The organism is Spiribacter vilamensis, assembly GCF_004217415.1.
Classification (GTDB): Bacteria; Pseudomonadota; Gammaproteobacteria; order Nitrococcales; family Nitrococcaceae; genus Spiribacter; species Spiribacter vilamensis.
This window is the reverse complement of the sequence record NZ_SHLI01000001.1, coordinates 963,582-1,191,006: the sequence shown is the minus strand read 5'-3', so window position 1 is coordinate 1,191,006 and position 227,425 is coordinate 963,582. Positions and strand designations below refer to the sequence as shown.

220 protein-coding genes, 6 tRNA genes and 1 pseudogene (2 of these 227 only partly in view) are annotated in these 227,425 nt (G+C 63.1%); 169 read left to right on the top strand and 58 right to left on the bottom strand.

Features of this window, described 5'->3' with window-relative positions; translation table 11 throughout:
• From EV698_RS05930 to EV698_RS05920, 3 genes are all read left to right on the top strand, one after another.
• Positions 1-152 carry the 3' portion of a hypothetical protein gene (locus tag EV698_RS05930; protein WP_130503192.1) on the top strand. The gene continues 73 nt to the left of window position 1, outside the view, so 152 of the gene's 225 nt are visible here — the last part of the coding sequence; the start codon falls outside the window, past its left edge; the stop codon is at positions 150-152.
• A 145-nt stretch (positions 153-297) separates the two neighbouring features.
• A complete protein-coding gene (locus EV698_RS05925; RefSeq protein WP_130503191.1) occupies positions 298-744 on the top strand; it encodes a hypothetical protein in 447 nt (148 codons plus the stop codon).
• Between the two features lie 111 nt (positions 745-855).
• Positions 856-1,281: a GNAT family N-acetyltransferase gene (locus EV698_RS05920; protein ID WP_165385735.1), complete on the top strand. Its 426-nt coding sequence runs from the start codon at positions 856-858 to the stop codon at positions 1,279-1,281.
• Positions 1,282-1,590: 309 nt separating this feature from the next.
• Here EV698_RS05920 and EV698_RS05910 read toward each other — a convergent pair.
• A tRNA-Arg gene (locus EV698_RS05910) sits at positions 1,591-1,667 on the bottom strand.
• 135 nt (positions 1,668-1,802) lie between these two features.
• Between EV698_RS05910 and EV698_RS05905 the strand changes: the two genes are divergently transcribed.
• The 9 genes from EV698_RS05905 to EV698_RS05865 all read left to right on the top strand — a co-directional run bounded on the left by EV698_RS05905 (position 1,803) and on the right by EV698_RS05865 (position 14,302).
• Positions 1,803-3,191, top strand: coding sequence for a TolC family outer membrane protein (locus EV698_RS05905; RefSeq protein WP_130503189.1), 1,389 nt, complete (start codon positions 1,803-1,805; stop codon positions 3,189-3,191).
• A 4-nt stretch (positions 3,192-3,195) separates the two neighbouring features.
• Complete coding sequence (locus EV698_RS05900; protein ID WP_130503188.1) at positions 3,196-5,373, top strand: type I secretion system permease/ATPase; 2,178 nt, start codon at positions 3,196-3,198, stop codon at positions 5,371-5,373.
• Positions 5,370-6,785: an HlyD family type I secretion periplasmic adaptor subunit gene (locus EV698_RS05895; RefSeq protein WP_130503187.1), complete on the top strand. Its 1,416-nt coding sequence runs from the start codon at positions 5,370-5,372 to the stop codon at positions 6,783-6,785. The genes EV698_RS05900 and EV698_RS05895 overlap by 4 nt, the downstream gene beginning before the upstream one ends.
• Positions 6,782-7,420, top strand: a complete 639-nt coding sequence (locus EV698_RS05890) for a response regulator transcription factor (protein ID WP_130503186.1) — start codon at positions 6,782-6,784, stop codon at positions 7,418-7,420. The genes EV698_RS05895 and EV698_RS05890 overlap by 4 nt, the downstream gene beginning before the upstream one ends.
• The gene (locus EV698_RS05885) at positions 7,413-7,775 is read left to right on the top strand and encodes a tryptophan synthase subunit beta like protein (protein ID WP_207220504.1); all 363 of its coding nucleotides are present in this window, start codon (positions 7,413-7,415) and stop codon (positions 7,773-7,775) included. The genes EV698_RS05890 and EV698_RS05885 overlap by 8 nt, the downstream gene beginning before the upstream one ends.
• 137 nt (positions 7,776-7,912) lie before the next feature.
• Complete coding sequence (locus tag EV698_RS05880; protein ID WP_165385734.1) at positions 7,913-10,162, top strand: retention module-containing protein; 2,250 nt, start codon at positions 7,913-7,915, stop codon at positions 10,160-10,162.
• Between the two features lie 60 nt (positions 10,163-10,222).
• Positions 10,223-10,942, top strand: coding sequence for a transglutaminase-like cysteine peptidase (locus EV698_RS05875; protein WP_239016215.1), 720 nt, complete (start codon positions 10,223-10,225; stop codon positions 10,940-10,942).
• Positions 10,943-10,947: 5 nt separating this feature from the next.
• On the top strand, positions 10,948-12,873 hold the full coding sequence (locus EV698_RS05870) for a bifunctional diguanylate cyclase/phosphodiesterase (protein ID WP_130503184.1): 1,926 nt from the start codon (positions 10,948-10,950) through the stop codon (positions 12,871-12,873).
• Positions 12,874-12,892: 19 nt separating this feature from the next.
• Positions 12,893-14,302: a diguanylate cyclase domain-containing protein gene (locus EV698_RS05865; protein ID WP_130503183.1), complete on the top strand. Its 1,410-nt coding sequence runs from the start codon at positions 12,893-12,895 to the stop codon at positions 14,300-14,302.
• 14 nt (positions 14,303-14,316) lie between these two features.
• Here the strand turns inward: EV698_RS05865 and EV698_RS05860 are convergent.
• A tRNA-Ala gene (locus EV698_RS05860) sits at positions 14,317-14,392 on the bottom strand.
• A gap of 103 nt (positions 14,393-14,495) precedes the next feature.
• On the opposite strand from EV698_RS05860, the gene EV698_RS05855 reads away from it, so the two are divergent.
• Positions 14,496-14,648 carry an entericidin A/B family lipoprotein gene (locus EV698_RS05855; protein WP_130503182.1) on the top strand — a complete coding sequence of 51 codons (153 nt, stop codon included), beginning with the start codon at positions 14,496-14,498 and terminating at the stop codon, positions 14,646-14,648.
• 18 nt (positions 14,649-14,666) lie between these two features.
• Here EV698_RS05855 and EV698_RS05850 read toward each other — a convergent pair.
• Positions 14,667-14,753, bottom strand: a tRNA-Leu gene (locus EV698_RS05850).
• Between the two features lie 26 nt (positions 14,754-14,779).
• Here EV698_RS05850 and queA point away from each other — a divergent pair.
• Genes queA through EV698_RS05820 form a run of 6 tightly spaced genes read left to right on the top strand, consistent with a single transcriptional unit; the run spans position 14,780 to position 21,035 of the window.
• Positions 14,780-15,823 carry a tRNA preQ1(34) S-adenosylmethionine ribosyltransferase-isomerase QueA gene (gene queA, locus EV698_RS05845; RefSeq protein ID WP_130503181.1) on the top strand — a complete coding sequence of 348 codons (1,044 nt, stop codon included), beginning with the start codon at positions 14,780-14,782 and terminating at the stop codon, positions 15,821-15,823.
• A 2-nt stretch (positions 15,824-15,825) separates the two neighbouring features.
• Positions 15,826-16,929, top strand: a complete 1,104-nt coding sequence (gene tgt, locus EV698_RS05840; protein WP_130504031.1) for a tRNA guanosine(34) transglycosylase Tgt — start codon at positions 15,826-15,828, stop codon at positions 16,927-16,929.
• 30 nt (positions 16,930-16,959) lie between these two features.
• Positions 16,960-17,343: a preprotein translocase subunit YajC gene (gene yajC, locus EV698_RS05835; protein ID WP_130503180.1), complete on the top strand. Its 384-nt coding sequence runs from the start codon at positions 16,960-16,962 to the stop codon at positions 17,341-17,343.
• Positions 17,344-19,203, top strand: a complete 1,860-nt coding sequence (secD, locus tag EV698_RS05830; protein WP_207220503.1) for a protein translocase subunit SecD — start codon at positions 17,344-17,346, stop codon at positions 19,201-19,203. It abuts the gene before it with no gap.
• A gap of 10 nt (positions 19,204-19,213) precedes the next feature.
• Entirely contained in the window at positions 19,214-20,149 is a 936-nt protein-coding gene (secF, locus tag EV698_RS05825; RefSeq protein ID WP_130503179.1) for a protein translocase subunit SecF, read from the top strand.
• Positions 20,127-21,035, top strand: a complete 909-nt coding sequence (locus EV698_RS05820) for a UDP-2,3-diacylglucosamine diphosphatase (RefSeq protein ID WP_338062126.1) — start codon at positions 20,127-20,129, stop codon at positions 21,033-21,035. Before secF ends, EV698_RS05820 begins: the two co-directional genes overlap by 23 nt.
• A gap of 7 nt (positions 21,036-21,042) precedes the next feature.
• Here the strand turns inward: EV698_RS05820 and EV698_RS05815 are convergent, their stop codons facing one another.
• Positions 21,043-21,840, bottom strand: coding sequence for an inositol monophosphatase family protein (locus EV698_RS05815; protein WP_130503178.1), 798 nt, complete (start codon positions 21,838-21,840; stop codon positions 21,043-21,045).
• Between the two features lie 58 nt (positions 21,841-21,898).
• On the opposite strand from EV698_RS05815, the gene EV698_RS05810 reads away from it, so the two are divergent.
• From EV698_RS05810 to pdxH, 15 genes are all read left to right on the top strand, one after another.
• Positions 21,899-22,621, top strand: a complete 723-nt coding sequence (locus EV698_RS05810; protein ID WP_165385733.1) for an RNA methyltransferase — start codon at positions 21,899-21,901, stop codon at positions 22,619-22,621.
• Between the two features lie 45 nt (positions 22,622-22,666).
• The gene (gene cysE, locus EV698_RS05805) at positions 22,667-23,467 is read left to right on the top strand and encodes a serine O-acetyltransferase (RefSeq protein ID WP_130503176.1); all 801 of its coding nucleotides are present in this window, start codon (positions 22,667-22,669) and stop codon (positions 23,465-23,467) included.
• A 6-nt stretch (positions 23,468-23,473) separates the two neighbouring features.
• Positions 23,474-24,691: a cysteine desulfurase family protein gene (locus EV698_RS05800; protein WP_130503175.1), complete on the top strand. Its 1,218-nt coding sequence runs from the start codon at positions 23,474-23,476 to the stop codon at positions 24,689-24,691.
• A gap of 22 nt (positions 24,692-24,713) precedes the next feature.
• Positions 24,714-25,076: an iron-sulfur cluster assembly scaffold protein gene (locus tag EV698_RS05795; RefSeq protein WP_165385732.1), complete on the top strand. Its 363-nt coding sequence runs from the start codon at positions 24,714-24,716 to the stop codon at positions 25,074-25,076.
• Positions 25,066-25,389, top strand: a complete 324-nt coding sequence (locus EV698_RS05790; protein WP_130503173.1) for a HesB/IscA family protein — start codon at positions 25,066-25,068, stop codon at positions 25,387-25,389. The genes EV698_RS05795 and EV698_RS05790 overlap by 11 nt, the downstream gene beginning before the upstream one ends.
• A gap of 70 nt (positions 25,390-25,459) precedes the next feature.
• Positions 25,460-25,888, top strand: a complete 429-nt coding sequence (ndk, locus tag EV698_RS05785; protein WP_130503172.1) for a nucleoside-diphosphate kinase — start codon at positions 25,460-25,462, stop codon at positions 25,886-25,888.
• Positions 25,866-26,993, top strand: a complete 1,128-nt coding sequence (gene rlmN, locus EV698_RS05780; RefSeq protein ID WP_130503171.1) for a dual-specificity RNA methyltransferase RlmN — start codon at positions 25,866-25,868, stop codon at positions 26,991-26,993. Before ndk ends, rlmN begins: the two co-directional genes overlap by 23 nt.
• Entirely contained in the window at positions 26,993-27,742 is a 750-nt protein-coding gene (pilW, locus tag EV698_RS05775) for a type IV pilus biogenesis/stability protein PilW (RefSeq protein WP_130503170.1), read from the top strand. The genes rlmN and pilW overlap by 1 nt, the downstream gene beginning before the upstream one ends.
• Positions 27,743-27,749: 7 nt before the next feature.
• Positions 27,750-28,796 (top strand): RodZ domain-containing protein, encoded by a 1,047-nt coding sequence (locus EV698_RS05770; RefSeq protein WP_130503169.1) that lies wholly within the window; start codon positions 27,750-27,752, stop codon positions 28,794-28,796.
• Positions 28,789-30,063 carry a histidine--tRNA ligase gene (gene hisS, locus EV698_RS05765; RefSeq protein ID WP_130503168.1) on the top strand — a complete coding sequence of 425 codons (1,275 nt, stop codon included), beginning with the start codon at positions 28,789-28,791 and terminating at the stop codon, positions 30,061-30,063. Before EV698_RS05770 ends, hisS begins: the two co-directional genes overlap by 8 nt.
• 18 nt (positions 30,064-30,081) lie before the next feature.
• A complete protein-coding gene (locus EV698_RS05760) occupies positions 30,082-30,711 on the top strand; it encodes a YfgM family protein (RefSeq protein ID WP_130503167.1) in 630 nt (209 codons plus the stop codon).
• A complete protein-coding gene (bamB, locus tag EV698_RS05755; RefSeq protein ID WP_130503166.1) occupies positions 30,708-31,865 on the top strand; it encodes an outer membrane protein assembly factor BamB in 1,158 nt (385 codons plus the stop codon). Before EV698_RS05760 ends, bamB begins: the two co-directional genes overlap by 4 nt.
• A 12-nt stretch (positions 31,866-31,877) precedes the next feature.
• A complete protein-coding gene (gene adk, locus EV698_RS05750) occupies positions 31,878-32,534 on the top strand; it encodes an adenylate kinase (protein WP_130503165.1) in 657 nt (218 codons plus the stop codon).
• A gap of 42 nt (positions 32,535-32,576) precedes the next feature.
• Positions 32,577-33,845 carry an NfeD family protein gene (locus EV698_RS05745; protein ID WP_130504028.1) on the top strand — a complete coding sequence of 423 codons (1,269 nt, stop codon included), beginning with the start codon at positions 32,577-32,579 and terminating at the stop codon, positions 33,843-33,845.
• Positions 33,845-34,435 carry a pyridoxamine 5'-phosphate oxidase gene (gene pdxH, locus EV698_RS05740; RefSeq protein ID WP_130503164.1) on the top strand — a complete coding sequence of 197 codons (591 nt, stop codon included), beginning with the start codon at positions 33,845-33,847 and terminating at the stop codon, positions 34,433-34,435. Before EV698_RS05745 ends, pdxH begins: the two co-directional genes overlap by 1 nt.
• Positions 34,436-34,456: 21 nt before the next feature.
• Here the strand turns inward: pdxH and EV698_RS05735 are convergent, their stop codons facing one another.
• Positions 34,457-35,692 carry a hypothetical protein gene (locus tag EV698_RS05735; protein ID WP_130503163.1) on the bottom strand — a complete coding sequence of 412 codons (1,236 nt, stop codon included), beginning with the start codon at positions 35,690-35,692 and terminating at the stop codon, positions 34,457-34,459.
• Positions 35,693-35,829: 137 nt separating this feature from the next.
• Here EV698_RS05735 and EV698_RS05730 point away from each other — a divergent pair, with 137 nt between their 5' ends.
• Positions 35,830-36,144 carry an H-NS histone family protein gene (locus EV698_RS05730; RefSeq protein ID WP_130503162.1) on the top strand — a complete coding sequence of 105 codons (315 nt, stop codon included), beginning with the start codon at positions 35,830-35,832 and terminating at the stop codon, positions 36,142-36,144.
• On the opposite strand, the gene EV698_RS05725 is transcribed toward EV698_RS05730, so the two are convergent.
• From EV698_RS05725 to EV698_RS05715, 3 genes are read right to left on the bottom strand one after another with little or no spacing between them, the layout of a single operon-like run.
• Complete coding sequence (locus EV698_RS05725) at positions 36,141-37,475, bottom strand: nicotinate phosphoribosyltransferase (protein WP_130503161.1); 1,335 nt, start codon at positions 37,473-37,475, stop codon at positions 36,141-36,143. The two genes, EV698_RS05730 and EV698_RS05725, sit on opposite strands and share 4 nt — an antisense overlap.
• An 18-nt stretch (positions 37,476-37,493) precedes the next feature.
• On the bottom strand, positions 37,494-38,285 hold the full coding sequence (locus EV698_RS05720) for an ABC transporter permease (protein ID WP_130503160.1): 792 nt from the start codon (positions 38,283-38,285) through the stop codon (positions 37,494-37,496).
• Between the two features lie 2 nt (positions 38,286-38,287).
• Positions 38,288-39,226, bottom strand: coding sequence for an ABC transporter ATP-binding protein (locus tag EV698_RS05715; protein WP_130503159.1), 939 nt, complete (start codon positions 39,224-39,226; stop codon positions 38,288-38,290).
• Between the two features lie 204 nt (positions 39,227-39,430).
• Between EV698_RS05715 and carA the strand changes: the two genes are divergently transcribed.
• From carA to pnp, 34 genes are all read left to right on the top strand, one after another.
• A complete protein-coding gene (carA, locus tag EV698_RS05710) occupies positions 39,431-40,591 on the top strand; it encodes a glutamine-hydrolyzing carbamoyl-phosphate synthase small subunit (protein WP_130503158.1) in 1,161 nt (386 codons plus the stop codon).
• A gap of 10 nt (positions 40,592-40,601) precedes the next feature.
• Positions 40,602-43,820 carry a carbamoyl-phosphate synthase large subunit gene (gene carB / locus EV698_RS05705; RefSeq protein ID WP_130503157.1) on the top strand — a complete coding sequence of 1,073 codons (3,219 nt, stop codon included), beginning with the start codon at positions 40,602-40,604 and terminating at the stop codon, positions 43,818-43,820.
• Complete coding sequence (gene greA, locus EV698_RS05700; protein ID WP_130503156.1) at positions 43,817-44,293, top strand: transcription elongation factor GreA; 477 nt, start codon at positions 43,817-43,819, stop codon at positions 44,291-44,293. The genes carB and greA overlap by 4 nt, the downstream gene beginning before the upstream one ends.
• Positions 44,265-44,495 carry a hypothetical protein gene (locus EV698_RS05695; RefSeq protein ID WP_130503155.1) on the top strand — a complete coding sequence of 77 codons (231 nt, stop codon included), beginning with the start codon at positions 44,265-44,267 and terminating at the stop codon, positions 44,493-44,495. Before greA ends, EV698_RS05695 begins: the two co-directional genes overlap by 29 nt.
• Positions 44,485-45,108, top strand: coding sequence for a 23S rRNA (uridine(2552)-2'-O)-methyltransferase RlmE (gene rlmE / locus EV698_RS05690; protein WP_130503154.1), 624 nt, complete (start codon positions 44,485-44,487; stop codon positions 45,106-45,108). Before EV698_RS05695 ends, rlmE begins: the two co-directional genes overlap by 11 nt.
• A 45-nt stretch (positions 45,109-45,153) precedes the next feature.
• Positions 45,154-47,073, top strand: a complete 1,920-nt coding sequence (gene ftsH / locus EV698_RS05685) for an ATP-dependent zinc metalloprotease FtsH (RefSeq protein WP_207220502.1) — start codon at positions 45,154-45,156, stop codon at positions 47,071-47,073.
• Between the two features lie 6 nt (positions 47,074-47,079).
• Entirely contained in the window at positions 47,080-47,925 is an 846-nt protein-coding gene (gene folP / locus EV698_RS05680) for a dihydropteroate synthase (protein WP_239016213.1), read from the top strand.
• A complete protein-coding gene (gene glmM, locus EV698_RS05675; protein WP_130503152.1) occupies positions 47,925-49,295 on the top strand; it encodes a phosphoglucosamine mutase in 1,371 nt (456 codons plus the stop codon). Before folP ends, glmM begins: the two co-directional genes overlap by 1 nt.
• 50 nt (positions 49,296-49,345) lie before the next feature.
• On the top strand, positions 49,346-50,104 hold the full coding sequence (tpiA, locus tag EV698_RS05670) for a triose-phosphate isomerase (protein ID WP_130503151.1): 759 nt from the start codon (positions 49,346-49,348) through the stop codon (positions 50,102-50,104).
• 30 nt (positions 50,105-50,134) lie between these two features.
• Complete coding sequence (secG, locus tag EV698_RS05665; RefSeq protein ID WP_130503150.1) at positions 50,135-50,497, top strand: preprotein translocase subunit SecG; 363 nt, start codon at positions 50,135-50,137, stop codon at positions 50,495-50,497.
• A gap of 56 nt (positions 50,498-50,553) precedes the next feature.
• A tRNA-Leu gene (locus tag EV698_RS05660) sits at positions 50,554-50,638 on the top strand.
• A gap of 46 nt (positions 50,639-50,684) precedes the next feature.
• Positions 50,685-51,041, top strand: coding sequence for an NADH-quinone oxidoreductase subunit A (locus EV698_RS05655; protein ID WP_130503149.1), 357 nt, complete (start codon positions 50,685-50,687; stop codon positions 51,039-51,041).
• The gene (locus EV698_RS05650; RefSeq protein ID WP_023365985.1) at positions 51,032-51,508 is read left to right on the top strand and encodes a NuoB/complex I 20 kDa subunit family protein; all 477 of its coding nucleotides are present in this window, start codon (positions 51,032-51,034) and stop codon (positions 51,506-51,508) included. The genes EV698_RS05655 and EV698_RS05650 overlap by 10 nt, the downstream gene beginning before the upstream one ends.
• Positions 51,509-51,519: 11 nt before the next feature.
• Positions 51,520-52,251 (top strand): NADH-quinone oxidoreductase subunit C, encoded by a 732-nt coding sequence (locus EV698_RS05645; RefSeq protein ID WP_130503148.1) that lies wholly within the window; start codon positions 51,520-51,522, stop codon positions 52,249-52,251.
• Positions 52,244-53,497: an NADH-quinone oxidoreductase subunit D gene (locus EV698_RS05640; RefSeq protein ID WP_130503147.1), complete on the top strand. Its 1,254-nt coding sequence runs from the start codon at positions 52,244-52,246 to the stop codon at positions 53,495-53,497. Before EV698_RS05645 ends, EV698_RS05640 begins: the two co-directional genes overlap by 8 nt.
• A gap of 17 nt (positions 53,498-53,514) precedes the next feature.
• On the top strand, positions 53,515-54,003 hold the full coding sequence (nuoE, locus tag EV698_RS05635; RefSeq protein WP_130503146.1) for an NADH-quinone oxidoreductase subunit NuoE: 489 nt from the start codon (positions 53,515-53,517) through the stop codon (positions 54,001-54,003).
• A 2-nt stretch (positions 54,004-54,005) separates the two neighbouring features.
• A complete protein-coding gene (nuoF, locus tag EV698_RS05630; RefSeq protein ID WP_130503145.1) occupies positions 54,006-55,283 on the top strand; it encodes an NADH-quinone oxidoreductase subunit NuoF in 1,278 nt (425 codons plus the stop codon).
• Positions 55,280-57,694: an NADH-quinone oxidoreductase subunit NuoG gene (nuoG, locus tag EV698_RS05625; RefSeq protein ID WP_130503144.1), complete on the top strand. Its 2,415-nt coding sequence runs from the start codon at positions 55,280-55,282 to the stop codon at positions 57,692-57,694. Before nuoF ends, nuoG begins: the two co-directional genes overlap by 4 nt.
• A complete protein-coding gene (nuoH, locus tag EV698_RS05620) occupies positions 57,691-58,713 on the top strand; it encodes an NADH-quinone oxidoreductase subunit NuoH (protein ID WP_130503143.1) in 1,023 nt (340 codons plus the stop codon). The genes nuoG and nuoH overlap by 4 nt, the downstream gene beginning before the upstream one ends.
• A gap of 14 nt (positions 58,714-58,727) precedes the next feature.
• The gene (gene nuoI, locus EV698_RS05615) at positions 58,728-59,216 is read left to right on the top strand and encodes an NADH-quinone oxidoreductase subunit NuoI (RefSeq protein ID WP_130503142.1); all 489 of its coding nucleotides are present in this window, start codon (positions 58,728-58,730) and stop codon (positions 59,214-59,216) included.
• 29 nt (positions 59,217-59,245) lie between these two features.
• Positions 59,246-59,854, top strand: a complete 609-nt coding sequence (locus EV698_RS05610; protein ID WP_130504026.1) for an NADH-quinone oxidoreductase subunit J — start codon at positions 59,246-59,248, stop codon at positions 59,852-59,854.
• Positions 59,855-59,871: 17 nt separating this feature from the next.
• Positions 59,872-60,177 (top strand): NADH-quinone oxidoreductase subunit NuoK, encoded by a 306-nt coding sequence (gene nuoK, locus EV698_RS05605; RefSeq protein ID WP_130503141.1) that lies wholly within the window; start codon positions 59,872-59,874, stop codon positions 60,175-60,177.
• Positions 60,178-60,180: 3 nt separating this feature from the next.
• Positions 60,181-62,157 (top strand): NADH-quinone oxidoreductase subunit L, encoded by a 1,977-nt coding sequence (nuoL, locus tag EV698_RS05600; RefSeq protein WP_130503140.1) that lies wholly within the window; start codon positions 60,181-60,183, stop codon positions 62,155-62,157.
• Positions 62,158-62,159: 2 nt separating this feature from the next.
• Positions 62,160-63,671, top strand: coding sequence for an NADH-quinone oxidoreductase subunit M (locus EV698_RS05595; RefSeq protein ID WP_130503139.1), 1,512 nt, complete (start codon positions 62,160-62,162; stop codon positions 63,669-63,671).
• A gap of 21 nt (positions 63,672-63,692) precedes the next feature.
• Positions 63,693-65,132, top strand: a complete 1,440-nt coding sequence (gene nuoN, locus EV698_RS05590) for an NADH-quinone oxidoreductase subunit NuoN (RefSeq protein ID WP_130503138.1) — start codon at positions 63,693-63,695, stop codon at positions 65,130-65,132.
• Between the two features lie 7 nt (positions 65,133-65,139).
• Positions 65,140-65,475, top strand: a complete 336-nt coding sequence (locus EV698_RS05585) for a DUF2818 family protein (RefSeq protein WP_239016212.1) — start codon at positions 65,140-65,142, stop codon at positions 65,473-65,475.
• A 38-nt stretch (positions 65,476-65,513) separates the two neighbouring features.
• Positions 65,514-65,590 (top strand) — tRNA-Met (locus EV698_RS05580).
• A 125-nt stretch (positions 65,591-65,715) separates the two neighbouring features.
• Positions 65,716-66,168, top strand: a complete 453-nt coding sequence (rimP, locus tag EV698_RS05575; RefSeq protein WP_130503137.1) for a ribosome maturation factor RimP — start codon at positions 65,716-65,718, stop codon at positions 66,166-66,168.
• A gap of 34 nt (positions 66,169-66,202) precedes the next feature.
• A complete protein-coding gene (gene nusA / locus EV698_RS05570; protein ID WP_130503136.1) occupies positions 66,203-67,771 on the top strand; it encodes a transcription termination factor NusA in 1,569 nt (522 codons plus the stop codon).
• Positions 67,772-67,802: 31 nt separating this feature from the next.
• Positions 67,803-70,424, top strand: coding sequence for a translation initiation factor IF-2 (gene infB / locus EV698_RS05565; RefSeq protein WP_130503135.1), 2,622 nt, complete (start codon positions 67,803-67,805; stop codon positions 70,422-70,424).
• Between the two features lie 2 nt (positions 70,425-70,426).
• Complete coding sequence (gene rbfA / locus EV698_RS05560; RefSeq protein WP_130503134.1) at positions 70,427-70,807, top strand: 30S ribosome-binding factor RbfA; 381 nt, start codon at positions 70,427-70,429, stop codon at positions 70,805-70,807.
• A 9-nt stretch (positions 70,808-70,816) separates the two neighbouring features.
• A complete protein-coding gene (truB, locus tag EV698_RS05555; protein WP_130503133.1) occupies positions 70,817-71,746 on the top strand; it encodes a tRNA pseudouridine(55) synthase TruB in 930 nt (309 codons plus the stop codon).
• Positions 71,747-71,790: 44 nt separating this feature from the next.
• Entirely contained in the window at positions 71,791-72,060 is a 270-nt protein-coding gene (gene rpsO / locus EV698_RS05550) for a 30S ribosomal protein S15 (protein ID WP_110883082.1), read from the top strand.
• Positions 72,061-72,093: 33 nt separating this feature from the next.
• Positions 72,094-74,205 (top strand): polyribonucleotide nucleotidyltransferase, encoded by a 2,112-nt coding sequence (gene pnp, locus EV698_RS05545; RefSeq protein ID WP_130503132.1) that lies wholly within the window; start codon positions 72,094-72,096, stop codon positions 74,203-74,205.
• A gap of 73 nt (positions 74,206-74,278) precedes the next feature.
• Here the strand turns inward: pnp and EV698_RS05540 are convergent, their stop codons facing one another.
• Together EV698_RS05540 and EV698_RS05535 are read right to left on the bottom strand one after the other, a co-directional pair.
• Positions 74,279-76,348 (bottom strand): 3'-5' exonuclease, encoded by a 2,070-nt coding sequence (locus EV698_RS05540; protein ID WP_130503131.1) that lies wholly within the window; start codon positions 76,346-76,348, stop codon positions 74,279-74,281.
• Between the two features lie 2 nt (positions 76,349-76,350).
• Positions 76,351-76,725: a response regulator transcription factor gene (locus tag EV698_RS05535; RefSeq protein WP_130503130.1), complete on the bottom strand. Its 375-nt coding sequence runs from the start codon at positions 76,723-76,725 to the stop codon at positions 76,351-76,353.
• 121 nt (positions 76,726-76,846) lie between these two features.
• Between EV698_RS05535 and EV698_RS05530 the strand changes: the two genes are divergently transcribed.
• The gene (locus EV698_RS05530) at positions 76,847-78,733 is read left to right on the top strand and encodes a DUF294 nucleotidyltransferase-like domain-containing protein (RefSeq protein WP_130503129.1); all 1,887 of its coding nucleotides are present in this window, start codon (positions 76,847-76,849) and stop codon (positions 78,731-78,733) included.
• A gap of 84 nt (positions 78,734-78,817) precedes the next feature.
• On the opposite strand, the gene EV698_RS05525 is transcribed toward EV698_RS05530, so the two are convergent.
• From EV698_RS05525 to gluQRS, 4 genes are all read right to left on the bottom strand, one after another.
• Entirely contained in the window at positions 78,818-80,572 is a 1,755-nt protein-coding gene (locus tag EV698_RS05525; protein ID WP_130503128.1) for a sodium:solute symporter family protein, read from the bottom strand.
• 14 nt (positions 80,573-80,586) lie between these two features.
• A complete protein-coding gene (locus EV698_RS05520) occupies positions 80,587-80,853 on the bottom strand; it encodes a DUF4212 domain-containing protein (RefSeq protein ID WP_130503127.1) in 267 nt (88 codons plus the stop codon).
• A gap of 179 nt (positions 80,854-81,032) precedes the next feature.
• Positions 81,033-82,970: an acetate--CoA ligase gene (acs, locus tag EV698_RS05515; protein WP_130503126.1), complete on the bottom strand. Its 1,938-nt coding sequence runs from the start codon at positions 82,968-82,970 to the stop codon at positions 81,033-81,035.
• A gap of 126 nt (positions 82,971-83,096) precedes the next feature.
• Positions 83,097-83,978 (bottom strand): tRNA glutamyl-Q(34) synthetase GluQRS, encoded by an 882-nt coding sequence (gluQRS, locus tag EV698_RS05510; RefSeq protein ID WP_130503125.1) that lies wholly within the window; start codon positions 83,976-83,978, stop codon positions 83,097-83,099.
• Between the two features lie 84 nt (positions 83,979-84,062).
• On the opposite strand from gluQRS, the gene EV698_RS05505 reads away from it, so the two are divergent.
• Genes EV698_RS05505 through ligA form a run of 4 tightly spaced genes read left to right on the top strand, consistent with a single transcriptional unit; the run spans position 84,063 to position 91,611 of the window.
• Positions 84,063-85,235, top strand: a complete 1,173-nt coding sequence (locus EV698_RS05505; RefSeq protein ID WP_130503124.1) for a pyridoxal phosphate-dependent aminotransferase — start codon at positions 84,063-84,065, stop codon at positions 85,233-85,235.
• 5 nt (positions 85,236-85,240) lie between these two features.
• Complete coding sequence (gene smc / locus EV698_RS05500; RefSeq protein ID WP_130503123.1) at positions 85,241-88,756, top strand: chromosome segregation protein SMC; 3,516 nt, start codon at positions 85,241-85,243, stop codon at positions 88,754-88,756.
• A 54-nt stretch (positions 88,757-88,810) separates the two neighbouring features.
• Positions 88,811-89,596, top strand: a complete 786-nt coding sequence (locus tag EV698_RS05495; protein WP_165385731.1) for a cell division protein ZipA — start codon at positions 88,811-88,813, stop codon at positions 89,594-89,596.
• Positions 89,593-91,611, top strand: coding sequence for an NAD-dependent DNA ligase LigA (gene ligA, locus EV698_RS05490; protein ID WP_130503121.1), 2,019 nt, complete (start codon positions 89,593-89,595; stop codon positions 91,609-91,611). Before EV698_RS05495 ends, ligA begins: the two co-directional genes overlap by 4 nt.
• A 1-nt stretch (position 91,612) precedes the next feature.
• Here ligA and EV698_RS05485 read toward each other — a convergent pair whose 3' ends face one another.
• Genes EV698_RS05485 through EV698_RS05475 form a run of 3 tightly spaced genes read right to left on the bottom strand, consistent with a single transcriptional unit; the run spans position 91,613 to position 93,070 of the window.
• Positions 91,613-92,455 carry a peptidylprolyl isomerase gene (locus EV698_RS05485; protein ID WP_130503120.1) on the bottom strand — a complete coding sequence of 281 codons (843 nt, stop codon included), beginning with the start codon at positions 92,453-92,455 and terminating at the stop codon, positions 91,613-91,615.
• Between the two features lie 4 nt (positions 92,456-92,459).
• Positions 92,460-92,774 (bottom strand): BolA family protein, encoded by a 315-nt coding sequence (locus EV698_RS05480; protein WP_130503119.1) that lies wholly within the window; start codon positions 92,772-92,774, stop codon positions 92,460-92,462.
• On the bottom strand, positions 92,771-93,070 hold the full coding sequence (locus EV698_RS05475) for a YciI family protein (protein ID WP_130503118.1): 300 nt from the start codon (positions 93,068-93,070) through the stop codon (positions 92,771-92,773). The genes EV698_RS05480 and EV698_RS05475 overlap by 4 nt, the downstream gene beginning before the upstream one ends.
• Before the next feature lie 69 nt (positions 93,071-93,139).
• Between EV698_RS05475 and EV698_RS05470 the strand changes: the two genes are divergently transcribed.
• Genes EV698_RS05470 through EV698_RS05445 form a run of 6 tightly spaced genes read left to right on the top strand, consistent with a single transcriptional unit; the run spans position 93,140 to position 97,832 of the window.
• Positions 93,140-93,763 carry an L-threonylcarbamoyladenylate synthase gene (locus EV698_RS05470; RefSeq protein WP_130503117.1) on the top strand — a complete coding sequence of 208 codons (624 nt, stop codon included), beginning with the start codon at positions 93,140-93,142 and terminating at the stop codon, positions 93,761-93,763.
• A 44-nt stretch (positions 93,764-93,807) separates the two neighbouring features.
• Entirely contained in the window at positions 93,808-95,031 is a 1,224-nt protein-coding gene (locus EV698_RS05465; protein WP_275395079.1) for a tryptophan--tRNA ligase, read from the top strand.
• Positions 95,028-95,807 carry a segregation and condensation protein A gene (locus EV698_RS05460; RefSeq protein ID WP_130503116.1) on the top strand — a complete coding sequence of 260 codons (780 nt, stop codon included), beginning with the start codon at positions 95,028-95,030 and terminating at the stop codon, positions 95,805-95,807. The genes EV698_RS05465 and EV698_RS05460 overlap by 4 nt, the downstream gene beginning before the upstream one ends.
• Positions 95,800-96,333 (top strand): SMC-Scp complex subunit ScpB, encoded by a 534-nt coding sequence (gene scpB, locus EV698_RS05455; protein WP_130503115.1) that lies wholly within the window; start codon positions 95,800-95,802, stop codon positions 96,331-96,333. Before EV698_RS05460 ends, scpB begins: the two co-directional genes overlap by 8 nt.
• Complete coding sequence (rluB, locus tag EV698_RS05450; protein WP_130503114.1) at positions 96,330-97,151, top strand: 23S rRNA pseudouridine(2605) synthase RluB; 822 nt, start codon at positions 96,330-96,332, stop codon at positions 97,149-97,151. Before scpB ends, rluB begins: the two co-directional genes overlap by 4 nt.
• Positions 97,152-97,157: 6 nt before the next feature.
• Positions 97,158-97,832, top strand: coding sequence for an endonuclease III domain-containing protein (locus tag EV698_RS05445; protein ID WP_130503113.1), 675 nt, complete (start codon positions 97,158-97,160; stop codon positions 97,830-97,832).
• On the opposite strand, the gene EV698_RS05440 is transcribed toward EV698_RS05445, so the two are convergent.
• The 5 genes from EV698_RS05440 to ubiG (EV698_RS05420) all read right to left on the bottom strand — a co-directional run bounded on the left by EV698_RS05440 (position 97,820) and on the right by ubiG (EV698_RS05420) (position 101,422).
• On the bottom strand, positions 97,820-98,293 hold the full coding sequence (locus tag EV698_RS05440) for a YbhB/YbcL family Raf kinase inhibitor-like protein (RefSeq protein WP_130503112.1): 474 nt from the start codon (positions 98,291-98,293) through the stop codon (positions 97,820-97,822). The genes EV698_RS05445 and EV698_RS05440 overlap by 13 nt on opposite strands.
• 77 nt (positions 98,294-98,370) lie before the next feature.
• Positions 98,371-99,132 carry an SDR family NAD(P)-dependent oxidoreductase gene (locus EV698_RS05435; RefSeq protein WP_130503111.1) on the bottom strand — a complete coding sequence of 254 codons (762 nt, stop codon included), beginning with the start codon at positions 99,130-99,132 and terminating at the stop codon, positions 98,371-98,373.
• Positions 99,129-99,998, bottom strand: a complete 870-nt coding sequence (locus tag EV698_RS05430; RefSeq protein WP_130503110.1) for a squalene/phytoene synthase family protein — start codon at positions 99,996-99,998, stop codon at positions 99,129-99,131. Before EV698_RS05430 ends, EV698_RS05435 begins: the two co-directional genes overlap by 4 nt.
• 3 nt (positions 99,999-100,001) lie before the next feature.
• Positions 100,002-100,709 carry an HAD family hydrolase gene (locus EV698_RS05425; RefSeq protein ID WP_239016211.1) on the bottom strand — a complete coding sequence of 236 codons (708 nt, stop codon included), beginning with the start codon at positions 100,707-100,709 and terminating at the stop codon, positions 100,002-100,004.
• A complete protein-coding gene (gene ubiG / locus EV698_RS05420; RefSeq protein WP_130503109.1) occupies positions 100,706-101,422 on the bottom strand; it encodes a bifunctional 2-polyprenyl-6-hydroxyphenol methylase/3-demethylubiquinol 3-O-methyltransferase UbiG in 717 nt (238 codons plus the stop codon). The genes EV698_RS05425 and ubiG (EV698_RS05420) overlap by 4 nt, the downstream gene beginning before the upstream one ends.
• 117 nt (positions 101,423-101,539) lie before the next feature.
• On the opposite strand from ubiG (EV698_RS05420), the gene EV698_RS05415 reads away from it, so the two are divergent.
• From EV698_RS05415 to galU, 15 genes are all read left to right on the top strand, one after another.
• Positions 101,540-102,103 (top strand): peptidylprolyl isomerase, encoded by a 564-nt coding sequence (locus EV698_RS05415; RefSeq protein WP_130503108.1) that lies wholly within the window; start codon positions 101,540-101,542, stop codon positions 102,101-102,103.
• Positions 102,104-102,196: 93 nt separating this feature from the next.
• A complete protein-coding gene (gene gyrA / locus EV698_RS05410; RefSeq protein WP_130503107.1) occupies positions 102,197-104,758 on the top strand; it encodes a DNA gyrase subunit A in 2,562 nt (853 codons plus the stop codon).
• Between the two features lie 43 nt (positions 104,759-104,801).
• The gene (gene serC / locus EV698_RS05405) at positions 104,802-105,884 is read left to right on the top strand and encodes a 3-phosphoserine/phosphohydroxythreonine transaminase (protein WP_130503106.1); all 1,083 of its coding nucleotides are present in this window, start codon (positions 104,802-104,804) and stop codon (positions 105,882-105,884) included.
• Positions 105,885-105,894: 10 nt separating this feature from the next.
• The gene (locus EV698_RS05400) at positions 105,895-107,061 is read left to right on the top strand and encodes a phosphoglycerate dehydrogenase (protein ID WP_130503105.1); all 1,167 of its coding nucleotides are present in this window, start codon (positions 105,895-105,897) and stop codon (positions 107,059-107,061) included.
• A gap of 21 nt (positions 107,062-107,082) precedes the next feature.
• Entirely contained in the window at positions 107,083-108,165 is a 1,083-nt protein-coding gene (gene pheA / locus EV698_RS05395) for a prephenate dehydratase (RefSeq protein ID WP_130503104.1), read from the top strand.
• A 3-nt stretch (positions 108,166-108,168) separates the two neighbouring features.
• A complete protein-coding gene (locus EV698_RS05390; protein ID WP_130503103.1) occupies positions 108,169-109,053 on the top strand; it encodes a prephenate dehydrogenase in 885 nt (294 codons plus the stop codon).
• Positions 109,053-110,372, top strand: a complete 1,320-nt coding sequence (gene aroA / locus EV698_RS05385; protein ID WP_130503102.1) for a 3-phosphoshikimate 1-carboxyvinyltransferase — start codon at positions 109,053-109,055, stop codon at positions 110,370-110,372. The genes EV698_RS05390 and aroA overlap by 1 nt, the downstream gene beginning before the upstream one ends.
• On the top strand, positions 110,369-111,049 hold the full coding sequence (gene cmk, locus EV698_RS05380; protein WP_130503101.1) for a (d)CMP kinase: 681 nt from the start codon (positions 110,369-110,371) through the stop codon (positions 111,047-111,049). Before aroA ends, cmk begins: the two co-directional genes overlap by 4 nt.
• Before the next feature lie 76 nt (positions 111,050-111,125).
• The gene (gene rpsA / locus EV698_RS05375; protein ID WP_130503100.1) at positions 111,126-112,808 is read left to right on the top strand and encodes a 30S ribosomal protein S1; all 1,683 of its coding nucleotides are present in this window, start codon (positions 111,126-111,128) and stop codon (positions 112,806-112,808) included.
• Between the two features lie 74 nt (positions 112,809-112,882).
• A complete protein-coding gene (locus EV698_RS05370) occupies positions 112,883-113,191 on the top strand; it encodes an integration host factor subunit beta (protein ID WP_130503099.1) in 309 nt (102 codons plus the stop codon).
• Positions 113,188-113,481, top strand: a complete 294-nt coding sequence (locus EV698_RS05365) for a lipopolysaccharide assembly protein LapA domain-containing protein (RefSeq protein WP_130503098.1) — start codon at positions 113,188-113,190, stop codon at positions 113,479-113,481. Before EV698_RS05370 ends, EV698_RS05365 begins: the two co-directional genes overlap by 4 nt.
• Before the next feature lie 2 nt (positions 113,482-113,483).
• Entirely contained in the window at positions 113,484-114,653 is a 1,170-nt protein-coding gene (gene lapB / locus EV698_RS05360; protein WP_130503097.1) for a lipopolysaccharide assembly protein LapB, read from the top strand.
• The gene (pyrF, locus tag EV698_RS05355) at positions 114,650-115,375 is read left to right on the top strand and encodes an orotidine-5'-phosphate decarboxylase (RefSeq protein WP_130503096.1); all 726 of its coding nucleotides are present in this window, start codon (positions 114,650-114,652) and stop codon (positions 115,373-115,375) included. The genes lapB and pyrF overlap by 4 nt, the downstream gene beginning before the upstream one ends.
• Before the next feature lie 37 nt (positions 115,376-115,412).
• Positions 115,413-115,679: a ComEA family DNA-binding protein gene (locus EV698_RS05350; RefSeq protein WP_130503095.1), complete on the top strand. Its 267-nt coding sequence runs from the start codon at positions 115,413-115,415 to the stop codon at positions 115,677-115,679.
• A gap of 118 nt (positions 115,680-115,797) precedes the next feature.
• Positions 115,798-116,676 carry a UTP--glucose-1-phosphate uridylyltransferase GalU gene (gene galU / locus EV698_RS05345; protein ID WP_130503094.1) on the top strand — a complete coding sequence of 293 codons (879 nt, stop codon included), beginning with the start codon at positions 115,798-115,800 and terminating at the stop codon, positions 116,674-116,676.
• 14 nt (positions 116,677-116,690) lie between these two features.
• Here galU and EV698_RS05340 read toward each other — a convergent pair whose 3' ends face one another.
• The 4 genes from EV698_RS05340 to EV698_RS05325 are packed head-to-tail and all read right to left on the bottom strand — an operon-like array spanning position 116,691 to position 121,575.
• Positions 116,691-116,906, bottom strand: coding sequence for a YgaP family membrane protein (locus EV698_RS05340; protein ID WP_130503093.1), 216 nt, complete (start codon positions 116,904-116,906; stop codon positions 116,691-116,693).
• A 12-nt stretch (positions 116,907-116,918) separates the two neighbouring features.
• Positions 116,919-118,214 carry a hypothetical protein gene (locus EV698_RS05335; protein WP_130503092.1) on the bottom strand — a complete coding sequence of 432 codons (1,296 nt, stop codon included), beginning with the start codon at positions 118,212-118,214 and terminating at the stop codon, positions 116,919-116,921.
• Between the two features lie 5 nt (positions 118,215-118,219).
• Entirely contained in the window at positions 118,220-119,017 is a 798-nt protein-coding gene (locus EV698_RS05330) for an outer membrane lipoprotein-sorting protein (protein ID WP_130503091.1), read from the bottom strand.
• Positions 119,014-121,575 carry an efflux RND transporter permease subunit gene (locus EV698_RS05325; protein WP_130503090.1) on the bottom strand — a complete coding sequence of 854 codons (2,562 nt, stop codon included), beginning with the start codon at positions 121,573-121,575 and terminating at the stop codon, positions 119,014-119,016. The genes EV698_RS05330 and EV698_RS05325 overlap by 4 nt, the downstream gene beginning before the upstream one ends.
• Positions 121,576-121,697: 122 nt before the next feature.
• On the opposite strand from EV698_RS05325, the gene EV698_RS05320 reads away from it, so the two are divergent.
• The 5 genes from EV698_RS05320 (at position 121,698) to EV698_RS05300 (ending at position 125,944) form a co-directional block, all read left to right on the top strand.
• A complete protein-coding gene (locus EV698_RS05320) occupies positions 121,698-122,033 on the top strand; it encodes an ArsR/SmtB family transcription factor (protein ID WP_130503089.1) in 336 nt (111 codons plus the stop codon).
• A 71-nt stretch (positions 122,034-122,104) separates the two neighbouring features.
• A complete protein-coding gene (locus EV698_RS05315) occupies positions 122,105-123,175 on the top strand; it encodes an ABC transporter ATP-binding protein (protein ID WP_130503088.1) in 1,071 nt (356 codons plus the stop codon).
• Between the two features lie 11 nt (positions 123,176-123,186).
• Positions 123,187-124,077, top strand: a complete 891-nt coding sequence (locus tag EV698_RS05310; RefSeq protein ID WP_130503087.1) for an ABC transporter permease — start codon at positions 123,187-123,189, stop codon at positions 124,075-124,077.
• The gene (locus tag EV698_RS05305) at positions 124,074-124,874 is read left to right on the top strand and encodes an ABC transporter permease (RefSeq protein ID WP_130503086.1); all 801 of its coding nucleotides are present in this window, start codon (positions 124,074-124,076) and stop codon (positions 124,872-124,874) included. The genes EV698_RS05310 and EV698_RS05305 overlap by 4 nt, the downstream gene beginning before the upstream one ends.
• Complete coding sequence (locus EV698_RS05300) at positions 124,871-125,944, top strand: ABC transporter substrate-binding protein (RefSeq protein ID WP_130503085.1); 1,074 nt, start codon at positions 124,871-124,873, stop codon at positions 125,942-125,944. Before EV698_RS05305 ends, EV698_RS05300 begins: the two co-directional genes overlap by 4 nt.
• 6 nt (positions 125,945-125,950) lie before the next feature.
• On the opposite strand, the gene ubiG (EV698_RS05295) is transcribed toward EV698_RS05300, so the two are convergent.
• Positions 125,951-126,652, bottom strand: a complete 702-nt coding sequence (gene ubiG / locus EV698_RS05295) for a bifunctional 2-polyprenyl-6-hydroxyphenol methylase/3-demethylubiquinol 3-O-methyltransferase UbiG (protein WP_130503084.1) — start codon at positions 126,650-126,652, stop codon at positions 125,951-125,953.
• Positions 126,642-127,463, bottom strand: coding sequence for a methyltransferase family protein (locus tag EV698_RS05290; protein WP_130503083.1), 822 nt, complete (start codon positions 127,461-127,463; stop codon positions 126,642-126,644). Before EV698_RS05290 ends, ubiG (EV698_RS05295) begins: the two co-directional genes overlap by 11 nt.
• A 65-nt stretch (positions 127,464-127,528) precedes the next feature.
• Here EV698_RS05290 and EV698_RS05285 point away from each other — a divergent pair, with 65 nt between their 5' ends.
• The 8 genes from EV698_RS05285 to EV698_RS10295 all read left to right on the top strand — a co-directional run bounded on the left by EV698_RS05285 (position 127,529) and on the right by EV698_RS10295 (position 134,946).
• Positions 127,529-127,741 carry a DUF2805 domain-containing protein gene (locus EV698_RS05285; RefSeq protein WP_130503082.1) on the top strand — a complete coding sequence of 71 codons (213 nt, stop codon included), beginning with the start codon at positions 127,529-127,531 and terminating at the stop codon, positions 127,739-127,741.
• Positions 127,738-128,307, top strand: a complete 570-nt coding sequence (locus EV698_RS05280; protein WP_130503081.1) for a pyridoxamine 5'-phosphate oxidase family protein — start codon at positions 127,738-127,740, stop codon at positions 128,305-128,307. The genes EV698_RS05285 and EV698_RS05280 overlap by 4 nt, the downstream gene beginning before the upstream one ends.
• Before the next feature lie 65 nt (positions 128,308-128,372).
• Positions 128,373-129,932 (top strand): glycerol-3-phosphate dehydrogenase/oxidase, encoded by a 1,560-nt coding sequence (locus EV698_RS05275; RefSeq protein ID WP_130503080.1) that lies wholly within the window; start codon positions 128,373-128,375, stop codon positions 129,930-129,932.
• 221 nt (positions 129,933-130,153) lie between these two features.
• A complete protein-coding gene (locus tag EV698_RS05270; protein ID WP_130503079.1) occupies positions 130,154-131,326 on the top strand; it encodes a TRAP transporter substrate-binding protein in 1,173 nt (390 codons plus the stop codon).
• A gap of 81 nt (positions 131,327-131,407) precedes the next feature.
• Positions 131,408-132,025 (top strand): TRAP transporter small permease subunit, encoded by a 618-nt coding sequence (locus EV698_RS05265; RefSeq protein WP_130503078.1) that lies wholly within the window; start codon positions 131,408-131,410, stop codon positions 132,023-132,025.
• Positions 132,022-133,440: a TRAP transporter large permease gene (locus tag EV698_RS05260; protein ID WP_130503077.1), complete on the top strand. Its 1,419-nt coding sequence runs from the start codon at positions 132,022-132,024 to the stop codon at positions 133,438-133,440. The genes EV698_RS05265 and EV698_RS05260 overlap by 4 nt, the downstream gene beginning before the upstream one ends.
• Positions 133,433-134,785: an amidase gene (locus tag EV698_RS05255; RefSeq protein ID WP_130503076.1), complete on the top strand. Its 1,353-nt coding sequence runs from the start codon at positions 133,433-133,435 to the stop codon at positions 134,783-134,785. The genes EV698_RS05260 and EV698_RS05255 overlap by 8 nt, the downstream gene beginning before the upstream one ends.
• Entirely contained in the window at positions 134,782-134,946 is a 165-nt protein-coding gene (locus EV698_RS10295) for a hypothetical protein (RefSeq protein WP_165385730.1), read from the top strand. The genes EV698_RS05255 and EV698_RS10295 overlap by 4 nt, the downstream gene beginning before the upstream one ends.
• A 15-nt stretch (positions 134,947-134,961) precedes the next feature.
• Here the strand turns inward: EV698_RS10295 and tpx are convergent, their stop codons facing one another.
• Positions 134,962-135,471: a thiol peroxidase gene (tpx, locus tag EV698_RS05250; RefSeq protein ID WP_130503075.1), complete on the bottom strand. Its 510-nt coding sequence runs from the start codon at positions 135,469-135,471 to the stop codon at positions 134,962-134,964.
• 219 nt (positions 135,472-135,690) lie between these two features.
• Here tpx and EV698_RS05245 point away from each other — a divergent pair, with 219 nt between their 5' ends.
• The 14 genes from EV698_RS05245 (at position 135,691) to EV698_RS05180 (ending at position 151,162) form a co-directional block, all read left to right on the top strand.
• Positions 135,691-137,217, top strand: a complete 1,527-nt coding sequence (locus EV698_RS05245; protein ID WP_130503074.1) for a CoA-acylating methylmalonate-semialdehyde dehydrogenase — start codon at positions 135,691-135,693, stop codon at positions 137,215-137,217.
• A gap of 98 nt (positions 137,218-137,315) precedes the next feature.
• Positions 137,316-138,815, top strand: a complete 1,500-nt coding sequence (locus EV698_RS05240) for an FAD-linked oxidase C-terminal domain-containing protein (protein WP_130503073.1) — start codon at positions 137,316-137,318, stop codon at positions 138,813-138,815.
• A complete protein-coding gene (gene glcE, locus EV698_RS05235) occupies positions 138,815-139,897 on the top strand; it encodes a glycolate oxidase subunit GlcE (protein ID WP_130503072.1) in 1,083 nt (360 codons plus the stop codon). The genes EV698_RS05240 and glcE overlap by 1 nt, the downstream gene beginning before the upstream one ends.
• A gap of 2 nt (positions 139,898-139,899) precedes the next feature.
• Entirely contained in the window at positions 139,900-141,114 is a 1,215-nt protein-coding gene (glcF, locus tag EV698_RS05230; RefSeq protein ID WP_130503071.1) for a glycolate oxidase subunit GlcF, read from the top strand.
• 274 nt (positions 141,115-141,388) lie between these two features.
• A complete protein-coding gene (locus EV698_RS05225; RefSeq protein WP_130503070.1) occupies positions 141,389-142,471 on the top strand; it encodes a vWA domain-containing protein in 1,083 nt (360 codons plus the stop codon).
• 265 nt (positions 142,472-142,736) lie between these two features.
• Positions 142,737-144,026 (top strand): tyrosine-type recombinase/integrase, encoded by a 1,290-nt coding sequence (locus EV698_RS05220; protein WP_130503069.1) that lies wholly within the window; start codon positions 142,737-142,739, stop codon positions 144,024-144,026.
• Positions 144,023-144,589, top strand: a complete 567-nt coding sequence (locus tag EV698_RS05215; RefSeq protein WP_130503068.1) for a hypothetical protein — start codon at positions 144,023-144,025, stop codon at positions 144,587-144,589. Before EV698_RS05220 ends, EV698_RS05215 begins: the two co-directional genes overlap by 4 nt.
• Positions 144,590-144,687: 98 nt before the next feature.
• A complete protein-coding gene (locus tag EV698_RS05210) occupies positions 144,688-144,894 on the top strand; it encodes a helix-turn-helix transcriptional regulator (RefSeq protein ID WP_130503067.1) in 207 nt (68 codons plus the stop codon).
• A gap of 2 nt (positions 144,895-144,896) precedes the next feature.
• The gene (locus EV698_RS05205; RefSeq protein ID WP_130503066.1) at positions 144,897-147,662 is read left to right on the top strand and encodes a hypothetical protein; all 2,766 of its coding nucleotides are present in this window, start codon (positions 144,897-144,899) and stop codon (positions 147,660-147,662) included.
• Between the two features lie 410 nt (positions 147,663-148,072).
• Positions 148,073-148,435 carry a hypothetical protein gene (locus tag EV698_RS05200; protein ID WP_130503065.1) on the top strand — a complete coding sequence of 121 codons (363 nt, stop codon included), beginning with the start codon at positions 148,073-148,075 and terminating at the stop codon, positions 148,433-148,435.
• Positions 148,432-149,814: a hypothetical protein gene (locus tag EV698_RS05195; RefSeq protein ID WP_130503064.1), complete on the top strand. Its 1,383-nt coding sequence runs from the start codon at positions 148,432-148,434 to the stop codon at positions 149,812-149,814. The genes EV698_RS05200 and EV698_RS05195 overlap by 4 nt, the downstream gene beginning before the upstream one ends.
• Positions 149,815-149,844: 30 nt before the next feature.
• Entirely contained in the window at positions 149,845-150,474 is a 630-nt protein-coding gene (locus EV698_RS05190) for a hypothetical protein (protein ID WP_130503063.1), read from the top strand.
• Complete coding sequence (locus EV698_RS05185; RefSeq protein WP_130503062.1) at positions 150,471-150,716, top strand: hypothetical protein; 246 nt, start codon at positions 150,471-150,473, stop codon at positions 150,714-150,716. The genes EV698_RS05190 and EV698_RS05185 overlap by 4 nt, the downstream gene beginning before the upstream one ends.
• A complete protein-coding gene (locus tag EV698_RS05180) occupies positions 150,713-151,162 on the top strand; it encodes a DUF2213 domain-containing protein (protein ID WP_130503061.1) in 450 nt (149 codons plus the stop codon). The genes EV698_RS05185 and EV698_RS05180 overlap by 4 nt, the downstream gene beginning before the upstream one ends.
• Before the next feature lie 186 nt (positions 151,163-151,348).
• Here EV698_RS05180 and EV698_RS05175 read toward each other — a convergent pair whose 3' ends face one another.
• The 4 genes from EV698_RS05175 to EV698_RS05160 form a co-directional block, all read right to left on the bottom strand.
• Complete coding sequence (locus EV698_RS05175) at positions 151,349-151,906, bottom strand: hypothetical protein (RefSeq protein WP_130503060.1); 558 nt, start codon at positions 151,904-151,906, stop codon at positions 151,349-151,351.
• A 36-nt stretch (positions 151,907-151,942) separates the two neighbouring features.
• Positions 151,943-152,155: a hypothetical protein gene (locus EV698_RS05170; RefSeq protein WP_130503059.1), complete on the bottom strand. Its 213-nt coding sequence runs from the start codon at positions 152,153-152,155 to the stop codon at positions 151,943-151,945.
• A gap of 110 nt (positions 152,156-152,265) precedes the next feature.
• Positions 152,266-152,340 (bottom strand) — tRNA-Asn (locus EV698_RS05165).
• 75 nt (positions 152,341-152,415) lie between these two features.
• Positions 152,416-153,606, bottom strand: a complete 1,191-nt coding sequence (locus EV698_RS05160; RefSeq protein ID WP_130503058.1) for a pyridoxal phosphate-dependent aminotransferase — start codon at positions 153,604-153,606, stop codon at positions 152,416-152,418.
• A 65-nt stretch (positions 153,607-153,671) separates the two neighbouring features.
• Here EV698_RS05160 and uvrB point away from each other — a divergent pair, with 65 nt between their 5' ends.
• From uvrB to nadC, 5 genes are all read left to right on the top strand, one after another.
• Positions 153,672-155,705 carry an excinuclease ABC subunit UvrB gene (uvrB, locus tag EV698_RS05155; RefSeq protein ID WP_130503057.1) on the top strand — a complete coding sequence of 678 codons (2,034 nt, stop codon included), beginning with the start codon at positions 153,672-153,674 and terminating at the stop codon, positions 155,703-155,705.
• Positions 155,705-156,691, top strand: a complete 987-nt coding sequence (locus tag EV698_RS05150; protein ID WP_130503056.1) for an NUDIX hydrolase — start codon at positions 155,705-155,707, stop codon at positions 156,689-156,691. Before uvrB ends, EV698_RS05150 begins: the two co-directional genes overlap by 1 nt.
• Positions 156,692-156,783: 92 nt before the next feature.
• Entirely contained in the window at positions 156,784-157,761 is a 978-nt protein-coding gene (gene nadA, locus EV698_RS05145) for a quinolinate synthase NadA (RefSeq protein WP_207220501.1), read from the top strand.
• Between the two features lie 11 nt (positions 157,762-157,772).
• Positions 157,773-159,308, top strand: coding sequence for an L-aspartate oxidase (locus EV698_RS05140; RefSeq protein WP_207220500.1), 1,536 nt, complete (start codon positions 157,773-157,775; stop codon positions 159,306-159,308).
• A complete protein-coding gene (gene nadC / locus EV698_RS05135; protein ID WP_130504021.1) occupies positions 159,308-160,168 on the top strand; it encodes a carboxylating nicotinate-nucleotide diphosphorylase in 861 nt (286 codons plus the stop codon). Before EV698_RS05140 ends, nadC begins: the two co-directional genes overlap by 1 nt.
• On the opposite strand, the gene dld is transcribed toward nadC, so the two are convergent.
• From dld to EV698_RS05105, 6 genes are all read right to left on the bottom strand, one after another.
• A complete protein-coding gene (dld, locus tag EV698_RS05130; RefSeq protein WP_130503054.1) occupies positions 160,169-161,863 on the bottom strand; it encodes a D-lactate dehydrogenase in 1,695 nt (564 codons plus the stop codon). It abuts the gene before it with no gap.
• A 17-nt stretch (positions 161,864-161,880) separates the two neighbouring features.
• The gene (locus EV698_RS05125) at positions 161,881-163,047 is read right to left on the bottom strand and encodes an alpha-hydroxy acid oxidase (protein WP_130503053.1); all 1,167 of its coding nucleotides are present in this window, start codon (positions 163,045-163,047) and stop codon (positions 161,881-161,883) included.
• Positions 163,048-163,049: 2 nt separating this feature from the next.
• Positions 163,050-164,879: an L-lactate permease gene (locus tag EV698_RS05120; RefSeq protein WP_130503052.1), complete on the bottom strand. Its 1,830-nt coding sequence runs from the start codon at positions 164,877-164,879 to the stop codon at positions 163,050-163,052.
• Between the two features lie 81 nt (positions 164,880-164,960).
• Positions 164,961-165,707 (bottom strand): ZIP family metal transporter, encoded by a 747-nt coding sequence (locus EV698_RS05115; protein ID WP_130503051.1) that lies wholly within the window; start codon positions 165,705-165,707, stop codon positions 164,961-164,963.
• An 83-nt stretch (positions 165,708-165,790) separates the two neighbouring features.
• Positions 165,791-167,170, bottom strand: a complete 1,380-nt coding sequence (locus EV698_RS05110) for a sigma-54-dependent transcriptional regulator (RefSeq protein WP_130503050.1) — start codon at positions 167,168-167,170, stop codon at positions 165,791-165,793.
• A complete protein-coding gene (locus EV698_RS05105; protein ID WP_130503049.1) occupies positions 167,167-168,660 on the bottom strand; it encodes a sensor histidine kinase in 1,494 nt (497 codons plus the stop codon). The genes EV698_RS05110 and EV698_RS05105 overlap by 4 nt, the downstream gene beginning before the upstream one ends.
• A 152-nt stretch (positions 168,661-168,812) precedes the next feature.
• Between EV698_RS05105 and EV698_RS05100 the strand changes: the two genes are divergently transcribed.
• Complete coding sequence (locus EV698_RS05100) at positions 168,813-169,148, top strand: DUF4168 domain-containing protein (RefSeq protein ID WP_130503048.1); 336 nt, start codon at positions 168,813-168,815, stop codon at positions 169,146-169,148.
• Positions 169,149-169,217: 69 nt separating this feature from the next.
• The gene (locus EV698_RS05095; protein ID WP_130503047.1) at positions 169,218-169,556 is read left to right on the top strand and encodes a hypothetical protein; all 339 of its coding nucleotides are present in this window, start codon (positions 169,218-169,220) and stop codon (positions 169,554-169,556) included.
• 20 nt (positions 169,557-169,576) lie between these two features.
• Here EV698_RS05095 and EV698_RS05090 read toward each other — a convergent pair whose 3' ends face one another.
• On the bottom strand, positions 169,577-170,230 hold the full coding sequence (locus EV698_RS05090; protein ID WP_130503046.1) for a hypothetical protein: 654 nt from the start codon (positions 170,228-170,230) through the stop codon (positions 169,577-169,579).
• 146 nt (positions 170,231-170,376) lie between these two features.
• On the opposite strand from EV698_RS05090, the gene EV698_RS05085 reads away from it, so the two are divergent.
• Entirely contained in the window at positions 170,377-170,904 is a 528-nt protein-coding gene (locus EV698_RS05085; protein ID WP_130503045.1) for an HD domain-containing protein, read from the top strand.
• 180 nt (positions 170,905-171,084) lie between these two features.
• Positions 171,085-172,389, top strand: a complete 1,305-nt coding sequence (locus EV698_RS05080) for an aspartate aminotransferase family protein (RefSeq protein ID WP_130503044.1) — start codon at positions 171,085-171,087, stop codon at positions 172,387-172,389.
• Positions 172,390-172,448: 59 nt separating this feature from the next.
• On the opposite strand, the gene EV698_RS05075 is transcribed toward EV698_RS05080, so the two are convergent.
• A complete protein-coding gene (locus EV698_RS05075) occupies positions 172,449-172,826 on the bottom strand; it encodes a DUF6746 family protein (RefSeq protein ID WP_130503043.1) in 378 nt (125 codons plus the stop codon).
• Between the two features lie 185 nt (positions 172,827-173,011).
• On the opposite strand from EV698_RS05075, the gene EV698_RS05065 reads away from it, so the two are divergent.
• The 8 genes from EV698_RS05065 to EV698_RS05035 are packed head-to-tail and all read left to right on the top strand — an operon-like array spanning position 173,012 to position 178,942.
• On the top strand, positions 173,012-173,896 hold the full coding sequence (locus tag EV698_RS05065; protein ID WP_165385729.1) for a hypothetical protein: 885 nt from the start codon (positions 173,012-173,014) through the stop codon (positions 173,894-173,896).
• A 3-nt stretch (positions 173,897-173,899) separates the two neighbouring features.
• On the top strand, positions 173,900-174,559 hold the full coding sequence (locus EV698_RS05060; RefSeq protein ID WP_130503040.1) for a Fe2+-dependent dioxygenase: 660 nt from the start codon (positions 173,900-173,902) through the stop codon (positions 174,557-174,559).
• 41 nt (positions 174,560-174,600) lie between these two features.
• On the top strand, positions 174,601-176,418 hold the full coding sequence (locus tag EV698_RS05055; RefSeq protein ID WP_207220499.1) for a putative bifunctional diguanylate cyclase/phosphodiesterase: 1,818 nt from the start codon (positions 174,601-174,603) through the stop codon (positions 176,416-176,418).
• Complete coding sequence (locus EV698_RS05050; protein ID WP_130503039.1) at positions 176,405-177,211, top strand: alpha/beta fold hydrolase; 807 nt, start codon at positions 176,405-176,407, stop codon at positions 177,209-177,211. Before EV698_RS05055 ends, EV698_RS05050 begins: the two co-directional genes overlap by 14 nt.
• A gap of 58 nt (positions 177,212-177,269) precedes the next feature.
• Positions 177,270-177,443, top strand: a complete 174-nt coding sequence (locus EV698_RS10290; RefSeq protein ID WP_165385728.1) for a hypothetical protein — start codon at positions 177,270-177,272, stop codon at positions 177,441-177,443.
• Between the two features lie 15 nt (positions 177,444-177,458).
• Complete coding sequence (locus tag EV698_RS05045; RefSeq protein ID WP_130503038.1) at positions 177,459-178,310, top strand: methyltransferase domain-containing protein; 852 nt, start codon at positions 177,459-177,461, stop codon at positions 178,308-178,310.
• 10 nt (positions 178,311-178,320) lie between these two features.
• On the top strand, positions 178,321-178,551 hold the full coding sequence (locus tag EV698_RS05040) for a hypothetical protein (RefSeq protein WP_130503037.1): 231 nt from the start codon (positions 178,321-178,323) through the stop codon (positions 178,549-178,551).
• Positions 178,552-178,558: 7 nt separating this feature from the next.
• On the top strand, positions 178,559-178,942 hold the full coding sequence (locus tag EV698_RS05035) for a gamma-glutamylcyclotransferase family protein (RefSeq protein ID WP_130503036.1): 384 nt from the start codon (positions 178,559-178,561) through the stop codon (positions 178,940-178,942).
• A 61-nt stretch (positions 178,943-179,003) separates the two neighbouring features.
• On the opposite strand, the gene EV698_RS05030 is transcribed toward EV698_RS05035, so the two are convergent.
• Complete coding sequence (locus EV698_RS05030; protein ID WP_130503035.1) at positions 179,004-181,787, bottom strand: diguanylate cyclase; 2,784 nt, start codon at positions 181,785-181,787, stop codon at positions 179,004-179,006.
• A 102-nt stretch (positions 181,788-181,889) separates the two neighbouring features.
• Here EV698_RS05030 and EV698_RS05025 point away from each other — a divergent pair, with 102 nt between their 5' ends.
• The 8 genes from EV698_RS05025 (at position 181,890) to EV698_RS04990 (ending at position 187,876) form a co-directional block, all read left to right on the top strand.
• The gene (locus EV698_RS05025; RefSeq protein ID WP_130503034.1) at positions 181,890-182,522 is read left to right on the top strand and encodes a LysE family translocator; all 633 of its coding nucleotides are present in this window, start codon (positions 181,890-181,892) and stop codon (positions 182,520-182,522) included.
• Between the two features lie 36 nt (positions 182,523-182,558).
• Entirely contained in the window at positions 182,559-183,740 is a 1,182-nt protein-coding gene (locus EV698_RS05020) for a hypothetical protein (RefSeq protein ID WP_130503033.1), read from the top strand.
• Positions 183,741-183,781: 41 nt separating this feature from the next.
• Complete coding sequence (locus EV698_RS05015; RefSeq protein ID WP_130503032.1) at positions 183,782-184,435, top strand: hypothetical protein; 654 nt, start codon at positions 183,782-183,784, stop codon at positions 184,433-184,435.
• Positions 184,436-184,466: 31 nt separating this feature from the next.
• Positions 184,467-185,264, top strand: a complete 798-nt coding sequence (locus tag EV698_RS05010; protein WP_130503031.1) for a hypothetical protein — start codon at positions 184,467-184,469, stop codon at positions 185,262-185,264.
• A gap of 98 nt (positions 185,265-185,362) precedes the next feature.
• Entirely contained in the window at positions 185,363-185,605 is a 243-nt protein-coding gene (locus EV698_RS05005; RefSeq protein WP_130503030.1) for a type II toxin-antitoxin system Phd/YefM family antitoxin, read from the top strand.
• A gap of 57 nt (positions 185,606-185,662) precedes the next feature.
• Positions 185,663-185,821: a nucleotidyltransferase family protein gene (locus tag EV698_RS10445; RefSeq protein WP_130503029.1), complete on the top strand. Its 159-nt coding sequence runs from the start codon at positions 185,663-185,665 to the stop codon at positions 185,819-185,821.
• 82 nt (positions 185,822-185,903) lie between these two features.
• Positions 185,904-186,776: an alpha/beta fold hydrolase gene (locus EV698_RS04995; RefSeq protein ID WP_165385727.1), complete on the top strand. Its 873-nt coding sequence runs from the start codon at positions 185,904-185,906 to the stop codon at positions 186,774-186,776.
• 59 nt (positions 186,777-186,835) lie between these two features.
• Positions 186,836-187,876 carry an alpha/beta fold hydrolase gene (locus EV698_RS04990; RefSeq protein ID WP_130503027.1) on the top strand — a complete coding sequence of 347 codons (1,041 nt, stop codon included), beginning with the start codon at positions 186,836-186,838 and terminating at the stop codon, positions 187,874-187,876.
• Between the two features lie 88 nt (positions 187,877-187,964).
• On the opposite strand, the gene EV698_RS04985 is transcribed toward EV698_RS04990, so the two are convergent.
• From EV698_RS04985 to EV698_RS10395, 3 genes are all read right to left on the bottom strand, one after another.
• On the bottom strand, positions 187,965-188,414 hold the full coding sequence (locus tag EV698_RS04985) for a DUF1289 domain-containing protein (RefSeq protein WP_130503026.1): 450 nt from the start codon (positions 188,412-188,414) through the stop codon (positions 187,965-187,967).
• 148 nt (positions 188,415-188,562) lie between these two features.
• Positions 188,563-188,958 (bottom strand): phasin family protein, encoded by a 396-nt coding sequence (locus tag EV698_RS04980; protein WP_130503025.1) that lies wholly within the window; start codon positions 188,956-188,958, stop codon positions 188,563-188,565.
• A 122-nt stretch (positions 188,959-189,080) separates the two neighbouring features.
• Complete coding sequence (locus tag EV698_RS10395) at positions 189,081-189,236, bottom strand: hypothetical protein (RefSeq protein WP_239016210.1); 156 nt, start codon at positions 189,234-189,236, stop codon at positions 189,081-189,083.
• 270 nt (positions 189,237-189,506) lie between these two features.
• On the opposite strand from EV698_RS10395, the gene EV698_RS04970 reads away from it, so the two are divergent.
• From EV698_RS04970 to EV698_RS04955, 5 genes are all read left to right on the top strand, one after another.
• Complete coding sequence (locus EV698_RS04970) at positions 189,507-190,379, top strand: hypothetical protein (RefSeq protein WP_130503023.1); 873 nt, start codon at positions 189,507-189,509, stop codon at positions 190,377-190,379.
• A 4-nt stretch (positions 190,380-190,383) separates the two neighbouring features.
• On the top strand, positions 190,384-191,385 hold the full coding sequence (locus EV698_RS04965) for a virulence RhuM family protein/type II toxin-antitoxin system death-on-curing family toxin (protein ID WP_130503022.1): 1,002 nt from the start codon (positions 190,384-190,386) through the stop codon (positions 191,383-191,385).
• Between the two features lie 18 nt (positions 191,386-191,403).
• Complete coding sequence (locus EV698_RS10285) at positions 191,404-191,577, top strand: hypothetical protein (protein ID WP_165385725.1); 174 nt, start codon at positions 191,404-191,406, stop codon at positions 191,575-191,577.
• 165 nt (positions 191,578-191,742) lie between these two features.
• The gene (locus EV698_RS04960; protein WP_130503021.1) at positions 191,743-193,089 is read left to right on the top strand and encodes a putative bifunctional diguanylate cyclase/phosphodiesterase; all 1,347 of its coding nucleotides are present in this window, start codon (positions 191,743-191,745) and stop codon (positions 193,087-193,089) included.
• A gap of 91 nt (positions 193,090-193,180) precedes the next feature.
• Positions 193,181-193,624 carry a BLUF domain-containing protein gene (locus EV698_RS04955; RefSeq protein WP_130503020.1) on the top strand — a complete coding sequence of 148 codons (444 nt, stop codon included), beginning with the start codon at positions 193,181-193,183 and terminating at the stop codon, positions 193,622-193,624.
• Between the two features lie 78 nt (positions 193,625-193,702).
• Here EV698_RS04955 and EV698_RS04950 read toward each other — a convergent pair whose 3' ends face one another.
• Positions 193,703-194,254, bottom strand: coding sequence for a histidine phosphatase family protein (locus tag EV698_RS04950; RefSeq protein WP_130503019.1), 552 nt, complete (start codon positions 194,252-194,254; stop codon positions 193,703-193,705).
• 126 nt (positions 194,255-194,380) lie between these two features.
• Here EV698_RS04950 and EV698_RS04945 point away from each other — a divergent pair, with 126 nt between their 5' ends.
• Entirely contained in the window at positions 194,381-195,379 is a 999-nt protein-coding gene (locus tag EV698_RS04945) for a helix-turn-helix transcriptional regulator (RefSeq protein ID WP_130503018.1), read from the top strand.
• Between the two features lie 16 nt (positions 195,380-195,395).
• On the opposite strand, the gene EV698_RS04940 is transcribed toward EV698_RS04945, so the two are convergent.
• Positions 195,396-195,968: a hypothetical protein gene (locus EV698_RS04940; RefSeq protein WP_130503017.1), complete on the bottom strand. Its 573-nt coding sequence runs from the start codon at positions 195,966-195,968 to the stop codon at positions 195,396-195,398.
• Positions 195,965-196,402 carry a hypothetical protein gene (locus tag EV698_RS04935; RefSeq protein WP_130503016.1) on the bottom strand — a complete coding sequence of 146 codons (438 nt, stop codon included), beginning with the start codon at positions 196,400-196,402 and terminating at the stop codon, positions 195,965-195,967. Before EV698_RS04935 ends, EV698_RS04940 begins: the two co-directional genes overlap by 4 nt.
• 216 nt (positions 196,403-196,618) lie before the next feature.
• On the opposite strand from EV698_RS04935, the gene EV698_RS04930 reads away from it, so the two are divergent.
• The 8 genes from EV698_RS04930 to EV698_RS04895 all read left to right on the top strand — a co-directional run bounded on the left by EV698_RS04930 (position 196,619) and on the right by EV698_RS04895 (position 210,206).
• A complete protein-coding gene (locus EV698_RS04930) occupies positions 196,619-197,044 on the top strand; it encodes a hypothetical protein (RefSeq protein WP_130503015.1) in 426 nt (141 codons plus the stop codon).
• Between the two features lie 81 nt (positions 197,045-197,125).
• Positions 197,126-198,049 (top strand): metallophosphoesterase, encoded by a 924-nt coding sequence (locus EV698_RS04925; RefSeq protein ID WP_130503014.1) that lies wholly within the window; start codon positions 197,126-197,128, stop codon positions 198,047-198,049.
• Between the two features lie 158 nt (positions 198,050-198,207).
• Entirely contained in the window at positions 198,208-199,998 is a 1,791-nt protein-coding gene (locus EV698_RS04920; protein ID WP_130503013.1) for a GmrSD restriction endonuclease domain-containing protein, read from the top strand.
• Between the two features lie 349 nt (positions 199,999-200,347).
• Positions 200,348-203,461: a helicase-related protein gene (locus EV698_RS04915; protein WP_239016209.1), complete on the top strand. Its 3,114-nt coding sequence runs from the start codon at positions 200,348-200,350 to the stop codon at positions 203,459-203,461.
• The gene (locus EV698_RS04910) at positions 203,461-204,213 is read left to right on the top strand and encodes a DUF4391 domain-containing protein (protein WP_130503011.1); all 753 of its coding nucleotides are present in this window, start codon (positions 203,461-203,463) and stop codon (positions 204,211-204,213) included. The genes EV698_RS04915 and EV698_RS04910 overlap by 1 nt, the downstream gene beginning before the upstream one ends.
• Positions 204,214-204,231: 18 nt before the next feature.
• Positions 204,232-206,115, top strand: a complete 1,884-nt coding sequence (locus EV698_RS04905; RefSeq protein ID WP_130503010.1) for a site-specific DNA-methyltransferase — start codon at positions 204,232-204,234, stop codon at positions 206,113-206,115.
• A 15-nt stretch (positions 206,116-206,130) separates the two neighbouring features.
• Positions 206,131-207,207, top strand: a complete 1,077-nt coding sequence (locus EV698_RS04900) for a virulence RhuM family protein (RefSeq protein ID WP_130503009.1) — start codon at positions 206,131-206,133, stop codon at positions 207,205-207,207.
• The gene (locus EV698_RS04895) at positions 207,204-210,206 is read left to right on the top strand and encodes a type III restriction-modification system endonuclease (protein WP_130503008.1); all 3,003 of its coding nucleotides are present in this window, start codon (positions 207,204-207,206) and stop codon (positions 210,204-210,206) included. Before EV698_RS04900 ends, EV698_RS04895 begins: the two co-directional genes overlap by 4 nt.
• Before the next feature lie 309 nt (positions 210,207-210,515).
• Here the strand turns inward: EV698_RS04895 and EV698_RS04890 are convergent, their stop codons facing one another.
• Together EV698_RS04890 and EV698_RS04885 are read right to left on the bottom strand one after the other, a co-directional pair.
• Positions 210,516-213,797: a DUF3427 domain-containing protein gene (locus EV698_RS04890; RefSeq protein ID WP_130503007.1), complete on the bottom strand. Its 3,282-nt coding sequence runs from the start codon at positions 213,795-213,797 to the stop codon at positions 210,516-210,518.
• Positions 213,798-213,812: 15 nt separating this feature from the next.
• On the bottom strand, positions 213,813-214,442 hold the full coding sequence (locus tag EV698_RS04885) for a class I SAM-dependent methyltransferase (protein ID WP_130503006.1): 630 nt from the start codon (positions 214,440-214,442) through the stop codon (positions 213,813-213,815).
• Positions 214,443-214,526: 84 nt separating this feature from the next.
• Between EV698_RS04885 and EV698_RS04880 the strand changes: the two genes are divergently transcribed.
• The 4 genes and pseudogenes from EV698_RS04880 to EV698_RS04865 all read left to right on the top strand — a co-directional run.
• A complete protein-coding gene (locus EV698_RS04880) occupies positions 214,527-216,968 on the top strand; it encodes a DNA/RNA helicase domain-containing protein (protein ID WP_130503005.1) in 2,442 nt (813 codons plus the stop codon).
• A 127-nt stretch (positions 216,969-217,095) separates the two neighbouring features.
• Positions 217,096-218,193 carry a Fic family protein gene (locus EV698_RS04875; protein ID WP_239016208.1) on the top strand — a complete coding sequence of 366 codons (1,098 nt, stop codon included), beginning with the start codon at positions 217,096-217,098 and terminating at the stop codon, positions 218,191-218,193.
• 217 nt (positions 218,194-218,410) lie between these two features.
• Positions 218,411-218,929 (top strand): DUF2062 domain-containing protein, encoded by a 519-nt coding sequence (locus tag EV698_RS04870; RefSeq protein WP_130503003.1) that lies wholly within the window; start codon positions 218,411-218,413, stop codon positions 218,927-218,929.
• A 104-nt stretch (positions 218,930-219,033) separates the two neighbouring features.
• Positions 219,034-220,146: pseudogene (locus EV698_RS04865) on the top strand (Fic family protein); the annotation flags it as partial.
• A 495-nt stretch (positions 220,147-220,641) separates the two neighbouring features.
• Here the strand turns inward: EV698_RS04865 and EV698_RS04860 are convergent.
• From EV698_RS04860 to EV698_RS04825, 8 genes are all read right to left on the bottom strand, one after another.
• The gene (locus EV698_RS04860) at positions 220,642-221,067 is read right to left on the bottom strand and encodes a putative toxin-antitoxin system toxin component, PIN family (protein WP_130503002.1); all 426 of its coding nucleotides are present in this window, start codon (positions 221,065-221,067) and stop codon (positions 220,642-220,644) included.
• A complete protein-coding gene (locus EV698_RS04855; RefSeq protein WP_130503001.1) occupies positions 221,064-221,327 on the bottom strand; it encodes a ribbon-helix-helix protein, CopG family in 264 nt (87 codons plus the stop codon). Before EV698_RS04855 ends, EV698_RS04860 begins: the two co-directional genes overlap by 4 nt.
• A 347-nt stretch (positions 221,328-221,674) precedes the next feature.
• A complete protein-coding gene (locus EV698_RS04850; RefSeq protein WP_130503000.1) occupies positions 221,675-222,076 on the bottom strand; it encodes a type II toxin-antitoxin system VapC family toxin in 402 nt (133 codons plus the stop codon).
• A gap of 2 nt (positions 222,077-222,078) precedes the next feature.
• Complete coding sequence (locus EV698_RS04845; RefSeq protein WP_130502999.1) at positions 222,079-222,327, bottom strand: AbrB/MazE/SpoVT family DNA-binding domain-containing protein; 249 nt, start codon at positions 222,325-222,327, stop codon at positions 222,079-222,081.
• Between the two features lie 133 nt (positions 222,328-222,460).
• Positions 222,461-222,640 carry a hypothetical protein gene (locus tag EV698_RS04840; protein ID WP_130502998.1) on the bottom strand — a complete coding sequence of 60 codons (180 nt, stop codon included), beginning with the start codon at positions 222,638-222,640 and terminating at the stop codon, positions 222,461-222,463.
• A 135-nt stretch (positions 222,641-222,775) separates the two neighbouring features.
• Positions 222,776-223,609 (bottom strand): DUF6279 family lipoprotein, encoded by an 834-nt coding sequence (locus EV698_RS04835; RefSeq protein WP_130502997.1) that lies wholly within the window; start codon positions 223,607-223,609, stop codon positions 222,776-222,778.
• Positions 223,599-224,330, bottom strand: a complete 732-nt coding sequence (locus EV698_RS04830) for a YceI family protein (protein ID WP_130502996.1) — start codon at positions 224,328-224,330, stop codon at positions 223,599-223,601. The genes EV698_RS04835 and EV698_RS04830 overlap by 11 nt, the downstream gene beginning before the upstream one ends.
• Positions 224,323-225,369: an SO_0444 family Cu/Zn efflux transporter gene (locus EV698_RS04825; protein ID WP_130502995.1), complete on the bottom strand. Its 1,047-nt coding sequence runs from the start codon at positions 225,367-225,369 to the stop codon at positions 224,323-224,325. Before EV698_RS04825 ends, EV698_RS04830 begins: the two co-directional genes overlap by 8 nt.
• Positions 225,370-225,558: 189 nt before the next feature.
• On the opposite strand from EV698_RS04825, the gene EV698_RS04820 reads away from it, so the two are divergent.
• The 4 genes in view from EV698_RS04820 to EV698_RS04805 are tightly spaced (at most 11 nt apart) and all read left to right on the top strand, a layout consistent with a single transcriptional unit that may run on beyond the window.
• A complete protein-coding gene (locus tag EV698_RS04820) occupies positions 225,559-225,966 on the top strand; it encodes a hypothetical protein (RefSeq protein ID WP_130502994.1) in 408 nt (135 codons plus the stop codon).
• Positions 225,967-225,977: 11 nt separating this feature from the next.
• Positions 225,978-226,649, top strand: coding sequence for a MotA/TolQ/ExbB proton channel family protein (locus tag EV698_RS04815; protein WP_130502993.1), 672 nt, complete (start codon positions 225,978-225,980; stop codon positions 226,647-226,649).
• The gene (locus EV698_RS04810; RefSeq protein ID WP_130502992.1) at positions 226,609-227,031 is read left to right on the top strand and encodes an ExbD/TolR family protein; all 423 of its coding nucleotides are present in this window, start codon (positions 226,609-226,611) and stop codon (positions 227,029-227,031) included. Before EV698_RS04815 ends, EV698_RS04810 begins: the two co-directional genes overlap by 41 nt.
• Positions 227,031-227,425, top strand: partial view of an ExbD/TolR family protein gene (locus tag EV698_RS04805; RefSeq protein WP_130502991.1) — the 5' portion only. Its footprint extends 25 nt past the window's final position; only the first 395 of its 420 coding nucleotides appear in the window; its start codon is at positions 227,031-227,033; the stop codon falls past the right edge of the window. Before EV698_RS04810 ends, EV698_RS04805 begins: the two co-directional genes overlap by 1 nt.

Below are 227,425 nucleotides of genomic sequence, written 5' to 3'. Positions count from 1 at the left end.
TAAAAGGGCATGGCATCAATTGGCCCAGCGAAGAATTCAATTGGCAGTTTATCAACATGTCATTTCTGGACTTGATATTGGTTGGCGCATCTGCACTTGCCCTAGTGGGTGTGTTCTTCATTGCTCTTAGAATTCAGGGATCAGAACAGTGACACACTGTAGGCGCACATTTATTGTGCCTCCCAAACCTGCTGAACATCTAACCAACTAATGCAGCGGACGTCTCCACTGCGTGGAGCCGCCGCTGATTAGTACGTTATGCGCACCAATCAATCATGAACATGGCAAGGACACCCGATGGACGATAAGATCCTCATAGCTCTTGTTGCCGCTGTTTCAGCATTGACAGGTTCAGTAATACCTACGCTGTTCAATTATTGGAACAACAACAAACAACGCGAGTTCGAAGTTAGGAAGGTCATCCTAGAAAAACAGAAGGACGTATACCGTGATCTACTTCTAACCATGCAAGACGTCATAAATAATCAAACCGATGAAGCGTATTTCTTTCAGCTTCAGAGAGATGGGTTACAAGTCGCAATATATGGTGACGAAGCGGCGTCGCAAGCATTTCATGAATACTACTGCGAGTTGGTAAGTTCATCTCAAGGTGGTCGTGCGAGCCTAACGAAAGAGGAGCACCGCGCGCACCAGGCAGCTATCTTAAATGCAATGAGAAAAGGTCTAGGTCTAGGTGAAGTATCGAGATTCGAAATCGTCGGATTTCATCCGGATCGTGCATAACAAGGGCGCTGCAGTCCGACGCTTGACAGCTCGCTCCCTCCGCTTCCGCTCTGGTCGGTTGACGTCAAGCGCGGCTGAGCGCCAACGTTATAAATCTTTTCCGGAGAGCTTGTGAATATCAGGCCAGCAGTGTCGACAGACAACCACGATATCGAGCGTTTAGCATACGTGCTGACGCCTGCGGCCGAATCAAAGCGCCAGTCTGCCGATGGGCTGAGTCTGCTTTTAAATTCAAACGACCATCGCATATGGGTGGCGGATTCAGGCGAGGCCGTTGTTGGTTGGCTACACGCATATTTGGCGGTTCGGGTCGGAGTGGCGCCTTTTATTGAAATTGCTGGCCTTATAGTTGATGAGCGTTATAGGAGCGAGGGCATTGGCTCTAAATTGGTTGCGGAAGCTATCTTCTGGGCCAAATCAATTGACGTTGCCGTCAGGGTACGCAGTAATTCAAAGCGCGATGTCACCCACAAGTTCTACCAAGCGCAAGGTTTCAAGTTGCTGAAACAGCAGCATGTTTTTGAGTTAAATTTATAACAAGGCCATCAAATTCGTTCCGGCCTTCGGCCTCCACCGGACGCCCCTGTCGGGCCGCCGTTTATGGCTGGCGTTAGGTTTCTCACCTCGAACACCTTGCTTGCTTTCAGGCAGTCGTGTACCTCTCGGCGTACGTTAAGAGGTATATAAGGTGGTAGAACAGATAGCGGCCGGGGATGGTATTGCGCACAAAGACGCGAAGGCTCGGGTCCTGAGTGGGCTGGCTCGATGAGGATGGTTTGGTCCCCGCTTGCGCTGGAGCGGGTCGAGAATGTCGCTCGGTTATTGCAGAGTGCGTGGAAGGGGAGCTGGTGCCCCGAGCAGGATTCGAACCTGCGGCCTATCGCTTAGGAGGCGATCGCTCTATCCGGCTGAGCTATCGGGGCTTGTTGAATCCGTCACATGCCAGTATACCTCTACCCCAGGACATGGTGAACGGCCCACCCGTCGGTGACGACGGCTGGCGTTTGCGCACTGCCTGAAGGGATCTAACTGACAAAGGGATTGGTGGGGAAATAACGATGAAAAAACCCCTGTTTGCTGCATTAGTGGCCGTGCTCACGGTTCTTCCATCCACCGGGATGACCCAGACTTCGCCGCCGAGCGAGATCGACCAGGTCGTCAAGCATGCGATCGAGTCGAACCCCGAGGTCCAGTCGGCCTGGCACGTGTTTCGTTCCGCCGGCCGGGACGTCGACGAGGCTCGAGGTGGTTATTACCCGACGGTGGACCTCGTGGGGCGTGCCGCGCGCGAGTCGCGGAACTACGGGGTAGAGGAAAACTTCTCGGACGCAAGCGGCGAGCTGACGCTGACGCAGTCGATCTTCGATGGCTTCTTCACCCGATCGGAGGTGGAGCGTCTGAGCAATGCCGAGCTCGTGCGCTATTACGAGCTGCTGGATGCGGCCGAGCGAACCGCGCTCGAGGCCCTGGTCGCCTATCAGGACGTGCGCCGCCAGCGCGATCTGGTGGATCTCGCCAGGGATAATTACCAGCAGCATCTGGATGTCCAGGCTCAGGTCCAGGAGAGTACCGAAGCGGGCGTCGCACGCGGTGCCGACTTCCAGCAGATCGAGGCGCGGGTGGCGCAGGCCGAGTCGAACCTCATCAACGAGACCTCCAATCTGCACGACGTGTCGGCTCGGTATCGGCGCATCGTGGGGCTTCCGCCGGCAGACCAGCTTGATTCGGACGTGCTCGAAGACGCCGTAATGGCGGGCGATCTCGAGGCAGCGCTCATGCGTGCCTACGAGAATAACCCCTCGTTCCGGGCGGCACTGCGGGATATCGAATCCTCCCGCGCCACCATCGACCGCGAGCGCTCCGCCTATCTCCCGAGCCTGGACCTCAATGCAAGCTATGGTGTCGATAACCGCACCGACCTTGGTGCGCGGGACACCCGGCGCGAGGCGCGTATCGGCGTTGAGCTGCGTGTCAATCTATTCAACGGCGGGAGCGATCGCGCCGCGACCGAGTCGGCGGTGGAGCAGTTGAGCGCGGCCCAGAGCCAGCGTGATATCGCCTGCCGCAATATCCGCCAGACGATGGAAATCGCCTACAACGATGTCGGCAAGCTCGCCGAGCAAATGGAAGTGCTCAATAAATACCGCTTGTCCGGGGATCGAGTGCGCGTCGCCTACCGCGATCAGTTCCAGATCGGTCAGCGAACGCTGCTCGATGTGCTCGATTCGGAGAACGAGTTCTTCCAGGCGGCCCGCTCCTACGTCAATGCGCAGGTCGATCACCAAATCGCGATCGCCGAGGCACTGACGGCGGGGGGCCAACTGCTTGATGCCGTCGACGTCCGCAGGGATGGTCTGCCGGGTCTCTCCGATCTCGGGGCAGCGCCGTTGCCAGTGGATGGTCAGTCCGCCTGTCCCGGCGGGAATCAGATGATGGTGGATCGCTGACCGAATGGTGGCCGAAGCCGAGAGCGTTAAGCGACCGGCTCCTTCGGGTTCCCAGGATCAGTCCGGACCGGATGCGTTAGTCAGCTGTCTGCTTTTTCTCTGCCGGTATCACGGCACGCAGGCGTCCCGCGAATCGCTTGTCGCCGGCCTGCCGCTGGTGGATGGGCAGCTCGCTCCGCCGGAGTTCGAGCGTGCGGCCGGTCGTGCGGGTCTCTCGAGCCAGCTGGTGTCGGGAAAGCTCAAGGCGGTCAATCGGGCGCTGCTGCCGGCGGTGCTATTGCGAAAGGACAACAGTGCCTGCGTGCTTACCGGACTGGACCGGCGGGCGGGTACGGCGATGGTGGTCTACCCGGAACTCAATGAAGCGGAAGTCGAGGTCGATTTAAAAGACCTCGAGGACGAATTCAGCGGCTGGTTTATCTACGCGCAGCCGCGTTTTTCATTCGACGAGCGGGCGGGGCGTGCGGCACCACGCAACGAACAGCACTGGTTCTGGAGCGTCATCCGGGAGAACCGGGGCCTGTATCGGGATGTGCTGACCTCGGCGGTCATGATCAACCTGTTCGCGGTGGCGATGCCGCTGTTCATCATGAACGTCTACGACCGCGTCGTTCCCAATGCCGCCGTCGAGACGCTCTGGGTGCTGGCCGCCGGCGCCGCACTCGTGATCTCGGCCGACCTGGTGCTTCGCATCATGCGCAGCCGGTTCGTGGATCTGGCGGCGAGTCGAGCCGACGTCAGGCTGTCGTCGTCGATCATGGAGCGGGTGCTGGGAATACGCATGGCGAATCGACCGGCGTCCACCGGCTCGTTCGCCAATTCGGTGCATGCCTTCGAGTCGGTCCGGACGTTTATCGGCTCGATGAGCGTCGTGGCCCTCGTTGATCTGCCCTTCGTCCTGCTCTTCGCCGGCACTGTCGCGCTGATCGGCTGGCCGCTGGTGATCCCCATTATCGTCGGCGGGCTGCTCGTACTCGGCTACGCCCTGATCGCGCAACGGAAGCTGCAGCGCCTTTCGGAACAGGCGATGCGTGCCGGCGCCATGCGCAATGCCACGCTGGTGGAAAGCCTGACCGATATCGAAACGGTAAAGGCCTTCGGTGTCGAGAGCCGGATCCAGGGCGACTGGGAAAAGGCGTCGGTATTCCTCGCGCAGAACGCCGCCCGGATGCGCGTCATCTCGGCCTCCGTGACCAGCGGGGCGCAGTGGGCGCAGCACGCCGTCGGTATCAGCGTCATTATCGTTGGCGTTTATCTAACGATAGACAACGCGCTGAGCATGGGCGGGATGATCGCCGCCTACCTGCTGTCCTCCCGGGCAATGGCGCCAATCGCCCAGGCGGCGGCGCTGCTTATGCAATACCACCAGTCCGCCGCCGCGCTCGATTCGCTCAACGAGATTATGGAGGAGCCGGTAGAACGGCCTGCCGGCAAGTCCTGGGTCAGTCGTCCACGGCTCTCCGGTGCCATCGAATTCCGCGATGTCAGCTTTTCCTACCCGCAGACCGGCGGCGTTGTCCTCGATCATGTGAGCTTTCGGGCGAAGGCCGGCGAGCATATCGGCGTCCTCGGGCGGAACGGGTCGGGGAAGAGCACGATCGAGAAGCTCATCCTCGGTCTCTACGAACCCGACGAGGGGGCGGTGCTGATCGATGGCGTCGACGCCCGTCAGATCGATCCGGCGGAGCTGCGCCGTGCCGTGGGCTATGTCCCGCAGGATATCTCGCTTTTCCATGGCTCGCTCCGCGATAACCTGACGCTTGGTCATCCGGACGTCGATGATGAGCAACTACTCGAGGCCGCGCGGTTGAGCGGCCTGTCGCCACTGATCGATCGCCATCCGGAGGGCTTTGACCGCCCGATGGGGGAGCGGGGCCAGTTCGTTTCCGGTGGACAGCGCCAGTCCATCGCCATCGCCCGGGCCTTACTCAACGACCCGCCGATGCTCGTGCTCGATGAACCTACCGGAGCGCTCGATCACTCCAGCGAGGCGGCGATCCGGCGCAATCTCCAGCAGGTGGCCGAGCACAAGACGCTGCTGGTCAATACCCACCGCAGCTCCATGCTGGAGCTCGTGGATCGGATTCTCGTTATCGATAACGGCAAGCTGGTCGCGGACGGACCGAAAAACGAGGTCATTGAGGCCCTCCGACAGGGCAGGATCTCCGGGGGCGAGCGTTGAGCGGCAAGCAGCGCCGGACCCTCGAGCAACGCGGCTTCGAAGGCGTCGGCAAGCTCGCCGGTCAACGGCGGGGCGAGGACTCCGGCGGCCGTGCCGACGCGCCCCGCGGTGATGGCCGCCCCGGTACCTGGGCGGCGCAGGCGGGCTGGGCGCAGCTGCAACAGACGCCACTACGGGCGAGACTGCTGCTCTACGGCATGCTGCTGACCCTCATCGCACTGATCGTCTGGGCCGGATGGGCCGAGCTCGACCAGGTTGTCCGCGGGCAGGGCCAGGTGATCCCGTCGCGAAAGACCCAGCTGGTCCAGTCCCTGGATGGCGGGACGGTCAGCCGGATCCTTGTCGAGGAAGGCGATCGCGTCGAGCAGGGTGAGCTACTCGTCGAGATCGATTCGACGCGGTCCGTCTCGAGCCTGCGTGAAAACCAGGCGAAGCGATACGCGCTGCGTGCCGAAGTGGCCCGGCTGGAGGCGCTGACACAGCAGACATCGCTGGATTTCGCTGCCGACCTTGAACGAAATGCGCCCGATATCGTTGTCGAAGAGCGCCAGTTGTTCGAGTCGAGCCGCCAGGAGCTGAACGAGCAGTTATCGGTCCAACGCGAAAAGCTCGAGCAGCGGCGCCAGGATTTGAGCGAGGCACGGGCGGCTTACGAGCAGCATCGCCGGGCGCTCGAACTGACGCGCCGGGAGTTGCGTGTGACCCGTCCACTGCTCAACTCGGGGGCCGTCTCACCGATCGATGTCATCCGCCTCGAGCGTGAGGAAGCGAACACGCTGGGGGAGCGTACGCGTGCCGAGAGCGCCATTGCCCGCGCCGAATCGGCCATCGAGGAGGCGAACCGCCGCCTCGACGAGATCCGCCTCAATGCCTTCAACCGCTGGCGCAATGAGCGCGCCGATGCGAGCGCCCGACTGGATGCCCTGCAAGAGGCCGCCGTCGGGCTGGTGGATCGGGTCGAACAAACGGCGGTCCGGGCCCCCAGGGACGGTGTGGTGCAGCGTTTATTCGTCAACACGGTGGGTGGCGTCATCAGCCCGGGCAGGGAAATCCTCGAGATCACGCCGTCCAACGACGAGCTGTTGGTGGAGGCGCGCATCGATCCGAAGGACATCGCGCTCCTACGGCGTGGATTGCCGGCAACGCTCAAGTTCGGCGCCTACGACTTCACGCGATACGGCGGGCTCGACGGCGAACTCACGCATATCAGTTCGGATACCATCACCGATGACGATGACAACACCTTCTACCAGGTCCGGCTGAAGACCCCGCAGACCGGATTTAGCGAGGATCAACCGATTCTCCCGGGCATGACGGCGGAGGTGGACATCATCACCGGCGAGAGAACCGTCCTCGAATATCTGCTCAAGCCCGTCCTTCGGGGGCTCTCACGGTCGATGTCGCAGCCATGACCGATGCGCATCACGTGTTTGTCACAGAGGCCGGGTTTTATTCCTCGCGCTGGGAAACGGCCTTTGGCAATGCCCGCATTCACTATGCCTCCGAATCCGTGACCGCCGAAATCGCCAGCCGCATTGCGGAGAAGACGACCCTCGTCTGGATCCTGACCGGTTCGCCCGGCTGGGAGCCGATGATTCGGGACAGCGTTGCGGCTGGTGCGCTGGTGATTGCGATGAGCCGCCAGCCATCGGTGGATGATTTGCGTGCCGCGCTGACCGAGGGGGCAAGGGGGTATGTCCACGCGGTGGCAACGCCGGAACGCCTTCGGCAAGCGGCGGAAACCGTGCTCGCGGGCGGGTTATGGTTACCCGCCGATGTCATCAACTCGGTGCTGCGGGTATTGGCGAGCACCGAAATCCGCCCCGGTCAGGCCAGCTCGGGAGACGAAGACGACTTGGCGAGCCTCACGGATCGCGAGCGACGCGTCGCGGAGGCCGTCCAGCTGGGCCTCAGTAACAAAGAGGTCGCCCGTCAGCTGGATATCACCGAGCGAACGGTCAAGGCACACCTGAGTGCGGCATTCCGCAAACTCGATGTCCGTGACCGGATGCAGCTGGCCGCCCGGATGCGCCGTGCCAATGGCTAGGGTTTATGTCGCACGCGATGCCGACGGAGCGGTGACAGCGGTTGCACGGGAACCGTCGGCGGCCGTTTCCGAGCCGGCGGCGAGCGATGACCCTGCCGTGCAGGCGTTCCTCGGGCAAGTGGGGGGAATGCCGCCCGAGGATATGATTGCCGCCCTGCAAAGCTCGGATACGGACATGGTTCGGGTTATCGAAGACCTTACCAGTCTATTGATCGAAAGGGGCGTTATTCAATTCACCGATCTGCCAGTCCCCGCCCGCCAGAAACTGCTGGCGCGACAGGAATGGCGTGGCCAGCGCGATCTACTCGACCTGGTGTCGAGAAACGATGCCGATGACGATCCATTCATGCCCTGACGCCTCCATCGACCCGTCCGCTCACCCTGTACCTTTGGCCAATAGACGCCGCCCGCCCATCGTTCAATACTGCTATCACTACGAAACAAACTAGCGGCTCCATGCCCGGTGAGGATGGAGCAAGCGGAGGCAACGACATGGACGAAGCGATCGCAACCGTACTGCAGGTCGAGGGTGAGGTCTGGGCGCGCGCCGCTGGTGGCGAGATGCGACTGCTCAGCGCAGGCGACAGTATTTTCCTGGGGGAAACCGTTGTCACCGCACAGGGTGCAAGCGCCGGGCTGGGCTTCGGTAGCGGTGAGATTGTCCAGGTCGCCAATGGTCAGTCGTTGCTTATGTCTACCGACCTGGTAGCAAGCGATGAGCCGAGCGCCGACGAGCAGGCTGTCACTGAACAGGGTGGCGAGGACGTCCTCGCGCTACTCGATGGTGACGGCGACATCCTCGAAGGCCTGGAGGCACCGGCTGCGGGTGACGCCGGCGCAGGCGGTGCAGCAGGCGGTGGCCGAACGCTGGTCGAGGTGACGCGGGTAGTTGAGCAGATCGACCCGCTGGCGTTCGAGTTTGACGGTCCGTCGGCGGTTGATAATCAGACGTTTGCAGATGCCGGGCCAGGTGAGGCTGGGGCCGTTGATGTCACAGCCGGTATCACCGTCAACCTCGATGACGTCAATGCCGCGAACGCCGCCAATGCCCCGATCAACGGCGGCACCACCGACGTGGAAGAAGGCCAGCAGGTCGGCCTGACGATCACCGACGGCACGACCACGGTAAATGCTACGGCCACCATACAATCTGATGGCAGCTACAGCACTACCGCCAATCTGGCCGGGCTCACTGATGGCAATCTTACCGTCACGGCCACGGTTCAGGACCAGGCCGGCAACACGGCCACCGATACCGATAGTGCCGCGCTTGATACCGAAGCCCAGGCCGGCACGGTCATTGTTGATGACATCACCGCCGACGACATCATTAATGCCACCGAGTCGGTTCAGCCCATCACGGTTATCGGCTCCGCCATTGGCGGCGATATCAGCGCCGATGATCCCGTCACTATGACTATCAACGGCACCACGTACACCACCACCGTCGCAAGCGATGGGACGTGGAGTGTCGAGGTCGACGGCAGTGACCTGGCCGCTGATACAAAGTTCGACGTCACTGTTGACTCCACCGATGACGCCGGCAACACCGTCACCAGTACCGGCAAGTCCACTCATGGCGTCGACACGGATGCAGGCCGTCATGAGGGAGATAGCTCCGATGATGTGCTGGTTGGCAGCTCGGGTGACCCAGTGACCATTACCTTTGGGGCAAATATCGAAGTCGACAACGATAGTTTCGAGATAGCCGATCTCTCGTCACCAGACTCCGAAATAGAGATTCCGGTCGACACTGGGGCCAATGTGAAGGTTTACAGCGAGGGCTACAGGGACACTGATCAGTCTGGATTGACCTTTCGAGGAACAGGCCAGAAAGGCGGTATGGGCGTTGATGATGGGTCATCAATTCAGGCTCAACAGCCATCGCAACTTGGCTATCGAGAATATAGTGAATGGACCACGGTGGAAATCGACGGCGAACTCTCCCGGCCGATAGCAAGACTTGTTGAAAAAGAAGGTTCGCAAACGATCGTGATGAACTTTGATGAGCCATCAACCGGGTTAAAGGCATCGGTTAATCGGCTCTTCGAAAACGAAGGCGAAGTCGGGCAGGTCGAGGCGCTTTACGGTGGAGAAAGCCAGGGTGTCTGGACGTTCAGCGGCGTCGATAGTGGGACGATAAGCAACGGAGACACCATCGACTTCGATATCAACGGTAACAACGGCAGTTTCGAATTGCCCGCCGGGGTCGTATTCGATCAGCTACGTTTTACGGCAACCGACTATGCTGATGACTATTCAAAGAATAATGATAGCAGCGACTATTATCTCAAATCGATTACCTATGAACAGGCCTACGCCAGTGATGATTTGCTAATCGGCGGCAACGGTAACGATGAACTCACAGGTCTTTTAGGTAACGACGTCTTTCAGTGGAATTCGGGCGACCAAGGCGATACGAGCACCCCGGCAAATGATGTCATTACAGATTTTGGTACTGTGGATGGCAATAAAGACGTACTCGATCTGCGAGATCTCCTGGTCGGTGAAGAACAGAGCGAGCCAATTAGCGATTTCCTTTCGGTCGAAGAGGACACGGACAACGGCGATCTGGTCTTTACGGTAAGCCACGACGGCGGTTTAGGTGACGCGCCGCCGGTCAATGCCACCCAGACCATCCGCCTGGAAGGCAAGCAGTTTGCCGACTTCGACGATGCTAGTACCTCGGACGAGCTGATCCAGAACATGCTCGACAATGGCCAATTGTCGATCGATACCTGATCTAACGGCCCACTCCGCGACTGTGTCCCGACCAGCCGCGCAGTGGCGTAGGATCGCTTCATGGATCGACCTTATGAAACGGCATGGATGTGGCCACTACGGACAACCCGCCTCATCTCGGTCCTGGTCGTGCTACTCGCCACCCTGATCGCGATCGGTTTCGGGCAGGCCAAAGTGCGTATCGACTTTGACACACTCCGCGCCGAGGTCCGGGATCGTTTCGACGAAGATCGTGCGTCAGTCGTAGATGACCTGGAGCAGCTACTCGATGATGTGCGCGCCCGTGGTCCCGAGGAATGGACGGAACGCATTAACGCCTTTTTCAATCGCCACATGCGCTATGTCGAGGACCATGAGCTCTACGGCCAGTCCGATTACTGGGCCTCGCCGGTCGAGGCGATCGGACACGGTGCCGGCGATTGCGAGGATTTCGCCATCGCCAAGTATCTTTCCCTGCGCAAGCTTGGAATCGAAAACAGCAAGCTTCGACTGATCTACGTCCGTGCCCGCATCGCGGGTGCCACCCGGGCACACATGGTCCTTGGCTACTATCCCGAACCTGAGGCCGAACCCTTGATCCTCGGTAGTCTTGTCGACCTGATTGTCCCGGCGCGGAATCGAACGGATCTGACACCGGTCTTCAGCTTCAATAGCGAGGGCATCTGGGTGGGCGGCCAGCAGCGGAACGGCGACCAGGCAACCGACCGTCTCTCACGCTGGCGTGACGTGCTCCAGCGCGCCCGGGCCGAAGGAATAACGCTAAACGAGCAGAGCGAGTAGCGCTTATGGCATTGAATCGACAGCTCTGGATAGCCATTGCATCAGTGATGATTGTTGCTTTCATCAGCAGCATTTTTATCAGCTTCCAGAGTGCACAGGGCTATTTCAAGGAACAGCTCCGGTACAAGAATACCGACAATGCCAGCATCCTCGCGCTTTCTCTGTCCCGGATCGAGAAAGATCCGGTGCTGATCGACCTCATGCTCGCGGCGCAATTCGACACCGGCCACTACCAACGCCTGGAACTGGTCGGGCCTGACAACGAATCCATCGCCGTCCGGGAGCGAGACGAGCGGCGGACACGGGAGGTGCCGGAGTGGTTCGCCGATCTGGCCGGGCTGGAGGTGAAGCCGGGCGTTGCCCAGGTATCGGATGGCTGGCAGCAGTACGGCACGCTCTATGTCGAGAGTCTCGGGGGATTCGCGCTCGAGGCGCTGTGGGAGACCACCGTCGAGCTCTTCTTCGGTTTCCTGGCGATGGCCATCCTGCTGGGACTGGCGGGGTCGCTGGTGCTCAAGCGCCTGACCCGGCCGCTGGTTGATGTCGTGCGGCAGGCCGAGGCGCTGGGCAATCAGCGCTTCGTGACAACGAACGAGCCCAATACGCTTGAGTTTCGTCGCGTCGTCCATGCAATGAATCAGCTGACGGGGCATGTTCAGGGGATGCTCAACGATGCGCGCGGCCGGGTCGAGGCGATGCGCGATCGCCTGCAGCAGGATGCGGTAACGGGTGTCGGTAACCGCAACCGCTTCGACGATGTCATCGCCGGGCTTTTGTCCGACTCCGATCGCAATGCCCGGCACGCCATATTCCTGCTCCGTCTGACCAATCTGGAGGAAATCAACCGGGTACTGGGTCGTCAGGAGACCGACCGTCTGATCCGTACCGTGGCGGGAGATCTGGCCGCGATCGCCGGTCGTTACCAGATGCAGTTTAATAGCCGGGAGGTCCTGCGCCTGAATGGCAGTGACTTCGCCCTCGTCCTCGCGGATGCACTGGATGCGCGGTCGATTGCATCAGAGTTGAATGAAGCGATGCGTGATCGCTCCGAGCACTATAAAGACGATGTCGCTGTGAAAACCGTTCTGTCCGCCACTTACTTTGGCGTGGATGCGAGTCGATCGACGATTCTGACCGCGCTAGACGACGGACTGGCGCGGGCAGAGCACCGCGATGGCATCTTTCTGGAATGGGTCGACGACTCCGATCATGCCCAACTGCTGTACACCAGTGACGAATGGCGGCGGATCCTGAGTAACGCGATTGCGGAACGCACATTCTCTTCTGTCTATTTCCCGGTGCAGTCTCTGAACGGCGGCCTGATTCATAAAGAGGTGATGTTGCGGCTGGATGTGAAAGACAAAACGCTGACGGCGGGGCAATTTCTGCCGTGGGTACGTCGGTTCGGCCTGTTGCCGCAACTCGATCTCGCAGTGCTGGAGCACGAGGTGAGCGAAGTGACCGGCGTGTCCGATGCTGGATGCATCGCCGTCAACCTCTCCATTGAGACGCTGCTGGACGAAACTACAAGACGCCAGCTGATTGATTTACTGGCGACGGGACAGGGACAAGGGATTGCCCTGTCGGTCGAGGTCCCCGAGCGGTCTGTGTTGGCTTATCCGGTGCTGTTCCGGGACTTCTGCGAGAGCGTTGTCCCAATGGGACATAATGTCGGAATTGAAAAAGCCGGCCAGCGTCTGTCGGATGTCGACGATTTGCAGGCGCTGGGTTTGTCATACATTAAGCTGGATCGGTCACTGACTGCCGGGCTTGCGGACAGCGCTGATAAACAGAACTACCTGCGTGGCGTGACAGGGATTACTCGCGCGGTGGGTCTGACGGTGATCGCTGAAGGTGTCCAGTCCCACGATGAGTTTGATCGCCTGGTGGATCTGGGTGTCGATGGAGCAATAGGGCCGGGCATCGACTAAACGGGACAGGGAGTCCGCAATGGCTGTTCTGCGGGAGCCAAATATAGATGCCTTGATCGATTACCTGAAAAACTCCGTGTTTTTTATCGTTTCGTTCTGGGTTCTCAATCAGGTGGCCTATTTTTTTGCGGTGCAAAAAGGGCTGAGTGCGTTCTATCCACCCTCCGGATTCGCGATGTTCCTCGTGTATTACCTTGGCCCAAGGTATTTACCGGTTCACTTCCTGGCGATTCTTGCTGGAGGGCTGCCGCAGCGTGATCTGCTGAATTACAACATTGATATGCTCGTGCCTGATCTCAGGCAATTTATTATTTACGCGGCTGCGGGGTTGATTCTCAGAAAAGTTACGAAGGGCGGCGATGTTTTTCAATCGGGATTCCTTTATTCCGCTATTGCAGCGTCCATCGTGACTGCGATGCTTTCGTCTATCTTTTTCAATCTCGATATCGATGAACCGCTCAGCTCATACAGCCTGGCATGGGTTGCTTCCACATCTCCTTTTTTCGTCGGGAATCTAACCGGCGCAGTTTTTATCCTGCCGCTCTTCATGCTCTTCGTTCATGCACGAAAAACAGGAATGGGTCGGCTCAAATCGGATGTTCTATGCGAATTTTTCGCAACGGACAGGATGTTGGCGCTTTTTTTCGTTTTCGCCCTCGCGTTCACGTTTGTCTCACTGGGCGGCGTTAGCCAAGGTTTCTCGAACTATTATTACTTTCTCATCATACCCATGATCTGGGCTTCCGTGAAATGGGGTCTATGTCCGGGGTTGGTGTATGTTTTCCTCGGAAATCTGTTCGCGTTCTTCCTGTATATAACTTATGACCAGTCCGGTTATACATCCCTGGAAGGACAGGTCATATTCTGTGTTTCCGTTATTTCCAGTATATTTATAGGTCTGGCCCACAAGGAAAAAACGACGCTCTACATGCAGTCGATGTATGACGAATTGACTGGTCTTCCCAATATGCGGTTATTCAAGGATATCAGTCATTCCATGATTGCGAGCGCAAGTCGAAAGGGAAATAGTGGTGCGCTTCTCTTCGTGGATATCGATGGCTTCAAGCCGATTAACGACGATTTAGGGCATCAGGCTGGCGACCACCTGTTGAGGCAAATCGCCGATCGTCTCAAAAACTGCCTCCGCGGGTCTGATATTGTTGCCCGGGTCGGTGGTGACGAATTCGTCATACAGCTGGACGATATCAAGTCGAATAACGGTGCGGAGACCGTCGCACTTAACGTCATCGACAATGTTTCGAGGCCTTTCTACTGCAATGGCGCTATGGCGACGGTGGGCGCGAGCGTTGGTATAGCGATATACCCGCAGCACGGTGACGATATGGAGACATTAATCGGCAAAGCCGACGAGGCGATGTATAGCGCTAAAAGAAGCGGCAAGAATGTGTTCCGCCTGGCGCAAACATGATTCGGCTAGAGTAATGGTGGAGCCGAGGGGGATCGAACCCCTGACCTTCGCGTTGCGAACGCGACGCTCTCCCGGCTGAGCTACGGCCCCATTCAAGAAACGAAAGTTTAGCATCCGTCTGGCCAGTGATGCCACAGGGGGCACCCCGCTTGCTATCATTCGGTTGCACGGTCGACCAATGGAGGCGCTCACCATGCCCGTATTCAACTTTCGTCAGACGCTCAATCTTGCCGGCATTACGCTCGTCATCATCCTGATCACTGGATGCAACACCATGGAGGGTGCCGGCAAGGACATCCAGAAGGCGGGCCAGGCACTCGAGAGCAGTGCTGACCGCAACGAGTAACACTCAAGCCGCGAATAATGGTGCCGAGGGCGGGGCTCGAACCCGCACTCTCTTGCGAGAACCGGATTTTGAATCCGGCGCGTCTACCTGTTCCGCCACCTCGGCAATGGCCAAAAGTATAACAGCACTGCATGCAAGTCAGCGATTTCAATTACGAGCTGCCTGAGGATCTGATCGCCTCCGAGCCGCTACCCAACCGCACCGACAGTCGATTACTCGTTCTTGATCCGGACACCGGCGGGGTTGCCGATCGCCAGTTCCCGACGATCCGCGAGTATCTGCGCCCCGGCGATCTGCTGGTGGTGAACGACACCCGCGTCCTGCCGGCACGACTCTACGGCCACAAGGAAACCGGCGGTGCCGTCGAGATCCTCCTCGAGCGCCTCACCGGCGGTAACGAGGCGCTCGCCCAGATGCGCGCCAACAAAATGCCGCCCATCCCCTCGCGCATCACCCTGGAGGGTGATCTGGCCGTCGAGGTAACGGGCCGTGACGGGGATTTCTTCCGCCTGCGATTCCCCGACGACGAGCCCCTGCCGACGTTGCTCGAGCGCCATGGCCACATGCCGCTACCGCCCTACATCAAGCGCGAAGACACCCCGGCGGACCGCGAGCGCTACCAGACGGTGTTCGCTGACCGGCCCGGTGCCGTGGCGGCACCCACCGCGGGCCTGCATTTCGATGAGGCGCTGCTCGCGGCACTTCGCGGTGACGGGGTTGAGACGGCGACACTGACCCTGCACGTCGGTGCCGGCACCTTCCAGCCGATCCGCACGGAGGCGCTCGAGGATCATCGTATGCACGCCGAGTGGCTCTCGGTGCCGGCGCCGGTCTGTGCCGCAGTGGCCCGTACCCGGGCGCGGGGCGGGCGCGTAATCGCGGTGGGGACCACGGTGGTCCGCGCCCTCGAGTCGGCGGCGCAGACCGGCGATCTGCAGCCCTTCGAGGGCGAAACCGAGATCTTTATCTACCCGGGGTTCGAGTTCCGGGTTATCGACGGCCTGGTCACCAATTTCCATCTGCCCGGCTCGACGCTGGTGATGCTGGTGAGTGCACTCGCCGGCCGCGAGGGCATTCTCGCCGCCTATGATCACGCGGTTCGCGAACGCTACCGGTTTTTCAGTTACGGCGATGCGATGTTGATACTGGCCGGTGCCGGGGGCGAACGCCCGTGACCATGCAGTTCGAGACGCTGGCGAGCGATGGCTGGGCGCGTCGCGGCCGTTTGCGCTTCCCGCGCGGTGTCATTGATACGCCCGCCTTCATGCCGGTCGGCACCTACGGCACCGTCAAGGGGATGACGCCGGAGGAGGTGGAGGCGACCGGGGCCCAGGTCCTGCTGGGCAACACCTTCCACCTGATGCTGCGCCCCGGCACGGAGATCATCGCCGACCACGGCGGCCTGCACGATTTCATGCACTGGCCCTACCCGATTCTGACCGATTCCGGTGGCTTCCAGGTCTTCAGCCTCGCCCAGGGGCGCAAACTGACCGAGGCCGGGGTGGCGTTCCGTTCGCCGGTGGACGGCTCCCGGGTGTTCCTGGACGCCGAGCGCTCCATGGAAGTGCAGCGGGCGCTCGGCAGCGACATCGTCATGATCTTCGACGAGTGTACCGCCTGGCCGGTGGACTGGTCCGAGGCGAAGCGCTCGATGGAGCGCTCCCTGCGCTGGGCGGAGCGCAGTCGCGACGCGCATGGCGACAGCCAGGCGGCCCTGTTCGGGATCGTCCAGGGGGGTATGTACAACGACCTGCGCTCGGAATCGCTGGCGGGGCTGGAGGCGATCGGCTTTGATGGCATGGCCATCGGCGGCCTGTCGGTGGGCGAGCCGCCGGAGGAGCGGTTGCGCGTGCTCGATGCCCTGGCACCGCAACTGCCCGCGGCCAAACCGCATTACCTGATGGGCGTGGGGCGGCCGGAGGATTTCGTTGACTGCGTGGCGCGCGGAATCGATATGTTCGACTGCGTCCTGCCGACGCGCAATGCCCGTAACGGCTATCTTTTCACCGAGACCGGCACCCTGCGCCTGCGCAACGCCCGCTTCGCCCGTGATACCCGCCCGATCGAGCCGGGCTGCGACTGCTATACCTGCCAGCATTACAGTCGGGCCTATCTGCGACACCTTGATCGGTGTCACGAGATGCTGGGCGCACGCCTCAACACCGTCCACAATCTGCGTTACTTTCAGCGGCTCATGACGCGGATCCGGGCCGCGATCGAGGCGCAGGCTTTCGATGAATTCGCCCGCTCGTTCCATGCCCGGCGTGCGGATATGACATAATCCGAGCCTTTAATCCCAAGGAGAAACCCCATGGACTTCTTTATCAGCGACGCGCTCGCACAGTCGGGTGGCCAGCCCGGCGCCGGTCTTACCGGACTGATCTTTCCCATTGCCCTGATCGTGATCTTCTACTTCCTGCTGATCCGTCCGCAGCAAAAGCGCGCCAAGGAGCACAAAAAGCTGGTTGCCGAGCTGTCGAAGGGCGACGAAGTGCTCACCAACGGCGGACTCGTCGGCCGTATCAGCGAGGTCGGTGATACCTACGCCAATCTCACCCTCGCCGAGGGCGTGGATGTTCGCATGCAGAAAAGCGCGGTCGCCCAGGTCCTGCCCAAGGGCGCGATGAAGGCCGGTCTCGACAAGGCCGATGCTGCCATCAAGGACGACTCCGGCAAGGGCAAAAAGTCCAAGTAAATGATGAATCGCTATCCGCTCTGGAAGTATGTGCTGGTGGTGGCCGTGATTGCCGCCGGCTGTCTCTATGCGCTGCCTAATCTGTTCGGTCAGGATCCGGCGCTACAGATCAGCAATGCCGAGGGCGGCACGCCGACCTCCGAGGTCCGTGAGCGGATACGCGATCGCCTGTCGGCGGATGGTATCCGGGTGCAGGACAGCGAGATCACCGATGACCATCTCCTGCTCCGGCTCGGCAGCCCCGATGCCCAGGTGCGTGCCGCCGACGAGTTGGCACTGGCGCTTGGCGGCGATTACACGGTGGCGCTCAACCTGGCGCCGGCCACGCCGGAGTGGCTGCGGGGCGTGGGTGGACAGCCGATGTACCTGGGGCTGGACCTGCGCGGCGGTGTCCACTTCCTGATGGACGTGGATGTTGATGCCGTCATCGATCAGACCATGACCGGCTACCGTGATGAATTCCGTCGCCAGTTGCGGGAGGCGGATATTCGCTATCGCGACGCGAGTGTCGAGGGGCGCGCGGTCCATCTGGCGTTCGTCGATGCCGGGACCCGGGATGCGGCGCGGTCCGAGCTGACGTCGGATTATCTGGATCTCGAGTTCAGCGCCGAGACGATCGACGACTCACCGGAGCTGGTGGCGACGCTGAGCAAGGACAAACAGCGCGAAGTTCGTGACGCCGCCGTCGGGCAGAACATGACCACCCTGCGCAACCGGGTCAACGAGCTGGGCGTGGCCGAGCCGGTGATCCAGCGCCAGGGTCTGACCCGCATCGTCGTGCAGCTGCCGGGTGTGCAGGATACAGCCCGCGCGAAGGAGATCATCGGGGCGACGGCCACCCTCGAGTTCCGGATGGTGGATTCCTCCAACTTCCCCTATCGCGGCGACGAGGATGATCCCGTGCCGCCGGGTACCGAGCGATTCCCCGAACGCGATGGTGGTCTCGTGCTGCTCGAGCGGGAGGTGATCATTACCGGTGAGGCGATCACCGACGCCTCCTCGGGACTCGATACCCAGACCGGCCAGCCCCAGGTGAACATTCGCCTGAGTGGCAGCGGTGGCAGTGTCATGAATCGTGTGACCAGTGACCGTGTTGGCGATCACATGGCGGTCCTCTTCAAGGAAAACCAGATCCAGCCGCGTCGCGTGGATGGCGAGGTGATCCGCGAACAGGTCCAGACCGAAGAAGTCATCAACATCGCCCGCATCCAGGAGCAGCTCGGCAGCCGTTTCCGCATCTCGGGTCTGGATAACTCGCGCGAGGCTCGCAACCTCGCACTGCTGTTGCGGGCGGGTTCGCTGGCGGCGCCCATGCAGATTGTCGAGGAACGCACCATCGGCCCGAGTCTTGGGCAGGAGAACATCAACCAGGGCATTGCCGCGGTCGCGGTCGGTTTCCTGCTGGTCGTTGCCTTCATGGCCGCCTATTACAAGGTCTTCGGTCTGATCGCCAATATGGCCCTCGTGGCCAACCTGGTGCTGATCGTGGCGGTGCTCTCGTTGCTGCAGGCGACCCTGACCCTGCCCGGGATCGCCGGGATTGTGCTGACGGTGGGAATGGCCGTTGACGCCAACGTGCTGATCTACGAGCGCATCCGCGAGGAGCTGCGGGGCGGCAGCAGTGCCCAGCAGGCCATCGAGGCGGGTTATGGCAAGGCCCTGTCGACCATCGCCGATGCCAACGTGACCACCCTCATCGCGGCCGTCGTGCTGTTCGCGTTCGGCAGCGGTCCGGTCAAGGGATTCGCGGTCACGCTGTCGATCGGCATCGTGAGCTCGATGTTCACGGCGATCCTGGGCACGCGGGCCGTCGTCAACCTGATTTACGGTGGACGTCGCGGCGTCCGCCTGGCCATCTGAGGAGACGCTTGTGGATTTCTTCAAGCGCGAGACCGATATCACTTTTATGGCCTACCGCCGTCAGCTGGCCGGCTTTACGGTGTTGCTTGTCGCCGCGGCCATCGCCTTCCTGATGATTCGCGGCCTCAACCTCGGCCTCGATTTCACGGGCGGGACACTGGTCGAGGTGGGCTATCCCGAGGCGGTGGAGCTGGCCGATGTGCGGGCGACCCTCGACGAGGGCGGCTATGAAGACGCGGTGGTGCAGACGTTCGGCACCGCACGGGACATCCTGATCCGGCTCGCCCCGGACGTTGGCCAGGGGGATTCGCTGAGCAATGCGGTGCTCGAGACCCTGCGCGCCGAAAATCCCGATGCCGAGCTGCGTCGTGTCGAGTTCGTCGGCCCTCAGGTCGGCGAGGAGCTGGCGGAGAAGGGCGGTCTCGCGCTCATTTACGCACTGGGCGGGATCCTGCTCTACGTCGCGTTCCGGTTCGAGTACCGCTTCGCCATCGGCGCCGTGGCGGCCGTGGTCCACGACGTGGTGGTGACGCTGGGGATCTTCGCCGGTATCGGGATGACCTTCGATCTGACCGTCCTGGCCGCACTACTCGCGGTGATCGGTTACTCGCTGAACGATACGATCGTGGTCTTCGACCGAATACGGGAGAACTTCCTGCGCATCCGCAAGGGGACCTCGGAGAGCATCACCAACCGGTCGATCAACCAGATGCTGCCGCGGACGCTGGTCACCAGTTTCACCACGCTGCTGGTGCTCCTGGCACTGGTGTTCCTGGGCGGCGAGCTCATCCGCGGGTTTGCGGTCGCGCTGATCATCGGCGTGCTGGTGGGGACCTACTCGTCGATCTACGTCGCGAGTTCCGCGGCGCTGGCGCTGGGGGTCAGCAAGGAAGACCTGATCCCGCCGCCGAAGGAAGGCGAAGATGCCGACGAAGAGCAACCCTGAGTCGGGTGACCGTCACGAGGCGGTCACAAAGCCGACGTACGATGCCGCCCAGGTGAGCAACGAGGGCGATGACATGACGGACGTCGAGATGCTCAGGCCGCTCCATTACCGGAGCGTTTTCATCTCCGATACCCACCTGGGGTTCAGCGGTGCGCAGGCCGAATTCCTGCTCGATTTCCTGCAGTCCGTTGAGTGCGAGACGCTCTACCTGGTTGGTGACATTCTCGATATCTGGGAGATGCGGCGCCGCCGCTTCAACTGGCCCGAAAGCCACAATGCGGTGGTGCAGAATATCCTCGAGCGGGCGCGTCGGGGTACGCGGGTGATCTATATCCCGGGGAACCATGACGAGATCATGCGCGATTACGTCGGGATGTCCATCGAGGGGATCAGCATTCAGCGGCGCGCTACCCACGAGTGCGCCGACGGCCGTCAACTGCTGGTGCTGCATGGCGACGACTTCGATACCGTCGTCCAGTACAGCCATCTGGTCGCACTGCTCGGCAGTCGCATGTACGCGTTGCTGATCCGCACCAATCACTGGGTCAACCGGATCCGGCAGGTCTTCAATCGCCCCTACTGGTCGCTGGCCGCCTATCTCAAGCAGCGCACCAAGAACGTCATGCGCTACATCGCCAACTACGAGGAAGCGCTCGTGCACGAGGCGCGGGAGGCCGGCGTCGATGGTCTGGTATGCGGCCACATCCACCATGCCGAGATTGTCGAGCAGCGGGGCGTGCTTTACTGCAACGATGGTGACTGGGTAGAGAGCTGCACGGCGCTGGTGGAGTCGTATAACGGCCACCTGTCCCTGCTGCGCTGGAGTGATGTCCGCGAGACGCTGTCCTCGTCGTCATCGAGAACGGCCAAAGAGAGCGTCGCCTGAGTTGGCGTCAGGCGCGGATCCCCTCCATGCGGTGGGGGGCGATGGTGCGGACCAGATCGGCGAACAGCTTCGGACTGCCGGCGACGATATTGCCGGTGTCGAGATAGCGGTCGCCGCCACCGAAATCGCCCACGATGCCCCCCGCCTCGCGGATCATCAGCGCGCCGGCCGCCATGTCCCACGGTTTCAGGCCGATTTCCCAGAACCCGTCCAGCCGACCGCAGGCCACGTAGGCGAGGTCCAGCGCTGCCGAGCCCGCACGCCGGATATCGCCGGCGCGTGCAAAGATATCCCCGAACATCCCCAGGTAGGCCTCGTGATACTGCCGCAGTCTGAGCGGGAAGCCGGTGCCGAGCAGGGCGTTGTCCAGTGACGGGCGCGCCTGGATGCGCATGCGCCGTCCCTCGAACGTGCAACCTCCGCCACGCTTCGCGGTCCAGAGTTCCTGACGGAGCGGATCATAGATGATGCCGGCCTCGAGGGCGCCGCGGTACTTGAGCGCGATGGACACGGCGCAGTGGGGAATGCCGCGCAGGTAGTTGAGTGTGCCGTCCAGCGGATCAACCACCCAGACATAGTCGGCGTTTTCCTCGCCGCCGCGCTCCTCGCCGACCACCGCATGGTCCGGGTAGGCCTGCTTGAGCGAGGCGCGGATTTCGTCCTCGGCCATTCGGTCGACGTCGCTGACGAAATCGTTTTCGCCCTTCGCCTCGACATTCACGCGGTCGAGCCGGTTGATATGGTGGACAATAATATTGCCGGCGCTGCGAGCGGCACGCGTCGCAACGTTGATCATCGGTTGCATGGCTTGATCCTGAAAACTGAAGCCGCAAATGATAACAGCAAACCAGGGAGTTCGTGTTTTGACCGATCCACAAGGCCCCGACTGCCGCTTCGTTCTCGTGGGTACATCGCACTCCGGCAACCTGGGCGCGACCGCGCGGGCGATGCGCACCATGGCCCTGGATCATCTCGTGCTCGTGGCGCCGCAGTGCCGGGTCGATGATCAGGCGATGGCGATGGCCGCCCATGCCGATACGGTGCTCGCCAATGCCGATCACCATGACGATCTCGCCCACGCGGTGGCCGATACCCGGCTTTGCCTTGGTCTGACTGCACGGCCGCGCCGCGATGGTGTTCCCGCGCTGACGCCCCGTGAGGCGGCGGCAACCATCGCCGCCGAATCCGGGTCGGTGGCGGTGCTCTTCGGCCGCGAACGCACCGGCCTGACCAATGCCGAGCTGGCAAGCTGCCATCGGTTGGTGCACATCCCGGCCAATCCGGACTATCCCGCGCTCAACCTGGCGGCGGCCGTCCAGATCATGGCCTACGAGGTGTTCATGGCGCGCGCCGGGACGGTCGACGTCGGTACCGGCACGGGTGAGGGGGCCACGCCTTTCGCGACCGGCGAGCATCTCGAGGGCCTCCACGGCCAGCTCGAGTATCTGGCGGATGCCAGTGGCTATACCCGTCGCGGACCGCGCGAGATCATGCTGCGGCGGCTGCGCAATTTCATTAACCGGGCCCGGCCAACCGTGGACGAGGTTGATCTGCTGCGGGGCCTCCTCAAAAGACTGCGCCCCTGATCACGTTGCTGGCTGACGCTGACACCACCCGGGTATACTGGCTTTATGTTTAAACGGCTTCGTGAAGACGTCCGCTGCGTCTTCGACCGCGATCCCGCGGCACGCAACTACTTCGAGGTGCTGATCAGCTATCCGGGTGTCCATGCCCTGATACTGCACCGTATGAACCACTGGCTGTGGCACCACCGGCTGGGGATCATCGCCCGGTTCCTGTCGTTGATCGCGCGCCTGCTCACCGGGATCGAGATCCATCCCGGGGCGCGGATCGGGCGGCGCTTTTTCATCGATCATGGCCTGGGCGTGGTGATCGGCGAGACCGCCGAGGTCGGTGACGACTGCACGCTGTATCAGGGCGTGACACTCGGGGGTACGTCATGGCGAGCCGGCAAACGCCACCCGACGCTGGGCAATGACGTGGTGGTGGGGGCCGGCGCCAAGGTGCTGGGTCCGCTCGACATCGGGGAGGGCGCCCGAATCGGCTCCAATGCCGTGGTTGTCAAGGATGTCCCGGCGCACGCCACCATGGTGGGAATCCCGGCGCGGGTCGCACGTATCGCCTCGGAGGCGCCGCCCCTCACGGAGACCGAGCAGCGCCGGGCGGAAACCGCGCGGCGGATCGGCTTCGATGCCTACGGCGCAACGCATGACATGCCCGATCCGGTCGCGAATGCGATCAACGCCATCCTCGATCACGTCCACCAGACCGATGCGCGTCTCCAGGAGATGTGCGATGCGCTCCGGTCGCTGGGCGCCGAGGTGAACGACAGCGATATCCCCGATATCGACGACTGCGGCCTGCAGGACGATCCGGAGACGGAGTCCACCGGGACCGCTGGCGATCGGTGAGTGGCAATGACGCAACCCTATCTCGACTATGCCGCAACCACCCCCGTTGATCCGCGCGTCTCGGCGTTGATGGCCAGCCTCGAGGGGCCCGACGGAGTCTTCGCCAATCCGTCCAGCGCCCATCCCGCCGGCCAGGCGGCAGCGGCACGGGTTGAGGCGGCGGAGGCGCAGGTGTGTGAAACGCTGGGTGATGCGGCATTCCGGACGGTCTGGACCAGCGGCGCCACCGAGGCCGATAACCTCGCCATTCTCGGGATGAGCCGAGCGCTGGCGAAGCGTGGCGAACCGCGGCGGCGGATACTGGTCACCGCCACCGAGCATTCCGCGGTGCTGGCCGCGGCGCAGGCCGCGCGCGAATATGGCATGCAGGTGGAAACCCTGCCCGTCGCGGCGGATGGGCGCCTGGCACCGGAGACGCTCGTCGCCGCGCTGGATACCGACGTGGCACTGGTGTCGCTGGCGCTGGTGAATAACGAGACCGGCGTTGTTCAGGACATCCCGACGCTGGCGGGCCCGATCCACGAGGTCGGGGCACGGCTCCATCTTGATGCGGCGCAGGCACTCGGCCGACTCGCGGATACCAGCGCCTATGGATATGCCGATCTGGTATCGCTGTCGGCGCACAAGTGTTGCGGACCGAAGGGCATTGGTGCGCTCTGTTATCGTCCGGACGTAAGGCTGTCGCCATTGCTCCACGGTGGCGGGCAGCAGGCGGGGCTGCGCTCGGGGACGCTGCCGGTCCCGCTGATCGCGGGAATGGGCGAGGCGTTGCGCCTTGTCGACGATGCCGCGGAACGGTGCCGGCAGTATGCGCTTCAGCGGCGCATGCGGCAGGCCCTGCACGACCTGGGCGGCGTGGTGGTCAATGGTGGCGACGACCGGGCGCCGCATATCCTCAACGTGTCTTTCCCCGGAGTCCATGGCGGGGCGCTACGGGCGGCCCTGAGCGATCTGTCGGTGGGGTTCGGGTCGGCGTGCAGTCGGCGGGATGGCCCCTCGCATGTACTCCGGGCGATGGGGCGACCGGATGCGCTGGCCTACGCATCGGTAAGGCTCAGCCTCGGCCGGTTTACGACCGAGGAGGAAATCGACCGGGCGATGGCGGCGGTGACCCACGCGGTTGGCATGCTCCGCTCCATCTCGCCCCTCTGGCGCGACATCGGTGAAGGTCGTCACACGGTCCATTCCGCTTACGGTTTCACAACCGCGCTCGAAATGGCTTGAATCCATGGGGGATGATCGGAGATTGTGGGAGTCGAAACAGTTGGGCGTCCCCGTCGATCGGGTCGACTGGTGTCATGGATCGGCCGGCCGAATCGATGAGGGTTGCCGGGTGGACTGCTGGGTGCGGGTCGATAAGGAAAGCGTGCGCGAGGCGCGTTTCGAGGTCTTCGGCGGTCCCGAGGCAATGCAGGCCGCTGCCTGGCTCGCGGACTGGCTGGCGGACCGGAGCGTTGCCTCGGCACTCACAGTGACGGGACGCTGGCTGGCCGAGGCCGCGGCGCTGCCCGACGAGGCGCGCACGGTGGCACTCGATATCGAGGACGCGTTGCGGTCCGCACTGGCCGCATCGACTGAAGTGATAGACGGAGCAAACGATGAGCATTGAATTGACTGAGCGGGCGGCGAATCACATCCGTAACGCCCTGGCTCGAAACGGGCAGGGCACCGGCCTGCGGCTGGGCGTGCGGACGTCCGGGTGCTCGGGTTTCATGTACACGGTGGATTACGCCGACGAGCCGGGCGAAAACGACATGGTGGTGGAGCAGCACGGCGTATCGGTGGTCATCGATCGCAAGAGCCTGCCGTTCATCGATGGCATGGAAGTGGATTTCGTGCGCGAGGGAATCAACGAACGGTTCAGCTTCCGGAATCCGAATGTCTCTGCGGAATGCGGCTGTGGCGAGAGCTTCGCCGTGTGATGATTGCCGGTGACCCGCCTGCTGGGTAAACTGGCGGATTATCATTGAGCATCATGCAGGAGCAAAATCCATGGCTGTTGAACGCACCCTTTCCATCGTCAAGCCGGACGCCGTCGCGGCGAATAACATCGGCGAGATCTATCGCCGCTTCGAGACGGCAGGCCTGCAGATCGTTGCGGCGCGCATGGTGCACATGACCCAGGCACAGGCCGAGTCCTTCTACGCGGTGCATCGCGAGCGGCCGTTTTTCAGCGCGCTGGTGAACTTCATGATCTCCGGTCCGGTGATGGTACAGGTGCTCGAGGGTGACGACGCCATCCGCAAGAACCGCGAAGTCATGGGCGCGACCAATCCGGCCGAAGCCGCCGCCGGCACCATTCGCCACGACCTGGCCGAAACGGTGGATGCGAACGCGGCCCACGGTTCCGATTCCCCCGAGACGGCCCGCGACGAGATCGCCTTCTTCTTCGGTGACGATGACCTCCACAGCCGCAACTGAGGCGCATCCGCGCACCGATTCGGGCCGGGTCAACCTGCTTGGCCTGGATGCGGCCGGACTCGATGGGCTGCTGCAGGAGCTGAACGAGAAGCCATTCCGCAGCAAGCAGCTGCGGCAGTGGCTGCACCAGCGTCGGGTATTCGACTTCGACGCGATGACCGATCTCGCCAAGGGGTTCCGGAGCAAGCTCGTCGATCTCGCCGAGCTGCGCGTGCCGACGCCGATCTTCGATCGTGAATCGAATGACGGGACGCGCAAGTGGCTGCTGGCGCTCGAGGGTGGCCAGGCGGTGGAAACCGTTTACATTCCCGAGCGCGGACGCGGGACGCTGTGCGTGTCCTCGCAGGTCGGCTGTGCGCTGGACTGCGGGTTCTGCTCGACGGGCAAGCAGGGGTTCAACCGTAACCTCACGGCCGCCGAGATCATCGGTCAACTGCACTACGCCACCCAGGCGCTCGAAGACGAGGGTCGCGATCGTCGCGTGACGAATGTCGTCATGATGGGCATGGGCGAGCCGCTCGCCAACTTCCGCAACGTCGTCGCGGCGACCAACCTCATGGTCGACCCCTATGCCTGGGGGCTGTCACGCCGACGGGTGACGCTGTCTACCGTGGGGCTCGTGCCGGCGCTCTATCGGCTGAGGGATGTCAGCAATATCAGTCTCGCGGTGTCGCTGCATGCCCCGAATGACGCCCTGCGCGACGAGATCGTGCCGATCAATCGCAAGTACCCGCTGCGCGAGCTCCTCCCGGCCTGTGAGCATTATCTCGGCAATACGCCGCATCACTGCATCTACTGGGAGTACGTGATGCTCGACGGCGTCAACGACAGCGATGCCCAGGCCCGGGAGCTGGCAGCGCTGCTTCGCGATATTCCCTCCAAGATCAATCTGATTCCCTTCAATCCTTTCCCGGGCACTCGTTACGAGGCCTCCCCCCGGGAGCGTATCCAGCGCTTTGCGGACATCCTCCAGAACGCCGGGTTTATCACCACAACCCGCCGTACCCGCGGCCAAGACATCGACGGTGCCTGCGGTCAGCTCGTCGGACAGGTGATCAACCGCCGCAACCAGGGCAAACGCGGAACGCAATCGGCAACCGCGTGATGCGCAGCCTGCTCTGTGTCCTGCTTTTACTGGCGGTCGTCGGATGTACGACCCGGTCGAGCGGGCCGGCGACGCCGGAGCAGGCGGCGCTCGCCGCCGCTGCCAATACCGACATCGCCAGCTACCACCTGCGCAATGGCGCGCTCGAGTCCGCCCTCGCCAAGATCCGGCAGGCACTGCAGCAGAATCCCGAATCCGTGGATGCCCACCTCGTCGCGGCGGAATTGTGGTCACGGCTCGATGATCCGGACCGGGCCGAAGGGCATTATCGCCAGGCACTGTCCGTTGACGAGCGTACCGGGGCGGCACTGAACAACTATGCCGCGTTTCTCTGCCGTCAGGATCGCGTGTCCGCGGCGCTTGAACACTGGGACGAGGCGGCATCCGACCCACTCTATAACCGCCGCGCCATGGCGCTCAGCAATGCGGCCCGGTGCATTACCGATCGCAACCCGCCATCCGCCGATGTCACGGCCGAGCAATACTGGCGCCGTGCCTTGTCGCTGGTCCCGGATTACCCCCTGGCGCTCGGCGGGATGGTGGAGTGGAGCCTCGCCGAGGGCCGGGTCGATGCCGCAGACGAGTGGTATTCGCGATACACTGCGGCGGCAGAGGAAAGTGCCTGGGGGCTCTGGCTGGGAATACGGGTAGCCAGGGCGGGAGATCACGCGGAGCGTCAGGGAAGGCTGATTGAAAGGCTCAGGGAACGGTTCCCCGCCTCCGAACAGGCCGCACGACTGACGGAGTAAATGCTTGATGACGCAGCGGGAAGATTCGGGTGAGACAAACCACGCCGAGCGCGCCCATTCGGGGCCGGGCCGGGCGCTACGGGATGCCCGGCTGCGCTGGGACAAGGCCCCGGCCGATATCGCCGATGCACTGCACCTCAACCCCCGGACGATCGAGGCGCTCGAAGCCGACGATTACGAGAACCTCCCGCCGCTGACATTCGTGCGTGGTTATATCCGCGCCTATTGCCAGTTCCTCGAGATGGATCCGGAACCGCTGGTTCAGCGCCTCGGTGATGCCGGCGCGGGGGGTGGCAGGCAGCCCCTTCGGGCGCATGCCGGTGATACCGCGCCTGCGAGCCGCCCCGGTCGACCGGCCCGACCGGCCCGGCAGGCACGCCAGGGCATGGGGTTCATGGGCGTAGCCCTGAGCCTGGCGGTATTGATTGCCGCGCTGGTCGCTGGCGGCTGGTGGCTGTCGCGGTCGGATATCAGCGTGCCGATTCTCGATTCGGTCAGTGGCAGCCTCATTGATGGCGGCGATGCCGAGCCCGGGACAGACAGCGCTGAACCGGCGATGGAGGAGTCAACGCAGCCCGAACAGGGCTTCGAGCCACAGTCCGAGCCGGAGCCCACCGACGAGCAGATTTCCGCAGCCGACCCCCAACCACGTCCGGAGCCCGAGCCCGGGTCCGAGTCCGAGTCGGGAGAAAGCTCAGCTGGCGAGAACGCGACTGCTCCGCCGACACCTACGCTGGACAATGCCGCCATCGCTGACGCCGTCATGCAGGAATCGCCGGAGCCGACGGAACCGGATAGCGCGCCGTCCGCCGATGTACTGGTATTCCAGTTCGACGCGGAATCCTGGATGGAAGTGACGGATGCAAGCGGTGAGCGGCTGCTCTTCGGGATCGCCGAATCCGGTGAGCAGCGGCTCGAGGGCGAAGCGCCGTTCGAGATCGTGGTCGGGAATACCGACAACGTTGGGCTTGAATTCGACGGTGATCAAATCGATCTGGAGCAGTACGCGCGCGGCAACGTTGCCCGATTCACGTTGGGGGGAAGTGGTGAGTAGTCCGATCCAGAATGTTCGCGGCTTCGGCGATGTGCTGCCGGCGGAGGGGCCTGCCTGGGCGTTTGTCGAACAGACGTTCCGCCGCGAGCTCGAGCGCTACGGGTATACCGAGGTCCGTTTGCCGGTTGTCGAGAAAACGGAGCTTTTCTCCCGGGCCATCGGCGAGGTGACCGACATCGTCGAGAAGGAGATGTATACCTTTACCGACCGCAACGGCGACAGCCTCACCCTGCGTCCCGAAGGTACCGCCGGCGCCGTGCGTGCCGCTCTGCAGCGCGGCCTCCTGCACAACGCCCAGCCGCGGCTCTGGTACAGCGGTCCGATGTTCCGTCACGAGCGTCCGCAGAAGGGGCGCTATCGCCAGTTCCACCAGGTGGGTGCCGAGGCGTTTGGTGTGCCCGGGCCGGACATCGATGCCGAGCTGATCCTGCTCTCCGGCCGTATCCTTCGCGCCCTGGGGGTTCGGGATCTGCGTCTCGAGATCAACAGCCTGGGCACCCAGGCCGCCCGCCAGCATTATCGTGAGGCGCTGATCGCGCACTTCGAGGCCCATTCCGCGGTGCTCGACGAGGATGCGCAACGGCGGCTGCACAGCAATCCGCTCCGGGTGCTCGATAGCAAGAATCCGGCCATGGCGTCGATTATCGACGCGGCGCCGGATCTGTCCGACTACCTCGACGATGCATCACGAGCGCATTTCCAGTCCCTGTGCGACATGCTCGATCGCGCCGGCCAGTCCTACCATGTCAACACCCGGCTCGTGCGTGGCCTGGATTACTACGGCGGGACGGTTTTCGAGTGGATCAGTGCCGATCTGGGGGCGCAGGGGACCGTGCTGGCCGGCGGGCGCTATGACATTCTCGTCGAGATGATCGGCGGCCGTCCGACACCCGCCATCGGCTTTGCCGCCGGTCTCGAGCGCCTGGTCGCGCTTGTCGAGGCGGCGGGGACTGCACCACCCGCCCCGGCGCCGCATGCGGCACTGGTGGTTGGTGATGATAGTCTGCAGGCGGAGACACTGGCACTCGCGGAGCAGCTGCGCGACCAGCTGCCCTGGCTGCATTTGCAGATGCCCCTCGGTGGCGGGTCGATGAAAAGCCAGCTGCGCCGCGCCGACCGAAGCGGTGCGGCCGTCGCGCTGATACGCGGCGCCGAGGAGGCAGCCGCTGGGACCGTCGCCGTCAAGTACCTGCGTGACGGGATCGAGCAGGTGACGGTGGCCACTGAACAGCTCCCGGAGATACTCTCCGCGTTGCACGCACACTGAACAGGATAATACCGACCCGTGGCATACGACGACGAAGAACAACTTGAAGCGATTCGCGCCTGGTGGCACCAGTACGGGCGAATGGTCATCATCGCCCTTATCGCGGCGCTGGCGCTGGTGCTCGGCTGGCAACAGTGGACGGCATGGCAGGATCGCCAGGCGGCGTCCGCGTCGGCCGACTACGCCGCGATCCTGGCGTCACTCAACAACGACGACCGCGAAGCCGCGGGCAATCGTCTCCAGACCCTGCGGGAGTCGCACGCCGACAGTCCCTATGCGGCCATGGCCACCCTCGCGGTGGCCACCGCGTCGCTGGACGCGGGTGAGGCGGAGGCCGCTGCCGGTGCGCTGCGCTGGCTGACGGGCAATCAACCCGACAGCCCGATGAGCGCAGTCGCGCGCCTGCGCCTGGCCGAGGCCCTCAGGGTGGCCGGTGACGATGAGGCCGCGCTTGAGGCGATCGAACCACTCCCCTCGGGACCGCTGCGGCCGCGGTTCCTCGAACTGCAGGGCGATCTCGAGGTCGCCCTGGGTAATCCGGGCGCGGCCATCGATGCCTACCAGCAGGCCCTGGAGTCGGTTTCCGGCCAGCGCCGTTCACTGGTCGAGATCAAGCTCCTCGATCTCGGCGGGGCGCCGGCATCATGAGGGCTGCAACCCTGAGAATGGCGGCCCTGATCGGGCTGACGGTCGGGCTGGCCGGGTGCGGCGGCTCGTCGCTGATCAAGGCCGAGGATCCACCTGCAATCGACGACGCGGTCCCTGCTGCCGAGGCGACGCAGCACTGGGAGGCCCGCCTGGGTGCGGATACGCCGCCGGGCTACCGGCTGGAGCCGGCGCTGTTTGATCGCCGGATATTCGCGGCGGCGGCGGACGGCGCGGTCATGGCCTTTGACGCGGAGACCGGCGAGCAGTTGTGGCGCCAATCACTGGATGCCTCGATCAGCGGTGCCGTGGGTGTCGGCGAGAGCGGTGTTGCCGTCGGTACGGCCGCTGCCGAGGTCATCCTCCTGGACACCAACAATGGCGAGGTGAAGTGGCGACACGGGGTCAGCAGCGAGGTCCTCGCGCCGCCCGCGGTCGGGCAGGGCAGCGTCGTCGCGCGCACCGGTGACGGCGGCGTTTTTGCGCTCGATGCGGAGTCGGGACAGCAGCGCTGGCTCTATCGGCGCAATGTGCCGGCGCTGAGTCTGCGCGGGCACGCGGCACCAGTGCTGGTGAACGGGGGCGTGGTGGCCGGTTTCGACAATGGCCGACTCAGTGCACTCGATCTCGAGACGGGTGATCCGGCCTGGGAGGCGACCGTCGCCGTCCCCGAGGGGCGTAGCGATCTCGAGCGCATGGTTGATCTCGATGCCGATCCGGCTGTGGCCGGCGGCGATCTATTCGCCGGCACCTACCAGGGTCGTCTGGCCGGTATCGCCCTCGCCGATGGTCAGATCGCCTGGACTCGTGATGTCTCTGTGCTCGGCGGCGTAGCGGTGGATGACAGTAACGTCTATGTCACCGATGACGAGGGGCGAGTCTCGGCCTACGACCGTCGTAACGGCGCATCCGTGTGGCGTCTGGATGCGCTTGAAGGTGTCGAGCTGACGTCACCCCGGCGTTATCGCGACGGCCTCATCGTGGCGGGCTCGGACGGGTATCTGAACCGGATAGGGCGACGCGACGGCAAGCTGCAGTCGCGTCACCTCGTCGGCAACGCGCGCCTGTCCGCGCCGCCGCTCGTCGACGGAGACCGCATCATCACACTCGATCGCCGTGGACGGCTTCGGGCAATCAGCATCGAAACAAACAATTAAGAGGAGAGCGTTATGAAGATAATACTGCTCGGCCCCCCGGGGGCCGGCAAGGGCACACAGGCGGCCGGGCTGTGCGACGCGTACGACATTCCACAGATTTCCACCGGGGACATGCTGCGCGCCGCGGTCAAGGCCGGTACCGAGCTGGGAGTCGCTGCGAAGGCCGTGATGGATGCCGGCGAGCTGGTCTCTGACGACATCATCATCGGGCTGGTCAAGGAGCGGATCGCGGAACCCGATTGTGCCAATGGATTTCTTTTTGACGGCTTTCCGCGGACCATCGCGCAGGCCGATGCGCTCGGCGAGGCGGGGGTTTCCATTGATGCCGTCGTCGAAATCCGTGTCGATGACGAATCGATCGTCTCGCGGATGGTGGGCCGGCGCGTTCATCCGGGCTCCGGTCGGGTCTATCACATTGAGCATGCCCCCCCGGCCACGGCAGACCAGGATGATGTCACCGGTGAGCCGCTGGTCCAGCGCGAGGACGATCAGCCGGATACGGTGCGTCAGCGCCTGTCGGTCTATCACGAACAGACCCGCCCCCTGGTTGACTACTATCAGTCGCGTGCGCAGTCGGGTGATGACAATGCCCCGCGTTACGTCTGCGTGGACGGCGAGGGCGAAATCGACGCCGTCCGCCAGCGGATTATCGACGCACTCGCCGCCTGATCCGGGAACCCGGTCACGCGTCATGGGCTCTTATCAGGCATGATGCGTGCACTATTACTGATCCTGTTGGCGTTGTTCGCCGCCACCGCCAGCGCGGAGTCGATCCATCGGCTCACGATTGACGGGACCATCGGGCCGGCGACGGCAAGTTACGTGATCGACGGACTGGAGACCGCCGAGGCCGAATCGGCTTCGGCGGTGGTCCTTTCGATCGACACGCCGGGCGGGCTGGATACCGCGATGCGCGATATTGTCCAGGCCATCCTCGACTCATCGATACCGGTTCTCGGTTATGTCTCGTCCTCCGGGGCGAGGGCGGCCAGCGCCGGGACGTACATCCTCTACGCGACGCACTGGGCGGCCATGGCACCGGGCACCAACCTGGGAGCCGCGACACCGGTCCGGATCGGTGGTTCGTCGGATTCCGGTGACGAGACGGATTCCGAGCCGTCGACGATGGAGCGCAAGCGGGTCAATGATGCCGTGGCCTATATCCGCTCACTGGCGGAGCTGCGCGGCCGTAACGCCGAATGGGCGGAACGCGCCGTCCGGGAGTCGGTCAGCCTCTCCGCAGAGGCCGCGCTGGCGGATAACGTGATCGACCAGGTTGCCTCCGACCTGCGCGCCGTTCTCGACGCCGCACCGGTGGAATCGGACGGTCTCGCCGTCGAGGATCGCCCTCCGGGCTGGTCGGATGAGTTCCTGGCCGCCATCACCAACCCCAATATCACCTACATCCTGTTGCTGGTCGGGCTCTACGGGCTGATTTTCGAGCTCGCCAACCCCGGCGCGATTGTTCCCGGCGTTATCGGTGGAACGTCCCTTCTACTGGCGCTGTTCGCCATCCAGGTGCTGCCGGTGAACTATGCGGGGCTGGCGCTGATCGCCCTCGGGGTGGTCTTCATGGTCGGTGAGGCGTTGATGCCGTCCTTCGGTGCCCTTGGCGTTGGCGGCGTGCTTGTCTTCGGGCTCGGCTCGGTCCTGCTGTTCGATACCCAGGGGCCGGGGTTCGAGCTCTCGCTGCTGCTGGTGGCCGGCGTGTCCGCCGCCAGTTTCGTGATTTTCGCGGGCACCGGCTGGCTGGCGATCCGGGCGTTTCGTCGTCGCGGTGTCGCCGGCACGGCGCACATGCAGGGGGCCGTCGGCGAGGTCATCGCCACCGACCCCCATCTCCGCGTCCGGGTCGAGGGCGAGCGCTGGCGGGCGGTCTGCACGCAGACGTTGCAAACGGGTGACCGTATTCGGGTAACCAACATTAATGGTTTGACGGTGACCGTCGAGCCGACTGGCAGCAAAGGAGAAGAGTCCTGATGACGTATTACGAAACCGCGATCGCGCGGTTCAGGGAATGGTTCGAACTGGCTAAAGAGACCGAGGGCGTGATCGATCCGACAGCGATGGCGCTCGCCACGGCGGGTGCGAACGGTCGCCCGGGACTGCGGACCGTCCTGCTCAAGCAGGTGGATGAAGCGGGTTTCGTGTTCTACACCAACACGCGCAGCCAGAAAGGCGAACATCTCGCCGAGAACCCGTATGCGGCACTCAATTTCTACTGGGCGCCACTGGCCCGGCAGGTCGTCATCGAGGGCCCGGTCCGGACCGTAAGCGATGACGAGGCGGATGCCTACTTCGCCAGCCGGCCACGACTCAGCCAGATCGGGGCTTGGGCCTCGAACCAGTCCGAGCCACTGGCGGACCGTGACGAGTTCGAGGCGCGGCTCGCCGAGGTGGAGGCACGGTTCGGTGACGGTCCGATTACCCGGCCACCGCACTGGACCGGCTATCGGCTGGAGCCGGACCGGATCGAGTTCTGGCAGGGTCGGGACGGTCGGCTCCATGATCGTGAGCGCTACTATCGCGTTGCGGGCGGTGACTGGGAGTGGATGCTGCTCAACCCCTGACGCCGCCGGGCGGGGCAGCCCTCAGGCATTGCCCTCGTAGTTCAGCCACGGCTGGAGGTAAGCGGGGTTGCCGGCTGCGTTGATGCGGCCGGGGCGCTCCATTTGCCAGGTCGCGCCGAGGCTCTCCGCCCGGGCCTGCCAGTGACCGATGATGGCCTGCATGCCCTCGGGGCGAACCGGGTAGTCATGCACCAGCGTGATCAGCTCGCCATCCGCCGCCTGGACGAGTGCCGTGTAGGCGACTGGCCCGAGCTCGGGATCTGCCTGCTCGGTGACGGTGACAATGGCCGCCTGCTCGGCCTGCGGGTTCTCCGTAATGATCTCTCGGTACCATGGCTGCTCCTCGCTGATGGCATGGGCCTGTGCCACCGAGAGTGCGATTTCCGGGTCGCCTGCTTCGCCGCCACGGGTCGGGATGACCGGGTGGACGGTCATGCCGTGGCTCTCGAATCCGGCCATGTACTGGCGCTGGTTGCGCATCCAGGCGCCGTATCCCTCGATTGCGTCCTCGGGAGCGGACTGGTGGTTTGACGCCCAGGCATCAAAGCTCATCCATGGCGTCCAGACCGCGCCGCCGCTGCCGATGAAGCGGTTGCCGGTTTCCAGCTGGCAATCCTCGACACTGTCCGGTCGATAGAGCGCGGCCTCGATTAATTGCCAGAGTGGACCGAATTCGGCATGTTCAAGCTGGACTTTCATCAGCGCGGACAGATCATGGAATGTGGCATAACTGAGATTGACCGGTTCGATGCCCATTAGCTGTCGCAATGCGCGATCGGTTGCCAATCCGGCGCGTCCTTTTTCCAGCAATACACTCTCGAGTTTCTGCCGTAAGGGGTCCAGCTGTTCACCCGGTGCAACCAGTGCGAACGGAATCACCAGAAGCGGTCCTGAACCGGGGCGACGCAGGGGCGCAATCGCGGATTCCGGAAAACGGCCGGCATTGCTGCCGAGCGTTAGTAATTGCGGGATGAATGAACCGCCGCGAAGACTGCCGCGGTAGATATCGAGCAGGGCCTCGACCATGGGAAGGCCGGGGCGCAGGAGCTCGGTAAGATCGTAGAGCGCCGCCGGCATGACAAGCCCCGCCTCGGCGATTTCCTCACCAACGATCCGGCGGAGGTCGTCTGCAATGGGGGCGGCGAGCAGCTCTGCATTGTCCCGACTTAACGCCTCGGGCGGCCGCTGACGCATGATGTGTTCGGGTTTGAGTTCCACGGTGAGAACAGCAGGTGTAGCGGAAAGGGCGGACGCCATGGCGCCTCCATTGATTTAAAACGTAAAGTGTAGCATTGGCATGATAAAAGTGAGATGAACGGGGCTGATTTTTCTTTTACAATCGATTATATTGTGCAGGCTTTAATCATAAGCAGTTGTACTGAAAAGAGGAACGAATGGATCTTTCAAGCTATACCACCGAGCAGCTGAATCAGCTCAAAAAAGACATCGATACGGAAATCCAGAGCCGTCGCAAGGAAGATGCCAAAAGGGCCCAGCAGGAAATGAAACAGGTCGCGGAGCGCTACGGTTTCACCCTGAATGACCTGGTGAACGGACAGCAGCCCGCGAAGACACGTGCCAAGGGCAAGGTACGGTTCCAGCATCCTACCGATGCATCCAAAACGTGGTCGGGCCGTGGCCGCAAGCCGGTGTGGATCAAGGACTGGGAGGCCGAGGGCCGGCCCCTGGACGAGCTCCGTATCGACTAATCGATGCGAGCCGTGCGCAATCGCTCCAGTGCGGGTGATAGCGTAACCGGATAGGTTGCCGGAGCCTGCAGCGCGCGGATGCCATCCGGCAGGGCGGCCAGCTGCTCCAGGCAGTGCTGACGGGCCTCGGCCAGAGGCTCGTCCGCGATTCTGATGCGCTTGCCGGCTTCCATCACCGGCTGAAGCAACGCCTCACCCTGCCCCTCATCTTCCTCGTCCATCAGGCCGAGGATATCGCTACTCATGAGTCCCCGCCCGTCATAAAGCCGGTAGACCTGCTTGCGCCCGGGCAGATCGGTTTTGCCCGTGGCATTCTTGCCCCGCGGACGATCTTCGAAGTAATGCAGCTTGTACGCGGAATCAAGAAACGGCACGTCGGCCGACGTGTTGACGTTCGATCCTACGCCGACGCCATCGATGGGAACATCGGCCCTCAGCAGTGTCTGCAGTCGGTATTCATCCAGTCCGCCACTCACGAGAATGCGGGTGTTTTGCAGGCCGGCCGCGTCGAGGATTTCCCGGGTCATGCGGGCGTTGGCGGCCAGGTCACCGCTGTCGATTCGTACGCCGTGGACGGGGATGTTATCGGCCGCCAGCCGCCGGGAGACCTCGACGACACGCTCCGCGCCACGACGGACGTCGTAGGTATCGATCAGAAGGACAACGTTATTCGGGTGGCTGCGAGCGAAGTTCTCGAAGGCCTCGATCTCGCTGTCGTGAGCGAGGATGAAAGCATGCGCCATCGTCCCGGTTGGCGGGATATCATAGCGGACGCTGCCGAGACAGGTTGCCGTGGCGCTGAATCCGGCCAGGTAGCAGGCGCGGGCGGCCCAGGTGCCGGCTTCTCCGCCGTGGGCGCGGCGCATCCCGAAGTCGATGATCGGCGTATCGCCGGCCGACAGCCGGCAGCGAGCCGCTTTGCTGGCGATCAGGGTCTGGTAATGCAGGATATTCATTAACCGCGATTCGATGAGCTGTGCCTCCGGCAGGGGCGCAATAATCTGCACCAGCGGCTCTTCCGGGAAGAACACGCTGCCTTCCGGTAGTGCATTGACCCGACCGGTGAATCGAAACGTCGCCATGGTATCGACGAAGGCGTTCGAGAACAGCCCGGAGCCTCGCATCCAGTCCAGTTCTTCGGCCCCGAATTCGAGCTGCTCGAGCCACTCCAGCGCCTGCTCGAGACCGGCCGCCACGAAAAAGCCGCGATGCGGCGTGTGGCGCATGAACAGTTCGAAAACCGCATCGCCCGTCATTCCATGCTCGTAATAGGTCTGGAGCATGGTGAGCTCGTAGAGATCGGTGAGGAGGGGCGTGCGCTCCAGATCCATGTCGCTGTTGCTACCCGATTAGCTGCGCAGCCCGGTACCACGCTCGAGTAGCCAGAGGCTGAACGCCGTTCCCGCTGCGATGAAACCGATGACCAGAATATAGGCGATCCCAATGGGAACATCCGAGCTCCCGAGGACGCCGTAACGGAATGCATTCACCATGTAGAAGATCGGGTTGATCAGCATCACACCCTGCCAGAAATCGGGCAGCAGCGAGATGGAGTAGAAGACCCCGCCGAGATAGGTCAAAGGCGTCAGGATGAAGGTCGGAACGATCGAGATGTCATCGAATTTCTTGGCAAATACGCCATTGATGAATCCACCGAGCGAGAACAGGACCGCGGTCAGGAAAACCACGGAAATCGTGATCGGAATGCTGTGTATCGACAGATCGGCAAAGAAGCTTGCGATTATGGTGACAATCAATCCGATGCACAGTCCGCGCCCGACGCCGCCCGCTACATACCCCGCCAGAATGACGTAGTTGGGTGTCGGCGAGACCAGCAGCTCTTCGATGTGGCGCTGGAACTTGGCGCCAAAGAACGACGAAACGACATTCGTGTAGGCATTGGTAATGACCGACATCATGATGATGCCGGGCGCGATGAATTCCATGAAGCTGTAACCCTCCATGGGACCCACACGGGAGCCGATCAGCCCGCCGAAGATGATGAAGTAGAGCGTCATCGTAATCGCCGGTGGCAGGAGCGTCTGAACCCAGATGCGCATGTAGCGCGTGGTCTCCTTGGTGGCCAGCGTCTGCAGCGCGGTCAGCGTCTGCCGGGGATAGGCGGGGTAAAGTCCGGCCATGATCAAGCGGTCTCCGACTGGGGCGCGGCGTTGCGATTGCCGAGCATGCGCACGAACAGTTCCTCGAGCCGATTGGACTTATTCTTCATGCTGGTCACCTCTACGCCGGCCGAATTGAGTGCACTGAAGAGTTCAGTGAGCGTCTGGTCACCTCGGACCTCCACTTCGATCGTCTGTTCACTCACCGGCAACACACCGAAGTCCGGTAGATGCGGGAGCGATTCCACCGGCGTCGTCACGTCGAGCATGAAGCTCTGGCTCTTGAGCCGGGTGAGCAGTGACTGGACGTTCGTGTCCTCGACGATTCGGCCGCCATCGATGATGCCAATGCCACGGCACAGCGATTCGGCCTCTTCGAGATAATGGGTCGTGAGGATGATGGTGGTTCCGCGCTCATTCATCTGTCGGAGGAATTCCCACATCGACCGCCGCAATTCGATGTCGACACCCGCCGTCGGCTCGTCGAGGATCAGCAGCTGCGGCTCGTGGATCAGCGCACGCGCGATCATCAGGCGGCGTTTCATGCCGCCGGACAGCGACCTCGAGGTGGCATTGCGCTTGTCCCAGAGGTCGAGCTCGCGGAGGTACTTCTCCGCCCGATAGCGGGCGGTGGCGCGGTCGATTCCGTAGAACCCCGCCTGGTTGGTCACGATCTGACCGACCGTCTCGAACTGGTTGAAATTGAACTCCTGGGGGACAAGTCCGATATTCGATTTGGCGTCCCAGGGCGATTTGATGATGTCGTGACCAAACACCTCGACGGTGCCCGTCGTGGGCCTGACCAGCGAGGCGACCACCCCGATGATCGTCGTTTTACCGGCCCCGTTAGGTCCCAGGAGCCCGTAGAAATCGCCCGGCGTGACCTCGAGATTGATATCGCGCAGGGCAGTGATGCCGCCAGGATACGTCTTGTTCAACTGACGAAGAGAAAGCGCATTCATTCTGAATTGGACCGGATTGAAGAGTCGCTGGAACGCGACTGAAAGACGATAAGAATAGCCCTTTGCGGTATCCCGATGCAACCGACGCAGGCGCCCTGAACATTGGACAGTTTTATGTGCGACGGCGTAAACTTTTCACTGAAACAGTGGACGGGAGGGCTTCCGTGGAACCCTCCCGTTTTTGCGAGCAGACGGGGTACAGGCGTGACTCAATTGGCGATTCTGGGGCTGGAAGACGGCTCGATTTTCCGGGGGACGGCACTGGGTGCCACCGGGCAGACAGTAGGGGAGGTCTGCTTTAACACGGCAATGACCGGCTACCAGGAGGTCTGCACGGATCCATCCTATTACGGGCAGATGGTGACGCTGACCTACCCGCATATCGGCAATACCGGGACGACACCCCTCGATGAAGAGGCCGACGGACCGCAGCTCGCCGGTCTGATCATTCGCGATGCGCCCCCGCGGATCAGCAACTGGCGGGCAACAACCTCCCTGCCCGACTATCTTGCGCGGTACGGGATTGTCGGGATCAGTGATATCGATACCCGGCGGCTCACCCGGTTGATCCGCGAAAAGGGCGCGCAGAACGGTTGTATTATCGCCGGCGACGGTGCCGACCCGGCAGCGGCGGTCGCCGCGGCGCAGGCCCACCCCTCATTGACGGGGCGCGATCTGGTGCAATCGGTCACGACCGCCAAAGCCTATGAGTGGCGAATCGGCAGCTGGTCGCTGGAGCGCGGCGAACAGGAAGGCGAGCCCCGGCCCGATGCCGATCTACCCTGGCATGTCGTGGCCTACGACTACGGGATCAAGCGCAACATCCTCCGGCGGCTTGTCGACAGTGGCTGCCGGGTCACCGTCGTACCGGCGACGACCTCGCCCGACGAGGTAACCGCGCTCGAACCGGACGGGGTTTTCCTCTCCAACGGGCCGGGCGATCCGGAACCCCTCGATTACGCGATCGAGGCGACACGGCGCTTTCTGGCGACCGGCATGCCGGTGTTCGGGATTTGCCTGGGACATCAGCTGCTGGGGCTTGCCGCCGGCGCCGGAAGCGTGAAAATGAAGTTCGGTCATCACGGCGCCAATCACCCGGTGGTGGATGCCGATGCCAACCGCGTCATGATCTCGAGCCAGAATCACGGCTTCGCGATCGACGCCGATTCACTGCCGGACAACGTCCGGGTGATCAACCGGTCACTGTTCGACGGCACCCTGCAGGGCATTGAGCTGACGGATACCCCGGCCTTCAGTTTCCAGGGCCATCCGGAAGCCAGTCCCGGGCCGCATGACGTCGCCCCGCTGTTTGCCCGCTTCGTCGATCTCATGGCCGCCCGCCGGGCGGCCCGTTCCAGCAGGTAGTAACCCTTTTATGCCCAAGCGTACCGACATTGAAAGCATCCTGATTATCGGTGCCGGGCCGATCGTGATCGGCCAGGCCTGCGAATTCGACTACTCCGGTGCCCAGGCCTGCAAGGCCCTGCGCGAGGAGGGGTATCGCGTCATCCTGGTCAACTCCAATCCGGCCACCATCATGACCGATCCGGAGATGGCGGATGCGGTCTATATCGAGCCCATTCAGCCGCAGGTAGTCGCGAGCATCATCCGGCGCGAGCAGCCCGATGCCGTCCTGCCAACCATGGGCGGCCAGACGGCGCTCAACTGTGCGCTCGAGCTCGACCGGCGGGGCGTGCTGGAGGAGTATGGCGTCGAGATGATCGGTGCCACCAAGTCGGCAATCGACATGGCGGAGGATCGCGAGGCCTTCCGCAAGGCCATGGCCCGCATTGATCTGGAGACGCCGGCGGCGCGCATTGCGCACAACATGGAAGAGGCCGCTCAGGCGCAGCAGGAAGTCGGCTTTCCGACCATTATCCGCCCCTCGTTCACCCTGGGGGGCAGCGGCGGCGGGATTGCCTACAACGCCGACGAGTTCGCGGAAATCTGTGAGCGGGGACTCGATCTCTCGCCGACCAACGAGCTGCTGATCGAAGAGTCGGTCCTCGGCTGGAAGGAATTCGAGATGGAGGTGGTGCGCGATCACAGCGACAACGCCATCATCATCTGCGCGATCGAGAACCTCGATCCGATGGGGGTCCACACCGGCGACTCCATCACCGTGGCACCGGCCCAGACGCTCACGGACAAGGAATACCAGATCATGCGCGATGCCTCGCTGGCGGTGCTGCGCGAGATCGGTGTCGAGACCGGGGGCTCCAATGTCCAGTTCGCCGTCAATCCCGAGGACGGCCGCCTGGTGGTGATCGAGATGAATCCGCGGGTATCGCGCTCCTCCGCGCTCGCCTCGAAGGCGACCGGTTTTCCGATCGCCAAGGTGGCGGCCAAACTCGCGGTCGGCTATTCCCTCGATGAACTGCGCAACGAGATTACCGGCGGTCGCACGCCGGCCTCGTTCGAGCCCAGCATCGATTACGTGGTCACCAAGATCCCGCGGTTCACGTTCGAGAAATTCATGCGGACCAAGCCCGTACTGACCACGCAGATGAAGTCGGTGGGCGAGGTCATGGCGATGGGGCGGAATTTCCAGGAATCGCTCCAGAAGGCGCTGCGGGGCCTCGAGAATGGTCTCGAGGGTCTCGATCCGCGCGTCGTGCCGGGTGCCGAGGCACTTGAGCGAGTGACTCACGAGGTCCGCCAGCCAGGGCCCGAGCGACTGCTCTGGGTGGCGGACGGCTTCCGGGCCGGGCTCGATCTCGAGCAGTTATTCGACCATACGTGGATCGATCCGTGGTTCCTCGCCCAGATCGGTGAACTGGTCGAGCTCGAGGGCCAGCTCGCCGGCGTCGAGCCCGGCACGATTGACGCGGATGCGATGCGGCGGCTCAAGCGCCGTGGCTTTTCCGACGCCCGGCTTGCGCGTCTGCTCGGGGTCGGCGAGGCGGTCGTACGTGAGCATCGCCACGGCCTCGGCGTGCGGCCGGTCTACAAGCGGGTCGACTCGTGTGCGGCGGAGTTCGCGACCGCTACCGCCTACCTGTACTCGAGCTACGACGAGGAAAACGAGGCCGACCCGAGTGATCGCGAGAAGATCATGATCCTGGGCGGCGGGCCCAACCGGATCGGGCAGGGCATCGAGTTCGATTACTGCTGCGTCCATGCCGCCCTCGCGCTGCGCGAAGATGGCTACGAAACCATCATGGTCAACTGCAACCCGGAGACGGTTTCCACCGACTACGACACCTCCGACCGGTTGTATTTCGAGCCGCTGACGCTGGAGGACGTGCTCGAAATCGTCGAGACCGAACAGCCGGCGGGTATCGTTATCCAGTACGGCGGCCAGACGCCGCTCAAGCTGGCCCGTGACCTGGAGGCCTGCGGTGCGCCGATCATCGGCACAACGCCGAACTCCATCGATCTGGCCGAAGACCGCGAGCGCTTCCAGGGCGTGATTAACGACGCCGGCCTCCAGCAGCCGCCGAACCGCACGGCGAGCAGCGCCGACGAGGCCTTCCGGCTTGCCGGCGAGATCGGTTATCCACTGGTGGTGCGGCCTTCCTACGTGCTCGGCGGCCGGGCAATGGAGATCGTCTACCAGGAGTCCGAACTGGCGCAGTACATGAACGAGGCGGTTCGAGTCTCCAACGAGTCGCCCGTCCTGCTCGACCGTTTCCTCGACGACGCGATCGAGGTCGATGTCGATGCGATCTGCGACGGTGAAGACGTCCTGATTGGCGGCGTCATGGAGCATATCGAACAGGCCGGTGTGCATTCCGGCGATTCCGCCTGCTCACTGCCGCCCTACAGCCTCGCACCGCAGATCGTCGACCGCCTGCGCGAGCAAATGCGGGAGATGGCGCTGCGCCTTAACGTCGTGGGGCTCATGAATGCCCAGTTCGCGATCAAGGGCGACGAGATCTACATCCTCGAGGTTAACCCGCGCGCATCACGGACGGTACCGTTCGTCTCCAAGGCGACGGGACTGCCACTGGCGAAGATCGCGGCCCGCTGCATGACGGGCCGAACACTGGTCGACCAGGGCTGTACCCGCGAGCGGGTGCCGCCGATCTATTCGGTCAAAGAGGCCGTCTTCCCGTTCATCAAGTTCCCCGGGGTGGATCCCATCCTCGGCCCGGAGATGAAGTCCACGGGCGAGGTAATGGGCATCGGTCCGGTGTTCGGCGAGGCCTACGCCAAGTCCCAGCTCGCCGCCGGCGTCGACCTGCCCCGCAGCGGTCGGGTGTTCATCAGTGTGCGTGATGCCGACAAGCCGGCCATCGCGCCCATCGCCCGCGACCTGGTGCGCAAGGGATTCCAGCTGGTAGCGACCCGGGGCACGGCCGAGGTGCTCGACGAGGCCGGTATCGAATGCGAACGCATCAACAAGGTCGCTGAAGGCCGCCCGCACATCGTCGATGCAATCAAGAATGGCGGCATCCAGTTGATCATCAACACTACCGAGGGCCGTCAGGCGATCGCCGATTCATTCTCCATTCGTCGCGAGGCCCTTCAGCACAAGGTCTGCTATACCACGACGATCGCCGGTGCGCGGGCGACCGGCCAGGCCCTCGGCTATCTCGAATCCGATGACGTGCGTTCACTCCAGGATCTGCACAAGGAGGCCAGAACATGAGTAAAACCCCGCTCACCGTGCGCGGTGCGGAACAGCTTCGCGACGAGCTCAATCGGCTCAAGACCGAGGACCGCCCCCGGGTGATTAACGCGATCTCCGAGGCGCGCGCCCACGGCGATCTCAAGGAAAACGCGGAATACCATGCCGCCCGCGAGCAGCAGGGCTTTATCGAGGGGCGTATCGCCGAAATCGAGAGCAAACTCTCCAATGCGCAGGTGATCGACGTGACGGCGTTACCCGCGAATGGCAAGGTCGTTTTCGGTGTAACCGTCGTGCTCGCCGACGAGGAGGACGGGTCGGAGAAGACCTATCAGATCTGTGGCGAGGACGAGGCGGATATCAAGAACGGTCGGATCTCGGTCCAGTCGCCGATCGCGCGGGCGCTGATCGGCAAGGAGGAGGGCGATGTGGTCGACGTTCAGACGCCGGGAGGTCACCGGGGCTATGAAATCGTCGAGGTCCGATACGAGTAACAGCCTCGACCGCCTGGACGCGGTCAAGCTCGAACTCGCGGTGGTGGTCGGGCTGATCATTGGCGTGCTGCTGGTGATCTGGCGCGTGGAAATGAGCCACTGGGTGGATCTGGGGCTGCTCGCGCTAACCGGCTTCGGCGCCGGGGGCTGGGTTGCCTGGCGCACCCGGCTCGTCCTGCGGGATCACGACGATGGCGCGTAGCGGCGGCAGCCGGCGCTGGCTGGATGAGCATTTCAACGACCCCTACGTCCGCGAGGCGCAACGGCGGGGGTTACGCTCCCGGGCGGCGTTCAAGCTCGAGGAGATCGACCGGCGCGACCGCTTGCTCGCGCCGGGGCAGTGTGTGGTGGATCTGGGTGCGTCGCCGGGCGGCTGGAGCGAGTACGCCATGCATCGGGTCGGGCAATCGGGCCGGGTGGTCGCCATCGACCTGCTGGAGATGACACCGCCGCCGGGCGTGAGCTTTGTCCAGGGCGACTTCGGCGCCGACGAAGGCCTGGCTGCGCTGGACGAAGCACTCTCGAATTGCCCCGTCGACCTTGTACTTTCCGATATGGCCCCCAACTTCTCCGGTCATAAGGCGATTGATCAGCCCAGGGCCATGCGCCTGGCGGAGCTGGCGCTGGATTTCTGTGAGGATCGTCTGAAACCTGGTGGTGGGCTGCTGGTCAAAGTATTGCAAGGGCAGGGGTTTGACGACTTGCTCGCGGCGATGCGCCAACGCTTCGACCGGGTACAAAGCCGCAAACCCCCCGCCTCGCGCGGCCGGAGCCGGGAAGTCTACCTGCTGGCCCGAGGCTTTCGGGCGGTGTAGGCTGCATTATTAATTGACGAATAGAGGTGTGCCGTCTTGAACGACATGGCTAAGAATTTGCTCCTCTGGGTGGTCATCGCCGTCGTGCTGATGTCCGTCTTCAGTAATTTCCAGAACGAGGGCACGACGGCCCAGGAAGTCCCGTACTCCCAGTTCCTGACCGAAATCGAAAACGATCGGGTCGACTCGGTAACGATGAAGGGGCCGGTGGTCCGTGGAACGCGCACCGACGGGTCCAACTTCACGACCTACAATCCGGAGACCGACAACAGCGCGCTGGTCGGCCAGCTCATGGACAGCGGAGTGAATATCCGCGCCGAAGAGCCCGAGGGTCGCAGCATGCTGTTGCAGATCCTGATTTCGTGGTTCCCCTTCCTTCTGCTGATCGGCGTGTGGATCTATTTCATGCGGCAGATGCAGGGCGGTGGCGGCGGCCGCGGCGCCATGTCGTTCGGCAAGAGCCGCGCGAAGATGATGTCCGAAGAGCAGGTCAAGGTGACGTTCAAGGACGTGGCCGGCGTCGAGGAAGCCAAGCAGGACGTGGTCGAGCTGGTGGAATTCCTCAGCGATCCGTCCAAGTTCCAGCGGCTGGGTGGCAATATTCCGCGCGGCGTGCTGATGGTGGGGTCGCCGGGTACCGGCAAGACTCTGCTCGCCAAGGCGATTGCCGGCGAGGCCAAGGTGCCGTTCTTCAGCATCTCGGGCTCCGACTTCGTCGAGATGTTCGTGGGCGTTGGTGCATCCCGCGTGCGCGACATGTTCGAGCAGGCGAAAAAGCAGGCCCCCTGCATCATCTTCATTGACGAGCTCGATGCGGTCGGTCGCCAGCGTGGCTCCGGCATGGGCGGTGGTAACGACGAGCGCGAGCAGACGCTGAACCAGCTGCTCGTCGAGATGGACGGTTTCGAGGGCAATGAAGGGGTCATCGTCATCGCGGCGACCAACCGGCCTGATGTCCTCGACCAGGCGCTGCTGCGCCCGGGCCGCTTCGACCGGCAGGTGGTCGTGCCGCTGCCGGACGTGCGGGGCCGCGAGCAGATCCTCAACGTGCACATGGCCAAGACGCCACTGGACGCGGACGTCAACGCCCGGACCATTGCCCGGGGCTGTCCCGGTTTCTCGGGTGCCGATCTGGCCAACCTGGTCAACGAGGCGGCGCTGTTCGCCGCGCGCCGTAACAAGCGCGCGGTCGATCACAAGGACTTCGAGGACGCCAAGGACAAGATCATGATGGGCGCCGAGCGCAAGTCCATGGTGATGTCCGAGGACGAGAAGCGTCTGACCGCCTATCACGAGGCGGGTCATGCCATTGTCGGCCTCAAGGTCCCCGACCACGACCCGGTGCACAAGGTGACGATCATCCCGCGCGGACGTGCCCTTGGCGTAACGATGTTCCTCCCCGAGGAAGACCGTTACAGCTACACCAAGCAGCGGTTGAACAGCTCGATCTGTGGCCTCTTCGGCGGCCGGATCGCCGAGGAGTTGATCTTCGGGGCGGATCACGTGACCACCGGCGCCTCGAACGACATCGAGCGAGTGACTGATATTGCTCGCAATATGGTCACCAAGTGGGGTCTGTCCAGCAAGATGGGGCCGCTCGCCTACAGCGAAGACGACAACACGAACGCCCTGGGGCTGCCGATGGGTCAGGGGAAGATCTCCGACGAGACGGCACATTCCATCGACGAAGAGGTTCGTCGCATCGTCGAGGAGAACTATTCCGAGGCGACGCGGGTGCTCAAGGAGAACAGTCACACGCTGCATGCGATGGCAGACGCGCTCATGAAGTACGAAACCATCGATCGCGAGCAGATCGACGACATCATGAACGGCCGTCCGCCGCGTCCGCCGAAGGAGCCGGAGGGTCCGTCGGGCACGGCGCCGAGTGGTGGAGCTGCGGATTCCAGTGGTGACGAAACCGCGGATGACGCCGCCGGGGTGGCCAAGCCCGCCAGCGAGCACTAGTCGTTCATGATCTCCAGCCTTGATTGCGGGGGGCGGTTGCTGTCGCTGCACCGCCCCCGGGTAATGGGCGTACTCAATGTGACCCCCGATTCCTTTTCGGACGGGGGTCGTTTTATTGGGGCCCCGGCCGCCATTGAACACGCCCGGGCGATGCAGGCGGCCGGGGCCGGCATCATCGATATCGGTGGCGAGTCGACCCGTCCCGGTTCTACCGGGGTCTCCGTCCAGGAAGAGCTCGACCGGGTGATACCGGTTATCGAGGCGCTCAAGGATCGTGTCGATCTGCCACTTTCCGTGGATACCTCCAAGCCCGAGGTGATGCGGGCCGCAGCGGCGGCAGGCGCCGGGTTGATCAACGATGTCATGGCCCTGCGCCGCCCCGGGTCACTGGAAGCGGCGCGGGATACGGCGCTACCGGTGTGTCTGATGCACATGCAGGGCACGCCGGCCTCCATGCAGGACGATCCCGTCTACGACGACGTGGTCACCGAGGTGCGCGCGTTTCTCGAACAACGGCTTGATGTCGCTCAGAGGGCGGGTATTCCGGCCTCCAGACTGCTCGTGGACCCCGGCTTTGGCTTTGGCAAGCGGGATCCGCATAATGCGCAGCTACTGGCCCAGTTGCCGGTGATCGGCGAGCTGGGGTTCCCGGTGCTGACCGGGCTGTCGCGTAAATCCCTGGTGGGACGGGTTCTCGGGCGGGCGTTACCCGATCGGCTCGCCGGCAGCATCGCTGCAGCGGCACTGGCCAGCTGGCAGGGGGCGGCGATCGTGCGCGCTCACGATGTCGCGGAAACCGTGGACGCCGTCAATCTGATGGAATATGTCCGGGCGCAAGGGGGGAATGACTAATGTCGCGGAAATACTTCGGGACCGACGGGATTCGCGGACGGGTCGGCGAGCCACCGATCACCGCGGATTTCATGCTCAAGCTCGGCTGGGCGGCCGGCCGGGTGCTCAGTGAGCGCAAGGGGTCCGGCGAGGTGTTGATTGGCAAAGACACACGGCTGTCGAATTACATGTTCGAGTCCGCGCTCGAGTCGGGACTCTCCGCGGCGGGCATCGACATCCGTCTGCTCGGGCCCATGCCGACGCCCGGTATCGCCTATCTGACCCGAACACTGGGCGCCAGTGCCGGCATCGTCATCAGTGCCTCTCACAACAGCCATCACGATAACGGGATCAAGTTCTTCTCCGGTGACGGGTTCAAGCTCGATGACGAGGCCGAACTGGCGATCGAGGCATACGTCGACCGCCCTCTGGAGACCGTTGATTCCGCCGCGCTCGGCAAGGCAACCCGACTCATGGACGCGCCGGGGCGTTATATCGAATTCTGCAAGGCGTCCCTGCCGGCAGGGCTCGATCTCCGCGGCTTCAAACTCGTGGTGGACTGCGCCAATGGTGCCGGTTACCAGGTGGCGCCCGCCGTGTTCGAAGAACTCGGAGCGACGGTCATCAAACGGGGGGTCCACCCCGACGGTCTGAATATCAATGTCGACTGTGGATCGACCCGACCCGGCGGCCTCCAGCAGGCGGTCATCGAGCATCAGGCGGATGCGGGGATCGCGCTGGATGGTGATGGCGACCGCGTCATCATGGTTGATCACCGCGGCGAGGTGCTCGACGGGGACCAGTTGCTGTGGATCATTGCCCGCAGCCGCTCGGCACAGGGTACGCTCGCGGGGCCCGTGGTCGGGACGCAGATGAGTAACCTCGGGCTCGAGCAGGCGCTGCAGACGCTGGGCGTGGCGTTCCACCGCGCCCGGGTCGGTGATCGATATGTCCTGGAGATGCTCCTCGCCGAAAAGGGAACGGTCGGGGGTGAGTCGTCCGGTCATATCGTCTGTCTCGATCGAACGACCACCGGTGACGGGACGGTGTCGGCGCTCCAGGTGCTGGGCGCCGCGATCCACGCCGGCCGGCCGCTTGCCGATCTGGCGGCGGGCATGACCCGGATGCCGCAGCACATGATCAATGTCCCCATCGCTCGCAACAGTCGGCCCATGCGTGACAGCCGGATCACGGCGGCGGTCGAGGCGCTCGAGGCGGAACTTGGCGAGCATGGGCGCGTGCTGCTCCGACCCTCGGGGACAGAGCCGCTGCTGCGCGTCATGGTCGAGGGCGACGATGCCGATCAGGTTCAGTCCCGGGCAAAAGCGCTTGCCGAGGAGGTTGAAGCGATTTGCGGGGTACCTCTCCGCGCGGATGCCGGGGCGAATTGATTCCTCCGGTTTGCATGGGTAACCTCCCGGTTTTTGGATAGGGGAGAGCGATGCGGACACCGCTGATCGCCGGAAACTGGAAAATGAACGGCCTGAGTGCCGATGCCCGCGCACTGGCGCAAGCCGTCGATAATGGCATGGAGCCGGCGCAGGGTGTCGAGACGGTCGTGTGTCCGCCGTTTGTTCACATGGCGGCGGTCCGCTCCGTACTTGGCGATCGGGTCGCGCTGGGCGCGCAGAACTGCGCGGATGCACCGGAAGGGGCGCGGACCGGCGAGGTGTCGGCGTCGATGCTTGCCGACCTGGGTGCGAGCTATGTCATCCTCGGCCACTCGGAGCGGCGCCAGTACTACGGAGAGGATGAGGCACTGATAGCGGCTCGTTACTCGCAGGCGCTGGCGCACGGGCTGCGGCCGATCCTCTGTGTTGGCGAGACGCTGTCGGAGCGGGAAGCCGACCGAACCGAGGCCGTGGTGGCGAATCAGCTCCATGGTTTCATCGAGCGGCTTGATCCCGGGACAGGGCTCGGTAACGGCGTGATCGCCTACGAGCCCGTCTGGGCGATCGGTACCGGTCATACGGCAACCGCTCAGCAGGCGCAGGCAATGCATGCGTTCATCCGCGAGACACTGGCGTCGCACGACGCGGCATTGGCGGCGCGGATGCAACTGCTCTACGGTGGCAGCATGAAGGCGGCCAACGCGGCGGAACTGCTTGCCGAGCCGGATATTGATGGCGGACTGATCGGCGGCGCGTCGCTCAAGCCGGATGATTTCGTGGCCATCTGTGCCACGGCAGCGCGGGGCTGACCCCCGCAGAAAAACGGAATCGATTGACTGATGTACACGATTGTTCTGGCGATCCACCTCGGGCTTGCCCTGGTGTTGGTCGGCGTGGTGCTGCTGCAGCATGGCAAGGGCGCGGATGCAGGCGCGGCCTTTGGTAGTGGCGCCTCCAATACCGTATTCGGCGCGCGCGGCTCCGCTTCCTTTCTGGGTCGGCTCACCGGCGTGCTGGGGGTCGGGTTTTTCGCAACCAGCCTCACGCTCGCCATTATGGCGGGTACGTTCAGCAGCGGCGGGAGCGTGGTAGACGGCTCGGCTCCCGAAATGCCGGCGGTCAGCGAGGATGCGCCGGCCCCGGCCGACGAGGGTTCCGGTAGTAACGACGACGCCTCGGCGCCGGCACCTGCGCCGGACTGACATTGCCGGAAGTTGGCCACACTGATACTATTTCAGTGTTAGAAGATCACCGTGTCGCGGATGTGGTGGAAAAGGTAGACACGCTGTCTTGAGGGGGCAGTGGCGCAAGCCGTGCCGGTTCGAGTCCGGCCATCCGCACCAACCCTGATCCCGCCCATGTTCTCCGACTGGAAGGTGGAATACGCCTATGATCGAGAGCTATCTGCCTGTCCTCGTATTTATCGCGATCGCTATGGGGATCGGCATCGTCCCGCTCGCTGCGGGATTCATCCTCGCACCCCGGCGTCCTGATCACGACAAGCTGTCGCCCTACGAGTGCGGGTTCGAGGCGTTCGAGGATTCGCGCATGCAGTTCGATGTGCGCTATTACCTTGTCGCAATACTTTTCATTATTTTCGACCTGGAAATCGCGTTCCTTTTCCCCTGGGCGATCGTGCTCGACCAGATCGGGCTGTTCGGCTACGGGGCAATGGCGATCTTCATCGGCGTTCTCCTGGTCGGTTTCCTCTACGAATGGAAGAAGGGGGCTCTGGAATGGGAATAGAAGGTGCTCTCGACAAGGGCTTTGTCACGACATCCGCGGATAAGCTGATCAACTGGGCGCGGACCGGGTCGCTATGGCCGATGACGTTCGGGCTGGCCTGCTGCGCGGTGGAAATGATGCACGCCGGCGCGGCGCGTTACGACATGGACCGGCTGGGGCTGATCTTCCGGCCGTCGCCACGCCAGTCGGACGTCATGATCGTCGCCGGTACGCTGGTCAACAAGATGGCGCCGGCGCTTCGGCGGGTCTACGACCAGATGCCCGATCCCAAATGGGTGATCTCGATGGGGTCCTGCGCCAATGGCGGGGGGTATTATCATTACTCCTACTCGGTAACGCGGGGCTGTGACCGGATCGTGCCGGTCGACATTTACGTGCCGGGCTGTCCTCCCACCGCGGAGGCGCTGCTCTATGGTGTGGTCCAGCTGCAGAACAAGATCCATCGCACCAATACGATCGCGCGCTAGGGAGAAACACCATGGCTTCGACGGCGGAAAAGGTTCTCGACAAGGCCCGGGCGTCGCTGGGCGAATGGGTAATAACCAGTCGCTGCGAGTACGGTGAGGCGGAGATCGAGGTCGCGCCGTCCGATTTGTATGCGGCCATGCAGTGCCTGCGCGACGAGCCGTCACTGGACTTCAGCCAGCTGCTCGATATCGCCGGCGTGGACTATGCCGCTTACGGGCAGGACGAGTGGATCACCGAGGCGGCAACCAACACGGGTTTCAGCCGGGGTGTCGACGGGTTTAGTACCGGTCGCCTCGGTCTGACCGGCATCTACGGGATGCAACCGGTTCGCGAGAGCACCGGTCGCCGGTTTGCGGCGGTGTACCACCTGCTCTCCGTCGGGCATAACCATCGTATTCGCGTGCGCTGTTTTGCCGCAGACGATGATCTCCCCATGCTCGACTCGATTGTCCCGCTGTGGGCATCGGCGAACTGGCAGGAGCGGGAGTCGTTCGATCTGTTCGGGATTATCTTCAACGGTCATCCGGACCTCCGCCGCATCCTCACCGATTACGGATTCGTCGGCCATCCATTCCGCAAGGATTTCCCGCTCATCGGCAATGTCGAAGTGCGGTACGACGAAAATCGGGGTCGAGTGGTCTACGAGCCGGTCTCCATCGAGCCGCGGGTGCTGGTGCCGAGAGTGATCCGGGACGATAACCGCTACGCCGACCCCTCCAATCAGGAGGCATCCGATGCCTGAGATCAGTAGTTACACCGTCAACTTCGGCCCGCAGCATCCGGCGGCCCATGGCGTTCTGCGCCTGGTGCTCGAAATGGATGGCGAGGTCGTGCGGCATGCCGATCCGCATATCGGGCTGTTGCATCGCGCCACCGAGAAACTGGCCGAGACCAAGCCGTTCAATCAGAGCATCGGTTACATGGATCGGCTCGATTACGTCTCGATGATGTGTAACGAGCACGCCTACGTTCTCGCCATCGAGAAGCTGCTCGGGATTCAACCGCCGGAGCGGGCACAGTACATCCGCGTCATGTTCGACGAGGTCACCCGCATTCTCAATCACCTGCTGTGGATCGGTGCCCATGGTCTCGACGTCGGGGCGATGACCGTCTTCCTCTACGCGTTCAAGGAGCGTGAAGAGCTGATGGACCTCTACGAGGCGGTAAGCGGCACGCGCATGCATGCCACCTACTACCGTCCCGGCGGCGTCTATCGGGATCTGCCCGACCGCATGCCCAAGTACCGGGATTCGGAATATCGCAGCGAGAAAGACCTCAAGCGCATGAACGCCGATCGGCAGGGCAGCATGCTCGACTTCATCGAGGCCTTCTGCGACCGCTTCGAGGGGACGATCGATGAACTCGAGACCCTTCTGACGGATAACCGTATCTGGAAGCAGCGTCTCGTCGATGTCGCGGTCGTGCCCCCCGAGCGGGCACTGCAGCTGGGCTTCACCGGGCCCATGCTGCGTGGCTCGGGGATCGAATGGGATCTGCGTCGCAAGCAGCCCTACGAGGTCTACGACCGAATGGATTTCGAGATCCCGGTCGGCAGCAACGGCGACTGCTACGACCGTTACCTCGTCCGGATGGAGGAGCTGCGTCAGTCGGTGAAAATCATTCGCCAGTGTGCGGACTGGCTGCATCGCAACGACGGGCCGGTCATCCTTGGTGACCACAAGGTGGTGCCGCCGAGCCGCGAAGAAATGAAGGACGACATGGAATCGCTCATCCATCACTTCAAGCTCTTCACCGAGGGATATTGCACGCCTCCGGGCGAGGTCTATGCCTCCGTCGAGGCACCGAAGGGTGAATTCGGCGCCTACATCGTCTCGGACGGTGCCAACAAACCCTATCGGCTGAAGCTGCGGGCGCCGGGCTTTGCCCACATGTCGGCAATGGACGAGATGGTTCGCGGCCACATGCTCGCGGATGTCGTGACGGTCATGGGGACCATGGATATCGTTTTCGGAGAGGTGGACCGTTGAGCAGTACCGAAAAACCGATGGAAGCCGAACTGACCCGCACCGAGCGCGAGGAAATCGATCGCTGGGCGGCACAGTTCCCGGATACGGCCGCGGGCCGTCGGTCGGCGGTGATTCCCGCTTTGCATATCGTGCAGCACAACAGCGGCTGGCTGCCCCGTGCGCGTATGGACGCCGTGGCGGATTTTCTCGGCATGCCCCCGGCACGGGTGTACGAGGTGGCGACGTTCTACGGGATGTTCGAGGTCGAACCCGGTGGCCGTCACCGGGTCAATATATGTACCAACATTTCCTGCATGCTCCGGGGCTCGGACGAGATCGTCGAGCATGTGGAGAAAAAGCTGGGAATCAGCCTGGGCGAGACGACCAGTGACGGTCGCATCACACTGAAGCGCGAAGAGGAGTGCCTGGCGGCCTGCCGGAGCGCTCCCATGATGCTGGTGGACGAGGTGTATCACACCGATCTGACGCCCGAGAAAATCGACCGAATCCTCGACGACCTGGAGTAGTCATGACCAACGTCTGCTACACGACACTGCAATACGACGAGCCCTGGACACTCGAGAACTACCGGGCCGTGGGTGGCTATCAGGCTCTGGAGAAGGTGCTTCGTGACGGGATGAGTCAGGAAGACATCATCGAGACCGTGAAATCCGCCAACCTTCGCGGGCGCGGCGGTGCCGGCTTCCCGGCCGGCATCAAATGGAGCTTCATGCCCCGCAGCGCACCCGGTGCGAAGTATCTTCTGGTCAATTCGGATGAGTCCGAGCCGGGGACCTGCAAGGACCGCGACATCCTGCGCTTCAATCCCCATGCCCTGATCGAGGGGGCCATCATCGCCGGCTACTCCATGGGCGCGGAGATCGCCTACAACTACATGCGCGGCGAGTTCATCGATGAGCCGAACCGGCGCATGGAGCAGGCCGTTCGCGAAGCGCGCGAGGCGGGCTACCTGGGCAAGGACATTATGGGCTCCGGGGTCGATTTCGAGTTCCATAACTACGTCGGGGCAGGGGCCTACATCTGCGGTGAGGAATCGGCGCTGATGGAGTCCATCGAGGGCAAGAAGGGCATGCCGCGCAACAAGCCGCCGTTCCCGGCCCAGTCCGGAATCTACGGCCGCCCGACCACCATCAATAACACCGAGACGATCGCCTCCGTCCCGGCCATCATTCGCAATGGTGCGGACTGGTTCCTCGAGCTCGGCAAGCCCAACAACGGCGGGGTCAAGATCTTTTCGGTGTCCGGTCACGTCGAGAAGCCCGGCAATTTCGAGGTCCCGCTGGGGACACCCTTCCGTGATCTTCTGGAGATGGCCGGTGGCGTCTGGAAGGGGCGCCGCCTCAAGGCCGTGATTCCCGGTGGTTCGTCCATGCCGATGATCCCGGGCGAGCAGATGATGGACCTCACCATGGATTACGACGCGCTGATGGAGGCGGGTTCCGCCCTCGGGTCAGGCGGTGTGGTCGTAATGGACGAGACCACGGACATGGTTCGGGCGCTGCTGTGCATCAGTCGCTTCTATTACGCCGAGTCCTGCGGCCAGTGCACGCCCTGCCGGGAAGGAACGGGGTGGATGTACCGGGTCATCAAGCGGATTTACGAGGGCAACGGGCGCCCCGAGGATCTCGAGTTGCTGGATTCGGCGGCCGGCCAGATCGCCGGGCATACCATCTGCGCCTTCGGCGAGGCCTCCGCCTGGCCCGTGCAGGGGGTGCTGAAACACTGGCGCCATGAATTCGAATACTATATCGATCACAAGCGATCCATTGTCGAGGCGGCCGCATGAGTGCAGAAGTCAAGACTCAGAATCCCGAGCTGGTCAGTCTCACCATCGACGGGCAGTCCATCGAGGCGCCCAAGGGTGCATCGCTGATCTCGGTAGCGGACGAGCACGGGATCGACATTCCCCGCTTTTGCTACCACAACAAGCTCTCGGCCCCCGCCAACTGCCGGATGTGCCTGGTGGACATCGAGATGAACGGCCGGAAGGCACCGAAGCCGCTGCCGGCCTGCATTACCACCGTTGCGGACGGCATGGTCGTGCAGACCACCTCCGAGCGGGCACTCAAGGCGCAGCGCGGCGTCATGGAGTTCCTGCTCATCAACCATCCGCTTGATTGCCCGATCTGCGATCAGGGCGGGGAGTGCGAGCTGCAGGACCTGGCGCTGGGCTACGGGCGTAGCGTCTCGCGCTTTTCCGAGCGCAAGCGGGTGGTGCAGGACGAGGACCTGGGACCGCTGGTCGCCACCGAAATGACGCGCTGCATTCACTGCACGCGCTGCGTGCGCTTCCTCGACGAGATCGCCGGGACGTCGGAACTCGGTGCGATGTACCGCGGCGAGCATACCGAGATCGGGACGCTGGTCGGTACCGGCGTCCACTCGGAGCTCTCCGGCAATATCATCGATCTCTGCCCGGTGGGCGCGCTAACCTCGCGGCCCTACCGCTACACCGCGCGTGCCTGGGAAATGCTCAGTCACGCCAGTATCGCCCCGCATGACTGCCTCGGCTCCAACATCGATCTCCACCAGGTGCGAGGTACCGTCAAGCGCGTCGTGCCGCGCGATAACGAGTCGGTCAACGAATGCTGGATCAGCGATCGTGACCGGTTCTCCTACGAGGGGATCTACAGCGATCAGCGGCTCACTACGCCGCAGATCCGGGAGAACGGCGAGTGGCAGAGTGTCGATTGGCAGACCGCCATCGAGGCGGCCGCCAATACGCTGCGTGATGTCGTCACGCGTCACGGGGGCGATGCCCTCGGCTCGCTGGTCTCTCCGTCCTCCACGCTCGAGGAGATGTATCTGCTTGCCCGTATCACGCGGGCGCTCGGCAGCGACAATATCGACGCCCGCCTGCGGCGGGGGGACTTCCGCGACGGCGTCGAAGCCGGTGGCTTCCCGGGCCTGGAGACACCGATCGCCGACCTGGAATCACTCGATGGCGCACTCGTGATTGGCGGCTATCCGCGCCATGACCAGCCACTGATCAATCATCGGCTCCGGAAGGCGGCGCGCGCCGGCGGCGACGTAATGGCGCTGAATCCCCGCGCCTTCGACTGGAATTTCGTGCTCGGTGTCGAGCACGTGGTTTCGGCGGCGGAAATGCCCACGGCGCTGGCGGCAGTGGCGCGGGCAGTGGCTCGCCACCTGGCCATCGACGAACCGGTTGACCTCCGTGACTGGCTCGGCGAGCGGGCACCGGATGAGCAGGCCGAGCGCATCGCTTCGGGCCTTGTCGGCGAGGGACGACGGGCACTGCTGCTCGGCGGACTGGCGGACAGCCATCCCGCCGGTGCCGAGCTGCGCTATCTCGCCGGCGTGATCGCCCGTCTGACGGGCGCCGAGTATGGTGAATTGACGGCGGGTGCCAATACCGCGGGGGCCTGGCTCGCCGGTGCCGTTCCCGGTCGCCGCGCCGACGGCGAGGCGACCGAGGGTCGGGATGCCGCCGATATGCTCGCGACACCCCGGGCAGGTTATCTCCTGCTCAACGTGGAGCCGGAGCACGATTTCTTCGACGGCGCCGAAGCGATTCGGGCGCTGGCCGCGAGCGAGGCGCTGGTGGCGATGTCCGCCTATGACTCGCCGGCCCTGCTCGCCCATGCCGATGTGCTGCTACCCATTGCCACCCTGGGTGAGACGGCGGGGACGCTTGTGAATGCCGAGGGACGCTGGCAGACATTCGCCGGTGTCGGGTATCCGCAGGGCGATGCCCGTCCGGCATGGCGGCTCTTGCGGGTGCTGGCCAACGTCCTCGACCTGGACGGGTTCGAGTACCAGGCGCCCGACGAGATCCATCACGAGGTCCAGGCCATGGCGTCCGGGTCGGGCGTGGCGCGGCCGTCTTCGGGCGTTCCGGCCGCCGATCGGCCAGCCGGTGGTCTGACCCGGATCGGCTATCCCGCCATGTTCGGTGTCGACTCGCTCAGCCGCCACGCGCCATCGCTTCAGAAAACCGATCATGCAGCCCCGGCCTCGGCCGTCCTGAACCCGGCGGACGCCGAGCGCCTGGGCGTCGATTCGACACAGGTCGTTGCCGTACAGCAGGGCGGCGAGCGCCGGACGCTTCCGGTTGCCGTGAGCGCCGACATCCCCGTCGGCAGTGTCTGGATACCGGCCGGTGTTGAGGGCAGCGAGGGCCTGGGTGCCCTGGTGGGACCGGTTGAAGTGACGGCGACAGGAACGAGCGCATGAACGCACTCATCGAGCTAAGCTGGATTACGGCCAAGATCGTGGCACTGGTCGTGCCGCTGTTCCTGGCCGTCGCCTACATGACCTATGCCGAGCGCAAGGTCATAAGCTCCATGCAGCTGCGACGCGGCCCCAACCGCGTCGGCTGGCACGGGCTCCTGCAGCCGTTTGCGGATGCGCTCAAGCTGCTTATGAAGGAAGTGGTGCTGCCGCAGAATGCGAACCGCTTTCTGTTCGTGCTGGCGCCGATGCTATCGATCATGCCGGCGCTCGCCGCCTGGGCAGTGCTCCCGCTCTCGGACGGGATGGTCATTGCCGACGTTAACGCGGGGCTGCTCTACGTGCTCGCGATGACCTCGATGGGCGTCTACGGGATCATCCTCGCGGGCTGGGCCTCCAACTCCAAGTACGCCCTCCTCGGTGCATTGCGGGCCGGGGCGCAGGTCGTCTCCTACGAGATCGCAATGGGCTTTGCGCTGGTCGGCGTTCTGATGGCGGCGGGCAGTCTCAACATGGGCGACATCGTCCGCGCCCAGGAAGGTCCGATCTGGAACTGGTTCTGGCTGCCGCTGCTGCCGCTGTTCATCGTCTACTGGATCTCGGGGGTCGCGGAGACCAACCGGCTGCCGTTCGACGTGGCCGAGGGCGAGTCGGAAATCGTCGCTGGCTTCCACGTCGAGTACTCGGGCATGGCGTTCGCCATCTTCTTCCTTGCCGAATATGCGAACATGATCCTTATATCGGGTCTGGCGGCGATCATGTTCCTCGGCGGCTGGTACTCGCCGTTCGAGGGGCTCCCGCTGCTGGGGCCGCTGTTCAGCTGGGTGCCGGGCCTGGTCTGGTTCCTGCTCAAGGTGTGCTTTTTCCTGTTCCTCTATATCTGGTTCAGGGGTACGTTCCCGCGGTATCGTTATGACCAGATCATGCGGTTGGGCTGGAAAGTCCTCATACCGGTAACGGTGGTCTGGCTGATCGTGGTGGCAGGGCTCAGCCTGGGCGAAGTCGGCCCGTGGTTCTCATAGGTAGGTAGGCAACAATGCAGTCAGTGAAGGAATTCTTCGGGACATTCATGCTCACCGAGCTCCTCAAGGGGATGCGGCTGACCGGTCGCCACCTCTTCGAGGCCAAGTACACGCTCGAGTACCCGGAGGAAAAGGCACCGCAGTCACCGCGTTTCCGGGGGCTTCACGCCTTGCGTCGCTATCCCAACGGGGAGGAGCGGTGCATCGCCTGCAAGCTCTGCGAGGCGGTTTGCCCGGCGCTCGCCATTACCATCGACTCCGAGCAGCGCGAGGACGGTACAAGGCGGACGACCCGCTACGATATCGATCTGTTCAAATGCATCTACTGCGGCTTCTGCGAAGAATCGTGCCCGGTCGACTCCATCGTCGAGACGCGGATTCACGAGTATCACTTCGAGGAGCGCGGCGAGCAGATCATGCACAAGGAGGATCTCCTTGCGGTGGGCGACAAGTACGAGGCGCAGCTATTCGAGGATCGGAGCGCAGACGCGGCATATCGATAGGCCTCAGGGGGGTTTGAGGGCACGACGTGATTGAAAAAGCGATATTCTATTTCTTTGCGGCGGTATTGCTGTTCGCCGCCACTCTGGTGGTGACCGCCCGCAACCCGGTTCACTCGGCGCTGTCGCTGGTGCTGGCTTTCTTCAGCAGCGCCGCACTGTGGCTTCTGGTCGAAGCCGAGTTTCTCGGCATCGCACTGGTGCTTGTCTACGTTGGCGCCGTCATGGTGCTGTTCCTGTTCGTGGTCATGATGCTCGACATCAATCTGTCCGTCATGCGTGAGGGATTCGCACGCTATCTCCCCATCGGTGCACTGGTGGGGCTGGTGATGGTCCTCGAGATGCTGCTGGTAATCGGTGCCGGTGTCGTGGAGGTCGGCGGCGGGGTGCCCGAGGCGGCCGCGGCCGGCGTCGAGAGCAACAACATCCGACTGCTCGGTAGCGTGCTCTACACGGTCTACGTGTATCCCTTTGAACTCGCGGCGCTGGTCCTGCTTCTCGCGATCATCGCGGCCATCATGCTGACCCACCGTCGACGCGGCGATACGAAACACCAGGACATCTCCTCGCAGGTACGCACCCGCAAGGCCGACCGGCTGCGGATGGTGCGTATGCGCAGCGAGCGCGACACCGACTCATAACAACAACCGGGGCACTCATGTTAGCGCTTTCCGACTATCTGGTCCTCAGCGCACTGCTGTTTTCCATTGGCATGGCGGGTATTTTCCTCAACCGCAAAAACGCGATCGTGCTGTTGATGTCCATCGAGCTCATCCTGCTCGCCGTGAACTTCAACTTCATCGCCTTCTCGCACTTCCTCGGGGATATTCACGGACAGGTGTTCGTGTTCTTCATCCTGACGGTAGCGGCGGCGGAATCCGCCATTGGCCTGGCGATCCTCGTGGTGCTGTTCCGCAACCGGAACACGATCAATGTCGCGGACCTGGACAGCATGCGGGGTTAAGGGATGAAGTCGTTATATCTGATCATCGTTCTTGCGCCCCTGCTGGGTGCTGCCGTCGCCGGGCTGGCGGGTGGTCGCATCGGCCGGGTCAATGCCCACCGGTTAACGGTGGGTGCCGTGGGGCTGTCCGCGCTGCTGTCTCTGGTCGTGCTCTACCAGCATGTCTGGGGCGGTGCCGGCGTTTTCAACGAAACCATCTACCAGTGGGCCGTGGTCGGAAACCTCGATCTCGAGGTGGGGTTCCTCGTCGACCGCCTGACTGCACTGATGATGGTGATCGTCACGTCAGTATCGTTCGCGGTGCATGTCTACACCATCGGCTACATGCATGACGATCGCGGTTACCAGCGCTTTTTCAGCTATATCAACCTGTTCACCTTCGCCATGCTTACCCTGGTCATGGCAAACAACTTCCTTCTGCTGTTCTTCGGCTGGGAGGCGGTCGGCCTTGTCTCCTATCTGCTCATCGGGTTCTGGTATCACAAGGAAACGGCGATCTTCGCCAATCTCAAGGCCTTTCTGGTGAACCGCGTCGGCGATTTCGGCTTCCTGCTCGGCATCGCCGCGGTTCTGACCTACTACGGCAGCCTTGATTACGCAGCGGTGTTTTCCGCTGCCGCGGCGGCGCCGGAACAGACCATGCAGCTGTTCGGCAACGAGGCCCTGGTGGCCACCGTTGTCGCGATCCTGATGTTTATCGGCGCCATGGGTAAGTCGGCGCAGGTCCCGCTTCACGTCTGGCTGCCGGATTCGATGGAGGGGCCGACTCCGATCTCCGCGCTGATCCATGCGGCCACGATGGTGACCGCCGGCGTTTTCCTTGTCGCCCGGCTCTCGCCATTGTTCGAGCTCTCCGAGGCGGCCCTGTCGGTCGTGCTGATACTCGGCGCCGTCACGGCGCTTTTCATGGGGCTGGTCGGTCTCGTGCAAACGGATATCAAGCGCGTCATCGCCTACTCGACGCTCTCACAGCTCGGCTACATGTTCGTCGCGCTCGGGGCCTCCGCCTATGCGGCTGGCGTCTTTCACGTCATGACCCATGCCTTTTTCAAGGCGCTGCTGTTCCTCGGGGCCGGTGCGGTGATCGTCGCCCTCCACCACGAGCAGGACATGCGCCGGATGGGCAACCTGCGCCGCTATCTGCCGATCACGCACATCACGATGCTGCTGGGCACGCTGGCGCTGGTCGGTACACCGTTTTTCTCCGGTTACTACTCCAAGGACGCGATCATCGAGGCCGTTCATCTCGCCGATCGGACCGGGGCCGAATTTGCCTACTGGGCGGTGCTGCTGGGGGTGTTCATTACCGCGCTCTACAGCTTCCGGCTCTACTTCCTCGTTTTCTGGGGCGAGGAGCGGATCGACCCCCACGCCAAGGAACACATGAAACACCTCCCACGCTATGTCCTGCCGGTGATGGAGTGGCCGCTCGTGGCGCTGGCGATTCCGTCGGTGGCGCTCGGCTACTTCACCATTGAGCCGATGCTGTTCGGCGACTTCTTTGGTGACGCGATCCAGGTCGCGCCCGCCAATGACGTCCTCGCCGAGAAGGCCGAATCCTTCCACGGGCCGTTTGCGTTCGGCCTGCATGCCGCCGTGAACCCGGCGTTCTGGTTGACCGTGGCCGGTGCACTGACCGCCTGGTTTTTCTACATCTTCCGGCCGGGCCTGCTTCCGGCCATCAATACCCGCCTCTCCTGGGGAATCCGTATCCTGCAGCGCAAGTACGGGTTCGATGATCTCTACAACACCGGCTTCGCCGGCGGCGGACGTCTGCTTGGACGCGCGCTCTGGCGAGGCGGTGATCAGGGCGTCATCGATGGCGTCCTGGTCAATGGCACGGCCCGGACAGTGGGTCGTCTGGCGGCGGCGCTGCGTGGCGGGCAGTCGGGTTTTCTGTATCACTACGCGTTCGCGATGATTGTCGGGTTGTTGTTGCTGCTGACGGTCTTCGTGGGTAGCTGGCGGGGATGGTTCTGAGCATGTTGGGAGGTTGGCCGTTGCTGAGCCTGTTGGTCTGGCTGCCGATTCTGGGTGGCGTCGGTGTCCTGTTCGCGGGACGGGACAATGCCGATCGGGCGCGCTGGACGGCACTCGCCGTCGCCGGACTGACGCTGCTACTGGGGGTGGCACTCTGGTTCGGGTTCGAGGTCGGCGTCGCCGGCATGCAGTTCGTCGAGCGGGTGTCCTGGATACAGGCGTTCGGCGTCGAGTATTACCTCGGCGTCGATGGCATATCGATGCCACTGGTGGTGCTGACGGCGTTCTCGACGCTGCTGGTCGTGATCGCCGCCTGGGAAGTCGTGCGCTACAAGCCGGCGCAGTACCTGGCGGCGTTCCTCATCATGGAGGGCGTCATGATCGGGGTTTTCAGCGCCCTCGACGCCATCCTTTTCTACGTCTTTTTCGAGGCGATGCTGATACCGATGTTCCTAATTATCGGTATCTGGGGTGGCCCGAATCGTATCTACGCGACCCTGAAGTTCTTCATCTACACCTTTCTCGGGTCGGTGATGATGCTGGTCGCGCTCATTTATCTGCGCACCGAGGCTGGCAGTTTCGCGATTCAGGATTTCTACGGGCTGGCTCTGCCGTTCACCACACAGGTGCTGGTCTTTCTGGCCTTCCTCGCCGCATTCGCGGTCAAGGTACCGATGTTCCCGGTCCACACCTGGCTTCCCGATGCGCACGTCGAGGCGCCAACCGGCGGCTCGGTCATCCTCGCCGCGATCACCCTGAAGATCGGCGGCTACGGATTCCTCCGCTTCAGTCTGCCGATCGCGCCGGAAGCCAGCATGGCGCTCGACTGGCTGCTGATCTCCCTGTCGCTGATCGCGGTGGTCTATATCGGCCTGGTGGCGATGGTGCAGGAGGATCTGAAAAAGCTCATTGCCTATTCATCCATCGCCCATATGGGCTTTGTAACACTCGCGTTTTTCCTGATTTTCCGGATTTTCGCCGCCAGCGGCAGTCGTGATGCCGCGTTGCTGGCGCTCGAGGGCGGTCTCGTCCAGATGATCTCGCACGGATTCGTGTCCGCGGCGATGTTCCTCTGCGTCGGCGTTCTGTACGACCGGATGCATACCCGGCGCATTGCCGACTATGGCGGTGTGGCCAACCGGATGCCCGTGTTCGCGGGACTGTTCGTGTTCTTTGCCATGGCCAACGCCGGTCTTCCGGGAACGTCGGGCTTCGTCGGCGAGTTCATGGTGATTCTGGCGAGCTTCCAGGCCGGGTTCTGGTATGCCGCCATCGCCGGGTTGACGCTTATCCTCGGGGCGGCCTACAGCCTCTGGATGATCAAGCGGGTGGTCTATGGCGAGGTCCGGAATCCCGAGGTCGACAAGCTCCGCGACGTTGATCTGCGCGAGCGCCTCCTGCTGGGCAGCCTTGCCGGCGTCGTGTTGCTGTTCGGCCTCTACCCGGCACCACTGATCAACGTCATGGCGCCCTCGCTGGATGCGCTGTTCGGCATTGTTGTGCCCACACCCTAGTACGCTGGCCAGAGGACGATAATGAATTTCGAAATGCCCCAATTCGCGATGGCCGCCCCGGAGATCTGGCTGGGGGTCATGGTGTGCGTTGTTCTGATTGCGGATCTGTTCGATCCCGGCCGGGAGAGTCGGCTCGCATTCTTTCTCACGCAGGCGACTCTGCTGGTGGGCATCGGGCTTGCCGTATACACGCACTGGGGCGTTGAGCGCGCGATCACCTTCAACGGCATGTACGTCAGCGACAGCCTGGCCGCGGTGCTCAAGATAACCGTGGCGGGCCTTTCGATGGCAACGCTGGGCTACAGTCGGGACTATCTCCGCCAGCGCGACCTGCTCAAGGGCGAGTTCTATCTGCTCGCCATCCTCGCCAACCTGGGCATGTTCGTCATGGCCTCGGCGAGCAGTCTCCTGGTGCTCTATGTCGGACTGGAGATGCTCTCGCTCAGCCTCTATGCGATGGTCGCCTTCGACCGTGACAGTCGCATCGGTGCCGAGGCCGCGATGAAGTACTTCGTGCTGGGCGCGCTTTCCTCGGGAATGATGCTCTACGGCATGTCGATGATCTACGGCGCCTCCGGCAGCCTGCTCATCGATGAGATTGCCGCCCAGGCAATCGCCGGCAACAACCTGCTGTTGATGGGTTTCGGGATGACGTTCGTGCTCGTGGGCGTCGCCTTCAAGTTCGGCGCGGCGCCGTTTCACATGTGGATTCCGGACGTCTACCAGGGCGCCCCGACCGCGGCGACCGCCTTTCTGGGTACGGCGCCGAAGGTCGCCGCACTGGCACTGTTCCTGCGGCTGCTGGTCGACGGGCTCGGTGACATGCATGACCAGTGGCAGGGGATGGCCATTATCCTGGCCGTGGCGTCGCTGGCGATCGGCAATCTGTTTGCGCTCGTGCAGACCAATCTCAAGCGCATGCTCGCGTACTCGACGATCTCCCATATCGGCTTCCTGTTCCTCGGTCTGATTGCCGGGACCGACGAGGGCTATGCGGCGGCGCTGTTCTACGCCATCAGCTACGGCATCATGGCCAGTGGGGCGTTCGGCATGATTACCCTTTTGTCGCATCGCGGTTTCGAGGCCGAGATGATCGACGATATGCGGGGACTGAATGACCGCCACAGCGGCTTTGCGCTGGTCATGCTTCTCTTGATGTTCTCGATGACCGGCATTCCCGGAACCGTCGGCTTCTACGCCAAGTGGCTGGTACTCCAGGCACTCATCGACACGGGCATGGTCTGGCTGGCGGTGGTTGCCGTGGTGTTCGCCGTTATCGGCGCGTTCTATTACCTGCGTGTGCTCAAAGCGGTCTACTTCGATCGCCTGGAGTCGCCCGCACCGTTGCAGGCGCCCATGGGTCAGCGCGTCATCGTAGCGGTCAACGGCGGCCTGATCCTGGTGCTCGGACTGTTTCCCGATCGCCTGATCGAGATCTGTCAGACCGCGCTGGGGCTGTGAGCGTCCGATGAGCACCGCCGTCGCGATCACCCTGCTAATGGTTGTCGCGTTGATTGCGGCGAACCTGCCGTGGCTGAGTGATCGGATTGCGTTCGTTGTATCGCCGGCGGCGCGCGGCAAACCGGAGTGGATCCGCCTGGTGGAGTGGTTGACCCTGTTCTTCCTGGTGGGTCTGATCGCCGCCGGTCTCGAGTACCGGACGCAGGGCCAGCTGCAGATGCAGGGGTGGGAGTTCTGGGTGATCAACCTGGCGCTGTTCGCGGTATTCGCGCTGCCAGGGTTTATCTACTGCCATGACCTTCGGCGTCGACTCCAGCGTCATTCTCGGCGACGCGAGTCTTGAAAGATAGCCGCAGGACGTATATCGTTCTGGATGTCGGTTGCGGGGTGGAGCAGTCCGGTAGCTCGTCGGGCTCATAACCCGAAGGTCGCAGGTTCAAATCCTGCCCCCGCTACCAATTAGGCATCTTCGAGAAGGCCGCTTGCGGCCTTTTTTTTTGCCGGTGTCGCGAAAGCGGCAGCCGGTGTGGAAATGGGCCTCGGGCCCATTTTTTGTTCCGGGAAGGACCGGATACGACCAAACATGAAAGCGCCTGAACACGTCACAGAGCTTCTGGAGCCCGTTATCGAGGGGCTCGGTTATGAATGCGTCGGAGTGGAATTCCACCCGAGTCGGGGCAACGCGGTCCTGCGCGTATTCATCGACGGGCCGGAGGGCGTTAGTGTCGATGACTGTGCTCGCGTCAGCCACCAGGTCAGTGGCGTCCTCGACGTCGAAGACCCCATCAGCGGTGATTATACCCTCGAGGTTTCCTCGCCCGGACTCGACCGTCCGGTCTTCAAGACCTCGGACTACACGCGTTTCGCCGGCGAATCGGTCCGCATCCGGCTTCGCGAGCGGATCGACGGGCGTCGCAAGGTCACCGGCCGCCTCGCGGGTCTGACAGAGGAAGGGGTCATCGTCGAGGCGAGCGACGGGCGTACCGTCGTGCCACTGTCGTCGATTGATGGCGCACATATAGAGCTGGAGCCGTGAGCGACGGCGTATTCCAATCGGAGAACGGTAGACGATGAGCAAGGAAATTCTGCTGGTAGTCGACGCGATGGCCAACGAGAAAGGCGTCGAGCAGGAAGTGATCTTCGAGGCGATCGAGGCCGCACTCGCCTCGGCGACGCAGAAGCGCCACAGCGAGGAAATCGCGGCGCGGGTAGCGGTCAACCGCCGCACCGGCGAGTACCAGACGTTCCGGTGCTGGGAAGTCGTTGAAGATCCGGTTTCCGGCGACGGCGAAACCGAAACCGATACCGAGTCTGACTCCGACTCCGATGCCGATCCGGATCACGGGGGTGAAATCGAGTATCCGGATCAGCAGATTCCGCTGTCCCGGGCGCGCGAAATCGATCCCGAGGTCGAGGTCGGCGGTGTGATCGAAGAGCCGATGGAGTCGGTGGAATTCGGTCGCATTGCCGCGCAGACGGCCAAGCAGGTCATCGTTCAGCGTGTCCGCGATGCCGAGCGTGCCAAGGTCATCGAGGCCTACCGCGACCGCGTTGGCGAACTGATCTCCGGTGTCGTCAAACGGGTCGAGCGTGGCAATGTCTTCCTCGACCTGGGCAGCAATGCCGAGGCCTTCATCCCGCGCGAGGAGATGATCGCGCGGGAGGCCGTCCGCCCGGGTGATCGGCTGCGGGCCTGGCTCCGGGAAGTGCGCGAAGAGGCCCGCGGCCCCCAGCTGTTTGCCAGTCGGTCGGCACCGGAATTCCTGGTCGAGCTGTTCAAGCTCGAGGTCCCGGAGGTCGGCCAGGAGCTCCTCGATATCCTCGGCGCCGCCCGGGACCCGGGGCTGCGGGCCAAGATATCGGTCAACGCCCTCGACAGCCGTATCGATCCGGTGGGTGCCTGCGTGGGGATGCGCGGCTCGCGCGTCCAGGCGGTGTCCAACGAGCTCTCCGGCGAGCGCATCGACATCATTCTCTGGAATGAAAATCCGGCGCAGTTCGTGATCAACGCGATGGCGCCGGCCGAGGTCGAATCCATCGTGGTCGACGAGGATCGTCACAGCATGGACATCGCGGTGGGCGAGGATCAGCTCTCGCAGGCGATTGGTCGCGGTGGTCAGAACGTCCGGCTGGCCAGTGAGCTGACCGGTTGGGAGCTCAACGTCATGACCGCCTCCGAGGCCGAGGCGAAGAGCGAGTCCGAGGCCGCCGAGCTGGTCGAGAGTTTCGCTACGGATCTCGATGTCGACGAGGAGCTGGCCGGTCTGCTGGTGGAAGAGGGTTTCTCGAGCCTGGAGGAGATCGCCTACGTGCCGGTCGCCGAGTTGCTCGAGGTCGAAGGGTTCGACGAAGACCTGGTCAACGCGCTCCGCCAGCGCGCCCGCGACGTGCTCGCGAAGCGCGAGGCGGAGGCGGCGGCCGCCGATGCGCCGGCCGACGACCTGCTGGGCCTCGAGGGAATGGACACAGCGCTTGCCGAGCAGCTTGCGGCGAACGGGATCCGGACCATGGAGGATTTCGCGGAGCAGTCGGTGGACGACGTAATTGATATTGACGGTCTTGATGCAGAGCGCGCGGCGGCACTGATCATGAAAGCCCGCGAGCCGTGGTTCGCCGAAACCGGCGAGGACCAGGAGTAATCCCGGATCAGCCGGGACGGAGGTAATGAATATGGCGCAGAGCACAGTCAGGGATTTTGCAGACAGGACGGGCGTGCCACTGGATCGGCTGCTGATCCAGCTCCGTGAGGCGGGCATACCCCAGGATGACCCCGACGCCGCGTTGTCCGACGCGGACAAGTCGACACTGCTTGAACATATCCGCAAGACCCATGGCCGTCGTGACGACAGCGAGGACGGAGGTCCTTCGCAGATCACGCTCAAGCGGCGCAGTCACAGTCAGCTGAAAATGCCCGCCGGTGGTGGCGAGCGCCGGGCACCGCGCGGCAGTCGCGGTGCGGGTGCCGGTCGCACCGTCAATGTCGAAGTGCGCAAGAAGCGGACCTACGTCAAACGCAGCGTGGTCGAGGCGGAGGCCGCCGAGCAGGATGCCCAGGTGCTCGAGCGCGCCCTGCAGAAAGACGTGAACGCTGCCGAAGAGGCACGCCAGGCAGAGGCGCGGGTCAGGGCCGAAGCCGAGGCGAAGGCCGAGGCGGAGCGCCAGGAGCGCGAAGCGGCGGAGGCGGCCGCGGCCGCGGCCCGTGAGACCGAGGCGGACACCGGCGCGGCCGAAAAGGCAGCCGCCGAGTCATCGGCCGAGGCGCAGACCCCGGCGGATCTGGAAGCGGATTCGCAGAAGACCGAGTCCGAGGCCGCCCGAAACAAGGAAATCGAGGACGACAAGGAGCGCAAGCGCCTCGAGGCCGAGGCCAAGCGCGAGCGCGAAGCCGAGGAGCGCGCCGCTCGCAAGGCCTCGCGCGGTAAGGGCAAGGCGCGCAAGAAAGCCGAGGCCGGTGGCCGCCGATCCCGGCGGGGCGGCGCCGCCGGTGCGGCGAGCTCGGCCCTCCAGCAGGGCTTTGAGAAGCCGACCGCCCCGGTTGTGCGCGACGTCCAGGTGCCGGAGACGATCACTGTCGGCGATCTCGCCCAGCGGATGAGCGTCAAGGCCGCGGATCTGATCAAGGAGATGATGAAGCAGGGCGTCATGGCCACCATCAATCAGGCCATCGATCAGGAAACGGCCGTGCTCCTGGTCGAGGAGCTTGGCCATCGCCCGCACATCGTGCGGGAAGACGATCTCGAAGAGGCAGTGCTCAGCCAGACCACCGAGCCGGAGGGCGCCGCGGAGCCGCGCTCGGCCGTGGTGACGATCATGGGGCACGTCGACCACGGCAAGACGACGCTGCTCGACTATATCCGTCGCGCCAAGGTCGCGTCCGGTGAGGCCGGTGGTATTACCCAGCATATCGGTGCCTACCGGGTACCGTCCGAGCGGGGCGATCTCACGTTCCTGGATACCCCGGGCCACGAGGCGTTCACCGCCATGCGTGCCCGCGGTGCCCAGGTGACCGACGTCGTCATCCTGGTGGTAGCCGCGGATGACGGAGTGATGCCGCAGACCGAAGAGGCCATCAAGCATGCCCGCGCCGCGGGAGTCCCGCTGGTCGTGGCGGTCAACAAGATGGACCGCGAGGAAGCCAATCCCGACCGGGTCAAGAACGAGCTGGTCGCCCGCGAGGTTGTGCCGGAAGAGTTTGGTGGTGATGTGCAGTTCATCCCCTGCTCGGCGCTGAACGGCCAGGGAGTCGAGGCACTGCTCGAGGCCGTGGCGCTGCAGGCCGAGCTGCTCGAGCTCAAGGCGGTCCGCGATTGTCCCGCCTCGGGTGTCGTCGTCGAGTCGAGTCTTGACCGCGGTCGCGGTCCGGTCGCGACCATCCTCGTCCAGAACGGTGTGCTCAACCAGGGCGACACCATCATCTCCGGAACGGAGTTCGGCCGGGTCCGGGCGCTGCTCGACGAGCGCGGCGACCGGGTGAAGTCGGCCGGGCCTTCGACGCCCGTGGTGGTCCTGGGGCTCTCCGGGCTGCCCGAGGCGGGCGACGAGGTCCTCGCGGTCGAGGACGAGCGCAAGGCGCGCGAGCTGGTCGACCGTCGCCGCGAGAAGAGCCGCGACAAGCGGCTGCAGGCCCAGAAGGCGGCGCGGATGGACGAGCTCTTCAGCCAGTCGCAGGACGATGTCATCAAGACCGTCAATCTGGTGGTCAAGGGCGATGTCCAGGGCTCGGTGGAGGCGCTGACCCAGTCCCTCACCAACCTGGCGACCGACGAGGTGCGTATCGTGCCGGTGGCGACCGGCGTGGGCGCGATCAACGAGTCGGACGTCAACCTGGCGATCGCCTCCGAGGCGCTGCTCATCGGCTTCAACGTCCGGGCCGACGCCAAGGCGCGCCGGCTGGCGCAGGAAAATGACGTCAAGCCGCATTACTACAGCATCATTTACGATGCGATCGATCAGCTCCGTAACGCGATCAGCGGCATGCTCGAGCCCGAGACCCGCGAGCAGATCATCGGCACGGCCGAGGTCCGCGAGGTGTACCGCTCCTCGCAGCTGGGCCAGATCGCGGGCTGCCTGGTGGTCGATGGTGTCGTCCGCCGGCGTAACCCGATCCGCGTCCTGCGCAACAGCGTGGTGGTGTTCGAGGGCGATCTCGAGTCGCTGCGGCGCTTCAAGGATGATGTCAACGAGGTGCAGTCGGGTACCGAATGCGGTATCGGCGTCCGTCATTACAATGACGTCCGCGTCGGCGACCAGATCGAGTGCTACGAGCGCCTCACCATCGAGCGGACGCTGTAACGATGCCCCGGGATTTCTCGCGGGCACGCCGCGTCGGTGATCAGATCCAGCAGGAGCTCGCGGGCCTCATTCGCGACCAGGTCCGCGACCCCCGCGTGGGGTCGGTGACCGTCTCGGAAGTGCGGGTCAGCCGCGATTTCTCCTATGCCGACGTGTTCGTGACGGGACTGGGAATGGAGCCGGACGAATCGCGCGAGATGGTGCGTGTGTTGACCGGCGCGGGTAATTTCCTCCGCCGGGAGCTCGCCCGGCGGCTGACCCTGCGCAAGGTGCCGTTGCTGCGCTTCCAGTACGATCCGACCTTCGATCGCGGCGCGCGTCTCAACCGGCTGATCGACGACGTGCAGCCGGACGGGGATCCGGCGGCACCCGATAAGGACTGATCGACGGCGATGGCGCGCCGCAAGGGCCGATCAGTCGATGGCATTCTGCTGCTCGATAAACCCGCCGGGCTCACTTCGAACAAGGCGCTGCGCCAGGTCAGCCGCTGGCTGGATGCGCGCAAGGCCGGTCATACCGGCAGCCTCGATCCGCTGGCAACGGGGCTGCTGGTCCTGTGCTTCGGTGAGGCCACCAAGATCAGTGGCTGGCTGCTCGATGCAGACAAGCGCTATGTGGCGACCGCTCGGCTCGGGGTTGTCACGGACAGCGCCGACGCCGATGGCGAGGTCCTCTCGGAGCGACCGGTCCCCGCCATCGACAACCACTCGCTGGAACCGGTGCTCGCCGGCTTTCGCGGGGCGATATCGCAGGTGCCACCCATGGTCTCGGCGCTCAAGCACGAGGGCAGGCGCCTGCACGAACTCGCCCGGGAGGGTAAAACGGTCGATCGCCCCCCGCGCCCGGTCACCATCCACTCGCTGACCGGTGAGTGCCTCGCCCCGGATCGGTTGCAGCTTACGGTCGACTGCTCCAAGGGCACCTATATTCGCAGCCTGGTCGCCGATATCGGTGAGGCGCTGGGCTGCGGGGCGCACGTCGAAACCCTTCGGCGAACCGCGCTGGGGCCATTCCCGGGTGACGGCATGTGGAACCTGGAAACGCTGGAGGCCCGCCGCGAGCAGGGGCCTGATGCGCTGGATGACTTGCTGCTGACATCCGACCAGGGACTGATCGACTATCCGGCGGTAACGCTTGATGTCGGACAGGAGGCCGCCTTCTGCCAGGGCCAGGCAGCGACCGGATCCGGCGGAACACAGACGCCGACAGAGCTGTGTCGGGTTTATGCGGATACCGGGGTGTTCCTCGGCATCGGCGTTGGAGATGGTGAACATGGGGTCGCGCCGCGGCGATTGCTTGTTCAGCGCAGCCCCCACGGCTAGAATATTCAGTTGTTGTTAATCAGTTTTTCAATCAGGAGTCATTGATGTCGCTCAGCGCTCAGCAGAAGCAGGAGATCGTCCGCGATTACGGGCGTGCGGAAGGGGATACCGGATCCCCGGAAGTGCAGATCGCCCTTCTGACCGCCCGAATCCAGTACCTCACCGACCATTTCGCCACCCATAAGCAGGACCATCACTCCCGCCGCGGCCTGCTCAAGCTGGTCAACCAGCGCCGCCAGCTGCTGGACTATCTGCATCGCAAGAGCCTCGAGCGCTACCAGACCGTCATTAAACGACTGGGTCTGCGCAAGTAAGGCTTTCCACAAGAGACCAGGGGATAAATCTCAGTGACTCCAACCGCCGTCAAAAAGTCGTTCCAGTTCGGGGAACACAACGTCACGCTCGAAACCGGCAAGATCGCCCGCCAGGCGAGCGGTGCGGTCATGGTCAACATGTCCGACACCGTCGTTCTCGTGACGGTCGTCGGTAAGCGGGAGGTCGTGCCCGGGCGCAGTTTCCTCCCGCTCACCGTCAACTACCAGGAGCGGACCTACGCGGCGGGCAAGATCCCCGGTGGGTTCTTCAAGCGCGAGGGCCGGCCCTCCGAGAAAGAGACCCTGGTCTGCCGGCTCATCGACCGGCCCATCCGGCCGCTGTTCCCGAACGGCTTCACGAACGAGGTGCAGGTCGTCGCCACCGTCATCTCCATGAACTCTGAGGTGGATCCGGACATTCCGGCACTGATTGGGACCTCGGCGGCGCTGGCCGTGAGCGGGATCCCGTTCGAGGGCCCCATTGCCGCCGCCCGGGTGGGTTACAAGGATGGCGAGTTCCTGCTCAACCCGTCCTTTACCCAGCTCGAATCCTCCGAGCTTGACCTGGTGGTCGCCGGCACCGAGCAGGGTGTCCTCATGGTCGAGTCCGAGGCCAACCGGCTGCCCGAGCAGACCATGCTCGACGCGGTGCTCTACGGCCACGAGCAGATGCAGTCGGCGATCGGCGCGATCAACGAGCTCGCCGCCGAGGCAGGCAAGCCGCGCTGGGACTGGGAGCCGGAGCCGACTGACGAGTCGCTTGCCGCGAAGCTGCGCGAGCGGGCGGAAAAGCCGCTGACCGAGGCCTATGCCGTTGCCGACAAGCAGGCCCGGCAGGAAGCCATCGCGGCCGTCCGCGACGACGTTACCACCGCGCTTGTGGGAGATGCCGAGACCGAAGACGGCTACAGCGCCGATGCAGTCGGCGATGCCTTCAAGGATCTCGAGAAGTCCATCGTTCGCGGTCGCATCATTGCCGGCGAGCGGCGTATTGACGGGCGCGACAACTACAGCGTGCGCCCGATCGATATCGAGGTCGGCAGCCTGCCGCGAACGCACGGCTCGGCGATCTTCACGCGCGGCGAGACGCAGGCGATCGTGGTCAGCACGCTGGGCACGGGTCGCGACGCGCAGATCATCGACGGCATCGAGGGCGAGCGGCGCGAGCCGTTCATGCTCCATTACAACTTCCCGCCCTACTGTGTGGGCGAGGCCGGTTTCATGGGCACGCCGAAGCGTCGCGAGATCGGTCACGGCAAGCTCGCCAAGCGGGGCGTTCAGGCGGTCATGCCGGAGCCGGAAGACTGTCCCTACGTGGTCCGGGTGGTCTCCGAGATCACCGAGTCCAACGGCTCCAGTTCGATGGCAACGGTCTGCGGCACCAGTCTCTCGCTGATGGACGCCGGCGTGCCCCTCAAAGCACCGGTCGCCGGTATCGCCATGGGGTTGATCAAGGAGGGCGATGACTTCGCCGTCCTCACCGATATCCTCGGCGACGAGGATCACCTCGGCGACATGGACTTCAAGGTGGCGGGTACCGAGAACGGCGTGACCGCGCTGCAGATGGACATCAAGATCGACGGCATCACCCGCGAGGTGATGGAGCAGGCGCTTGCACAGGCCCGTGACGGCCGGCTGCACATCCTCGGCAAGATGAACGACGTCATTGCCGAGCATCGCGACGAGATGTCGGCCTACGCACCGCGTCTGATTACGCTGCGGATCGATCCCGACAAGATCCGTGACGTGATCGGCAAGGGCGGTGCGACGATCCGTCAGCTGACCGAAGAGACCGGGACGACCATCGACATCACCGACGAGGGTGTTGTCACCATTGGTTCCACCGACAAGGCGGCCGGTGAAGAGGCGCGGCGTCGGATCGAGCTGCTGACCGCCGACGTCGAGGTCGGGCAGGTCTACGAGGGCAAGGTCATCAAGCTGATGGACTTCGGTGCCTTCGTGAACATCCTCCCGGGGCGTGACGGGCTCGTGCACATCTCGCAGATCTCCGATCGTCGTGTCGAGAGTGTCGCCGATGAGCTGGCCGAGGGGCAGAGCCTGCGGGTGAAGGTGCTCGAGGTCGACCGCCAGGGACGCATTCGGCTCAGCATCAAGGCGCTGCAGGAAGAGGGCGCCGAGGGCTAGCTGCTGGCACCAGCCAGGCATGCGCCCGGCGATCGAAAAACCCCGCGGCACGAGCCCGGGGTTTTTTTATGCGCTAGAACGCGCGCTGCTGGCGGCGAAATTCCACCATTTTCTCCTGCGCGCTGACGGCCTCGCTGAGGCGTGTAATCCCGGCATCGGGTAACAGTCCGAACAGCTGGATCAGGATCTCGGCGGTGGTGAGGGAGTCGCCCAGGGCGGTGTGACGACCGCCAACGCCCACACCCAGCCGCCGCGCCACGCCCTCGAGCGTATGCTCGCCGGTGTGGTCGTGGAGCAGGATCGATAACAGCAGGGCGTCGAGCGTGGGATTGTCGAAACGTACACCGCAGCGACGCTGCTTGAGCCGCAGAAAGCGCATGTCGAAGGCGATATTGAATCCCACCAGCACGGCATCGCCGGCGAAGGCGTGGAAACGGCGGATCGCCTCTTCGACCGGGGGGGCATCGGCGACATCCTCGTCGCGAATGCCGTGGATGCTCGTGGCGAGCGCGGGAATCGAGCGCTCCGGGTTCGCCAGCAACTCGAACGTCTCGCCGTGCATGACGCGCCCCTCGTGGATGCGCACGGCACCGATGGAGACGATCTCGTCACCCTGACCCGGCGCCAGGCCGGTGGTTTCGCAGTCGAATACGACGTAATCCAGTTCGGTCAGTCGACGGTCCGCCTGATCGCCCAGGGCAAGGACCGGATCGGTCTCGTCCGCGGCAAAGTCATAGAACTCGGGGCGAGGGGCGATGATGCTCGGGCTCTCGGTTTTCGCCGGTGCCCCCGGGAGCGGCAGCCGCAACACGGCCCGACCCGGGCGGGAGAGATCCGCCTGGCTCCACGCCGTGGTGTCGTGGCGCTGCAGCACCTCGCGCAGGGAGACGGTGCCACCGACGTCATCCAGCCCGGCATCCAGCCATTCATCGAGCTGATCCGGGGCGATCACATCGCCCGACCAGTTGATGTCGAGATAGACGAGGCTGCCCTGCTCCCGTCCGGTGATGGCGACGGCCGAGACGCCCAGCGCGCCGGCCAGACGGATCAGCAGCGCCTCGATCACCTGGCTGAGCAGGTAGGGCTCGGCAGACACCCAGACATCCGCGCCGCACTGGATCCGCGGCATGCCCGTTGACTGGCGGTTTTTCTTGATGCCGGCGATGAGACTGCCGAGGTGCAGATCCTCGAGTCGCCAGTTATCCGTCACCATCGATGTGGTTTCATCCGAGAGGTGCGCGAAGGCCTCGGTCAGGCGGTGGGTCTCCTCCCGGACCATGCGACCAAACCGGTCGGCATCGGCGTCGAGATCGGCCTGCTGGGCGAGCCGCAGGCTTTCACTGACCGTGTAGAGGCTGGTCAGCGGATCGCGGAGTGACTCGACCGCCGCGCGGAGGCTCTGTTCCCGGCGCAGGGCCGCCCGGGTCTGGCGCGAGACATCGGTCAGGGTCATGACGAAGCCGTCGGTGCCGGGGTCGTCGGTGATCAAACGCGCGACCCGGCATCGCAACAGTCGCTCGCCGCTGGTCGTCGCACAGACCAGTTCGGTGTCGGCACTGCCAGTGGCGTTCGCCGCTGGCTCGATCAGGCCGAGCGCGTGCCGCAGTGGCCCGTCATTGAGCACCTCGTTGATGTTGCGGCCGAGCCCCAGCGCCGGTTCGCCGTCGAGCAGGACACGCGCGGTGCGGTTGTAGAGATTGATGCGGCCGTCGGTACCGCAGACCACGACCCCTTCACGGATCTCGCGCAGGATCGTTTCCAGCCGGGCCTTTCGAGCCTCGATGCGGGTGGTCCAGGCCGACGCCGCTTCCTCCATCTCGCGCCGGCTGCGGGCGACGGTCCCCCCGAGCTGCTCGATGGTTTCGGGCAGGCGGCCGAGCCAGTGGCGAGCGTTCAGCTCGAGCTGATGCCCCGGGTTGGATGCGGCGATAATGCCCGCACCGCGTTCGGTCGCGCTCAGCGGTCGGCCGATGCGACGGTCGATCACCAGCCCGACGCCGGCAAACGCGAGACCCACCGCGCCGCCTCCCAGCACTGGGTGGACACTGCTCAGCATCGGGGCCGCCACCGCCGCCGGAGCGGCGATCACGGCAACCGATCCCCAGAGGCGTTTGCGCAGCCGGGGTAGCCGGAACGCCCTCACCCTCAGGCGGCTCCGCTGGCCAGGGCCCTCACCCGTCCGAGGATCGTCGCCGGATCGAAGGGCTTGACGATAAAGTCGGTCGCGCCCATCGAGAACGCCTTCTCGCGCTCGACCTGCAGGCTGTGCGAAGTCAGCATCAGGATGGGTAGACCGGCAGCACCGGCAACGGCGAGCAGACGCTGGCAGAGGTCATAACCACTGCGGTCGGGCAGGGTGGTGTTGACCATGGCCATGTCGGGACAGGCCTCGTTCATGGCGGCTTCCGCCTGGGCGCAGGTACTCGCGAGTACGACGCGAAACCCCGACTGCTCGAGCAGGAACCCGAGCGCACTGGTCAGATTGGATTCATGGTCGACAATTAGAATCGTTTTAACCATAAGCCATTCAGCATCCACTGGATGCTGCCTCCTCCTCTTTTTCTGCCAGTATAGGCTACTCCCTCGGCCGTTTGTCCATGTACGCTGGCATCAAAGTCAACGAATGCCCCGGGAGAATCCCATGACGGATGCCACCGCGAGCGCGGATGCCTCGGCGATCCGCGCTTTCCTCGATTCCCATTCCCCCTTCGACCGGCTGCCGCGCGCGCTGCAGCGGCATTTCCGGGAGCATTGCGAGGTCCGCGACTACACCGCCGGCACGGTCATCCTCGAGCCCACGGCCGAACCGGCGGCGTATTTCTACCTGATCGTGGAGGGGCAGGTCCGGGCCGAGCGCCCGGGAGGCGAGCGCTTCGAGCTGGGTGCCGGCGACAACTTCCCGATGGCGGCCATGATCGGTCAGCGAGCCACGCGGACCGTCTACCGGGCGGGGACGCCGACCCAGTGCCTGCGCATCCCGCGGACGGCGTTCGAGCATTTGATCAGCGAGAGCCCGATGTTCCGCGACTACTGTCTGCGCGGGGTGAGTGGCCTGCTCGATCAGGTCCAGCAGGACATCCAGCACCGCGCCGCCGGCAATCTCGGCGGTGATACCACGATGGATACGCCCCTCGGGGAGTTGATGAACGCCCGGCCACTCACCTGCGAGGCGCAGACCTCGGTGCGTGACGCGGTGGCGGCCATGCACGCCCGCAAGGTCGGCAGCGTACTGGTCACCGACCTCGAGGAGCGCCCGCGGGGGATCTTTACGCTCCATGACCTGCGCTCGGTGGTGGCCGATGGCAGCCACCTCGACGAGTCGCTCGCGGCGGTGATGACCCGCGAGCCGATCACCCTCGATGTGAAGACCTATGCCTTCGAGGCGGTGGTGGAGATGGCCCGGCACCATATCCGGCACATGATCGTCACCGATCAGGGCGGACGCCTTGCCGGCGTTATCTCCGAGCGCGATATTTTCGCCCTGCAGCGGATCAACCTGGTCCATCTCACCCGCTCGATTACCGGTGCCGAGGACGTCGATGCGCTGGTGCTCGCCCGCGGCCAGGTGGGCGCACTAATCGACAGCATGATGGCGCACGGGGCCGGCGTCGAGCAGATCACACGGATCATTACCCTGCTCAATGACCGCACCGTCACCCGTGCCATCGAGCTGGTGCTCGCCGAGCGCGGCGACCCCGGTGTGCCCTTTACGTGGATTGCCTTCGGCAGTGAGGGACGCCGGGAACAGACCCGCGTCACGGACCAGGATAACGGCATCCTCTTCGACCCGGGCGAGGAGACGCCGGAGGCGGTCCGCGAGCGTCTCCTGCCCCTGGCCCGGCGCATCAACGAGGTCCTCGACGCCTGCGGCTTCGCGCTCTGCACGGGCAATGTCATGGCCAGCAATCCCGGCCTGTGCCTGAGCTTCGAGGAGTGGGAGGCGACGTTCCGGCGGCTGGTGGGCAGTGCCACGCCGGAGAATGTCCTTCATTCGACCATCTACTTCGATTTCCGTCCGGTCTGGGGCGATCTCGTTACCGGCGAGGCGCTGCAGCGCCGGGTCGTTGAGCTCGCGTCCGGCAACTCGGTATTCCTGCATACGCTGGCGGGCAACTGTATGGCGATCAAACCCCCGCTCGGGGTCTTTCGCGACTTCGTGACCGATCGGGATGATGACGGTGTCCACCGACTCGACCTCAAGGTCCGCGGTCTGACGCCGTTCGTCGATGCGGCGCGTGTGCTGGCGCTGCAGGCGGGTATCGCCGATGCGCATACGCAGACGCGTTTCCGGGAGCTCGCCAAAGCGGATGTCCTGACCCCGGAAGACGCCGGCGCTTTCGAGCGCTCCTTTGCCTTCGTACAGCTGCTGCGGATGCGGGAGCATCAATACCAGTCGACCAGTGGCGATCGCATGGGCAACCGGCTCGATCCCGAGGGCGTGAACCCGATGGACCGTCGCATCCTCAAGGAGGCCTTCCGCGAGGCGCGGCGACTGCACAAGAAACTCGAAGTCCGCTTCCAGCTATAAGAAAACCCCGGTGCGGGGCCACCGGGGTTGGGGTTGGGTGCATTATCAGGGCGTCGGCGATCGACGCCCTGATTCGTTGGCCGCTCAGGCGGCGCGGGGCACCCGGATGCTTTCCACCAGGTCCTGGATTTCCTTCGGCGGCGGTGCCGTTGCCCGGGATACCAGGGTCGCGACGACGGCGTTGATGATCGCGCCGACTGCACCGATGGACTGCGGGCCGATGCCGAGCAACCAGTTCTCGGGGGTATCCGGCAGCATGTTCGTCCCGGGGATGAAGAACCAGCCCTTGAAGACGAACACGTAGATCAGCGTGAAGCTGAGACCCGAGAGCATACCGGCGATGGCACCGGCGCTATTCATCCGACGGCTGAAGATCCCCAGCATCAATACCGGGAACAGCGAGGACGCTGCCAGTCCGAACGCCAGGGCGACCACCTGCGCCGCGAATCCCGGTGGATTCAGGCCCAGGTAACCGGCCACGAGGATGGCGACCCCCATTGCCACGCGTGCCGACAGCAACTCGCCCTTCTCGCTGATCCGTGGGTTGATGATGCCCTTGATCATGTCGTGCGAGATCGCCGAGGAGATGGCCATGAGCAGCCCTGCCGCCGTCGACAGGGCGGCGGCAAGACCACCGGCCACCGTCAGCGCAATCACCCAGTTGGGCAGCCCCGCGATCTCGGGGTTGGCCATGACCATGATGTCGCGGTCGACCGTCAGCTCGTTGCCATCCCAGCCATAGGATTGCGCCGTGGATTCAAACTCCGCGTTGTCGTCGTTGTAGTACTGGATGCGGCCATCGTCGTTCTTGTCTTCGTAGCCAAGAAGCCCGGTTTCCTCCCAGCGCGAGAACCAGCCGGGGACATTCTCGTAGGCCAGGTTGCCTTCCTCCGCCCCGACCTCGCCCGTCTGGACGGTATTGATCAGGTTGTAGAACGACATGGCACCCACGGCCGGGGCGGTGGTGTAGAGAATGGCGATGAACACCAGTGCCCAGCCCGCCGACAGGCGTGCGTCACGCACCCGTGGAACCGTGAAGAAGCGCACGATGACGTGGGGCAGGCCGGCCGTACCGATCATCAGCGACATGGTCAGGAAGAACATGTTCATCGTCGTGCCCTTCATGATCGTGTACTGCGAGAACCCGAGATCAACAAGGATGTTGTCGAGGGTGTTGAGCAGGGACTGACCATCGGCCACGGTGCCACCGAGGCCCAGCTGCGGCAGCGGATTACCCGTAATCGCCAGGGAGATGAAGATCGCCGGGATGGTATAGGCGAAGATCATGACGCAGTACTGGGCGATCTGGGTATAGGTGATGCCCTTCATGCCGCCGATCACGGCGTAGAAAAAGACGATCGCCATTCCCGTGAAGAGACCCACCTCGTAGCTCGTCTCCATGAAGCGCGAGAAGGCGACGCCGATGCCCTTCATCTGACCGATGACATAGGTCAGCGAGGCCACGATCAGGGCGACGACGGCGATCACCCGCGCCGGTTTGGAGTAGAACCGATCGCCGATGAACTCGGGAACCGTGAACTTGCCGAACTTGCGCAGATAGGGAGCGAGCAGGAGTGCGAGCAGCACGTAGCCGCCGGTCCAGCCCATGAGATAGACCGATGCGTCATAGCCGAGAAAGGCGATGAGGCCGGCCATACTGATAAAAGATGCGGCCGACATCCAGTCCGCCGCCGTTGCCATGCCGTTGGCAATGGGGTTGATCCCCTTGCCGGCCACGTAGAATTCGCCGGTGCTGCCGGCCTTGGCCCAGATCGCGATGCCGATGTAGAGCACGAAGGTGGCGCCGACAATCAGGTAAGTCGTGAGTGCGAGATCCATGTCTTTACCCCTCGTTACTGCTCTTCGACATCGTATTTCCGATCCAGCGTGTTCATCCGGAACACGTAGACGAAAATGATGACGATGAATGCGTAAATGGCACCCTGCTGGGCGAACCAGAACCCGAGGGGATAACCCGCAATAACGATATTGTTAAGTAACGGGGCGAGTAAGATGCCGAGTCCGAAGGATACGGCAAACCAGATGATCAGCAACGTGATCAACAGTCTGACGTTCTCCTTCCAGTAGGCCATCGCGGCCTGTTCCTTGCCTGAAGCCATTGTTCCGCTCCTCCTGCGGTCTTATCGAATGACAGTGTCGCTACCGGACCTGCCGCTTTTTGTTTCTGTGTCGGTAGTGTGGATACTCGTTCGCTGGCGTCCTTCCTCCCTCGGCCTGTGTCCTGGGCTTATGTCGGGCCCGTGCCCCCGGCGGCATCAACTGCCACCGGGGGACGTGCTCACTGGTTGGCGCGGTTACTGATCAGATCATCCACCACGCCCGGATCGGCGAGGGTGCTGGTATCACCCAGGCTGTCGAGCTCGTTGGTCGCCACCTTGCGGAGGATGCGCCGCATGATCTTGCCCGACCGTGTCTTGGGCAGACCCGGCGCCCACTGGATGACGTCGGGCTTGGCGATCGGCCCGATCTCGCTGCGCACCATGCCGGCAAGCTCCTTTTCGAGCTCGTCGTTGGGCTCGACTCCCTGTATCAGCGTGACGTAGCAGTAGATCCCCTGGCCCTTGAGGTCGTGGGGATAACCGACGACCGCCGCCTCGGCAACCGCGTCATGCAGTACCAGGGCGCTCTCGATCTCGGCGGTGCCCATCCGGTGGCCGGAGACATTGAGCACGTCGTCGACGCGGCCGGTGATCCAGTAATAGCCCTCTTCGTCGCGTCGTGCGCCGTCGCCGGTGAAATACTTGCCCGGATAGGTCGTGAGGTAGGTGTTCATGAAGCGCTCATGATCACCGTAGATCGTGCGCATCATGCCCGGCCACGCCCGGGTCAGGCAGAGATTGCCGTCGGTGGCGCCCTCGAGGACATTGCCCTCGTTGTCGACCAGCTGCGGTTCGACACCGAAGAAGGGCAGGGTGGCCGATCCCGGCTTGAGATCGATGGCACCCGGGAGGGCGGAAATCATGATCGCGCCGGTCTCGGTCTGCCACCAGGTGTCGACGATACGGCAGCGCTCGTCACCGACAACGCGGTAGTACCACTCCCAGGCCTCGGGGTTGATGGGCTCACCCACGGTGCCCAGCACGCGCAGCGACTGGCGGGAGTGCTTCTTGACCGGCTCTTCACCCAGGCCCATGAGCGAGCGGATCGCGGTGGGCGCGGTGTAGAAGATATTGACCTGGTGGTCATCGACGATCTGCCACAGGCGCCCGGCATCCGGATAGGTCGGTACGCCCTCGAACATAAGACTGGTGGCGGCGTTGGAGAGGGGTCCGTAGACGATGTAGCTGTGACCGGTAATCCAGCCGACGTCCGCGGTGCACCAGTAGATCTCGCCATCCTTGTAGTCGAAGACGTATTTGAATGTCATCGACGCCTGCAAGAGATAGCCGCCGGTAGTGTGCAGTACACCCTTGGGCTTGCCGGTGGACCCGGAGGTGTAGAGGATGAACAGCGGATCCTCGGCGTCCATTTCCTCGGGTTCACAGTCCGTCGACGCCTCGGCGAGCGACTCGGCGTACTCGATGTCACGATCGTTGTTCCACGGCACCGGGTTACCCGTGTGACGCACGGTGATCACGCTGTGGACGCTGTCCAGGCCGTCAATGGCCTTGTCGACGTTCTCCTTGAGCGGGACCGGCTTGCCGCTGCGCAGGCCCTGGTCGGCGGTAATGACCGTCCGGCAATCGGCGTCCTCGATGCGATCGCGCAGGGCATGCGGGGAGAAACCGCCGAACACGATGGAGTGCACCGCGCCGATGCGCGTGCAGGCGAGCATCGCGACCACGGCCTCGGGGATCATCGGCATGTAGATCGAGACCCGATCGCCTTTGGAAACGCCGCGCTGTTTGAGCACATTGGCGAGGCGGCAGACATCCGCGTGCAGCTCGCGGTAGGTGATGTGCCGGGTCACGCCGGGCGAGTCACCCTCCCAGATGATCGCGTTTCGTTCGCCATGGGTGTCGAGATGGCGGTCGAGGCAGTTGTAGCTGACGTTGAGCTTGCCGCCTTCGAACCAGCGGATCTGGCCCTTGCTCAAATCGTTGTTGCTGACCCGATCCCACTTGCGGAACCAGGTGAGGAACTCCTCCGCCTGCTCGGCCCAGAATGCCTCCGGCTCTTCCAGCGAGCGCCGGTACATCCGGTAATAGGCCTCGCGGCTGAGCAGTGCGTTCTCGGCGGTTTCCGGGGGTACCGGATAGCGTTTCTCTGCGGCCATGCCGTTTTCTCCTCCTGAGTGACAGGTTGCAATCGTGATTCTTCTTATACCCTTATACTGCGGGTGTGAAAGGCCTGATGCCAAGCCATCCGGCGAAATTCCCGCGCCGATGCCGCGATTGCTCCATTACGGTGCGGGGATCGCGGAAGGCCGCCATTGCTGCACCGCCCAATCCAGCAGGCCGGCCACCGGCGCGCCCGACAGGAATGTCGGCGGCGGGTGGCCGAGAAACGTCAGTGCATCGCCGAGTGAGCGGCTGGCCTCGTCGGGCCTTACCGGCGGCGCACCGTTGGTCTTGCTGAGCTTGCTCCCGGCTTCGTCCAGCGCCACCGGCAGGTGCAGATAACGCGGCCTGGGCAGCCCCAGTGCGTCCTGGAGCAGGATCTGCGGAAAGGTGGCCGTTAGCAGGTCACCCCCGCGGACGACATCCGTAACGCCCAGGTCCGCATCATCCAGCACCATGGCGAGGTGATAGGCGTGCAGGCCATCGCCACGCCGAATAACGAAATCGCCGATGGCCTCGGCGGGATCGATTGACTGTTCGCCGGCAAGCCGGTCGGTGAATGCGAGTGTCCCGGTCGGGACACGGAATCGCCAGCTGCGCGCGGTCTTGCCCGCCGGGATGCCGGATCGGCAGGTCCCCGGGTAGATCATGCCGGCCGGTCCGTAATGCGCGGCCGCGGCGATCTCGCGCCGGCTGCAGCCGCAGGGATAGGCCTGCCCCGCCGCCTCCAGGTGCTCGAGTGCCGCCTGGTAGCGCTCCCGGCGATCATCCTGGTACTGCACCGGGCCATCCCATTCCAGCCCGAACGCCTCCAGCGTGGTGAGGATGGCGCTCGCCGCCGCGGCCCGCGATCGACCGCGATCGACATCATCGATCCGCAGCCGCCACTGCCCATCTGCGGAACGTGCATCGAGGTAGCTGGCCACCGCCGCGATGAGCGAGCCCTGGTGCAGCGGCCCAGTCGGGCTGGGCGCGAATCGGCCGATGACAGGCGTGTCTTCCATATCCCCATCATAGCGCGCCCGGTCCATGCCACGGCCACCGCAACGATTGCTACACTCCGGGGTAAAACGCCGCCCGAGGTCGATGTGTCACTTCCCAGCCTGTCCGCCCGCAGCCATCGTATCCAGCCGTTTCACGTCATGGCCCTGCTCGGACGGGCCCGCGAGCTGGAGGCGGGCGGTCGCGACATCATCCACATGGAGATCGGCGAGCCCGATTTCCCCACTGCGGCACCGGTACGCGATGCCGGCGCGCGCGCACTCGCCGATGGCCATACCGGCTATCTGCCGGCGGCGGGCCTGCCGGCACTGCGCGAGGCGATTGCCGGGCACTATGCCGCGCGCTACGGGGTGCAGGTCGATCCCGGGCGCATCCTGGTCACGCCCGGGGCAAGCGGGGCACTGGTGGTGGCAATGGCCATGCTCGCCGATCCGGGGCGTAATGTCCTGCTGCCCGATCCGGGGTATCCGTGCAACCGCAACTTCGCGGAGCTGGTGGACGCCGTTCCACGGGCGGTACGAGTCGATGCCGGGACCGACTACCAGCTCACTCCGGCACTGGCTGAGGCCGCCTGTGACGAGTCCACGGCGGCGATGCTCGTGGGCTCGCCCGGCAATCCGACCGGAACCCTCGCCCGGGCCGCCGATCTGGCTGGCCTCGGCGCCCTGGCCCAGCGGCGGGGAATCGGCCTGGTGGTGGACGAGATCTATCACGGGCTCGACTACGACGGCATGCCGGCCCAGGCGCTGATCCATGCGCCGGATGCCGTCGTGGTGAACAGCTTCTCGAAGTACTTCGGCATGACCGGCTGGCGGCTCGGCTGGATGGTGGTGCCGTCGGACTGGGTACCGGTGGCCGAGAAGATCATGCAGAACCTGTTCATCAGTGCCTCGACACCCGCGCAGCATGCCGCGCTGGCCTGCTTTACGGAGCGCTCGCTGGCGATTTTCGAGTCGCGTCGCGAGGCGTTCCGACAGCGACGCGATTTCCTGCTGCCGGCGCTTCGCGAGCTCGGCTTCCATATCCCCGGCCATCCCGCCGGCGCCTTCTATCTCTACGCCGACGTCTCGGCGCTCTGCGATGACAGCTTCGCGCTCGCACGGGACCTGCTGGAGCAGGCCGGCGTGGCGGTCACACCCGGCCTCGATTTCGAGCGCACGGCTCCGGAGCGCCACCTGCGCTTTGCCTATACCACCGACACCGATCGTCTCGCGGAGGCGGTCGAGCGCATCCGGCGTTACCTGGTGGCCGGCGGCTGAGCGCAATGCGGCTCGACCGAATCCGTCTCAGCGGCTTCAAATCCTTCGTCGATGCCACTCCGGTGGTGCTCGGGTCGGGCATTACCGCCATTGTCGGTCCGAATGGCTGCGGCAAGTCGAACATTATCGATGCCGTCCGCTGGGTCATGGGTGAGCGCTCTGCGAGGCATCTGCGCGGTGGCTCCATGGCCGACGTTATCTTCAGCGGTTCCGGTAGCCGCAGGCCGGTGGGGCAGGCCAGCATCGAGCTGGTGTTCGACAACGCCGACGGGTCGCTCGGCGGGCAGTACGCCGGCTTTGCCGAGATCTCGATCCGTCGCCAGGTCAACCGCGATGGCCAGTCCGCCTATTTCCTCAACGGCAGCCGCTGCCGGCGGCGTGATATTACGGAGGTCTTCCTTGGCACCGGGCTCGGGTCCCGCAGCTACTCCATTATCGAGCAGGGCACCATCTCGCGTCTGATCGAGGCCCGCCCCGAGACACTCCGCGCTTATCTCGAAGAGGCCGCCGGGATCAGCCTGTACAAGGAACGGCGGCAGGAGACCGAGCGCCGGATGCGGGACACGCGCGGGAATCTGGATCGCCTCGAGGACATGCGCGGCGAGGTTGCCCGGCGACTCGAGCGTCTCAACGACCAGGCCCGGACCGCCGAGCGCTATCGGGCGCTCAAGGCCGAAGAGCGTCAGCGCCAGGTCGAACTGACATTGTTGCGTATCCGTCGGCTCGAGGCGGACAGCGCGACGCTGGCCTCGGAGCTGGCCGCCGAGGAGACCGCCCTCGAGGCGCGCCTGGCCGGGCAGCGACGCAGTGAGCGTGATACCGAGTCGCTGCGTGCCGAACAGACGGCATCCAGCGATCACCTCAACGCTGTCCAGGCCCGTTATTACGAATTGGGCTCGGCACTCGCCGCGCTCGAGCAGCAGCTGCGGCATGACCGCGATACCCGGGCGCGCAGTGAGCGCGAACTCGAGCAGATCCGGGAGGCGATCCGGGAGAATGACACCGCCCTTGCCGACGACCGTCGCGAGGCGCAGACACTGGCGCAGACGATTGCCACCGAGACACGGGGCCTTGCCGAGGCCGACGGGGTCCTGAGCGCGGCTGACGCCGATGTAACGGCCGCCACCCGCCGCCTCGAGGCGGCCCGGGAGGCGCGCGATGCCGTGGTCGGGGCGCAGGCCGATGCCGAGCGACAGAACGAGCTCGAGCAGACGCGGATCGAGCAGATCGAGGCACGCCAGCGGGAGCAGAACCAGCGCCTCGAGCGCATCGATGCAGAACGCCAGGCGCTCGAGACCACCGCGATGGACACCACGGACGACGACGGTGAGCGAATCGACGCGCTGGAATCGGAACGGACGGATCGGGTCGAGTGCCTGGCGATGATTGACCAGAGCCTGGCGAAGACACGCGGGGAACGCGATCCGATACAGGCCGAGCTGGATGCGCAGCGCGCGGCACTGACGCGTGACCAGGCGCGGCTGACCTCGCTGCAGACACTCCAGGACGAGGCCCTGGGGAGTGATCAGGCGATCGCCCGCTGGCTCAGCGATCGGGGCATTGACGCCCGCCGGCGACTGGTCGATCAACTCGATGTCACGCCGGGCTGGGAGCGGGCGGTGGAGTGGGTGCTGGAGCGGGCGCTCCAGGCGCTCGAGTCGACGGATGCCGAGGTGGCGGGTGGCCGCCAGGCGCTGCCGACGAGCGGCGAGGTGATGCTTTTTGCCCCGCCGTCGGCAATGTCGTCGCGCGACAGTGCTCCGTCACCGCGGTCGCTGGCCGCGCAGGTGGCCGGTCCCGAGGCCGCGATCGATCTACTCCGCGGGGTGTATGGCGCCGCGGATGCCGAACAGGCCCGGGAATGGCTTGCCGATCTGCCACCCGGCGCGTCGGTCATCACGCCCGAGGGGCACTGGTACGGGCGGGGGTGGCTGCGCCTGCGGGCAACCCCCGACGATCCGCAAGCCGGTGTCGTGGCCAGGGCCCGGGCGATCGAGGTCGTGACCGATCGCATCGAGTCGACGCAGGCGGCAATCGACGACGCGGCGACCCGTCTGGGAGTGGTGGATACCCGGCTCGACGATCTCGATGCCCGTCACCAGGCAATGCTTGACCGGCGGCACGCGCTGGATCGGGAGCTGGCAGCGGCACATGCCCGCCGCGAGTCGGCACAGACGCGGCGTGCCGCGGACCGGGCGCAGCATGAGCGCCTGTCGGCGGAGCGCGCGGAACTGGTCGAGGCGATGACGGCGGGTGCATCGGCGCTCGATGGCGCACGGGGCAGGCAACGCCAGGCCCGGGCCGAGGCGGATACCGCCGCGCAGCGTCGGCGCCCCGTGGACGATGATTGCCAATCGGCCCGGACCGCCCTCGATGCCGCCCGTGAGGCAGCCACCACGGCCCGCGAACGGCGCCAGGCGGTGGCGCTTCGGCTCGAGCGGGCCCGGACCGCGCATCAGTCCCGGGAACAGGCGATTGCCCGACTCGAGCAGCAGGATGAACGCCTTCGGGTGCGGGTCGATGAGTTACAGACAACGATCGATGCGCTGGCCGATCCGGATCAAACCCGCGAGGCGGAACGCCAGTCACTGCTGGCGCAGCGCGCGGAGAGCGAAACCGCACTGGCGAACGCGCGGCGGACACTGGATGATCGGGAGGAGGCGCTGCGCCGCCTCGACCGCGAGCGACTCGAGGCCGAACAAGCGGTGCGTGAGCGCCGCGAGGCCTGCGAATCGCTCCGCCATCGCCGTGTCGAAATCGAGGCCCGTCTCACCACCCGGCGCGAAGAGCTCGAGTCGATGCCGGTGACGATCGATGCCGTGGCGCGGGATCTGTCCAGCGATGCCCGCGAATCCGATCATGTCGCCGAGCTGGAGCGCCTTTCCGGTGCGATCGAGGCACTCGGGCCGATCAACCTGGCGGCTATCGACGAGCAGGCGGAACTCGCCGAGCGCAAGGACTACCTCGATGCCCAGCACACCGACCTGAACGCCGCGCTGGAGACGCTGGAGAACGCCATCCAGCGCATCGACCGCGAGACCCGTGAGCGTTTCCAGGCGACATTTGACGAGGTCAGTGCCGGTCTGCAGCGACTCTTCCCGACGCTTTTCGGCGGCGGCGAGGCCTATCTGGAGCTGACCGGGGCGGATCTTCTCGAGACCGGGGTGACCCTGATGGCGCGTCCGCCGGGTAAGCGCATCACCAATATCCATCTGCTGTCCGGGGGCGAGAAGGCACTGGCGGCCGTGGCTCTGGTGTTCGCGATCTTCGAGCTCAACCCGGCGCCGTTCTGCATGCTCGACGAGGTCGATGCGCCCCTCGACGAGGCCAATGTCGGCCGTTTCTGCGATCTGCTGCGAACCCTGTCCGATCGCGTCCAGTTCATCGTGATCACCCACAACCGGATCACCATGGAGGCGGCGAGTCACCTCGCCGGTGTAACCATGGCGGAGCCCGGCGTATCGCGACTGGTGACAGTCGATGTGGCCGCGGCGGTGGAAATGACCAACGCCGATACTTGAGTTGAGACAGACGGCGTTGCAACCTGAGACCCGTTAGCGGGAATGGGACATGGAATGGACGAATTGCGCTGGATACTACTGGGCCTCGGCATCCTGATCATCGCCGGGGTCTATGGCTACGCCCGGCTCCAGGACTGGCGCCGCGACGGGCCGCCCTGGCGCCGTCGCGGGCACGCGAACCGCGAGCCATTCGCGCATTACAGCGAGCCGGCGCTCGATGACGACGAGACGCTCACCGGTGATCCGCTCACCGGGAGTGATCAGGACGACGATATCCTCGGCCCGGCGCGGGTCGTGGAGACGGGGCCGGCGCCGTCACCGGCCGCGCCGACCGAGCCGACCGAGCCGCCGGGCGACGATCTCGAGGAGGTGCGTGGCCGCGCCGTGGGTGAGGAGAAGATCATCGCCCTGTCGGTGATGGCGCCCGATGCGCGCCCGTGGAACGGCGCGGACGTGGCCGAAGTCCTTGAATCGGCGGACCTGCGGCTCACCGCCCAGGGCGTTTTTCAGCGCACTCTCGATACGGATGACGGTCCGGTGGCGCTGTTCACCGTCGCCAACATTGTCGAGCCGGGGACGTTTGATGCCGGTAATCCCGGCGCAACCACCACCCCTGGCATCGTGCTGATCATGCAGCTGCCGGCACCGTTCGACGGTCTGGCGGCGTTCGAGCTCATGCTGGCCGCCGCACGGCGGGTCGCCCAGACCCTTGGCGGACAGCTCCTGGACGGCCGTCGCTGTGATCTGACCACACAGGCCATCGAGCATCTACGCGAGGAGCTGCTCGAGTATCGACGTCGGGCGCGTCTCGCCGATCGGCGGCGGAGCGGGGGCGCATGAGCGGCAGCGATGTCGCGCCCGCCGAGCGCGCCGCCGCCCTTCGCGAACAGCTCGAGCAGCATAATTACCGGTATTACGTGCTCGACGATCCGGCGATCTCCGATGGCGAATACGACCGGCTTCTGGCCGAGCTCGTCGATATCGAGCACCGCTATCCCGATCTTCGGACCGATGATTCCCCCACCCGCCGGGTCGGCTCGACGCCGCTCGCGGCCTTCCGGGAACGCGCCCATGGCGAACCGATGCTGTCGCTCGCCAATGCATTCAGCGACGCCGATCTCGGCGATTTCGACCGACGCCTTCGCGAGACCCTCGGAGTCGCTGAAATCGAGTACATGGCCGAGCCCAAGCTCGATGGCCTGTCGGTCAACCTGCTCTACGAGGACGGCCAGCTGACCGCGGCGGCGACGCGTGGTGACGGTCGGGTCGGCGAGGAGATCACCGCCAATGCCCGTACCATCCGCAGTGTGCCGCTGCGATTGCCGTGCGCCGATCCGCCGGCGCGGATCGAGGTGCGCGGCGAGGTCGTGATTCGCCGCCAGGATTTCGAGCGACTCAATGAACGTCGCCTGGCACGCGCCGAGCGACCCTTCGCGAATCCCCGCAACGCGGCGGCGGGCAGCCTCCGCCAGCTCGACTCGCGGGTGACCGCGGGCCGGCCACTGACCCTGTTTGTCTTTGGCACCGGTGAGTCCAGCGCTCCGCTTCCGGCGACGCATGAGGGTGTGCTGGAAACGCTCGGGCAGTGGGGGTTTCGCGTCAATGACCAGGTCACCCGCGTCAGCGGCGCCGAGGGTTGTCTTGCCTATCGCGAGCGCCTGATCGAGGCCCGGGATGGCCTCGATTACGAGATCGACGGGGTGGTCTACAAGGTCAACGATCGCCAGGTCTGGGAACGGCTGGGGGCCACCGCCCGTGCGCCGCGCTGGGCACTGGCGCACAAGCTGCCGGCGCGTGAGGCCACGACACGGGTCAATGCGATCGTACCGTCGGTGGGCCGGACCGGGGTGATTACGCCGGTGGCGGCGCTCGAGCCGGTCGAGGTCGGCGGCGTGACCGTCACCCGGGCGACCCTGCACAACCTCGACGAGGTCCGGCGCAAGGACGTCCGCGAGGCGGATGCGGTCATGGTGCGGCGGGCCGGTGACGTGATCCCCGAGGTGGTCAGTGTCATCGAATCGCGGCGGCCTGCGGAAACCCGCCCCTGGCAGATGCCGACGGCCTGTCCGGTCTGTGGTTCCGATGTAGCGCGTATCGACGACGCGGCGGCGCATCGCTGCATGGGCGGGTTGTACTGCCCGGCGCAGCGCATGGGAGCGCTCATGCACTTCGTTTCGCGGCGGGCCATGGATATCGACGGGCTGGGCGAAAAGCTGATCGAGCAGCTGGTGTCGCGGGAACGCGTCCACACCGCAGCCGATCTCTACGCGCTGACCCGCAGTGATCTACTGGGGCTCGAGCGCATGGGCGAGCGCTCGACCACCAATCTTCTCAACGCCATTGATGCCTCGCGCGACACCACGTTGGCGCGGTTCCTCTATGCCCTCGGGATCGACCAGGTGGGCGAGGTGACGGCACGGACGCTCGCGGAGCATTTCGGCAGTCTCGAGGCGCTGATGGCGGCGGATGAGCCGGGCCTCACGGCAGTGCCCGATGTCGGCCCGGTCGTTGCGGAATCGGTGCGACGGTTCTTCGCGCAGGCGCATAATCGCGAGGTGATCGACGCCCTGATCGCCGCGGGCGTGAGCTGGCCAGACCCGCAGTCCGACGCCTCGGCGGCACGATCACTGCCGCTCGATGGCAAGACCTTCGTGTTGACCGGGACTCTGTCGGCCTATACCCGCGACGAGGCAAAGGCCCGAATCGAGGCGCTGGGCGGCAAAGTGACCGCCAGCGTCTCGGGGCGCACGGATTACGTGGTGGCGGGCGCGGATGCCGGGTCCAAGCGCGATCGGGCGGAAAAGCTCGGGGTGACGCTGCTCGATGAATCCGCCTTCGCCGCGCTGGTGGCGTAGGCTAGCCGTTGTCCGGCTTCGCCCAGTTGGCCTCGTAGTCGATCTCCGCATCCTCGCGGAGCGCCTGCAGCTCGGCCTGGATCCGCTCGTTAATGACGCTCATCCGCAGATCGCTGGCTACATCGGAGAAGGCCGGCGCCTCGGTCTCGCGGGTGTCGTCGAGGCGGATGACGTGGAATCCGAACCGCGTCTGCACCGGCTCGTCGGTCACCGCGCCGGGCTCGAGCTCAGTGACCGCCTCCGAGAACGGACCGACCATATCGCCCGGCGCGAACCAGCCGAGGTTGCCGCCGTCGCGCGAGGTGCCGTCCTCCGAGTACTGGCCCGCCAGCTCGGTAAACGACTCACCGTCGGCGAGCCGATCGATGATGGCCGCCGCCTGTTCGCGGTCGGAAACGAGGATATGGCGCGCCTTGTACTCCTTCGGCGCCGCGCCGCCATACTGCGTCTCGTAGCGCTCGCGCAGCACCGATTCTTCCACCGGTTCGTCCTCGGTTAGCTGGCGCACGAAGGCCTGGGCCAGCGTTCGACGCCGGTCGTTGTTCAGCTGCGCGGCCACGTCGGGCGACTCGTCGATATCGGCTTCATCGCCTGCCTGGGCGAGCAGCATCAGGTTGATGATCTCCTCGAGGAACTGACGACGCTGGGTCGGCGGGATCTCGGACTGGCCCTGGGTCTGCTGTGAGACCAGCTGATCGAGTTCGCGCTCGGTGATGGTCTCGCCGTTGATCTCGGCAAGGACCCGGGTCTCGACCTCGTCCTGCGCCTGGGCAACGCCCAGTCCGAGGGTGAGGGCGAGTGCCGGAATGGTCAGTCCGAAGGCTTTGAGCGGGGGGAAATGCATGCAGTTACTCGCTTTGATGATGTGGCTGTGACTGGGCCTCGCCCGGCGTCAGCGCCTCGATGCTGAGGGCATGGATGCAGTCGTTGCGCATCGCATCACCCATCGCATCGTAGACCTGCCGATGGCGTTGCAACCGGCGCTGCCCCGCGAAATCGTCACTGACAATGCGCAGGTTGTAATGGCCGCCACCCGCCTGTGCGCCGGTGTGCCCGGCGTGGCGATGGCTGTCGTCCTCGACCTCGAGCGACTCGATGGACAGGGCCCGGTGGAGGCGCTCGCGGATCATTGCCGGGCGCTCGCTGCGCGGGATATCGGTCATGGCAGGGCCTTGCGAAAGGGTTTGACGGTCACGTCCCGGTACACGCCGGCGGCGACATACGGATCGTCGTCGGCCCAGGCGCGGGCGGTGGCGAGCGATTCGAACTCGGCGATCACGACGCTGCCGCTGAAGCCCGCCTCGCCGGGATCGGGGGCATCGATCGCCGGCGTCGGCCCGGCGACCAGCAAACGCCCCTCGTCGCGCAGCTGTTCGAGTCGCGCGATGTGGTCGTTGCGTGCGCCGGCACGGCGCTCCGCGCTGTCGTCGACGTCTTCACTGATGATCGCGTAGTACATAGCATCCCGTCCGTTACTATCCAAAAACGCTACCATACTTGTGTCGTGTCGACACCAGAGGAGCTCACCATGAGCCAGTACTTCGAGATCCATCCCCACACGCCTCAGCCGCGGCTTGTCCACCGCGCCGTGGAGATAATCCGGCAGGGGGGTGTTGTCATCTATCCGACCGGGACGACCTATGCGCTCGGCTGCGCCATGGGCGAGAAATCCGCGATCGACCGGATCCGCCAGCTCCGTGGCCTCGAGGAGCGCCACCACTTCACGCTCGCGTGTCGCGATCTCTCCGATATCGGCAGTTACACCCGGCTCGACAACAACGCCTTCCGTTTGCTGAAGGCCCATGTGCCGGGGCCCTATACGTTCGTGTTGCGGGCCACGGCGGAAGTCCCGCGCCGGGTCCAGCACACCCGGCGCAAGACCATCGGCATCCGGGTGCCCGATCATCCCGTCGCCCAGGCGCTGCTCGAGGCGCTCGGCGAGCCGCTGACCACGACCACGCTGCTGTTGCCGGGCGAGACCGTTCCCATGACCGATCCGGTGGATATGCGCGAGCGGCTGGGCAAACAGGTCGATGCCGTAATCGATGGCGGTCCCGGCGGGCTCGAGCCGAGCACCGTGGTGGACCTCAGTGGCGAGCATCCGGAGGTCATCCGCCGCGGCGCGGGGGATGCCCACGTTTTCGAGACCTGATCCGCTATCATGCGCACAGGCAAATATTCCAAGCGGAGGTCATCTTGAGCCAATCCCCTGCCAGCCGCGATCGCATCCTCTCCGGCATGCGCCCCACCGGGCGCCTTCATCTGGGCCATTATCACGGCGTGCTGCGCAACTGGGTCGACCTGCAGGCCTCGCACGACTGCTTTTTCTTCGTGGCCGACTGGCATGCACTGACGACCGCCTACGAAAACCGCGAGGTGATCTCGCAGAGCGTCTGGGACATGGTGGTCGACTGGCTCGCAACCGGCGTCAATCCGAACCTCGCGACGCTGTTCATCCAGTCGCGGGTGATGGAGCACGCCGAGTTGCATCTACTGCTGTCGATGATCGCGCCGCTGGGCTGGCTCGAGCGGGTGCCGACCTACAAGGATCAGATCGCCGAACTGCGCGATCGCGACCTGGCGACCTATGGCTTTCTCGGCTACCCGGTTTTGCAGAGCGCCGATATCCTCATCTACGGCGCCAGTGGCGTTCCGGTGGGCGAGGACCAGGTCTCGCACGTCGAGCTGACCCGTGAACTGGCACGTCGCTTCAATCACCTGTTCGGTCGCGAGCCCGGGTTCGAGGACAAGGCCGAGTCGGCGATCAGCAAAATGGGCAAAAAGCAGGCCCGGCTCTATCGCTCGCTGCGCCGCCGCTACCAGGAGGCGGGCGATACGGATGCGCTCGGCGAGGGCAGGGCCCTTCTCGAGAGCCAGCAGAATCTCACCATCGCCGACCGCGCGCGCCTCGTGGGCTATCTCGATGGCGGCGGGCGGAATGTGCTCAGCGAGCCGGAGGCGCTGCTGACCCACTCCCCGCGGATGCCCGGCCTCGACGGGCGCAAGATGTCGAAGTCGTACGGCAACACCCTGTCGCTACGCGAATCGGATGCCGATATCGACCGCAAGATCCGCACCATGCCCACCGATCCGGCCCGGGTTCGACGGATCGACCCGGGCGAGCCGGAGAAATGCCCGGTGTTCGATCTGCACAAGGTCTACGCCGACGATGCCACCCGCGCGTGGGTCGAGAACGGCTGCCGGTCGGCGGGAATCGGCTGTCTCGATTGCAAAAAGCCGCTTATCGAGGCCATGCAGGCCGAAGTGGCACCCATTCGGGAGCGGGCGGCCGCGCTGGAGGCCGATCCGGGCCATGTCCAGCAGATCATCAGCGATGGCTGTGACCGGGCCCGTGGCGTGGCGCGCGAGACCATGACGGAGGTGCGTGCCGCCATCGGGCTGGACTACCGACAGCGATGACAATCGCCACGGTGCGGGGCGAGCCCTACCACGAGCTGCCCCGCGATCTGTTTATCCCGCCGGATGCCCTCGAGGTGTTTCTCGAGACCTTCGAGGGCCCGCTCGATCTGCTCCTGTACCTGATTCGGCGCCAGAACCTCGATATCCTCGATATCCCCATCGCCCGAATCACCGATCAGTACATGCACTACGTCGACCTGATGACCGGGAAACGCCTGGCACTTGCCTCGGATTATCTCGTCATGGCCGCAATGCTCGCCGAGATCAAGTCGCGGATGCTCATGCCCCGCACGCCCGCCCGTGACGAAGAAGACGACCCCGATCCGCGCGCCGAGCTGGTGCGCCGACTGCGCGAGTACGAGCAGTTCCGTGATGCCGGTGAGCGGCTGGACGCGTTGCCGCGGATGGGCCGCGAACTGGCGCCCGCCCGCGTCGCCGAATCGATGGAACGGGTGCCGGGACCGGCGCCCCGGGTCGGAGTGGACGAGCTGCGCGACGCCTTTGCCGCGGTCATGGAGCGGGCGGCGTTGAACCGTCACCATGCGATCCGGCGCGAGGCGCTCTCGGTGCGCGAGCGCATGAGCGAGACGCTGGCGCTCGTCGACGGCGATCGGTTCGTGGTGCTGACGGATCTGCTCGACGCCCGGGAGGGGCGCGCCGGCGTGGTGGTAACTTTTCTTGCCGTTCTCGAGCTGCTCAAGGCCCGGCTGCTGGAGCTGGTCCAGTCCGAGCCGCTGGCGCCACTCTACCTGCGTGCCCGCCAACCGCATGGATGATCCCGGCCTCGAGCGCATTATCGAGGCGGCGCTGCTCGCCGCGGGGACGCCGCTGGATATCCACCAGCTGCAGGCCTTGTTCGGCGATGTGCCGCCGGATCGGGCCACCCTGGAGGCGGCGCTGGCGCGACTCGATCGGCAACTGAGCGATCGTGGCGTCGAGCTGCAGCGGGTGGCGAACGGCTGGCGCCTGCAGGTCCCCGAGCGCTACGCCCCCTGGGTGGCGCGCCTCCGGGAGGAAAAACCGGCGCGCTACTCGCGCGCAGTGCTCGAGACGCTGGCGATTATCGCCTATCGGCAACCGGTGACGCGCGCCGAGATCGAGGCGATTCGCGGGGTACCGCCCAGCACCTCGGTGATGAACACGCTGCAGGACCGGGGCTGGATCCGGGTGGCCGGGCATCGGGACAGTCCCGGGCGGCCGGCGGTGTTCGCCACCACGCGCGACTTCCTCGATCACTTCAATCTCAGTAGCCTGAGCGAATTACCCGCACTGATGGACAGCCCGGAACAGGGGAAAGAATGACCTCGGAGAAACTGCAGAAAGTCCTCGCCCGCGCCGGGATCGGCTCGCGCCGCGAGATGGAACGGCAAATCGATGACGGCCGCGTCGAGGTGAACGGTCACCGCGCGACGCTGGGTGACCGGGTGGATGACCAGGCTCGCATCCGCGTCGATGGCCGGCTTGTGGGCGCGGCCGCCCGGTCACCCGGCGAGCGCGAGGTGATCGCCTACCACAAGCCGACCGGCGAGCTCGTCACCCGTCACGATCCCGAGGGGCGCAAGACCATCTTTCCGCGGCTGCCACGGCCGAAGTCCGGCCGCTGGCTATCGGTGGGCCGCCTCGATATCAACAGCTCCGGCCTGCTGCTGCTCACTACCGACGGCGATCTCGCCAACCGACTGGCGCATCCTTCCTACGAGATGGCGCGGGACTACGCCGTGCGGATCTACGGCCCGGTCGAGGAGGGCGTTTATCAGCGGCTACTCGACGGTGTGATGCTCGATGATGGCAAGGCGGCGTTCGAATCGATCAAGGCCCTCGATCCCGGCGAGCAGGCCAACCGCTGGTACCGGGTCAGAGTGCGCGAGGGCAAGAATCGGCTGGTACGCCGGCTCTGGGAGTCGCAGGGCGTGCAGGTGAGTCGCCTGATCCGGGTCCAGTACGGTCCCTACGAGATGCCGCCACGACTCCGCGAGGGGCAATACCAGTCACTGACACCCGGCGAGATCCGCGATCTCGCCAACCGGGTGGGCCTGGCCGATGCAACGCCGGAAACGTCCGCCGCCGGGACTCGCAAGCCGGGCACTCGCGGTAGCGGGCCCCGCGGCCGGCGCCGCTGACCGGCCATGGCGATCGAACACGGAGAACTGCCCGGGCTGCTGGACCGGCTCTCCGAGGCCTTCGGCCCGCAGGACTGGTGGCCCGCCGAGACCGCATTCGAGGTGCTCGTCGGCGCGGTACTGACCCAGAACGCCGCCTGGCGCAATGTCGAGCAGGCCATCGCCCGGCTCCGCGCTCGCGACTGGCTCTCGGCCACGGCAATCGTCAACGCGCCGGCGGATGCGCTACGCGAATGCATCCGCCCGAGCGGCTACTACAACGTCAAGGCGCAGCGTCTGACGGCCGCCTGCGAGACCTGGCTCGAACTCGGGGGTGAGGCGGGGCTGCAAGCCATGGAAACCGGAGCCGCCCGGGAGGCGCTGCTGGCGGTGAAAGGCCTCGGTCCGGAGAGCGTGGACGATGTGCTGCTCTACGGCTTCAACCGGCCCGTGTTTGTCGTGGATGCCTATACGCGGCGGATATTCTCGCGGGTTGGCGTGGTGCCACCCGATATCGGTTACGAGCCGTTGCAGTCGGCTTTTCACGCCGCGCTACCGCGTGATGCGAGGCGCTTCAACGAGGCCCATGCCCTGATCGTCGCGCTGGGCAAGGACTACTGCCGGCCGCGTTCGCCGCACTGCGAGTGGTGTCCCCTGCAGCCGGCGTGTGCTTACGGCGGGGCGGGTGTTCAGCGCTCGTAGGTTCCGATGACACGGCTCATGCCGATGACATGCGGCTCGACCTGCTCGAGGAACTGGCGCATCGTCAGACCGGGCTCCAGCTGCAGCGACTGGTCGAGCGCCAGCACCCAGAAATAGTAGTTGTGAACGCCGTGTCCCTCCGGCGGCATCGGCCCTCCGTAAGCCTGGCGGCCGAAGTCGGTGACGCCCTGCGTATAGGCCTCGCTACCCTCCTCGAGGGCGGTCACATCCCGCGGTATGTTGTAGTACACCCAGTGTACGAAGCCGTAGCTGCCGGGGCTGATGAGGGGGGCATCGGGGTCGTGGCAGATCACCGCGAAGCCCTCGGTCCCCTCGGGCGCGCCGGTCCAGTGGAGCGGTGGAGCGACGTCGTTACCCTCGCCGGTGTACTGCACCGGAATCGGCTGCTGGGGGCCAAAGGCGTTACTGCGTGCCTGCATTGCCGATAGGGCAAATCCCATGTAATTGTCTCCAGTCGTGTTCAAATGTTGCGCATGCTTGCACTTCGCGCAGGCTTGTCACAAGCCTGCAATCTCTGTCAGAGGACCACGCGGTACATGGTCCCGTTGACGGGGGGCCCCGCGGGGTCGAGCAGCCCCGCGAGCGCTACGGCCGCGGCGTCCGCCGTCGGTACCTCGTCGACCGTTTCGCCGGTAAAAAGTTGTCGCCTCAGTCGCGACTGCAATGCCCCCGGGTCGACACTGCAGCTGATTACCGGATGGGCCTCGGAGTACTCCGCGGCGAGGGTGGCGGCGATCCCCTCGACGGCCCACTTGCTCACGCCATAGGCCCCCGTCGCCGCTCGGCCCGTCCGGCCCGCCTCATCCGTGACGAAAATCACCCGACCCCGGTGGGTTCGCAGCATGGGCAAGAGGGCCTGGGTGAGCAGGAACGCCGCGTTGATATTGACGTGCAGGCATTTCAGCCAGGCCTGCGGATCGTAGAGTCCCAGTGGCGCGGGTTCGCCGGCATCGGCGGCCGCATGCACAACGGCGTCGACACCGCCGAGGGATTCGTCGAGTCGCCCGGCGAGTTCGGCATAGTCATCTGGCCCCGCGCCCATCATATCCAGCGGATACAACGCGGGTTGCCCGTGACCGGCCGCCTCGATCCGGTCATGGAGCGACTCGAGCCCCTCGAGGGACTTGTCGAGCAGGATGGCGTCGGCGCCCTCGGCAACGACCCGTTCGGCGAGGGCGCATCCCAGTTCCCCGGCGGCGCCGGTAATCAGGATGCGCTGGCCGGCGAGCCGGCCGGGGGTGGGGGGCGTCTCGCGGGTGGCGGTAAGCGGCTCGATCATGTCGATGACGACTCCGGGCGGGGGTGGACTTTATGTGGCCGTCGCGCGGTACGCCACGCTAGCCAGAGCTTGCGTAGCGGCGTCAGGTGGACTTGCCGGTCGGTAACGGCATAGCCATCGCGACCAATGCTCTCGAGGAGCTGGCGATGCAGGACAGCGAGGATCAGCCCGTAGGTCTGCTCCGGACGCGCGTTGTCGGGGAGCTGACCGATGGCGCTGTCGAGAAAGCGTCGGGCCCGATCGGCCTGGCGACCCAGCAGGGCACGGACGTCCTCGCTCCGGTCGGCGGCCAGCAGATCGTCGCTGCCAAGCCCGCTCATCGTCAGCTCGTCCTCGGGGATATACAGCCGGCCGGCCCGGACATCGCGGCGCAGGTGCCGCAGCATCCGCGTGAGCTCCAGGCCCATGGCCAGATCATGCGCGAACGGGGCGGCATCCATGCCCGTCGAGCCGCCGATCCGCCAGGCGAGGTCGGCGACGGCGCCCCCCGCTCGGTGGCAATAGAGCGTCAGCTCGCGAAGCGTCGGGTAGCGGCCGTACTCAAGGTCCATACGGCTCGCCTCGACCACCTCGTTCAGACCCTCCAGCGCCAGCTGATGGTGCTGGAGGGTGGGTAGCAGTGCCTGGGTGATCGGGTGCCGGGGCGTCTCGGCGGCCAGGCGCTCGAGCTCCTCCTGCCACCAGTTGAGCTTGACCGCCCCGACCCCCGGGTCGCTGACCTCGCGGGGGATCTCCAGCACCTCGGCACGGTAGGCGGCGAGGGCGGTCAGTCCGTCGCGCGTCGAGGCCGGTGCAAACAGCAGGGCGTAATAAAGGCTCGATCCATCCGGCGCGACCTTGCGCCGGCAGTATTCCATCGGTTCCATGGTTCAGACCGCGATCGGCTGGCGATGGGGCATCGAGGGATCGGCGACCCAGCGCAGGAGTTCGGCGGGCTCGCCGATCAGGCCGTCGGCCCCCCAGTGTTCGACGTGATCGTCGCCCGAGAGGTAGCCGTAGAGCGCGACCAGCGTCAGCGTGCCGGCCTGTCGACCGGCCCGGATATCACGCTCGGTGTCACCCACGACCAGGCAGGCCGACGGTGGCAGTTCGAGCTGCCGTGCCGCCTCGATGATCTGGTAGGGGTGCGGCTTGCGTCGTGCCGGATTGTCCCCGCTCACCACGCAGGCCGGCCGCCCGGCATAGCCGAGATCTGCCAGCAGTGGGGTGGTCAGCCAGCCCGGCTTGTTGGTGACGATGCCCCACGGGATGCCGGCCGCCTCCAGCGCGGCGAGCGTCTCGTCGACGCCCTCGTAGCTGCGGGTTCGGTGGCTGACGCGGCCGGCGTAGACCGCGAGGAAACGCTCGCGGAGCTGATCGAATCCGTGATCGCCGGGATGCAGGTTGAAGCCGCGGGCAATCATCGGAACGCTGCCGTGGCCGACCGCGTGCAGGAACTCGGTATCCGGCAGGGCAGCCATTCCGTGCTCCTCGCGCAGCAGGTTGAGGCTGTCGATAAGATCGGGTGCGGTGTCCAGCAACGTGCCGTCGAGGTCGAGCAGCACGCCGTGGGCGCGGTCGTTGTCCACCGTGGTCACGCGGCCTCCGGTCGTCGGCAGTGGGCAAGGTAGTTGACCCGGGTGTTGCCGCCCAGCGTGTAATGCCGGGTCACCGGGTGGTAATGGAGGCCGGTCAGATCCTGCAGATCCAGTCCGGCCTGCCGTGCCCAGCGACCCAGCTCGGCCGGCTGGATAAACGCCTTTGCGTTGTGCGTGCCCTTTGGCAGCAGGCCGAGGACCTGCTCGGCGGCGACAACGGCGAACAGCCAGGCGCGGGTGTTGCGATTGATGGTCGAGAAAAAGACCGATCCGCCGGGGCGCACCAGGGTGGCGCAGGCCTGTATGACCGAGGCCGGATCGGGGACATGCTCAAGGAGCTCGAGACAGGTCACCGTATCGAACATCCCGGCGTGGGAAGCGGCGAACGACTCCGCCGAAACCGCCTGGTAATCGATGGCCGGGTATCGGTCGCGCGCATGCTGGCGGGCGACTTCGATGGTCTCGGGCGCCAGGTCGATCCCGTCTACCCGGGCGGCGCCGCGTTCCGCCAGGCCCTCGGCCAGCAGGCCGCCGCCGCAGCCCACGTCGACGATTCGCCGGCCGCGGATCGGCCCGCCGCATTGCTCGATGTAGTCGAGGCGCAGTGGATTGATGGCGTGGAGGGGAGCGAACGGTCCCTGCGGATCCCACCAGTCGTTCGCATCCCGATCAAACCTGGCGATTTCATCCGGATCCGCGTTCTGCTCGCGCATGGGTCTCCTGGCCGGCTGTCTGCAATTCCGATTGACCTAGAGGATAGCACGCTGGCATCAACCGACAGGGGATGTGGGACAATCCGCCGACCAACTAAAACAACAGGAGTTATCGCCATGAAATCCCTTTCTCTGAGCCTTGCCCTGGCGGCTGCGGTGGGCGCCGGTGCGGCGAGTGCCGAGAACCCGCGGGTCGTTTTCGAGACAACCGCCGGCGACATCCGTATCGAGCTCTTCAGCGAGGCGGCGCCGGTCACCGTCGAGAACTTTCTCGCCTATGTCGACGATGGCTTCTACGGCGGCACGATCTTCCACCGTGTCATCCCCGGTTTTGTGATCCAGGGCGGTGGGTTCAGCGCCGGTTTCGAGCGTAAGGAGACCCGCGCCCCGATCGTCAACGAGGCCGATAACGGGCGCCGGAACAAGCGCGGCACCCTGTCGATGGCCCGCACCCGCGATCGGGACAGCGCCACGTCACAGTTTTTCGTGAACCTCTCCGACAATAATGTCCTCGACCACGGTGAGCGCGATTTCGGTTACGCGGTATTTGCCCGCGTTGTGGAGGGCATGGACGTGGTTGACCGGATCGCCGGCGGCGAGACCGGCCGTCGCAATGGCATGGCCGACGTGCCGGTGGAACCGGTCGTCGTGGAGGCCGCACGCCGCGTCGACAGCGACTGACCGCCAGCCCGGGGTCGCCGTGCCGCGGCGGCCCGCGCATGTTAGAATTACGGCTTTAAACAAGCCAACTTCACGATGGTCGAGACCCCCTCCATGTCCAGCGTTGCCAAGGAAATCCTCCCGGTCAATCTCGAAGACGAGATGCGCCAGTCTTACCTCGATTACGCCATGAGCGTCATCGTCGGCCGTGCACTACCCGATGTGCGCGACGGGCTCAAACCCGTTCACCGTCGCGTGCTCTACGCGATGCGCGAACTCGGTAACGACTGGAACCGCCCCTACAAGAAGTCGGCCCGCGTGGTTGGCGACGTTATCGGTAAGTACCACCCCCACGGTGATACGGCCGTCTACGACACCATCGTTCGCATGGCGCAGGATTTCTCCATGCGTTATCTGCTGGTCGACGGCCAGGGCAACTTCGGTTCCATCGACGGCGACAATGCCGCCGCCATGCGCTACACCGAGGTACGTATGGCGCGCATGGCGCATGAATTGCTCGCCGATATCGACAAGGAAACCGTGGACTTCGGTGACAACTACGACGGTTCCGAGCAGGAGCCCGAGGTGTTGCCCACCCGGGTGCCCAATTTCCTGGTGAACGGCGGCTCGGGGATCGCCGTGGGAATGGCGACGAATGTCCCGCCACACAATCTGCGCGAGGTGGTGGACGCCTGCATTGCGCTGATCGATGACGACAGCCTCGATGTCGAGGCGCTGATGACGTTCATCCCCGGCCCCGATCTGCCCACGCGCGGCATCATCAATGGCGTCGAGGGGATCCGCGAGGCCTACCGCACCGGACGCGGCCGGATGGTGATGCGGGCACGCTGCCGTTTCGAGCACGACAGTAGCAACGGCAAGGCGTCGATCATCGTCGAGGAGCTGCCCTACCAGGTGAACAAGGCGCGGCTGCTCGAGAAGATCGCGGAGCTGGTCAAGGAAAAGCGCATTGAGGGGATTACCGAGCTGCGCGACGAATCCGACAAGGACGGCATCCGGATGGTGATCGAGCTCCGCCGCGGCGAGGTCCCGGAGGTGGTGCTGAACAACCTCTACCAGCACACCCAGCTCGAAACGGTATTCGGCATCAACATGGTGGCGCTTTTCGAGGGGCAGCCGAAACAACACAACCTTCGCGACGTGCTCGATGCGTTCATCAGCCACCGCCGCGAGGTCGTCACCCGCCGAACCGTCTACGAGCTGCGCAAGGCGCGTGACCGGGCTCATGTGCTCGAAGGCCTCGCCGTGGCGCTGGCCAACATCGACGAGGTCATCGCCCTGATCAAGGCCTCGACCACCTCCGCCGATGCGCGTGCCGCCCTTGTCGCCCGCGACTGGGCGCCGGGCATTGTCAGCGAGATGCTGTCGCGGGCGGGCGCCGCGGCGTCGCGGCCCGAATCACTCGGCGCCGACGTCGGCTGGGTGAATAACGGCTATCGCCTCACCGAGGCGCAGGCCCAGGCGATCCTTGATCTGCGACTGCATCGGCTGACCGGCCTCGAGCAGGACAAGATCGTCGACGAGTACCGCCAGATCCTCGAGGCCATCGCCGATCTGCTCGACATCCTCGCCAGCAGCGAGCGGCTCATGCAGGTAATCCGCGAGGAGCTGGAGACCATTCGCGAGCGTTACGGCGATGACCGCCGAAGCGAGATCCTCGAGACCCGCCTGGATCTGTCCATGGAGGATCTGATCCCGCCGCAGGACGTGGTGGTAACGCTGTCGCACAACGGCTATGCCAAGTCGCAGCCGCTCGACACCTACCAGGCACAACGCCGCGGGGGTAAGGGCAAAGCGGCCACGCAGATGCGCGGCGAGGATTTCGTCGACAAGCTCTGGGTGGCGAACACCCACGACACGCTGCTGTGTTTCTCGAGCCGGGGCAAATGCTACTGGCTCAAAGTCTACGAGCTGCCGCATGGTAGTCGTGGCGCCCGCGGCAAGCCCATCGTCAACCTCCTGCCGCTCGAGCCGGACGAGCGTATCAATGCCGTCCTGCCGATCAGCGAATTCGATGCCGACCGCTTCGTGTTCATGGCGACTCGCCAGGGGACGGTCAAAAAGACGCCGCTGGTGGATTACTCGCGGCCTCGTGCCAACGGCATTATCGCGGTCAACCTGGGCGACGACGACACGCTGGTCAACGTCGGTGTGACCGATGGCAACTGCGAGGTCATGCTGCTGACCAATACCGGTAAGGCGATCCGCTTCAAGGAATCCGAGGTGCGGGCAATGGGCCGCACGGCGACCGGCGTGCGCGGCGTGCGCCTGGGAACCGATCAGGTCGTTATCCAGTCACTGATTCTCGAGGACGGAGACGTACTGACCGTTACCGAGAATGGCTACGGGAAGCTGACGCCGGTCGCGGATTATCCATTGCGGGGCCGTGGTGGCATGGGCGTGATCGGCATCCAGACCTCGGCGCGTAACGGGGCCGTCGTTGGTGCGCTGCAGGTCAGCCAGGATGACGAGATCATGCTGATTACCAATGGCGGCACCCTGGTACGGACCCGCGCGGCGGAGGTGTCAGTACTGAGTCGGAACACCCAGGGGGTCAAGCTGATCGCCCTGTCCGAGGACGAAACACTGGTCGGCCTGGCCAAGGTCGAGGCGCTGGGCGAGTCGGCGGACGACGCCGAGGCTGCTGACGACTGACCCGCCCGGTCTTTCGCAAACAATCAACCATCAGGAGCGCATCATGAAGCGTGTATACAATTTCAGTGCCGGGCCGGCGATCCTCCCGGAGCCCGTCCTGCGCCAGGCCGCCGAGGAGATGCTCGACTGGCACGGCACCGGCATGTCGGTCATGGAGATGAGCCATCGTGGCAAGTCATTCATCTCCATCGCCGAGAAGGCCGAGGCGGACCTCCGCGAACTCCTCGCCGTGCCGGACAACTACCGAGTGCTTTTCCTGCAGGGCGGGGCGACCGCGCAGTTCTCGGCGGTCCCGCTCAACCTCATCGGCGATGCGTCGAGCGTCGACTACGTGAACACCGGCAGCTGGTCGAAAAAGGCCATCGCCGAGGCCCGCAAGTACACCGCGGTCAATGTCGTCGCGGAAGGCGGTGGCGGTGACCCGATGTCGATTCCGGCGCAGTCGGAGTGGCAGTGCGATCCCAACGCCGCCTACCTGCATTACTGCGCCAACGAGACGATTACCGGCGTTGAATTCCCGAACATCCCGGATGTCGGTGACGTTCCGCTGGTCAGCGACATGTCGTCGATGTTCCTGTCGCGACCGCTCGATGTCTCCCGCTTCGGCGTGATCTACGCCGGTGCGCAGAAGAACTTCGGCCCCGCCGGTTTGACCGTGGTCATCGTCCGCGACGATCTGCTCAACCAGGCGAGTGCACAGGTGCCGGCGATCTGGGATTATCGTCGCCAGGCCGAAGCCGACTCCATGCTCAATACACCGGCGACCTACAGCCTCTATATCGCCGGCCTGGTGTTCCAGTGGCTGAAGGACGAGGGCGGCCTCGAGGCCATGGCCGAGATCAATCGCCGCAAGGCGGACAAGCTCTACCGGGCGATTGACGAATCCGCGTTCTACCGCAATCCGGTGGCACCCGACGCGCGATCCATGATGAATGTGCCGTTCGTGCTCGCCGATGATTCGCTCGATGCGACCTTCCTCAGCGAGGCCAGCGCCGCCGGCCTGGATACGCTCAAGGGCCATCGCTCGGTGGGCGGGATGCGCGCGAGCATCTACAATGCCATGCCGGAGGCCGGTGTCGACGCACTGATCGACTTCATGGCCGATTTTGAACGACGCAACGGATAATCGAGATAAAATGTACAAGGTACTGACGTTCGACAATATTTCCTCCCGCGGCCTGGATCGGCTACCGCGTGAGCGCTTCGAGGTCTCCTCGGAAATCCAGCACCCTGATGCGGTGCTGCTGCGCTCCGCCAAGCTCCATGAGTGGGACGTGCCCGATACGCTGAAGGCCGTGGGGCGTGCCGGCGCAGGGGTCAACAACGTGCCCGTGGACGCGATGAGCGCGCGCGGTATCCCGGTGTTCAACGCACCCGGCGCGAATGCCAACGCCGTCAAGGAGCTGGTCCTCGCCGGTATGTTCCTCGCCGCGCGGAACGTCTGCGCCGCCTGGGCGTTTGCGGAGTCGCTCGAGGGTGATGACGCGGCGATGAACAAGGAAGCCGAGGCCGGCAAAAAGCAGTTCACCGGCTTCGAGCTGCCGGGCCGCACGCTGGGGGTTATCGGGCTCGGCGCCGTCGGCGTCAATATCGCCAACGCCGCGGCGGGGCTGGGTATGAAGGTCATTGGCTATGACCCGAAGATCACGGTGCGCAACGCCTGGAACCTGGAGTCGAACGTTACCCGTGCGCAGACGGTTGACGAGGTCATGGCCGCCTCCGACATGGTTACTCTGCATGTGCCCGAGATCGAGGAGACGCGCGGCATGATCAATGGCGCGCGTCTGGCGGCCGCCCGCGAAGGGCAGGTCCTGCTCAACTTCGCCCGTGCCGGCGTGGTCGATGACGACGCGATTATCAAGGCACTCGACGAGGGCCGTCTCAGCAGCTATATCTGCGATTTCCCGGCGGCGGCGCTGAAAGGCAACAGTAAGGTCGTGGCGCTCCCGCATATCGGTGCATCGACCAACGAGGCGCAGGAGAACTGCGCGATCATGGCCGCCGACGAGATCCGTGATTTCCTCGAGACGGGCAATGTCACCAACTCGGTCAACTTCCCCGAGCTCATCCTGCCCCGGAATACCGACGGCGACCGGCTCACCGTGGTCAACGCCAACGTGCCCAACATGCTCGGTCAGATCTCCTCCGCCCTCGCCGAGGCCGGATTGAATATCGACGACATGTACAACAAGTCGCGGGGTGAGCTCGCCTACAGCGTGGCGGACGTGGACGGCACGATTCCGCCGGCGGTGGTCGAGCGGCTCGAGGGCATCGAAGGCGTCCTCAAAGTCCGGGTTATCTAGCGACAGACAAGGGGGGCAGGCGTGAACGACGAGAGCCTGAAAAGCATCCGTGCGCGCATCGACGGGATCGATGACCAGATCCTTGCGCTGATCAACGAACGGGCGTCCGCCGCGGCCGAGGTCGCCCACGCCAAGCAGGCGGCGGGCGAGTCAACCGATTACTACCGCCCGGCCCGCGAGGCCGAGGTGCTGCGACGGATTCGTGACGTCAACGCGGGGCCGCTCAGCGACGCGGATGCGACCCGGCTGTTCCGCGAGATCATGTCGGCCTGCCTGGCATTGCAGCGGCCATTGACGGTGGCGTTCCTCGGTCCCGAGGGGACGTTCACGCAGGAGGCCGCGCTCAAGCATTTCGGTCATGCGATCGAGAGCAGTCCGCTCGACAACATCGATGCGGTGTTCCGCGAGGTGGAATCGGGCGAGGCGGCCTACGGCGTTGTGCCGGTGGAGAATTCCACCGAGGGGATGGTCACGCATACGCTCGACCGACTGCTGTCCTCGCCCTTGCAGATTGTCGGCGAGGTGGAGATGCCGGTCGTCCACAGCCTTGCGACCCGGGCGGCGGAGATTGCGTCGATTCGTCGGATCTACTCACACAGCCAGGGGCTCGCGCAGTGCCGGGCGTGGGTGGACCACCACCTGCCCGGTGTCGAGCGGATCCCGGTGGCCAGCACCGCCGAGGCGGCGCGGCTCGCGAGTCTCGACGAGACCGCCGCGGCGATCGCCTCCGAGGCCGCCGCCGAGCGCTACGATCTACCCGTCATGCAGGCGGGAATGCAGGACGGTTCCCGCAATGCCACCCGTTTCCTTGTGCTCGGTCACGAGAGCCCGGAGCCCACCGGCGAGGACAAGACCTCGCTGGTGATCGCACGGGAAAACCGCCCCGGCGGCCTGGCCGGGCTACTCGCGCCACTGGCGCGCTACGGCCTGAACATGACGCGGCTGGAGTCGCGCCCGTCGCCGGAGGGGATGTGGGAGTACGTCTTCTTCGTCGATCTCCTTGGACACGCCGAGGATCCGGACCTCAAGCGCGCCCTCGGCGAAATGCAGAAACTCGCCAGTCTGCTCAAAGTGCTGGGTTCCTATCCCCGTTCCATCGCCTAGGCCGTGCGCTTGAATACACGGCCACGACGGATCTGCCTGGTAGGAGTCGGCCTGATCGCTGGCTCCCTGGGGCTGGCACTCAAGCGCGCCGAGGCGGTGGAGACGATCACCGGTCTGGGACGCGGTCTCGACCGTTTGGCCCGCGCACAGGCGCTGGGGGCAATCGATCGCTACACCACCGATCCCGGCGAGGCCATCGAGGACGCGGATCTTGTCGTCCTCGGCGTCCCGCTGGGGGCCACGGCCGGTGTGATGCGCGACCTGCGCCCCCACCTGCATGACGATCTCGTCATCACCGACGTGGGCAGCGCCAAGCGCTGTGTCGTCGACGATGTCGAAACCGCCCTCGGCGCGGCACCGCCCGGCTTCGTTCCGGGGCATCCGATCGCCGGGACCGAGCATAGCGGCGTGGAGGCCGCCTTTCCCTCTCTCTTCGACGGCCGCCGGGTGATCCTCACGCCGCTGGCCTCGGGCCGCGTCGAGGCGACGGAAGCGGTGGAGTGGCTCTGGCGGCAGGCCGGCGCCGAGGTTACGACCATGTCCGTGGCCCATCACGACCGGATGCTGGCGATCACCTCCCATCTGCCGCATCTACTCGCCTTCGGGCTGGTCGATATGCTCGCCCGGGACCCCGATCACGAAGAGATCCTCGGTTACGCCGCCGGCGGGTTCCGCGATTTCACCCGAATCGCCTCCAGCGACCCGGTGATGTGGCGGGATATCTGCCTCGGGAATCGCGAGGCCGTACTCGAGGCGCTGAGTCTATACCGCCGCGATCTGGAACAGCTCGCGGAAAAGGTCGAGGCCTCCGATGGCACCGGTCTGGAGGCGGTGTTCCGCAGCGCCAAGCAGACCCGGGACGCCCACAAACACGGATTCGAGCGCTGATGCATAAGCGGCGGTTCATTATCGAGCCCGGGGGGACCCTCAATGGCACGCTCCGGGTCCCGGGCGACAAATCGATCTCGCATCGCGCGGTGATGCTGGGGTCCATTGCCGAGGGGCGGACCGAGGTCAGTGGATTTCTCGAAGGCGATGACGCCATGGCGACCCTTGCCGCCATGCGGGCCCTGGGGGTGTCCATCGAGGGGCCGCAGGCCGGGCGCCTGAGCATTGACGGGGTGGGACGTTACGGGCTCAGGCCCGCGCCATTGGCGCTCGACCTCGGCAATTCCGGAACCTCCATGCGGCTTTTCAGCGGTCTGCTGGCAGGACAATGGTTTGGGAGCCGGTTGGTGGGAGATGCCTCACTGATGCGTCGGCCAATGCGCCGCGTCACCGATCCACTCGGCCGGATGGGCGCGACAATCCACACCGGTCCCGACGGGACGGCGCCGCTGTCGATCGAGCCGTCGACCGCGCTGCGGGGTATCGATTACGTGATGCCGGTGGCGAGCGCCCAGGTCAAATCGGCGCTTTTGATCGCGGGGCTCTATGCCGAGGGCCGGACCCGGGTAACCGAGCCCGCGGTCAGCCGCGATCACACCGAGCGCATGCTCAGGGCGTTCGGCGCCGATGTCGTGGTCGACGGGCCGCATGTGAGCGTGTCGGGTGACGCGCCGATGCGCGGCGGCTCGGTGGTCGTACCCGGTGATATCTCCTCGGCGGCCTTTTTCCTGGTCGGTGCCTCCATTGCCAGCGGCGGTTCGGTCACCCTGACCAATGTCGGGCTCAATCCAACGCGCACCGGGGTGATCGACATCCTCCGGCGCATGGGGGCACGGATCCATGTCGAGGCGGAGGAGACCGACGCCGGCGAACCGGTCGGGACAGTCAGTGTGGAGCCGGCGGCGCTGCGCGGGATCGATATTCCGCCCGAGCTCGTGCCCCTCGCCATTGACGAGTTTCCGGCGGTGTTCATCGCCGCGGCCTGCGCGACGGGCGAGACGAGGTTGCGCGGCGCCGAGGAACTGCGGGTCAAGGAAAGCGATCGTATCGCGGTCATGGCCGACGGCCTGGCGGCGCTCGGCATCCAGGCCGAGCCACAGCCGGACGGGATCCGCATTGTCGGCGGTCCGATTCGCGGCGGCAGGGTGGCGGCCCACGGAGATCATCGCATTGCCATGGCATTCGCCATGGCCGGACTGGCAGCCGATGGCCCGATTACGATCGATGGCTGTGCCGAGGTCGACACCTCCTTCCCGGGGTTTGTCGAGCTCGCGCATGGCGCTGGATTGGCGATTTGCAGCGAGGAGCAGGCGGGATGAGCGAGCAGTCGGCGGTGATGACGATTGATGGGCCGGGCGGTGCCGGCAAGGGGACCATCGCGCGCGAGGTGGCGCGGGTGCTTGGCTGGCATCTGCTCGATAGCGGGGCGATTTACCGGCTGCTGGCGCTGGCTTCGCTGCGGGAAGGGATCGATCCCGGGGATTCGGCGCGGCTTGCCGAGCGCGCCGGGTTGCTGGATATCGACTTCGTGGTCGAGGGCGATAACGCCGGAGCGGCCCTGCTCGAGGGCGAAGTGGTGGCGAAGGCCATCCGCGACGAGGCCTGTGGCGAGCGCGCGTCCGTGCTCGCTGCCGATCCCGCCGTCCGTGAGGCGCTGAAAGCCCGGCAGCAGGCGTTTCGTCAGCCGCCGGGCCTGGTCGCGGACGGACGTGACATGGGGACCGTGATATTCCCGGATGCACCGGTGAAGATTTTCCTCACCGCCAGCGCCGAGGAACGCGCCCGGCGTCGTCATAAGCAGTTGATGGAGCAGGGTGTGACTGCTAACCTCGATTCCCTCCTGCAGGAATTGCGGGCACGGGACGAGCGTGATTCACGCCGCGAGACCGCGCCGCTGAAACCGGCAGGGGATGCGATCACTATCGATACGACGGAGCAGTCGATCGAGGCGGTGATCGGAACAGTCATGGAGCAGGTTAACGCCTGTCTCCGCTAGGGAGTGCCGCAGGCGCGGCGCTGTTTTTTAAAGCAACCAAATGGATCGGCCTGTCGATCCCGGATCAAATCATCCCATGAGCGAAAGCTTTGCAGAACTTTTTGAAGAGAGCCTTGTACAGACCGACATGCGGCCGGGCTCCATTGTCACCGCCCAGGTCGTCGCGATCGATGGCGAAGACGTCGTCGTCAATGCCGGGCTGAAATCCGAGGCGGTCATTCCGCTGCGCCAGTTCACCAACGACAATGGCGACGTCGAGGTTAACGTCGGCGACGAGGTGGAAGTCGCACTCGACGCGGTCGAAGACGGTGGTGGCGAGACCAAACTGTCGCGCGAGAAGGCGAAGCGGGCCCGCGCCTGGCGTGTCCTCGAAACCGCCTACGAGGGCAGCGAGACCGTCAACGGCCAGATCAGCGGCAAGGTCAAGGGCGGCTTTACGGTCGATCTCGGCCATATCCGTGCGTTCCTGCCGGGCTCGCTCGTGGATATCCGGCCGGTCCGGGATACGACCTACCTCGAGGGCAAGGATCTCGAGTTCAAGGTGATCAAGCTCGATGCCCGCCGCAACAACGTGGTGGTGTCGCGCCGTGCCGTGGTCGAGGAGGAGTACAGCGCCGAGCGCGAGGCCCTGCTCGAGAAGCTGCAGGAAGGACAGTCGATCAAGGGCATCGTCAAGAACCTCACCGATTACGGCGCGTTCGTCGATCTGGGTGGTATCGATGGCCTGCTCCATATCACCGATATGGCCTGGCGCCGCGTCAAGCACCCGTCCGAGGTGGTCGACGTCGGCCAGGAGATCGAGGTCAAGGTTCTCAAGTTCGATCGCGAGCGCAACCGCGTGTCGCTCGGCCTCAAGCAGCTGGGTGAAGATCCGTGGGAGGCCATCGCCCGGCGTTACCCGGAAGGCAGCCGCGTGGTCGGCAAGGTCACGAACATCACCGATTACGGCTCTTTCGTCGAAATCGAGGAGGGCGTCGAGGGACTGGTCCACGTCTCCGAGATGGACTGGACCAACAAGAACGTCAATCCCGCGAAGGTGGTGTCGGTCGGCGACGAGGTCGAGGTGATGATTCTCGACATCGACGAGGAACGCCGTCGCATCTCGCTGGGCATGAAGCAGTGCCAGCCCAATCCGTGGGATGAGTTCGCTGCAACCCGCAACAAGGGTGATCGGGTGACCGGGACAATCAAGTCGATCACCGACTTCGGGATCTTCGTCGGTCTCGAGGGCGGCATTGACGGCCTGGTGCACTTGTCGGATCTGTCCTGGAGCGACACCGGCGAAGAGGCGATCCGCGACTTCCAGAAGGGCGAAGAGGTCGAGGCGGTGGTTCTGTCCGTCGACCCGGAACGCGAGCGCATCAGTCTCGGCGTCAAGCAGCTGGCGCAGGATCCGGTCTCCGAGTGGGTGGCCAATCATCCGAAGGGCACCGTGGTGACCGGAACGGCCAGCGAGGTCGATGCCAAGGGCGTGGTCGTGGATCTCGCCGAAGAGGTGCAGGGTTATGTCCGCGCCGCCGATCTGGCCCGGGATCGTACCGACGATGCGCGGTCGCTGGTCGCGGTTGGCGACGAGGTCGAGGCCAAGGTCATGGCGGTCGACCGGCGCAATCGCATGATCAGCCTGTCGGTCCGCGCCAAGGATCAGGCGGACGAGCGCGAGGCGCTCGAGGGCTTCGGGAGTACCGGTACGGCCGGCACGACCACGCTCGGCGATCTGCTCAAGGAGCAGATGGGCGATCGCGGTGACGACAACTGAGGCCTTTGTTCAGGATCGCGGGCCGGGCGCATCGACGTCCGGCCCGCGAGGGCTGTAGCGATGGTTGAAACCCCATGACCAAATCGGAATTGATCGACCGGATGGCGACGAATCAGCAGCAGCTGGCGCAGCGTGACGTGGAGCTCGCCGTCAAGACACTGCTGGAGCAGATGAGCGAGTCACTTGCCGGTGGCGAGCGTATCGAGATTCGCGGGTTTGGCAGCTTTGCGCTGCACCACCGGCCACCCCGTATCGGCAGAAATCCGCGGACTGGCGAGCCGGTATCCCTACCTGGCAAATACGTCCCGCATTTCAAGCCGGGCAAGGAGATGCGCGAACGGGTCGACGAAAAAGGCCGCAGTGCGGTTTCGGAGGGCTCATGAAGCGGTTGATTGTGCTGTTACTGGCACTGGTTGTCGTGGCCATTGGCCTCAGCTTCGCAATGCTGAATTCCGCCCCCATCACCCTCGATTTCTACATCGGCGAGTTGTCACTGCCGATCTCACTCTGGCTGGTTCTCGCGCTTGCCCTCGGGGTGTTGCTGGGGCTCGCCTCCGCACTCGGCATCCTCGCGCGTCAGCGCTGGCAGCTCAAACGCCTGCGGCGGGAAGCGGCGTCCTCCCGCGAGGAAGTCTCCGAACTCAGAAAGTTGCCGATCCGGACCAATAGCTGATCATGTGGCAACTGCTCTGGCTGCTGCTTCCGCTGGCAGCCCTCTCCGGCTGGTGGATCGGCCGGAAGTCGACAGCCTCTCGTCCCAGCCCCCCGAGCCTGCCGGCCGATTATTTCCAGGGACTCAATTACCTCCTCAACGAGCAGCCGGACCGAGCGATCGAGGTCTTTACCCGATTGGTCGAGGTCGATAGCGAAACCGTCGAGACCCATCTGACCCTCGGCAACCTTTTCCGTCGCCGTGGTGAAGCCGACCGCGCCGTACGTATACATCAAAACCTCATTGCCCGCCCCTCGCTGGCCCCGGACCAGCGGGCCGGCGCCCTTCTCGAGCTGGGGCGGGACTACCTGGCCGCCGGGTTGCTCGATCGTGCCGAGACCCTGTTCCTGGAGGCGGTGGAATTTCCCGATTTCCGTGTGACGGCACTCCAGTGCCTGCTCGATATCTATCAGCAGGAGAATGAATGGGAGTCGGCGATCGATATCGCCCAGCGCCTGCAGCGAACGGATGGCCGTAACCTGCAGACGGAAATGGCGCAGTTCGCCTGCGAGCAGGCCGAGCGGTTGCGGCGTCAGCATGCCGATCCGATGGAGATCCGACAGGTTCTGCGCCGGGCAATGGGTTTCGATCGTAACTGCGTGCGGGCGTCGCTGCTCATATCCGACCTGGAGCAGGAAGAGGGACGCTGGCGAGCCGCCATCAAGGCATGCCAGCAGGTCAGCGTGCAGGATCCGGATTATGTCCCGGAAATGCTCCCGCGCCTCGAGGCCGGCTACCAGGCCCTCGACGAGCGGCGGGTGTTTCGCCAGGAACTCAACCGCCTGTTCGAGAGGCAGCCTGCCGTCTCGGTCATCATCAAACTCAGTGAACTGATCGAAGCGGATGAGGGGCGGTCGTCCGCCGTGGAATTCCTCGCCACGCAGCTGCGGGCGCGACCGTCGGTTCGCGGACTCAATCGCCTGGTCGAGCTGAATATCGACGCCGGTGATGCCGATCAACGGCGACAGCGTGACCTCCAGGTTTTGCGCGAGCTTCTACAGGCGCTGCTTGCGAACCGATTGCCGTATCGCTGTGTGGAATGCGGATTCGAGGGGCGCCAGCTCCACTGGCAGTGCCCAGGTTGCCGCTCCTGGGCCAGCATCAAGCCGCGCCGCGGCCCGGAGGGGGAATGAACTCGACGCCTGATCTGATCGTGGCGCTGGATTTCGACAGCGCTGATGCCGCCCGAAGACTGGTGGATACGCTCGAACCCGGGAGTTGCCGCCTCAAGGTGGGCAAGGCGCTGTTTACGCGGGCGGGCCCCACGTTGGTTGAGGGGTGGGTGCGTGATGGCTGGGATGTCTTCCTTGATCTCAAATTCCACGACATCCCCAATACGGTCGCCGGCGCCTGCCGGGCGGCCGCGGACCTGGGGGTCTGGATGGTCAATGTCCACGCGCTTGGCGGTCCCGCAATGCTCGCAGCCGCCCGGGCGGCGATTGACGAGGGCGGAGCACATCGCCCGCTGCTCACCGCAGTCACGGTGCTGACCAGCCATGACCAGGCAAGCCTCGACGCCGTCGGCCTGCAAGGGACGCCGGCGGAGGCCGTGACGCGGCTGACCGGCCTGGCGGTCGCGGCGGGCCTGGATGGTGTGGTCTGCTCGGGGCAGGAAGCGGCGCGGGTGCGTGCGCAAACCGGCGAGGCGTTCCGACGTGTTACCCCGGGGGTTCGTCCGCGAGGGTCGGCGGCGGATGATCAGCGTCGGATCCTGACTCCGACGGATGCCATGCGTGCGGGGGCGACGGATCTCGTGGTGGGCCGACCGATTACCAACGCCGCCGATCCCGCCCGGGCGGTCGAATCCATCGCGAATGAGATGGCCGTCACAATGCAGGCCGCTGCCGATCGCTAGGCTCTGACACGTCATTTGCAAAGCACAGGAGCGTGTCATGACCTTTACCCGCCAACTCGGAACCCTGCTGGCCACCAGTCTCGTCGCCGGTGCAGCGGTTGCCAGCGAGGCCCCCATCAATGTCAACGAGGCGAGCGTTGATCGTCTCCAGCAGATCAACGGCATTGGCCCCGCGACGGCCAGGGCGATCATCGAGGATCGCGAACGGAACGGCCCGTTCGAGCGTATCGATGCGATGACGCGCGTCGATGGTATCGGCGAGGTGACACTGGATGGGATGCGCGAGACGATCGCGATCGAATAGCACCGCGTCTCCCTTCACGATTCACCCCGCGCAAGCCGGCACGCCCCTGACAGGTGCGCCGGCTTCGTTTACGCTTGCGGCAAGAATAATGATTGCTGAACAGGGAGAGTAACGGCCGATGGCAAGAAAAATCCGCAAAGCGGTGTTCCCGGTAGCGGGTCTGGGGACCCGGTTCCTGCCGGCCACCAAGGCCAACCCCAAGGAAATGCTGCCGGTGGTGGACAAACCGCTCATCCAGTATGCCGCCGAGGAGGCGGTGAAGGCCGGCATCGAGACCCTCATCTTCGTCAACGGGCGTAACAAGCGCAGCATCCCCGATCATTTCGACAAGGCCTACGAGCTCGAGACCGAGCTGAAGCAGTCCGGCAAGCTTGATCGCCTCGAGGCCGTCCGGAATATCGTGCCGCCGGAGGTGGCCTGCATCTACATCCGCCAATCCGAGGCGCTGGGCCTCGGCCACGCGGTGCTCTGCGCCGAACCGGTGGTCGGCGATGAACCGTTTGCGGTGATCCTTGCCGACGATCTGATCGATGACGAGGAAAAAGGCGGCTGCCTTGCGCAGATGGTCGCCCGCTATGACGAGCAGGTGGCGAGCATCCTCGGCGTGGAGCGGGTACCGCCCGAGCGCACCGACCGCTACGGTGTGGTGGATACCGAGGCGATCACGCCCCGCCTGGGACGGCTCAACAGTATTGTCGAGAAGCCCCACCCCGATGAAGCGCCTTCCAACCTCGGTGTGGTCGGCCGCTATATCCTCAACGGCAGTATCTTCGCAAAGCTCCGGCAGACGACACCCGGCGCCGGCGGCGAGATCCAGCTGACGGACGCGATTGGTGCACTGATGGCGGATGAACCCGTACTCGCCTACGAATTCGAAGGCACCCGCTATGACTGTGGCGACAAGCTGGGCTACCTGCAGGCGACCGTGGAGTACGGGGTCAAGCACCCGGACTTCGGCGATGCGTTCGCCGACTACCTCGACAAACGCAACGCCTGAGACTCGGGGACCATTCAGTGTGAGGTGCTCTCCCGGGGCGCCTCCTCGCGCAGGCCGATCCGCCTGAGGATTGCCATTGCCGGGCACCATCGGGTGAAGGCGGACTGCAGCAGGTTTGCGCCGACGAACGCCGTGAATAGATACCAGGCCGGGTGCACCCAGTTGCCGAGCGCAACGCTCAGCAGGATGAAGAATCCGGCCATTGCCCGCAGGCCTTCGTTTACCGTCATGGGTCTATCCTCCTAGAAGCTGTATCGAAGTCGAAAATACGCGTTGCTGTTGTCTTCCAGCTGGGTGTGGAACGTCCAGTCGTCCTCCCCGCCGAAGAGGTTGGCGCCGGCCGTGCCGGTCAGCCGGTCACCGAACCGGTAGGTAGCCCGCGGCCGGAAATAGTAGTCTTCATCCGAGGGCGAATAGAACGTGAACAGCGACAGCGTCAGGTCCTGGCGCTGGCCCTGCCAGGTGACGCGGTTCGTCAGCAGATGCCGGTACTCGTCCGGGGCGTAGCGGCGCTGGCCATTCGGCAGGGCATCGATCAGGGCATCGTGATCCTGCGTCCAGTCCAGCGAGTACTGCCAGCCCAGGGTGATATCCGAAAACGGCTCGTGCTCGTAGCCCCCCAGCCAGCGCCACTGGTCGTTGGGGAGGTCGGGATCCCGGCCGTTGCCGTCCTCGCCGTGGTAATAGGCCGTCTCCAGGTTGGCAATCCCTCCGAGCAATGGCCTGCGGACACTCGCTCCCAGCGATGACAGCCGCGGGAAATAGGCCTCGTCCGCGTCCCTGTCAAACGCACTCGGCTGCTTGTCATAACCGTGATAGGCATAGCCGGCGTACTCGACGCCATCAATCGTCTGGTAGAGGCGGAGCGCGAATTCGCTGTCCTCGCCGACCTGGTCACGGTCTCGCGGATCGATCTCGGGCGGTGCGGCCACGCGCCGGCCCGCCTGCGGACTGAAGTAGGAGAGCCGCTCGCCGGTGATGAACCGGTTGGGCGTGGCGCGTGGCATCCAGACGAAATCAACGTTCACGTCGCCGAACCACGAGAGCTTCACCGCATCGGTGGGTGCTTTCAGGTAGTCATCGCCGCGGCCACTGAAAAACGCGACATAATCCTTCGGGAAGAGATCGTTGAGGAAGACCAGGTCGCCGGTTCCCCAGGTGATGATCTGCCGGCCGAAACGGATATCGGTCTGCGGCGTCAGGCGGCCGGCAAGGTTTGCCTCGCGCAGATCGCCGCGACCGCCTTCTTCAACGCCATCCAGCCAGGCATCGGCTTTGAGCGTCGCGGTGTAATCGCCGAACTGGCGCTCACCCTCGATCTGCAGCCTCGTCTCGCCCAGGGTGTAGTCGTTGTCCACGGCCGGGTCATTCTGCAGACGCGGCGCGACCGCTCCCTCGATAAACCCGTACCACTGCCAGCCGGTCTGCTCCTGCGCCCAGGGATCGTCGCCCCAGTCGTCACCGCTCGACTGGCCAACCGCCGACGCCAGGGGCATGCCGGCAATGGCAAGGGTCAGGGCTATGCTGGTCCAGCGCATCGCGTTTACTCCCGCCGCAGCCAGTCACGCGGCGGATTGCGCAGCGAACGCTCGCTGAAGATCCGGCTCGGCAGACCGACGTCGTATTCGGAGAAACGGAACTGCGTCACGGTGTGGCCACCGCTATCCAGATCCTCCATACGCGCCTCTGTGCCGGTGGGGTAACCGTCAATCGTCTCCACCTCGGTGACCGTCATCCGCCGATAGACCTCGCCGTCCTCGCGCTGATACTCGGTACGCATCGGCAGCAGGGTCTCGCGGTCGATCCGGGTGTGATAGCGGGCGAAGGCGACGTTATCCGGATCCTTCGGCGTGCTCTCGATGACGTAGTAGTCCTCGGTGGTCTCGATCAGCGTGTGCCGATCCTCCTCGGTGCCGCGTCCGGAGATATCCTCGTAGTAGAAATGCGAGCCGACGAAGCTGGTGCGCTTGTCACCGGCGGCGATCCGCTTGACCAGGTCCAGGGCCGGCAGATAGAGCCAGCGATCATCCGAGTCGCCAACGTGCTTTTCCACGCGGAAGACGGTGCCGCGGATATCCGCCGGCCGGCTGAAGACCACCAGGTAGCGCTGGTCGCCGCCGTCGGCGACATCCTGCCGCAGCAGGGTGAACTGGCGACGCTGACGGCTGCCGTCGCCCTGGACGATGGTCATGCGTGCCGCCGAGCGTCCGTCTTCGCCGGCGTAGTAGGAGGCCTTGTTGGCCGCTTCCACGATCTCCGTGGCATCGGTCATCTGCGCCGAAGCCGCGCCGGCGGCAAGCCCTGCGGTCAGCAATAGCGTGAGTCCGAGTGTGTTTTTCATGAGGCGTTCTCCGTTGTGTGGCCGAGTTTCATGAGCGCGGGCAGCAGGATGATCGAGGCCAGTGCCGAGGCCGCCATGATGCTCGCGAGGAAAATACCGACGGTGTTGTAGGGCACCAGCGGTGCCGCCAGTAGCGGCAGAAAGCCGATGGCGATGACGATGGCGTTGCGGCTGATCGCCCGTGCCGGCTCGCCGAACATGTGCCGCATGCTCTGCGCGAAGTCGCCGGTCTGCCGGTAGTACTCGCGACTGCGCTCGATGAAGTGGATGGCGAAGTCCACCGACAGGCCCAGCGTGAGCGACGACAGGACCGCAATGGGCATGTCGTAGGCCTTGCCGATCAGTCCGATTACGCCGTAGATGACGGTGATCGTGACCGTGAGCGGCACCATTGCCAGCAGACCGAAGCGCAGCGAGCGGAACAGCACCAGCATCATTGCCGCCACCATCACCCAGGCGATGGCCAGGCTCTGGGCCATACCCTTGACCATGGCGTCCTGCCAGACGACGTTGATGTAGTTGAGCCCGCCCCAGCTCATGCTCACCCCTTCAGGTAGCGGGTTGGCGTCGACATAGGCCTGCGCCTGCTCGACCACCGCCTGCATGTCCTGATTGTCGCCACTGGTGAGCTGAACCCAGAGGTTCGCCGCCTGGTAATCGGGCGTGACCATGCGCCAGAGATCATGCGGTCGATGCGAGCCCTGGAAACTCAGAATGGTCTGTGCCACTGCCCGCCGGGATTCCGGGATGCGATAGTCCGCGTCCTCGCCGCTGCGCAGCTCGCGGTGAACGGTCTGCACCAGGTCGGTGAGACTGTTGACCTTGCCGACTTCCGCCGACTCGACGAGCGCGGCCTCGAAATCGGCCATATAGTCGAGCACCGCCGGGCGCTGGAAGTAGTTGAGGTCACCCCGGGTCTGATCGATCACCGTGAGCAGCTCTTCCCAGTAGGGCAGGCTTGCATCGCTGGCGTCGAACAGATGATCGGAGACCGCTGAGCCCAGCGCCTCGAGCTCGGCGTCGAAGCGCTCGGTCTCCGCGTAGGCCTCCTCCCGGATCTGCTCCCAGTCGCCCGCGATGGCGACGCCGTTACGATCGGCCTCGGCGAGCAGTTCTTCGACCTGCCCGCGATACCGCGCCGGCGCATCCTCGGCGACATCGGATTCAAGGCGCAGATAGGCGCTGTAGGTCCCGGCGAAATGCTCATTGAGCACGCGGTCGGCGACCCGGATGGGGTGATCGGACTGGAACCAGCGGATCGGATTGTCATTGACGGTGATCTGGCTGATGCCATAGAAGCCGATGACCATGGCGATGGCGAACACGCTCACTACCAGCTTGGCCTGGTTGACCGCGAATCCACCGATCGCCTGCAGTCCCCGGGCGAGGAGCGTATGCGCCGGTGCACTGCCCCGTCCGGATGCCTGTATCGCCTGCAGCCGCTCGGGCTTCAGGAACACCGCGTAGGCGGGGATAAAGATCACCGTGAGGACGAACGCGAGCAGGATCCCGGCGGCCACGAACAGACCGAATACCTGCACCGGCGGAATCGGCGTGAACGCGAGCGATGCAAAGCCGATACTCGAGGTGATCGAGGTATAGAGCATGGGCGTGAACAGATGCCCCATGACCTCCTGCATGGTCTCGCGGGCGCCGCGCTCGGGGCGATAGCGATCGGCGAACTCGGAGATGATGTGCACCGAGTCCACCACCGCGATGGGCATGAGGAAGATGGGGATCATCGAGCTCATGATATGGACCGTAAAGCCCATCCCGATCAGCGCCCCCATGGTGGTCAACACCACGGCGAAGGCCATCAGCATGGGCGCGACCACCAGCGTGACCGAGCGGAAGAAAAACCACATCAGCGCAAAGATCACCAGCGCGGCGAGCGGTGCGGAGATGGCCATCTGGATAAACATCTCGACGCCGAAGGTGTCCTCGGCCACCGGCAGACCGGTGATGTGGAAGGTGTCGTCGGTGTCGAGCGCGTCGATCGCCGTGCGGATCTCGCCGGCAATGCGATGGCTCTGGTCCTTGGCCTCGATGGGGACGTAAAGCGCGGTCGCCTCGCCATCGCTGGAGATCAGCGTGTCGCGGAACAGGGGCAGGTCGAGTGTCGCCTCGCGGATCCGGTCGGCCTGTGCCTGCGTCTCCGGCGGGCTGTTCATCATCCACTCGAAGCGGATGGTACCCGGGCCGTCCTGCTCGATGTTGTCCACCGTCGCCAGCGAGAGCAGATCACGGCGGATCACGCCGTCGATTTCGGCGATCTCATTGCTGAGGGCATGAATGGCGGACAGGGACCGCGGGTTGAATACCCCGGAGCCGGCGCGCTCGTTGACCACGCCGACCACGATCATGTCGTGGAGGTTGAACTGCTCCTTGATCGCGTTGTGGCGGACCCGGTCCTCCTGGTCCACCGGCAGCATGTTCTCCGGATCGGTATCGATCTGGATGAGCGGGATCAGCGCCGTTCCCGCCAGCGTCAGCAGCAGGGTAGCAAGGAAGACCGCGCGCGGGTGGTTCATGGCGAGGCTGGCGATCCGACGGCCCATGTCCGCTCCTGTTGGGTGAGTGTTGCGAAACTATATGCTCATACACTCATATAGTAAACATCTCGGGATTCCGTTAGGGTATGGATTCAAGGTTCAGAACACGGCAACGCAGGAGCGCTTCGATGGCGGACACCGACTCCGGGCAACCCGAATCGATGGAATCGATCGCCCATTACTTTCGTCTCCTCGGCGATGCGCAGCGTCTGGGCATCCTCCACTGCCTGCAGTCCGGCGAGCGGACGGTGGGGCAGATCGCGGCGATGACGGGGGCGAGTCCATCCAACGTTTCCAAGCACCTCGCAACGCTGCGCTCGAGTGGCCTGGTAGGGCGCCGACAGGCGGGTAACCGGGCCTATTTCGAGATCACCGCGCCGTTCATTTTCGAGCTCTGCGACATCGTCTGTAGCGGTGCCCACGAGCGCCTCGCCCGGGAGCAGGCGAGTCTGCCAACGCGCTGATCCGTTACATCGCCGCGAATTGCGGTATAATGGTGGGTTCTACGCAATGCAGCCGCCGAGGGACGTTGCGCATGGCCGATCATGTCGACGGTTCACCGCGAACCGAGTCCGCGATCCGCGTTGATGCCGCGACGAAGTCATTCGAGCGCGATGTCAGGGCTATTGATGCCGTGGATCTCGACGTCGGAGCCGGAGAGTTCTTTACCCTGCTCGGACCCTCCGGGTGCGGGAAGACCACGCTGCTGCGCCTGCTCGCCGGGCTCGAGCAACCCGACAGCGGCCGGATCACCATCGGCGGCCAGGTCATGGACGGAGTGCCGCCGCATCGCCGCAGCGTCAATACCGTCTTCCAGTCGTACGCGCTCTTCCCGCACCGCAATGTGCGCCGCAATATCGGCTTTGGCCTCGAGATGCAGGGTGTCGATCCGGCCGATATCACCCGTCGTATTCACCGCATCGCCGAGCTGATCGGCATCGACGCGCTGCTCGATCGCGAAGTGGCCCAGCTCTCCGGCGGACAGCGCCAGCGGGTGGCCCTGGCGCGGGCGTTGATCAACGAGCCCGATGTCCTCCTGCTCGACGAGCCCCTGTCGGCACTGGACGCCGATCTGCGCGGACGACTGCAGCTCGAGCTCAAACGCCTCCAGCGGCAACTGGGGATGACCTTCGTGTTCGTTACCCATGACCAGGAGGAGGCGATGGTGATGAGCGATCGGATGGCGGTGCTCAACGCCGGGCGCATCGCCCAGGTCGGCACGCCGGATGCCATCTACGAGGCCCCGGCAGGGCTCTTTGTGGCCCGCTTCATGGGCCACGAGAATTTCGTTCCCATTCACGGGCGCGACGCGGCGGGGGTGGATACCGCGCTGGGTCGGCTGGAGGGGACGTTCGGCGACGGCGATCACCTGCTCCTGCGCCCCGAGACGATTCGGCTCGATGACGAGGCCGAGACGGCCGCGAACCGGTTCGAGGCAACGGTGGAGGAGCGCCTCTACCGCGGCGAGACCACCGAGTATCGCCTCGCCTGCAGGGGGCTGCGGCTGCTCGTCACCTGCGTCAATCGCGGCCAGCCGGCGCACGGGGTGGGTGACAGCATCCGCATCGGGGTGTCGCCGCGCGGCACGGCCACCGTTTCGGACTGAGGTCGACCGGATTGTCCAGCCTGCGTCGCGACACTCGCTATCTGCTCGCCACCACCGCCCCCGGGGTGTTTTTCATCGTCGTCTTCCTGGTCCTCCCCAGTGCCTACCTGGTCGGGATGGCATTCCTCAGTAACGGTCCCTACGGCCTGCCAACACCGCCCGTCAGCCTCCAGGCGTTTCGCGAGCTCGCCGGGTTCGGCTTTCTGGGCTGGAGCCCCGGTAATCTCTACACCCTGATCCGCTCGGTCTGGCAGAGCCTGCTGGCGACCGCGATCGTCATCCTGATCGCCTATCCGGCGGCGTATATCATCAGCCGGCAACCGGCGCGCTGGCGTCCGCTGATGCTGCTCGCCATCGTCGTGCCGTCGTGGACCAACCAGGTCATCCGCTCGGTGGGGTGGATGAATATCCTCGCGCCCGGCACGCCGGTCTCGGACGTCGCGGTCTGGGTTGGCCTCACCGAGCCGCAGATGGGGCTGTTCCCGTCCCAGTTCGCGGTCATCGTGGGCCTGGTCTACAACTTCCTGCCGTTCATGGTGCTGCCGCTGTACGCCGCGTTCGAGCGCCTCGACACCGAACAGGTGGAGGCCGCTCGCGATCTGTTCGCCTCGCCGGTGGGGGTGTTCCGGCATGCCGTTTTCCCGCAGACGCTGCCCGGGCTCATGGCCGGGACCGTGCTGGTGGCGATCCCGGCATTCGGCATGTACGTGGTCACCGAGCTGCTGGGGGGTGGCAAGGCGAGCATGATCGGCAACCTGGTGGCGCGACAGTTCGTTCAGGCGAGCAACTGGCCGCTGGGGGCGGCCGGGGCGATCATCATGATCATCGTCACGCTCCTCGGGCTCAAAGTGCTGCGCGATCTGGGCCGGCGGCTGGGTGGTGACCGCGAGGTGCTGCTGTGAGGCGAGGTGCACTGAACAACGGGCTCCGCGTGTTCTGGTACCTGTTGCTGGTTTTCCTCTACGCGCCACTGGCTGTGGTGGTGTTCTTCTCGTTCAACGCCATCAACTCCTCGGCGCGCTTCGCCGGCTTCTCGCTGACCTGGTACGAACAGCTGTTCAGCAACGACGAGATCGTCGATGCCCTGCTCAACACCGTCGTGCTTGCGCTCACCTCGTCGCTGATCGCCATCGTCATCGGCGGGATGCTGGGTTACGGTTTCTACCGGTACCGCCTGCGGCGGCTCAGCTGGTTGATCTGGCTGATTTATCTGCCCATGGTCATGCCGGATATCATCTTCGGGATTGCCGAGATGATCTTCTTTATCGCCATCGATCGCACCCTGGGCATCCTGGCGCCGGGGCTGGGGACCATGGTGATCGCGCATGTCACCTTCCAGGTGCCGTTCGTCGCACTGCTGGTGAATGCGCGATTGCTCGCCCTCGACCCGCAGCTGTTCGAGGCGGCGCAGGATCTCTACGCCTCGCCGTGGCAGCGGGCGCGGTTTTTCCTGCTGCCCGTGCTCGGGCCGGCGATCGGCTCGAGCTTCCTGCTGGCGCTGACGCTGTCCATCGATGATTTCGTGATCAGCTTTTTCACCGCCGGTCCCGAGAGTACGACACTGCCGATCTATATCTGGAGCGCCATCAAAAAGGGCGTCACCCCCGAGGTGAACGCCATCGCGACGCTCATGATCGGCAGCGTGTTCATCTTCGCACTTATCAGTCTTTTCGCTCGCAAAGGGAGTACGCAACCATGACCCATCGCAACCTCGGAAAGGGCCTGCTTGCCCTCACCCTGGCCGGTGCGGCGGCTCCGGCCGCCGCGCAGTTCGAGGGCGAGACCCTCTATCTTTTCAACTGGTCGCAGTACATGGATCCGGCCATTATCGAGCAGTTCGAGGACCGCCATGACGTGGACGTGGTCCGCAACTACTTCAACTCCAACGGTGAGCTGTTCACCAAGCTGCAGGCCGGCGGCGACAGCCAGTACGACGTTATTGTCCCCTCCAACTACTACGTCCCGCGGCTGATCAACAGCGGGCTGGTCCAGCCCCTGGACCACGAACAGCTGCCCAACCTCGACAACCTGATGGACACCTTCCTCGACCCGTCCTTCGATCCGGGTAACGAGTACTCCGTCGCCTACCAGTGGGGGACCACCGGTCTGGTCTACGACCAGTCGGCGCTCGGCGATGCCCCCACCAGCTGGTCGGTGCTGTTCGACCCGGCGGTCAATCCGGATGCGCCGTTCGCGGTGCCGGAGGATGCCCAGGTCAGCCTCGGTGCGGCCTGCGCCTATCTCGGTCACGGCTATGACTGCACCGGTCGTGACGAGCTGGAGTCCGCCGCCCGCCAGGTCCTCGATGCGAAACAGCGCGACAACTTCGCCGGCTTCATCCAGGGCACGCCGATCCTGCAGCAGCTGGTGCGCGGGTCCGTGGATGCCGGGATGACCTTCAACGGTGACTACATCTTCTTCAAGACCGAGGACCCCGAGGGCTTCGAGGACATCGAGTACGTCATCCCCGAGGAGGGCGCCGAGCTGTGGGTGGACAACATGATGATCCCGGCCAACGCCCCCAACCCCGAGCTGGCGCATGCGTTCATCAACTACATCCTCGAGGCGGAGATCGGTGCGCAGCTCTCCAACTGGAACTACTACTCGAGCCCCAATGCCGCCTCTCTGCCCATGCTGGATGCGGTGCTCCAGGAGCCGCCGGTCACGCCCACCGATGAGGAAATGGACCGGCTGACCTTCACGCCCAGCCTCGAGGGCGACGACCTGCAGTTCCTCCAGCAGATCTGGCGCGAGGTGGAGGCGCGCTAGCGCCGTCTAGTCGCCCGGCTTGTCCGCCGTGCCCATGTAGAGGATGGCGGTCAGCGGCAGGCGACCAAAGGTCAGGTCCCCGCGGCGGTTGATCCCGCGGGGACCCAGGCCGGTAAAGGGCCCTGCAACCAGGCCGGCGTTATCGAGTGCCGTCCGCAGCTCGTCGGGCCGGATGAAAAGCGCCGGATCGTGTGTCCCCCGCGGCAGCAGACGCAGGATGTCCTCGGCAACCGTGATGGTCGCGAGCCGTGCCAGGGCGTTGCGATTGATGGTGTCGAACAGGAAACGGCCGCCCGGCTTCAACACCCGATATACCTCCGCGAGCACCTGCCCGAGATCCTGCACATGCTCGAGCACATCGACGCAGACCACGGCGTCGTAACGGCCGTCAGAGTAGGGCAGTGACTCGCCGACGCCCACATCGTAATCGATCGAACGGTTGTTTTCGCGGGCATGCGCCCGGGCCGCCTCGATCGCCTCGGTGGCCGGATCGATGCCGGTGACACGGGCGCCACGGTCGGCCAGTGCTTCGGCCATGAAGCCACCGGCACAGCCGAGGTCGAGCACCGTTTGATCGGCCCAGTCGAACTGTCGATCCATCCACGAGAGCCGCCCGGGGACCAGGTTTTTAAGCGTTCGAACCCAGCGGATGTCGTCCGACCACCACCGATCGGCAACCGCGTCGTAAATGTCCAGATTATTCCGCATGCGTGTCTCCCGAACCGGATCGAATTCCGGGGATGGCGTAGGGAACCGCGGCCCGGTAGCGGGCAAAGCGCTCACCGTAGCGCCTGCTGAAACGCCGTTCCTTGAGGCGCGGTGCCAGCAGGCAGTATGCCGTATAACTGACCGCCAGCAGCAACTGATCGGGGGTCCAGACGGGTACTGTCCACAGCGTCAGGGCGAAGGCGACGTAGATCGGCTGCCGGATGAGCCGGAAGAGTCCCCGCGTGGGCATGTCCGGAAAGCGCGGCGTGATCTTTGCCAGTAGCGACATCCACCCCAGTGCCCCGGACTGGACCTCGAGGCCGGCGTCGAAGGTCGCCTTCATGAGCAGTAACCACGACAGCGCGTAGGCGCCGCAGACTGCCCAGAAGATCGTCCCTTCCGCCTGCCACCAGATAATGCCGGAGGGCGTCCACAGCGTGAAAAGGATCAGCAGCTGGATCGAGGCGATCAATGCGAAGGTCGTACTGGCCAGCCGGCCGCCGTGCGGCCCCGGCACCAGTCGCGACAACCATCGCCCGCCGCGCCGCGACAGCAGCAGGGAGTGGCCCAGCGGGAACTGGATGATCAGCAGCAGGTTCACCGCCCAGGCCCACGGCTGCGGGACCTGGCCGAAGCTCACGCTCATGCCGTGGAACATGGCGATGATCATCGCGAGGACGCCGGCGGCAAATAGCAGGTGGGTCACTGCACCGATGCTTAGCGCCAGCGAGATGCGACCGGCCCCGGCGGGTGGGCGCAGGGCTGCCTTGATCAGCTGCAACATTCCGGCGACACGCGGGTCCGAGAGCATGCAATCACTCCACAGTGACAATTAGAATCAAACCTATGACACGACCGGAGCGGGGAAAGATTCCGATGCGTGCAAAGCCACTGGACGATACGACGACCCATGAGGTCATTGAAATGGCACTCAGTGACGACTGTCGGTTCGAGAGTATCCGGTGGCTACACGGCCTGGGGCCCGACGAGGTCAAGGCGCTGATGAAAAAGGAACTCAAGCCCGGCAGCTACCGCGCCTGGCGCCGGCGGGTGCGCCGCTTTACCGACCGCAGAGAGACGTATAAATGACCGACGAATTGCACGAGTGGGCCCGATCGCTTGACACGCTACAGGAGCAGGCCTGGAAGCGCCTGGGTCGGGGTGTTGCCGATCGCCGGGCACCGGCACGGCACCCGACGCTGGCGACCGTCGACCGCGAGGGCATGCCACAGGCGCGGACGGTGGTGTTGCGGGCCGCGGATCGGGACCGGGCCAGTTTAAGCGTCTATACGGATCGCTATGCGGATAAGGTCGATGAGGTCAGTGCCCATCCTTACGCGGCGGTGCATGTCTGGGACAACACGGCTCACTTGCAGCTGCGGCTGATGGGGGAAGTCGTGATCCACACCGGCAACGCCATTGAGCCAACCTGGGCGCAGCTCTCGGAGCATGCGAGGAAGTGCTACGGCTTCTCGCCAACGTCCGGGCAGTCGGTGTCCGAGGCGCTTGCGTACGACGTCCAGCCCGACTCCGGTTCATTCGCGATACTGGAACTAGTGATTCAGCGCATGGATGTGCTGCATCTGGGTCACCGACATCGTCGCGCGCAGTTCAGCCGTGTGGATGACTGGAACGGGCAGTGGGTGGTGCCGTAGGCTGTTCATCACTGCGCATATTCAATGCGGCCCTGGACCATAACAAAAGCGAAGGAATCTCCGTTTTGACACAATCTGATACTACCGATTACCTCGAGCCGTGGGATCGTCAGACCCACGTCGCCAATTTGCAATCCGCGGATGTCGACGTCCTGATTGTCGGCGGCGGCGCGAGTGGTGTGGGCGTTGCCCTTGATGCACTCAGCCGCGGCCTGACGGTCGCGCTGGTGGATCGGCAGGATTTCATGGCTGGAAGCTCCAGCCGCTCGACGAAGTTGATCCACGGCGGCGTGCGCTATCTGGAGCAGGCGTTCAAGGGGCTCGATATCGGCAAATATCAGCTCGTCAAGGAAGCCCTGGCCGAGCGCAAACGCATGCTCAACATGGCGCCGCACCTCGCCTGGCCGCTAACGCTGATTACGCCCGTCAAGGGTTGGCTGGGCATCCCCTACTACTACGCCGGGCTATGGCTCTACGAGCGGCTTTCCGGCTCCGAGCGTCTGGGGAAGGCGGGCATCGAGAGCAAGGCGGCCATCCAGCGAGCCTGCCCCACGTTGAAGCTCGATCAGCTCAAGGGTGGTGTCAGCTACATGGACGGCCAGTTCGATGACGCCCGTTTCGGCATATCCATGGTTCGCTCCGCCATCGAGCAGGGCGCCAGCGTGCTCAATCACACCAGCGTCGACGAGCTCATGAAGGATGACGAGGGCCGGGTGTGCGGTGCCCGGTGTACCGATCATATCGGCGGCGAGGCGCTGACGATCAACGCCAAGGTCGTGGTCAATTGCACCGGCCCGTGGACGGATCATCTCCGGCACATGGCCGATCCCGATGCCGAGTCCCTGATGAGCGTATCCAGCGGCGTCCATGTGGCCTTCGACAAGGAAATGCTGCCCGAGGGGCACGGCATCCTGGTGCCGGAGACCGACGACGGTCGCGTGCTCTTCATCCTGCCCTGGCTCGGCAAGACCATTGTCGGCACCACGGATCAAAAGGCAGAGCTCACCGACGATCCGGCGGCCACGGACGAGGAAATCGATTACATCATCGAGCAGGTCAACGGGTGGCTTAACGAATCGCTTACCCGGGATGAGGTCAGCGCCACCTACTCGGGGCTAAGGCCGCTGGTGAGTCAGCCCGGCGCCGAGTCGACGTCGCAGCTCAGTCGCGATCACGTCATTCTCAATGAAAAGGGTCTGATGACGCTGACGGGCGGTAAGTGGACCACCTGGCGGCGCATGGCCGAAGACCTGATGGATCAGCTGGCGGCGGCGAATCCCGAGCTCAACGCCGGTGCGTGTGGCACGTACGATCTGCGCCTGCCGGGCGCCAACGGCGATAAGCAGGCCGCGAAGGGCGCGATCGAGGGACTGCCCGACGATATCGCCGCACACCTGTGGGAGGCCTACGGCGATCGCGCGCACGTGGTGCTGCAGCAGGGAACGACCGATCGGCTCGTCGCCAACCTGCCGTACATCCAGGCCGAGCTGGGCTGGGCGGTCAATTACGAGGGCGCGTGCCACGTCGACGATATCCTCTATCGGCGAATGCGCGTCGGGATGCTTGATTCAGCGGGCACCAACGCGCTGCGTTCCGAGGCCGAGGCCGCACTAAAGACGGCTTGACCATTCTTGATAATCAGGACGAGTCGTCAAACTCGTGAGAAAGAGTTCAAGGCGATCTAGTACTCATCGACACAAATGGTTTGCCGGCCTGGCACAGCCTGTGATAAACCGATCACGTGAAAACAGAACGAAAAAAACAGTGCTCGACGTACGCCTCCGAATAGCGAGGCCGGGGAGTGCACCGAGAGACGCATAAGTCAAAATAGCGGAGGAGAGAACCGATGACCGATTCCACGGTTAATAACGCAAAGCGGGATTCTGAGCAGCCTGACGGTTCCCGGCGCAAACTTCTGAAGGGCGGTCTTGCCGCGGCCGGTGGTGTCGCTGCCGGCACAACGCTGCTCGGTGCGCCGTATGTCAACGCGCAGGCACCCCTTGTCCTCAAGATGCAGACAGCCTGGGGCGGCGGCAATATCTGGAATGATTTCGCCCGTCAGTACGTCGATCGGGTCGAGAGTATGTCGGGAGGGCGCATCCAGATCGATCTTTTGCCCGCCGGTGCCATTGTAAAGGCTTTCCAGGTGATCGATGCGGTCAGTGATGGCATTATCGATATCGGCCATGACGTGCCGGTGTACTGGTATGGCAAGAACAAAGCGGCATCCCTGTTCGGCACCGGTCCGGTCTGGGGCGGTGATGCCACTAACATGATGGCCTGGTGGTACGCCGGTGGTGGCCGTGAGCTCTACCGCGAGCTGACACAGGACATTATGGGCCTGAATGTCGTCGGCTACTTCGGCTTCCCCATGCCGTCGCAGCCCTTTGGCTGGTTCAAGAACAGTGACGTTACCGCCGTCTCGGATATCCAGGGCCTCAAATACCGCACGGTCGGTCTTGCTGCGGATCTGCTCCAGGAAATGGGTATGTCGGTCGCGCAGCTCCCCGGCGGTGAAATCGTCCCGGCCATGGAGCGCGGTGTCATTGACGCCTTCGAGTTCAATAATCCGTCCTCCGATAAGGACTTCGGCGCTCAGGACGTGGCCAAGAACTACTACCTCGGCTCGTACCATCAGGCCAGCGAGTCGTTCGAGTGGTTATTCAACCGCGACATGCTCGAGAGCATCGACAGCGACCTGCAGTCGATCCTCCTGCACGCAGTGGAGGCCACCTCGACGATAAATACGGCGACAGCACTCGATCGTTATTCGTCCGACCTCCAGTCGCTGCAGGACGAGTCGGGTGTCACCGTGCACCGGACCTCTGATGAAATCCTCTCGGCTCAGCTCGAGGCCTGGGACGCCCTGATTCCAACGCTGGAAGAGGACAGCTTCATGCGCCGCGTGATGGAGAGCCAGAAAGAGTGGGTGGAGCGTACCGTGTTCTACGAGCTCATGAACCAGCCGGATCTGCAGCTCGCCTACGAGCACTTCTTCCCCGGTCGGCTCAACATGTAAGGCGGCCAGTTCGCCAGGCGGACTGCCTCGGTCGAGGGGCCGGGGCAGTTCTGTTTCTATCGCCGGGATTGAGAGTGATCCATGCTTCAGGTCATCCACACGATCGATCGGTTCACGACGTGGGTCGGGCGCAGTTTCGCCTGGCTCATTCTGCTAATGGCCTTCGGCATGGGCTACGAGGTGGTGGCGCGCTACGTGTTCAGCGCGCCGACGGCCTGGGCCTATGACATGTCCTACATCCTCTACGGCACGCTGTTCATGATGGGCGGTGCCTACACGCTCTCCCGTAACGCCCATGTGCGCGGAGACTTTCTCTATCGTCTCTGGAGACCGCGGATACAGGCGACGGTCGAGCTCGTACTGTATTTCATCTTTTTCCTTCCCGGAGTGCTCGCTCTGGTGTTCGCCGGCTGGAAGTATGCCGGGCGCTCGTGGCGCTACATGGAGACGAGTAATTTCTCACCGGCCGGTGTGCCCATTTTCCACTTCAAGACGATATTGGTCGTCGGCGGCGTGCTATTGCTCATTCAAGGGGTCGCGCAGGTCTGCCGCTGTCTTGTCTGCCTTCGTTCGGGTGAGTGGCCGGCCGATGTGCGCGATGTCGCCGAGCTCGAGGATCAGCTGCTTGAGAGTGGTGGCAAGGACTACGTGGACGAGTCACCGGCGAGCCCGTTGAGCCTGGGGAGGACTGAGCGATGACCGATCCCCAAATCGGGATTATGATGCTGGCGGTTTTCATCCTCTGCATCTTCCTGGGCTTCCCGATCGCCTTCACGCTGATGGCGCTGGGCATCGGCTTTGGGTATTTCGCCTATTTCGACGCAGGTCGCATGTGGCGCGGCTATGAACGTCTGGTGGAGCAGGGCGAGCAGGGCTGGCAGGTCTGGCAGGCCTACATCGAAGGGTTCGTGAATAACCGTATCTTCGATTTGTTCGTGAACCAGACCTACTCGGTCATGGCCAACGAGGTCCTGACCGCGGTACCGCTCTTCCTGTTCATGGGCTATATCGTTGAGCGCTCGAATATTGTCGAGCGGCTGTTCTCGACGCTCTATATCGCTGCGCGCCGTGTTCCGGGGGCAATGGGCGTAGCTGCGCTGATCACCTGTACGCTCTTCGCCACCGCGACCGGTATCGTCGGTGCAGTGGTCACGCTGATGGGACTGCTGGCCCTGCCGGCAATGCTCAATGCACGCTACGACCAGTCATTCGCCTCGGGCGTAATCTGCGCCGGCGGCACGCTGGGCATCCTGATTCCGCCCTCGATCATGCTGATTGTCTACGCAGCGGCGACCGGGACGTCCATCGTTCGACTCTATGCCGGCGCGCTCTTGCCGGGGTTGCTGCTAGCGGGACTGTATATCGCCTATATCGTCATACGCAGCATCGTGCAGCCTTCGGCGGCGCCTAAACCAACCAATGACGAGGTCGGCGACGTTCCTCTGGGCAAGCTGCTGGTCATGATCGTGACCTCGTTCGTGCCGCTCGCGGTACTGATCCTGGCGGTGCTGGGGTCGATTCTGTTTGGCTTGGCAACGCCGACCGAGGCGGCCTCGATCGGCGCTCTTGGAGGCCTGCTGCTAGCTGCCGTGTACCGTGCACTGACCTGGGAGAGGCTGCGCGAGTCGGTCTATCTCACGCTCAAGACCACCGCCATGGTGTGCTGGCTTTTCGTTGGCTCGTGGACGTTCTCCTCGGTGTTCTCGTATCTCGGTGGCGAGCAGCTGATCACCGAGTTCGTCACCGGGCTTAATCTGAACACGCTAACCTTCCTGATCCTGGCGCAGCTCATCATCTTCCTGCTCGGCTGGCCGTTGGAGTGGTCGGAGATCATTATCATCTTCGTGCCTATCTTTCTGCCGCTGCTGGAGATTTTCGGTGTTGATCCGCTGTTTTTCGGCATCCTGGTGGCGCTCAATCTCCAAACGTCGTTCCTCACGCCACCAATGGCGATGTCAGCCTATTATCTGAAGGGGATCGCACCGCCATCGGTGCAATTAGTGCAGATATTTAAAGGCTGTATGCCATTTCTGCTATTCGTGCTGGTGGCAATGGTGTTGCTCTACAACTTCCCGCAGCTTGTCTACTGGCTACCGGATACGATCTATGGCTAAACGTATCGCGATGGGAGAACCCGCCGATCTGTCGGCCAGTGAGGCGCTCGAATTGATGAGCGAGGGGGCGCTTTCTGCGCAGGCGCTTACCGAGGCGTGCCTTGACCGGATCGAAGCGGTCGATCCGCAAATCCATGCGTGGGCCCAGACCGACCGGCGTCGGGCCGTTTTCGAGGCTCGTGCGCGTGATCGACGGCGTGCTGACGGGCTGCCATTGTCGGCGATGCATGGCATACCGGTCGGGTTAAAGGACATTATCGATGTCCAGGGGTTCGCGACCGGCAACGGGATACCCCGAGACGCGGATAACCGGCCGACGGAAGATGCCAGCATCGTCCGACGCCTGCGCGACGCCGGTGCGGTTATCGTCGGCAAGACGGTCACCACGGAGCTCGCCTACTTCCATCCGGGGGCTACCCGGAATCCGCATGACCCCGAGCGCACCCCGGGCGGCTCGTCGAGTGGCTCGGCGGCAGCGGTGGCTGCCGGCATGGTGCCGTTCGCGGTGGGTACGCAGACCAACGGCTCGGTGATTCGGCCTGCGTCTTTCTGCGGCGTGGTCGGCTATAAACCCAGCTACGGTACGGTGCCGCGGACCGGGATTCTGCGTGCGGCGCCGAGTCTGGATCAGGTTGGTTTCTTTGCCCGCCGCGTCGAAGACGTTGCCCTCGCTGGCGAGTTGATGGGCCCGGATGATCGCGACCCGGATTATCGCCTGAACCCCGGGCCATTACTCACAACGACGCTCTCGGAGCCGCCGCTGGCGCCTGACCTTGCCATGGTCGAGACGCCTTTCTGGGATCGCACTGATGCGGATACCCGGGATGGCTTTGCCGAGCTGCTCGAGGTCCTGGGTGTGCATGGCACAGCCGCCGAACTGCCGGAGGTGTTCGGCCGGGGGGCAGGCTGGCTGGCGACGGTGATGGCCGCGGAGATGGCACGCAATCTCGGTCACTATGCCGATGCCGATCCCGTCAGCGCCGCCTTCCAGGCCCTTGTCGAGCAGGGCCGGTCGATTCATGCGGTGGATTATCTGGCGGCCCGGGATATGCAGGCGATCATGCGCGACTCGCTCGAACCGCTTTTCGAGCGCTTTGACGCTATTCTGACTCCGGCCGCACCTGGCGAGGCGCCGCGTGATCTCAACTCTACCGGAGACCCGATTTTCTCGACGCTGTGGACCTTTTGCGGACTACCCGCGGTGACGCTTCCCCTGCTGGCGGGAGAGAACGGACTACCTATCGGCGTTCAGCTGATCGGTCCATACGGGCAGGATGCGAAGCTTCTGCGAACCGCGCGCTGGCTGACGCGCCTGTGCGCTTCCAAAGTGGAGGAGTCGGGATGATTGATCGGGTCATGGCCATTATCAGCCTGCTTATGCTCTTCGCCTTTCTTGTCGTGGTGCCGATTTTTGTTCCGCACATCGAGCTCATTATCGTGGTGACCGGCTGTGCGCTGCTTGCAAGCTATGATGTCTGGCGAAATCTCGCCTCGCAGAGAAAGTAGCCGGATGGCCGGCTGCTACTCGATTGTCTCGAGGGCCGCCAGGGCGGCCGTATAATCCGCTTCCTGGCGAATCTCCGGGACCAGCTCGGTGTGGATTACAAGGTTGTTCCGGTCCAGCACCAGCACGGCACGAGCGGCCAGCCCCGCCATGGGACCGTCGAGCTGGAGCACTCCGTAATCGGTGGCAAAACGGTGGTCGCGCATCATGGAAAGCGCCTCGACACCCTCGATACCCTCGGTCTCGCAAAACCGGGCGGCGGCGAACGGCAGATCCGCCGAGATGTTGAGGACGACGGTATCTGCGAGGGCCGCGGCGCGAACATTGAACTGCCGGGCGGACATGGCGCAGGTCGGGGTATCGAGACTGGGTACGATGCTGAGCACCTTGCGTTTGCCTGCGTAATCGGCGAGCGTCGCATCGCTGAGATCCGTGCGAGTGAGGCAGAAATCCGGGGCGATCGTACCGATACGCGGGAGTTCGCCGCTCAGGTGAATGGTTTCGCCGAGGCGCGTGACGGTCGTCATGGCTCCCTCCCGGTTCTTCAATGTGGTGAGTAAGGCTGCAAGCTCTAGGCAGTGTCGGGATGGGGTCAATAATAACCGGGAAGAGTCATAAGCGGCAGCCCATATCGTCCTGCCTCGCCACATACACGTCGGTGCCGGATACACTACCGCCTAACAATAAAGTTATTGAGCCGAGCAGGAATGACAACCACTGTCACTGCCCGGCAGGAGGAGAAAACCATGTCCGAAGTTCGTACTGCGACAGAATCCGTGCCGCAAATCCATCATTACATCAATGGCACCACCCTGCAGCAGGATGGCGGTCGCAGCCTGGCGGTTCATGATCCGGCGAAGGGCGCAGTTAGCGCGCACCTGGCTCTGGCTGACACCGCGATGACCCGGCGGGCAATCCAGGCAGCCAGCGAAGCCCTGCCAACGTGGTCCGCGATGACACCGCTCAATCGTGCCCGGGTCATGTTCCGCTACAAGGCGCTCATCGAGGCGCATTTCGAGGAGATCGCCCAGCTGATCACCCGGGAGCACGGCAAGGTGATCGAGGACGCACGCGGCGAGCTCACTCGTGGTCTCGAGATTGTCGAGTTCGCCTGCGGCGCGCCGCACCTGCTCAAGGGTGAGCATTCGCTCAACGTGGGTAACGGCGTCGACAGTTACAGCATGATGCAGCCCGTCGGGGTATGTGCCGGCATTACTCCGTTCAACTTCCCGGCCATGGTCCCCATGTGGATGTTCCCGGTGGCTCTGGTGTGCGGCAACACGTTCGTGCTCAAGCCCTCCGAAAAGGATCCGTCGGTGCCCATGTACCTCGCGGAGCTCATGACGGAAGCCGGTGCGCCGAACGGCGTGCTGAACGTCGTTAACGGGGACAAGGAAGCCGTTGATACCCTGCTGACGGATCCGGATGTCTCGGCAATCAGTTTTGTGGGCTCCACGCCGATTGCCGAGCACGTCTACTCGACGGGGAGCGCCCACGGCAAGCGCGTGCAGGCGCTGGGCGGCGCCAAGAATCATATGGTCATCATGCCCGATGCCGATCTGGAAGGAGCCGTGGAGGCCCTTCTGGGCGCTGCCTATGGTTCTGCAGGCGAGCGCTGCATGGCGATCTCCGTCGCCGTGGTGGTCGGCGACGCGATCGGCGACCGCCTGGTGGATCATCTCAAACCGCGCGTCCAGACCTTGAAGATCGGCGATGGTCTGGCCGAGAAGGGTCTGGAGATGGGGCCACTCGTGACCCGCGAGCATCGGGACAACGTGCATCGCTACGTGGATCTCGGCGAGCAAGAGGGCGCGACCATGGTGGTGGATGGCCGTCAGCGGGAATTCCGGGGGGAAGATGGCTACTTCCTGGGCGGTACGCTCTTCGATCACGTCAAAACGGATATGCGTATTTACACGGACGAAATTTTCGGGCCAGTGCTATGTGTCGTCCGTGTGCCGGACTATGAGTCGGCAGTGGCGTTGGTCAATGAGAACGAATTCGGCAACGGCACGGCCATTTTTACCCGCGATGGCGACGCCGCCCGGCAATTCACCAGTGACGTACAGGCCGGCATGGTGGGTGTGAACGTCCCGATTCCAGTGCCCATGGCCTTTCACAGTTTCGGCGGCTGGAAGCGATCACTGTTCGGCCCGCTGCATATGCACGGGCCGGATGGCATCCGTTTCTACACGCAGATGAAAACGGTAACCGCGCGCTGGCCGAAGGGAGTGCGTGCGGGTTCGGCCTTCAACATGCCGACCATGGAGTGATGCCGGCCGTGGACGCCACTGGCTGCCTCCATTCGAGTAGGTTTGACGCCACGACCTCCTGAGATATATTCGAAAGAACGAGTGAGGAGAGAAGCATAATGCCGGCCAATGCATTGTTCCGCGCGGAAGATTTGCGCTTCGATGTGGATATTGATCCGCTCATCGAGTCGCTCCGGCAGGTTCTGCCGGACCAGGGGTTGATCGTTCATGAGCAAGGGCTGCGCGCCTATGAATGCGATGGCCTTGCTCCCTATAAACAACTGCCCCGTCTCGTGGTTGTCCCGGAGACCGTTGAACAGGTTCAGACCGTGCTGCGGCTCTGTTATGACGCAGGCGTCCCGGTGGTGACCCGGGGCTCCGGGACGAGCCTCTCCGGTGGGTCTCTCCCGCACCCCCAGGGCGTGCTCCTGGCCATGGGCAAATTCAACCGGATCCGTGAAATCGACCGTCATCGGCGAATTGCCCGCGTCGAGCCGGGAGTCCGCAACCTGACAATTACAGAGGCGGCCGCTCCCTACGGGCTTTATTACGCACCGGATCCTTCATCGCAGATTGCCTGCTCGATCGGTGGCAACGTCGGCGAGAACGCCGGCGGCGTTCACTGCCTGAAATACGGCCTGACCGTCCACAATGTCCTCGCGCTCAAGGTCATCACCATGGAAGGCGAGATCACGACCATCGGGTCCGAGGCGCTGGATAGCCCGGGACTTGACCTACTCGCGCTGATGCATGGTTCCGAGGGCATGCTGGGGGTCATCGTCGAGGTGACCGTCAAGCTGCTGCCCAACCCCCTGACCAAGCAAGTGCTAATGGCGTCGTTTGCGGATGTCGGATCCGGTGGCCAAGCTGTTGCCGGGTTGATTGCCCGAGGGATTATCCCGGGCGGGCTGGAGATGATGGATGGCGCGGCAATCCAGGCGGCTGAAGATTTCGTTCACGCCGGTTATGACACCGACGCCGCCGCGATTCTCATTTGCGAGCTCGACGGTAGCGAGGCAGAAGTCGCCGACCAGATAAAGGCCGTTGATGAATGCCTGCGGGACCATGGCGCCACCCGTATCCAGCTGGCGGCAGATGATCAGGAAAAGGCCCGCTTCTGGGCCGGACGCAAGGCGGCGTTCCCTGCCGTCGGTCGCATCTCGCCGGATTATTACTGCATGGACGGCACGATCCCCCGCAAGCAGCTCGCGTATGTCCTGCAACGCATCAGCGAAATCAGCGCGGCGCAGGCGCTGGAGACGGTCAACGTCTTCCATGCCGGCGACGGGAATCTCCACCCGTTGATTCTCTTTGACGGTAACCAGCCCGGCCAGCTCGAGGCGGCTGAGCGGGTAGGTAGCGCTATCCTGCAGCTTTGCGTCGAAGTTGGCGGTACGGTAACCGGCGAGCATGGCGTCGGTGTCGAGAAAATCAACGAGATGTGCGTGCAATTCGCCAGCGCCGAGATCGAGCAATTCCACGGTATCAAGGCGGCCTTCGACGAAAAGGGTCTGCTCAATCCGGGTAAAGCCATCCCCACACTGAATCGGTGTGCCGAGTTCGGCCATCTGCACGTGCACAACGGCGAGCTGCCTCATCCCGAGCTGGAAAGGCTTTAATGGCGGGAACCAACCAGACTGAAGAGCTTCGCGGGCAGGTGGTGGCCGCGGCCGAGCAGGGCGAAGCCTTGTCGATCATCGGCGGGGGAAGTAAGCAGTTCTACGGCAATCCTGTGCAAGGCAGGGTGCTGGATGTCAGCGGGCATCGCGGGATTATCACCTACGAGCCCACCGAACTTGTGCTGACGGCGCGCGCGGGCACGCCGATCGCCGAGATCGAGGACGCGCTGAACGCCGAGGGACAGCGTCTGGCCTTCGAGCCACCTCACTTCGACGGTGGCGCCACGCTGGGCGGCGCGGTCGCGGCGGGACTCGCCGGGCCCCGGCGTCCCTATGGGGGTGCGGTTCGCGACATGGTGCTGGGCCTGCGGTTGATCAATGGGCGTGGCGAGTTAATGCGGTTCGGCGGCGAGGTCATGAAAAACGTCGCAGGGTACGATGTCGCGCGGCTGAATACCGGTGCCCTGGGGACACTCGGTGTTATCACCGAGGTCTCGCTCAAGGTTCTTCCATCACCGGCAGCCCGGGCAACATTGCAGCTTCGGGCCGAGCCTGCCCAATGTCATGACCTGAGCGAGGAGTGGCTGCGGAACGGCCGTCCCCTGAGCGGGATGGTTCATGATGGCGGAGCGTTATACGCACGTTTCGAAGGCACGACCTCGGCGGTCGATGACGCGATGGCGGCCATTGAGGGTGAGGCGCTGGAACCGGCAGTCGCGGATGCGCTCTGGCAATCCATTCGTGACCATAGCCACGCATTTTTTGCCGAGGGCGAGGCGCCCCTCTGGCGGGTTTCCCTGCCGCCGGCCTCGGCCCCGACATCGTTCGGCGACCACGTTTTTATCGATTGGTCCGGTCAACAACTCTGGCTGCGGAGCCAACCTGACCCGGAGGCCCTTCGTGCCCAGGCCGCCGCCCAGGGCGGTAGCGCAACCCTGTTCCGCGGACGAATCGAGGGCGTCGACGCCTTTCCGGCCCTTGATCCCGTCCAGAGCCGCCTGCATCGGAGCATCAAAAGGGCCTTTGATCCCCAGGGTATCCTCAACCCCGGTCGACTCTATTCCGACGTGGAGATGGGCTGAACATGCAGACGAATCTGGTTGACTTCATTAAAGATACCGCCGCCGGCCAGGAAGCGGATGATATTTTGCGCAAATGCACGCATTGCGGATTCTGTCTTGCTAATTGTCCGACTTATCGCCTGTTGGGCGACGAACTGGATAGTCCCCGCGGTCGGATTTATCAGATCAAGCAGGTCCTCGAGGGCGAGGCGCCCACCGAGAGCGTCCAGCTGCACCTGGATCGTTGCTTGACCTGCCGGGCCTGCGAGACGACCTGCCCCTCCGGTGTCGAGTATGGTCGCCTCGCGGAACTGGGACGTCAGATCGTCGAAGAGCAGGTGCCGCGACACGGAATGCAGCGATGGCTGCGCACCGGACTGCGCACTGTTCTGCCCCGGCCACGGCTTTTCGGCGCCTTGCTCGCGATGGGTCGTCTGACCCGGCCGCTGGTCCCCCAACCGCTGCGTAAAAAAATCCGTCCCCGCCGTTTGGCGCCTCCGTGGCCGGCGAATTCAACCCATACCCGGTTTGTGCTCATGCTCGAGGGCTGTGTCCAGCCGGCACTGGAGCCGCCTATCAACCCGCAGACGGCTCGGCTGATGGATGATCTGGGTATCGGCGTCAAAAGGACGACGCAGGTCAGCTGCTGTGGAGCGATCGACCAGCACCTGGGGGCGAGCGAAGCGGCGCTAGAGCGTATCCGGTTGAATATCGACGCCTGGTGGCCGCATATCGAAGCCGGGGCCGAGGCGATCGTAGTCAATGCCAGTGGCTGCGGCGCCCAGGTCAAGGACTACAGCCACCTCCTTGCCGACGATCCGGTCTATGCCGAGAAGGCGGCGCGAGTCGCAGAGCTCGCCATCGATCCAATCGAGATGCTGGAGCGCCACGCTGATCAACTGGCGCCGGCGGACAATGCGCCGCGCCGGGTGGCGTTCCAGACGCCTTGTACACTCCAGCACGCCCAGAAGCTCAATGGCCGGGTGGATGCCCTTATGGCGCGCATCGGCTTTGACATGGCGCCGGTGCCGGATGCTCATATCTGCTGTGGTTCCGCCGGGACCTACTCGGTCCTGCAGCCGGAAATGGCGGATCAGCTACGCACGCAAAAGCTGGACAATCTCAATACCGGATCTCCCGAGATCATCGCCACCGCTAATATCGGCTGCCTCGCGCATCTGGATGAAGCCTCGGAGATTCCGGTGCGGCATTGGCTGGAGCTTATCAAGGTCGCCTGAGACGCGAGGTCGGGCAGTGCCACACCAGAGAGCTCCCTCTATAGCCTGCAGATCGAGAGCATCAATATTCTTCCAGTCGCCCCTGGGCGGGGGTGCCGTCATCGGGGCGTCGGTAATTCTTACATCATCGCCTCTTCAGCGGTGGCAATAAATACATAAACTGCTGATTTAAAGAATATTCTAAAGATTGGCCCCTTTCTTGCTAGCTAATCAGTGCGCGTGATCGAAAATCACGGCGTACGGGTTACAACAGCGCATTAGCAGAGGGCAAATCATGAAACACAAGGCGCAATACGAAGGTTTTGCATCCCGGCACTGGCTACTGGTCGGTGCCCTGGCGGGTGTCGGGGCCCTGGGCCTGGCGGCATCGGCACAGGCCGCCACCAGCGTCTCCTGGACCTCGCCGGCGAACCTGACCATGTTCCCGGTCGGGACCACCGTCAGCCCCACAGGGATCGCAAGCGGTACGGGGAGTGGAGGCAGCGGCCTGGATCTGGGAATCGTTATGGATTCGTCGGGCAGCATGGGCGCTTTCGAGACCGTGGGTAATACGACGCAAACCCGTAGAGAATGGCAGCAGCAGTTCGCCAGGGATCTGGTAAGCGGACTCCCGACCACCAACACCTCGGTTGGTATCGTGGAATTTGATTCTTCTGCGTCCACGGTGCAGTCGCTCACACCACTGAGTTCTCCCGGAAACATTAGCCTCATTAATTCGGCTATTGATTCAGTCGATGCGTCTGGTTTGACCGACATCGGCGACGGAATAACAGAGGCGGAGGCGATTCTGACCGGTGTGGATGCCACGGTCGGGCGCAGTCAGCAAATGGTCGTGTTCTCCGATGGCGAGTCGCAATCCGGTCCGGCCGAGGCGGATATCGCGAACAGCAACGGTATTTCGGTGAATTCCGTCGCATTGCCGGGCGCCAACGTCGGCACGATGCAGGACCTCGCGGATGGCCCCGACGGTATCGTTGGAAACTCCGATGATAATGGTACGTTCACGGATGGGACCGATTTGCAGGCGCTTCTCGATATCTTCTCGGGCACAACCGGCAACCTGGTCGGCCTTGAACGAGTGGACATTACCCTGCCTGACGGGACTATCCAGGGTGATGTGGCAACCGATGCGATCGGGGGCTTTACTTCACCTGGCTATTCGCTGGGACTGGGCTCCAACATATTCATTGCCCAGGCGTTCGGTACCGATGGTTCGACTGCGATAGCGGAGCTGGATCTTATCGGTGTTGCCGATGGTGGGCCCACCCCTGTACCGGCACCGGGAGCGCTTGCGTTGCTCGTTGGAGGTTTGTTCGGAACGCTGGCGGGGCGACGCCGCATGAAGCAGGCATCGTGAGACTCGATAAGGGTTGGTAGCGAGGATGCAGCGGCGGTTTGATGGCTCCCCGGGACGGATTCGAACCGCCGACCAAGTGATTAACAGTTACCGGAAGGGGGTTTTCATAACCCCCTGATTAGTGACAAATCTCGCCGCTCCGATCATATAAACCCCTGTATTTAGTGCGCTATACGTTGCATGGTAAGTGACGATATGCGACATTGCCTGTCAGACGATACACGTTCATCTGGTGACAAATCCGGTGACAAATCGAGGCAGCGGCATGAAGTTTACAGACGGGAAGGGCGGTAACATCGCGAGGGCGGAGCCGCCGGAGAAAGGGCAAAGGTTGTTGTTCGACGACCACCGGGACGCGCCCCGAGGATTCGGGTTGCGGATCACGGGGGCGGGCGGCAAGGCGTTCATCCTCAAATACACGTCGGAGGGCAAACAGCGCCGAAAGACCATCGGTGCGTGGCCTGATTGGAGCCTGGAGGCGGCACGCGATGAAGCGCGTGGCATCCGCCAGCAGATCGACTCCGGTATTGATCCACTCGAAGAAAAGCGCCGTCGCCGCGCTGACCCGACGGTGGCCGATGCCGTGGCCGACTACATCCGCAAGCACGTCACCGGGCTGGTGAGCGAAAAACCGATAACGCGTTATTTCGAACGGGACATGGTGCCCGCCCTTGGCGCGCTCAAGGTGCGTGACGTTCGTCGCCGTGATGTGCTCGACATGATCGAGGACAAAGCCGAGCAGACACCGACTGCCGCCCGTCATTTGCTGGCCTATTCGAAGGGTTTTTTCGACTGGTGTGTTGATCGGGAATACATCGACGCCAGCCCCGCCGCCAGCATCAAACCGAAAAACGTAAAGGCGCAGGGGCGCAAAGATGCGCTCAAGACCCGCCAGCGTCGGCGGGTGCTCGATCACGACGAGGTGGCGGCGTTCTGGTCTGGTGCCGAGGACTGCGGTATCCACCGGCTGACCGCGCTGGCGTTGAAAATGGTCTTACTAACCGGCCAGCGTCCCGGAGAAGTTGCGGGGATGCACCACGACGAAATCAGCGGCGACGTGTGGACGATCCCCGCAGAGCGGCGTCGGAAAACTGAAACCGCGCACCGCGTCCCGCTCACCCCGTTGGCGTTGGAGATCATCGACACCGCGCGCAACGAGGTGGCCCGGCTGTATGAACGCCGTCGCGGCGAACCGTCCGGCTATGTGTTTGAAGCCCGTCCCCATGCGCCGGTTTCTGTGTCCGCGTTGAGTAAAGCCGTCCACCGTTTCGCCGAACCGCTCGGCAATCGGGACGCGCCGACGTGGGGGCACTGGACGCCGCACGATTTACGCCGTACCGCGCGCACCGAAGTCACCGCCTGCGGCTACCCGCAGGAAATCGCCGAGCGGGTTATCGGCCACGCGGATCAGGGCATCGTCGCCGTTTATAACCAACACCAGTACGACCACGAGAAGCGCGCCGCCCTTGAGGCATGGGAGCGCCGTTTGCTGCGGATCACTAGCGGCGAGTCGGCCGACGATAACGTGGTGTCGATTGCGGAGGCGCGGACATGAGCGCGCAGATCGGTACAGCAGCCGAGATTGTCGAGGCAGCGGTCGCCGACTATCGCGACGGAGATCCGAAACCGCTCATTGCAATGGTGCGAGCGGGGATCACGGAAGTTTTGGAGTGTTCCGAAGCGCGAGAGATTATTGCCACCGCGTTGCAGGGTAGGGGTGCGCCGCAGGATGTAAGAGCGCGTCAAACGCGGCTGCGGTTAATCGTGTTCATGCATATGGCGGTGGGGTATGGAATCACCGCCCGATCCGACACCGGAAAAGCGCCGCGAATCAGCGTGGCAGAAATAGCCCCGCGCTTTTTTCCATTCTCGGAGCATACGGTTAATGAGTACTGGAAAAACCATAACGGCGGGAATTATTGGTTGCGCGCGCGAGAAATCGGAGCAAAAGCGAAGCGCGACGGACTAGACCGGGAGGACGCGTTGCAGAAATTCGCGCAAATGGGAGCGGAGGACGTTTTCACCGATAACCTACACGATGCCCGCGAAGCCGCTGCGTGCGGAGAATTGTATCGCCACGAAAAAGAAAATACGCCCCGGCTCAAAAGGCAGACATGATGCTGGGGGTATAATTGCGCCAAATACATACCCAGCCTTAATCGCGATGGGTTTAATTAAATAGTCCCCGACATTCACGACGAATCCGGGGATTTTTTATGACCATTCGAGACGATTTAATCAGCCTCCAGACGTTCGCGGAGGAAATGGGCGTCACAAGGCGCACAGTTGAACGCTGGCACGCGCAGAGGATTGGCCCGCCGCGAATTAAAATCGGCAAGCAAGTGTTTTATCGGCGCGAGTCTATTTCCGATTGGATCATCGCTCATGAGCAGACCGAGCCGCGCGCGGCGGGGAGGGTCTAAACATGCAGCCAACGAAAAAAAACCCCGACGCGCTGGCGGGCGCTGACGGGGCTGAGTCCTTTTCCTATCCTGTGAATCAGCATACCCCGACCGGCAAAGGCTCGCCAGCGCTGGTAAGCGTGTTCACGTCACGGGATCGGCTGTCGAAGCTGTACACCCTCGACGATAGCGGCAACCTGGACAAAACCCCGGGCGGTGAACTGGTGCGTGGACACTACGAGCGCCGCCCATGCGCCCGCCCGTCTGATCTAGCCGAACTGATCCCCACGCTCGACACCAATCAAGCGCTCGCCTATGGCGTGGCAAAGGTTGAATCCGGGCCGGTTGCATCCCGTAAAGCCGCCCGGGATGGCGACTTGCTACGCATCCGGGATCGGTTCGACTGGAAAGCCGGGCCGGGCTGGATGATGCTTGATAATGATCCGCCGAAAGGCGCGGAGCCGCTCGACAGGGCGGGGCTGCTGGCGATGATCGAACAGGTATGGCCGGAGATCACCGCCGCCCCCGCCGTGGTAGGGGATAGCGGGACATCGCATATATACCGCACGGATACCGGCGAACAGGTTAAGGGCCGCGGGGGATTGCGGCTGTATGTGCTGGTTGCCGATGCCCGAGACATTAAACGGGCCGGGGACACGTTGCACCGCCGCCTATGGCTGGCCGGATACGGCTATTTCGCGGTAAGCGCATCCGGGGCGCTACTCAATCGAAGCCCCGTGGATAAAGAGGTTTGGCAGCCGGAGCGGCTGGACTTCGCGGCGGGCGCGGCATGTTGCGAGCCGCTGGAGCAGTACCGCCCCGCGCCTGATGCCCGCAACGATAACGCCGCCCCGATCAGTACCACCGTCACGCTCCCCGATCTATCCAGTGACGAGCGACGCACCCTGAAAGAGATCGAGGCCGAAGCCGCCCAGGCCGTAAAGCCTGAGCAGCGCGAAGCCTACGATCAGTGGGTGAAGGATCGTATGGCGAACATGCCCGATGACGACGGAGGCGAAGCCCTGCAACGGCTGGTCGAAGCCGTGCAGAATCATCGGCTTTACGGCGACTTTGAACTGATCCATTCAAGCGGCGAGACCATCACGGTGGCCGATGTGATGGACGCGCCGGACAAGTGGCACGGCGAGCGTTTCGCCGATCCGCTCGAACCCCAGTACGGCAACGACGCCCGGATTGCGTGGCTGAATCTCAAAAGCGGCGGGCGCCCGTTTATTTACAGCCATGCCCACGGCGGCCAGCGGTTCACGCTGGTTCGGAGCAGCGCCACGATCAAGACGCAACCGGGCGAAATGCCCCGGATTCTGCGGGAGGCTGATGCCCTGGTGACTGACGCGGGCGAAGTGTACCAGCGCGGCGGGCAGTTGGTGAGAATCGTACCGGGCGGGGGTATCTACGGAGTGCAGGCGCCGTGGCTGCGGACGCACCTGGAGGAAGTCGCAGCATGGCAACGCTACGACGCCCGCGCGAAAGGCTGGCGCCCATGCGACGCGCCGGGGGATTTGTCCGTCCGTATGCTCGCCAATCGCGGCGGGTGGGGTATGCCGGAACTTGTCGGAATCATCAACGGGCCGATCCTGCGAGCCGATGGTTCATTGCTCGACAAGCCCGGATACGACGCCGAGACCGGGTTACTCCTCGACGCTAGTACTCCGGACGACTGGCCAGCCATTCCGTCACACCCGACAGAAGAGCAAATCCGCGCCGCCGCTGAGGTGGTGTGGGAACCGTTCGCCCATTTCCCGTATGTCGATGCCATGAGCCGTGGGGTGCAAATGGCGGCGATTCTGACCGCCGTGCAGCGCCCGATTCTCGAAACGGCGCCGGGTTTCGGGATGAACGCTTACAAGGCCGGGACGGGCAAGAGCAAGGCCGCCAAGGCCACCGCGTGGTTCGGCGGGTCTGAACCCGTGGAATCCCCGTGGAGCGATCAGGCCGAGGAACAGCGCAAGCGGATCATGGCAGGGCTAATGGCCGGGCCAGCGTCGATGATGTTCGACAACATATCGGAGCCGATCAAATCGGACGCGCTGAACGCCGCTCTTACCGCAAGCTGGTTCAAGGATCGGAAGTTGGGGGTTTCTGAAGAAATCTACGCGCCCACGCGCACCCTGATGCTCGCCACCGGCAACAACCTACGGGTGGCCGGTGATCTATCGCGGCGGGTACTGGTGGCGACGATGGATCATGGCGTCGAAAGCCCCGAAACCCTGCAATTCCCGTTCGACCCGGTGGCACGGGTGCGCGATCGGTGGCTCCAGTATCGGGCTGCTGCCTTGACGATCCTGCGAGGATTCATGGCGGCTGGAGCGCCACGCCGTGCAGCGGGTGAGATGGGGTCATTTGAGCGATGGGACGCCCTGATCCGCCAGTGTGTTGTGTGGATGAACGACGAGTTTCTGGCACCCGTCACCCTGGACGATCCCCTCGACGCGGTAAGGGCAAACTACGACGCCGACCCGGAAACGCAAAAGCTGCGGGCGCTGATTGCCACCTGGCATGACATCCACGGCACCGACGCCGTGCGGGCCGCAACGCTTATCGACGAAGCGAAGCGGGCCATGTTCGGTGACGAACAGGCTGTGATGCTCGACGAGACGTTGCAGGAAATCGCAGGGGAGCGGGGCGTTATCAACCCCCGCCGCCTGGGGCGCTGGATCGAGGGCCGCGTTGGACGGGTGATCGACGGTTACCGGATCGAGCAGGACGGAACGTATCGACGGGCGAAGCAATGGCGCGTCGTGCCGTTAAACCCGGAACCGCCGTTCTAAGCGATGAAATACTCCGACCCCTCCACCGGGGGGGTTGTGAGTTTGTGAGTTTTTGTGAGTTTCTTACAACCTAGGGGGGTCAAGTGTCATGTGACAAATCAGGGCATAGGGTGAAATAAAACTCAAAAAACTCACAAAACTCACACGGTCGATGTCTGGACGCCTTCGCGCCCAATAACAAAACCCCGCCTATCTCGCCGAACGCCAGTAAGCCAAACCCTCCAGAACCCCGACGCTAAACACCGACCGCCCTATATCCCCTACCCGTGACCAGCGCAAAAAACAGTAGTAAGTGATGTTTGGTCACGCGCCAATCTATTGCAAAAGCCTGTTTTAATGGGATAATAAGATCATACGGCGGCAATTTGTCACCAATTTTGTCACCGATCGCAATGCAAACTAGGCGCTAAATGAGCACTAAAAACACCGACATTCCGAATCAATACCGCCCCGGCTGGCTGGATTCGCTAGACGGTCGATACGGCATCGCCCGCGAATTGCGCGCGCGGTTCGATGAAGTTTGTGCAGACCTTGGCGGCGCTGATCGTTTGTCGTATATGCAACGCAGCCTAGTCGAGCGCGCCTTGTGGCTTGAGTACTGGCTTTCGCAACAAGAGCAGGCATTAGCGAAAGGCCACACGTTCGATGTGTCGCGCTGGATTCAGGCGGCTAACAGTCTCCAGGGTATCTATTCGCGTTTAGGGCTGGATCGGCAAAAGCGTGAAGCGCCAAGCCTGACCGATTATCTCCGCCAGCGGGAGGCATCGGCATGACCGTTGATATTCGCCAAGTGATGACTGACCCCGCCCTGTTTGGTGGCCAGTTTGGCGGTGACAGTTGGGCCGCGTGGCGTGCGCTACTCGCAGGCTTCTATGGACTGCCCCTCGACGATGCCGAGGCCGAACACTGGTTCGCCCTGACGGGCCGCACAGCGCCCACACAACCCCACGCGGAGTTATGGCAGGTGGTAGGGCGGCGCGGTGGTAAGAGCCAATGCGCGGCGCTGTTAGCAGTCTACGAGGCCGCCTTTCGCGACCACCGCGACAAGCTGGCACCGGGGGAGGTTGCAACGGTGCGCTGCATGGCCGCCGACCGGGCGCAGGCGCGGAGCGTCATGCGGTATGTGGTCGGATTGCTGGAATCAAACCCCATGCTCGCCGCGATGATCGACCGGCAAGATAAAGAAAGCGTAGAGCTAACTAACCGATCCGTGATCGAGGTGGGCACGGCTAGTTACCGCACAGCTAGGGGTTTCAGCTATGCGGCCATCATATGCGACGAAATAGCATTTTATAGGAGCGAGGATTCGGCGAATCCAGACTTCGAAATCATTAACGCAGTGCGCCCCGGTCTGGCGACCCTTGGCGGGCCATTGCTGGCCTTGTCCAGCCCCTACGCTCGCCGAGGCGAGCTTTGGGATAACTACCGCCAGCACTATGCGCAGGACGGTGACGAGGTTTTGGTTGCACAGGCGAGCAGCCGGTATCTCAACCCCAACCTACCGCAGCGCATTATTGATAAAGCGTATGAGCGCGACGCCTCCAGTGCCGCCGCTGAGTATGGCGCACAGTTTCGATCCGACATCGAATCGTTTATTCAACGGGAGGTGCTGGATGCCGCCACCCGCTCCGGGCCGTTGGAAATCCCGTATATGCGCGGGCGGACGTACCAGGCCTTTATCGACCCCGCCGGTGGCGGCGGCGATGAATTCAGCGTTTCAATCGGCCACCGGGATAACGGTGTCCTGGTTGTGGACTGCATCCGCGCCCGGAAAGGCACCCCGGCCGAGATCGTCGAGGAATATGCGGCGTTGCTGAAGTCTTACGGGGTTCGCAAAGCGACGTCCGACCGCTACGCCGGAAGCTGGCCATCCGATGAATTCAACCGGCATGGAATCAAGGTTGAACCGTCCGCCAAGCCTAAGTCCGACCTATACAGAGACTGCCTCGCCGCGCTCAATTCCGGCCAAGTGGAACTGCCACCGGACGACCGGTTGACGTTGCAGTTTCAATCCCTAGAGCGCCGTACCAGCCGCGGTGGGCGCGACAGTATCGACCATCCGCCGAACGGGCATGACGATAGAGCCAATGCCGTGGCGGGGCTAGTCGCAACCTCAACCCGCCCGGTGGTTTCCGTGGCGGACATGCTCTAACCGCAACCTCGACAGATGGAGACATAAACCATGCGCACCACAAACAAAGCTATGAATCTCGCCGCCCGTTATGACGATGCCCTGGCCGAAGCCGAGCGCACCTTAAAGCCCGCCTACGATGCCGCCATCGCCGAAGCCCGCAGCGCCCGTAAGGAACTGATCGAGGCCACCGGTGACAATGACACCGGGCCGTGGGAGGCGATCATTCAAGACGCCTGCACCCGCAGGTTCCCGCCCCGAGAAACCGCCCGATCCACGATGACCATGCTGCTGGGGCGGTTTGCCCAGGATCAGTGGATTTTCGACGCCGACAAGACCAAAGGCGCCATCCTTATTTCGCGCCTGCCTGCCCTCACGAGCGGATGGAACGCCACGCAGAAGGCGACGGTGGCCGATGCCGTGACGATGGCGACCCGGTGCGAATTGGAGCATGGGGTGATGGTGTGGCCGGAGTCAGTGACAGCGCACCTGGAGCCGTATCAGGCCAAACAGGTGGCGATCCTCGCCGACCCTGAAGCCGTGGCCGCTGAAGATCAGCGCCAGACACAAGCGCACGATCGGCTGACGGAGGCCGAGAGCATCCTCGACGCCCTGGAGGCCGCAGCGCCGAATCTGCCCCGCGTCCTATCCGAAAACAGCAACGAGGAGGCCGCAGCATGAGCGCCTTTTACATGACTGATAGCGCCCTCGATGCGGGCGTGCATCGCGGCTTCATCGAGCATGATGAACTGACCCTTACGGATGACGAACTCCGTCGCCTCAAGGGTAGAGCCATGCGGGCTGTAAGCATGGATGACGCTCCGGCCACACGCCCGGAGCCGCCCACGGAATACAGCCAATTCCTCGACGGTGGCGGACGCCCTGGTGGGTTCGATGACTTCCTCGCAGGTCGCCAGCGATGAAGGCAAAGCTGTTCCGAAAAGTGCCGTTCGCCAGGACGGGGCAGCAAACCTACATGGCGAGCGAACTCGGCATGACTGGCGATGCGATGGTTACCGTTGACCGTCCAGCGGTAGCCGTACAGGCCAGCGCCGAATCGTTCAATGGCGTACCGGTCACCATCGACCACCCGCCCGCTCTAATGGACTCACAGGCCGTTCAGCGCGACGCCGTGGGGCTGGTGTCCGAGGTCACGTTCGACGGTGCCACCGGGCAGTTAAAGGGCGATCTGCTGGTTTGGGACGCCAAGGCCATACGGGCGATTGCTCAAGGCACCAGGGAGTTGAGTGCAGGATACACGGCTGAATATCGGGCTGACGGTTCCCGGTACCGGCAAGAATCCGTGGTTGGAAACCATATTGCATTGGTTAAACATGGCCGGGCCGGTTCGGCGGTAAGAATCGGTTGAGATTGAGGCGGTGTCCCGGAGACTAGTTTCCGGGGGTCTCCGGGGGTGGTAAGGCGCGCCACCGCATGGCAAGGCGGCTAGTCCCGGCCGGGAGCCATGCTCCCGGTGAGGTTTTCAGAATACTGGCGCACGCCCTATTAGTATAGAACATGTCGCACTCCTTTAAGGACTGATTACTCGGAAAGGCTAGAAGTCAGCAGAGCAACCATCTCTATTTTTCTCGTTCTTAAATACCGAACTTAAATAACCGTCTGGACCAATAAATGCTTCTTGTTTCAGGATGTTTATTTCAGACCAACGATCTTCCGGGGAATCAATAGAGGAACGAATGCGAATTGTCATAAGATCCGGCTGCCCCATCGCATTATCATCAATTGCCTCTGCCCCTTTTGTTCCGATCGTTATTCGTGCCCAAGATTTTTCTTTATCGTCTGGGATGCTCGGGTTGGAACGATATGATACCTCAACTCTGGAAGGCCTTGCGCTGAATATAACGTTCTCGGAATCAGTCGATTCATTCACGGTGAAGTAAGTGTATTCACCATCTTTGTATTCCCAGTGGGTAGAGACTCTATCGCCCTCTCTGCAGACGATTGAAAATTGATCTAGTGCCTCGCCGCAAGGTGTATTCTGGCATTCGACTACGCCGGGAGCTGTTTCGAATGGACTATTGGAAGAATCTGAGGCGTTCGCGACCTGGAGCGCTAGAAATGTCACCGGGATAAAACTAGTTTTTTTCCACATAGTTAATGTCTCTCCTTGCGGTTTTACCTCGGCAATTCACCGGACAAGCAGGGCTCGAACGGTGGAGGTATTGAGAAAGAAAAGGCTGCCCGCATAGTTTGGATAGTCCTGTCGCCGTTTCGCGGCCGCCTCTTTGAGCGTCTCTTGATATTCGTCGCAGTAGGGGTGGGGTGCTGTCGCCTCGGCACTCGGCGCGGCGACGTTGATTGATACGAGCACCAAAGCTGTGATGTAGAGCCTGATCCGCATGCGTCCATGCTCCTTTGTCACCAATGGTTACAAATCAGGTGACAAGCGCCTTTCGGGCATAAAAAAGGGGCAAGCCGACCGGCTTAACCCCCTGATTATCTAGTGTTTTTTGGCTCCCCGGGACGGATTCGAACCGCCGACCAAGTGATTAACAGTCACTCGCTCTACCACTGAGCTACCGGGGAATCGCTGATTAACTCGATGAGTAGTCTAGCGTTTTACGCCGCGCCGTCAACCGGCGCGGCGTCCTGATTCGCAGGTTACTCGCGCCCGAAGACCTTCTCCAGCCGGTCCATGGCCTTCTCCAGGTTCTCCATGCTGGTGGCGAAGGAAATCCTTGCATGCCCTGACAGGCCGAACGCCGTACCCGGCACCAGGGCGACGTTGGCCTCGCTGATGAGGTATTCAGCCAGTGCCGTGTCCGTGTCGATACCATCAATCGCGGCCATCGCCTCACTGACGTCGGGATAGGCATAGAAAGTCCCGTCGCCGGCGATGCAGCTCACGCCCTTCATGGCATTCAGGCGTTCGACCACGAAGTCGTGCCGCTCGCGGAAGGCCTTGACCATCGGGCCGATCACGCCCTGATCGCCATTCAGTGCCTCGACCGAGGCCGCCTGCGAAATGGAGCTGGCATTGGAGGTACTCTGCGACTGGATCTTTTTCATCGCGCCGATGACGTTGGCGGGTCCCGCCGCATAACCGATCCGCCATCCGGTCATGGCGTAGGACTTGGAGACTCCATTGACCACAACTGTGCGCTCGGCGAGGTCGGGGCAGGCCATGGCGATATTGCAGAACGGCTCGTCCATCCAGAGGATCGGCTCGTAGATGTCGTCACTCGCAATCAGAATATCCGGATGGCGCCGTAGCACCTCGCCGAGGGCCTCGAACTCTGCCCGGGTGTACGCAGTCCCAGTGGGGTTGGAAGGGCTATTAAGGACGACGACCCGGGTGCGATCGGTGATCGCCGCCTCGAGCTGCTCCGCGCTGATCTTGAAGCGCTGCGACTGATCCGCCTCGACGATCCGCGGCACGCCGTCAGCGAGCAGGGCCATGTCGGGGTAGGACACCCAGTACGGTGCCGGGATCACGACTTCGTCGCCGGGGCTCATCACCGCCATGAACAGGTTGTAGAGGCTCTGCTTGGCGCCGGTGGAGACCAGGATCTGGTTGGCGTCGTATTCGAGGCCGTTGTCGCGCTTGAACTTGGCCTGGATTGCCTGCTTGAGCGCCGGCGTTCCATCCACCGGTGTGTAGCGGGTCTGACCGTCATGGATCGCCTGGATCGCGGCCGCGCTGATATGCTCCGGGGTATCAAAATCCGGTTCACCCGCGCCCAGTCCGATAATGTCGTGACCGGCCGCGCGCATTTCCGCCGCCCGTGCCGTCACCGCCATAGTCGGGGAGGGTTGGACGCGCCCGACACGCTCAGAGAGTTCGATAGCCAAGGGTAATCTCCATTTCCGTCATTTAGCCGGAATGATACGCCAAACACGACAGGGCCTGCATTGCTATGACTGACCAGACACTGCGTTTCCAGCTCGAGAGTGACTTCGAGCCCGCCGGCGACCAGCCCGCGGCGATCGAGACGCTCGCCGACAGCCTGCGGGCCGGGCATTCGCATCAGACGCTGCTGGGCGTTACCGGATCGGGCAAGACCTTCACCATGGCGAGCCTGATCGCGAAAGAGCAGCGCCCGGCGGTAGTGCTCGCACCCAACAAGACGCTCGCCGCGCAGCTCTACGGCGAGATGAAGGCGTTTTTCCCCAATAACGCCGTGGAGTACTTCGTCTCCTACTACGACTATTACCAGCCCGAGGCCTATGTGCCGTCGTCGGATACCTTCATCGAGAAAGACGCCTCGGTGAATGAGCACATCGAGCAGATGCGGCTGTCGGCGACCAAGGCCATCGTGGAGCGGCGCGACACCATCATCGTCGCCTCGGTGTCGTCGATCTACGGACTGGGCGATCCCAGCGCCTACCTGGAGATGGTGCTGCACCTGAAGGTCGGCGAGCAGGTCGATCAGCGCCACATCCTCCGGCGGCTCGCACAACTCCAGTACGCCCGTAACGACTACGACTTCTCGCGTGGCAACTACCGGGCCCGTGGCGACGTGATCGATATCTTTCCCGCCGAATCCGAGGACGAGGCGGTCCGCGTCGAGCTCTTCGACGACGAGATCGAGGGGCTCTCCTGGTTCGATCCCCTCACCGGAGAAGTGCTGCGCCGGGTCCAGGAGCTGACGGTCTATCCCAAGTCACACTACGTCACGCCCCGCGACACGGTTCTGAACGCCGTGGAGAAGATCAAGGTCGAGCTCGGGGAGCGGCTCGAGCAGCTGCAGAACGCCGGGAAACTGCTGGAGGCTCAGCGCCTGGAGCAGCGCACCCGGTTCGATCTGGAGATGATGCAGGAGCTCGGTTACTGCAACGGCATCGAGAACTACTCGCGCTATCTCTCCGGTCGCGGGCCGGGGCAGGCGCCGCCGTGCCTGTTCGACTATGTCCCCGACGACGCGATGCTGTTCGTCGACGAGTCGCATGTCACCGTCTCGCAGGTCGGCGGCATGTACCGCGGTGACCGCGCCCGCAAGGAGACGCTGGTGGAGTACGGCTTCCGGCTGCCGTCGGCGCTGGACAACCGACCGCTCAAGTTCGAGGAGTTCGACACGATCGCCCCGCAGCGGGTCTACATCTCGGCAACACCGGGGCCGTATGAAAAGCAGCACTCCAGCGCCGTGGCCGAGCAGGTGGTCAGGCCCACCGGACTGGTCGACCCGCAAATCGAGGTCCGTCCGGCGGGCACGCAGGTGGACGACGTGCTCGGCGAGATCAACGAGCGCAGCCAGATCGGCGAGCGCGTGCTGGTGACCACGCTCACCAAGCGCATGGCCGAGGACCTGACCGAGTACCTGTCGGAAAACGGCGTGCGCGTGCGCTACCTGCACTCCGACATCGATACCGTGGAGCGCACCGAGATCATCCGTGACCTGCGGCTGGGGGCGTTCGACGTGCTCGTGGGCATCAACCTGCTGCGTGAGGGGCTGGACATCCCCGAGGTCTCGCTGGTGGCGATCCTCGACGCCGACAAGGAGGGCTTCCTGCGCGCCGAGCGTTCACTCATCCAGACGATCGGCCGCGCCGCGCGAAACGTCAACGGCCGCGCCATCCTCTACGCCGATCAGATGACCGACTCCATGACCAAGGCCATCGGCGAGACCGAACGCCGGCGCGAGAAGCAGATCGCGCATAACGAGGAACACGGGATCACGCCGCAGGGCATCCAGAAGGCCATCGCCGATGTCATGCAGCGCGGCGGCGCCAGCGCCCCGGACAGTGCCGAGCACTACGCCGAGGTGGCCGACGAGGCCCGGGCCTACGCCGATCTGACTACCGCCCAGGCGGTGAAGCGCATCAAGGAGCTGGAGCAGAAGATGCACCAGCACGCCCGCAACCTCGAGTTCGAGGAGGCCGGCAAGCTACGCGACGAGGTCAAGCGGCTGCAGCGCCATGCCCTGGGCGAGCCGGATCGGGACAGCGCGTAATGGAGCTGAATCAGGGCGCCAGCCCGGCGACGGTCGATCTCACGGCGGTGATCGTCGCCATGGTCGATGGCGATCCCTGCATCCTGACCGTCCGATCCGGTACCAGTGGCCCGGATACGCTGCCGTGCGGGCCCCTGCAGCCCGATCACCGGACCCTCCAGGCGGGGCTGCGCAGCTGGGTGGAGTACCAGACCGGGCTCAAGCTCGGTTACATGGAGCAGCTCTATACCTTCGCGGATCGTGACCGCTTTAATGGCGAGACGACATCCGGCGAGGGGGTGCGACCGGTGTCTGTCGCCTACCTGGCCCTGGTCCACGATGCCGACCTGCAGACCAGCCCCGAGACCGACTGGCAGCCGTGGTACGACTATCTCCCCTGGGAGGACTGGCGTACCGAGCGCCCTCCCGTGGTGGACACGCTGCTCGACGGCCTCGGCAGCTGGGTCGATGCCGCGCCGACGGTGCAAAAGCGTCGACGGCGGGCGGAACGCCTGCGCCTCACCTTTGCCAACGGCGCCGCCCCCTGGGACGAGGAGCGCTCGCTCGAGCGCTATGAGCTGCTCTACGGCGCACGCCTGATCTCCGAGGCCTGGCATGACCAGGGGCTGACGCCACCGGTGGACGTTTACGGGCGGCCCGATCGCCCCATGGCGACCGATCATCGGCGGATCCTCGCGACCGCCGTCGGACGGCTGCGCGGCAAGATCAAGTACCGCCCGCTGCTGTTCGAGCTGATGCCGCCGCAGTTTACGCTGCTCCAGCTGCAACGCACCGCGGAGGCCCTGTCCGGAACCCGCCTGCACAAGCAGAATTTCCGGCGCCTGGTCGAGCGCCAGCAGCTGGTGGAAGAGACCGGCGAGCACGAGACGCAGACCGGGGGCCGGCCGGCCCGGCTGATGCGCTTCCGGCCGGCGGTGACCCTGGAGCGGCCGGCCCCCGGTGTTGGCGTGAAAGCGACGGGGCGAATCGCTCGCAGCCAGGGTTGATTGAACTCTGCCGCTGCGCTTATGCTCAAACGCAGCATAAGGGAAAATCTTTAGGCGCAATTAATGCTCAGTTAGAGCATAAGGAGCTCCCGGTGGCAGCGGTAATGGAACAGACGGCGGCGGCTCAGGAACGGTTGAAGGATGTCATCCCACCGATGGAGTGGCCCGTCCTCGAGCCCGAGATCGACGCCATCCACCGGCTCAAGGCCGAGCACAACGCGGTGATCCTGGCGCATAACTACCAGACGCCGGAGATCTTCCACGGCGTGGCGGATATCGTCGGCGATTCCCTGGCGCTGGCGCGCAAGGCGGCCGAGAGCGATGCCGATGTCATCGTGCAGGCGGGAGTGCACTTCATGGCGGAAACCTCGAAGCTGCTCTGCCCGGAGAAAACCGTGCTGATCCCCGACCTGGCCGCGGGATGCTCGCTGGCCGAATCCATTACCGCCGACGATATCCGCGGCCTCCGTGAGCGCTACCCGGGTGTCCCGGTGGTCACCTATGTCAATACGTCGGCGGCGGTGAAGGCCGAATCGGATATCTGCGTGACCTCCGGCAATGCCGTCGCGATTGTCGAGTCCCTGGGTGTGGATCGGGTGATCTTCCTGCCCGACGAGTACCTGGCGCATTACGTCGCGCTGCAGACCGATGTCGAGATCATTTCCTGGAAGGGGCACTGCGAGGTGCACGAGCGGTTCACCGGCGACGAGATCCGTCAGTACCGCGAGGCCCATGATGACCTGATGGTCATCGCCCATCCCGAGTGCCCGCCGGATGTGCTGGAGGCCGCTGACACGGTGGGTTCCACCGCGCAGATGATCAACGCGGTCACGACACGCAAGCCCCGACGCGTACTGATGGTCACCGAATGCTCGATGAGCGATAACGTCGCCGCCGAGGTACCAGACGTGGAGTTCATCCGGCCCTGCAACCTGTGCCCGCACATGAAACGCATTACGCTGCCGAAGATCCGCCAGTCCCTCGAGCGGATGGCGCCGCGGGTGGAGATCGAGCCGGCAATCGCCGATCGGGCGCGCGAGGCGGTGACACGGATGCTCGAAGTCCGATGAAGGAGGGCGCCATGACGAACCGACCCGTGATTGTCGTGGGGGCCGGGATCGCCGGGCTGGCGACGGCGCTCCGGCTCGCGCCACTGCCGGTGATCGTCCTCACCGCGAGTGCGCTGCGCGAGAACACCTCCACTGCCTGGGCGCAGGGCGGTATCGCCGCCGCCGTGGCCGACGATGACGCACCGGCGTTGCACCAGGCCGATACCGAGGCCGCCGGCGTCGGACTGGTCGACCCGGCGATCGCCCGGGCGGTCACCGAGGCGGCACCGGACTGCCTCCGCCAGCTCGATGAGTGGGGCGCGAACTTCGACCGCGATGCCAACGGCGACTGGTCCCTCGGCCTCGAGGGCGCGCACGGACGTCGCCGGGTGGCCCATGTCGGTGGCGACGGCAGCGGCGTGGCCATTCTCAATGCCCTGATCGGCCAGGCGCGATCGGCGCCGTCCATCACGATTCGGGAGAACACCCCGGTCCATAGCCTGTTGACCGCGGACGGCGACGTGCAGGGTGTCCACCTCGATGAGGGCCCGCTCCACGGACGGGCGGTGGTGCTGGCGACCGGGGGCCTGAGCGGCCTCTACGCCGAGACCACCAATCCCCTCGGCGCCGTCGGTCGCGGCGTCGCGATGGCGGCGCGGGCCGGTGCCGCCGTCGCGGACGCCGAATTCGTGCAGTTCCACCCCACCGCGATGGCGGTCGGGCGCGATCCCATGCCGCTCGCCACCGAGGCGCTGCGCGGCGAGGGCGCAACATTGGTGAATGCAGACGGCGAGCCACTCATGGCCGATACGCCCGGCGGTGACCTGGCGGCGCGCGATGTGATTTCACGCCGGATCCACGCGGCACTGAATGCCGGCGATAGCGTCTACCTCGACGGTCGCGAGGCCATCGGCGAGGCCTTCCCCCATCGGTATCCGGCGGTGCATGCCGCCTGCCGGGCCGCGGGCATCGACCCGGCGGCCGAACCCATTCCGATTCGGCCGGCGGCGCACTACCACATGGGCGGCATTGCCGTTGATGACCGCGGACGGACGGGCGTACCCGGCCTGTGGGCCTGTGGCGAGGTGGCCTGTACCGGGCTGCACGGCGCCAACCGGCTGGCCAGCAATTCGCTCCTCGAGGGCCTGGTGTTCGCGCGCTGGATCGCCGAAGACATCGCCATTTCGGATACCAGGGAGATGCACCGGCCGACCGATGAGATCACGCCGGTGACGCCGACGGCGCCCCGGGTTGCACCCTGGATCCGCGCCCTGATGAGTCGCTCGGTGGGCGTCGTTCGCGACAACGACGGGCTGGCCCGGGCGATGGATGCGCTGTCGGTGGTGGCGTTCGATCCGGGCGATCCCCAGGCCGACCACGCCCTGGCCGCGCTGTTTGTCGCCACGGCGGCGCAACGGCGCTGCGAGAGTCGGGGCGGGCACCTGCGTCGCGACTTCCCGCAGTCGCAGTCACCCATCCCGCCGCGGATGACACTGACGCTGGATGATCTGCAGGCGGAATGGCCGGTGGTGCCCCAACCGGCACAGGCGGCGGGAGGCCAGTCGTGATGGAGCTCCCCGAAATACCCCGCCTGCAACTGGAACCGGTCGTGCGCGCGGCGCTGGCCGAGGATCTGGGCCGGGCCGGCGATATCACCAGTGACGCGGTCATCCCGGCCGACACGATGATGGAGGGCGTTATCCGCAGCCGCGAGTCCGGGTGTATCGCCGGGGTGGCCGCCGCCGCACTGGCGTTTACGCTGGTGGATGATGCTGTGCGCGTGGAGATTGTTCATCCCGATGGGTCGGTCGTGGAACCGGGGACGATGGTCCTGTCAGTGAACGGCCCGGCGCGCGCGATCCTGGCCGCCGAGCGCGTTGCCCTCAATCTGCTCTGCCATCTGAGCGGCATCGCCACGGCGACGGCACAGCTGGTGGAGGCGGTGGCGGACTATCCCGCCCGCATCGCCTGCACCCGCAAGACCACGCCCGGTCTGCGGTTCCTGGAAAAGCACGCGGTGCGCGCCGGTGGCGGCGTCAATCACCGCTTCGGGCTGGATGATGCGATGCTCATCAAGGACAACCACATCGCCGTGGCCGGCGGCATCGAACCGGCACTGGCGCGGGCCCGCAACGCCGCCGGGCACCTGGTAAAGATCGAGATAGAGGTCGACACCCTGGATCAGCTTGACGAGGCCCTCGCCGGCGGCGCCGATGTCGTGCTGCTCGACAATATGGATCCGGCGACGCTGGCGGCGGCCGTCCGTCGAGTTGACGGTCGGGCCGTCACCGAGGCCTCGGGGCGGGTTAGCCGCGACACCGTGGCCGCTATGGCCGCCAGCGGTGTCAACATCATCTCCGCCGGCGCCCTGACCCATAGCGCGCCGATCCTCGACCTCGGCCTCGATACCGAACCGACCGGGACCTGATCAGGCCTCGGTCGGCTCGCCGTACCAGGGCGCCCGCGGGAGTTTACCGACGCCGGGATTGAAGCTGTTGGTGGGATCCAGCCGGCGGTAGAACGCCGCGAGCGGCGGCTTAGCCGGATAGAGGTGGCCGACGTTGTGCTCGGCCGGATACTCGGCACCACGCTCGTCGAGGATCTCCAGCATCTTCGCCTTGTGGGCCTCGACGTCGGCCCCCTTCCGGAACACGTAGTCCTGGTGGAAGACGTTGCAGAAGAAATGCCCGTAGTAGAGCCGATGCACCAGGTCGCGGGTGATGGACTCGGGGAGCGCCTCGAACCAGTCGCGGTCGTTGCGGGCGAGGGCGATATCCAGCGCGAGGATGTCCTCGGCCTCCTTGTGGTGGATGGTCAGGTAGCGCACACCGGCGCCGGCGGCGGCGAAGCGATGCAGCATTGCCCGTTCACCCTCATCGGCGGTGCACCGGAACCAGGCATCGGGGAAGCATTCCTGTAGAAAGCCCTCGGTCTCTTCGACCATGTCGCCGTTGACGCGCAGGATCAGGTGATGCTCGAAGCGGTCGCGCCACTCCACCACGCGCTCGGGCAGCGGATCGGGGGCGAGCCATGACAGGCGCTGGAGGACATGGTCGGTGATCGGGGCGGGGAGTAGTGGCAACCGCCGGAAGAACGCATCGATCCGGTTTTTGAGTTTAAACGCCTTCGGTAGGCGGGCCGTACCAAGCTTTTTGATGATCAGGAAGCTGTCCTTGCCGTAGCGACGCGCCACGTCGAACAGCTCGCGATGCAGATACTCCGCGGTGATCGGCAGCTTCGAGGCCTCGCGCAGGAACCGGGCCCGGAATTCCGCCATCTGGTGGGTATCGTTACTGCCGATGTAGTACGTCCGCACATCGGATTCCTGCTCGAAGGTATCCATGCGGACCGCGAACACCATGACCTTGCCGGCGCTGCCGGAGACGCCATGCAGCAGGCGGGGATCGTTGTTGAACCGCGCCGCGCCGGGTTCGTCGGCGCCGCGGATAATCTCGGGGTAGCCGTCATCGCTCGCCTTGCCGGCGTTCCAGTCGATGTCCTCGGGGCGATAATCGCCGCGCTCGAGCCGATCGAGGATGGTCTCCGGGGTCTCGCCGAGATCAATGCCCAGTTCGTTGACCAGCTCGAGTTCGCCGTTCCCGTTGACGCGGGCATAGACGGCCAGCTCGGTATAGGCGGGCCCCCGCCGGCAGAGCGCACCGCCGGAGTTGTTGCAGACACCGCCCACCACGGTGGCCCCCAGCGAGGTGGAGCCGATCACCGAGTGTGGCTCGCGGCCATGGGGTGCGAGGGTCTGGGTCAGCTCGAACAGGGTGGCGGCGGGCAGGGCAATGACCTGGTCGGCGTCACCAAGCAGTTGCAGGCCCTTGATGCGCATCGCGTTGATGGCGACGGCGGTGCGGTCGTAGCTGTCCTTCGGGGTTGAGCCCTCGGTCAGCCCGGTATTGGCGGCCTGGGGAACAATCACGGCCCCCGCCTCGATGGCGGCGCGGGTGCACTGCCAGAGTTCCACCAGCGTGCCGGGATGAACCACGGCCGCCACCTCGCCACTGCCCGAGCGATAGCCGGTGCGGTAGGGCCGGGTCGCGGCGGTATCGGTTAATACATGGTCCTCGCCGGCGATGGCCTGCAGCCGCTCGACAAGATCGTCCGTCGCACTCATGTTCCTCTCCTCCCGGCTCAGTCGGCCCAGCGTCCCTCGAAATCCTTCGGGACATGCAGAATGTTGCGGTCGACTTCTTTGATGTCGCGGTGGCCACAGAGTGCCATCGTGGTGTCGAGCTCCTTGTGCAGGACCTCGAGCGCCTTGCGGACGCCGTCCTGGCCCATCGCCCCCAGGCCGTAGACCCAGGCGCGACCGATCATTACACCGTCGGCCCCCAGGGCAAGGGCCTTGAGGATGTCCTGGCCGGAGCGTACGCCGCTGTCGAAGTACACCTCCATGCGATCACCCACCGCCTCGATGATATCGGGCAGGACGCGGATGGTGCTCAACGCGCCGTCGAGCTGGCGGCCCCCATGGTTGGAGACCACGATGGCGTCGGCGCCCAGTTCGACCGCGCGCTCGGCGTCCTCGCGGTTCATGATGCCCTTAAGGACGACCTTGCCGCCCCACATGTCCATCAATTCCTTGACGCGGTTCCAGTCCAGCGAGTGATCGAAGGCCTCCGCCGTCCATGACGACAGCGAGCTGGAATCGGTCACACCCTTCGCGTGGCCCACCACGTTACCGAAGGTCCGGCGCTTGGCGCCGAGCATTTCCAGCCCCCAGTTCACCTTGGTGGCCAGGTTGGCAATGGATTTGATGGTGAGTTTGGGCGGCGCGCTCAGCCCGTTCTTCAGGTCCTTGTGGCGCTGGCCCTGGACCTGCAGATCCAGGGTGATGACCACCGCCGAGCAGTTGGCCGCCCGCGCCCGCTCCATCAGCCGCCGCATGAAGTCGTCATCCGAGAGCGTATAGACCTGGAACCAGAATGGCTTCGTGGTCTCCGCGGCGACATCCTCGATCGAGCAGATCGACAGCGTCGAGAGGGCGAACGGGACACCGAATTCCTCCGCCGCCTTTGCGGCAAGGATCTCGCCATCGGCGTGCTGCATGCCGGTCAGCCCCACCGGCGACAGCGCCACCGGCATGCTCACGTCCTCGCCCAGCATCCGGCTTGCCGTGGTGCGGTTGGTCATGTCGATGGCCACCCGCTGGCGGAAATAGATCGACTGGAAGTCGCTGCTGTTCTCCTGGAACGTCTGCTCGGTCCAGCTCCCCGTCTCGCAGTAGTCGTAGAACATCTTCGGAACGCGACGCTTGTAGAGCCGCTTGAGATCATCGATACAGGTTATGACGGCCACGCTTATCTGCCTCCGCGATTGGTCAGCATGAACACGAGCACAACCCCGAGGAAGCCGAGCCAGCCGGCATACCACAGGTTCGCGCCACCGGTGATGACCGCCATGCCCAGCAGGCCCGCGGCCGCCATGTAATAGGCCATGGGGATCAGTGTCTTGCGAATGACATCACCCTCCCGGCCGAGGAGGCCGACGGTCGCCGATGCCGCAACGACGTTGTGCACCGTCACCATGTTGCCGCCGGCCCCGCCGACCGCCTGCAGCGAGACGACCATCGACGCCCCGAACGAGCCCAGGCCGATCTGCTCGGCGGTGGAGATCTGGAAGAACGAGAACATCATGTTGCTGATGGTGTTACTGCCGGCGAGGAACGCGCCCAGTCCCCCGACAAGGGGCGCGAACAGCGGCCAGAGCTGACCGGTCAGCGCGGCGACGCCCTGGGCGAGCATCTCCGGCATGCTTGCGACCTGCGCCAGAGTGCCCAGCGCAACGCCCTCGTCCAGCGATGCCTGAATCGCCGTCACGGTGTCGTGGCCATCAGGGGCGGAGTTGATGAACACCTGCACCATCGGGACCGCGAAGATCAGCGCCGATCCGGCGGAGACGATGGTCCGGCCGGAGGTCTTCCAGGCGTGCAGATAGTTGCCGTTGTTCCACATCTGGTGCAGGAAATACGTGATCACCGAGCTGACCAGCAGGATGAAGCCGGGCAGATACAGCGGCTGCGAGGCGGCGGTGATACCGGAGCCGAAGACATTCGGGATCGACAGCGTCACCGCATCGGCGCGCAGCGCATCGGTGATGGGCGGGACCACGCGGGTGAGTACCAGCAGGACCGCGACGATGATGTAGGGCATCCACGCCTGCAGCTGCGAGAGCGGCTGGCTCTCATCCCGGGTGGTCTGCACACGATCCTGGAGGGTGCTGATCCACTCCGGCTGCCAGTGCTCGCGCGCCTCGAAATCGAAGGTGTCCTTCGGCAGGAACCAGCCGCGACGGGCGGCGGGAATGACGATCGCCAGCCCGATCAGACCGCCGAACAGCGCCGGGAATTCCGGGCCGAGCAGAGCGGCAACGGCATAGTAGGGCACCACGAACGCGACACCGGCGAACAGCGCAAACGGCCAGGCCCGCAGCCCCTCGACAAAGGAGCGGTTCGCGCCGAAAAAGCGCGTCAGCATGCCCACCATGATCAGCGGAATGAATACGCCCACGAGGGTGTGCAGCATCGCCACCTGCATGCCGATCTGATCGAGGTACTGCGCGTAGGGGATGCCGGCGGCCTCGACCATGCGATCGGTGACCGACTGGCCGGAGAGCCCGGCGTTAACGCCGACGATGATCGGCGTGCCGATGGCGCCGAACGACACCGGCGTCGACTGGATGATCATGGCCGAGACGACTGCCGCCATGGCCGGAAAGCCCAGTGCCACCAGCAGCGGGGCGGCAATGGCGGCCGGCGTCCCGAAGCCCGAGGCGCCCTCGATCAGCGCCCCGAACAGCCAGGCGACGATGATCGCCTGGACACGCCGGTCCGGCGAGATATCCTCGAAGCCCTTCTGGATGACGCTGATCGCCCCGCTCTCGCGCAGGGTGTAGAGCAACAGAATGGCGCCGAAGACGATAAAGAGGATATTCAGGGCGGTGACGACGCCGTTGACCGAGGCGCCGGCCACGATGTTGAGGTCCGTCCCCCAGAACCCGAGTGCCACCACGACCGCGACCCCGTAGGCGAGGGGCATGGCGTGTTTGGCGGGCCAGCGCAGCATTACAAGGAAAACGGCCACTGTTACCAGGGGTAGCAGGGCCATCAGAACGATCAGTCCGAGGTTCATGGCGTTCTCTCCTCCGCCAGCCGATTTTTAGGGTCAAAGCGATAGTTTGGACATGTTCGCCCGGGGGTGCAAAGGGCCGGATTAGTGCGGGATAAACGTCTGGAAGGCGAACATCGCCATGAACGACAGCACGATAACGATCCCCACGCCGGAGGGTGTCAGCGACTTGTTGGCGTCGGGGAGGAGTTCCGAGAACACCATCCAGATCATTGCACCCGCGGCGAGGCCCAGCCCCACCGGTAGCAGGGGCTCGAAGGTGGAGACAAAGAGGAACGCCGGAACGGCCATGATGGGCTGCGGCACGCTCGAGAAGACCGACCAGCCGGCGGCTTTCCAGACCGAGACGCCGCGGGGCACCAGCACCAGCGCAATCGCGAGGCCCTCTGGCACGTTGTGCACGGCGATCGCGGTGGTGATGAATACGCCCAGTTCCTCACCGCCGCCGTAGGACACGCCCACACCAACGCCCTCGGCGAACGAGTGCAGCGTCATGACGCCGACGATGAGCAGCGCCTTGCGGGCGCTTGCCCCCTGCAGGTCACCCACATCCGGCGTGTCGTGGCTCTCCATCCAGCGATTCGCCATCACGATCAGCAGGAGGCCGGTGGCGATGCCGATGAGCGTGCGCCAGGCGCCGATGCTGTTGCCCTCGCCAATCAGGCTATGACTGGCCGCCAGCATCAGCCCGCTGGCAATCGCCGCGCCAATCGACAGCCAGCGGTCACTGATGCGGTCGGCGAAAACGAGTGGAAAGGCGCCGATCCCGGTCGTGATCGCCGTGATCCACGCCGCGATGAACACCGTCAGTAACGAAACTTCGATAGCCATAGATAAACCGCCATGTCCTAAAGCAGTGGGTATTGATTCATCGGCTACCCTGACAGTTCTTTGGAACAGTTACAGTGAGATTGTCACAAACCGCCGGATTGCGAAGAGTCGAGCTTGCGATACAGCGTGCGCCGACCGATCCCGAGGATGTCCGCCGCGCGGCGGCGGTTCCCGCCAACGGCATCCAGCACATGGCGGATGTGGCTCGCTTCGACATCGGCGAGGGTGGCTAGGGAGCGATCATCTTCGCCGCGGGTGGGTGTCGCGGCGCCCGGCGTCCGGCCGACGCGGGCGGGTAGATCCGTCGCGTCGATCTGCTGGTCACCGGCGAACGCGAGGGCGCGCTCCATGGCGTTGGCGAGCTCGCGCACGTTGCCGGGCCAGTCGTGGGCGGCCAGCTCGGCATGCGCCTCGGGGCTGAGCGCGGGTGGCTCGCGGCCCTGGCGGCGGGCCGCCGCGGCGAGGAACCCCACTGCCAGTCGATCAATGTCCTCACCGCGCTGGCGCAGTGGCGGCACGGTCACGGTAAACGTATCGATGCGGTAGAACAGATCCTCCCGAAACGCCCCGTCGGCGACGCGCTGCTCGAGGTCACGGTTGGTGGCGGCCACGATGCGTACGTCCACCTTGAATTCGGTATCGGCGCCCACCGGCCGCAGCGATCCATCCTCGAGCACACGCAGCAGCTTGGCCTGCAGCGGGAGGGGCATCTCGCCGATCTCGTCGAGGAAAAGCGTCCCCGTATCGGCGGCCTGCAGCAGACCGCGCCGGGTGGAATCCGCGCCGGTGAAGGCGCCGCGCACATGCCCGAAAAACTCGCTCTCGAGCAGATCGGCGGGCACGCCGGCACAGTTCACGGCGATGAAGGGCTTGCCGGCGCGATTGCTCTCGGCGTGGACGGCGGCGGCGACCAGCTCCTTGCCCGTCCCGCTCTCGCCGTGGATCAGCACCGGGCTTTCGGTGACGGCGATACGCTCAATGCTGCGGTAGAGCTGCTGCATGGGTGCGCTCTGGCCGACCATGCCATGGAAGCCCTCGCGGCCATGGAGCGCCTCGTAGCCACTCAGTCGCCGGCGCAACCGGATGTTCTCGAGGACGCGGCCCACGCTCAGGCCGAGATGGTCGAGATCGAGCGGCTTGGTCAGGAAGTCGTCGGCGTCCTTTTTCAGCGCGTCAACGGCCTGTTCGATGGTCCCGAACCCGGTGATCACGATAAAGCCGATCTCGCGGCCGCCGCCGGCATGGCGAACATGCTCGAGCAGCTGGATCCCGTCGCCATCCGGCAGGCGCAGGTCACTGACCACGAGCGCGGGGCGATGCTCGTGGAGGGCCGCGCGCGCCTCCGCCTCGCCGGCGGCGGTGACAACGGTATGCCCCAGGCCCTCGAGTTCGTCGCGCAGCAGGGCGCGCAGACTGCGGTCATCCTCGACAACCAGGATCGTGGCTATTGTCGGGTCGCTCAACTCGGTGCCTCCGTTTCGCGTCGCGGGAGTCGCAGGTCAAAGCATGCGCCGGGGAGGTCTCCCGCCGAGAGGGTGAGTTCGCCCCCGTGACTGCGGGCGACGCCATGGGCGACGGCGAGCCCGAGCCCGGTCCCCGATCCCACCGGCTTGGTGGTATGGAATGGCTCGAAGAGTCGCGCCCGCTCCGATGCCGGGATGCCGGGGCCATCATCCTCCACCCGTATATGGCTGTCGTTGGCGTCGTTATACAGGCTGACCCGAATGGTTCCGTCGGGCGCGGCCTGCACCGCGTTGTTCAACAGGTTGCAAAGCGCCTCCTCGAGGCGCGATCCGTCGATGGCAAGGACGGGCTCGTCGTCCTCATCGACCACGCCGTGCCGCTCGATTGTGACACCGGCGGCGGTGGGGTCCTCGTGGACCCGGTCCACGGCACTGGTCACAACCCGCGAGAGGCGAGTGTTGCGACGCTGTAGCGGCCGGCTGCGGGCGAAATCCATCAGCTGACGCACGGTCTGGCTGATGCGTGTCACCTCGGCCCGCATATCCTCCAGCGTCTCGCGGGTGCGAGGGTCGAGATCGCCGCGGCGAAGCAGTCCCTGGGCGCGGCCGTCGAGCACGCTCAGCGGTGTGCCGAGCTGATGGGCCACGCCTGCCGACAGCTCGCCAACGGCCGCGAGCTTGCGCGATGCCTGCAGATCCGCCTGCAGGCTCGCCTGGGTGCCGCGGCGCTCGGCGATCTCGTCGGTGGCGCGCTCGATGCGATCGAGCATGTTGTTGAATCCCTCGCCAAGCTCCCGGGTTTCCAGCGGGCCGGTGGGCACGATGCGATAGTCGAGCTGCCCGTCCGCGACCTGGTTCATGCCGCGGGCGAGGGCATTGAGCGGTGTCCCGATCGCCCGTCGGTGACCGACGATGACGATCAGCGACAGCAGGAGCGCCAGGCCGGCGAGGGCGGCCGTGCCGGTAACGCGGATGCGCCCGACCATGTGACGGAGGCTGTCCGGCTGGCGGGTGATCTGGAGGATGGCGGCGATGCGGCCACCCTGCGTTGTCAGCGGCAGGAAATAGGCATAGGTCGGGTCGTCGCCCAGCGCCGCATAGCCCTCGCTGCGCGGATTGAGTGTATCCAGCGCCTCGGTGCGTTCGGTGCTGAATCGGCGCTCGCCGACACCGGCCCCGGCGAGAAGCTCGCCGTCACGTCCGTAGATGTGCGCGCCATAGACCCGTCCGAATTCGAAGGCCGATTGCAGCGAATCCTCCAGGAGCACCGGTTCGCGTTGGCGGATCGCCCGGTTGAGGGGCTGCTGCAGGGCCCGGGCGATGAGCTCGATGTCCTCGCGCATGCGCGACTCGGCCTCGCGCTCCAGCCAGCCGATCCCGAGCCAGCCCACGAGCCCGACGCTGAGGGTGACCGGCAGCACGATGAGGGCAATGATCGTCGTACGCAGCCGCATCCGGCCGATACGATGCCAATCTGGCCGTGTCAGCATGGCAGAGGGTGAGTCATTACGGCACACATTATTCGCACTGGTAGCCTCAAAACCGCGTCTGGATCAGTCTGACGCAGTTGGCAGGGTCTTTGCACCGTTGACGGTGACCCGGATGGCCGGGGACGTTAATCCTCAATATCAGGAGTCAACCAATGCGAATCAAGACAACCCTTACCTCCCTGAGTCTGGCGGCCCTCATGGCGGCATCGATGACGGCAGGCGCGCAGAGCACGGACTTTTCCGGTGAGCAGATCGATCAGTTCGTCGAGGCGCAGAACGAGGTAATGGAAATCCGCAACGAGTATGTCCAGCGCATCGAGTCCACCGAGGATCGTGAAGAGGCGATGGCGCTCGAGCAGGAAGGCAACGAGATGATGGTCGAGGCCGTCGAGGACACCGGGCTGGAGGTTGATACCTACAGCTCCATCGCCCAGGCCGCCTCGGAAAACCAGGAGCTCGCCGAGCGCATCCAGTCGAAGATGGAGTGATTCCATCCTGCAACCAGGGGGTGGCCGAAAGGGCCTCCCCCCTTTTAACCCATTAACCTGGAGTGCTTTATGTACAAAACACCCCGTATGACCCTGCCGGGGCGGCGCCGCTGGCTGGCACTGGCCGGGCTGTTGCTGGTACTCGGTCTGTCCCCCGTTGCGTCGGCGCAGGAGGGAATCGTCGAAGGTTGCCAGATCGAGGAGTACAGCTATGAAGAGCGCATGGGGCAGCTCTACATCACCGGCTCGGCGACCTGTAGTGAGGCGCGGCTGGACCTGACCGTTTTCGATGATGCCTCCGGCGAGGAAATCGCCAGTGATTTCACCTACATCATGGACGGTGAGTTCGAGGTGTCACTCAACGCGCCCGTGCCGGAGGCGATCGTCCTCGAGTACATCATCGAGTAATGGCCACGCTTCGTCGTCTGTCAGCGGTCCATACGCACGAAAAACCCCGGGCCGGTCTGCTCGAAGGCACCGCCTGACTGGCGGATTCGCAATTGACCATCGAGCGTCCCGTCATAGAGTAGATGGCTTTCATCCTCCACCGTCGCCGCCGGCGCCACGAGTCGCGAGGAACGTCCGGTGATCTCGATGGTGGTGGGATGGAACTCTGCCAGATCGAGTGCGAAGTTGATGGATGCAAGCTCGTCCTGCAGCGCCTCAAAGCGCTCACCGCTCTCCAGCGTGACCCGATGCAGGCCGCTGAAGATCGTCGATTCGGTGAATGAGACGAACAGGGCATCATCGGCGTTGCGGGTGGTCAGGACCGGGACCTCGCTCTCTATGGTCACGCGCAACCCGCCGTCGACGTTTTCACGCTTGAACTCCCTGACCCTCATGTACTCACTGAGTGTGCTCCAGACATCATCCACCTGGGCACTCTGGCGGGTGTTCAGCGGTCGCGGATCGGTAAAAACCGCTTTCAAGGGTAGAAGGACCTCGTTGCCGGCCGCCGCCGAGCGCAATTGCGTAAGGTCGATCTGCAGTTCGAGCTCATCGGCCTTGCAGCCCACCAGCAGGGTGGCGATTACCGCCAGCAGAATGACGCGCCTGGCGCCTTTGTGAAGAATCCCGAGCAATGTCCACCTCCAGTGATTGGGTCGGTTATTCCTGTCTCCCGATCATTGTGACTCACGCGGAGCCAACTCGTGCGCAAAGCCGCCCGGGTTTATGATTGGGTTACAGACAAAGGTTTCCATTCGCACTCAAGGTACAGGAAGTCCCCGTGAACCAGACGACACTCGCCACCCTGCTCGCCGCCGAGGACCGAGCGGCTATTCTCGAGCACACCACCGACCGCTTCGTGCTCCCGGCCCACAGCCCACACGGGCCGGATCACTGGCATCGGGTCCGCTACAACGGCCTGTTGATCGCCGGGATCACCGGCGCCAACCCGCGTGTCATCGAGCTGTTCGCCTTTTTCCATGACAGCTGTCGGGAAACCGATGGTTGGGATGTCACGCACGGCCCGCGCGGTGCGGAACTCGCGCTCGAGGTGTTTGCCCGGGGTGATCTGCCCGCCAGCGAGGCCGAGCTTGATTTGCTCGTCACCGCCTGCCGAGGCCATACGACCGAACGCACGCATGCCGATCCGACGATCGCGAGCTGTTGGGACGCCGACCGGCTGGATCTGCCGCGCGTCGGTATTACGGTCAATCCCGACTATCTGTGCACGCAGGCGGCGCGGGATCCAGAGGTGATTGCGGCGGCGCAGGAGCGGGCGATTACTCGGGCGGATCTTCGCGACGCCTGACGCTCATGCGTCCGCGCCTGGCTTCGCTGGTGGGGTCATCGCACTCGCCTGCGGCCAGATGTACACTTGGGTCAACGTATAGGAACACCAATGAATTTGCTGGATTGAAACAGGTCGAAGCATGCAGGCCTCAATCCTTACCGGCACGTGTCAGTAGAAAGACAGACGAGGAAAAAGCAAATGGATAATGCCCATTTAAATGAAATGAAAAAGAAGTACGTGGCCAATGGCGCTGCCAGCGCCAACCCGCAGTTCGCCCATAAGTCGGAGAACGCCCTGGTCTGGGATGCGGACGGCAATCGTTTGATCGATTTTGCCGGCGGGATTGGCGTCCTCAACATCGGGCATTGCCATCCGAAGGTGGTCAAGGCCGTGCAGGAGCAGGTGGGCAATATGATGCATACCTGCCAGACCGTCATGCCTTATGAGGGCTATGTCCGGGTCGCCGAGAAGCTGAGTGGAGTTGTCCCGGTTCGCGGCCATGGCAAGGTCATGCTGGTGAATTCCGGCGCCGAGGCACTGGAGAACGCGGTCAAGATCGCGCGTGCATCGACGGGCAAAACCAACGTTATCTGCTTTGACGGCAGCTATCATGGTCGTACTTTCATGACCATGGCGATGAACGGCAAGGTCGCCCCCTACGCCGGGGATTTCGGCAGCATGCCGGGCACCGTGTTTCGCGCCCCTTATCCGGTGCCGGCCCACGGGGTCAGCGAAGAAGAGGCCATTCGCGGCCTGAAAATGGCACTGAAGACCGATGCCAACCCGCGCGATACCGCCGCGATTGTGATCGAGCCCGTGCTGGGCGAGGGCGGCTTCCATCCTGCCCCGGCAAGCTTCCTCAAGGCGATACGCGAGATCTGTGACGAGCACGGCATGCTGATGATCGTCGATGAGGTGCAGTCCGGCTTTGGTCGTACCGGCAAGATGTTTGCCATCGAGCACAGCGGTGTCGAGCCGGATTTGATGACCATGGCCAAGAGCATGGCAGCCGGTATGCCGATCTCTGCCATTGTGGGGACGGACAAACACATGGATGCCTCGGGTCCGGGCTCCCTGGGTGGCACCTATGCCGGCAGTCCGGCCTCGTGCGCGGCCGTACTGGCGGTATTCGAGGTGTTCGAGCAGGAGAACATTCTCGGCAAGAGCCAGGCGGTGGGCGAGAAGCTGGAGAAGCGTTTTTCCCAGTGGGAGAAGCAATTCGATTGCGTCGAGAACTCACGCCATCTGGGCGCCATGGCGGCGTTCGATCTCGTCACCGCTGATGGGACACCGGATGCCGACCTGACGGCGGCACTGTGTAAGCGTGTTCGCGAGAAGGGGCTGATTCTGCTGTCATGCGGTCTTTTCGGTAATACGATTCGTTTCCTCATGCCGGTTACCATTGAAGAGGAGTTGCTCGAAGAGGGCCTGGGTATTATCGAGTCGTCCCTCGCGGAGCTTACGAATCAAACCGCCTCAAGCCGTAACGTCTCGATGGCGTAATTGATACCGGCCGATAAATCCCGATCTATCGGCCGGCTTTTTAAAGGGTATTCGTCGGTCTAACGCTCGAATCCGCTCGATACCTCGATGTAGGTCCCGCCGATATCGCGCACGGTCTCCACATCATTCCGCTCGGAGGCCAGATGCACATTCTCGAGGCTCACGGCCGCTTTCTCGCGTGCCTCTGCCAGACGGGCCAGCGCATTCTCGAGCGTGTACGTGACCTCGTGAACCCGACCCATCTCCGTGGGCGAAAGCTCACCCTCGAGCAGGCTGCGCAGCTTCGCATTGCCTTCCTCGAGATTCTCCAGTGCCTCGGTCACCGTTCGCGACGGCTTGCCCTCGAAGTGATCCGCTTCTTGTGCGTGGACGAAGCCCGCGCCCATGAACGTGGCGGTAGCCAGCGCAATGGTCGCCTTGCGGGTGAAATACGTCATGGTTTGTCTCCTTGCTGAACAGGCTTTGTCGCGATGGTCATCAACGTGACGAGCGGAGCTTAATGCACAATGAGAATCATTCGCAACACTTGATCCGGGTGATCTACCGGCCGGGCGTGGCGTTTGACAGTGATAATCATTCTCATTAGCTTGAAGCTTCCAATTAGATCGACAAGGAAGACACCATGAGTGACTCAATTAATCGTACGGTTCGCCGCGTTCACGCCCGCCGGATCATTGGCGGCCTGGCGGCCGTTGCCGTCAGCGGAACCGTGTCGGCGGCCCCGGTTGGCGACATGGCCGAAACGCCACTGGAGCCCACCATGCTGCTTGCCCAGGCCGAAGGTGAAGGCGAGCACGAAGGTGCTTCAGTCGCCGGCGGTGAAGGCGAAGGCGGTGAAGGTGAAGGCGAGGGTGAAGGGGGTGCCTCCCTCGATCCGACAACCGCCTTCCTGAGCGGCCTCGGTTTCATGGAGGGGCATATCCGTGCCGGCGTTGCGCTGTATGAGGCCGGTGATCTCGAGGCGGCCAAGACTCACATGGGTCACCCGATCAAGGAAAAGTACGGCGCCGTGGCCGGGCAGCTGGAAGAGCTCGGCATGAGTGACGTGCGGGCAGACCTCACCGCCCTTGCCGATGCCGCCGAGGCGGAGGCCGATTACGAGACCGTTTCAGCGCTCTTCGCCCAGGTCTATGCCCGCTTCGAGGAAGCCCGGACGCACTACACGACGGCCGAGCAGGCGGCTGGCCTGGTCGCGCTCACCCGCGTCGCCGGCGAGGAGTACACCGTCGCCGTCAAGGGTGACGGCATCTCCAACCTGCATGAATACCAGGACAGCTGGGGCTTTATCCGCGCCGTAGAGACCGAGGCGATCCAGATGGCGGCGAGCAATAACGAGACGGTGGCGGAAGTCGGTGCCGCCATTCGCGCGCAGGTCAACGCCATGGATGGCGTCTATGGTGACCTGCAGGGCCAGGGCGATTTCGAGATAACCCCGTCGACGATCTACTCCGCGGCGGCACGCATGGAGATCGCGGCGCTCGATCTGGACTCGAACGGGGCGAACTGATCGATGGCGATCGTCATTGGCAACCTTTTCGATGAAAAGGAGCTCGCCGCACTTCGCGAGGCGGCGGAAAAGCTCGACTACGAGGATGGCGGCAAGACCGCCGGCCGATATGCACGTGACGTGAAGTCGAACCTCCAGGCCCGGAAATCGCCGGGCCTGGAGGCGATCTTCGAACAGGTACGTGCCCGACTCAACGCCAACGAGATGGTTAAGTCGGTGGCCCGACCGAAGCGCTATGCACGGATGCTGCTGTCGCGCTATCGCGGTGGCATGACCTACGGAACGCACGTCGATGACCCGGTCATGAATGGTCATCGCACGGATCTGTCCTTCACCCTGTCGTTGACCGGCGCGGATGACTACGCCGGCGGCGAACTGGTGATGGAGGACGATATCGAGGATCGGGCCATCAAGCTCGAGGCCGGGGATATCGTGTTGTACCCCACTTCGGCACTGCACCGCGTCGAGCCGGTTACATCCGGTGAAAGGGTCGCCGTCGTCGGCTGGATCACGAGCTGGGTTCGCGAGCCGGGCCAGCGCGAAATACTCCACGATCTGGATGTGGCGGCACGCTCGATCTTTGACGAGCATGGCAAGACGCCGGCCTTCGATCGGGTGTTCAAGGCAAAAGCCAACCTTTCACGCCACTGGTACGACAGTTAGTCGTAGCGCTGCGGTCCGCCGGGCCGCAGCGGTTCGCGTTCATGTGGTCTTTCCTGCATCCTCCACGGGTGTTGAGTCTTGATGACGCCCAGCGATCGAGAGTGCAGGCCATGTCGGAAGCCGAGTCCATCTCCATTGATCAGTTCCCCACCGGGTGCCTGGTCTCCGACGGCCAGCGTCGCATCCTCTATGCCAACCGCTACATCCAGGACCACTTCGGCTATCGCAGTGCCGATCTGGTAGAGGTCGATCTGTTTACGCTCCTCAATCGGGCGTCGCAGATCATGTACGAGACCTACCTGGTGCCATTGCTCGAGCACGATGGCTACTTCGATGAGCTGCGCTTGACGCTGCAGACGGCTGCGGGCGAGTCCTGCGCGGTGATGGTGAGTGCGCGCTGCGAGTACGGGAACGGGACGCGCATTTACTGGAGCGTGTCGAGTGCGAAGCGATCCGAGCAGCTGTTCCAGGAGTTGACCGAGGCCCGCGCATTGCTCGAGCAGAAGAACTCGCTGCTCCATAACCTCGCCGAGCAGGATTACCTGACCGGCATTCGCAACCGCGATGCCCTGACTCGTCGACTCGAGCAGATCATTGCGACGGGTCTGCCCGGGCAGCAGACGTTCGCGCTCGCCTTCATCGACTTGGATGGATTCAAGGCCATCAACGACGACCACGGGCACGCCGCGGGAGATCAGCTGCTGCGTCAGGTGGCCGAGCGAATGAGCGACAATCTACGCAGCAACGACCTTCTCGCGCGGTTTGGTGGAGACGAGTTCATTTTGCTGCTGCAAGGGGCGATGGGCGAGTCGATGATCCGGCGGTTGCTGGGGCGCCTGCTCGAGGAAATCGCTCGACCCTTCGAGGTTGACGGCGTCGCCCTGTCGGTATCCGCCAGTATCGGTGTGACGGTCTATCCGCAGGCGACTGATATCGAGCCGGATCAGCTGATCCGCCAGGCCGACCAGGCCATGTACGAGGCTAAGCGAACGGGTCGCAACCAGATCCGTTTCTTCAACGTCCAGCAGGCCGAGAAGGATGTCCATCGGCGAACCGAGATCGACGCAATCAGCGATGCCATTACCGATAACCAGTTCGAGCTCTACTACCAGCCTAAAGTGGACATGCGCAGTGGGGAGGTGATGGGCGCCGAGGCACTGATCCGGCGCAATCACCCGGAGCACGGTCTCCAGCCGCCATCGGCGTTTCTGCCGCTACTGGATGGAACGGAAACCGGCATCACGCTGGGCCAGTGGGTCGTGCGCCGCGCGGTGGAACAGATCCGCGAGTGGCGTCGGCAGGGCATCGATATGCACGTGAGTGTGAATATCGCCGGCTACCATCTCCAGCACCCCGATTTCCTCGAGCACCTCCGCGCTACACTCACGGCGTTCGCGGCCGTGCCGAACAACCGCCTGGAGCTGGAGGTGCTCGAATCAAGCGCGATCGAGGACGTGGGCCAGGCGGCCCGGGTGCTTCAGCTCTGTCGAATGATGGGCGTGAAGGTGTCGCTGGACGACTTCGGGACGGGCTACTCCACCCTCGGGCATTTGCGGGATCTACCACTCGATACGCTCAAGATCGATCGACGCTTTGTCCAGACCATGCTGACCGACGACGGTGATCGCGCGATCCTGCGCGGCGTTATCGGGTTTGCCGGGGCGTTTGACTGCGGGCTGATCGCCGAGGGCGTGGAGACGATTCAGCATGCCGGTGCCCTGATGGATCTGGGGTGTCTCTGGGGGCAGGGGTATTATATCGCCCGACCCATGCGGGCCTGCGAGTTGCTCGAGTGGGTCGAGCGCTGGCGTCAGTCCGGCTTCGTCGAGAAATTCGGAGCGCTTCATGAAGGATTGTGAAGACATTACCGCCCGGAACAACGTCAATATCGTCGGGACAGGTTCGACGACGCTCATGCTTGCGCACGGCTTCGGCTGCGACCAGCAGATGTGGCAATACCTCCTGCCAATGCTGACCGACCATTACCGCCTGGTTCTGTTCGATTACGTCGGGTCCGGCCAATCCGACCTCTCGGCGTTCAGCGCGTCCCGTTACCGTACTCTCGAGGGATATGCCCGCGACGTGAACGAGATCTGCGCCGCGCTCGATCTAGAGAATGTGGTTTTCGTTGGCCATTCCGTGAGCGCCATCATCGGGCTGCTGGCCGCACTGGAGGCACCGTCGCGATTTGCCGGGCACGCGATGGTTTGTCCGTCACCCTGTTTCCTGAACAAGCCGCCCGACTACCACGGTGGGTTCGAACGCGAGGATCTCGCCGAACTCATCGCGCTCATGGACCAGAACCACCTGGGTTGGGCGCACCAGCTGGCGCCGCTGGTGATGGGGCATGAAAGCCCGCAACGCCTGACCGACGAACTGACCGCCAGCTTCTGCTCCACCGATCCACTGGTGGCGAGGACGTTCGCCGATGCCACGTTTTTCTCCGACTACCGATCGATCCTGCCGCAGGTCGCGCAGCCTGGCCTGATCCTTCAGAGCGCGTCGGACACGCTCGCCAACCCGTCCGTGGGGCGCTACATGCATGCCCATATGCCCGACAGCACCCTGCGCATCCTGCCGACTGCCGGTCATGCCATTCACATGACCCATCCCGAGCTTGTTCGCGATGAACTGCTCAGCTTCGCCGCGTAGGGCTGAAACGGGCACGACAACTCATTAATGCGGCAACAAAACCAATCGGGAGATTGCCATGCGACTGACCGCTCCAAGCTTCATTATTCTGGCCATTTCGCTCGCCTGTGGGCTATTCGCACTGCTGCGCGTGTTCGGGGTGGTGCTGATCACGCTGCCGATTTCCGGCTTCTGGCTGATGACGGTCGCCTGGGGCTTGCTGGTCTTCGGCGTGCTGTTCCGTAAGGTCTAGAAAAAGGAGGTCCCCATGAGTGATTCCGTGAATGAAAAGCGCTATAGCGCCGCGGTCCAGACCGCGCGTGATTACTACAACAGCGAGGATGCCGACAATTTCTACGCGCTCGTCTGGGGTGGCGAAGATATCCATGTCGGTCTCTACGAGTATCCACAGGAGGATATCTACACGGCCAGCGTGCGCAGCAATGCGGTTATGGCCGGGCGGATACCGGGGCTTGGCGCGAACACGCGCGTCATCGACCTGGGGTCGGGCTATGGGGGCGCACTGCGCTACCTGGCCCGCGAATATGGCTGCCCGGGGATCGGCTTCAACGTGAGCGAGCGCGAGAACGAGCGCGGCCGACGGCAGAATGCCGAACAGGCCCTTGATGATCGCGTCGAGATCGTCGACGGCAACTTCGAGGACGTGACCTACGAGGACGCCAGCTTCGACGTGGTCTGGTCACAGGAGGCATTCCTGCACAGCGGCGATCGGCGCCGTTTGCTGGAAGAGGCTGTGCGCATCCTCCGCCCGGGAGGCACACTGATCTTCAGCGATCCGATGCAGGCCGATGACCGATCGAACGAGGGACTGCAGCCCATCCTCGACCGTCTGCACCTCGACTCGCTCGGCTCCCCGGATTTCTATCGCGACACGCTGCGCGAGCTCGGCCTCGAGGAGGTTGGTTTCGATCAGCGCGGCGGGATGATTGCTGCGCATTACGGCCGTGTGCGCGAAGTGCTGGTCGACGAGCAGGACAGGGTCGGGCAGTACGTCAGCGGTGACTACATCGAGCGCATGAAACGCGGGCTGCAACACTGGGTCGACGGTGGCAACCGCGGTGATCTGACCTGGGGCATTTTCACCTTCCGTAAACCGTAATGGCGCTGAAATGACAACACTCCTACGCAACCGTAATGTCTGGTTGAGCATCGTGCTGGGACTCCTCGGCGCGACGCGTGTCTGGTCAATGGCCGGCGGCGGCGTCGCGGAGTTGCCGCATATCGCGGCGGCGCTGACGGTCCTGATTCCCGCGGTGATCTTCGGCGTCATGATGCAGCGGGTCTGGCCTGCCGTGGTGGGGTTGCTGATCGTGGTCGGTATCGAACTGTCACTGTTATGAGGGCGCTATGAAGCTGTTTATCTACGGACTGCTGCGGCCGGGATTCGAGGGGGCGAAACTGCTCGGCAACGCCCGCTCGCTGGGCGAGGCGACAACGCAGGGGTGGCTCTACGATCTGGGGGGCTACCCGGGACTGGTTGCTGGAGACGGTATCGTCCACGGCGAGGTCTGCGAGGTCGACGATGCCCGTCTGCCCGAGATCGACGCCTTCGAGCAGTATGATCCAGCCGATCCGGCGGGATCACTCTACGTCCGCGATGTGTTCACGGCCCGGCAGGCAGAGACCGGCGAGGCGCTATCGGTGCAGGCCTACCGCTATAATCGCCAGCCGCTGGCGGAGGGGTGGATCCCGAGCGGGGATTATCGCAGCGGTGCCAGGCATGAGGACTGATTTCGCTCTATAAGTAGGGGGCGGATAGTCCTGAACCCGTCGATCTTCAGTGAGCGCTGACTCAGTCGTCCCACACCATCCGATCGCGGCCGAGGTTTTTGGCCCGAAAGAGTCGGGCATCGGCGACCGCGGTCAACGCCTGCAGTGACAACGTCTCCTCTTTCAGCTCCGAGGCCATGACCAGTCCGGCGCTCACCGTGAGCGTCATGGGCAGGCCATCGTCATGTTCCGTCAGGGTGCGTGTCCGCTCGAGCACACGCTCAACGGATTGCCGGGCGTCAGTCAGCGGGGTGTCAGGGAACACGATGACAAACTCTTCACCCCCGTACCGGGCGACAACATCAATGCCTCGCACGCAACTGCGGGCAATGGCGGCGAATCGACGCAGGGCGTGGTCCCCCGTGCCATGCCCGTAGGTGTCATTGATGCGTTTGAAATGATCGAGATCGAGAATGGCCGTGGCAAAGTCCTGGCCATGACGTGAGTAGTTCTTGATGCTCTCCGTCAGACGAGTCTCCAGGTAGCGACGATTGGGCAGGCCGGTGAGCGCATCGGTGATCGACATGCTCATCACCTCCTGTTCCAGCCGGTTCTTCTCCAGCGCCCCGGACATGAGGTTGGCAATGACCAGCAACAGATCCGTCTGATCCTCGCGCCAGTCGCGCGCGGTCACGGAATCGACACCGAAAAAGCCGATCACCTGCTGGTTGATTTTGACCGGTACCCCGAACATCGAGCGCACCTGCTGGCGGCGGAGTACTTCCCGCTCTATCGCCGCTTCCTCCGGCAGTGCCTCGACGTCACGGACAAAAGCGACCTCCTCGTTGTCCACCATGCCGGCGATCTTCCGCCACCACCATCTGAATTCCGCCAGCGACACGTCCTGCATGTCTTCGATAACCGACGGGATTTCCGGCGCGCACCATTCATGGGTATTGGTCATGATCTTCTGGTCAGGCGAAAAGCGGAACAGATAGGCGCGATCGACCCCGAAGAACTCGCCGATGCGGCGGAGAATGTAGTTGATCTGCGGGTCGATGTTGCCGAATCCATAACTGACGAGGTGGGCAGACAAGTCCGCGACAAGGCGCTGGAAACGGAATTGATAGCGTTGCTCCTGCTCCGCGATCCGGCGCGCCGTTATGTCGCGTCCAATCCCCAGGTAAAGGGTCTCGCCGGTCTCGTCATCGTAAATGGGAGCGGCATTGGACATGTGCCATCGGATCTCTCCGCTTTTATGTCGTACGCGGAATTCAATCTCCCTTTTTCTCTCGCCCGTGCTGAGCACCTCGTGCAGGAAGCGCTGGAACTGCGTCTGGTCCTCGATATATATAAAGGATTTCAGTGGTTGGCCCCGGACCTCGCTTACCGCATGGCCAAGCATCGCCGTCCAGTTCGGGGAGACGTAGGTCAGAAGGCCTTTGGCGTTGACCGTGTAGATGATGTCGTTGGCATTCTCCACGATCAGGCGGAACTGGCGTTCCCGGGCGAGGAGGGCGATCTCCATTTCCTTGTAGTCTTGCACCTCGGCGAAATAGCCGTACCAGACGATGCCGCCGTCGTCCTGTGTCGCCGGCATGGACTGGGCATTGATCCATCGGTATTGCCCATCCCTGAACCGGATGCGGAACTGGCCGCGCCAGAGGGCAAGGGTGCGCGCGGACTGGTCGATGTTCCGGGCAACGGTGCCGGCATCGGTCGGCTCGATTCTCTGGATGAGCGGCGCGGCGTCCTGGTGAAGTTGTGCCGGCGTCAGGTCAAACCATGCCGTCACCCGGTCGCTGATGTAGGTAAAGCTGTCCTGTCCGCCGTCGGCGGGGCGTCGAAAGCTGAAGATAATGCCGGGCACGTTGTCGGTGACTTGACGCAGGAAGCGGAGGGTCGCCTCGATCTGCTCGTTGGCGTGGCGCAATTCCTCGGTACGCGCGATCACCTGCTGGCGGAGCCAGCGGCGCTGCAGCAGGAGAAAAGATGCGCCGGCGAGCAGGATGCCCAGTAATGAAACGCCGAGGATGGTCAGGATCAGGCGCACCGGAACGACTTCCCGGGTTTCGCCGCGGAGCCAGCGCTGTTCGATCTGTCGCAGAGTCTCGTCGCTCACGCCTGCTATCGCGCGGTTGAACCCGCTCGTCAACGCCTCATCACCTGCCTTGACGCCCACTCTCAATGGCTTCGTGTAGAGCACCTCAAGGGGGCGGAATGCCGCAGGGTCAGTGTGGCGAGCGAGCAGAAACATGCCCACTGGATAGTCGGCGATGAAGACTTCGACCTCGTTCGCGACCGCGGCCTCCACCATCGCGTCGTTGTTCGGATAGGTTTTCAGGGCCAGATCCGGCCGCTCACTCTGCATGAACGTTTTCTCGAAGCTGCCCGCGACCACGCCGATTGCCCGGTTACCCAGTGCATCGAGGTCAGGGATCGGCAAATCCGAGGCCGTGAACGCGGCCGTGCTGAGCGGCAGCAGCTCGTCGCTGAAGTCGAGGAACGCGTCTCTTTCGCTGGAGAAGAACAGCCCGCCATGCACATCCGCCACACCGTCACGGACCAGCTCGATGGATTGGGGCCAGTCCACCAGCCGGAATTCCACGGGGCGATCCAGTTCTTCACCGAGAATCCGCCACAGATCGATGAGCAGTCCGCGGGGCTGATCATTCCCGTCGAGGTAAGCGAAAGGCGGCCAGGCATGATCCTGGGCGACGATCAGCGGCGCTCGGCTTTCCGCCTGTTGCTCAGAATTCGGTTCGGCCGACGCCCCCGTGGATAGCAACAGCGCCAGCAGGACACCCGACCAGCAACGCCCGTCGCCGGGGCCTGTTCCATCAGCATGTCGCTGCGATCCATGCATCAGCGTTTATTGTCCTGGCAATCGGGCTAGGTTCGAGGTTACCGAAACCCCTGACATTTACAAGAAACCTCGTCGACGGACCAGTCTGTATCATCGCGGGCCATGACGATTGATGCCGGTGACCTCATACTCTATGCCGGTGCCTTGCTGGTGCTGTTCTTCACCCCCGGGCCCGTGTGGCTGGCGCTGCTGGCGCGAACGCTCTCGGGGGGCTTTGCGGCCGCACTGCCGCTTGCCCTCGGTGTTGTCGTAGGTGACGTGCTCTGGCCGCTGGCGGCCATCCATGGCCTGACCTGGGTGATCTCGGTGTATTCCGACACCCTGCTGGTTCTGCGCTGGGTGGCGGCGATTTTCTTCGTCGCGATGGGGCTGCAACTGATTCGGCATGCGGATCGGGCCATCCAATCGGACGGTCGCCTGACGCGACCGGGGTTCTGGCCCGGATTCACCGCCGGACTGGCGGCGATTCTCGGCAACCCCAAGGCGGCGCTTTTCTACCTGGGCCTGCTGCCGGGTTTCTTCGATCTGGGCCGGGTGACCGGGCTCGATATCGGCGTCATCGTCGGCGTCACGATGATCATCCCGTTTCTGGGCAACATGATCTTCGCCGTGGGTATCGACCGCCTGCGGCAGTTAATCCAGTCGCCCGCGGCGCTGAAGCGGGTCAACCAGGTGGCCGGGGTGCTGATGATCCTGGTGGGGGTGGTTATCGGCGTGCCGTCGTTGTATGAGTGATGCTGCGGGCGCGACAGATCATGGGGAGCCAGCCACATGAGTGAGCTTTTCCACGGGCGGAATCGCCAGATCCTCGTTGTCGGGATCTGCCTCGTCATCCTTGTCTCGTGGCTCAATGTGCTGGATCGCAAGACCGAGGGTTACGTTAACGATGCAACAGTCCAGGCGCTGGCGACGTATGGCACGTTGCGTCTGGCCAACGCCGCGGTTTCGGTCGCCGAATCGGTTGAGGTCGATGCGCAGGTTGCCTCTGTCCAGGTCGGGGCGGCGCTGGATCCGGTCGATACGCTGATCGAGGAGGGCTCCAATGTCATGCGGTTTGCGATCGGCTCGCTCATCACCCAGAAAATCATCGTCGAAATCGTCTCGACACCCTTCTTCAAGATAGCGCTTACCCTTGCGGGACTAATCCTGATCCTTTCCCTTTATTTTCGAGGCAGCCGTTACGCCGATGTCCTCCTGAAGATCTTCTCGCTGGCCGTGCTGACGAGGTTCCTGCTGGTCATGACGGTTTTCCTCAACGCGGTTTTCGACCAGGCGTTCATCGACAGGAAAACCGAGGGGACCCGCCAGGAGCTGGAGAAGAATGCCGCCGAGATGTCGCAGGCGGTGGGCGATCCCGAAAGCTCGCTGGATGCAGCGGAAGCCGAGGAGGTAAAGGGGCGCATCAAGCAGAATGACCAGAAGCGGGAGGCGCTGCTCGCCACGATCGAGGAGGCACGCAAAGCAGTCGCTGACGCCAGGTCGGCACTGGATAAAACGGAAGCAGACCTGGCCGCGCTGGAGGCCGATAAAGGGATAGTCGAGCGGTATTTCCCCGAGAGTGCGGAACACAAGGCACTGGTTGAACGGGTCAAGGCAAACCGCGCGGCCCATGGACAAGCGATTGAGCGACTGGATGCGCTGGCGACGGAACTGGACTCACTGGACGCGGAAAAAGCCGATCTGGTCGCTCGCCTCAACGGAGAGGACCAGGGCTACTGGCGGGCGGCCATGGCGAAGATCGGGTCCGTTAAGAAAATGACGGACATCGGTGCCTGGCAGGAAAGCGCCGAGGCGATGATCGACTCAATCCTGCGGATCATGGCGCTTTTCGTTTTGAAAACCGTGATCATGCCCGTCGTTTTCCTGCTAATCCTGCTGAAGGGTTTCCGGTACCTGTGGGGTATCGATGCACGGACGTTTGTCGCCAATCAATGGAAGGATGCGAGAGAGTAGGTTGGATAGAAGGCTTACTGGCAGTAGAAGGAAACAGGATCATGCAGGGATTACGCAAGTGGAAACTGGGCCGTATCGCGACCATGGGCATGGTTGCCGTGCTGCTGGCCGGTTGCAAAGCGGACGAGGTGGAAATCGATCTCGCCATCGAACAGCTCAAGGCGGTCGCAGCCGGCGAGGAAGTCACGGCCGAGTTCGAGGCGGTTTTCTCGAATATCGGCGAGCTCGACGACGAACAGCGCGCCCAGGTGGGTGCCGTTGAGGATATCCTCACGCAATATATGAGCGTCGACGATTTCGAGCTGGAAAGGACCGATCTGGGCTTCGAGGTAACGGTTGAGGGGGAGCTGCCGGTGCTTGGCGTCGATCGAGCCGATCATGCCTACTACCTGTCGGTGACCGAGTCGGCGTCATTGCCGGGCTATCACCGGGTTTCATTCGAGACGGGCGATGATTTCGCACGCATGGAAGGGGAGATGTCGGCGATCAACTTCATGCTCAGCCCGGATGCCTATCACCCGACCAAATTCCGGCTGGATGGACGCTCGAGCAGCGTTCTGGCGCCGGCGGCGGAGGTGAATGGCCGCAGTTATCTGCTCTACGACGCGCCGTTGGAGGATCGTGTACGGCTGATTCAGAAGGGCGGGGCGTTCGATAGCACCGGTGCAGGGTTTTTCGTGCGTCTGGATGGTTAGGTATTGCGACCTGACTGAATAGGATCCTTGATTGTCCCAGTACGAACGCCTCCGCGCCGAGGGCTTGAATCTGCGCAGGCAGCAAGCCTTTGTGCTGGCCGGGCCCACGGCATTGATGGTGGCTGCAGCATACGGGCTGGCGGATAGCGCTTCGGACCGGCTGCTCTATGTTGCACTGGCGCTGCCCTTCGCTCTGGTGATCGCTCATGGGGTGTTCCTGGTCGTGTCGCGGCGGTATCGCGCCGCATGCCAGCGATCCTCGGTGGTTCGCACTGAACTCGCGAGACTCGAACAGGCGCTGGCAGCGCGCTTCGACGCCTTCCGTATGCGGCGCAAGGGCGAATCGTTCAAGAAGGCCTACGGGCTTGCCGGGCGAGGCGTCACGAGCCTGGAGGAGGCACTGGCCGTCGGCATGTACCGCGAGCGCCGCGAGGTGTTCGTCACCGCGTTCATGCGATCCGGCGTTGTTGTTCGTGTCACCGCCTCGATCGGTTCTCTGTACCGATGCCGCCCCGCGGATGACCCGGCGAAGTGGCGTGATCACATCGTCCGGCTTGGCTGCGACGAGATCCGCCAGTATCACAACCATCCCGTCCACAACGGCGACACCGCACCCTCGGCGGGCGACGTGCGATCAGGTAAACAGCTCGGGAAACTGCTTGGGCCCCACGCGCCGATGCTGCAGTCGTTCGTTATCTACTGGAATCAGCCGGGTGAGTGGCGAATCATTGAGTATGATGCCAAGGGTAACTACTGGAGCCACTTCAGGTTCGATATCGGGCGGTCAATGGGGATCGGGAGTGACGGATCCGGCAGGCGCGCGGGATGATGTGGATCTCGATTCATTGTCATACCGAGCGATCGTTTGTGTGCCCGTACCCTGCGTCGTACCTTCTTCGGCAAGACAACTAGGCAAAAGGCTCAAGCATGATCGCCATGACAGCTACCGAGGCGCGTAGCAACCTGTATCGGCTCATTGATGAGGTCGTAGAATCTCATCAGCCAATCCTCATCGCAGGAAAGCGAAACAAGGCGGTCCTGGTATCAGAGGACGACTGGTCGGCCATTCAGCAAACGCTTTACCTGGTTTCGATACCCGGCATGCGGGAGTCTATCCGGGAAGGAATGGATACTCGCGTGGATGAATGCGATGAGACGCTGGACTGGTAATCTGGAAAGTGGCTTTAACTTGCTGGTAGGCAACCGGCAACACAGGATCAGTCACCGATGAAGCATACGTACATCCTTTCTCAGCTCCGTGCGTACAAGCCCTACCTTGCACGCGAATTCGGCGTGACTGACCTCGCGCTGTTCGGGTCTTGTGCGCGGGACGAAGGCAAGGCCAGCAGCGATCTAGACCTACTTGTAAGTGATGAGCCGGATTAGGCTGAAATGGATCGCTCGACTCGCCACCGCGCTCCTCGCGGCGAGCGTGATCACTGCCTGTGCAGCGGGACGGGAGGATCGCATGGCGTCTGCCGATAACGGCCCGGAGGGCCAATTCGTGACCCTGCCGCAGGGCCAGCTCCACGTCATCGTGGAGGGCGAGGGGCCGGATCTCGTGATGATTCATGGCGCCAACAGCAATGTGCGGGACTTCAGCTTTGATCTGATCGGGCGCATGGCCGACGACTTCCGGGTCATCGCCTTTGATCGTCCCGGTTTCGGGTATTCGGACCGTTTCGGTGGTCCGCTCAGCCCATCGGCGCAGGCCGATATCCTGCGCCGCGGGGCCCGGCAACTCGGCGTCGAGGATCCGATCGTGCTGGGCCATTCCTATGGCGGTGCCGTCGCACTGGCCTGGGCGCTGGAGGCGGGCGATGGGGTCGCAGGGCTGACACTCCTCGCCCCGGCATCGCACCCCTGGCCCGGAGAGCTTGGTCTCTGGTATCGGTTCTCCGCCTCTTTCCTCGGACAGCGCCTGGTGTTGCCCCTGGTCGCCAATCTCGCACCCCGCGCCCTGCTCGAGCGCTCGATCACCGGGGTGTTCGAGCCCGATCCGGTGCCCGAGGGGTATGTCGATCATCTGGGCGTTGATCTAACGCTTCAGACCAGCCAGTTACGGATCAACGCGCGACAGGTGGACAGTCTCAAGGGCTATCTCGAGGCCATGTACCCCGGCTACCCGGCGCTGACCCTGCCCATCGAGATCGTGCATGGCGAGGCGGATACCACGGTCGGCCTGCAATACCACTCGGCGCGTCTCGAGGAGGAAGTCGAGAGCGTCAACCTGACCCGTGTCGAGGGGATGGGCCATGTTCCTCACCACGCTGCGCCGGAATTGGTGGCGGACACGATCCGTCGTACCGCCGAGCGGGCCGGGCTGGGTGAGGCGCAATAATTGCCGGTATCGGATTTCCGGGGGATGCTGTCATTCTGAGCGGGCTGGGGCGTGCGCTGGTGGTGGTTCTGGGTCTTGCGCTCGCCGCGGCGGGAATGGCTTCCGAGCCCGGTTTGCAGTTGGCGCCCAACGCCCTGCGGCAGGTCGCCGAACCGCCAGCGGATACGCCCAGCGTCCATCATGCGACGCCGCACCGTCTGGTCACGCCGGATGGGACATCGCTGCCGCTGCGGCGCTGGGGGCCGGCGCCAGAGGCCGGGCAATCGCCCGAAGTGGTGGTGCTCGGACTGCATGGGTTCAATGATCATGCCGGTGCCCTTGTAGCCACCGCGGCCGCCCTGGTGCCAGACGGCATTGCCGTGTACGCCTACGACCAGCGGGGATTCGGGGCGACGGCGTTGCGTGGGGATTGGCCGGGGACGGGCACACTGGTCAGCGACGCGCGCTGGGCATTGGGTGTGCTCCAGCGCCGCTACCCCGATACATCCATCGCCGTGATAGGGCTGAGCATGGGTGCCGCTGTCGCGACACTGGCGATGGATGGTCAGCCGTCGCTGGATCCCGCGGCAGCGATTCTCGTCGGGCCGGCGTTCTGGGGGCATTCGGCCGTGCCGGCCTATCAGCGCCTCGCGCTGTGGACCGCGGCCCGCTTCATGCCGGGACTGACGCTGAGCAACGACTGGATCGGTATCGAGCCGAGTGATGATCCCGACGTGCTGCGCGCCCTCGAGGCCGATCCGCTCTGGATCGGCGCCCCGACGGTCGAATCAATCGCGGGCGTCAGCGACCTGATGGACCGCGCGCTGCGTCGCGCGCCCCGCTTCAAGGGGCCACCGACGCTGATCCAGTACGGCACGGCAGACGAGGTCATCCCGCCAGTAGCGGTCTGCGATCTGCTCTCGGCGCTGCCCACGGCCGCCCCGTGGCGAGCCGCCATCTACCCCGACGGCTATCACATGCTCACCCGCTATAGCGGTGCCGATACCGTGCTCGCGGATATCCGCCATTTCCTCGCGGATCCCGACGGTGTCCTGCCCTCCGGCGAGGGGCTCGAGCCGGCCGCCGCCCGGCAGAGAGTCTGTCGGATCCAGGGCGGCTGAGGGCGTCCGGGCTCAGAAGCGCTCGGCGCGCAGCACCTAGCAATCCACCGCACTGATCCCGTCGGAGTATTCGGAGTCGGCGGGGCGATTACCCGGGGGGTAACCCTCGCGCGGCGGCGTCCGCCTCGCGGGCCTTCTGCGCGTTCTTCTTCGCCTTTTGCGCGAGCTTGCGTGCCTTTTTCCAGCGCTGGCGGGCCTCCCTCGCGGCCTCGGCGTTGACGATGGGCAGCGGTGCATCGGGTCGGGGGTCGGGCGCGCCGAGGTTGAGCTGATCCGGCTGCACCCGCACCGGCGTGCCGGGCGGATGGCTCGGTGCCCGGGCCACAGCCTTCTTGTGTTTGCGTCGGGCCTTCTTGCTCGGGATGACCTGATCGCCGAGTGCCTCGAGGCGGACCGCCGATTGCCGGATCACTTCACGGCGCTCGGACTGGCCGAGTTTTTTCCAGCGCTTTTTCTCGCTACGCAGACGACCACAGGACAGGCAAACCTGATCCCGGAACTTGCATACACCGGTGCATGGATTGGCGGCCGAGGCCATGCCGACTCCTGATGAGAATGATTCGTGACGGTGACCGGGTGATGACAATCCCGTCAAGGGCAGCTGACGCCGGTGGTTTTAAACAAAAAAAACCGCCGGTCGGCGACCAGCGGTTTCAATGCCCCGGACAGGCGTCCGGTGGTGCGGTTTAACCGGCCTTGGCGGCCTTCTTGGTGGCTTCGACCGTCTCCTTGGTCGTTTCCGAGGCGCTCTGAGCGCTCGACTCAACGAGCTTGCGGGCCTCGTTGGCGAAGTTCTGGTTCAGGGCAACCACCTTCTCACCGTCGGCCTTGACCCGCTCGCCCAGATCCTTGGCCACCGACTGCTGATCGGCCGCGTACTGCTGCAGCGCGTCGGCATCCTTGATCTCCATCGCCGCGCGGGCCTGCTGCACGCCGATTTCGCTGTAGGTGCGCACGGCGTCCATCTGCGCGTCCATCAGCTTCTGGGTATGGGTGGCGGCCAGGGTCGCGTAGGCGCGGGCCGGGGCCATGAAAAGGGTCTCGATCTGCTTGGTGTACTGGTTAAAGAGTTCGTTATTCATGATGTCTTCCTGATCGGTTAATTGTTTGGGCATGAGAGGTTTTTCTTCATGTTGCAACGCAACATGTTTATGAATCCGAACCGCGCTCCCTGATAAAGGTGCGCGGACGTCCTCGAGCTCGACTAACCGTGCAGTATCGCCTTCAATGCCTCGTCGTTTTGCACCAGGCGGGCGACATTCAGGGCATCATCGAGGCCGCGATGCAGCGTCCCCTCGAAAGCCAACTCCACGTGGGCGAGGGCGTCAGCAGGGGGTTGAGGACAGGCTTCACGAAGCACTGGAACTGCCCCGCCAACTGGTCGTCACCGTCCAGCAGCACGGCCCCAATCTCGATGATCTTCATGTCGGCGGCGGGCAAGCGAGCACGGCTGTCACAGGTCGCTTCGAAGTCGATGATGAGCAGGGGGTGATGGGGCATGGGCATGGGCAAGGGCTTGAAGCGTGGCCATCGGCCAGGTTTGTGGATGGATCTGGCAACGGATACGACATTATCTTACGTTCCGATTAGGCTACAGAGTCATGCACTCGCCCACCTCGGAAAGGCACCGATGCCCGTAGACAAGATCGGCCGGAATGATCCCTGCAGCTGCGGCGAACGAAACCGTCGTCCCGTCGATGATTTCCGCGGCTTATCCCCTGACCAGATGTACCGGCTACTGCACTTCCCGCTGGACTCACCGGACGTGCTGCAGGTCAGCACCGTGCTTGAAAGCGAGCCCGATACCCCGCTGGCGCACCTGTTCGGCTTGCTCGCCGAGGCCATCGGCGACAAAGGGCTCAAACCCACCGCCAAGGGCAACTTCCCGCGCAATGCCTGTCGCGAGATCATGCAGTCCTTTCTCGGTGAGAGCGGCTACGCCGATTACACCCGCATTGGCGGTATCAACGGAGAGCATGACGCGCCCGAGCTCCACGCCACCCGTGTGGTCGCCGAACTGGCCGGGTTCGTGCGCAAGTATCGCGGCCGGTTCATCCTCTCCCGCCCGGCGCGGGCCATGCTGGCCTCCACGGGGCAGCGGGAGCTGTATTCCCGGCTTTTCCGGACCTACGCCACCGAGTTCAACTGGGCGTACCAGGACGGCTTTGCGGAAATGCCGTTTATCCAGCAGGGCTGGGGGTTCACCGCCTATCTGCTTCATCTCGACGGGCACCGGCAGCAACCCGCTACGTTGTACGCGGACGCCTTTCGCCAGGCGTTCCCTGCAGTCGACATCGAACTGGAAGGGGAATCCTTGTACCGTTCGCTGGAGGAGACCTGGCGTTTGCTCTACACCGTGCGCTGCCTCGAGCGCTTTGCCGATTTCACCGGCATTGCCATGGTCCGCCGCGAGGGCGGTGGCTTTTTGACAGACCCGCAGGCGATCAATGTGCAGGCGACGCCGCTGCTGAGCAGGCTCATCGACTTTAGGGGCGAGTACTGAAGGCATGGAGCAGGGGACCCAGACGACTGAGATCGCCATCTTCGAGGCCGAGACCGGGGAGGTCCGGGTTCAGATCCTGGAGGAATCCGTCTGGCTGACCCAGCGGCAGATGGCCGAGGTCTTCGAGACCAGCACCGACAATATTAGCCTGCACCTGAGGAACATCTTCGCCGACGGCGAGATGGCGGAAGAGGCAACCACCGAGGATTTCTCGGTACTTCGCCGGGAAGGGCAGCGTGAGGTACGCCGCCGCCTGCGGCATTACGGACTGGATGTCATCCTCGCAGTGGGTTACCGGGTAAGCTCGGGTCGGGCCATCCAGTTCCGCAAGTGGGCAACCCGGATCCTGCGCGACCACTTGGTACAGGGCTATACCCTCAATCGCCAGCGCTTCGAGGAAAACGCCCGCGAGCTGGAAGCCGCCCTCCAGCTCGTCCGTAAGGCCGCGGCCGCGCCGGCGCTGGACGCCCGGAGCGGCCAGGGGCTGGTGGAGATTCTCAGCCACTACACCCGTACCTTCCTCTGGCTGCAGCGCTACGACGAGGGCTGTCTCCAGGAGCCCGGGGGCCAGCCTGGCGGGGACCTACCTACGCCCGACGAGGCCATGGCCGCCCTGAACGACCTCAAGGCCGAGCTGATGGCGCGCGAGGAGGCGACCGAGCTGTTCGCCCGGCTCCGCGATGACGGGCTCGCCTCGATCCTCGGCAACCTGGACCAGACCGTGTTCGGCCAGCCGGCCTACCCGAGTATCGAGGCGAAGGCCGCGCATCTGCTTTACTTCGTGGTCAAGAACCACCCCTTCAGCGACGGCAACAAGCGCAGCGGCGCCTTCCTGTTCGTGGACTTCCTCCACCGCAATCGCCGCCTCCTCGATGAGACCCAACGGCCCGTGGTCAACGACGCCGGCCTTGCTGCTCTGACCCTGCTAGTGGCCGAGTCCGCTGCCGATCAGAAAGAGACCCTCATCCACCTCATCATGAATATGCTGGCGCAGGACAACTCATGATTACGGAGATGGCGAGCCATGGCGGTTGAACTGGCGGAGGAGTCGAAAGCGTTGATCGCCCTGCGGCGAGCGGTCGACAAGGCCCTGGACAGTTCGGTAACGATCTCATCGCGTTGCTCGCCGTTCTGGAAAGCCGTTCCAGCGCGATCGGTCCGGCAGTTGGTAACTGTGGACGACTACTCAACAAGCTGACGGAAGTGGTCCTGCACATGTTCGCACCCCCAATGAACCGGACGGTCCCTGAGCAGGTCGCAAGCGAACAATGCAACTGAAAGACAAGTGTGCGATACTCCCGCGCAAAGTTGGCCTGCATCTTCAGCAGGTGCAAATCCCCTAAAATAGATCTAAAGAAAACTAATGACTGATCAGAACCTCGACCCTCTGACCGGACTCGCTAATCGAATTGGTATGGAGAAGCGTCTTTTAGAGTTAAAAGACGAATCGCTGGAACAGCCGGTGGCAGTTCTTTTGTTTGCACTTTCCCGTTTTTCCACCATGACGGACAGTATTGGGAGTGCTCTGGGCGACAAAGTAATATCTACGATTGCTAAACGTCTAAACAAAAAGTTTTCTTCCGGGACAGAACTGATTGCTCGCTCCCATGGAGATCACTTTTGCTTGTTGTTTACCGGAGAATTCGATTTAAATAAAGAAGTCGAGGTTGTGCGCGACTTCATTGAACGTCCGTTAGTATTGCGCGGTGAAGTAATTGTCCTTAACGTACGTTTTGGAGCCGCGGAATCGTTGCCCGGTTCTAACATTTCTCGAGATTTGCTATTGCATTGTGCCGAGGTATCGCTTAATCGGGCAAAAAAGAGTGGAAAAAATTACTGTTTATACGATGAGCGGTATCAGGAAGAGGCTAAAGCGGCGCATGCGCTAGAAAATAATCTACGTGTTTCTCTATCGACCAATCATGCCGATTTGCACCGTGGAATTGATAACGAAGAATTCCAGCTTTATTATCATCCTATAATTAACACAACGGAAAATAAAATCGATGCGTTTGAAGCGCTGATTCGGTGGCAACACCCAACACATGGATTTATATTGCCCGACCAATTCATCCCTGCAGCAGAGAAGATCCAGGTGATGGACGTTCTGGGGAGCTGGGTGCTGAAAAAAGCGTGCACGGACGCAGTTCAGTGGCCATATGATCACGACGGAAATCCGATTGGCGTGAGCATCAACCTCTCACCGACTCAGTTTATCCATCCAGAAGTGCTATTGAACGCTGCACAGAAGGCTATCTCAGAAAGTGGCTTGAGTCCTGACCTTGTCAAGTTAGAACTCACTGAATCTTCCGCCTTCAGTCAGGGGATGATTGCCACGATAGAAAAGTTGCGTGACATGGGGTTCAGAATCGCGCTCGATGACTTTGGAACTGGTTACTCTTCATTAACACAAGTAAACAATCTTCCGCTTGATTACCTAAAACTCGACAGATCCTTTGTACAGAAGATTGGCAGTGACAACAGGTTTGAAAGCAAGGGGAGTCTTCGAATGACTCAATGTATCCTTTCCCTGGCTGCGACTTTTGAACTGACTCCGATTGTCGAAGGCATTGAAAATGAATACCAACTCCGAGTGGTGCGCGATTGCGGTGCAAATCTGATACAGGGCTATTATTTTTCCCGGCCTATGCCAGCTGCGGAGGTTGCCGACTACGTGAGACATTCGAGCGAAAGCCTCGTCAGGGCTTGAAACAAGCAAGGGCTCTGTAAACAATACCCAGGGATCCTTCAGAGGGGTCAACTGGACGCTTCTAAATTCTACGACACCGGAGTGCACTGCCATGTCTCAGCTTTACAGCCTGGCTTATATCAGTAAAAACAGTATTCAAAAGCCGCGTCAGGAAGTTGAAGAGGAAATCGCTGACATATTAGCTTCCGCTCACAAGAATAATCCATCGCTCAATGTGACCGGAGCTTTGCTCTACTCTGGCGATGTCTTTTGTCAGGTGATTGAAGGGGAAGAAGACACGCTTGAGGATCTATTCGAAGAGATTCAGATGGATGACCGCCACTCCGATATCGCCGTTCTTCATTTCGAGCCGATCGAATCTCGCGGGTTTAGCGAGTGGGCAATGGCATTTGCGGGCATTGAAGATGAGGAACGGTTCGACTTGAGTGGTATTCTTGAATCGAAAGACAAGATGAAAATGCACGAAACTGGTAAAAACCTTGTTTCAGTGCTGGAGAATCTACTGTCGCAGCATCAGTCTGTGCAGAAAGGTTAGATAAACGGGGAGCGACCGACACGACCGGGTCTGCCGGCTTACGCTCGGTGGTGGTCCAGGCGATCACCCGTCCGACAATCAGGGCGGAAACGCGCCGATGAAGCTGACGGAACCGTCTGCCTCGGGTCGCACGACAACCCCTTCCCCGGAACGAACACCCTGTCCGGTCACCGCCCGGATGCTCACTCCATGGGTAACGAGGACTGCCGGCGGGCCGTTGGCGAGCGCGCCGAGTAGATCGCGTAGTTCGGCAACGATCTCATCGCGCTTCTCTCGGTTCTGGAAAAAGCTGTTCAGGCCGGGATGGGGTTGTGGTTCGGTGAGCGCCATTTCCTCTGCCGTTTCCCGGCCACGGCACCATTCGCTGGTGTAAACGGCGGCATCCCCGAGCCCCTCGGCACGCAGGCGCTCGCCAATGGCCCGAGCCTGTTCCCGGCCTTCTGCCGAGAGATTGCGTTGCGTAGCGCAGTCATCCAGCTCGAATCCCGTCGGGTCACCAAACCCCGGGGCGATGGCATGGCGAAGCAGTAGGACATGGCCCCCGTCGCGGAGGGCCTGGAAGCTGTCTTCCTCGGCGAAGGCGCTCGTGGCCAGCAGCATTCCCACCAATAGCGCGATGAGTGATTTCATTGGAGGCGGCCTCGTAAGTTGATCGGTCTGTTTGCGTGGCAGGTCCGTACTGCCGGTCACACCCGCAACGTAGCACGTGATATCCATTAGGCTTTCAACGCACAGGCTCCAGGGAAAGGCAGCGACATGACCGACACCACGCTCCGCTATATCACCATGCTGCGGATGATCCCGCGCTACCCGCGCACGATTACGGCCAACCGGCTGCGTGACGGATTGCATGACCACGGATTCGAGGTCGACCTGCGCACAATCCAGCGTGATCTCGGCCGCTTATCCGCCTGGTTTCCCCTGATTGCTGACGAGGACACGCGTCCCTACGGATGGGCCTACGACGCGGAGGCCACCTCGAACATGATCCCGGCGCTGGATCTGCCTGCTGCCCTAACGCTGGAGCTCGCCCGGGCCTACCTCACCCCGGTGCTGCCGCAGCGCGCGCTCCGGCACCTCAAGCCTCACTTCGAGGAGGCACAACAGACCCTGGAGCGGCAGCATCATCCACTCGGAAAGTGGCCCGACCAGGTGCGAGTCATCAATCGGGGCCTGATGACGCAGCGTCCTGCGGTAGACGGTGCGGTGCTCGAGATCGTCTCTGAGGCCTTGCTGCGCGAGCGCCAGTGCGAGCTCCGATACCAGGCGCGGCACTGGGACCGACCGGAAACGATTCGGGTCCATCCGTATGGCCTGATCCTGCGCGACCCGAATATCTATCTCGTCTGCCGGATCGATGGCCGGGAGGGTGTCCGCCAGCTCGTGCTGCATCGTGCCAGTGATGCGACGCTGAGAGAGGCGCCGGCGGAGGAGCGCGAGGACTTTGATCTCGATAACTATATTCAGTCCGGCGCCATGGGCCAGCTCCTGTCCGATCAACCCATTCGCCTCGAGCTCCGCTGCGATCGGCCCGTGCTGTCGCATATCGAGGAGTCGCCGCTCGGTGACGATCAGGTCATCGAGCCGGTATCAGCCGATCAATTCCATGTCATCGTGACCGTGAGCGACACCCAGGATTTGCGCTGGTGGCTGATGGCACAGGCCCCGCACCTGGATATCCGGGCACCGGCATGGCTGCGGGAAGCGGTCGTTGAGAAGCTGAATGCTGCGGTTCAGCGACAGGCTGGTATTTGAGTAACCAGATACCTGGCTAGACCGAGGCGACTGCGACGCCCACGCGTTTCGCTGCCGCCAGCGTCTCCAGCCGCTCGCCCTCCAGGTCATAGCGCACCGCCTGGTCCGGATGGTAGTTGATCACAAACCCGGTGACGTGGCCGTAAAGCGGGATGCCTTCTGGCGCATTGTCACGGCAATAAGCGACGTATTCGGTGTCCGGCAAATCCGCGGGAAATCGGAGTACACGACGAGCGGGCGCGTTGATCAATCCGGCCATGGCGAACGAGCCTGGTCGCTCCCGGGTCGTGGTCCAGACCGCATGCGCGACGAACGTCTCACGGTATCGGGTCTCGGCGTGCGCCTGTTGCTGCGTTCGATGGTCAACGACCGCGTCTTCTAGCGCATCGGGCGAGGTCTCAAGCGCCTCGGCCAGGCGAGCGGTAAAGTCACTGCTCGGGCTGGCACCCCGCGCCAGGTAATCATCCAGACGCCGTAGCGCTTTGGATGGATTGCGATTGCTGAGCCGACGGCCTAGCTGGCCGCGGGTCATCGCCAGCGTCTCCATCCGCTCGGTGACAGTAGCTTTGAGTGGATTGGTATCCGTCATGCGTGTCCCCCGTGGAGGCGGTAGAACTGATGGCTGCCTTCAATCTGCTGGTAGTGATAGCCCTTGATGCGGCGGGCGAGCAGGGCGCAGATCCGGTCATAGACGGGGGCCTTACGATCGGTACTGGGTGAGATGAAGAAATAGCTTGGCCGCACGCGGTTCGCCCAGCCGTTAATACGATTGCGTGCTTCGCGAATTAGGCGAAAGCCGTTGATACCGAGGGTGATGTCGTCGAAAACCTCGATCCGAGGATCATAGTCCTCCCACTTCTCAAAGGGATCGTCTTCCTCGTAGATCCCGCGCAATGGGCCGCGGCCAGAGAGATAGCCGTTCGTAAGGGCGAGCGTGAGGCCGCCACACTCGGGCAACACCAGGGCGTAATCGAAGCCGTCAATGGTGAAAGTCTGGCATTCGATGGAGGGAGTGCCAGGCATAACAGTGCCTCCTTGTCGCGACAGGCGGGCGCAGCCGACCCATGCCGACTACGTTGAAAGCGTAACCACCGGCGGCGACAGTCAGTGTCGGAGGGGAGGGGACGCCAGAAACCACGGCAGCTATTAATAGCGCACCCGCTGGTGCGACGATGCCTGTCGTCGTGCTGCATTACATTGCGCCCAGAACACCTCGGTGCCACACGGGAGGGCGACCGGATGACGCTTACACCTGCCCACTGGATCACGCCGGATGGCGATCAGCTCGAGGTCCAGACCTCGCATATCGCTTCCGTCATCGCCGACCCGGCCCGCTTTGGGGTGACCGAGGGATGGCTGCGGTCGATGTACGCCGAACACGGCGAGGCGGAGCGCTTTGGCTGTGAGGGCCGTGCCCGCGCCGCCATCATCCACGAACTCGTTTTGAAAGGCTGGATCCGGACGCGGCGTTACATCCGCCCAGCGACCTACTGGAGCCTCACGGTGGATGAGCTCGATGATAGTGCCCGCCGCCGGCTGCGAGAGTGGGTCGGACGCGAGCGACAGGCGGACAGACTGAAAAACACCACTGAGGTGCGTATCCAGGTTCTGGACCCAGGGGAGTTGATAAAGGGTGAGGTGGCTGAGCTCGAGGGCTGGCTGTGATGGCAAGGCCAATTTTCGGGCTGGATCCGCCGCCGGACGGCTAGTACGCTCCCTTCAGATCAACGGACCAGGGAACAGGTCATGTACGACATCATCGGCGATATTCATGGACATGCGAGCCGCCTGGAATCCCTCCTCCAGAAGCTTGGATATGATCACGATGGCCATAGCTGGCGCCATCCCGAGCGGCACGCCATCTTTTTGGGTGACTTCATCGATCGCGGCCCGGAGCAGGTCGAGACCTACGAGTTGGTCCGCCGCATGATCGAGCGCGGTTCAGCGCTCGCCGTCATGGGCAACCACGAATTCAATGCCGTGGCCTTCAAGACCCCGCATCCCGATCGTCCTGATGAACGCCTGCGTCCGCACTCAGAAAAGAACCGCCAGCAGCATGCGGCCTTCCTGGACCAGGTCGGTGAGGACAGTGACCTGCACGACGAGATGATTGCCTGGTTCAAGACCCTGCCGCTCTACCTCGATCTGGAGGCTTTGCGGGTTGTGCATGCCTGCTGGCACCACTGGGCGCTGGAGACACTAGGTCCGCTCACCGATGATGGGCAGCGACTGACAGAGCGGGCGTGGCCGGAAGTCGCACAGAAAGGCAGCGAAGCCTACGAGGCCGTGGAAACGGTGCTAAAAGGCCTGGAAATCCCACTCCCGGACGGTGCGACGTTCCTCGATAAAGAACGTAACGAGCGCCGACATATCCGCACGCGCTGGTGGGACGAGGGCCAAGCGACCTATCGCTCAATCGCAATGATGGATGAGCAGACCCGCGCAACGTTGCCCGATGAAGAGGTTCCGACACACGAGCTCCCGGGCTATCAGGACGATAAGCCGGTTTTTGTCGGCCATTACTGGCTGCGCGGTACACCACAACCGATGAGCAGCAAGGTCGCGTGCGTTGATTACACAGTGACCGAACCGCTGCCGACGGGGAAGTTAACGGCTTACCGATGGGATGGATTGCAGAGGATATCCGGAGAGCGATTTGTTTGGGTTTAGTGTTCCATAGACCAAGATGCAGAGATTTTGCCTCATAGGCCGATCTCGCTCATCTAGAGCCTACACAACAAGCTGGTGTTTAGGTCGTTCAGGTCAATCCTCGTCTACAGAAATAGATCCATTTACCGGTAGGCATCAACCGCGAAGGGATACGTTAGATGGCCAAATATGAGGTCAAACAAACCGCGATTAGCCAGGTGCTATCGGACGTGCGCAGCGATAAAATCGCGATTCCAGAGCTGCAGCGTCCCTTTGTCTGGAAGACGTCGCAGGTCCGTGACCTCATGGACTCTCTCTACAACGGCTATCCGGTGGGGTACCTGATCACGTGGCAGTCAGTGGGCGCCAAACTCAAAGGCGGTCAGGTGGCTGCACATCAGCAGATTCTTATTGATGGGCAGCAGCGTGTAAGCGCCTTGAGGGCAGCAATCGCCGGCCAGAAGGTGGTGGGAAACCGCTACCAGAAGCAGCGCATTGCTATCTCTTTCAACCCGTTAACGGAGGAGTTTGCGACCAAGACGCCAGCGATTGCACACAGTAACCAGTGGGTACACGACATCTCGACGTTTTTCTCCGCCAAGAGTCAGCTGTCGTTCCTGAAAGAGTACTTCGGGCGCAACCCCGATGTTGATCAGGAGACGGTTGAGAAGACGTTTACAAACCTGGCGGGGATTGAGCATGCCCAGATCGGCGTGATCTCGCTGGCTGACGATCTCGATGTTGAGACTGTGGCCGAGATATTTGTTCGGATCAACGCAAAGGGTGTTCCTCTATCGAGCGCGGATTTCGTGATGAGCAAGATCGCAACCTATGGAGATGAGGGTCGCAACCTTCGGAAGCTGATTGACTACTTCTGCCATCTTGCGGTTGCGGGGCACGCCTTCGAAGACATCTCTCAAAATGATACGGAGTTCTCCTCGACGGAGCACATCAAAAAGATCGAATGGCTAAAAGACCAGTCTGACGAGCTATTTCAACCTCAGTATACAGATGTCATACGCATAGCAGGTCTGGTGGGGTTCAGCCGAGGCAAGGCCGCAGCGATTGTCAGTGAGCTGTCTGGACTGGACCCTGAGACGCGTAAAATCGATGAGTCCCGAATTCCTGATGCTTACGAGCGATTCAGTGATGCGCTTGACGCAATAGTAAGGCGTACTTACCTTGAGGGCTTTGTCATGATGATCAAATCAGCTGGGTTTATTGACGCCAGCATGATTGGTTCGAAGAACGCCCTCAACTTTGCCTACGCGCTCTATCTACGCTTGCGACAAGATCATTCCCTGGTCGAGGGTGAGCGCTCACGGCTGGTTAAACGCTGGTTTGTTATGACCCTACTCACAGGCCGGGCGGTCGGCGCCTTTGAGTCGACTTGGGAGATGGATCTGCGTCGCATCGCGGAACATGGCGCTGCAGATTACTTGGCAATGCTTGAAGAGTCCGAGCTCGGCGATGGTTTTTGGCGGGTGGCACTACCTCAGCAATTAATCACACCCAGCAAGCGAAGTCCTGCATTCCAAATCTACCTCGCTGCGAGGGTGGCTACTAAGGGGCGCGGATTCCTTTCAAAATCAGTTACCGTAGCCCAAATGATTGAAGGACATGGTGATCTACACCACATCGTTCCGAAGAACCACCTAATTAACAATGGATACCCGAAATCGGGCGACTACAATCAGGTCGCAAACCTGGCGCTGACAGAGACGCCGATCAACATCAAGATCAAAGATCATCCGCCAAAGGAGTATATGGCATGGCTCAAAGAGCAGTGCCGTACTGGCCAGCTGAAGCTGGGTGAGATCAGAGATTCCGACAACCTTCGAGTGAATCTGGTTGAAAATGCGATTCCTGAATCTATAGCTGAAGTATCTGCGGCTAACTATAAGGAATTCCTCAGCGACCGACGAAAATTGATGGCGGAAATGATCCGAGAGCACTATCGGCGGCTATGAGCTTAATGCTGGGATTCACTCGCCAGCTGTCAATGCAATCGTCTGGGACCTAACAGATAGGCTCTGAATCTTTACTTCTCACCTGGTCCGAAAATCGGGTTCCACTTGAAGGTTCTCTTATCGGCGTCTTGTTTGTTTGGTCCGGAGTGAGCGAAGTGATTCTGCGCTGGACGTACGGCTCGATATATATGTCGTTTCAATGCAGCATGCGATTTTATCGGCTGAGATTAGATTGGACCTTGGGGGTGTGATGCTCATAGACAACCGAAGGCACGGCACAGTCCAAGAGGCATTGGATACCGGTATCAAGAAGGGAGGGAGGCTATCGTGCCTCTCTGGTGACTTCTCCGTGCACGCCTACTTCGCCGTGAAGCAGGCGTTAGAGCGCACGGCTCTAACGCGGCTGCTATTGCCCGAACAGTCTGGTGAGGATCATCTGAGACTTGCAGTTTGTATCAATGACGGTGAGGCAGACCGACGACTACGAAACCGACTGGATACCGCTGCAGTCGCTCGTCGCTGTACCAAGTGGATTGAAGAACGAGCGGAGGTTCGCAGTACGAAGGCGACGCCAGCGCACAATTTGTTCTATGCCGGGAACGCGGACGGCACGAAGTTCGCTGTTCACGGCAGTTCCGCGCTGACGACTTCAGGGCTTGGCGTTGTGACTTCGAATGCCTATCTCATGAATACTCTGGTGCAGAGCGATGCGGAAGCCGCGCAGCTACTTGAGTGGTTCAACGCCATCTGGGACGAAGCGGCAGAGGGAGGCGATGCGAAGGCTTCCCTTTTGGATCATCTCCACGATTTGTACTCGACGAAGGCTCCGGAGCTCATCTACTTTCTGACCTTGCACAACCTATTCCAGGACTACCTGGGCGAGCTCGACGAAGAGAACATCATCAAAACCCGGACCGGCATCAAGGACACCCGGGTCTGGAATAAGCTGTATCGGTTCCAGAGAGACGGCGTGCTGGGAGCAATCGACAAGATCGAGCGCTTTAATGGATGCATCCTCGCCGACAGCGTCGGCCTCGGGAAGACGTTCGAGGCACTGGCGATCATTAAGTACTACGAGCTCCGCAACGACAGAGTTCTGGTTCTGGCTCCGAAGAAGCTGCGCGAGAACTGGGCCCTCTACACAGTCAACGATACCCGGAACCTGCTCGCGGAAGACCGATTCAACTTCGACGTTCTCAACCACACGGACCTCTCCCGAGAAGGAGGCATGTCCGGTGAGATCAACCTCGAGACCGTTAACTGGGGCAATTACGATCTTGTCGTCATCGATGAATCCCACAATTTCCGGAACAACCCGCCCCGGAAGGATGGGCTGACCCGCTACGGCCGACTGATGCGCGACATCATCCAGGCCGGTGTTAAGACGAAGGTCCTCATGCTTTCGGCCACACCGGTGAATAACCGGATGAACGACCTCAAGAACCAGATCGCCTTCATTACCGAGGGGCGCGATGACGCGCTCTATCCCGAGGGCATTGCGAGTATTGACACGACGCTCGGAAAAGCCCAGAGGCGCTTTAACGCCTGGTTACGTGAAAGCGACGAGCGCCGGAAGACGGGGCATCTTCTTGAGGCCTTGAACTTCGACTATTTCAGCCTTCTGGACAGACTGACGATCGCTCGGTCCCGTAAGCACATCGAGAAGTACTACGACATGGGCGAGATCGGCGCCTTCCCTCGGCGCCGGCCACCCAGGAACCTCTACCCGCCAATTGACCTGCAGGGGCAATTCCCGGAGCTTCGCGAAATCAATCGCGATATCCGGCGGCTCCACCTTAGCGCCTACGCTCCATTGCGCTACGTCCTCCCGGAGAAGCTCGAGGAGTACAGCCGGAAGTACGACATGCAGGTGTCCGGTGGCTCTATCTTTAAGCAGAAGGACCGCGAGGAAAGCCTGATTCATCTCATGCGGGTGAATATGCTCAAACGCATGGAGAGCTCCATCCACGCCTTTGCGCTGACGGTAGAGAAGCTTCTGGGTGGCGTCCGGGATCTGAAAGACAAGCTCGACAACCACGACGCCACAGACATCGAAGAGTGGAGTATTGAAGGCATCGAAGTGGAAGACGAAGCCTTCGACCCTTACCTGGTGGGGAACAAGGTCAAGGTGCTCATCCAGGATGTGGACCGCGTGCGCTGGCGGCAGGACCTCGAGGAAGATGAGGCGCAGCTTGTAAAACTTTTGCGTGAAGCACGGGACGTCTCCGCGGAGCGCGATGCCAAGCTGGAACAGCTCAAAGAGCAGGTGCGGGAGAAGGGGGCGAATCCCTTTAATCCGGGGAACAACAAAGTATTGGTGTTTACCGCGTTTGCTGATACCGCGGAGTACCTCTACGGGCAGATCGCCGATTGGGCGTTGGAAACACTGGGGCTGCGCGCAGGGAAGGTCACCGGGCACAGCCACGGTAATCGCAGCACCGTGCCGGGTCTTCGGCGCGACATCCCCTCCATCCTCACCGCATTCTCGCCCTTGTCGAAAGAGCGGGGCGCCGAGGGGCAACTAGAGATCGATATCCTCATTGCGACAGATTGCATCTCCGAGGGGCAGAATCTTCAGGACTGCGATTTCCTGGTGAACTACGACATTCACTGGAACCCGGTACGAATTATCCAACGCTTCGGCCGCATCGATCGACTTGGATCGAGAAACGAGGTGATCCAGCTCACGAACTTCTGGCCCAATTTGGAGTTGGATGAGTACATCGACCTGGAGGCCCGTGTCGCCGGGCGGATGGTGCTTCTGGATATCTCCGCCACCGGCGAAGAGAACGTCATAGAGTACGCCGAAGGCGACGCGATGAACGATCTGGAGTATCGCCGTCGCCAGCTCCACCAGCTTCAGAATGACGTACCCAGCATCGAAGACCTTTCTGATGGTATTTCCATCACGGACCTCACGCTCAATGACTACCGGATGGATCTGGGTGAATACCTCAAGCAGCACGGGGAGCAGCTCGAACGCATGTCGTTGGGGGCATTCGCCGTTACGACCATCGACGATCTCATCGAGAGCGAGGACTTGGGCCCCGGGGCGATCTTCTGCCTCCGCAACATGAACGCCCGCGTCCACGGTGACCCCACATACCCCTTGGCACCCCACTACCTTGTCTATGTGGGTGACAACGGCGAGGTACGGCTCAACTGCACGCATACGCGGCGCGTTCTGGACCAGTTGAAACGCCTGACCCTTGGGCGCAGCCGCCCGGACGAGCGCGCCGTCTCTCGGCTCAATCACGCGACAAGTGACGGTTGGGACATGGCCCACTACCGCGCGCTTCTGGCGCAGGCTGTGGCCGCCGTGACCGGCAAAGCCGAGGAGCGCGGAGTGGAGAGCTTGTTTGAGCCCGGCGGGACGGTGATCAGCCGTGATAGCTTCCAGGGGATGGACGACTTCGAAGTGGTGAGTTATCTGATCGTTCTGGACGGCGCTGGGGCCAACTGATGCTTCAAGTGTACGAACACCTCGCCTTGCCCGAGGCCGCTTACCTGGGAAAACGGGTGTACAAGAAGCTCTTCTTCGAGAACGCAGAACTATCAGCGGCGGACCGTCGGGCATTTACGGATGACGTGGAGACGGTGACCTGGCAGTACACCCTCAAGCCAAGCACGTTGCCTGTCAGCGTTTACCAGGACGACGAGCGGGATTATTCGGAGCTGGCGGTGATTGAGGTTGAGCTCCGAGATGCCAAGCGCGCTCAGCGCCTCGCCGAGATCATTCATCGGGCGATTCCGTACCCCCTGTTACTAATACTCATGCAAAGTAATGGGCTTGTGGTGAGCACGGCCCATAAGCGTGCCAGTCGAGCAGAACGTGGGGCGGTGGTGGCCGAAGAGATCCAAACTACCGCCTGGATGGATCACGAGGCGCCGGAGGCAATCGAACAGGCGTTTCTGCAAAGCCTGACGTTGCGCCAGCAGCCCCAGTCACATTACTACGCCCTATATGACGGTTGGCACCAGAGGCTGCTTGCTCTGGCCTGCGCTCGATTGAACGGCACCTTTCGCGTGCCTTCCCGACCCGAGCAGCAAAAGCAGCGACGCGAAACGCTGACCGAGTGCCACCGGTTGGAAGGGGAAATCTCCCGGCTGCGGGCCGAGATCAAGAAGGAAACCCGCTTCAACCGGCAGGTTGAGGTCAATACCCGTATCAAGCAGCTCGAACAACAGCTACAGCTAGCGACCGCCGGGCTATAAACGAGAGCAAGAGAGATCATGGATAAGCTGGACCCGAAGCAAGACGGCGCCTCGCCGGACATCGTTCAGGAAAACATCGACAAGCTCCGCGAACTGTTCCCCGATGCGTTCGCGGAAGGATCTGATCGGGATGGCTCGCGCTGGAAGGTGGATTTCGACGCCCTACGGCAGATTTTGGGCGACTATGTGGAGGATGAGCGCGAGCGTTACAGCTTTAGCTGGCACGGCAAGGCACGCGCCCGCCAGATTGCGCAGACTCCGTCCGCCGGGACCCTGCGCCCCTGCCCGGAGGAGTCGGTCAACTGGGACACCACTCAGAACCTGTTCATTGAGGGCGACAACCTAGAGGTGCTTAAGCTTCTTCAGAAGTCGTACCACAAGCAGGTGAAGATGATTTACATCGATCCGCCCTACAACACGGGCGGGGAGTTTATCTACCCCGACCGGTTTCAGGACAACCTGGACACCTACTTGCGCTACACGGGACAGATTGACGACCAAGGCTTTAAAGTTTCGGCCAACTCCGAGTCCTCCGGCCGGTATCACACCAACTGGCTGAACATGATGTACCCGCGACTGCGGCTAGCGCGCAACCTGCTTCGGGATGATGGGATTATATTCGTCTCGATAGATGATAATGAGATAGAAAATCTTAGAAAAATTATGGGAGAGATTTTTGGTGAAGAGAATGAAGTAGCTTGTGTCGTGTGGCAGCACAGCGTTCAACCTAAAGGATACAGCGGGATATTTTCTTTGCATCACAATTATGTTCTCTGCTTTAGGAAAAGCGATAACTTTCAGCTTCACTCGCTTCCTAGGTCTGAGGAAGATAATAAGAACTATTCGAATCCTGATGACGACTCAAATGGTGCTTGGCGAGCAGGGGACGTGAGGAACGCACTTTACCGACCTAACCTGATATATCAATTGACGACACCTTCTGGAAAAACGATAGATCCACCGGAGAATGGATGGCGGTGGAGTAAAGAAAAGATGGAGGAAAAGATAAAAAGCGGTGAAGTAGTTTTTTCTAAGGATGAAAGCCGAATTGTTAGAAAAATTTACCTATATAGACAAGAAGGACGACCGCCGGAGTCAATTTGGTTTGCTCGTGACGCCGGTACTACCCGTAAGGCCTCTGACGAGCTTAAGGCGTTGTTTGATGGAAAAGTCCCTTTTGACACAACGAAGCCGACAAGCCTCATTCTGCGCATGCTACAACTTGCCGGAGTCAAAGATGATGATCTTTGCCTTGATTTTTTTGCAGGATCTGGTTCGACAGCTCATGCTGTATTAAATCATCAAGCTGGACGCTTTCTTATGGTTCAGCTTCCTGAGCCAATAAATGAGGAGGTTCCGCACGGCAAAGCCGCAGCTTCACTTGGAATGAGTACGGTTGCTGAGGTGTGTAGAGAAAGAGTGCGCCGAGTTGTTGAACGCATAGATGTGGACAATGCTTCTGAGGGCGCGTCTTATCGACGTGACATGGGTTTCAAAGTGCTTAAGCTTAGTGCTAGCAATATTGTTCCTTGGGATCCGAAAGAAGATGAAATAGAGGCTTCCCTTTTTGGTAGCATCAACAGCATTAAGCCTAAACGAACGCAACGTGACGTACTCCACGAACTACTGCTTAAGTACGGCTTAGACCTAGCCGTACCTATCAAAGAGCGCGACATCGCCGGCAGAACGGTCTTCCTCATCGGTGCCGGAGCGCTGGTCGTCTGCCTGGCCGACGACGTCAATCTAGATGTGGTCAAGGGCATCGCGGCGCTTAAGGACGAGCTAACCCCCGAGGTGATGCGTGTCGTGTTCAAGGATGCGGGCTTTGCCGACGATGTGGTGAAGACCAATACCGTACAGATCCTGCGCCAAGCGGGCATCGAAGACGTAAAGAGTCTTTGATCGGGGAGAGATCGCATGAGTGAGGAAGGTAGCGAAAGGCCGGACGACGATGTCGCCTCGTCTAGAGGCGAGTTCTTCGTCTACCAGAGTGAGGATGGGTCGACCCGGGTCGAATGCCGTTTCGAGGATGACACCATCTGGTTGAGCCAGGCGCTCATTGCCGAGCTCTATCAGACCAGCAAACAGAACATCAGCCTGCACCTGCGGAACCTCTTGGAAGAAGGCGAGTTAGATCGCTCGGCAGTTATCAAGGATTACTTGACTACTGGACCGGACGGCAAGCGATACAGGGTTAAGCACTACAGTTTGGATGCCATTCTTGCCGTGGGCTATCGGGTGCGGAGTCAACGGGGTACCCAGTTCCGCCGTTGGGCCACGGACCGACTGCGGGAATACCTGATCAAGGGTTTCGCCATGGATGATGAGCGACTCAAGAACCCGCCCGGCCCTGGCGTGCCCGACTACTTCGACGAACTACTGGAACGCATCCGCGACATCCGCGCCAGCGAGCGTCGGATGTATCTGCGGGTGCGAGAGATATTTGCCTTGGCCGCGGACTATGAGCCCAGCGCCAAGGAAACCCAGCGCTTCTTCCAGCACGTCCAGAATAAGCTCCACTACGCGGCGACCGGCCAGACGGCGCCGGAGTTAATCCACAGACGTGCTGATCACGCTTCACCCAATATGGGGCTCACGAGCTGGAAGGGTGGGGAGGTTCGCTCAGCGGATGTGACTGTGGCAAAAAACTACCTCAATGCAGATGAAATCAACGAGCTGAACCGCATCGTCACCATGTGGCTGGACTTCGCCGAAGATCAGGCGAGGCGCCGCCGTCAGGTGTTCATCAACGACTGGCAGGAGAAGCTCGACCAGTTCCTGGAGTTCAATGACCGTGATGTCTTGAGTGGCCACGGGAGCGTGCGCAAGAGTGTGGCGGACCAGAAGGCTCGTGACGAATATGCCCAGTTCGATGAGCGGCGCCGCTCTCTGAAAGAAGCCAAGGGTGAGGAGGACACAATGCGAGCTTTGGAAGACCTGGCCCGCAAGGGAGCTCAGCTTAGTGGTGGTGACGCAGAAGAGAGTCAGAAATGAAGATTCAGTTTGATGGCAGTCTGGACTACCAGCGCGAGGCAATCGACGCCGTCACGCATTTGTTCGAAGGCCAGGAGGTGTGCCAGACCAACTTCACCGTCGCGCCGTTGCAGGGTGAGCCACAGATGGCCATGAATTTCGGCCAGGAGAGTGGTGATCTGGGAGTGGGAAACCGGCTTCGCCTCTTGGACGAAGATGTCTTGGAGAACGTGCGAGACATCCAACTCCGCAACGGTGTTGCCCCGTCGACCGAGCTAGATACGCTGGATTTCACGGTGGAGATGGAGACAGGCACGGGTAAGACGTATGTGTACCTGCGCTCGGTCTTCGAGCTGAATCATCGTTACGATTTTACTAAGTTCATCGTTGTGGTGCCGTCCGTGGCCATCAAGGAGGGCGTATATAAGTCACTCCAGATGACGGAGCCGCACTTCAAGGGCCTCTACGACAACACTCCGTTCGATTACTTCGTGTATGACTCACAGAAGCTCGGCCAGGTCCGCAACTTTGCCACCAGCGACACGATCCAGATCATGGTGATCAATATCGACGCCTTTCGGCGCAGTTTTGAGGACTCGGAGAAAGAGGACAAGGCGAATATTATCCATCGTCCTCACGACCGCATGACCGGTAACAAGCCCATCGAATTCATCCAGGCCACGAACCCCGTTGTCATTATCGACGAGCCTCAAAGTGTGGCGAGCACGGAGAAGAGCCGGGAGGCCATACGCTCGTTAAACCCGCTTTGCACGCTGCGGTACTCGGCGACTCATCTGGACAAGCACCATATGCTCTATCGGCTCGATTCGGTGGATGCCTACGAGCGCAAGCTCGTCAAGCAAATCGAGGTCTCTGGTATCGAAGTTCAGGATAGTCATAACAAGGCCTACGTGAAGCTGCTGGAGGTAGATAATCGCAAGAGCCCGATTCGCGCCAGGCTCGAGCTGGATCTGCTTCAGAAAGGCGGCAAAGTGGCGCGCAAGGCGAAGTGGGTGCGCAGTGGGGAAGATCTACTGGATACCAGTGGCGGCCGTAGCGTCTACGATGGTTACATCATCGAAGACATTTACTGCGAGCCGGGCAACGAGTACGTCAGCTTCACGAGCCAGCCGGACATTGTTCGTCTTGGCCAAGCCATCGGGCAGGTGGATGAGGATGAGTACAAACGGCTGCAGATCCGCAAGACCATCGAGGAGCACCTGGAGAAGGAGCTGAAGCTACAGCCTCGTGGTATCAAAGTGCTCAGCCTCTTCTTTATTGATCGCGTTGCCAACTACAAGACGTACGACGAGGACGGCAACCCTCAACCTGGAAAGTATGCCCGGATTTTCGAGGAGGAGTACCTGCGTGCTGCTCGAAAGCCCAAGTACCAGAGCCTGTTTGGTGAGGTGGATCTGGAAACTGAGGCCCGCGACGTGCACAACGGCTATTTCGCCCAAGATAAGAAGAAGGATGCCAAGGGGGAGGCGCGTCTGAAGGACTCCCGCGGCGAAGGGCAGACCCAAGCCGATGAAGGCGCCTATCAGCTTATTATGCAGGACAAGGAGCGGCTACTGAGCTTTGAGGTACGGCTCAAGTTTATCTTCTCCCACTCGGCTCTCAAGGAGGGGTGGGACAACCCGAACGTCTTCCAGATCTGCACGCTCAACGAGACGCAGTCCACCATGAAAAAACGCCAGGAGATCGGCCGAGGCCTTCGCCTGGCCGTAAACCAGGACGGTGAGCGGGTGCACGGCTTTGATGTTAATACGCTGACCGTCATGGCCAATGAGTCCTACGAGGACTTCGCTAAACAGCTCCAGTCCGAGATCGAAAGGGAGGAGGGCATTCGCTTTGGGGTTGTTGAGAAGCACATGTTCGCGGGAATCCCCGTGGAAACTCAGGAAGGTGAATCCGGTTACTTCGGGGTTGAAGCGTCAGAAACCGTCTGGGCCCACCTGCGTGATCAGGGCTATATCGACGCCAACGGCAAAGTGCAGGATGACCTGCGGCGGGATTTAAAGACTGGCGAAGTGTCACTCCCAGAGCAGGCGTCCGAGCACGCCGATTCAATTACCGCAGTGCTGCGTAAGTTGGCCGGTCGGCTACATATCCAGAACAAGGATGATCGGCGCCAGGTAAAGCTCAATAAAGCCGTCTACCTGAGTGATGACTTCAAGGCTCTCTGGGACCGAATCAAACACCACACGACCTATCGGGTGGACTTTGACGTACAAGCCTTGATAGAGCGGTGTGCCGAGGAGATTCGCGATAACCTTCGCGTGGGCAAAGCCCGTTTCGTGACGCGCACCGCCCGCCTGGATGTGACGCGAGGAGGCGTGGATGCTGAGGCGGTGAAAGAGACCCCCGCAACCTACGATGCCCGGGACTTCCAGCTACCCGATATCGTCGGCTTCCTGCAGAACGAGACGAACCTGACTCGGCGCACATTGGTGGAGATCCTGGTTCGGAGCGAGCGCCTGAGTGACTTCCGGGGTAACCCACAGAAGTTCGTTGAGCAGGTGCAGGAGATCATCCGCCGCCAAATGGAGCTGTTCATCGTGGATGGCATCAAGTATCAGAAGCTCGGCGACGATCAGTTCTACGCCCAAGAGCTGTTTGAACAGGAAGAACTGTTCGGGTATCTCAGTCGAAACATGATCGAGAGCGAGAAGTCCGTGTATGACCACGTGGTCTACGACTCCGACGTGGAGGCGAACTTCGCGGAGGCGTTCGAGCGCAACGACGAAATCAAGGTCTACGCCAAATTGCCACCCTGGTTCCATATCGATACACCGCTCGGTGCGTACAATCCGGATTGGGCAGTCGTAGTCGATACTGATGGCCAAGAACGCCTGTACTTCGTCGTGGAGTCGAAAGGGAGTCTCTTCTACGATGCGCTACGCCCGACGGAGAAGGCGAAGATCAAGTGCGGTGAGGCGCATTTCGAAGCACTGGGCAACGAGGTCGAGTTCAGAGTTGACGACAATTATGCGAGCTTTTCGGAGAGATTTTCATAAGTCGAGTTTCTATAAAGCGATAATCAGTTGAGGGGGAGCGCTGTCTGTCAAGGTAGGTGTCGCTTAAAAGAGAAGCTTACGGAACCAACCGCTCGTCCAGTGGCATGCTGCTAAGACGCAGCTCGCCATCCAGTTCGAAGACCGGTTTATCCTTGAAGCCTGAAATCAATGGAGCGGCTCACACACAAAAATCTCCACAGACCCCAGCCAAGCGGCAAAATGATCTACTGGACGTCTTAAAATAGAAAGCATCAGCTACCGAGAGCAGTCATTTCGACCGTATTTCAGCTCCGAAACGGCCTATCGCTTCTACGACATCAGCCGAAACCTCACACCCATTGGCTTCTCCCCCTCATGCGATAGATACTCCACCTCTCCGATATAGCGGAATGGTGCAGCTCGGCCGTCTGGTCCTAGACCATGCTCACGCACAAACAAATGGATCCGCGTTGCTCGCTTGGATTGCTCGACGATTTCTAGCCCGCGCTTGTCTCTAGGTGTAGTCCGGTTCTGGCTCTGCCAATGGAAGGTGTGATCGTCGATGAAGTGATCCAGGTACCGGTGTTCAGTCTGCTTGCCCTGCTTGTTGAGCGTTACCAGCAGGATATGAGTTCGATCAGGCAGCACTACGTGGCCAGTCTCCCAGATGGCCGCATTGAAGACCTCACCGAAAAGCGGTGGGATCTCTTGGCGGTAATAGTTTTGCCCCTTCGCCATTGCGAGTGGGTCTAGGATCTCCTTCAGTCGCGCGAAGGTGCGCATGGATTCGTCTGCGGGGAGATCCTCATACTCTGGATTCCGGGCTCGTAGCCAATACTGCCCATCGCCATTCTTAACGACTTCGCGCAACAGGTACTGCGTATCACCGGCCTCGTCGCCACGCTCCAACGCCAGCGTTGAGCCGGTGATTGAGCCAGCGGATGTCGGGGTGGCCCATTCCATCAGCAGGTAATCACCATCCTGAATGGGATGCTTGCCGCCGTTCATCGAGTCACCGCGGGCCCGGGCGACGAAGTGGCGCTCGGGATCAATACGCCCAACGCCCGCAGGCACGCCGATCTGCTCCGGTTCCTCGGGATTGCTTGTACGAAAGTGCCCGCAGGCGATTTGCAGATCCGGGTAGTAGGGGAGCGTTGATTGATGCTGTCCGCCTGGAAACGCAATGACCGTAGTGCCGCCTGTATCACCTTTCTTGGGCCGATACTGCGCGAGCCGATAGTCCACCAACTCCTGAACCATATCGGTAAACGTCGCTTTATCGACCTGGCCATCCAACGCGAAGTTAGGGCGAAAGTGGTCGCGCTCGACAACAAACCAGCGATCAACCTCCGGTCCCTTATCTCCCTTGGTCCAGAAGTAGATCGGGTTCTTGCGCCACTCTCGGGCGAGGCTCTCGCTATCAAGTGCGTCAGTCGACTGCAGGGCCTGGGGCAGATCGGCGAGAAGAGTGGGCCGTCGGTGGAAGATTCGGGCGGACGCCGCGGTGAGTGCCTCCAACGTCGGCGGTATGGTGAACCCGTCGATCTCTAACAGCGCCTCCAGCAGCACCATCTTGTACGACTTGGTCATCGCCGTGGTCTCGACCTCGCGCAGGAAGTTACCGTGCGCGGTCACACAATGCGCCTCTGCCTCGGTCAGCTCGCCTTTGCTGTCGACGAACGCCCACCAGTGCCCGGCGCTGTCGCGCAGCTTCTTCAGACTAAGACCGGCACGATAGGCCTCGGTCGCCGTCGGGCGACGGCCAAGGGCGGCCCGCAGATTCTCGAATTCCTCTCCCGCATTGCCGGGAATCAGGCTTTCAAGGAATTCGATGAACTGCAGGTCGTAGTTGGCGAAGCACCCGGGCGGCAGCTCGAGCGTGTTGTTGCGGTAGGCCTTGGTAAATCCGCGTAAACCGTCACCTGTGGTCTCGCTCTTGAACAAGGCCTGCGGGCGGTTCAGAAACGCGCGATGGTTGCCCACGAAGTCCAGGACGATCAGGTGGTCTTTGCCGTCGGCCCGGCGCAGCCCACGGCCGATTTGTTGCAGAAAGAGCACCGGCGATTCGGTGGGTCGTAGCAGCAGGACGGTATCCACCACCGGGATATCCACGCCCTCGCTGAATAGATCCACCGAGAAGACCACCGCGAGACGGCCATCGGTTAGGTGCTCGATGGCCTCATCACGGCTGGTCGCCGAGGTGCCATGAACAGAGACTGCCGATACCCCGGCACGCTGGAAATAATCGGCCATAAAGTCCGCATGCCGACGTGAGCCACAGAAGGCGAGGGTGCGCTGACCGGCCTTCTCGCGCCATTCGCGCAGGTTATGGCGAGCTCGGCCTCGGGTGGCCAATTGGTTTTCGAGGGCCTGCTCCTCGAACTGGCGATTCCGCCAGGGCAATGACTGGTAGTCGATGGTCTCATCGAGGATGCCGTAATAATGGAATGGGCAGAGCAGCGACGCCCGAATCCCATCGAACAGGTCCGCGCTATAGACGAGATTATCGTCGCAGAGCGACAGGATATTGGCCTGGTCGGCACGATCCGGCGTCGCCGTCAGACCCAGCAAGAAGGTGGGCGCGAAATGCTGCAGTAAACGACGATAGGTGCCGGCGGCCGCGTGGTGGAATTCGTCGATAATGATGTATTCGAACGCGTCGGGATCGAACTGCGCTAGGTGGTGCGCCTGATGCAGCGTCTGGACTGAGGCGAACAGCATATCGGCATTCGTGTCGCGCTCATTACCCTGGTAGCGACCGATCTGCGCCTTCGGGAAAACGCGCTGGAACGTGGCCTCCGCCTGCAGCAGGATTTCGGCGCGATGGGCGACGAACAGCACACGGCCTGCGCCGGCCTGCGCGGCATCGAATGCGGCGAGGTAGGTCTTGCCGAGGCCCGTGGCCATTACCACCAAGCCCCGGGCGTGGCCCGCCTCGCGGGAGGTTCGCAGGGCGGCTAGGGCCTCGACTTGCGTCGAGGTCGGATCGGGCGGGGGGAGTTCATGATCATCACTGCCCGGTGCGATCGCTGGGCGGTCCACAGGACGCCGCCGCTCATACCCCTCGATCCATGCGTAATCCAGTACACGTGCCTCATCGGCGGTGAAGATCGCCTGGAATGCCTCGCGGATCTCGGCAAGCCGCGCTTCCCCGGCGGCATCGGGCTCCTCGACCCGGTAGTTCCACTCGAGACCGGCGGTGAGCGCCTCGCGGCTGATATTGCTCGAGCCAATGAATGCCTCACCCCGATGGCCACCCTCGCGGGTAAAGATATAGGCCTTGAGATGAAAGCTCCTGCCGTGAGTCTCGAATACCCGCACATCGGCGCCACGCTCGGCCAACAGCATTAAGTTGCGGAGAGCTTGGCCGTCGGTCACGCCTAGGTAATCGCTGGTGATAATCCGAATGCGGACCGGGGCTTCCTGGTTGCAGCGCTCGCTGAGGGCGTTGAAGATCAGGGCGAGCCCGCTGCTTTTGATAAACGAGACCGCCAGCTCAATCTCGGAGGCGTGACGGATCGAGGTCAGCAGCTGCGGCAGCAGCGGATCATCGGCACCGCCGCGGATTAGCCGGGGGAGGGGCGTTGCTGCCGAAGGGGCGTGCTCGGCCATGAGCGTTCTATTTCCTTATGCCGGATCGGTGTTTTGGTCGGTCTCGCTGGGGCGTTGCAAGCAAATCGTCTCCCAAGTGACCGCAGCACGGCCCTGCAGGTCAAGCGGTTGGGGTACCTGCGCTTTGAGGTTAATGTTGGCCAGGCCTTCGCGAGCGCCAAGATCGACGACTTCGTTGTGACTCACTGGGTAGAAAGCCCGCTCACCATCACCCGGTCCATGTCGCAATGTCAGGTAGAGGACGCCCCCTGGCGTTAGCAGATCGGCTAGCGTCCTGAGCGACTGCTGCCGCCGCCCGGGCGGTACATGCATCCACACCGCAGATAGCAGGATCAGGTTGAAACGCTCTGAAAGCGCGCAGCTCCGGTTCAGATCCGGCAGCTGATCATCCATCCACTGAACCGACTGGCCCTGGGTATAAGCCTCACCCAGTTCCCGCAGCCGCCGCGCTGGTTCCACTGCCACCACTTCCCAGCCTCGCTGCGCCAGCGCGAGCGCATCGCGCCCGGAACCCGCACCAACATCCAGCGCCGTCCCCGGCGTGCTGGGCAGCAGGGGCATCAGCGCCGCATGCACCGCCTCGAAATCCAGCGCGTTGTAGCGCTCGAAAAGCGTCTCTGCGTTTTCCGAGTAGAAATCAGCCATGGCCCTGTCCCTGGTGCTTGCCCCGACAGGATGTATCGTCTGCAATGCATTTGACCAGACATAAGGCCGGTTCAAAGGAGCAGGATGCTCGTCTACACCAGTGATAAACCCGGGTTTCTGCGCGATGTGGGGGACAACCGCATCGCCGAGCGGATCCTGGCGGCCATGCAGCGAACCGGGCAGGGCGGCGTCGGCGACAGCGAGCGCAAGTCCTGGGAGGAATCGCTGCTGCGCATGAAAAACGTCCTCGAGGGCCCGACGATCCCCGATGACGCGGGCATTGCCATCGAATACCGCATCCCGCAGACCTCGAAGCGCGTCGATATAATCGTCTCCGGCAGTGACGAGCACGATCAGGCCGTCTGCGTCATCGTCGAGCTCAAGCAGTGGAGTGACGTCACCGCGACGTCAAAGGACGCCATCGTGCGGACCTGGCTCGGCGGCCGCGAGCGCGAGACCACCCATCCGTCCTACCAGGCCTGGAGCTACGCCTCGCTGCTTCGGGACTTCAATGCCACCGTCGAGGACGAGGCTGTTCGGCTGGCGCCCTGTGTCTACCTGCACAATTGTGTTGAACGCGATGGAGTCTGCGACGAGCACTACCGCGAGCATCTCGATCGGGCCCCGGTCTTTCTCAAACACGATCCGCGGCGGCTGCGGGATTTCATCGGCCGTTACGTAAAAACCGGCGACCGGAACCAGACGCTCTATCGCATCGAGCATGGCGAGATCCGGCCCTCCCGCGATCTGGCGGCCTCGCTGTCCAGTCTCTTGCGCGGCCATCGGGAATTCCTGATGATCGACGACCAGAAGCTCGCCTACGAGGCGGCGCTCGAGGTGGTCGGGCTGGCGCGGACGGGCGGCAAGCAGGTCCTGATCGTAGAGGGCGGGCCCGGCACCGGCAAATCCGTGGTCGCCATCAACCTGCTCGTCGAACTCATCAACCGCGAGTGCACAACGCACTACGTCACGACCAACCGGGCGCCGCGCCAGGTCTACCAGGCACGGCTGACCGGCACGATGCGCAAAAACCGGTTCGATAACCTCTTCAAGGGCTCGGCCAGCTACGACGCCGCCGCCGACGATGAAATGGATGCCCTGGTGGTGGACGAGGCGCATCGCCTCGTGGAGCGCTCGCAGTACCAGAAGGCCGGCACGAACCAGATCCGCGACATCATCCGCGCAGCAAAGGCGAGCATCTTTTTCATCGACGAGGACCAGCAGGTCACCTGGGCGGATACCGGATCGATCGACGAGATCCGGGACTGGGCCGAGCGGGCGGGCGCGACTCTGCAGCGCGTCGTCCTGCAGTCACAGTTCCGCTGCAACGGGTCCGATGGCTACCTGGCGTGGCTGGACCAGTTACTCGGTATCCGCCCGACGGCCCAGGACGATCTGCAGGACGTCCCCTATCACTTCGAGGTCGTGGACTCGCCGAGTGCGCTCAAGGACCGGATCTTCGAGCTCGACCGCGCCGGCAGTAAGGCCCGACTGGTCGCCGGTTATTGCTGGGACTGGGTTAGCAAAAAGACCGCCGGCGCCGTTGATATCGAGTTCCCGGGGGAAGACTTCGCCATGGCCTGGAACCTCGTAGAGGATGAGGGCCGATACCTCGAAAAACCCCATTCCATTGACCAGGTCGGCTGCATCCACACCGTCCAGGGCCTGGAAATGGACTATGTGGGCGTGATCATCGGTCCTGACCTGGTGGTGCGGGACGGCCGTGTCGTCACGCAGCCGGGTGAACGCGCGAAAACGGATCGGTCGCTGCGCGGCTACAAGACCGCGTTCGCCAACGACCCCGCCGCCGCGACCGCAAAGGCCGACCGGATCATACGCAACACCTACCGCACGCTGATGAGTCGAGGCATGAAGGGGTGCTTCGTGTATTGCACCGACCGGGAGACGCAGGACTGGTTTGCTGCGCGTGCCGCCGAGGCGATCGCGCGGCCGGCACCGGCGCGTAACGGGGAAGGCGGCCAGACGGCGAATAATCCCGGCGCTGACAGTGAATCCGACCCCGCGGGGCTGGATTTTCTTGACGCTGACGCCGTCACACCCGCCGATAACGCGGTTCCGTTCGTTGAAATGAAGGCCGCGGCGGGTGCCTTTGCCGAGTCTCCCGTCCACCAGTCCCGACCCGTAGAGTCTGATCAACGGGTGGTGCTGCCCGAGGCCTTCAACGCGAAGACCGACCATTTCGTTATGCGGGTTGTCGGCGAGTCCATGAACCGGTCCATCCCCAACGGCTCTCTCTGCCTGTTCCGCGCTAATCCGGCCGGGACGCGTGAGGGCAGGATCGTGCTTGTGCAGCATCGAGATATCCAGGACGCGGAGACGCAGAGCGGCCTGACCGTCAAGCGCTATCACAGCGAGAAGACGCAAACCGAAGACGGCTGGCGGCACGCCCGCATCGTGCTGCGCTGTGAAACCAATGCCCCCGGATACGAAGACATCGTTTTCGAGGCCGAGGACGATATCGGGGATCTGCGTGTGCTGGCGGAACTGGTGGCGATCATTGAATAGGGCTTCGCGGCCGACGAGATGCTACTCAAGATCGCCGGATTGTGAGAACGTCGCGGATGACCTGCTCAATAATCGCGATTTTTGAGCAGGAAGCAAGCGACTGCCAGAGTTGGCGATGGGGTTAGTGATGGATGAATACTTTCCGCCGATTCAGGGCCTCGAGACGTTACCGGTGATGCGTGCCCTGGTGGCTGCCCATCGGCGTCTGGCAGAGCTGAAAGGGGTGGCGAAGACGATCCCCAATGAAGACCTGCTCATCTCTACGCTCTCCCTGCAAGAGGCGCAGAGTAGTTCCGAGATCGAGAACATCATCACGACGCAGGATGCCCTTTACCGCCAACAGGTCCAGCCGGAGCAGGCTGATCCAGCGAGTAAAGAGGTGGCGCGCTATGTCGATGGTTTGCAGGCCGGACTCCACGCAGTGCGCGGCACGGGGTTGCTAACAGTCAATACGATTCTGGAAATCCAGGCCGTTCTGGAGGGCAACACCGCGGGCTTTCGCAAGACCCCGGGGACGGTGCTCCAGAATCAACAGACCGGCGAGGTGGTTTACCAGCCCCCATCGCCGGAGCGCTTGCCTGACCTGATGTCGCAGCTTGAGCGCTATCTGCATGAAGAGGCACCGCCGGACCCGCTGATCCGAATGGCGGTCGTCCATCATCAGTTCGAAACTATTCAGCCATTCTACGACGGTAATGGCCGCACCGGACGGATTATTGATGTGCTGTCACTGGTTCGCGACGGTCTTCTGGATTCACCGATCCTTTATCTCAGCCGCTATATCAGCCAGACCAAGGCGCGTTACTACGCCGAATTACAGCACGTCCGTAATACCGGTGAATGGGAAGGCTGGCTCGTCTATCTGTTACGGGGAGTTGCCGTTACAGCGGCGCATACGACCCGGCTGGTCGAGGCGATTGGCAGTCTGTTGCAAAGCCATAAACACCTCGTTCGAGACCGTCATCGTTTCTACAGCCAGGACCTCATTAACAACATCTTTCGGCACCCTTACACCAAGGTCGCTTTTGTCGAGCATGATCTGGGTGTCTCACGGGCGACGGCAACCCGGTATCTGGATGCGCTGGCAGCGGACGGGATTCTGGATAAGCAAAGGCTCGGGCGGGAGAACTACTACATCAATCGCGGACTTACGTCGCTACTATTCAATCTCCCACCGCTGGAGGATGCCGAGGGCGACAGTAGCGGCCCAACGGGCCCCCGGTAACACCAACGCTAGCTGCGCGGATTCCGTCCCGTTCGGGCCAGTGCTCAGGCATCCCAATCCTTTCCGATTACGGTTCATCTCACTGACAGGCGCCGCGTGCTCTACTATTCGCAGAAATTAGACAGGAGCCGGGGATGGCGAGACTGAAAGGGGTGGCGAATATCCGTATTCGTCGGGAAGCGATCGTGGTGAGCAACGCGATCGGGAAGAGCCGCCAGTGCTGAATGCGCTAGCTATCCGCCTACGCGCCCTGCGCTGGAGGGCACAGAGGTGGCTCCGCCGACACCCCCGTGTGCACCGGACCCTGCACGCTGCCGGCAGCATGAAAGGCGAGCCCGAGGCCATCGCGCGAGGCGTGGCGATTGGTCTGTTCGTCGGCCTGACACCCACGGTTGGTTTCCAGACGGCGCTGATGCTCGCGGCCTGTCTCCTGCTTGCCGGGAATTTCCCGATGGCATTCGCCGCATCGTTCGTCAGCAACCCGTTCACCACGGCCCCGTTCTACTGGGGGTTTCACGAGCTAGGCGAGAGGGTGCTGTGCGCTTTGCCGATGATTTCCCGCAGGCCCAATGCGTGGTTTTTGCAGGGCCCGGGCGACGAGCTCATCTTTACCGTCATCGGCAGCCTGTTGATTGCCGGCCCCGTGGCGCTGCTCGGGTACTCGCTCACCGGCAGGTTCCTGGCGTTCCGGGCGCGTCAACGAGCCCGGAAACGCAAACGACGCAAGGCCGAGTAACCGCCTGGCCAATTCACTGCATCGATTTGTCGCTGCGGTGAATGTCCGGCATATTCACCGTAGGGAGTGCGGTAAATATGCCCTGGATCCACGAATAACCTAACTGGCCGGCTTTCACCTGGAACAACGATGCCCTGGTCGATCGGCTAGCGGATATCCGTCATCGCCAGGGCTGGCTCCTCGGGCGGATGGAGGGCCTGGGCTTTGAGCTTCGGCGCGAGGCCAGTCTCGAGACGCTAACCACTGACGTCGTGACCTCCTCATCTATCGAGGGGGAAAACCTCAATCCACGCGAGGTCCGTTCTTCGATCGCGCGCTGGCTCGGGATCGACATCGGAGGCTATGTGCCCGCCGGACGTAACGTCGAGGGCACTGTCGAGATGATGCTCGATGCAACGCGATCATTCGACAGTCCGCTCACCACCGAGCGCCTGTTCGACTGGCATGCCGCGCTGTCCCCCACGGGTCGTACCGGTATACAGCGCATCACGGTAGCCGACTGGCGTCCGGACTCGGCAGGGCCGATGCAGGTGGTCTCCGGGCCAGTGGGCAAGGAGCGAGTGCATTACGAGGCCCCTGCGGCGGATCGCATCGATGTGGAAATCGGGCGCTTCCTGGACTGGTTCGAAGCGCCGGATGACACCGACCCGGTCCTTAGAGCCGGTATTGCGCATTTCTGGTTTGTCACTCTTCATCCCTTCGAGGACGGTAATGGCAGGATCGCCAGGGCAATAACCGATATGGCCCTGGCGCGCGCCGACGGAATGCGAGATCGTTTCTATAGCATGTCGGCTCAGATCGAGACGGAGCGAGGACACTATTACGCGCGCCTGGAGCGCCAGCAGCGCGGGTCGACCGATCTAACGGAATGGTTGGCCTGGTTTCTGGACTGCCTGGGTCGCGCGCTGGAATCCGCCGAAAGCACGTCGATGGCGGTTCTCTACAAGGCGCAGATCTGGGAAATGGCCAATGATGGGCCGGTCAGTGAACGGCAGCGCCTGGTGCTGAATCGCATGCTTGATGCCGGCTTTGAGGGCTTTATGAACACCTCGAAGTACGCTCGGCTCGCAAAGTGCTCCACTGACACCGCTTTGCGTGACATCCGCGGCCTCGTCGAGCGCGGTCTGCTGTTGCCAAATCCGGGCGGCGGCCGCAGCACGAGCTATCGCCTGCCGACATCGGGGGAGATTCGGAGCCGGTTGGGGGGAAGGGAGTAGCGGTACTTAACAATCGACAAGGTTGCCGGCGCTGATAAGAAGGAGATGTGTGTGGTCAATCGGTATGAGGTGCTGGGCACTCGTCTTTGAGTTCACTTTGGCCCGTGATCCGTCCGGCGGCACGAATATCGCGCTATTCGAGCCTCAATTCGACTTATCCGAGCCCTCCGGCACAAAGCTCGCGATCGGTAGCATCAGGGCGGGCCATGGCCCGCGGCCTGTCACGGCCAGCAGGTGCTCGCGGGCCGCGTCGTACAGGATCGGCGCCCCGGTGAGGCGCACCTCCCTCTCCTTGTCGTCCTGCGACTGATCACCGGAGGCCCGGAAGATCCCGTAGACCTCGACTTCGATTTGGTGGACACCTCGAGCGGGTACTCGAAATCGGGGGTCTGTTCGCTGTCCGGCAAACGGGTGTCCACCAGAAGGCGTTTGAAGAAATAGTGCTCAAGCTGCAGTGCAGGTGTCATGAGAGATTCTCTTTGGCGTGATTGCCCATCATTCGTACGTATTGATGATACTCAGGCACTGGCCGGGCGTGATCACAGGTGCATGGTTATGGGGCTGATCAAGCAATCGCTGATCGCCGGTAACCAGAGCAGCTCGGGATTCTTCATCGAGTAACGCCCAGAGGTGGTTGTCACCGGGGTCGGGGGCATCACCCGTTCGCAACGGCTCACGCCAGAGCGCGCTGACCGTCACCGTTGTGAGCAGAACATCAATCCGGGACTGATCCAGACGATGGAGCGAGGCAAGCTTAGGGCGGGCCAGAACGGTTTGGTATTCGGCAAGCAATGCCGGAGAGAGCAGAGACGGCAGGCGACCATCCAGCATTGCGTCGAGCACTCGGGCGGTGGGGCTTTGGCGATCGCGGGTGATGAGCCCTGCTACCAGCACGTTTGTGTCAATAACGAAGACCCTCATCGAGCAGGGTTCGAGGCCGCCGGCTGCTCCTCTCGCTCGTCTCGCACTTCGGCGGTGGCAAGCGTCAACGCGGCCTCCTCGTCCATTTGCGCCTGATGACGCGCTCGCTCAACCAGTGCCTGCGCGTCTTCGGTCGGCTTGATGCCGCGCAGCTGCAGGCTCTCTTCAATCAGGTTTCCGATCGAGCGGCCCTGTCGGGCCGCCGCCTCTTTGAGCGCGCGGTGCAAATCATCGTCCAGCGTTATGGTAAGTCGGCTCATGAGTAATTGGCTCCAGCTGGTTGGTGTTAGTGCAGCATAACACCAAAACATCAGGGCTGAAGGTGATCGCGGGGCCTACGCACCGCGAGCCAACCCCCCTCGGATTCTTCCGCTGCCAGTGCCAGGCATCGCGCATCATCGCATCAAGGTCGTACGCCGCTCGTCAGCCGAGCTCCTGCTCGGCGCGGGTAGGATCGGCATAGTATTCGGCGATATCGCCCCGTGCCCAGATTCCAGATTCGGCACTCTGCACCCATGATGTAACCGGTGGCACCGGTGACGAGGATCGTCACAAGGCCGACGGCCTTTTTCATTGGATTTGCCTGTGTCTCTGGCGGGGTCTCACCTTACCGAGGTGTGATAAGCGACACCGCTGGGAAATAAGTTCGATAGCGCCTGGCGTCGCGTGTGAGCAGTGGAACACCGGAGACTTCTGCATGCGCACCAATATAAAAGTCGGGTAAGGGCGATGACTTGCTGCCGGCGGCACGGCGATACTTCAGAAATGCCTGCCCTGCCCGGTGGGCTGCCTCCCACGGTAGATCCGCTCGCTGAATCCGCAACCGGTCAAGGACGGCATCCAGTTCCTCCACCTGTCGGTAGGCAATCGATAATTCGGCATACACCAGTGGATTAATAACGACAGCGCCAGTCAGCAACGCATCGGCCAATGCCGTCTCCGACCAGGACCGCCAATCAGGGTCGCCCGTCACAATGTCCAGGAGGACATTGCTGTCGACAAGAACCATGCTCAATCCTCGCCGCGGGTCATCCGCAGGATGTCGTCGGTCCGCAATGCGGGATCGGCCGTCGCACTACCCGCCACTGATCGGATGGTGGCCTCGATGCGTTGGCGTTGCTGGACGGGGTCCACTTCGACTTTCTCCAACACGACTTCACCGTCCCGGAACTGGAATTCGACCTCACTACCCGGGGGCATCCCGGCGAGTCGCCGAATATCCTGCGGGATGGTGATCTGCCCTTTGCTTGTTACACGCACGACTCGAACCTCGATTAGTAATACTGCATTGGTAATACTACTGCTATCGTTAAATCATGTGAATCCAAACCGGCCGGTGTCAGTTCAACGGTCAGGCGTACAAAAGGGGCTCTCTGTAGAGTCGTTATAAGACCTAAGAGTCGTTCAATGAGGCCAGCGCGGCGGGATGAAAGAGCGGCGCAGCCAGCTCATCCGGCGGCGGAGGCAGATCCGGAAAGGCCCGCCAGACAAGCCCGCTTCCCGGAAACAGCACCACCCAGACCGTCAACGCAATCAGCAGGAGATTATTGCGCAGCGTGCGATGGCGGACCATGCGTGATCGGTTAATCCCTCGACGAGTACGGCAGCACCCCCTGCTCGACGTTCTGAAGCAGGCTGTTCGTCAGTGGAGAGCAGCAGCGAGCGCCGAAGCTCTACCACTATGGCCTCCTGCACCTTTATAGGGTCGCTACCTTGCCGCCACTGTCTCCAGATCACCACGATAGCCGGCGAGTTGCTCCCGCGCATGGCTGCGCTGCTCGGCGGTGAGCAGGGCGAGGGTGCGGTGGGTACAGCGCCGCCACAGCGCCCGGCTGGTCTGGCGATAGTCCTGTAGCACCGGTGAACGGGCGGCATCCTCGAGCAGCCATTCCCGCAGAAACGCCTGGACCTCGGATTGTGATGCGTCATTGCGCAGCATCGTGACCAGCGTCTCCTCGGTTTCCCGGCGCCAGGCCTGCCACTCGTCGCTCACATCCGGCATCTCCGCCACGCACTGCGTCAACGTCTCCCGCTGGGTGTCATCAAGCGGCCCTACCCAGTCCCCGGTGCGCTCGATGGCGCGCTCCTCCTGGTCGACCAGCAGGCGCTCGACGTATGCCTCCCGCCCCTCCGCCAGGGTCGCCTCGAGGGCGTCGATCTGCTCGCTGTCCAGCTCCCGAAGGAGCTCCGCGGCGAGGGGGATGACGTCACTGACGTTGTTCCGGATGAGTGCCTCGCCCTCGATGAACAGCGCGTCCACGTCGGCTTTGGCGGGGTCGGACGTCGCAAGGACGTTATCGACTTCGTCCAGGTACGTATTGATGGCGGGCAGGCGATGCTCGCGATGGAAGGCCTGGTAGGCGCCGAGGCCATCACGCAGGCGGCCGCGCTGCTCCGAGGTGAGGTCGAGATAGCCGCCGATGCGCCAGGCGCCGAGCCAGTCGGCATTCTCGTAGGCCATTTCCACGCGGCTGCAGGCGGCGATGGTCAGACTGACTAGGATCACCGTGAGGTAACGCTTCATGAGGCGGCTACTGGGCATCGGCGGTCACCCCCGTTATCCGGAAGCGGATCGTTATCTCGTCCGCGACGCGCAGCCCGCCGCCCAGCGCGGAGTAGGGCGCTAGCCCCAGCTCGCTGAACCGCGTTCGCAGCTGCCCGGTGGCGGTAAGGCTGTCGCCATCCCGCTCCAGCGCCACGGGGACCGAATGGACCGACGTCTCACCGGCGATCGTGACCCTGAAACGCACATCCGGCTGCCATTCGGGTCCGGTGATCTCCAGGCTCTCCAGCCGGATCAGCGGGTGCTCGCCGGCATTGAGCTGGCTCTCGCCCAGCATGTTCTCGCGGGTCGCCGCGATGGCACTGTCGGGGACCTCCGGCTCCAGTCCTTCGATGGCGCGCCACGCGGAACGGTCCACCTCGAGTGCTGCAACCGGGACTTCGAGGCGGAAGGCGGAGTCCTGCCAGGGATCGGCGATCACGACCGTCCCCTCGATCACCGGCCCGCCGATGACATGGGGATGGCCGAGTGCCGCGAGTGGACCTTCGGCCTCCAGCAGGATCCGCAGGTTCGACGCGGCGGCATCCACGACGTATCGCTGCCCGTCGGGCAAGGCGCCCGTGGTGGGAGTACCCGCGTCCACTGTCTGCGAGTTGGCCGAGCGATCGGATGAATCAACGCTCGAGCAGCCCGTCAGGATCAAAAGGAGGGCGCCTGAGAGCAGTATCGGGAAACGATGGAGCCGTCGTCCGTCAGCCATCAAACACGTTGCCGATTCGCCGGCGCACCGGTCGGATCATGAATCCGGCGAGGACGAGCAGGCACACGGCCTTGAGCCAGACCGGCAGCCACTCGGCGGCGCTACCTACCTGCGCCGAGACATTCAGGCCGCTCCAGCCGGCCACGGCATCGACGAACAGACCGACGCCGATCGTCGCACCGATAATCCCCGCGAGGTAGGCACCAAGGGCCGCCCGGCCGAGCCGACGTCCGAGCATGCCGAGCGTTGCCATTGAGGTAACCGGACCCGCTACCAGAAAGACGAGGACCGTGCCCGGCGTCGCTCCCGCGATCAGCAGACCGGCGGCGATCGGTGTGGCCGCTGTCGCGCAGATATACATCGGGATGCCCACTATGGCCATCAAGGCCTTGGCGCCCGGGTGGGTGCTGAACTCGGCAAGGGTAGCGGGTGGGACGAGCCCGATCAGCACCCCTGCCATCCCGAGGCCGATCAAGAGCCAGAGGCTCAAATCATCGAGCACCTCGGTGAACGCGTAGCGCAGCCCGTCGCGGAGCCGGCGGATCAAACCACTGGCTGCCTCGCCGTCATCAGTACAGCCTTCCTGACTCGTGCAGCCACAGGCAGCCGCCGCCGGGCTTGCCGGACCTATCGGGTGCCGGTCGGTCATGGCCACCATCAACCCGGTCACAATGGCCGTACCAACCGCCATACCGGCCCGCGCGAGGGTCATGAACGGCCCCAGCAGGGCGTAGCTGACCGCCAGCGAGTCGATACCAATGCCGGGGGTTCCGATCAGGAATGCCGTGGTCGGACCCCGCCCGGCCCCGGCTTTGTGAAGCGCCATCGCGGTGGGAATCGCGCCGCAGGAGCAAAGCGGCAGGGGCGCACCAATGATCGCCGCGCGGGTAACGCCGCCAATGCCGCGGCCGCCCATCCACCGCTGTAGCGTGCTCGCCGGCATCAGCGCCTGGACGATGCCGGCCGCCACCAGCCCCAGCAGAAGCCACGGGGCCGCCACGAGCGCCGTATCGAGAGTTGAAGCAATCACTGCATCCATGCCTCGAACGCTAGTGCGTTATGCCGGATACGGCAAGGGACGGAGCCGGGAGAAGATCGGGTTTGATCGAAGCCCAGCAGGCGGGGTCATCCTGGCTCCCCGATCGCTGGATTCGGCGCCCACTGGCCGCCGCGCGTAGCAGCTGCCATGCTTTTATTGGTGTCAGTGATACGACAAGGGGAGGGCGCAATGCTGCGCTGGAGTCAATGGATGCTACTGGGCGTCTCGCTCGCCTGGCTGGGTGTCGGGGTCGCCGCCGCGGCGCCGGTCAGTGTCGAGCTCAACAAGCTCGAGGCCGATGGCGACAGCTGTAAGGCCTATATGGTCACCAATAACAGCCAGGACCAGGCTTTGGAGAGCCTCCAGCTCGATCTGGTGATGTTCGACGGCGACGGTATTATCAGCAAGCACCTGGCGGTGGAGCTCGGGCCATTGCCAGCCGACAAAACCCGCGTGGAGGTCTTTCGTATCGAGGGCACCGCATGCAGCGAGATCAATCGGATCCTTCTGAACGGCGTGACTCACTGTGGCGGGGCACCGGACTGCGCGGGAGAGGTCTTGGTGAGTTCGCGCAGTGACGTAGCGTTCGTGGAATAAGGCAACCGGCAATGGACGAGGCAACATTGGAAATCCTGCAGGCCGGCGGGGTGGTGGCCATGATTCTGCTGATCATGTCGGTGGTGGCGGTCAGCATCATCGTCACAAAGCTCATCCAGTTCCGCATCGCCCGGATCGCCGAGCGGCGTGATGCCGAGCAGGCCCTGGCGCTGTGGCAGCGGGGCCGATCCGACGATGCCCTGACCCGTGCCGCGGCCGATGCGGGGCCGGTGGCGCAAAGCCTGGCACGCGCGTTTCGGGGTTACCTTCGCGGTCTCGACGAAGGACACGTGCGCGAGGAGGTGGTGCGCTACGGCAGCGAGGTCCTCGAGCGCCTGCGCGGTGGGTTTCGTGCGCTGGAGCTGATCGGCTCGCTGGCACCGCTGCTGGGATTGTTCGGGACTGTGCTGGGCATGATCGAGGCCTTCCAGCAGCTGGAGAACGCGGGTAACCAGGTCAATCCGGCAGTGCTCTCGAGCGGTATCTGGCAGGCCCTGCTGACCACGGCCATCGGTCTGGCGGTGGCGATTCCGGTGGTCGCGTTGCTGGGCTGGCTGGAGCGCCGGATCGAGCGCCTGGCCCACGCCATGGACGATACCGTGACCCGCGTATTCACCCCGGATCTGGCGGAGGGGACGAGCGATGACGGTGGCCAGAAGCCCCGCGCCGCGTCTGGCGAATAGACCCCGCGGCCGACGCAACCTCATCAGCCTGACCCCGCTCATCGATGTGGTGTTCATCCTGCTGATGTTCTTCATGCTCGCCTCCAGCTTCCTGGACTGGCGCGCCATCGAGCTGGACCCGCCACAGCGGGCGGGCAGCGGCGACGCCCTGACCGGCGCCATGCTGGTCGAGGTGCGGGCCGGTGGATTGCGCCTGGCCGGAAAGGCCATCGAGTTGCCGTCACTGGTGGAGCGCTTGCGGCAACAGACCGACACCGACCCGGATCTTCGCGTGCTGATTAGACCGGCCGAAGGGGTGTCACTGCAGCGCACGGTCGATGTGCTCGACCGGCTCGACACGGCCGATATCGATAACGTCTCGCTGATCGGGGACGGACGCTAATGACCCGTCGCCGCCATCTCGTCCAGCCGCAACATCGCGGGATCAGCGACGACGAGCGCATCCTGCCGCTGATCAATATCGTGTTCCTGCTGCTGATCTTCTTCATGGTGGCCGGCCAGCTGGCGGCCAGCGACCGATTCGCCATCGAACCGCCGAGCTCCGGCAGCGAGACCGAGCCGGCCGGTCGGATAACCGTGCTCGTGGGCACCGATCAGCGCTTGGCGGTGGGCGGTGAGAGCGTGGCGATGGGAGCGCTCTCGGACACCGTCTTGACTATGCTCGATGCCGGCAGCAATCGGCAGGTGCGGGTCAAGGCCGACGGGCGGGTGCCGGCGCTCCGCGTCGTCGCCATCATGGAGCAGCTACGTGACGCGGGCGCCGAGGGGATCGACCT

What these genes read in the sequence shown, in the direction of transcription:
- EV698_RS05925 (WP_130503191.1), top strand. Translation starts at nt 298, where the DNA reads ATGGACGATAAGATCCTCATAGCTCTTGTTGCCGCTGTTTCAGCATTG.
- EV698_RS05905 (WP_130503189.1), top strand. Translation starts at nt 1,803, where the DNA reads ATGAAAAAACCCCTGTTTGCTGCATTAGTGGCCGTGCTCACGGTTCTT.
- EV698_RS05900 (WP_130503188.1), top strand. Translation starts at nt 3,196, where the DNA reads ATGGTGGCCGAAGCCGAGAGCGTTAAGCGACCGGCTCCTTCGGGTTCC.
- EV698_RS05890 (WP_130503186.1), top strand. Translation starts at nt 6,782, where the DNA reads ATGACCGATGCGCATCACGTGTTTGTCACAGAGGCCGGGTTTTATTCC.
- EV698_RS05885 (WP_207220504.1), top strand. Translation starts at nt 7,413, where the DNA reads ATGGCTAGGGTTTATGTCGCACGCGATGCCGACGGAGCGGTGACAGCG.
- EV698_RS05880 (WP_165385734.1), top strand. Translation starts at nt 7,913, where the DNA reads ATGGACGAAGCGATCGCAACCGTACTGCAGGTCGAGGGTGAGGTCTGG.
- EV698_RS05875 (WP_239016215.1), top strand. Translation starts at nt 10,223, where the DNA reads ATGGATCGACCTTATGAAACGGCATGGATGTGGCCACTACGGACAACC.
- EV698_RS05870 (WP_130503184.1), top strand. Translation starts at nt 10,948, where the DNA reads ATGGCATTGAATCGACAGCTCTGGATAGCCATTGCATCAGTGATGATT.
- EV698_RS05865 (WP_130503183.1), top strand. Translation starts at nt 12,893, where the DNA reads ATGGCTGTTCTGCGGGAGCCAAATATAGATGCCTTGATCGATTACCTG.
- EV698_RS05855 (WP_130503182.1), top strand. Translation starts at nt 14,496, where the DNA reads ATGCCCGTATTCAACTTTCGTCAGACGCTCAATCTTGCCGGCATTACG.
- queA (WP_130503181.1), top strand. Translation starts at nt 14,780, where the DNA reads ATGCAAGTCAGCGATTTCAATTACGAGCTGCCTGAGGATCTGATCGCC.
- tgt (WP_130504031.1), top strand. Translation starts at nt 15,826, where the DNA reads ATGCAGTTCGAGACGCTGGCGAGCGATGGCTGGGCGCGTCGCGGCCGT.
- yajC (WP_130503180.1), top strand. Translation starts at nt 16,960, where the DNA reads ATGGACTTCTTTATCAGCGACGCGCTCGCACAGTCGGGTGGCCAGCCC.
- secD (WP_207220503.1), top strand. Translation starts at nt 17,344, where the DNA reads ATGATGAATCGCTATCCGCTCTGGAAGTATGTGCTGGTGGTGGCCGTG.
- EV698_RS05820 (WP_338062126.1), top strand. Translation starts at nt 20,127, where the DNA reads ATGCCGACGAAGAGCAACCCTGAGTCGGGTGACCGTCACGAGGCGGTC.
- EV698_RS05815 (WP_130503178.1), bottom strand. Translation starts at nt 21,840, where the DNA reads ATGCAACCGATGATCAACGTTGCGACGCGTGCCGCTCGCAGCGCCGGC.
- cysE (WP_130503176.1), top strand. Translation starts at nt 22,667, where the DNA reads ATGTTTAAACGGCTTCGTGAAGACGTCCGCTGCGTCTTCGACCGCGAT.
- EV698_RS05800 (WP_130503175.1), top strand. Translation starts at nt 23,474, where the DNA reads ATGACGCAACCCTATCTCGACTATGCCGCAACCACCCCCGTTGATCCG.
- EV698_RS05790 (WP_130503173.1), top strand. Translation starts at nt 25,066, where the DNA reads ATGAGCATTGAATTGACTGAGCGGGCGGCGAATCACATCCGTAACGCC.
- ndk (WP_130503172.1), top strand. Translation starts at nt 25,460, where the DNA reads ATGGCTGTTGAACGCACCCTTTCCATCGTCAAGCCGGACGCCGTCGCG.
- rlmN (WP_130503171.1), top strand. Translation starts at nt 25,866, where the DNA reads ATGACCTCCACAGCCGCAACTGAGGCGCATCCGCGCACCGATTCGGGC.
- pilW (WP_130503170.1), top strand. Translation starts at nt 26,993, where the DNA reads ATGCGCAGCCTGCTCTGTGTCCTGCTTTTACTGGCGGTCGTCGGATGT.
- EV698_RS05770 (WP_130503169.1), top strand. Translation starts at nt 27,750, where the DNA reads ATGACGCAGCGGGAAGATTCGGGTGAGACAAACCACGCCGAGCGCGCC.
- bamB (WP_130503166.1), top strand. Translation starts at nt 30,708, where the DNA reads ATGAGGGCTGCAACCCTGAGAATGGCGGCCCTGATCGGGCTGACGGTC.
- adk (WP_130503165.1), top strand. Translation starts at nt 31,878, where the DNA reads ATGAAGATAATACTGCTCGGCCCCCCGGGGGCCGGCAAGGGCACACAG.
- EV698_RS05745 (WP_130504028.1), top strand. Translation starts at nt 32,577, where the DNA reads ATGCGTGCACTATTACTGATCCTGTTGGCGTTGTTCGCCGCCACCGCC.
- pdxH (WP_130503164.1), top strand. Translation starts at nt 33,845, where the DNA reads ATGACGTATTACGAAACCGCGATCGCGCGGTTCAGGGAATGGTTCGAA.
- EV698_RS05735 (WP_130503163.1), bottom strand. Translation starts at nt 35,692, where the DNA reads ATGGCGTCCGCCCTTTCCGCTACACCTGCTGTTCTCACCGTGGAACTC.
- EV698_RS05730 (WP_130503162.1), top strand. Translation starts at nt 35,830, where the DNA reads ATGGATCTTTCAAGCTATACCACCGAGCAGCTGAATCAGCTCAAAAAA.
- EV698_RS05725 (WP_130503161.1), bottom strand. Translation starts at nt 37,475, where the DNA reads ATGGATCTGGAGCGCACGCCCCTCCTCACCGATCTCTACGAGCTCACC.
- EV698_RS05720 (WP_130503160.1), bottom strand. Translation starts at nt 38,285, where the DNA reads ATGGCCGGACTTTACCCCGCCTATCCCCGGCAGACGCTGACCGCGCTG.
- EV698_RS05715 (WP_130503159.1), bottom strand. Translation starts at nt 39,226, where the DNA reads ATGAATGCGCTTTCTCTTCGTCAGTTGAACAAGACGTATCCTGGCGGC.
- carB (WP_130503157.1), top strand. Translation starts at nt 40,602, where the DNA reads ATGCCCAAGCGTACCGACATTGAAAGCATCCTGATTATCGGTGCCGGG.
- greA (WP_130503156.1), top strand. Translation starts at nt 43,817, where the DNA reads ATGAGTAAAACCCCGCTCACCGTGCGCGGTGCGGAACAGCTTCGCGAC.
- EV698_RS05695 (WP_130503155.1), top strand. Translation starts at nt 44,265, where the DNA reads ATGAAATCGTCGAGGTCCGATACGAGTAACAGCCTCGACCGCCTGGAC.
- rlmE (WP_130503154.1), top strand. Translation starts at nt 44,485, where the DNA reads ATGGCGCGTAGCGGCGGCAGCCGGCGCTGGCTGGATGAGCATTTCAAC.
- ftsH (WP_207220502.1), top strand. Translation starts at nt 45,154, where the DNA reads ATGGCTAAGAATTTGCTCCTCTGGGTGGTCATCGCCGTCGTGCTGATG.
- folP (WP_239016213.1), top strand. Translation starts at nt 47,080, where the DNA reads ATGATCTCCAGCCTTGATTGCGGGGGGCGGTTGCTGTCGCTGCACCGC.
- glmM (WP_130503152.1), top strand. Translation starts at nt 47,925, where the DNA reads ATGTCGCGGAAATACTTCGGGACCGACGGGATTCGCGGACGGGTCGGC.
- tpiA (WP_130503151.1), top strand. Translation starts at nt 49,346, where the DNA reads ATGCGGACACCGCTGATCGCCGGAAACTGGAAAATGAACGGCCTGAGT.
- secG (WP_130503150.1), top strand. Translation starts at nt 50,135, where the DNA reads ATGTACACGATTGTTCTGGCGATCCACCTCGGGCTTGCCCTGGTGTTG.
- EV698_RS05655 (WP_130503149.1), top strand. Translation starts at nt 50,685, where the DNA reads ATGATCGAGAGCTATCTGCCTGTCCTCGTATTTATCGCGATCGCTATG.
- EV698_RS05650 (WP_023365985.1), top strand. Translation starts at nt 51,032, where the DNA reads ATGGGAATAGAAGGTGCTCTCGACAAGGGCTTTGTCACGACATCCGCG.
- EV698_RS05645 (WP_130503148.1), top strand. Translation starts at nt 51,520, where the DNA reads ATGGCTTCGACGGCGGAAAAGGTTCTCGACAAGGCCCGGGCGTCGCTG.
- EV698_RS05640 (WP_130503147.1), top strand. Translation starts at nt 52,244, where the DNA reads ATGCCTGAGATCAGTAGTTACACCGTCAACTTCGGCCCGCAGCATCCG.
- nuoE (WP_130503146.1), top strand. Translation starts at nt 53,515, where the DNA reads ATGGAAGCCGAACTGACCCGCACCGAGCGCGAGGAAATCGATCGCTGG.
- nuoF (WP_130503145.1), top strand. Translation starts at nt 54,006, where the DNA reads ATGACCAACGTCTGCTACACGACACTGCAATACGACGAGCCCTGGACA.
- nuoG (WP_130503144.1), top strand. Translation starts at nt 55,280, where the DNA reads ATGAGTGCAGAAGTCAAGACTCAGAATCCCGAGCTGGTCAGTCTCACC.
- nuoH (WP_130503143.1), top strand. Translation starts at nt 57,691, where the DNA reads ATGAACGCACTCATCGAGCTAAGCTGGATTACGGCCAAGATCGTGGCA.
- nuoI (WP_130503142.1), top strand. Translation starts at nt 58,728, where the DNA reads ATGCAGTCAGTGAAGGAATTCTTCGGGACATTCATGCTCACCGAGCTC.
- nuoK (WP_130503141.1), top strand. Translation starts at nt 59,872, where the DNA reads ATGTTAGCGCTTTCCGACTATCTGGTCCTCAGCGCACTGCTGTTTTCC.
- nuoL (WP_130503140.1), top strand. Translation starts at nt 60,181, where the DNA reads ATGAAGTCGTTATATCTGATCATCGTTCTTGCGCCCCTGCTGGGTGCT.
- EV698_RS05595 (WP_130503139.1), top strand. Translation starts at nt 62,160, where the DNA reads ATGTTGGGAGGTTGGCCGTTGCTGAGCCTGTTGGTCTGGCTGCCGATT.
- nuoN (WP_130503138.1), top strand. Translation starts at nt 63,693, where the DNA reads ATGAATTTCGAAATGCCCCAATTCGCGATGGCCGCCCCGGAGATCTGG.
- EV698_RS05585 (WP_239016212.1), top strand. Translation starts at nt 65,140, where the DNA reads ATGAGCACCGCCGTCGCGATCACCCTGCTAATGGTTGTCGCGTTGATT.
- rimP (WP_130503137.1), top strand. Translation starts at nt 65,716, where the DNA reads ATGAAAGCGCCTGAACACGTCACAGAGCTTCTGGAGCCCGTTATCGAG.
- nusA (WP_130503136.1), top strand. Translation starts at nt 66,203, where the DNA reads ATGAGCAAGGAAATTCTGCTGGTAGTCGACGCGATGGCCAACGAGAAA.
- infB (WP_130503135.1), top strand. Translation starts at nt 67,803, where the DNA reads ATGGCGCAGAGCACAGTCAGGGATTTTGCAGACAGGACGGGCGTGCCA.
- rbfA (WP_130503134.1), top strand. Translation starts at nt 70,427, where the DNA reads ATGCCCCGGGATTTCTCGCGGGCACGCCGCGTCGGTGATCAGATCCAG.
- truB (WP_130503133.1), top strand. Translation starts at nt 70,817, where the DNA reads ATGGCGCGCCGCAAGGGCCGATCAGTCGATGGCATTCTGCTGCTCGAT.
- rpsO (WP_110883082.1), top strand. Translation starts at nt 71,791, where the DNA reads ATGTCGCTCAGCGCTCAGCAGAAGCAGGAGATCGTCCGCGATTACGGG.
- EV698_RS05535 (WP_130503130.1), bottom strand. Translation starts at nt 76,725, where the DNA reads ATGGTTAAAACGATTCTAATTGTCGACCATGAATCCAATCTGACCAGT.
- EV698_RS05530 (WP_130503129.1), top strand. Translation starts at nt 76,847, where the DNA reads ATGACGGATGCCACCGCGAGCGCGGATGCCTCGGCGATCCGCGCTTTC.
- EV698_RS05525 (WP_130503128.1), bottom strand. Translation starts at nt 80,572, where the DNA reads ATGGATCTCGCACTCACGACTTACCTGATTGTCGGCGCCACCTTCGTG.
- EV698_RS05520 (WP_130503127.1), bottom strand. Translation starts at nt 80,853, where the DNA reads ATGGCTTCAGGCAAGGAACAGGCCGCGATGGCCTACTGGAAGGAGAAC.
- acs (WP_130503126.1), bottom strand. Translation starts at nt 82,970, where the DNA reads ATGGCCGCAGAGAAACGCTATCCGGTACCCCCGGAAACCGCCGAGAAC.
- gluQRS (WP_130503125.1), bottom strand. Translation starts at nt 83,978, where the DNA reads ATGGAAGACACGCCTGTCATCGGCCGATTCGCGCCCAGCCCGACTGGG.
- smc (WP_130503123.1), top strand. Translation starts at nt 85,241, where the DNA reads ATGCGGCTCGACCGAATCCGTCTCAGCGGCTTCAAATCCTTCGTCGAT.
- EV698_RS05495 (WP_165385731.1), top strand. Translation starts at nt 88,811, where the DNA reads ATGGACGAATTGCGCTGGATACTACTGGGCCTCGGCATCCTGATCATC.
- ligA (WP_130503121.1), top strand. Translation starts at nt 89,593, where the DNA reads ATGAGCGGCAGCGATGTCGCGCCCGCCGAGCGCGCCGCCGCCCTTCGC.
- EV698_RS05485 (WP_130503120.1), bottom strand. Translation starts at nt 92,455, where the DNA reads ATGCATTTCCCCCCGCTCAAAGCCTTCGGACTGACCATTCCGGCACTC.
- EV698_RS05480 (WP_130503119.1), bottom strand. Translation starts at nt 92,774, where the DNA reads ATGACCGATATCCCGCGCAGCGAGCGCCCGGCAATGATCCGCGAGCGC.
- EV698_RS05475 (WP_130503118.1), bottom strand. Translation starts at nt 93,070, where the DNA reads ATGTACTACGCGATCATCAGTGAAGACGTCGACGACAGCGCGGAGCGC.
- EV698_RS05470 (WP_130503117.1), top strand. Translation starts at nt 93,140, where the DNA reads ATGAGCCAGTACTTCGAGATCCATCCCCACACGCCTCAGCCGCGGCTT.
- EV698_RS05460 (WP_130503116.1), top strand. Translation starts at nt 95,028, where the DNA reads ATGACAATCGCCACGGTGCGGGGCGAGCCCTACCACGAGCTGCCCCGC.
- scpB (WP_130503115.1), top strand. Translation starts at nt 95,800, where the DNA reads ATGGATGATCCCGGCCTCGAGCGCATTATCGAGGCGGCGCTGCTCGCC.
- rluB (WP_130503114.1), top strand. Translation starts at nt 96,330, where the DNA reads ATGACCTCGGAGAAACTGCAGAAAGTCCTCGCCCGCGCCGGGATCGGC.
- EV698_RS05445 (WP_130503113.1), top strand. Translation starts at nt 97,158, where the DNA reads ATGGCGATCGAACACGGAGAACTGCCCGGGCTGCTGGACCGGCTCTCC.
- EV698_RS05440 (WP_130503112.1), bottom strand. Translation starts at nt 98,293, where the DNA reads ATGGGATTTGCCCTATCGGCAATGCAGGCACGCAGTAACGCCTTTGGC.
- EV698_RS05435 (WP_130503111.1), bottom strand. Translation starts at nt 99,132, where the DNA reads ATGATCGAGCCGCTTACCGCCACCCGCGAGACGCCCCCCACCCCCGGC.
- EV698_RS05430 (WP_130503110.1), bottom strand. Translation starts at nt 99,998, where the DNA reads ATGGAACCGATGGAATACTGCCGGCGCAAGGTCGCGCCGGATGGATCG.
- ubiG (WP_130503109.1), bottom strand. Translation starts at nt 101,422, where the DNA reads ATGCGCGAGCAGAACGCGGATCCGGATGAAATCGCCAGGTTTGATCGG.
- EV698_RS05415 (WP_130503108.1), top strand. Translation starts at nt 101,540, where the DNA reads ATGAAATCCCTTTCTCTGAGCCTTGCCCTGGCGGCTGCGGTGGGCGCC.
- gyrA (WP_130503107.1), top strand. Translation starts at nt 102,197, where the DNA reads ATGTCCAGCGTTGCCAAGGAAATCCTCCCGGTCAATCTCGAAGACGAG.
- serC (WP_130503106.1), top strand. Translation starts at nt 104,802, where the DNA reads ATGAAGCGTGTATACAATTTCAGTGCCGGGCCGGCGATCCTCCCGGAG.
- EV698_RS05400 (WP_130503105.1), top strand. Translation starts at nt 105,895, where the DNA reads ATGTACAAGGTACTGACGTTCGACAATATTTCCTCCCGCGGCCTGGAT.
- aroA (WP_130503102.1), top strand. Translation starts at nt 109,053, where the DNA reads ATGCATAAGCGGCGGTTCATTATCGAGCCCGGGGGGACCCTCAATGGC.
- cmk (WP_130503101.1), top strand. Translation starts at nt 110,369, where the DNA reads ATGAGCGAGCAGTCGGCGGTGATGACGATTGATGGGCCGGGCGGTGCC.
- rpsA (WP_130503100.1), top strand. Translation starts at nt 111,126, where the DNA reads ATGAGCGAAAGCTTTGCAGAACTTTTTGAAGAGAGCCTTGTACAGACC.
- EV698_RS05370 (WP_130503099.1), top strand. Translation starts at nt 112,883, where the DNA reads ATGACCAAATCGGAATTGATCGACCGGATGGCGACGAATCAGCAGCAG.
- EV698_RS05365 (WP_130503098.1), top strand. Translation starts at nt 113,188, where the DNA reads ATGAAGCGGTTGATTGTGCTGTTACTGGCACTGGTTGTCGTGGCCATT.
- lapB (WP_130503097.1), top strand. Translation starts at nt 113,484, where the DNA reads ATGTGGCAACTGCTCTGGCTGCTGCTTCCGCTGGCAGCCCTCTCCGGC.
- pyrF (WP_130503096.1), top strand. Translation starts at nt 114,650, where the DNA reads ATGAACTCGACGCCTGATCTGATCGTGGCGCTGGATTTCGACAGCGCT.
- EV698_RS05350 (WP_130503095.1), top strand. Translation starts at nt 115,413, where the DNA reads ATGACCTTTACCCGCCAACTCGGAACCCTGCTGGCCACCAGTCTCGTC.
- galU (WP_130503094.1), top strand. Translation starts at nt 115,798, where the DNA reads ATGGCAAGAAAAATCCGCAAAGCGGTGTTCCCGGTAGCGGGTCTGGGG.
- EV698_RS05340 (WP_130503093.1), bottom strand. Translation starts at nt 116,906, where the DNA reads ATGACGGTAAACGAAGGCCTGCGGGCAATGGCCGGATTCTTCATCCTG.
- EV698_RS05335 (WP_130503092.1), bottom strand. Translation starts at nt 118,214, where the DNA reads ATGCGCTGGACCAGCATAGCCCTGACCCTTGCCATTGCCGGCATGCCC.
- EV698_RS05330 (WP_130503091.1), bottom strand. Translation starts at nt 119,017, where the DNA reads ATGAAAAACACACTCGGACTCACGCTATTGCTGACCGCAGGGCTTGCC.
- EV698_RS05325 (WP_130503090.1), bottom strand. Translation starts at nt 121,575, where the DNA reads ATGGGCCGTCGGATCGCCAGCCTCGCCATGAACCACCCGCGCGCGGTC.
- EV698_RS05320 (WP_130503089.1), top strand. Translation starts at nt 121,698, where the DNA reads ATGGCGGACACCGACTCCGGGCAACCCGAATCGATGGAATCGATCGCC.
- EV698_RS05315 (WP_130503088.1), top strand. Translation starts at nt 122,105, where the DNA reads ATGGCCGATCATGTCGACGGTTCACCGCGAACCGAGTCCGCGATCCGC.
- EV698_RS05300 (WP_130503085.1), top strand. Translation starts at nt 124,871, where the DNA reads ATGACCCATCGCAACCTCGGAAAGGGCCTGCTTGCCCTCACCCTGGCC.
- ubiG (WP_130503084.1), bottom strand. Translation starts at nt 126,652, where the DNA reads ATGCGGAATAATCTGGACATTTACGACGCGGTTGCCGATCGGTGGTGG.
- EV698_RS05290 (WP_130503083.1), bottom strand. Translation starts at nt 127,463, where the DNA reads ATGCTCTCGGACCCGCGTGTCGCCGGAATGTTGCAGCTGATCAAGGCA.
- EV698_RS05285 (WP_130503082.1), top strand. Translation starts at nt 127,529, where the DNA reads ATGCGTGCAAAGCCACTGGACGATACGACGACCCATGAGGTCATTGAA.
- EV698_RS05280 (WP_130503081.1), top strand. Translation starts at nt 127,738, where the DNA reads ATGACCGACGAATTGCACGAGTGGGCCCGATCGCTTGACACGCTACAG.
- EV698_RS05270 (WP_130503079.1), top strand. Translation starts at nt 130,154, where the DNA reads ATGACCGATTCCACGGTTAATAACGCAAAGCGGGATTCTGAGCAGCCT.
- EV698_RS05265 (WP_130503078.1), top strand. Translation starts at nt 131,408, where the DNA reads ATGCTTCAGGTCATCCACACGATCGATCGGTTCACGACGTGGGTCGGG.
- EV698_RS05260 (WP_130503077.1), top strand. Translation starts at nt 132,022, where the DNA reads ATGACCGATCCCCAAATCGGGATTATGATGCTGGCGGTTTTCATCCTC.
- EV698_RS05255 (WP_130503076.1), top strand. Translation starts at nt 133,433, where the DNA reads ATGGCTAAACGTATCGCGATGGGAGAACCCGCCGATCTGTCGGCCAGT.
- EV698_RS10295 (WP_165385730.1), top strand. Translation starts at nt 134,782, where the DNA reads ATGATTGATCGGGTCATGGCCATTATCAGCCTGCTTATGCTCTTCGCC.
- tpx (WP_130503075.1), bottom strand. Translation starts at nt 135,471, where the DNA reads ATGACGACCGTCACGCGCCTCGGCGAAACCATTCACCTGAGCGGCGAA.
- EV698_RS05245 (WP_130503074.1), top strand. Translation starts at nt 135,691, where the DNA reads ATGTCCGAAGTTCGTACTGCGACAGAATCCGTGCCGCAAATCCATCAT.
- EV698_RS05240 (WP_130503073.1), top strand. Translation starts at nt 137,316, where the DNA reads ATGCCGGCCAATGCATTGTTCCGCGCGGAAGATTTGCGCTTCGATGTG.
- glcE (WP_130503072.1), top strand. Translation starts at nt 138,815, where the DNA reads ATGGCGGGAACCAACCAGACTGAAGAGCTTCGCGGGCAGGTGGTGGCC.
- glcF (WP_130503071.1), top strand. Translation starts at nt 139,900, where the DNA reads ATGCAGACGAATCTGGTTGACTTCATTAAAGATACCGCCGCCGGCCAG.
- EV698_RS05225 (WP_130503070.1), top strand. Translation starts at nt 141,389, where the DNA reads ATGAAACACAAGGCGCAATACGAAGGTTTTGCATCCCGGCACTGGCTA.
- EV698_RS05220 (WP_130503069.1), top strand. Translation starts at nt 142,737, where the DNA reads ATGAAGTTTACAGACGGGAAGGGCGGTAACATCGCGAGGGCGGAGCCG.
- EV698_RS05215 (WP_130503068.1), top strand. Translation starts at nt 144,023, where the DNA reads ATGAGCGCGCAGATCGGTACAGCAGCCGAGATTGTCGAGGCAGCGGTC.
- EV698_RS05210 (WP_130503067.1), top strand. Translation starts at nt 144,688, where the DNA reads ATGACCATTCGAGACGATTTAATCAGCCTCCAGACGTTCGCGGAGGAA.
- EV698_RS05205 (WP_130503066.1), top strand. Translation starts at nt 144,897, where the DNA reads ATGCAGCCAACGAAAAAAAACCCCGACGCGCTGGCGGGCGCTGACGGG.
- EV698_RS05200 (WP_130503065.1), top strand. Translation starts at nt 148,073, where the DNA reads ATGAGCACTAAAAACACCGACATTCCGAATCAATACCGCCCCGGCTGG.
- EV698_RS05195 (WP_130503064.1), top strand. Translation starts at nt 148,432, where the DNA reads ATGACCGTTGATATTCGCCAAGTGATGACTGACCCCGCCCTGTTTGGT.
- EV698_RS05190 (WP_130503063.1), top strand. Translation starts at nt 149,845, where the DNA reads ATGCGCACCACAAACAAAGCTATGAATCTCGCCGCCCGTTATGACGAT.
- EV698_RS05185 (WP_130503062.1), top strand. Translation starts at nt 150,471, where the DNA reads ATGAGCGCCTTTTACATGACTGATAGCGCCCTCGATGCGGGCGTGCAT.
- EV698_RS05180 (WP_130503061.1), top strand. Translation starts at nt 150,713, where the DNA reads ATGAAGGCAAAGCTGTTCCGAAAAGTGCCGTTCGCCAGGACGGGGCAG.
- EV698_RS05175 (WP_130503060.1), bottom strand. Translation starts at nt 151,906, where the DNA reads ATGTGGAAAAAAACTAGTTTTATCCCGGTGACATTTCTAGCGCTCCAG.
- EV698_RS05170 (WP_130503059.1), bottom strand. Translation starts at nt 152,155, where the DNA reads ATGCGGATCAGGCTCTACATCACAGCTTTGGTGCTCGTATCAATCAAC.
- uvrB (WP_130503057.1), top strand. Translation starts at nt 153,672, where the DNA reads ATGACTGACCAGACACTGCGTTTCCAGCTCGAGAGTGACTTCGAGCCC.
- EV698_RS05150 (WP_130503056.1), top strand. Translation starts at nt 155,705, where the DNA reads ATGGAGCTGAATCAGGGCGCCAGCCCGGCGACGGTCGATCTCACGGCG.
- EV698_RS05140 (WP_207220500.1), top strand. Translation starts at nt 157,773, where the DNA reads ATGACGAACCGACCCGTGATTGTCGTGGGGGCCGGGATCGCCGGGCTG.
- nadC (WP_130504021.1), top strand. Translation starts at nt 159,308, where the DNA reads ATGGAGCTCCCCGAAATACCCCGCCTGCAACTGGAACCGGTCGTGCGC.
- dld (WP_130503054.1), bottom strand. Translation starts at nt 161,863, where the DNA reads ATGAGTGCGACGGACGATCTTGTCGAGCGGCTGCAGGCCATCGCCGGC.
- EV698_RS05120 (WP_130503052.1), bottom strand. Translation starts at nt 164,879, where the DNA reads ATGAACCTCGGACTGATCGTTCTGATGGCCCTGCTACCCCTGGTAACA.
- EV698_RS05115 (WP_130503051.1), bottom strand. Translation starts at nt 165,707, where the DNA reads ATGGCTATCGAAGTTTCGTTACTGACGGTGTTCATCGCGGCGTGGATC.
- EV698_RS05105 (WP_130503049.1), bottom strand. Translation starts at nt 168,660, where the DNA reads ATGCTGACACGGCCAGATTGGCATCGTATCGGCCGGATGCGGCTGCGT.
- EV698_RS05100 (WP_130503048.1), top strand. Translation starts at nt 168,813, where the DNA reads ATGCGAATCAAGACAACCCTTACCTCCCTGAGTCTGGCGGCCCTCATG.
- EV698_RS05095 (WP_130503047.1), top strand. Translation starts at nt 169,218, where the DNA reads ATGTACAAAACACCCCGTATGACCCTGCCGGGGCGGCGCCGCTGGCTG.
- EV698_RS05080 (WP_130503044.1), top strand. Translation starts at nt 171,085, where the DNA reads ATGGATAATGCCCATTTAAATGAAATGAAAAAGAAGTACGTGGCCAAT.
- EV698_RS05075 (WP_130503043.1), bottom strand. Translation starts at nt 172,826, where the DNA reads ATGACGTATTTCACCCGCAAGGCGACCATTGCGCTGGCTACCGCCACG.
- EV698_RS05065 (WP_165385729.1), top strand. Translation starts at nt 173,012, where the DNA reads ATGAGTGACTCAATTAATCGTACGGTTCGCCGCGTTCACGCCCGCCGG.
- EV698_RS05060 (WP_130503040.1), top strand. Translation starts at nt 173,900, where the DNA reads ATGGCGATCGTCATTGGCAACCTTTTCGATGAAAAGGAGCTCGCCGCA.
- EV698_RS05055 (WP_207220499.1), top strand. Translation starts at nt 174,601, where the DNA reads ATGTGGTCTTTCCTGCATCCTCCACGGGTGTTGAGTCTTGATGACGCC.
- EV698_RS05050 (WP_130503039.1), top strand. Translation starts at nt 176,405, where the DNA reads ATGAAGGATTGTGAAGACATTACCGCCCGGAACAACGTCAATATCGTC.
- EV698_RS10290 (WP_165385728.1), top strand. Translation starts at nt 177,270, where the DNA reads ATGCGACTGACCGCTCCAAGCTTCATTATTCTGGCCATTTCGCTCGCC.
- EV698_RS05045 (WP_130503038.1), top strand. Translation starts at nt 177,459, where the DNA reads ATGAGTGATTCCGTGAATGAAAAGCGCTATAGCGCCGCGGTCCAGACC.
- EV698_RS05040 (WP_130503037.1), top strand. Translation starts at nt 178,321, where the DNA reads ATGACAACACTCCTACGCAACCGTAATGTCTGGTTGAGCATCGTGCTG.
- EV698_RS05035 (WP_130503036.1), top strand. Translation starts at nt 178,559, where the DNA reads ATGAAGCTGTTTATCTACGGACTGCTGCGGCCGGGATTCGAGGGGGCG.
- EV698_RS05030 (WP_130503035.1), bottom strand. Translation starts at nt 181,787, where the DNA reads ATGCATGGATCGCAGCGACATGCTGATGGAACAGGCCCCGGCGACGGG.
- EV698_RS05025 (WP_130503034.1), top strand. Translation starts at nt 181,890, where the DNA reads ATGACGATTGATGCCGGTGACCTCATACTCTATGCCGGTGCCTTGCTG.
- EV698_RS05020 (WP_130503033.1), top strand. Translation starts at nt 182,559, where the DNA reads ATGAGTGAGCTTTTCCACGGGCGGAATCGCCAGATCCTCGTTGTCGGG.
- EV698_RS05015 (WP_130503032.1), top strand. Translation starts at nt 183,782, where the DNA reads ATGCAGGGATTACGCAAGTGGAAACTGGGCCGTATCGCGACCATGGGC.
- EV698_RS05005 (WP_130503030.1), top strand. Translation starts at nt 185,363, where the DNA reads ATGATCGCCATGACAGCTACCGAGGCGCGTAGCAACCTGTATCGGCTC.
- EV698_RS10445 (WP_130503029.1), top strand. Translation starts at nt 185,663, where the DNA reads ATGAAGCATACGTACATCCTTTCTCAGCTCCGTGCGTACAAGCCCTAC.
- EV698_RS04995 (WP_165385727.1), top strand. Translation starts at nt 185,904, where the DNA reads ATGGCGTCTGCCGATAACGGCCCGGAGGGCCAATTCGTGACCCTGCCG.
- EV698_RS04985 (WP_130503026.1), bottom strand. Translation starts at nt 188,414, where the DNA reads ATGGCCTCGGCCGCCAATCCATGCACCGGTGTATGCAAGTTCCGGGAT.
- EV698_RS04980 (WP_130503025.1), bottom strand. Translation starts at nt 188,958, where the DNA reads ATGAATAACGAACTCTTTAACCAGTACACCAAGCAGATCGAGACCCTT.
- EV698_RS04970 (WP_130503023.1), top strand. Translation starts at nt 189,507, where the DNA reads ATGCCCGTAGACAAGATCGGCCGGAATGATCCCTGCAGCTGCGGCGAA.
- EV698_RS04965 (WP_130503022.1), top strand. Translation starts at nt 190,384, where the DNA reads ATGGAGCAGGGGACCCAGACGACTGAGATCGCCATCTTCGAGGCCGAG.
- EV698_RS10285 (WP_165385725.1), top strand. Translation starts at nt 191,404, where the DNA reads ATGGCGGTTGAACTGGCGGAGGAGTCGAAAGCGTTGATCGCCCTGCGG.
- EV698_RS04960 (WP_130503021.1), top strand. Translation starts at nt 191,743, where the DNA reads ATGACTGATCAGAACCTCGACCCTCTGACCGGACTCGCTAATCGAATT.
- EV698_RS04955 (WP_130503020.1), top strand. Translation starts at nt 193,181, where the DNA reads ATGTCTCAGCTTTACAGCCTGGCTTATATCAGTAAAAACAGTATTCAA.
- EV698_RS04950 (WP_130503019.1), bottom strand. Translation starts at nt 194,254, where the DNA reads ATGAAATCACTCATCGCGCTATTGGTGGGAATGCTGCTGGCCACGAGC.
- EV698_RS04945 (WP_130503018.1), top strand. Translation starts at nt 194,381, where the DNA reads ATGACCGACACCACGCTCCGCTATATCACCATGCTGCGGATGATCCCG.
- EV698_RS04940 (WP_130503017.1), bottom strand. Translation starts at nt 195,968, where the DNA reads ATGACGGATACCAATCCACTCAAAGCTACTGTCACCGAGCGGATGGAG.
- EV698_RS04935 (WP_130503016.1), bottom strand. Translation starts at nt 196,402, where the DNA reads ATGCCTGGCACTCCCTCCATCGAATGCCAGACTTTCACCATTGACGGC.
- EV698_RS04930 (WP_130503015.1), top strand. Translation starts at nt 196,619, where the DNA reads ATGACGCTTACACCTGCCCACTGGATCACGCCGGATGGCGATCAGCTC.
- EV698_RS04925 (WP_130503014.1), top strand. Translation starts at nt 197,126, where the DNA reads ATGTACGACATCATCGGCGATATTCATGGACATGCGAGCCGCCTGGAA.
- EV698_RS04920 (WP_130503013.1), top strand. Translation starts at nt 198,208, where the DNA reads ATGGCCAAATATGAGGTCAAACAAACCGCGATTAGCCAGGTGCTATCG.
- EV698_RS04910 (WP_130503011.1), top strand. Translation starts at nt 203,461, where the DNA reads ATGCTTCAAGTGTACGAACACCTCGCCTTGCCCGAGGCCGCTTACCTG.
- EV698_RS04905 (WP_130503010.1), top strand. Translation starts at nt 204,232, where the DNA reads ATGGATAAGCTGGACCCGAAGCAAGACGGCGCCTCGCCGGACATCGTT.
- EV698_RS04900 (WP_130503009.1), top strand. Translation starts at nt 206,131, where the DNA reads ATGAGTGAGGAAGGTAGCGAAAGGCCGGACGACGATGTCGCCTCGTCT.
- EV698_RS04895 (WP_130503008.1), top strand. Translation starts at nt 207,204, where the DNA reads ATGAAGATTCAGTTTGATGGCAGTCTGGACTACCAGCGCGAGGCAATC.
- EV698_RS04890 (WP_130503007.1), bottom strand. Translation starts at nt 213,797, where the DNA reads ATGGCCGAGCACGCCCCTTCGGCAGCAACGCCCCTCCCCCGGCTAATC.
- EV698_RS04885 (WP_130503006.1), bottom strand. Translation starts at nt 214,442, where the DNA reads ATGGCTGATTTCTACTCGGAAAACGCAGAGACGCTTTTCGAGCGCTAC.
- EV698_RS04880 (WP_130503005.1), top strand. Translation starts at nt 214,527, where the DNA reads ATGCTCGTCTACACCAGTGATAAACCCGGGTTTCTGCGCGATGTGGGG.
- EV698_RS04875 (WP_239016208.1), top strand. Translation starts at nt 217,096, where the DNA reads ATGGATGAATACTTTCCGCCGATTCAGGGCCTCGAGACGTTACCGGTG.
- EV698_RS04860 (WP_130503002.1), bottom strand. Translation starts at nt 221,067, where the DNA reads ATGAGGGTCTTCGTTATTGACACAAACGTGCTGGTAGCAGGGCTCATC.
- EV698_RS04855 (WP_130503001.1), bottom strand. Translation starts at nt 221,327, where the DNA reads ATGAGCCGACTTACCATAACGCTGGACGATGATTTGCACCGCGCGCTC.
- EV698_RS04850 (WP_130503000.1), bottom strand. Translation starts at nt 222,076, where the DNA reads ATGGTTCTTGTCGACAGCAATGTCCTCCTGGACATTGTGACGGGCGAC.
- EV698_RS04840 (WP_130502998.1), bottom strand. Translation starts at nt 222,640, where the DNA reads ATGGTCCGCCATCGCACGCTGCGCAATAATCTCCTGCTGATTGCGTTG.
- EV698_RS04835 (WP_130502997.1), bottom strand. Translation starts at nt 223,609, where the DNA reads ATGCCCAGTAGCCGCCTCATGAAGCGTTACCTCACGGTGATCCTAGTC.
- EV698_RS04830 (WP_130502996.1), bottom strand. Translation starts at nt 224,330, where the DNA reads ATGGCTGACGGACGACGGCTCCATCGTTTCCCGATACTGCTCTCAGGC.
- EV698_RS04825 (WP_130502995.1), bottom strand. Translation starts at nt 225,369, where the DNA reads ATGGATGCAGTGATTGCTTCAACTCTCGATACGGCGCTCGTGGCGGCC.
- EV698_RS04820 (WP_130502994.1), top strand. Translation starts at nt 225,559, where the DNA reads ATGCTGCGCTGGAGTCAATGGATGCTACTGGGCGTCTCGCTCGCCTGG.
- EV698_RS04815 (WP_130502993.1), top strand. Translation starts at nt 225,978, where the DNA reads ATGGACGAGGCAACATTGGAAATCCTGCAGGCCGGCGGGGTGGTGGCC.
- EV698_RS04810 (WP_130502992.1), top strand. Translation starts at nt 226,609, where the DNA reads ATGACGGTGGCCAGAAGCCCCGCGCCGCGTCTGGCGAATAGACCCCGC.